Here is a 167,370-nt window from a genome sequence, read left to right on the forward strand (position 1 = left end):
GATCCGGTGGAGCCATTCGAGAAAGAGCTTGAGTTCCGAGCTGGAGAGCTGATCCGAGTGCGACGCCTGAAGAGCGGCGTTCAGGGCGATTGCTGCCACCACGACCGACGACTTCCCGGAGTCTTCCGGAGTGCCGCTGGCCTGCTCCGCGGACACCGCGAAAATCATGGCGTCGCGGGTCATGGTGGATAGTTCAAGGTTGCGTTCCGCGGCAGGCTCCGCAATCAGCATGAGCGTCACACCCACGTTGGCCGCCAGAATGCTTCTGGCTGCCTCACGTGGCTGAACGTTGAGCTGCCCTGCCACTGCAGCTTTGTTCAGCATTTCCTCCATGAGGGCCTCGGCATCGGCAACGATGGCCGGACGGCTCTCAGGACGAATATTGCCAAACATGACCAAATACAGTTCCGGCTGGTTCAGCCCGAACTGGACGTGGTTGTCCCACATCCGCCGGATGTCTTCCAGCGGATGTCCGGACGGCGCGAAGTCGCGTTCTCCGGCCACGTACTCTTCGAAACCCGCCGCGACGACGGCGTCGAACAGCCCTTCCTTGTCACCGAAGTGGTGATACAGAGTGGGAGCTGAGACGCCTGCCAGCTGGGTGATCTGGCGGGTTGAAACGGCCCCGCCCGCCGAATTTGCCAGCAGCTCGGCGGCTGCACGCAGCAGCCGAACTTTGGGCGGAAGCTGGCCATCGAAACTCATAACCGCTACCCTAGCACCTATAGCAACGCTATATGAAGTGCATCACATACAATTTTTTCAGGCACCGCAAACGCCGTCCGACGTAGCCGTTGCGACGGTCCGGGCATCCGCCCGGGCAAACGAACGGCGGGGCCTGCTTACCGGCAGAGAATGAGGACCTTCAGTGCAGAACTTCCCAGGAGTAGGCGTCAGCCCCGGCCGCATCATCGGCACCATCCGCCAAATGCCCAAGCCCATCAGCGAACCGCCCGCGGGAGAGCAATTGCCCGCAGGAGTCACGGCCGAGGACGCCACCGCCGCCCTCAAGACGGCGTCCCAGGCTGTGCACGACGAACTGAAGGCACGCGCCGCCCACGCCACGGGTGACGGCAAGGCAGTCCTGGAAGCCACGGCACTGATGGCCAAGGACACCATGCTGATCAAGGGCGCGGCCAAGCTGGTTGCCCGCGGCGTCTCGAGTGAGCGCGCCATCTGGGAGTCCGGCTCCTCCGTTTCTGAAATGCTTCACAACCTGGGCGGCTACATGGCCGAGCGCGCCACCGACGTCCTGGACGTGCGGGCCCGGATCGTCGCCGAGCTGCGCGGCGTGCCCGCCCCCGGAATCCCCGCCTCCAACACGCCGTTCGTCCTAGTGGCCGAAGACCTGGCGCCGGCCGACACCGCCACCCTGGACCCGAACAAGGTGCTGGCACTCGTCACGGCGGGCGGCGGACCCCAGTCGCATACAGCCATCATCGCCCGCTCGCTTGGCCTGCCGGCCGTTGTGGCGGCAGTCGGTGTGGACCAACTCCCGGACGGCATGGAAGTCTATGTGGACGGCGCGGCCGGCACCATCACGGCCGAGCCCGACGAATCCCTGCGTGCCGCGGCGGAGGCATGGGCGGCCACCGCGTCCCTGCTCGCCGAATTCAGCGGCACGGGTGCGACGGCGGACGGGCACCTGGTGCCCCTCCTCGCCAACGTCGGCGGCGGCAAGGATGCCGAAGCGGCCGCGAAACTGGGCGCGCAGGGCGTAGGACTCTTCCGCACCGAATTCTGCTTCCTGGAACGGGACACCGAGCCCTCCGTGGAAGAGCAGGCCGCGGCCTATAAGAGCGTCTTCGATGCGTTCCCGGGCAAGAAGGTTGTCCTGCGGACGCTCGATGCCGGCGCCGACAAGCCGCTGCCGTTCCTGACCGACTCCACCGAGCCCAACCCCGCCCTGGGCGTCCGCGGCTACCGCACGGACTTCACCACGCCCGGCGTCCTGGACCGCCAGCTGGAAGCCATCGCCCTGGCCGAGAAGCAGTCCGAAGCTGACGTGTGGGTCATGGCCCCGATGATCTCCACGGCGGAAGAGGCCGCGCGCTTTGCCTCCATGTGCGCCGACGCCGGGATCAAGACACCCGGCGTGATGGTGGAGGTCCCCTCTGCCGCACTGACCGCCGAAGCCATCCTGCGCGAGGTGGGCTTCGCCAGCCTCGGCACGAACGACCTCACGCAGTACGCCATGGCCGCCGACCGGCAGCTCGGCCCGCTGGCCGCACTGAACACTCCCTGGCAGCCCGCCGTGCTGCGCCTCGTCGGCCTTACCGTGGAAGGCTCGCGCGCCGAAGGCCACAACAAACCCGTGGGCGTCTGCGGCGAAGCGGCAGCGGATCCCGCCCTCGCCGTCGTGCTGACCGGGCTGGGAGTCACCACACTGTCCATGACCGCACGCTCCCTGGCGGCCGTGGCCGCCGTGCTCAAGACCGTCACGCTGGCCGAAGCGCAGGACCTGGCCAAACTGGCGCTGTCCGCACCGAGCGCCACCGAAGCCCGGGCCTGGGTGCGCGAAAAGCTGCCCGTCCTCAACGAACTCGGCCTCTAACGGCCGCCGCCCACCCATAACCCCTTCAGGAGAAGCAATGCCAGAACGTACCGCAACCATCGCCAGCCGCTCCGGCCTGCACGCCCGCCCGGCCGCGCTCTTCGCCGAGGCGGCCGGCAATGCCGGCGTCGACGTCACCATTTCCATGCAGGGTGAGCCGGCGGACGAAGCCCTCGACGCCGCCAGCATCCTTTCGCTCATGACGCTGGGGGCGGCCAAGGGGGACGTCGTGGTGCTGCGGGCCGACGGCGACGGCGCGGACCAGGCGCTGGATTCTTTGGTCGCGCTCCTGGAGACGGACCTCGACGCCGAATAGCGCCGCCGGTTCCCGGATCACCTTACAAGCCGGCTCGCGCGGGGGCGCTAGGATTTCCGCATGGCACTGATTGCTCCCCGCGTGACCGCCGGGCTCCCCGGCGATGAAGCCCTGAAGCTGAAGCACGCCCTTAACGACAGCCACGACATCACGGTGTTCGTGGACGGCACGGTCCACCGGCTGCCGCCCCAGGCGCGGGACGCCGTCGTGGATCTCCTGAGCCGCTTCAGCCGCGGCGAAGCCGTCACGGTCAGCAGCGTTGAGGAAATGCTGACCACATCCCAGGCCGCTGAACTCGCCGGGATTTCGCACACGTACCTTCGCAATATGACGGACCGCGGGGAAATTCCCGTCGAGTACCGCGGCACGCACCGGCGGATCAGGCTTGCGGCCGTCATGGAATGGCTGGAAACGCAGAAGAAGGCCAAGGCGGCCGGCCCCGACGAGCGGGTTTGATGTAGCGCCGGACGCAATTTGTGAAGCAGTGATAAGGATCAAGCAACGATCCCCGTTCTTCGCCAAAACGCCGCAAAGGCCGGGGTTACCCTTTATTCGTGGGTAAGTTCAGAGGGTGGCATATTGTGGCGGGGTTCGCCGCCATGCTGCTGACTGCCGCCCTCGGAAGGGTCATGGGACTGAATGACACGGCCGCTTTTACGGCGAGCTGCGTGGCCTTCGTTGCGGTCTCCAAGGGCCTGGAAAGCCACCTTGCCCGCCGCCGCCGCGAAGCTGCCGAGCGCGACGGCGGGTCGTAACAGCCGGGCGTAGTGGCCAAACCCCGTGCCGCATTCCAGCCCACGTCTGAACGGTGGATGGCCATTGACACCGGGCTGGCCCTCTCACCAGAATTGTTAGCGATAACACAACCGCCGATGGACGTTGGTCCGGCGCGAAAGGGATGCGATGCGCACTGAGGCCAGCGAACTGCCCGGACTGGACAGCCACACAGTCAGCTCCACCATGACCCGCGGCGCCGCGCCCGAACTGAACTGGGCCGGCAATTACCGCTACACGGCGGCTGCCATCCACCGCCCCCGCACTCTCGAGGAAGTCCAGGACGTGGTGGCTGGCGCCGCGAAGGTCCGCGCACTCGGCTCCCGGCACTCCTTCAACGACATCGCCGACTCCCCCGGATCCCTGATTTCCCTGGAAGACCTGGACCCGGGCATACGCATCGACGCCGCCACGCGCACCGTCACGGTATCCGGCGGGACCCGCTACGGCACGCTCGCGGAAAAGCTGGAGAGAAACGGCTTTGCACTGCCCAACCTCGCCTCCCTTCCGCACATCTCCGTGGCCGGCGCCATCGCAACCGCTACCCACGGCTCCGGGGATGCCAACGGAAACCTGGCAGCCTCCGTCGCCGCGCTGGAAATCGTGGCAGCGGACGGAACCGTCCACCAACTCAGCCGGGGCGACTCGCCCGACTTTGACGGCGCCGTCGTGGGCCTCGGCGCACTGGGCGTGGTCACCAAGGTGACCCTGGACATCGAACCCACGTTCATGGTCCGGCAGGACGTCTTTGAAGCGCTTCCGTGGGAGATGGTGCTGGAAAATTTCGACGCCGCCACCTCCAGCGCCTACAGCGTCAGCCTGTTTACGGACTGGAGCGGGGACGCCCTCCCGCAGGCCTGGCTGAAGAGCCGCGTGTCGGGTCCTGATGCGGCCGGAGTTGGCCTGCCGGCGCACCGCGGCGGCACGTTCTTCGGTGGCACGCGCACCACGGTTGCCAGGCACCCGCTGCCCGGGGTCTCGGCCGAAAACTGCACAGAACAGCTCGGAGTCCCCGGGCCATGGTCGGAGCGCCTTGCGCACTTCCGGATGGCGTTCACGCCCAGCAGCGGCGAGGAACTCCAGAGCGAGTTCTTTGTCCGCCGCGAGGACGCCGTTGCCGCCATTGCGGAACTGCGCGCCCTCTCGGACCGGATCACGCCGCTGCTGCTCGTCTCCGAAATCCGCACCGTGGCAGCCGACAGGCTCTGGCTCAGCACGGCTTACGGCCATGATTCAGTGGGGTTCCACTTCACCTGGAAGCAGCGGCAGGCCGAAGTGGAGGTGGTACTCCCGGTGATGGAGGAGGCACTGGCACCGTTCAGCGCCCGGCCGCACTGGGGCAAGCTGTTCCATGCGGGCGCCGATTCGCTCGCACGGCTGTACCCGCGCTTCGCCGACTTCAAGGACCTTGCCGAGCGGATGGACCCGGAGCACAAATTCCGCAACGACTTCCTGGCGCGGAAGGTCTTCGGCGGGTAGTGCGTGGGAGCTGGACTGGCGCTCGTCCACATCCGTAGTCGGCTAAATCCGGGGCCGTCCGGACCAGCGGCGTGCCTTGAGCGCCGCGTGGAGTTCCAGCCGGACCATGCCTTTCAGCGGATCCACGCCGAGTACCTGCCGGATGCGGCCAAGCCTGTTGTAGATGCTGCTCCGGTGCAGGTGCAGCTTGGTGGCGACGTCCTGCACGGACCCGTCGTTGTCGTACAAAAGTTCCAGGACGGGGAGCAGCTCGCCGTTGCGGTCGTGGTCTTCGAGGATGCGCGAGTAGACGGAGCCGGCGTCGGCCCATGCCCCGGCGCCACCCCCGGCCGAAGCCAGCAGCTGGTAGACGCCCGTGGCCCGGCAGTCCACCAGCTCGCCCAGCTGGGGGTCCACGGCGGCGGCCTGGGCAGCCTGCCTGGACTGGGCATACGCGTCCGCCAGTTCGCGCGGCTTGGCGAAGCCTTCGCTCGTGCCGAGGATGATCCGGCGCACCGGCCGGCCGGACCGTTTGGCGAGTTCAAGCTGGTAGTGCACCAGCACCTGCGCGTGGGCCGCACGCCCGGTGGATTCCCGGAACAGGACCACCGCGTGTGTTTCCGTGCCTGCGCTGAACAGCGCCGCGTCCACGCCAATGGTGGCCTGCAGCGCCGCGGAGCGATGGATCAGGGTTGAGGCGATGGGATCGGATCCCTCCGCCCAGCCGTCGGCGTCGAGCACGGTGACCAGCTGCCACGGACCGCGCCCCTGCACTTCCTTCCACCCGCCCACGGCGGCCACCGCGTTGGCTTCGCCCCGGCATGCGCTCAGGAACTCCTGCTCCCTGCGGCGCCTGAATTCCGATTCGGCGGTGTTCGACTCCAGGAGAAGTCCGGACAGCAGCTCCAGTTCGTCCCGGACGCCGGGCAGCTGGGTGAGGATCGCCGTCGCGCTTTGGTCTTCGATGTCCTGCTGCACCCACAGGTAGCCCACGCGGAAGCCGCGCACCAGCAGCGGGACGCAGACGCGTCCGAGCATGCCCAGCTCCTCATTGGCGGGGACGACGACGGGACGCACCGCCGTCGCGATCCCGTGCGAGAGCTGCCACGCCTTTACATCCGCCGGCACGCGCTTACTGAGCAGGAAGTTCACGCGGACGCGGTCCGCGTGCGACTGGTTGGAGCTGTAGGCGAGCAGGACGCCGTCGAGATCCTCCAGCGAAAGTCCACGGCCGAGCTTCTCGGCCACCTGCTCAACGAGCTGTTCCACATCCTGCTGGTGCATGGTGCCACCTTACTGCCCGGCGCCGCCGGAACGTGAACGGACACCAGGCGACACCTGACGCTTCACCGCTCGACAGATGTCTAGGCAGCGAGGGGGAAAACCCTTGAAACAAGCGGAAGTTGCCTTATCCGAACGACGGCGTCGTGTCGGCTACCTCACATGCGGATTTATTCTGGAAGTACCAGATTCCCCCGCACGTCCGGCCCACAAAGCCCACCAACGATGGAGCCCAAGAAATGATCATCGGCGTCCCCAAAGAGATTAAGAACAACGAATTCCGCGTGGCCATCACCGCCGCCGGAGTCCACGAATTCCGCACCCACGGCCACACCGTGCTGGTGGAACGCGGCGCAGGCCTGGGCTCCGGAATCACTGACGAGGAATACGCCATCGCCGGCGCCGAAATCGTCATCGAAGCAGATGACGTGTGGGCCCGCGCTGACATGGTCATGAAGGTCAAGGAGCCCATTGCAGCGGAATACCACCGCTTCCGCAAGGGCCTGATCCTCTTCACCTACCTCCACCTGGCCGCCGAGCCGGAACTGACCCGCGAGCTCATCAACTCGGGCGTCACCGCGATCGCCTACGAGACCGTCCAGGAAGGCCGCACCCTGCCCCTCCTGGCCCCGATGTCAGAAGTGGCCGGCCGCCTGTCCGTCCAGGTCGGCGCTACCTCGCTGATGGCACCCGCCGGCGGCAAGGGCGTCCTGCTCGGCGGCGTCCCGGGCGTCCGCCCGGCCAAGGTCGTTGTGCTCGGTGCGGGCGTGGCCGGCACCAACGCCGCCGCCATGGCCCTGGGCCTCGGCGCCGACGTCACCATCCTGGACATCAACATCAACCGCCTCCGCGAACTCGACGCCCAGTACCAGGGCCGGCTCAAGACCGTGGCGTCCAACAAGTACGAGATCGAAAAGTCCGTGGTGGACGCCGATCTCGTGATCGGCTCGGTGCTGATCCCGGGGGCCAAGGCACCCAAGCTGGTCACCAACGAACTCGTGTCCCGGATGAAGCCCGGCTCCGTCCTCGTGGACATCGCTGTGGACCAGGGCGGCTGCTTCGAAGACACCCACCCCACCACGCACCAGGAACCCACGTACAAGGTCCACAACACCATCTTCTACTGCGTGGCCAACATGCCCGGGGCCGTTCCCAACACGTCCACGTACGCACTCACGAACGTGACCCTGCGCTACGGCGTGGCCCTCGCCAACCTCGGGGTAAAGGCCGCGTTCGAGAAGGACCCCGCACTGGCCGCCGGCCTCAACATTGCCGCCGGCCACGTGGCGCACCACTCGGTCTCCGAAGCGCACAACCTGCCGCTCGTAGCCGACTGGCACGAACTGGTCTCTGCATAGTCCTTAGTTCGTCCCGCTGCGCTGGACGACACACATCCTCGGCGTGCTCGCTCCTTCGTCGCTTAGACGCACGCTGCCGGATGTCTGTCGTTCAGCGCAGTTTTGGTTAAGCTCTATGCGTCGCCAGTTCGCGTGCCTTTTCTATTAATTTCAGGACCTCGATGGGGCCTGCAGGGTCTACTGGCAACGGCAGGGGCGAGCCGGTGCCGCCGTCGTGGATCTTGTCCGCGAGTAGCCGGTAAAACTCCGGGTAGGCGCCGCGTTCGGTGGGCAGGCGGTCCAGGTGGCCGTCGCGGCCCAGGAGCCCCGCCCAGTCCTTGTCCTCGACGCCGTATTCGGGGTCGAGCGGGCTGCCGCCGGCCACAATGTACGGCTCCTGCGGATCGATGCCGTGCTTGGTGAAGCCGCCCTCGGAGCCCAGGAGCCGGTAACGGGGTCCCTGCTGGGCGCAGAGCATGTTCATCCAGAGGTGGCTGACCACACCCGAATCATGTTGCAGGGCCACGAACACGTCATCGTCGGTCTTTTCGCCCGGCCGCCGGGCGCGGAGTTCCGCGTGCGCCACCGTCGCCGGGCCGAACAGCTGCAGCGATTGGTCGATGAGGTGGGTTCCGAGGTCGAAGAGCACCCCGCCGCCGTCGTCCGCCGTGGCTTCCGCTTTCCAGGCCTTCGAGACCTCCGGGGACCAGCGTTCGAACCGCGACTCGAACCGGGTCACGCTGCCCAGCACGCCGCCTTCCAGCAAGCCCTTCACCGTCAGGTAGTCGCCGTCCCACCGGCGGTTCTGGAACACGGTCAGCACCCGCCCCAGCCGGGCGGCAAGCTCCAGGAGTTCCTGCCCCTCGGCGCTGCGCACCGCAAAGGGCTTGTCAACGACGACGTCGAGTCCCGCCTCCAGCGCGGCCTTCGCCAGCGGGTAGTGGGTGGCCGGCGGCGTCCCGAGGACCATCAGGTCAAGGTCATCGGCCAGCGCCAGGATGTCGGCCGGGGTGTTTACGAGCCGTGCGGCAGGGTAGCTGCCGGACGCATCGGCCTGCCGGCCGGCGTCGGACGTTGAAATAACGTCCAGCGAATATGACGGATTGGCGGCGATCAGCGGCGCGTGGAACACGCGGCCGGACAGGCCGAAGCCGGCGACCGCCGTCCGGATCGCGCGCTTGCTCGGGCCGGTGTCGGGGGTTGCTTCTGTGCTCATGGTTCCAACGCTACCCCCGCACGCTCGGAGGGGACGGCGAAGGCCGGCACCCCGCGTGAAGAGTTCGTATGAACAGATCACGGGGATGCCGGCCCCCGGCGTCAGTACAGTCAGGCTGCTGTTACTTCTTTTCCCAGCCGAGGGTGGTCCAGTCCGGAACCTGGGACAGGCTCTTGAACAGGGACGGGCCGTAGTTGGCCAGGCCGGTGCGGACGAAGGAGATCTGCGGCCCGTTCATCACGACGCCCATGGAGAAGTACTTGGCCATGTGCTTCTTTTCAACTTCCATGGCTGCCTTGTTGCGCTCGGCGTTGTCCTCAATGCTGCTGAGTGCCTTGATCTCGGCATCCAGCTCGGCGTCGCCCAGTTCGTTCTCGTTGGTTTTGGAGTCGTAGAACTGCTTGACGGCGTCCGTTGCGTCAGCACCCACGGTGTAGCCGGAGACGCTCAGGAAGAAGTCGCGGCTGCCCAGGACCTTGCCGAAGTCGGCAGAGGCGCGCTGGTCGATTCCCACGTCCATGCCGCCGGCCTGGAGCTGCTTCTGCAGGGTCTGCACGAACGCCAGGGTGGTGGGGTCGTCACCGAAGTTGCTGATCTTGAAGGCGGCCGGAACGCCGTCCTTCTCCATGATGCCCGCGGCATTGGGCTTGTAGCCGGCATCGGTCAGCACCTTCTTGGCTGCCTCTGCACCGGATTCCGTGGCCGGGTAGTTGTCCTGGTAGTACTTGGAGAACGGCAGCAGCATCATGGAACCGGAGCTGGTTTCTTCCCAGTTCAGCCCGTTGAAGCGGACCTTGCGCAGGGCTTCGCGGTCTACGGCGGTGAAGATTGCCTTACGGATGGCGACGTCCGTGAGCGGAGCCTTCTGCGCGTTGAGGTTCAGGCCGCCGGCGAACAGCCGCTGGCCGCGGCGGATCTCGGAATCCTTGGTGCCGTCCAGCTGCTTGTACGGGGTGATGGTGTTCGCGGAAACGCCGTCAATCTCGCCGTTCTTGAAGGCGGCGATAGCGGCGCTGCTCTCCAGCTGGCGGAACACCACCTTGTCGAGGACGGGCTTGGTGCCCCACCATTTGTCGTTCTGCGCCAGGGTCACAGTCTTGGCGGCGCTGTCGTACTTGTCCAGCTTGAAGGGTCCTGCCATCCACTCCGGGTGCATGTCGCCGGTGAAACCGGTGTTGAAGATCTCGGGAGTGTTCACGGCCGGGTGGATCAGTCCGGTGAAGAGGGCATCCAGCGGGTAGACGGGCTGGGTGGTGGTGACCACCACTTCCTTGTCACTGGAACCGGCCTTGACGGAGTCAACGAACTCGTAGGCGCCGGAGCTGACGATGTCGATGTCCTTGTTTTCGCCCTTGAGCATGTTCCAGGTGTTCTGGAAGGCCTTGACGTCGATCGGCGTGCCGTCGTTGTACGCGGCTTTCTCGTTCACCTTGATGGTGATGGTCTGCTTGCCGTCCTTGACTTCGCTCTTGACGTCCTCGCAGAAGTCCTTGTTCGGAGTCGCCGTACCGTCGAAGTCGAAGTTCCAGCAGCCCCAGGTGCCGGCCTGGTCGATGGGGCGGTGCAGTGCGGTGTTGTCCGCGCTGTTGCCGTTGTTGGAGAAGCCGTTGAAGTCCGGACCGATGTTGCCCAGCGGAAGCGTCACGGTGCCGCCGGGTTCCAGGTCCTTGGCATCCTTGGCGTTTATGCTGATCAGCTTGGTGAGGTCACTGCCGGCGTCCTGGCCCTTGCCTGCGTCGGGACCCTTGGGAGTCCCGCCTCCGCCACAGCCGGTGAGCGCGAGCGCTGCCGCTACAGCGGCCACCCCGCCAATCTTGGTCAGATTCTTCATTGTTTTCCCTTCATTTTTTGGTGCGAGAGTTGGTGCTTTGGGGATCGGACAAGTTAGGGGCTGTCGTGGACAACTAGCATTTCCGCGTCGAGTTCACCGTCCGGGAAGAAGCAGGCGAACTGTTGGTCGGCGTCCTGGGCTAACGCCCGAGCCGCCCCGGCCGGGGACGCCTGCGGAGACGCGGTCTGCGGAGAAGCGACCGGTTCCAGCGGCGGCTCTAGGGTGAGGCATTTTTCCTGCTTCGCCGCGGGGAGCGCGGCAAACACCGGGCAGCGGGTGGCGAAGTTGCAGCCCTTTGGCGCATCAAGCGGCGATGGGAGGTCTCCTTGCAGGATGATGCGTTCGCGGGTTCGTTCCAGCTGCGGGTCGGGCACCGGGATCGCGGACAGGAGTGCCCGGGTGTAGGGGTGGCGCGGGTTGTCGAACACGTTGTCCACGTCGCCAATTTCCACGATCTTGCCCAGGTACATCACTGCCACCCGGTTGGAGATGTGCCGCACCACGGACAGGTCGTGGGCCACCATGAGGTAGCTCAGGCCGAGTTCAGCGCGGAGCTTGTCCAGGAGGTTGATCACGCCGGCTTGAACGGAGACGTCCAGGGCGGACACGGGTTCGTCGAGGACCACCAGCTTGGGGTTCACGGCAAGCGCGCGGGCGATACCGATGCGCTGCCGCTGGCCGCCGGAGAACTGGTTGGGGAACCGGTTGACGTGGTCCGGCTGGAGGCCCACCAGTTCCATCAGTTCCATGATCCGCTTCCGGATCGCGGGCTTGTCCATGCCGGCGTTTTCGAGCGGCTCGGACAGGACCTCAAAGACGGTGAAGCGCGGGTCCAGTGCCCCGGTGGGATCCTGGAACACCATCTGGAGTTCCTTGCGCATGGCGGTTTTCGTCCTGGCGTCGGAGGCCGCCTTGTTGCTCAGCCCGCCGATGGTCACCTCGCCGTCCTGGTCCTTGTGGAACTCCATGATTTCCAGCAGCGTGGTGGTTTTCCCGCAGCCGGATTCACCCACGATGGAGAAACATTCGCCCTCGCGGATATCGAAGCTCAGCCCGTCCACGGCCTTCACGGTTCCGATCCGGCGCTTGATGAGCGAGCCCTTCAGGAGCGGGAAGTGCTTCCTGACGTCCCTCAGTTCCAGGACTTTCCTGCGCTCAAGCCGCGGGACGGCATCGAAACGGGAGACCGGTACGGCCGGGGCGTGGAAGATCTCGTGGACATCCACTTCGGCACCCAGTGAGTCGGTCTTGATGCAGGCCGCCTTGTGGGCGCCGCTGCCGGCAATGCCGTTTCCCGCTCCCCTCGGGCCGCTGACCGGCCACAGCTCCGGTTCCCCCTGCAGGCAGGAGTCGCTCACGAGCGGGCAGCGCGGGGCGAAGGAGCATCCGGTGGGCTCGTGGATCAGGTTCGGCGGGATGCCCTCGATGGGCACCAGGGAGGCCTTTTCCGCAATGTCCACGCGCGGCACCGCACCCAGCAGTCCCATGGTGTATGGCATCCGCGGGCTGTAGTAGATGTCGTCCACGCTGCCGGTCTCCACCGGCTTTCCCGCGTACATCACCATGATGTCGTCCGCCATCCCGGCCACCACGCCAAGATCGTGCGTAATCATCACGACGGCGGCCCCGGTCTCCTCCTGCGCTGTGTGCAGCACCTCAAGGACCTGCGCCTGGATGGTGACGTCCAGCGCCGTCGTCGGCTCATCCGCGATGAGCACCCGCGGGTTGTTGGCGATCGCGATCGCGATCATGACGCGCTGGCGCATGCCGCCGGAAAACTCGTGCGGGAACGCCTTCAGGCGGTCCTTCGGGCTGGGGATGCCCACCATGCCGAGAAGTTCGACGGCGCGGGCATCCTTGGCCTGTTTGCTCATCTTCGGGTGGTGGACCGTTAGTGCCTCGATGATCTGGTGGCCCACCGTGTATACCGGGGTCAGGGAGGAGAGCGGGTCCTGGAAGACCATGGCGATGTCGTTGCCGCGGTACCGGCACATGGCCTTGTCGCTGAGTCCCAGCAGTTCCTTGCCGTTCAACCTCACTGACCCGCTGATTTCGGCGGTGGTGGGCAGCAGGCCCATGATGGCCAGGGAGGTCACGGATTTGCCCGAACCGGACTCGCCCACGATGCCGAGCGTCTTGCCCGGCAGGAGGTCGAAGTCGACGCCGCGGACGGCGTGGACCACGCCGTTCTCCGAGTTGAACCGGACGTTCAGGTCCCGGACGGAGAGGACGGCGCCCGCCGGGGCATCACCTGCGGCATGCAGCCCGGCGACGTGCAGGCGCTCCGCCACGGAATCGGCGGGGCGCTCTGTGCTGGCGGTGGTTTCGCGGCTCATTTGTTCCTCTTCCCTGCAGTCTTCTTGGCGCTGCCAACGGAGCTGGAGCTGGGATCGAAGGCATCGCGCAGGCCGTCATTCATCATGGCCAGCGAACCGGTCAGCAGGAACATCACCACGAGCGGAACCCAGAACATCCACGGGAACGTCTGGACCTGGGAGGTTGCCTGGTTGATGAGGACGCCCAGGCTGACATCAGGGACCTTGATGCCGATGCCGATGAAGGAGAACGCGACTTCGGCCAGGATGGCGCCGGTGACGCCGCGGGTGACGTCCAGGACCAGCAGCGATCCGATGTTGGGGACCAGGTGCCGCCAGACGATCCGGCGGGCCGGGATGCCCATGTACTGGGCGGCCTTGACGAAGTCCCGCTGCATGAGCGACATCGAAAGGGAGCGGATCAGGCGGGCGGTGCCCATCCAGCTGAAGACCAGGAGCACGATGATCAGCAGCAGCCAGCTGGGCAGGTTCTCCCGGAGCCCGTTGCCGCCGCCGCTGGTGGCGACTGCCACCACCAGCAGTGCCGGCATCATGATGAGGGCCTCGAGGACGAAGAGCATGACCTTGTCCACTTTGCCGCCGAAGTAGGCCATGGTGCAGCCGTAGACGGCGGCGATCAGCACCGAGACCAGGCCGACCACCAGGCCGATGAGGATGGAGATCCGGGTGCCTTCAACCATCAGGGCGTAGAGGTCGATGCCGGCCTGGGACGTACCCAGGAGGTGTTCTCCGGACGGCGGCATGCCGATGTTGAAGGGGTCGATGGTTTCCTTGTCCCAGGGGGAGAGGAAACCGCCCACGAAGGAGAAGACCGTGAGGGCGAGGAAGATGACCAGGCCGGCCACGGCTGTCTTGTTCCGCAGGAAGCGCCGCAGGATGATCGCGGACTTGGCGATCACGACGTCGTCGTTCTCTATCCTTGCTTCCTCGGCAACGGCGGCGGGGTCGATCGCGTTCAGGTTGGTCATGGCTACTGCACCCGCACTCTCGGGTCGACAAGGGTAGTGGCGAAGTCCGCGAGGATCGCGCCGATGGCGAAGATCACGGAGCCGTACGCGAGGGTGGCTGTGGCCGCGTTGACGTCCTGCAGGGCGATGGCGTCGATGCTCCACGAACCGACGCCCGGCCAGGCGAAGATCTTCTCGGCAAAGAAGCCGCCGGCGAAGATGGCCGGGATGGTGAAGGCGATGCTTTGCGCGACCGGGATGAACGAGACGCGCAGGGCATGGCGGGCGATGGCCTGGTTTCGGGTGAGCCCCTTGGCCCGGGCTGTGCGGACGAAATCCGCGTTGACGTTGTCCAGCAGGTACTGGCGCTGGGCGATCTGGTACGTGCCCCAGCCCACCAGGGTGATGGCCAGGGTGGGCACCGTGTAGTGGGCCACCATGTCGACGAACTGGACCCAGGCGCTGCCTTCCAGACCCGGCGTGGAAATGCCGGTGACGAAGAAGATCCGCTCGCCGATGGTTTCGTTGACGTTGATGGCGCCGAGCTGCACGAGGAAGTAGGCGATCGGCGCAGGCACGATGTACACGAGGTAGCTGTAGGACGTGATCACACGGTCCTGGAACTTGTACTGCCGGGCGGCGGTGTACACACCCAGCGCAACCCCGATGACGAGGGTCAGGACGATGGAGGCCAGGAACAGCCGGGTGGAAATCCACACGCGGTCGCCGAACTCGGCGTTGATGAAGGCGCCGTTGGGGCTTCGCCCCCAGTCCCAGCGCGTGACGACTGCCGTGAGCCAGTCAACGTAGCGTTCCCAGGGGCTGAGCGTCGGGTCAAGGCCCTTGAGCCGGAAGGAGTTTGTCACCTGCTCCGGCGTCGGCCGTGGAATGCGTTCCTGTTCCAGCAGCGCGGGCTGAAGCGTACTAACGGCAAGGAAGTACCCCGCCGTCGTAGTCAGGAAGATCATGAGCAGGTAGGTGGCTGCCCTTTTGGCGAGGTAACGGAACATGTCTGCCTAGCTCCGGATCGCCGGTGCCAGTTCCGCGCCGTGCAGCGACGGCGGCGCCTCGGAGGAGCCGTCCCGGGCCGGTGTCATATCAGCATTCACAGCAGGTGATCCTTCCGTCAGCTCCCGGACCGGCAGGGGTTCCGCCGCCGATCCGGGATCATGGCCAGCGGGTGTCTGGCCGCCCGCGGGCCCTTGGGGCCTTGTCCTTGTGGACTATGTTGCGGGTCACATTCCAGAGGAAACTACCACATATGGGGAACCCTCCACGGTGCCTAAAAGCGGAAACACGGGCGTCCTGTACCAGATCGTTATGAATAAATCACGAGGATTGATTTGACTGGCTGGACGGCGTGCCATGAACTAGCCTTCGTCCGGCCGGGATGCGCTGTCCTGGCGGGGGGCGCTGTGCTGGCGGGGGGCGCCTCCGGGACAGCTGACCACGCGCGTGACGAGCTCGCGCCATGATTCCGCGAGCCGCTCCGGAGCCACATGGTGGACCCGCACCGCGTACAGCAGCCGCTCGGGGTCCAGGGTTGAGCTCAGCGACATCGCCATCAGCCAGGGATCGGGGGTGACTCCCGCGGCCCGCAGGAGCATTTCGATGTGCCGGTGCCACAGGACGGCGGCCGGCACGTCGTAGCGGTTGTAAGCGGACGCGTCCGCGGCCCGGGCCAGCTCGCCAAACTCCAGCACGTAGGCAATCCGTTCCGCGCCGAAGGCCACAAGCCGGTCCAGCGGCGGCGCCCCGGGGCCCAGGGGCGGTGGCCCGAACATGAACCGGCCCTGGAATGCGGCCTCCGAGTCGCTGAGCAGCGTCATCATGAGCCCCGCCCGGGAACCGAAACGCCGGAAGACGGTGCCCTTCCCGACGCCGGCGCGCTCGGCCAGCCTGTCCATGGTGAGCCCGTCCGCGCCGCACTCCTCAATGAGTTCGCGGGCAGCCTTGAGCAGCAGCTCCCGGTTGCGGGCGGCGTCGCTGCGTTCCGCTTCCCCGCCGAGCGGCGATCCGGAGCGGATTGGGATGAGGCTCACAAGAAATATTCTAGCCCCGGGAATAATATCCGGACCGCAGTCCGTTTAGCATGAGTGAAGGCACCAACAGCCTCCGCAAACCAACCAGCCGGCGGATCCCTCCCGCGGCCAGACACAAGGAGTTCAAATGTCCAAGAGCACCGTACTTACACTGGTCGGCAGCCTGCGTGCCGAATCCACCAACCAGAAGCTCGCCGAGGCCATCCAGCTGAACGCACCCGAGCAGGTTGAAGTTGTTATCCACGAAAGCCTGGGCAACATCCCGTTCTACAACGAGGACATCGACGTCGAAGGCCAGGTTCCGGCTGCCGCCGCTGCGCTCCGCGCCGCCGCCAATGACGCCGACGCCCTCCTGCTGGTCACCCCGGAGCACAACGGAACCGTGCCGGCCTCGCTCAAGAACGCCATCGACTGGCTGTCCCGCCCGTTCGGCGCCGGCGCCCTTGCCGGCAAGCCCACCGCCGTCGTGGGCACCGCCTTTGGCCAGTTCGGCGGCGTCTGGGCACAGGACGAAGCCCGCAAGGCTGTCGGCATCGCCGGCGCCCGTGTCATTGAAGACGCCAAGCTGGCCGTTCCCGGCTCCATGGTCCGCTTCGCCGAAGTCCACCCCAAGGACGACGCCGAGGTCGTGGAGCAGATCAAGGGCGTTTTCGATGCCCTGGCCAAGGCCGAAACTGCCGCCGAAGCAGCCTGATTCACCACCCCTGAAGCCCCCGGCCACCGCCGGGGGCTTTTGCGTCACCATTCCGTGATGGAGCTGACGCAAAACCGTCACTTGGCACCTGTTCCGCACACTGGCGCCCCGCCGTAACGTGGAGACGGGGGACGTGCGAGAGCTGGAAGTGCGGTGCCTTCATGATGGTCACGCCTGGGGTCCGGGCAGCTGCGGCAGCCGCCGCGTTGATGCTTCCGCTGTGGCTCGGATCCTGCTCGCTGCCCCTGTCGGCATCCCCGGCCGGTACGGCCGCCCAGCCGGGCAGCGTGCCGGAACCGCAACCACTTCCGCCGCCATTTCCCGGGGCCACAACCGGGGCCCCGCTCCCGGCCTCCGCCGGCGCCGGACCGGAAATTGCCGCCTCCAGCCCGACGGCCAAACCCAGAACGGGCGGCAGCATCACATCGCAGGCCGGCGGCGACGGCGACGCGATGATTGACGACTCCACCGCCGTCACCGGGCCCGCGGTCACAGCTCCGGGCACTCCCGCTTCGGGCAGCTCCGGATCCGGGAACCCGGCAGCGGCGGTGAAACCTGCCGACGACGACAAGGCGGCGCGCGGCCGACTGTCCGGCGGAACGCCCGTGTACTTCGTGGCACTCGATGACGGCGGCAGCTCCGGCGTGCGGTTCGGCTGCAACGACAGCCTCGTGCCCGTCATCCACGACACCGCCGCGGACGAGGAACCGCTCCAGGCAGCCCTCGATTTCCTGCTCGGCGGCAGCGATCCCACCGAGGGGCTGTACAACTCGCTGGACGACTCCGCGCTGAAGTACGTTTCCGCATACTTTGACGGCACCACGGTGGTGGTGAACCTGACCGGAACCATCCGGCCGGGCGGCACCTGCGACGTTCCCCGGCTGGAAGCGCAGCTCACACACACGGCCGTCTCCGCCGTCGGTGCGGCGCGGGCGGAGATCTATGTGGACGGGCGGCGGCTGGCGGACGTTCTTAGCCTCCGGTGAGCCGGCTCCAGGTGAGCCGAGGGCGGCACCCGGCGCTTAGCCCCGCCGGAACAGCTCATCCATGGCCTCGTGGCTGCGGGCGCCGGCCAGTTCGGACCAGTTGCCGTCCCCGAGCACGTCTTCGGCCACCCGGGATACGGTGGCATAAGCAGCCTTCGCCGTGTTTCCGCCGATGCTGATCCGGCGGACACCAGCATCGTGCAGTTCGCCCACGGAAGGCGCGCCCAGGCCGGCTAGCGCGTTCAGTGGCGCGGCGATCCGCCGCGACAGGTCGTGGAGCAGGTGCAGGTCCTGCACCCCGGGCACGAAGATTCCATTGGCCCCCGCGGCCAGGTATGCGTCTGCACGCTGAAGCGTTTCCGTGAAGGCGGTCTCCGTGAAACGGCCGGACAGGTACGTGTCGATGCGGGCGTTGATGAACAGATCAACGCCCGCATCCTCCGCTGTGCGGCGGACGACGGCGATGCGTCGCGCCTGCTCGTCGACGTCAGTTAGCGGATCATCGCCGGAGTCTTCGAAGTTCACACCGACCGCTCCGGCTGCCAGGACACTGCGGATTGTTTCCCGCAGTTCACCCTCGTCGAATGCACCGCGTGCCTTCGCATATCCCGTCTCTATGTCCGCCGTGACCGGCAGCGCCGTAGATGCCGCAATCCGGCCAAGGGCCGCCATGGCGAGTTCCCGCGGCAGGTGGTTGCCGTCCGGAAAGCCGAGGCTCCAGGACAGGGCTGAACTGGAGGTGGCCAGCGCGGTCGCTCCTGCTTCTTCCACGAGGCGGGCGGACGCCACATCCCAGACATTCACCAGGACCAGCGGCGCCGGGTCCTCGTGCAGTGCGTGGAAGGCGGCAGCCAGGGGACCGAAGCGACTCTGCGTTGTCATGGCTCTATTCCATGCCCTGCGCCGTTCCAGGTAAAGCAATTCAGTCCCGCGCCAAGGGAAGATTCAGATTTTTAGCAACAAACGTTGCCTCATTGACAACAACTGGCTGTATCCTGTCAGTGTGACCCACGAAACACTTGATGCCGCCGCAGACATCCTGCCGGCCGAGGCAATTGACGCAATCGAACGCGCGGCAACGTCCGCCCACCGCCACGATGAACTTTTCTCGGAGCGCGCAGCAAACATCAAGCAGTCCGCCGTCCGCGACGTCTTCGACATCTCCCTGCGCCCGGGCCTGGTGTCGCTGGCCGGCGGCAGCCCCTACCTGCAGTCGCTGCCGCTGGAGCGGCTGGGGCAGACAGCGGCGAAGATCATTGCCGAGCAGGGCATGACGGCCCTCCAGTACGGCAGCGGCCAGGGGACCGAAGAATTACGCACCCAGATTTGCGAGGTGATGGCAGCAGAAGGGATCCTCGACGCCGATCCCCGGAATGTGGTGGTCACTGCCGGCTCCCAGTCCGCACAGGACGTGGCCACCAAGGTCTTCTGCAACCCCGGCGACGTGGTGCTGGTGGAGGACCCGACGTATGTGGGCGCGCTGAACACATTCGAGGCCTACCAGGTGGAAGTGGCGCCCGTTCCCATGGACGAGCACGGCCTGGTTCCGGATCTGCTGGAAGCCCGGATCGCCGCCCTCCAGACGGCCGGGAAGAATATAAAGTTCCTGTACACCATCCCGAATTTCAACAACCCGTCCGGCATCACCCTGGCTGAGGAGCGCCGGCAGGAAATCGTCGATATATGCCGGAAAGCGAATATTCTGGTTCTGGAGGACAATCCCTACGGCCTGCTCCGCTTCGAGGGCAAGCCGCTCGCTCCGTTGCGGGCCGCCAACCCGGACGACGTTATCTACATGGGCTCGTTCTCCAAGATCTTCGCCCCGGGGCTGCGGGTCGGCTGGGCCCTGGTGCCGGCACACCTCCAGCGCCGCTACTACCTGGCATCCGAAGCCGTGACGCTCTGCCCGTCCACCCTGAACCAGATGCTGGTCTCGGCCTACCTGCGGGATTACGACTGGAAAGGTCAGATCGAAACCTACCGCGGTCTCTACGCGGAGCGCTGCCAGGCCATGCTCGCCGCCCTTGAGGAGTACATGCCCGAGGGATTGACCTGGACCCGGCCCGAGGGCGGCTTTTTCGTCTGGGTCACGCTGCCCGAGGGCGTGGATACCTACCCGCTGCTGCGCAAGGCCATCGACGCCGGCGTGGTGTTCATCCCCGGGGCAGCGTTCACGCATTCGGACGAACCCTCGAACAAGCTGCGCCTCGCTTTCAGTGCCGTGCCTCCCGAAGCCATCGCCGAAGGCGTGCGGCGGCTCGCGCCGGTCCTGCGGGACGCCATTGCGGCGCTGTAGCCTGAATCATTACTGCATGCTGCCCGCCACTTTTCATTAAACTGACCGATCTCTTAGGAGCAGGACTATGACCGGAATTATTGTTGTCGGCGTTGACGGCAGTGAGACTGCCATGCGGGCCGCGGAAACGGCCCAAGGGCTCGCCGCATCCCTGGACGCGACGCTTCACGTGGTAACCGCGTTCGACAGTGACCGCACCGAGGTCTACGGCAGCGGCAGTGACCGGTTCATTGTCTCCGATGCCGGCGAGGCAGAGAAGGTGGCCAAGGACGTTGCGGCACAGCTGAGCACGGAAGGCCTCAAGGTCACCTATTCCTCGGCCCGGGGCAAGCCGGCGGAAGCCATCATCAGGGAAGCCGAACGATTCGACGCCCGCTTGATCGTGGTGGGGAACCGCCGGATGCGCGGGCTCGGCCGCGTCCTGGGAAGCGTCGCCAACAGTGTGGCGCACAACGCGCCCTGCGACGTCTACATCGCCAAGACCGACGTCGCCGACTAGGACGTCCGGCCGGGGATTCCCTGCTAGGGCGTCTTAAGCAGCCTGCGCAGGATCTTCCCGGACGCGGACTTGGGTACCGCCTCGATGAACTCCACCCGGCGGATTTTTTTGAAGGGAGCCACTTTGCCGGCGACGAAGTCCATGACGCCGGCTTCGTTGAGTGTCCCCGCCTGCCCGCCCGGCTGGCGCACCACGAAAGCCATCGGGACTTCCTGGCCGTCGGCGTCGGGCGTCCCGATCACGGCAGCATCCGCGATGCCGGGGTGCGTCAGCAGCAATGCTTCAAGTTCCGCCGGGGCGATCTGGTAGCCCTTGTATTTGATAAGTTCCTTGAGCCGGTCCACGATGGTCACCACGCCGTCGGCGCGGACGGTGGCGATGTCGCCCGTGTGAAGGAAACCGTCCGCGTCCAGGGTGTCCGCCGTTTCCTCCGGGCGGTTGAGGTAGCCCAGCATGACGTTCGGTCCCCGGCACAGCAGATGGCCCGGGGCGCTGGTGCCCTCCGCCGGGACGCCGATGTCCTCACCGGTGGCTGGGTCCACCAGCCGGCATTCCATGTTGGGCACCGTGAACCCCACCGAGCTCACCGGAACGTCCGTGCCGCCCACCGGGATCAGGTGCGACACCGGGCTCATCTCGGTCATCCCGTAGCCCTGCAGCACGCGGCACTGGAGCCGTTCGGCGAGAGCCGCGCCGAGTTCACCGTCCAGCGGCGCGGCGCCCGAGAGCGTTGTGTGGACGGAGCCGAGATCGTATTCGGAAACAAGCGGGTGCTTGGACAGTGCCACGGCCACCGGCGGCGCGATGAACAGGTACGTGCATCTGTGGTCCTGGATGATCCGCAGGAACTCGGCCAGTTCGAACCGGGGCATGGTGACCAGGCAGGCCCGTTCCCGCAGGGCAAGGTTCAGCAGGACGGTCAGGCCGTAGATATGGAAAAACGGCAGCAAGGCGAGGAGCCTGTCCTGGTCCTTCACGTTCAGCAGCCCGCGGGACTGCTCCACGTTGGCCACGAGGTTGCGGTGGCTGAGCTTAACGCCTTTGGGCCGCCCGGTGGTCCCGGACGAATACGGCAGTACCGCCACATGGGTTGCCGGGTCGAAGGACACGGCCGGAACCGGCGCTCCGGCGGTGAGCAGGTCCTTCAGCGACGGGTGACCTGCGGCGCCGTCGAGCACCACCAGCCGGTCCGCCGGGATTCCGGCGCGTTCGGCGGCTTCCTCGGCCCCCGGGAGCAGCGCTGACACCGTGAACAGCCAGCTGGCGCCGGCATCCTCAAGCTGAAGCGCCAGTTCGTCGGCGGTGTAGAGCGAGTTGACGGTGGTGACGGTGGCGCCGGCGCGGAGCAGGCCGTGGAAAACGGCCGCGAAGGCCGGGATGTTGGGGCAGAGGATGGCCGCGACCCCGCGCGGGCCCAATCCGCGCGCGGACACGGCCCCCGCCACCGCATCGATCTGCTCCAGCAGCTGGCGGTAGGTGGTTTCCGCGCCGCTAGCGCCGTCCACGACGGCGGTCCGGTCCAGGTCCGCTTCCGTGATGCCGCCGAAGAGGTACTCATAAATGCTTTGGTCCGGGATGACCACATCCGGGAAGGGGCTCGAAAACACGCAACATCTCCTTTGATTTGCTCCAGCAGCCGGCGGCCGGTGACGGCGGCAGCTGGTGCAACTCTAGTGCGGCATGTCAAGTACGGAACGTCCCACGCTTGACCGACGTCACTCCCCCTGGTGGGCAGCCTCACCCGTTTTCCGGCGGAATCACGCGGTTTACGGCGATAAAATTAGAAGGTGCTCGATGGTGCGGACATCCGAGTACCACCGACTTCAGGGGAACATTATGCTGACTCTTCAGCGCCGCCAGCTCGTAGGCCACGACATCCTTCTTGCCCGCCACGGGAACCACATCAGCATGATGCGTGTGGACCGCGCCAATGACAGGGTGATTGCCTTCCTCGACGACGGCTCCACCGACTCCGCACCCAACCTCATCACACCCGGCCTGAACCTGCCGGAGACCATCCGCAGCGTCATGCGCGATGACTGGAAGTTCTTCGCCGTCGTCACCGCGTGCGTCACCGGCTTTTCCGGTCTGATGATCACGGCGGCCGTCGCCTTGAGCGGAATGGCTTCCGATCCGGCCCTGGCCCAGATGCTCTCGAACTACCCCGCCTACTAGGCCGCCCCTTTCGGCTGGCACAACAGACGCAGGCTGACTCAACAAACGCAAAAGGAACCCCGTCGCTGACAGCGGCGGGGTTCCCTTGGTTTCTGCTCCGGACTGGTACTGATCCAGCGCTACTAATCCAGCAGGAGGGCCGGCTCCTCAAGGATTGCCGCGACGTCGGCCATGAAGCGCGCCGAGAGATCGCCGTCCACCACGCGGTGGTCGAAGGACCCGCCAAGGGTGGTGATCCAGCGCGGGATGACTTCGCCGTCCAGGACCCAGGGCTTCTGCTTGATGGTGCCGAAGGCCACGATGGCCACTTCGCCGGGGTTGATGATCGGAGTGCCGGTGTCGATTCCAAGCGCGCCGATGTTGGTGACGGTCAGCGTGCCGCCCTGCATCTGGGCAGGCTGGGTTTTTCCCGCCCGGGCAGTGGTGGCCAGGTCGTTGAGCGCAAGGGCCAGTTCCTTGAGCGAGAGGTCCTGGGCATTCTTGATGTTCGGCACCATCAGGCCGCGCGGGGTTGCCGCTGCGATTCCCAGGTTCATGAAGTGCTTGACGTGGATCTCGGCGGCATCGCTGCCGTCGGCGCTGTCCACCCATGTGGCGTTGACGCTGGGGTTGCGGGCGGCTGCCCAGATCACTGCCTTGGCGAGGATCAGCAGCGGGGAGACCTTGATTCCTTCGAAGTCGCGAGAGACCTTGAGCCGCTTGACGAACTCCATGGTGCGGCTGGCGTCGACGTCCACGAAGATGCTGACGTGCGGTGCGGCGAACGCCGACTCCACCATCGCCTTGGCCGTGGCCTTGCGGACACCCTTGACGGGAATCCGCTCGATGCGCTGGTCCTGCGGCCGGCCGGACTTGCCCCAGAAGGTGTCCGCCTTGTCCACTTCGGCATCGCGCTGGGCCTGGTAGCTGACCAGGTCTTCGCGGGTGACTTCGCCCCGTGCACCCGTGGCCACGACGTCTGCGAGGTCGATCCCGAGGTCCCGGGCTATTTTGCGCACCGGAGGCTTGGCCAGGACCTTGTTCACCAGGCCGCTGATGGTGCCGCCGAGGGTCGGGCGCCCCGAGCCTTCCTCGGGGACCGCTCCGGCGTCTGTGACCGTAGGCGCGCCGGCGTTGATCCAGATGCCCTGGGTCTCGACTGGCTCGACTACTGGAACAGGCTCGACCACCGGGGACGGCGCTGCGGCCGATGACGCAGGGCCTTGCGCGGCCGCCGATGCCTTGCGCGGGCGGCGCTTGACGGCGTCGGCCTTGGGACCCGAGCCAACCAGCGGGCCGACGGCCTTGTCGGAGACACCAGCGGCCTCCGCCCCCGAAGCAGGGGCAGCCGGCGCCTGTGCCGGTGTTTGCACCTGTGCAGCTGCGGCGGGAACCGGCGCATCCGCGGGCGTCGGGTCGCCGGACACGGCGTCACTGACGCTGATGATCGGAGTCCCGACGTCGACTGTCACTCCCACGGGCACGAGCAGTTCGGTGACCGTGCCCGCAAACGGCGACGGCAGTTCCACGAGGGACTTGGCCGTCTCGATCTCACACAGAATGTCGTTGATCGCGACGCTGTCGCCGGGCTTGACGTTCCACGAAACGATCTCGGCCTCGGTGAGCCCTTCGCCCACGTCGGGGAGGTTGAACTTGTTTACAGTCATGGGGTCCTCGGTTTGGAAGGCATCGTCAGTAGGAGGCTGTCAGCAGGAAGTCGTCAGTACGCGAGGGCGCGGTCCAGCGCCTCGAGGATGCGGTCGATGTCCGGCAGGTAGTCTTCTTCCACCTTCGCCACGGGGTAAGGCATGTGGAAGCCGCCTACACGGATCACCGGGGCTTCGAGGGACAAGAACGCCCGCTCGCTGACCCGGGCCGCGATTTCGCCACCGATGCCGCCGAACGTCGGTGCCTCGTGGGCCACGACAAGCCGGCCGGTCTTCTTCACGGATTCCGTGACCGTGTCGAAGTCGATCGGCGAGATGGACCGCAGGTCGATCACCTCCACGCTGTGGCCGTCCTCGGCAGCGGCTGTTGCCGCGGCGAGGGCCACGGGAACCAGCGGACCGTAGGCCACCACGGTGGCGTCGGTGCCTTCGCGCAGGACGTGGGCCTTGAACGGGTCCGCCGAGGCGCCGGGTGACTCAGTGTCGACGTCGCCCTTGAGCCAGTAGCGGCGCTTCGGTTCGAAAACGATCACCGGGTCCTGGCAGTCGACGGCCTGCTGGATCATCCAGTAGGCATCGTGGGGGTTGGAAGGCGTGATGATGCGCAGGCCGGCCGTGTGGGCGAACAACGCCTCAGGCGACTCTGAGTGGTGTTCGATCGAGCCGATGCCGCCGCCGTACGGAATGCGGATGACGACCGGCACGGTGAGGTTTCCGTTGCTGCGCGCGTGCATCTTGGCCAGCTGGGTGGTGATCTGGTTGAAGCCCGGAAAAACGAAGCCGTCGAACTGGATCTCGCACACCGGCAGGTATCCGCTGAGGGCAAGTCCGATCGCGGTGCCGATGATGCCGGACTCGGCCAGCGGGGTGTCCACGACGCGGTCGGCGCCGAATTCACCGATCAGCCCGTCGGTGACCCGGTAGACGCCGCCGAGCGGACCGATGTCCTCGCCCATGAGCAGGGTGCGGGGGTTGTTGTTCAGCGTCGCGCGCAGGCCTTCGTTGATGGCCTTGGCGATAGTCATGGTGGTCATCGGTTGGCTGCCCCGTCTGTATCTGCCTCGACTGTCTCTGATTCGTCGGCGAATCCTGCACTGTATTCCTCGAACCAGGCCAGTTCTTCGGCCACCAGCGGGTGCGCTTCGGCGTAGGTGTTGGCGAACGCCGTCCGGATGTCCGGGGTTTCGAGGTCGTGGGTCGTCTTGCGGACGTAGGCGGCGAGCTCATCGCCGTCAGCCTTGACCTTGGCGAAGAAGTCATCGTCCGCGAGGTTCTCGGCGCGGAGGTACTTCTCGAGCCGTTCGAGGGGGTCTTTCGCCCGCCACTGCGCCTCTTCGTCGGAGCCGCGGTACTTCGTGGGGTCGTCGGCCGTCGTGTGGGCGCCGACCCGGTAGGTGAACGCCTCGATCAGCACGGGGCTCTTCCCTTCGCGGGCGCGCTCCAATGCCCACTCTGTGACGGCATGGACTGCGATGACATCGTTGCCGTCCACCCGGATGCCCGGGAAACCGTAGCCCTTGGCACGGTCGGCGAGCGGGACGCGGGTCTGAACGGTGCTGGGCACCGAGATGGCCCAATGGTTGTTCTGGCAGAAAAAGACCACGGGCGCGTTGTACGACGAGGCGAACACCATGGATTCGTGCACGTCGCCTTCGGAGCTGGCGCCGTCGCCGAAGTAAACCATGACCGCTGCCTTGGGCTCCTGCGGCTGTCCCGGAGTGGCGTTGGCGGCCGCGAGTTTCTGGTCACGCTGGATCCCCATGGCGTAGCCGACGGCATGCGGAGTCTGCGCTGCGAGGACCAGGGTGTACAGGTGGAAGTTGGTGTCCTTGGGGTTCCAGCCCCCGTTGGACACGCCGCGGAACTGCCGCAGCAGCTCGGCGAGGTCGACGTTGCGCGTCAGGGCGACCCCGTGTTCGCGGTAAGTGGGGAAAATGTAGTCCTGCGGCTGGCTGGCCCGGCCCGAACCGATCTGGGCTGCTTCCTGACCCGTGAGGGGTACCCACAGGGCAAGCTGGCCCTGCCGCTGGAGCGCAGTTGCCTCCTGGTCAAAGCGCCGGATGGCTGCCATGTCGGCGTAGAAACCCCGCAGCTTATCAGCGTCCAGACGCTTGGCGTAGGCGGAAAAAACCGGGTCTTCGCCCAACGTGCCGTCCGGGCCCAGGAGCTGGACCATTTGAGTGGGAGGTTCGCCCAGCACGGCCTCGGCTTCCGCCTCGAGCTGGTCATCTACCCCGGTTCCGTCGAACTCGGTAGCGGGCAGGTGTGTGGCGCCCATACCGTCTCCTTGCTTGCCGCTCACAAGAGCGTCGCAATCTCGCTGGGATATATGCCGAATCGGGAATATATTCCTGATCCGGCATATATTTTGGCTTACTGTCCCTTACTTTATCCGCAGTAGGCGGACGCCGGGCGTTATGTTAAGCGCTAGGAACGCCGTGGCGGCTTTGTATAGTTCGCACAGAGCTTGAGGAATCGGCTGTTGGCTTCCTCCTCGCCGATGCTCACCCGGACACCCTCGTTGCCGAATGCCCGCACGGACAGGGCGTTTTCACCCGCCAGCGCGGCGAACTCCGCGCTGTTTTCGCTCAGATTGAGCCACACGAAGTTGCCCTGGGCGTCCGGCACGAACCAGCCAAGCTCGCGGAGCCCGGCCGTCACGCGGTCACGCTCGTCCACAAGGCTTTGTACCCTTTCTACAACCTGGCTGAAGTTCTGCAGCGAGGTGACAGCCGCCCGCTCGGCGATCTGGGACACCGAGAACGGCGTGGCGGCCACCCGGAGGTGCTGCGTGAGGTCCGGGTGGGAGACGCTGTACCCCACGCGGAGGCCGGCCAGCCCGTGCGCCTTCGAGAAGGTCCGGAGGACCACCACATTCGGGTGCTTGCGGTACATCTCGATGCCGTCCACGGCGTGCTCGGCCCGCACGAACTCCTGGTATGCCTCGTCAATAACGATGACGACGTCCGAGGGGACAGAGCGAATGAACCGCTCGGTTTCCTCGGATTCGAGGATGGGACCGGTGGGATTGTTGGGGGTGCACAGCAGGATGACTTTGGTTCGCGCGGTAACGGCGGCTGCCATGGCATCGAGGTCGTGGCGGCCTTCGGGCGTCAGGGGGATCCTCACGCTTTCGGCCCCGGCAAGCCCGACACAGATGGGGTATGCCTCAAAAGACCGCCAGGCGTAGATGACTTCATCGGCCTTGCCGTCGTCGTTCTGCCCGGCGAAGGTCACCAGCAGCTGGTTCAGCGCGCCCAGGCTGCCCGCGCCCGTGACGATATCTTCGGCGGGAACCTGCAGGAACTCCGAGAGCGCCACCCGGAGTTTCGTACTGAGGGGGTCGGGGTAGCGGTTGAAATCGGTCTGCTCCGCAATGGCCTGCAACACTGCAGGGATGGGCGGAAGCGGGTTCTCGTTGGAGGACAGCTTGTAGCTGGCTAGACCCTCGACGGCGGCGGGAGGCTTGCCGGCGGCATAACGGGGAAGCCTGTCCACGACCGGACGGGGCCTGATTCCCCCGGCGGGGTTCTCTGGTGAAGTCATGCCAACTAGCCTACTTCTCCGGTCCTGCCGCTTTCCCCCGCCGTGTGAAAGCATGGGCCCATGTTCTCTTTCATCGTGCGGGTTCTCATCAATGGCCTTGCCCTCTGGATTGCCAGCTGGATCCTGCCCGGCCTGGACATCTCCACCACCGCAACGACCGAAGCCGTTGCCCAAGGCGGCGTAACGCAGGGAACCGACCCGCTGGGCATCATTCTCGCCTACCTGTTCATCGGCCTGATCTTCGGCCTGGTCAATGCGTTGGTACGGCCGATCGTCAGCCTGCTGTCCCTGCCGATCACCATCCTCACGCTGGGGCTGTTCACGATCGTCATCAACGCCGCCATGCTGTACCTGACCTCCTGGCTCAGCAGCTACACCCCCGTCCACTTCACCATCGACTCCTTCTTCTGGACGGCGGTTCTGGCGGCCATCATCATCACGCTGGTCTCCCTCGTGGCTGGCAGGATCACGGGCGTCCGCCGCTAAGCGGGCTGGTGCAGCTAGCGTGCAACCCACTTGGCAGCGCCCAATGGCGGCCGATCCGGCTGGCGGGCAGACGTAACCCGGGGCTCCCGGTTTACGGCGAAACGCGTGGCTGTCCCTGCGCCGCCGACGCCGAGGACTCCGGCCAGGACCGCAGTGTTTGCGACCAAAGAGGGGTCTTCACTGGCGGACACCGCCCTGGCCCCTGCCTCGTAATTTTCAAGACTATGGCCGGGCCCGAGCCCGGGGTCTTTCCCGTCCGGGGTGACCACCCGGTCCGTCAACGTAACGGTGACCCTGTCCCGGGTGTCCGGATTCGGAATTCCGTCGCTGCCGGGGACCCAGTCCTGGCGGTGTTCCATATGCAGGGACGTGATTCCGGTTTCGGGGGTAATTCCGCCCACCGGCGATCCGGCCGTGAGGACATACTTCAGGTCGAATTCGGCGAGGAACGCCTTGTCGCTGCTGAGGTTCATGGCATGCACCCCGCCTTGGCTGTAGCCGACAGCGACCACTTGGTCGCCCTTGGAGGCTCCGGCCTGGTGCAACGCCGAGGTGACGGCGGCATTGAGCTGCTCCGAGCCGTATCCCAGCGCCTCCACAATTCCTGCCTCATCCAGCGGGTTCACTCCCCCGGGCGGATCAGTGCGTTGTGTGCCGGGGACGATGACAATGAATGCCTTGTGCCCGCCGTTCCCGACCTGGACCACTTCGATTGTCCCGTGCCCGTCAGCGTCCAGCTCACGGAGCCGGGCAAGCAAGCAGCGCGGCTGGGGAGGTATCGACGTCGACGTCGCGCGTCAGTTCCTCTACCGCAGTAACCGGCCGGGGCTTCAACCACGGAAAGTAGTTCTCCGTCAACCTGCGAACGAAGGCACCCGAGGCTGAAATATGCCGCCCGGCAGCCACCTCTGCGGCCAGTGCCCTGGCGAGGTCCTCTTTCGGTGCAATCGTGCCCAGCAGCATGATCGATGCCTGCAGCGCGACGGCCTCGGCCGCGTCACGGCTGGGGTAGTTGGCCTGGGTCAGATCCACGAACAACAAAGGCAGGAAGCCCCAGCCGTCCTCCGGCAGGCGGATCCCGGCGGCGGCCAGCGACTCCGCCCTTTCATAGTCGCGGTGGCTTGCGCGGACCTGGTCGCTGAGGTGCTGGAGTCCTTCCCTGACGGCGCGCACCGATTGACCGCCTTCACCCACTGCGATGAGTGCCGCCGTGCCGCTGGGCCGTGGATCGTACTGGTAGGGACACAGCTCTTCCCAGATCCGGCGGACGCCGATTTCGACGGCGGCGAGTTCTTCAGCCATGCCGTCCAGCTCGGACACACCGGCCATGAGCTCCTCCAGCTGGAAGCGGATTCCGCCCACACCGCCGCGGATCCGCATGCTCCCGTCGGTGGCCGGTTCCAGCGGCCCCAGCGGTCCGCCGCTTCCGGAGGGTGTGGCCTCCGCCATCAGTACCCGCCCCCGGGAGTCCGCTGGGACGAGACAGGGACCTGCTGTGAGTGGCGAAGCACGGCTTCGTAAGCCGCCATCAGCCGCTCCCGTGCCCGGTCCAGCGCGGCTGCCTGCAGCGAGATGGCCGTGCGGTACGCCTGTCCGGCCGGGGACTGCCACTCAGCCAGCTGCACGTGGCGGAACCTGAGCATCGACGTATCGAGGCTGTGGGCGAAGTTGGCGACCCGCCATGCCAGCTGCTGCACTTCGAAGCTCCGCGATCCGCACATGTTGGCATCCGCTGCGGTGATGCTGCCGCTCATTCCAGCTCCCCTGACTTTGTTGTTCCGCATGGTCGGTGATGACGACGCTACGGAGCGGCCCAAGGGCCTGGTACCGCCGACGTCGACTATGTGGAAAACGGGGGACACCCCGGAACCCCGGGCCTGGGGAGGAGAAGTCATACGGACTCCGCGCTTAAGGGGCGGCGCGACTTCGTGAAACAATCAGCACATGCCTGAAACTGCCGCCACAGCTGACACCCGTACGCCTTCCGGACGCCTGGCCCTCGCCGCGTCGCCGGACAAGATTGCCCTCGGCCCGCTGGACGGCCGGTACCAGTCCGCCGTAGCGCCATTGGTGGATTACCTGTCCGAGGCGGCCCTGAACCGCGACCGCGTGGCCGTGGAAGTTGAATGGCTCATCCACCTGACCGGCAACAACGTGCTGCCGGGCGCCGGTCCGCTGACGGCTGAACAGCAGGACCAGCTCCGCGCGATCGTCACCGAATTCGATTCGGCTTCGGTCACCGAGCTGGCCGAAATCGAGGCCGTGACCGTGCACGACGTCAAGGCTGTGGAGTACTACATCGGCCGCAGGCTCCCGGCCATCGGCATTGAGCGGCTGACCGCCATGGTGCACTTCGGCTGCACGTCCGAAGACATCAACAACCTCTCCTACGCCTTGGGTGTCAAGGGGGCTGTGGAGGACGTGTGGCTGCCCGCCGCCAGGGCCCTTGTGGCCCAGATCAGCAAGATGGCTGACGACAACCGCAGCGTGCCCATGCTCTCCCGCACGCATGGCCAGCCGGCCACGCCCACCACACTGGGCAAGGAACTGGCCGTCATTGCACACCGCCTGACCCGCCAGCTGGACCGTGTCGCCAAGACCGAATACCTGGGCAAGATCAACGGTGCCACCGGCACCTACGCGGCGCACGTGGCCTCCGTGCCGGGCGCCGACTGGCAGCAGGTTGCGAAGTCGTTCGTCGAGGGCCTGGGCCTGACCTGGAACCCGCTGACCACCCAGATCGAAAGCCACGACTGGCAGGCGGAGCTGTACGCCGACGTCGCGCGTTTCAACCGGATCCTGCACAACGTGTGCACGGACATCTGGAGCTACATCTCCATCGGCTACTTCGCTCAGATTCCGGTGGCGGGCGCCACGGGTTCCTCCACCATGCCGCACAAGGTCAACCCGATCCGTTTCGAGAACGCCGAGGCCAACCTGGAGATCTCCTCAGCCCTGCTTGATGTTCTCGGCTCCACCCTGGTCACCTCGCGCTGGCAGCGCGACCTCACCGATTCCTCGAGCCAGCGCAACATCGGCGTGGCGTTCGGGCACTCCCTGCTGGCCATCTCCAACGTGGTCAAGGGCCTGGAGCGCCTGGATGTGGCCGAGGACGTCCTGGCCGCCGACCTCGACACCAACTGGGAAGTGCTGGGTGAGGCGATCCAGATGGTGATGCGCGCCGAAGCGATTGCCGGCGTCGAAGGGATGGAAAACCCCTACGAACGGCTCAAGGACCTCACCCGCGGACAGCGCGTGGATGCCGCCCGGATGCAGGAATTCGTGCAGGGGCTGGGCCTGTCCCCCGACGCCGAAGCGCGGCTGCTTGCCCTGACGCCCGGAAAGTACACCGGCATCGCCACCGAACTGGTGGACCACCTCAAATGAGGCTTCTGCTGATCCGGCACGGCCAGACCCCCGGGAACGTGCTGGGCCAGCTGGATACCGCACACCCGGGGCCGGGCCTCACGGAACTGGGCGAGCGCCAGGCCGAGGCGCTGTCGCGTGCCCTGGTGAATGAGCCGATCCAGGCCCTCTATGCCTCCACTCTGATCCGTACACAGATCACGGCTGCTCCCCTGGCGCGGCTGCAGGGCCTCGAGGCCGAGGTGATCGAGGGCATCCACGAGATCGAGGCCGGAGCGCTGGAAAAGCAGACGGACCACGAATCGCACAAGCGGTACCTGGGAACCATATTTTCCTGGGCCGACGGCGACCTGGACCGCAGGATGCCCGACGGCCCCAGCGGCCGGGACTTCTTCGACCGCTATGACGCCGCAATCGCACAAGTCGCCGACCGGGCAAATGGCCTCGGGGATTCCTCGTCGGTGGCCGTGGTCAGCCACGGTGCAGCCATCCGGGTGTGGGCCGGCCTGCGGGCCGGCAACATCGAACCGGACTTTGCTGCCAGGCACGTCCTGGATAACACCGGCATTGTGGCGCTGGAGGGGGACCCCGACAGCGGCTGGGAGCTCATCCACTGGGACGACAGTCCGGTGGGCGGCCTGGCTCTGGCCGACCCCACAGCAGAGGACCCCGCCGGCGGACCTGCCTGACCACCACACTGCCCGCAGGCACTGGACTGCTCCCCCGAACGCGTTCATGATGAAAGCAGGCGTGGGGACAGGATGGTCGGCCGCGGCGTGCGGTTGCTCCCGCGCAGTGGAGGCGCAGTGGCATGTCACGCAAGGCGGTACACCCCGAGCACGCCCCCGCCGGCGGTCTGTTCGGCGTCGACGAACAGTTCCTCGCGGCCTATTACGAGCACGTAGCGCCGGAGGATCTCCAAGGTTACAGTTCCGAAAACCTGGAACAGCGGGCCCGGCGCCATGCGAAGCTGGCGGACATCCGTCCTGCAGGGACGGCGGCCGTCGACATCCTGAACGAAAGCGACGCGAGTGTCCTGCTCGTGGTTGCCGACGCAATACCCCACCTGCTCCATTCGCTCACCGCGGAGCTGACCCGCCAGGATGAATCCATCCGCTTGCTGGTGCACCCCAATTTCCTGGTGCGGCGGGATCCGCAAACGGCCCGGTTGGTCGAAGTACGTCACGGGCCGCCGGTGACCGGAGCGACGGGCAGTGTCGCCGGCGCCGCGTCCACCGGCACCGCGGCAGCGCACACCGCCTGGGACCGGCAGGGGTGGTCGGCCGAGACGTGGGTGGCGGCGGAGATAGGCCGCCTGGCGGGGCCGCGGGCAATCGCGGAGCTCATCGGCAACGTGCGGCGTGTTCTGGCTGACGTTCAATTGGTCGCCGATGACACGCCAGCGATCCACACCAGGCTGGCGCGGGCCGTCAGTTCCCTGGACCGATTGCCTGCCGGCATGGTGCCGACACCTGAGCAGCTCGGGGAACTCCTGACCTGGCTGGACCGTGGCAACTTCATGTTTTTGGGATACAGCGAGTATGAGTACCCGACGGCGGGCGGCCCGGATAGCGTCAGGCTGCGGCCCGGCACGGGGCTGGGCCTGCTCAGGGACGGGCGGCCGGAAGCCTTCCAGCCAGTCACCGGCCTCCCCCATTCGCAGGTTCTGACAATCGCCACCTCCGACCTGAGATCATCCGTCCCCCGCCCGGCCTACCTGGACGAAATCCTCCTTCGGACCTTCGATACTGCAGGGACGGCGACAGGCGAGGTGCGGTTTGTGGGCCTGTTCGCCCCGGGCGCCACGGGCCGCTCCGTGCGGCGCATCCCGATGATCCGGGACAAGGTCCTTGCTGTCCAGGAACGGTTCGGCTTCACCGAAGCTTCCCATCCGGGCAGGCAGCTGCTGGCGGTCCTTGAGTCGTTCCCGCTGGATGAGCTGTTCCACCTGGACGTGGACGAACTGGCCAGGCTCTCCCGCGAGATCCTGCTCCTGCAGGCGCATCACCAGACACGCGTGTTCCTGCGCCCCGACACCTACGGCCGCTTTGTGTCGGCCCTGGTGTTCCTCCCCCGGCACAGGTACAGCACCGCCGTCCGGCTCCGCATCGAACAGGAACTCAAGCACGCTTTCGGGTCCTCATCGCTCGAATTCGAAGTACGGTTGAGCGAATCCCCCATGGCGCGCGTTTTCTTCCGGATACTCCTGCCTGCCAGCGGCATGTCCGACGTAGATCCGGGCGTACTGGAGCGGAGCGTTGTCAACGCAACGCGGACCTGGGCCGAAGGCCTGGATGAAACGCTCCGTGACAGGTTGCCGTCCGCCGAGGCCAGCCGGCTGTCGGCGCTGTGGTCGGCCGCGTTCCCGGCCAGCTACCGGGCGGATTTCGAGGTCGAGGATGCCGTGGAGGACATCCGGCGGTTTGAGCAATTCGATCTCGACGGCGCCGGCGGACGGCCGCTGGACGACCCCCAGCTGGCCGTTTACGTCCGGACCGGCGCTTCCCCGACGCTGGCCGAAGACGCACGGATCCGGCTTTACCTGACCACTGCCCACAGCCTGACGCGCATCCTGCCGTTCTTCCACAACCTCGGTTTGGAGGTGCTGAACCAGCGGCCCTTCGACGTGATGCGCGGGAACAGCCGGCCGTTGTTCCTTTATGACCTTGGCGTCCGGTACCCCGCCGGCGTGGATCCGGCCGGGACCAGCGGGCTGCTGGCTGACGCTTTTGGGGCGGCGATGCGCGGGGATTCGGAATCGGACCGGTTTGACGGCCTCGTCCTCCGCGAAGGCATCGAATGGCGTCAGGCGGCCATCCTGCGCAGCTATGCCAAGTACCTCCAGCAATTGGGCACCACCAACTCATATGGCTTCATGGCCGATACCCTTCTGGCCAACGTCCGGGCAACCCACGGGCTGCTGGCTCTGTTCCAGGCAAAGTTCGATCCGGACCTGGACGTGCCTGGCCGGTTCCGTGATACCGACGCAGTCCGGAAGGACCTGCTGGCGGCGATTGAGGACATTCCCGTCCTGGACGCCGACCGGTTGCTGCGCACGTTCATGAACCTGGTGGAATCCACGGTGCGGACCAACTACTTCCAGGGGAAACCCCATCTGAGCTTCAAGCTGAACCCTGCCGCCATCGCGAACGCACCGTTTCCCCGCCCCAAGTACGAGATCTGGGTATATTCGCCCCGGGTGGAGGGCGTCCACCTGCGCTTCGGGCCACTGGCCCGCGGCGGCCTGCGGTGGTCGGACCGAAGCGAGGACTTCCGCACCGAGGTCCTGGGCCTGGTCAAGGCGCAGAACGTGAAGAACTCGGTGATCGTGCCCACCGGCGCCAAGGGCGGTTTCTACCCCAAGCAGCTGCCGGACCCGTCCGCGGACCGCGAAGCCTGGCTGACCGAGGGCCTGGAATGCTACCGGATCTTCGTCCGCGGGCTGCTGGATCTCACCGACAATCTGGTCGCGACGGCGCACGGCGAAACAGTGGTGCCGCCGGCGCGGGTGGTGCGTCACGATGTCGACGATTACTACCTTGTGGTGGCGGCTGACAAGGGAACAGCGTCATTTTCCGACGCTGCGAACGCAGTGGCCGGGGAATACGGTTTCTGGCTGGGCGATGCCTTCGCCTCCGGCGGGTCCGTGGGATACGACCACAAGCAGATGGGCATCACGGCCCGCGGGGCCTGGGAATCGGTGAAACACCACTTCCGCAGGCTGGGCGTGGACTGCCAGGAGGAGGACTTCACAGTCGTCGGCATCGGCGATATGAGCGGCGACGTCTTTGGCAACGGGATGCTCCTCTCCCGCCACATCCGCCTGGTGGCCGCCTTCGACCACCGGCACATCTTCCTCGACCCGGACCCCGATGCGGAGGCCTCGCTCGAGGAACGCCGGCGGCTCTTTGCCCTTCCACGTTCTTCCTGGGCGGACTACGATCCGGCGCTCATCAGCGAAGGCGGCGGGGTACATTCCCGCCGGGTCAAGGCCATCAGCATCACGGAACAGGTCCGGAGCTCACTCGGCCTGGCCCAGGGGACCCACTCGCTGCCACCCCATGCACTCCTGCAGGCCATCCTCCGGGCACCGGTGGACCTGCTCTACAACGGCGGCATCGGGACCTATGTCAAGGCCTCCTCCGAGGGCAACACGGAGGTGGGCGACAAGGCCAACGACCCCATCAGGATCAACGGCAATGAGGTGAGGGCGAAAGTCATCGCCGAGGGCGGGAACTTGGGAATCACGCAGCTCGGGCGGATTGAGGCCGCACTTTCCGGCGTCCTGCTGAACACCGACGCGATCGACAACTCGGCCGGAGTGGACTGCTCGGACCACGAAGTGAACATCAAGATCTTCGTGGACCGGATGATCGCCGCGGGAAAGATGGCAGTACCGGAACGCGCAGCCTTCCTGCATTCCCTCACCGACGAAGTGGCCCGCCTTGTGCTCGCCAACAACACCGACCAGAACGTCCTGCTCTTCAACGACAGGCACCTGGTGCGCGAGTGGAGCCCGGGCTTCGAACGGACAATGGACTGGCTCGAGAACGCCACGGACCTGGACCGCCGCCTGGAGGGCTTGCCAAGCAACGAGCAACTCGAGGAGCGGCTGCGGTCAGGAAAGACCCTGACCTCGCCGGAACTGGCGGTGCTGGCCGCCTACGCCAAGATCGAGCTGGCGGCGGAGCTCAATGCCAGCGACCTCGCCGAGGACCCGTGGTTCCGGCGCGTCCTGAGAAGCTATTTTCCGCGCCAGCTGTCCGAGCGGTTCGAGGCGGAGCTGGAAACGCACCCGCTGCACCGCCAGATCGTGTGCACCGTTGTGGCCAACGACATGGTCAACCTCGGCGGAATCACGTTCGCGTTCCGCGCCATCGAAGAAACCACAGCCCAGGCCGCAGCCGTGGCCAGGGCCTTCGTCGTGGCACGGGAGGCCTACGACCTGCCGTGGATCGTCAACCGGCTGGCCGCGCTCCCTGCCGGGTATCCCAGTGAACACGCCGCCGAAGCGACCCTGCACATGCGCAGGATCCTGGATCGTGCGACCCGGTGGTACGTCACGCACGACCACCGGGATCAGCCCGTTGCCGAAGCGCTGGGACGGATCCTGCCTACCCTGGAAGTGCTGCGCACCCGAACCGTGGACTACCTCCGCGGCTCCGATCTGGACAGGGTGCAGGAACGGCTCGCCCACTGGGACGCCGTGGGGATGCCCCGGGAGCTTGGCCTGCGCGCCTCGGACCTGCTGGAGAGCTTCGGGCTGCTGGACATTTCCCTGGTTTCCGAACAGGTGCACGAACCGATCGACACCATCGCCGACGTCTACTACGCGGTGTTCCAGCGGATCGGCGCCGCTAACCTGCTGCTCAGGATCACCGACCTGCCGCGGCAGAGCAAATGGGAGGCACTGGCGCGCGCAGCCCTGCGCGATGACGTGTATTCGGCCGTGGCGGACATGACTGTTTCGGTGATGGAGACAACGCAGGTTCCCGACGCCGGCGGTTCTGACGCCGTCGAGCGCATCGTGGCGTGGGAACGCGGGCACCAGGAGCAGCTGGGACGGATCAAGGACACATTCGCCGAGGTAACCAGGCCGGGCAACGTGGATATCGCTTCCATTTCCGTGGCGCTCAAGCTGCTGAGGACGCTGGTGCGCCGCTAGGTCCGGCAGCCGTCCGTGAATCCACAGTTCTCCGGACGCTTACCCGCAGGAAACACCGCGGAAACCGCCCCCTCTTAGGCTTATTTTGCATAACCCTTCGGCGAATCGAGGCAGCGATGCAGACCAACCCCCGTCTCAACATCCGGCAGGTCACTTGGGCCAACCCCGTGGGCGCCGACCTGCGTGCGGCACAGCAGGCAGAACTGGACGCCCGCTTCGGCACGAAGGACCACGAACCCGGCCCGCCGCCGTCGGAAGTGGACACCGCCGTATTCCTGGTGGCCTACGAAAAAAGCTCAGGGCAGCCGGTGGGCTGCGGCGGCCTGAGGATGCTGGACTCCACTACGGCGGAGATCAAACGGCTGTACGTCCTGCCCTACACGCGCGGTTCGGGTGTCGCGAGTTCCATCCTCGCCGCACTGGAAGCGCACGCCTACGGCATGGGCGTCACTTCGATCACCGCCGAGGCGGGCTCGGCCCAGCCGGACGGCAGGAACTTCTACCAGAGCTGCGGATTCGACGAAGTGCCCAACTTCGGGCCCTACATCGGGGTTGAGCACTCCTACTGCTACGCCAAGACGATCGATTCGCACAGCGCCGCCCACACTGCCATGGCCTGACGGCGGAAGGAGCCGGTTGCCATCGTCCCCTGGCGGACCGTCACACTGCGGCTGGCGGCCCGCCGTCGGCTAATCTCGCATTATGGAATCGGCAGACATTACTTTCCGTACGCGCAAATGGGTGCGTCCTGAAGACCTCAACGCCAACGGCACGCTGTTCGGCGGGAGCCTGCTGAAGTGGATCGATGAGGAAGCGGCCATCTACGCCATCCTGCAGCTCGGCAACGGCCGGGCCGTCACCAAATACATTTCTGAAATCAACTTCGTCAGCTCAGCGGTCCAGGGGGACCTCATTGAGATGGGGCTGACTGCCACCCGGTTCGGCCGGACGTCCCTGACCATGCGCGCCGAGGTGCGGAACATGATCACCCGGCAGAGCATCCTCACCATCGAGGAAATCGTGTTCGTAAACCTCAACCAGCAAGGCAAGCCTGAACCGCACGGCTATACCGAGATCACCTACGACCGCGACCGCATCCCCACGCACCACCTGACGGAGACCCTGGAGCAGGACTGACCCCGCCCCCATCCTGAGACGCCGGAAGTTCACCGCACGTTAAAGCCACGGGCGCACGCCGTTGGGGCGCTTGGACCAGACTCGAACGCCGGGGCCGGGTAGTTTATCGAATCGATAGCTATAAACGGCCTTAATCGGCATGAGCCGCTATAGGCTTGCCGGACAATGCTCCGGTTCCAGTTCAGAAATGGGTCTCAATCGTGCACAAACTTAAAACAATGGCTGCCGCCGCCGTCGCCGTCACCCTCCTGGCCGGCTGCGGTGCCGGCGCCGCAGCGCCCGAAGCAACGGGAAGTTCATCCGCCGCCGGGGCATCAGGCGAGACCCTGGTGGTGTACACCAACTCCAACGGAGAGGGCCGCGGAGACTGGCTGACAAAAAAGGCGGCGGACGCCGGCTTCAAGATTGAGATTGTGGGCGCCGGCGGCGCCGATGCCACCAATAAGTTGATCGCCGAGAAGAACAACCCCATTGCCGACGTGGCCTTCGGCCTCAACAACATGTATTTCGCCCAGGTGAAATCAGCCGGCGCCATCGAGGCCTATGAGCCTGCCTGGGCGGGCGAAGTCGAGGCCTCGCTCGCCGACAGCGACGACGACAAGGCCTACTGGCCGCTGGTGAAGCAGGCCATCCTGCTCGGTTACAACTCGGACAAGATCACCCCGGAGCAGGCACCGAAGGACTGGACTGACCTGTGGTCCAAGGACGAATTCAAGACTCGCTATGAGCGGGTCACGGGTCTGGGTACAGCCACGGCGCAACTGGTGTTCGCCGGCATTCTTTCGCGGTACAAGGACGATTCCGGCGATCTGGGCATCTCGGATGAGGGCTGGAAGCAGGTGGAGCAGTATTTCAAGAACGGCAGCCCCGCCGTCGCGAAAACCGACCTCTTCGCCCGCATCGCGTCAGGGGATGTGGACATGGGACAGATGCCGTCCTCGATCGTGGCGGAACGGGAGAAGTCCTTCAAAGTCAATGTCGAAACCGTGGTGCCGTCCGTCGGCGTCCCCCTCGCGGTGGAGCAGGTCGCCCTGGTGAAGGGCACTGACAAGAAGGAGCAGGCTCAGAAGTTCATCGACTGGTTCGGCAGCGCCGACGTCCAGGGTGAGTGGGCGCAGCAGTTCAATTCAATGCCGGTGAACAAGAGTGCCGCCGCCAAGGCCAAGCCGGAGGTGGTCGAGTTCTTCGACGGGCTGAAGCAGCAGGACATCGACTGGAACTTCGTCCAGGAAAACATGGGCGCCTGGGTGGAAAAGATTGAGCTCGAATACATGACGTAGCCCCTGCCCAGCCCCCGCTTCTGCAGTCCCACCAGACAGGTTCCCCATGATCCGCTTGGACAACATCGAAGTTTCCTTCGGCGATTTCATTGCCATCCCGCACCTGGACCTCCACGTCCGACCCGGTGAATTCTTCACGCTGTTGGGCCCGTCGGGCTGCGGCAAAACGACGGCGCTTCGGACGTTGGCCGGATTCATAGAACCCTCCTCGGGAACCGTCCACGTGGACGGGAAAAACGTCACGCGCCTCCCCAGCGACAAGCGCCAGGTGGGGATGGTGTTCCAGAACTACGCCTTGTTCCCCAGCATGAGCGTCCGGGACAACATCGCCTTCGGCCTGCGCGTCCGGAAAGAGAAGTCCGCCGAGAGCGACCGCCTGGTGCGCGATATTGCGCGCCGGGTGGAGCTCAGCGACGAACAGCTGGACAAGAACGTGGCAGAGCTTTCCGGCGGCCAGCAGCAGCGGGTGGCAGTTGCCCGAGCGCTGGTGCTGCGCCCCAAGATCCTGCTGCTCGACGAGCCGCTGTCCAATCTGGATGCCAAGCTCCGGCACCAGCTCCGGCAGCAGCTCAAGGACCTGCAGTCCGAGTTCGGAATCACCACTGTCTACGTTACCCACGACCAGGACGAGGCCCTGGCCATGAGCGACCGCGTCGCCGTCTTCAACAAGGGCGTCGTGGAGCAGGTGGGCACTCCCCAGGACATCTACGACAGGGCAGCCACGGAATTCGTGTGCAACTTCATTGGCGACAGTTCCCCCCTGACCGCGGAGTTCGTAGCTGAAATGAACCGGCTCGCGAGTGCAGGTCTCAGTGTGACAGCCAACTCCTACCTGCGGGTGGAAAAGGCGTCACTGACCCGCCCCGCAGACGGCGGCACAGGCGCCGGCAGCACAGGCGCCGGCGGCACAGCCGTGGGGCTCACCGGAACCGTGGTGTCCCGGACCTATCACGGCCTCCACAGCCGCTATGTCGTTCGGAGCCACGGCGCCGACATCCGGCTGCTGGTCAAGGAGGACGGCGGCGTGCATCCCGAGGCGGGTTCGGAGACGACCGTCTATGTCCAGCCGGGTCATGTGCTGCAGTACCATCCAGACACCGGTGCCGCACTGCAGGATGCCGCACCGGCCGGGCAGGATCAGTCCGGCCGGGATCAGGCGGCGGCCCTCCGATGAGCAGCACCCCCGCCAGGAGCATGCTCCGTTCACCGTTCATCATCATCGTGGGAACGGTCCTGACGTGGTTCATCGCAGCCTTCCTCGTCTGGCCCAACGCGAACGTGCTGATCGAAACCTTCTTCCCCGGCGGGACCTTTTCGGGCCGGGCGGCGGAGAAACTCCTATCGTCCCAGCGGGCCATGAAGTCCTTGGGCAACAGCTTCCTGCTGGCCGTGGCACTTTCCATTACCGTGAACGTTGTGGGCATCTTCATCGTCCTGGTGACCCACTACTTCAGGATCCGCGGTTCCCGCATCCTGTTCCTGGGCTACGCCACGACCTTCATCTATGGCGGCATCGTGTTGGCGGCGGGCTACAAGTTCATTTATGGCGACAAGGGAATCGCCACGGCCTTCCTGCTGAACATCTTTCCCGGCATGGAGCCCGACTGGTTTTCAGGATTCTTCGCAGTGCTGGCGGTCATGACCTTCGCCACCACCACCAACCACATGCTCTTCGTCGCGAACGCCCTCAAAGGCGTCGACTACCAGACCATCGAAGCGGCCAGGAACCTTGGCGCTTCCACCTGGACCATCCTTCGGCGCATTGTGCTGCCGATGCTGAAGCCCACGCTCTTCGCCGTCACCATCTTGTCTTTCCTCACCGGCCTGGGAGCACTCAGCGCGCCGCAGGTCCTCGGCGGACGCGACTTCCAGACGATCACGCCGATGATCCTCACCTTCACGAATAGCCCCACGTCACGGGATCTTGCGGCCCTGCTCGCAGTCATCCTGGGCGTAGCCACCATCCTGATGCTCGCTGTGATGTCCCGCTTGGAAAAGGGCGGGACCTACTTTTCGGTGTCCAAGGTTTCCTCCGCTCTGCAGAAACAGAAGATCACCAATCCTGCAGCCAACATTGCCGTGCACGCGGCCGCTTACCTGCTGTTCGCGGTCTACACCCTCCCGGTGGTACTGATTGTGCTGTTTTCCTTCGCGGACGGCGCCGCCATCCAAACCGGCCAGCTCTCGCCGGGCAGCCTCACGATCGACAACTACGTGCGTGTACTGACACAGCCTGCGGGCTTGCGGCCTTTCATTATCAGCGTTATCTACAGCGCCTTGGCGGCCGTCATCGCCGTAGGCGGCCTGCTCTTTGTGGCGCGGATCCTGCAGAAACACAAAAACTGGGTGACTGCCCTATTCGAGTACCTGCTGCACATCCCTTGGATCCTGCCGTCGGCTTTGCTGGCACTGGGACTGATCATCAGCTACGACCACCCGAACCCTCTGGTCGGCGGCGCCGTCCTCACCGGAACCACTGTCATCCTCCTGATCGCGTTTGTCACGGTCAAAATCCCCTTCACGCTCAGAATGCTCAAAGCCTCGTTTGCATCAATTAATTCTTCGCTCGAAGAGGCGGCAACGATCATGGGGGCCAAGACGATTTATGTGTTCCGAAGCATCCTGCTGCCTCTGGTCCTGCCAGCCGCGGCGGCCATCGCTGCCCTCAACTTCAACAGCATGCTGGACGACTACGACACCGCCATCTTCCTGGCCCACCCGCTGGTGCAGCCGCTGGGCCTCGTGATCAAAGCCAACACGGACGGTGCAGAAGGCGTCGACGGAGTTTCCAACACCTTTGTTTACACGGTGCTGCTGATGGTCATCACCGGGCTGACCATGTACCTCGTGTACGGGCGGTCCGGCGGCCGGCCTGGTGGACGCCGGGGCTCCAAGAGCGGCAAGCGCGGCGTACCGGACGCCGCAGCTGGCACGCCGGCGCCCGTCGGTTCACCGGCGGTGGAGCTAGCGGGCACCAAGGCATCCGCGGCGAGCGGCGGGGTTACCGGCTGAGCCGCCCGGCCACGCTGAGAATCCTGTCCCTGATCGGCTGGGCGGATTCCGTGAGCACGAGCCGGGTCATTGCAGACGACGCCACCCGCAACGCCTGGCTCCGCAGTACGCGCCGTTTGTTGTACTCCTTGAGCGCCTCCGGAAGCGGCCGCGAGTTGAGCAGCTCCGCAAGCGTGACGGAGTCAATCAGGGCTTCACAGGCACCACGCCCAAGATTGGGCGTCATGCCGTGGGCGGCATCTCCCACCAGCACGGAACCACCGCGCACGTAGCTGCGCAGGGCCGGCACGGTCCAGATCCGCTGCGCGAGGGTCCCCTCCGGTGTTGCCTCCGCCAGGACACGGACAATTCCGGCCGCTTTTCCGGAAAACCGACGCCGGGTGAGGTCCAGCGCCGCTTCGACGTCGATGCCGCCCGGTCCGAGGTCTGACCGGTAGGAGGCGTACCAGTAGGTCCGCTGCCGCGAGGCCGGCGCGATGCCGAACAATTCGCCGCGGCCCCAGTATTCGCCGCCACTGTCCGCAGGCACAGGTTCGTTGATGACTCCGCGCAGGGCGAGGTAGGGGCTGAGCCGCTCCCGGGACCGCGGAACCCAGCGTGCCCGGCGGACCACGCTATGCACACCGTCGGCCCCGACCAGCAGGTCGCCATCGGGAAGCGAGGTCACCGCCCCAAACACACGGGCCACCGACTCCGGCACGGCGGCGTCCAGATGCCGGAGCAGGTCCGCCCGTGAAATGCCGATGACGCCGGCAACCTCGGCGCGAAGCCACGCTGTCCCGGCAGCATCCCGCAGGGCCATGGCCTCGAAGGCGGAGCCTGCCGCCCGGATTTCCGGGAGGATCCCGACGGAGCCGAGGGCCTGCTGGGCCTCGGGCCACATAGCCAGGGACGTCTCCACTGCCGGCAAGGCGTTCCGCTGCTCGTGCACGGTTACGTGGAAACGATCCGGGTCAAGCGCCGCGGCCAGTGCCAGCCCGGCAATGCCCCCGCCGACGATCGTGATGGCGTACATTCACCGAGTCTACGGCGAACGTGTCAGGCGGACGGCCAGCCGGTGTATGCCTCCGCCAGGTACGCCCTGCCGTGGCGGGAGGACACCACCGAGTTGAGTTCGCCCAACTGGCGTGCCCGGGAAAAGTCGTCAGCATCCACGGGCGTGTGAAGCATGGAAGTCATCCAGTAGGAGAACTGCTGGGCCTTCCAGACGCGCTCCAGGGCGCGGTCGCTGTAGGCGTCCAGCAGTGCCGTGGAACCGCCCTTGTAATAGCTTTCCAGCCCTTCGAACAGGACCTTGACGTCGTGGATGGCAAGGTTCAGGCCCTTGGCGCCGGTGGGCGGCACGGTGTGGGCGGCGTCGCCGGCCAGGAACAGCTTGCCGTGGCGCATAGGGGCGTGGACGAAGCTGCGGAATTTCAGGACCATCTTGTCGATGACCGGTCCCTCCTTGAGCTCGAAGCCGTTGCCGTTGACCCGGCTGCGGAAGGCGTCCCAGATGCGGTCCTCACTCCAGTTGTTCACGTCTTCGTTGGGATCGCACTGGAAGTACATCCGCTGGACGGTCTCGGTCCGCTGGCTGATCAGGGCGAAACCATTGTCCGAGTTGGCGTAGATGAGCTCATCGGAGCTGCGGGGCGCCTCGGCCAGGATGCCGAACCAGGCGAAGGGGTATTCGTGGAAGTACCACTTGCGGTCCGCCTCGGGGATCTGGAAGCGGCAGTGGCTGCGGGAACCGTCCGCGCCGGTGATGAAGTCGGCCTGCAGCTCGTACTCCACGCCGTCAGCGTCCGTGAACCAGACCTTTGGTGATCCCTCGATGTCGTGAATGGTGGTGTCGGTGACGCTGTAGCGGACGTCCCCGCCGTCGGCCTCGCGCCGTGCGGCCAGGTCCATGAACACGTCGGTCTGCGGGTACAGCCACACCGACTCGCCCACCAGGTCCTTGAAGTCGATCCGGTGGCTTTCGCCGTTGAAGCGCAGCTCGATGCCGTCGTGCCGGTCGCCGTCCCGCAGCACCCGGTCCGACACGCCGCTGTCCACCAGCATGTTCACGGTGCCGTGCTCCAGGATGCCGGCGCGGACCGTCTCCTGGATCTCCTGCCGGCTGCGGATCTCGATGACGGTGGATTCGATGCCGGACTTGGCGAGCAGATGGGAGAGCATCAGTCCTGCCGGGCCCGCGCCCAGGATGGCCACTTGGGTGGTGATGATTTTTCGGGCTGCCATGGTGTTTCCTCGCTTCGTTGCGGGGCCCGGCGGGAGTGTCCGGGGCCTGTTGGATCGTCTGGCTAAAGTGTGCTCCCGGACGAGTGATCCGCGTTACAAGGATTCCGTTGAATGGAATTTGCTCGGCCTCTTTCGTTCCGCCCTCTAGTCCCGCCCCCTAGTCCCGCCCCTCCGGAGGGCTTTGCGATTCAGCGAGGCGCCGCCCTATTCCCCGGGCGGCTGTCTGCAGCGCCGGCACCAGCGCCTGCAGGCGCACCTCGCGCAGCGGAACCACGACGCCGATCGCGGCCACCGTCCGCTTCTTGCGGTTCATGACGGGGACCGCAATGCCCCAGGTGTCCGGATCCACCACGCCGGCCAGCTGGGCGTAGCCCTGGTGTGCCGCCTCCCCCAGCTGGATGCGGAGCTCTTCCACCGTCAGCCTGCCGGCAGGATCCGCGAAGCCCGCCAGGTATTCCGCCTGGACCGCGTGGGGCTGGTTGGCCATCAGGACCAGCCCGGCGGAGGAAACATGCACCGGCATCCGGCCGGCCACCTGCGCCCGGTTGGCCACCGAGCCGCGCCGGGACAAACGCTCGACAAAGAGGGCCTCCCAGCCGTCCAGCACGGCGAGGTTCACGTTCTGGTTGAGTACCTGCTGGATGTCCTCCATAAACGGCATGGCAGCCCTGCGCAGTTCCAGGGTGGGCGAATTGCGGTTCACCAGCTCCCACAGCCGCAGCCCGAGCTGCACCGAGCCGCCGGACCCGACGTCCAAAAGCCCGTGGCCCGCCAGCTGCCGGACCAGCCGGTGGGCCGTGGTGAGCGGCAGACCGGCCCGAACCGCGAGTTCGGAAAGCGGCAGGACGTTGACGCCTTCCGGAAAGGCGGCGATGACGCGGACCACGCGGTCCACCACTGAGTCCCCGGAGCCCGAGTTGGCCACATTTTCCCTTCCATTGAATGGTTTGAAGTGTCCCACACAACAGGGGCCAGTGGTACAAATCTCAAGAGAGGGAACGTTCGGTCCCGGCCGGCGCCATGGAGAAACCAACCGGCATGAAATCAACTCTGAGGTAGCAATGTCAACGACGTCGTTGGAAAACAAATCACGCTGGCCCGTCTGGCTGTGCTGGCTGGCCATGGTCCTGGACGGCTTTGACCTGGTGGTGCTCGGCACCGTCATCCCCACCCTCATCAAGACCCACGACCTCGGCTTCGACGCCGTCGGCGCCACGTTCGCCGCAACGATCTCACTGGTGGGCGTAGGGCTGGGAGCGCTGTTCATTGCGCCGCTCTCGGACCGCTTCGGCCGGCGGAACCTGCTGGTTGCCTGCGTGACGTGGTTCTCCATCTTCACCATTGCCGTGGTCTTTGCCCCCAACGTTGCCGTCTTCAGCATCTTCAGGCTGCTGGCGGGGCTGGGGCTGGGTGCCTGCCTCCCGGCCGCCCTGGCGTACATGAACGACTACGCCCCCGCGGGATCGGCCGGCAAGTCCACCACGCGGACCATGACCGGTTACCACGCCGGGGCCGTGGCCACCGCCTTCCTGGCGCTGATGGTCATCCCGGACTGGCGCATCATGTTCGTGGTCGGCGGTATCGCCGGCTTCGCGCTGGTGCCGTTCCTGTGGTTCAAGCTGCCGGAAACGCTGCCCGCGGTTGTTTCCCTGCCGGCGCTCTCTCCGGCGTCCGGCACCCATCCCGCCAAGGGCGCTGAGCCCGCCGAGCCCTCCGTCGAGCCCTCCGTCGAAGAACGCGCCAGCTTCCGGGACCTCGGCCGGAAACCGTACCCCCTCGTTGCGGCTGGCATCGCCGTCGCCTCCTTCATGGGCCTGCTGCTCGTGTACGGGCTGAACACCTGGCTGCCGCAACTCATGTCCTCCGCCGGTTACACGCTCAGCGCAGGACTCTCCCTGCTCCTTGTCCTGAACGTGGGCGCGGTGGTTGGCCTGGTGGTGGCCGGCATCCTGGCCGACAAGCATGGAACCAAGAAGATCGTGCTTCTCTGGTTCTTCCTCTCCGCCGTCTTCCTCGCAGCGCTCAGCGTGAAGATCCAGAACGAACTGCTCCTGAACGCGGCCGTGTTCGTGACCGGCGTCTTCGTCTTCAGCTCACAGGTGCTGGTGTACGCCTGGGTCAGCCAGCTGTTCCCGGCCCGGCTGCGCGGCACCGCACTGGGCTTCGCCGCAGGGGTCGGACGCCTCGGCGCCATCCTCGGCCCGGCCGTGACGGGCACCCTGGTGGCCGCCGGAATCGCCTACCCCTGGGGCTTCTACGTCTTCGCCGGCGCGGCCGTCCTCGCTGTGGCGGCGCTCGTGCTGGTGCCGCAGGCGGTCACCGCAGCGGCAGGCAAACGGACCGCCGTCGGGCCTTCCTAACAGCCGGGCGCTCCAAGCGGCCGGGCCTCATGACGCGGCAATGCGCCGCGCCTTGTCCCCCGCCCGCATCCGCCGCCAAACGGCGGGTGCACCCACAACGGCGATGCCGACGGCGGCGCCGATGACCGTCTCGACGATCCTGTCCCGCAGCAGAACTTCGGGGGCAGTGGGCGCCGCCAGCAGCGTGGCAGTGAGAGCCAGCGGCGTCACGAATATTTGCGCCAGGACGTACTGGCGGGCGATGAACATCTCTGCGCCGAACTGGCACGCGGCGATCATCAGGACCATCTGCCAGGGCGCGGGATTCAGCAAGAGCACACCGGCAAGCACGATCAGCCCCAGCACGGTGCCGATGATTCTCTGGATGCCCCTGGCCACGCGGTGTCGGGTGGTCCGGCCCACCAACGGAACGACTGCAGCCACCATGGCCCAGTAGTTGTGGCCGAAGCCAAGCCACTGCCCCACGATGGTGGCCAGTGTTCCGGCGAGCCCCGCAGCCACAACGTAGCCCACAGCTTCAAGCCAGGCGGCGCGCTTCTCCTCCTGCGTTAGCCGGGCCGGCGCGGGCATGGCCCAGGGCGTTCGGCGGCTCCGCACCAGGCGGGAGGAAATGCCGATCAGCAGGCAGAACGCGGTGGTGAGAATCGCGACGAGCATGCACTGCCAGAGCGGCGGCTGGTTCGGAATCGAAGCGATGGCCGCGAAGGCGAAGATATGGAACAACGAACCCGCCGGCCGGTGGCGCCACAAGGCAATCACCAGCGAACACGCCCCGGCAACCACCGTGGTGGCTGCCACCTGCGTCCAGGTGCTCGCGGCGTCCGACAGCCCCAGGGCCTGGCCAGCGCGGGCGGACAACGTGGCCAGGAGGATGACGAGCAGCATGAGCGAACCGGCGCGCATCTGGATGAAAAGCCGCTTCCGGTGCAGCTCCCCGCGACCGTAGATACCGGTGAAGGCACCGAAGGAGGCGAAGATCGCCAGGTCGCTCCGGCCGATCAGGACAAGGATGATCAACGGAACAAAGACACCCACGGCGCAACGGATCGCGACCTGATGGTCCTTATTGCCGGGGGCAATCGTGAACATCTCGGCCAAAAGCTTCAAGGGGGGGTCACGCCTTTCCGTACGGTGCCAGTCTGATGGCGGCAGCGTTGGCGTCCATTTCAAATCCTACGCCCGGCCACCCGGCGGCACCCTCAAAAGTGGCCCGGCTCGGGCTTCCAGCTCCCCTCGCGGGAGCGATCGGAAGGGGCGGACTGGTATTGTCTATCGGTTAAATCACCGACAGAAACGCAAACCGGAGGACCCCCATGCTCAAAGGATTCAAGGATTTCATCCTTCGCGGGAACGTGATCGAACTGTCCATTGCCGTCGTCGTCGGCACGGCGTTCACGGCGCTGGTGACCGCTTTCACCACACACATCGTCAACCCGATCATCGCAGCGGCCGGCGGGGTCCAGACCGAAGGCCTGGGCTTTGCCATCTGGCCCGGCAACAGCAAGACGTTCGTCAATATCGGCGGCGTCATCACCGCCTTCGTGACCTTCCTCATCACTGCCGCGGTGGTCTATTTCATCTTCGTGGCACCCATGAACAAGATCAACTCGCTGGTGAAGAGCCGGCTGGCGACGGCGGACCCTGAGGAGGAGCCCATTCCGGCGGACACCGCACTGCTGGCCGAGATCCGGGACCTGCTGGCCCAGCTCGCGGGTACCGACAGGGAACTCACCGCGGCCGGATCGTCAGCGAAAGAGTCCGAAAGCTCCCGCTGACGATCCGGCGGTCAGGCGCTGGCCGCGTCTGTGCGCCGGAAGCCGCCGGTCCACTTGCCGCGCCGAACGGTGACGGGTATTCCGGCCGCCGCGAGCCGGACAGAGCGGAGCACCCTGGACTGCTCGCCGGGGGTCAACTGGTGATACACCGGCAGGACCACCAGCCGGTCCGCCAGCCGCTCGGTGACCGACAGGTCCGCCAGGCCGGTGTCCCGGTCCCAGTACGCCGGCTGCCGATGGACCGCCGTAAGCCCGACGCCGGCAGAAATACCGTCGCGGGACAGCCGCTCCAGAAGCTCATCCCGGGGCAAGGCGAATGACGGCAGCACTTCCATCCAGAAGGATTGGAAATTGCTGCTGCCGTAGTCCGGGTCCTTGATGAACCGCAGCCCTGCGATCCGTGAGAGCGCGAGCTGGTAGCTGGCGACAATTTCCCTGCGATGGGCGACGGCTTCGTGCAGCCGCCCCAGCTGGACCAGGCCGATGGCGGCCTGCAGATCGGTCATGCGGTGATCGAATCCCGCGTCATTCCCGGTGTTGTTACGAAGTTGCCGGGCCGCGGCCGCCCACGCCTCTTTCCGGGTGGTGAGCATGCCGCCTTCGCCGGTGGTCAGGACCTCGCACGAATCGAAGGACCACACGGTCAGTTCGGCGCCGGCGCCCACCGGCTGTCCTTGGTAGGTGGAGCCCACGCCGCAGGAGGCATCCTCGATAACTGTGACACCGAGCGGATCACATAGGTCGCGGATGGGTTCCAAGTCAACAGGCATGCCGCCCTGGTCCGCCACGATCACCGCCCGGGTTGCCGGTGTCAGCGCCTCCTCGATGGTCGCGCGCGAGACATTGCCGGTTCCGGCTTCGACATCGGCAAAGACCGTCCGGGCGCCCAGGCGGCCCACGGCGTCGGCGTTGGCAATTGGACAGAACGAGGGCAGAACGACGTCGTCCTGCTGTTGAACCCCGGCCACCCTGAGCGCCAGGTGGAGGGCCGCGGTGCCGCTGGACACTGCGACGGCGTGCGGCGCCTGCTGCGCCGAACCGAACGCCTCTTCAAACTGCCCTACGCGTGGCCCTTGAACCGTCCGGCCCGAAGAAAGCACTTGCACGACAGCGTCCGCTTCCTCCTGCCCGAGCCACGGCCTCATTACACCGATGTGGCTAACCGCACGGTCTTCGCTGATGGTCACCGGGACCTCCCCCTCGGTAAAAAGGAAATGGTATGCCTTTCCATTCAACGCGCCACTCGACGGTGCGGTCACGAGAGTTACGTACGCGCCTTTTCCCGCTGAGCACCGCCGTGGCAGCGCGTAATACCCGCCTGGGCACTGCGGTGCTGCCCGGCGAGCAGGGCAGTACTTGTATTCCTTGCCGCCGGATACCCCTGGGTTACTTGCTGAGGGATGCAGCATCATAGCCGACAATCGTGACCCGGTTGCAACGCCTCTGAAACAGGGCCCGGACATGATGTGAGTATGAAGCGCAAGGCACAGTCCCCCGAATCGGCCGACTTGAGCTGCGAAGTTTGCGGCCAGATGCCGGAACCCACAAAAACCCGGCTGACACTTGCGAATATCGCCGTCATGCTGCCCATTGAGCTCCTTGTGCATGCCGCCGTGGTGGAGACGCACCTTCCCTATGTGGCCAAAGTCCTGGTCCTCACCCTGACCGCCACGGTGCTGGTGATCTGGGTTGCTGAGCCCTCCGCGGCCAGGATGCTGAGGAGTTGGCTGCACGCTCCTGCCCTGCGGCACCGCAAGCGGCTGAACACTGCACCGGCCCTGTGGCGCGCACGCACAGTGCTGCGCGACCAGCCAGGGTCGCTTCAAAAAATCACGGAAGCCCTGGCCCGGCTGGACACCAACATCCTCAGCATCCACCTCCATCCGGTGCCGGGCGGCGTCATGGACGAGTTCGTCCTGTCCGCCCCTGGGCATCTCGGCGAGCGGGAGATGCTTGAGGCACTGCGCGACGGCGGCGGGAGGCACTCCCACGTCTGGCCCACCACGGCCCTGGCCATGGCGGACGGCCAGACCAAGGCGCTGAGCCTTGCCGCGCGGATTGCGGGCAACCCGGATGAGCTTCCGCTGGCCGTCGCCGAGCTGCTTTCGGCGAGGATCGTACCCGTGGCCGCGGAGGGCCGTGAGGAAGCCCCGGCCGCTGCCGACGCCGGGACGGTGCTGAAGATCCCGACGGCCTGGCACGGCCCCATCACCTTTTACCGCCCCGGCGAGCCCTTTACGCCTGCTGAATCGGCACGGGCGCACCGGCTGGCTGAGCTGGCCGAGATCCTCGCGCACAGCGACAGCCGGTAGCTGCCGGCAGTCACAATCGGTAAATAGGCTGCCCGCCGGCCAGCGGGCGAAAAACCCTTGACAGTGGCGGGGCTCACTTCTATCTTTAATTTTGGGATCCCAAAACGGGATCCCAAAAGTGACATCTTCCCGGAGCCTGGCGCCACGAAAGGCGTACGCAGATCCAGCCGGGACAGTACGGCCGCCGCCCGATCCGGCCCCGGCCAGCCACAGCACCAGAGTCTTTCCCCTGCCCGCAATCTTCCCCGTGAAGGAGAAGCTGTGTCTCTTCCCAGTACCGAAACCGATCCAACAGCAGTTCAGTCCCCCGAAGGCCAGACCGGCAAGGACGGAGTGCAACGGCGCACCAACGTCCGCTGGAAGCTCTTCCTGCTGCTCCTCGTCCTCGTCGCCGTCAACTACATCGACCGGGGCTCCATCTCGGTGGCGCTCCCCATCATCCAGAAGGAATTCAACCTCGCACCTGAGCTGGTGGGCCTCCTCCTCTCCGCCTTTTTCTGGACCTACGCCCTCATGCAGATCCCCGTCGGCCTGCTGATCGACAAGTTCGGCCCCCGCAAAGTCATGACAGCCTCCTGCGTCGGCTGGGGCGCCGCAACGGCCGCCTCAGGCATGGCCGGCGGCTTCCTGAGCATGTTCATCGCCCGGCTGGGCATCGGCGTAACGGAAGCCGGGGTCATGCCTGCCGGCGGCAAGCTCAATGCCATCTGGATGCACAAGTCGGAACGCGGCCGCGGTGCCACCATCCTCGACGCCGGCGCTCCCCTGGGCGCCGGGTTGGGCGGCATCCTTATCGCCGGCCTCATCGCCGCCACCGGCAGCTGGCGCAGTTCCTTCGTCATCGCCGGTGCCGCCACGGTGCTCATGGGCCTTGCCGTCTGGTGGTACGTCCGGGACAACCCGCGCCAGCACCGCGGAGTTAACGCTGCCGAGGCCGAATACATCGAAGCCTCCCACGCGGCCGAGGACGCCGAAGCCGAGCTGGACGGCAGCAAGGGCAAGCGCGCCCTGCTCCCCTACCTGAAATTCCGCTCCTTCTGGGCCATGTGCTTCGGCTGGCTGGGCTTCAACGGCGTGTTCTACGGCCTGCTTACCTGGGGTCCGCTTTACCTGGCCCAGGCCAAGGGCTTTGACCTGAAAACCATCGGCTGGTCCACGTTCGTGATCTTCGGCGCCGGTTTCGTCGGCGAGATCCTGGGTGGCACCATCGCCGACAAGTGGCGGGCAGCCGGAGCCTCGGCCAACCGCGTCATGCGCACGCTGCTGGGAACCTCAAGCGTCGTGGTGGTAGGCGGCCTCATCGGGGTGACCGTCGTGGCGGACCCGACCACCGCCGTCGTACTTCTTTCCGTGGTGATGTTCTTCCTCCGCTGGGTGGGCCTGTTCTGGAGCATCCCGTCCATCCTGGGCGGCCGGACCAACGCCGGCGTCCTGGGCGGCGCGATGAACTTCAGCGGCAACATCTCGGGCTTTGTCACCCCTATCGCCGTCGGCCTGATCGTCGGCGCCACCGGCTCCTACACTTGGGCGCTGCTGTACTTCGTGGGATCCGCCATCATCATGGGCGTGTCCGTCCTCATGCTGGACTACAACAAGCGCCTGCCCGTCTAGGCGGTCGGCCCTAAGCCGGCGGCCCTAAGCTAGGCACCGCAGCACCTCCTCCCGGCGCCGGGAGCGCACCACCCGTCAAGAACACCGAATGGAGCACCATGCTTACCGCAGAAGCAACCCAGGACAAGGAACGCCCCCTCCGCGAGACTGTCCGGGACACGCTCCGCACGCGGATTTTCGAAGGGCACTACGCTCCCGGCACCAGGCTGGTGGAACGCGACCTTGCAGCCGAGTTCAACGTCTCGCGGCTGCCGGTCCGGGAGGCGCTGCGGATGCTGCGCCAGGAAGGCCTCCTCAGCGACCGGGGAGCCCGCGGCGCCGAGGTCAGCTCACTCAGCCCCAAGGACGTCGAGGATCTCTTCGATGTCCGCCAATCACTGGAGGTGCTGGCCTGCCGCCTCGCCGCCGTCCGCGCAACGCCGGAGGATCTGGCCTACCTTGACGGGTTGCTGGACGAGGCCGAACGCTGCCTCGCCAAAGGCGCCGTCATGGAGGCACATCGGGCCAACAGCGAATTCCACGACGCCATTACCCGGATCGCGGACAACGGCTTCCTCAGGTCCGCTCTTGAACCTCTGCAGGGCCGCATGCACTGGCTGTTCCGCCACGTCAGCGACCTGCCGGAACTGATCCAGGAACACCGGGACCTGTACGGCGCCATCGCCAGCGGCGATCCGGACCGCGCCGCCGCCCAGTCGGCGTCGCACATCGGCAAATACCGTGAACAGTTCCCCGACGACTTCCAGAAAACAGAACCCGCCCTTCACCGGAAGAAAAAATGAAGCTCCTAGTCATCAACCCCAACATCAGCGACGACGTCACGGCGCTGATCGAATCGGAAGCCCTGCGCTCCGCCTCGCCGGGCACCGAACTGGTGGTCCGCACCGCCGGGCACGGCGTCGAATACATCGAAACCCGCTTCGAGTCCCTGATCGCCGCCGGCGCCGTGGCCGAGGTCATCGCCGAATACACCCCGGAGTCTTCCGGCGGCGGCGCGGTCTCCTCCGCTGCACCCGCCGACGCGGCGCCCATCGACGGCGTCGTCGTGGCGGCCTTCGGCGATCCGGGCATGCCTGCCCTGAAGGAACTCACGGACGTCCCCGTCATCGGCATCACCGAGGCCGCGCTGTGCGCTGCCGCCCTGCAGGGCCACCGCTTCTCCATCATCGCCATCTCCGACCGGATCCGGCCCTGGTACCTGGACTGCGTGGAGCGCTTCGGCCTCGGCGGCCGGCTGGCCTCCATCCGCTCCATCAATGAGACCCTCACCGGCATCGGTTCCGTGCAGCAGGACTTCAAGGAAACGCTGCTGGCGCTCAGCCTGCAGGCGGTCACCGAGGACGGGGCCGACGTCGTGATCCTCGCCGGCGCGCCCCTCGCCGGGCTGGCCCGCGAACTCCGCGGCCAGATCCCCGTTCCGGTGGTGGATGGCATCTCCGCCGGCATCCGCATGGCAGAGGCCGTCGTCGGACTTCAATCCGGACCGCACCGCGCCGGCGCCTTCGCGCCGCCACCGGTGAAAGCCCGCAAGGGCCTCTCCGAAAACCTCGACGCCGCCCTGGCCGCCGCCCAGTCTGCACTCACCGCTTCAACAAGCGCCGCTTCAAAGAACTAGGAGGACAATGATGTCCCGCATTCCAGACCTCGTCATCGCCCACGGCACCGTGGTGAACAGCTTCGGCCGCCGGAACGCCCACGTGGTGGTCCGCGACGGCCGCATCGACCAGCTCATCGACGCTGCCGAACCGGTCCCGGCCGCTGACCGCATCGTTGACGCCACCGGCCGGCTGGTGGTTCCCGGCGGCGTGGACGGCCACTGCCACGTGGCCCAGGTGACCGGACGTTTCCGCACGCTGGACGACTACCGCACCACCTCCACGGCAGCGCTCTGGGGCGGCACCACCACCATTATCGATTTCGGCATTCCCCGTGACGCGCAGGAAACCCCGCTGGCCGCTGTGCTCCACAAGAAGGAACTGGCGCAGGAGTCCCGCTGCGACGTCGCCCTGCACGGCGCCGTTGTCGGCTGGGACGAAACCGTGCCGTGGCAGCTGGAGCAGCTGGCCGCCGAAGGTGTGCGCTCGGTGAAGATGTACACCACCAACCGCGGCACCACCATGGCGGACGGGGACACCATCCTGAAGGTCATGCGTGAGATGGTGCGGCTGGACGGCCTCACTTACATCCACGCCGAACACGACCCCATCATCAGCGACTGCACGCAGCAGCATGCCGACGACGGCAGGATCGGCATCGAGCACCTGCACCGGACCCGCCCCGAGCTTGCCGAGGAAATCTCGGTCAAGGAAACCCTTGCCATGGCCGAGTACACCAAAGCCCCCGTGTACTTCGTGCACCAGTCAACCCCGGGCGCCGTCGACCTGGTCACCGAGGCACGTACCCGCGGCCAGGAGGCCTATTCCGAGACGTGCCCGCACTACCTCACCCTCGATGACACGGCGTACGGCTCCGCTTTTCCCGAGTGGTACGCCTGCTGCCCGCCCATGCGCAGCCCCGAAACCGTCGCCGCGCTCAAGGAACGGCTGGCCGACGGCGCCATCCACACCGTCTCCTCGGACCACTCCTGCTACGACCTGTCCCAGAAGCGTGAACGGACGGACGACGTCCGCGCCATGCCGCACGGCCTTCCGGGAGTGGAAACGCGGATGCCCGTCACCTTCACAGCCGTGGCTTCAACCGGCGGCTCGGTGGAGGCCTTCGTGGAGGTCTTCTCCGCAGGCCCCGCCCGCGTGAACGCGGTCCCCCGCAAGGGGACCATTGCCGAGGGCTTCGACGCCGACCTGGTGATCTTCGACCCTGCCGAGGAACGGACGGTCGACGGCGGTGCGCTGCACATGGGCACTGATTTCTCGCCGTTCGACGGCCGCACGTTCACCGGCTGGCCCGCCGTCGTCGTCTCCGCCGGGCGCGTGGTGGTGGACGATGACGGCTTCCACGATCCCGGCGCGGTGGGACGTTTCGTGGCCCGCAACGGCTTCCGGCAGCACCTCTCGTCCGGCACGGGTTCGGCCGCCGCCACTCCCGCAACCCTCTTCGCAGCAAAGTAGGAGCAACCATGCCTTCCGCAGCACGCAAGACCCGCATCGGCATGATCGTGCCGTCCTCCAACACCTGCCTGGAGCCGCAGAGCTACCGGATCCTGGGCGACCGGGACGACGTCACCATCCACTTCACCCGGATCCCCGTCACCCGGATCGCCCTGGATGACTCCTCGGACAAGCAGTTTGATCCCGCTGTCATGCGCGCCGCCGCCGAACTGCTGGCAACGGCGGATGTGGATGTCATCGCCTGGAACGGCACGTCCGGCTCGTGGCTCGGCGCGGACCACGACCGGGAGCTGGTCGCCGAAATCACGGACGCGACGGGCATCCCCGCCACCACCTCCACGCTCGCCTACCTGGAGGCTTTCGAGTCCTTCGGCACGGAACGGATAGGCCTTTTCACGCCGTACACGGAGGACGTGAACCGCGCCATCATGGCCTCCTACGAGACGGACGGCTTCAAAACCATCGGCCACCGGGCCCTGGGGCTGAGCGACAACGAGTCGTTCGCCAGGGTGACGGACGAGGAAATGCGGCCGGGGTCGCTGGAGCTGGCCGCAGCCCGCCCGGACGCCCTGATCTACCTCTGCACCAACCTGTACGGCGCCAACATCGCGGCGGAGGTGGAATCAGAAACCGGCATTCCGGTGCTGGACTCCGTGGCGGTGACTTTGTGGCACTGCCTCAAACTTGCCGGGTCCCCCTTGCTCGCACCGAGGTGGGGCAGGCTGCTCGCGGACTGATCCAGCAGCCCAGGCAAGAACGACGGCGGCCCGCCCTCTGGGAGCGGGCCGCCGTCGAACCTCCGATGTCTGATGCCCAGGCTGGGCAGTGCCGCTAGGCGTCGGCCGCCGCGCTCATCCGGACGGTCAGCGCACCGGGAAGCATGGTCATGTTGACGTACTTGGTGTCGCCCTCGTGGTCGCCGTCGAGCTGGTAGTCGTCCGGGTGCTCAAAGGTGATCTCAACGGTTTTTCCCTGGAAGTACTCCACCGACGTGTCCTTGCCCCGGCCCTTGCCGATCATGCCGGCCACCACGGAGAACCAGCCGAGCTTGCCCCGCGGCGCCAGGACCACCACATCCAGCAGGCCGTCATCCACCTTCGCGTCCGGAAAGATTTCCAGACCGCCCTGGACCTTGCCGCAGTTCCCCACCATGACGCTGCGGACCCGGCGGTGTGCCACCGACTTTCCATCGATGACGATGTTTGCCTTCACGGGTTTTCCCGGAAGGTTCCGGATGCCGGCGTCCACGTAGGCCAGCCAGCCCACTTTGTCCTTCAGGTCCTCGTTGGTGTCCGCCATGATGGTGGCGTCGTAGCCCATGCCGGCCATGACCAGGAAGAGCTGCTCCTTTTCCGGGTCGCTCCGGACGGCCTGGACGACGTCGATCTTGCGGTCCTCGCCCGTGAGGGCACCCGCCATCGCCCCTTCGATGTCGGTGACATCCATCCCGAGGTTGCGGGCCAGCAGGTTGCCGGTCCCCAGCGGCAGCAGCCCCATCGGGGTGTCCGTGCCGGAAAGGACCTCGGCCACGCACCGTACGGTGCCGTCGCCGCCGGCAGCTATAACGACGTCGGCGCCCCGCTCAAGCGCTTCCTTCGCCTGCCCGACGCCCGGGTCCTCCTTGGTGGTTTCGATCCACAGGGGTTCATCCCATCCGGCGTCAGCGCAGTGTTTGGCCATCAGGCCGCGGACATCAAAGTCCACCGGCTTGGCGGGATTGATGATGATTGCGGCGCGTTTGTTTTCCTGGGTCATGGCATCCTTCACAGGCAAATGGTCGGGGGTTCTCCCAAAGTGAAGCGTAACTGAAATCCGGGACTTGCTACCCTGCCGCAACGCGGACCGGGCACCTAGGCTCAGCAGCATGAACACGTCTGGGCCGGGGCCGGAAACAAAAGATCTCACCGTTCATGAATGCTGGCAGCACCTGCGTTCCGCGTCCGTGGGAAGGCTGGCGGTCATCAGCGATGCGAAGCCGGAGATCTTTCCGGTCAACTACCTGCCGGACGAGGGCACGGTGCTGTTCCGGACAGGTCACGGAACCAAGCTGGACGCCATCCTCTCCGGGGAGCCCGTGGTTCTGGAAGCGGACGGGCTGAACATCTACGGGACCATTGCGTGGAGCGTGGTGGTCAAGGGAGTGGCCGAGGCCGTGCAGCCCGGTGAGGACGCCCCCGCCGAGACGCCGTCGCCGTGGCAGGAGGGTGCCAAGGACATCCTCGTCCGCATCACGCCCAGTGAACTGAGCGGTCGCCGGTTTGTCATCGGCCCGCCCACCAAATGGTGGCCGCCCGTGGAACCGGTCACCCTGCCCGGGCACCAGCAGTAGGCCGCCCTCCGAGAGTCGGCCGGGCACCGCGCTAGTGCTTGGCTGAAAGGTCCGCGGATATCAGCCTTGCCGTCTCCACAGTTTCCTTCCGCACCATCTCCAGGTAGGCCTTGGGGTCCGGTTTGGTGGCCACTGACTGGGCCTGCAGCGACACGTTGATGGCTGCCACCACCTTTGTGGGGCCGTGGTAGACCGGCGCCGCGATGGACATCAGGCCGAGTTCGAGTTCCTGGTCCAGCAGGCACCAGCCCTGCGACCGAACAGTGTCCAATGCTGCCACGAGGCCTTTCTTGGTGCCGATGGCGCGGGGCGTGAGGGGCTTGATCTCAGCTTCTGCGAGGTACTTCTCCAGTGCAGCCGGAGGAAGCGCGGCGAGCAGCACCCGGCCCATGGACGTGGCGTAGGCCGGGAAGCGGGTCCCCACCGTGATGCCGATGTTCATGATTCGTCGCGTGGTGACGCGGGCGATGTAGGCGATGTCCTTCCCGTCCAGCACAGCGGCCGACGTCGACTCTCCCAGCCGCAGCGACAGCTCCTCGAGGTGCGGCTGGGCGAGCTGCGGCAGTGACAGGCCGGACAGGTATGCGTAGCCGAGCTGCAGCACCTGCGCCGTGAGGGCGAAGGTCTTCCCGTCCGTGCGGACGTAGCCCAGCTCCACGAGCGTGTGTAGGAAGCGGCGCGCGGTGGCGCGGGTCAGGTCGGTCCGGGCGGCCACCTCGGTCAGGGTCATCACCGGGTGGTCGGTATCGAAGGCGCGGATCACGGCCAGCCCGCGGGCGAGGGACTGCACGTATTGGTCACTGGCCTGGGGCGCAGACGAAGGCCTGGGGGCGGTCTCTGCTGCTGCGTCGGTCATGGTTACCAATCCTATTAGCCTCCGCCGTCTCCGCAGAGCGCGAACGGACACTTCCGGCCCTGCCGCAGGGCGCGAACGGACACTTCCGGCCCCGCCGCAGAGCGCGAACGGGCACTTCCGGCCCTGCCGCAGGGCTGGGCGGGGAGCTTAAGTGTCCGTTCGCGCTCAGGCGGGGAGCTTAAGTGTCCGTTCGCGCTGTTGGGTTAGCGGGTTAGCGTTCGACGGCGGGGGCTGCTGTGAGGGGGACGGGCACCAGGGCCTGGAGTTCCTCGAGCGTGCAGCCGAACGTCTCCCGCACCTGGACACCGTCGGGACCGGTGAGGAACACGGCCTTGTCGGTGTACACGCGGGTCACGCAGCCCACGCCGGTGAGCGGGTAAGTGCAGGCTTCAACGATCTTCGACGCACCGTCGCGGGTCAGGAGCGTCATCATTACGAAGACGTCCTTGGCGCCGGTGGCCAGGTCCATTGCGCCGCCCACCGCCGGGATGGCGTCCGGTGCGCCGGTGTGCCAGTTGGCGAGGTCTCCGGTGGCTGAGACCTGGAACGCGCCGAGGACGCAGATGTCCAGGTGGCCGCCGCGCATGATCGCGAACGAGTCGGCATGGTGGAAGTAGGACGCACCCGGCAGTTCGGTGACGGGGATCTTGCCTGCGTTGATGAGGTCGCCGTCGATCTGGTCCCCCTCAGCCACCGGGCCCATGCCAAGCATGCCGTTCTCGGTGTGGAGCGTGATGTTCTGCTCCGCCTCGAGGTAGTTGGACACCAGGGTGGGCTGGCCGATGCCCAGGTTCACGAACGAGCCCGGCCTGATGTCCTTCGCCACCAGGCGGGCCAGGTCGTCGCGGCCCAGGGGCGTCTCGGACGTCTGGATCGAGCCGGTTTCGCTGCTTGTCTGTGCGCTCATGTCAGGCCGCCTTCACTGAATTATTAACACGGACAATGCTGTTGACGTAGATCCCCGGGGTCACGACGTTTTCCGGATCGAGTCCGCCGGTTGGCACAATCTCGGACACCTGGACGATGGTGTGCTTGGCCGCGGCAGCCATGATCGGGCCGAAGTTCCGTGCCGTCTTGCGGTAGACGAGGTTGCCCTTGCCGTCGGCCTTGAGCGCCTTGATCAGGGCGACATCGGCGTGGATGGGGGTCTCGAAGACCTGGCCGCGGCCGTCCAGGATGCGGGTTTCCTTGCCCTCGGCCAGCATGGTGCCGTAGCCCGTGGGGGTGAAGAATCCGCCGATTCCGGCGCCGGCTGCCCGGATGCGCTCGGCCAGGTTGCCCTGCGGGACAAGTTCCAGTTCGATCTCGCCGGCCTTGTACTTGGCGTCGAAGTGCCAGGAGTCGGACTGCCGCGGGAAGGAGCAGATCATCTTCTTCACGCGGCCTTCCTTGATGAGCAGGGCCAGGCCCTGGTCGCCCTGGCCGGCGTTGTTGTTCACCACGGTCAACTCCCGGGCGCCGCCGTCCAGCAGCGCGTCGATCAGTTCGAACGGCTGGCCGGCGTTGCCGAAGCCGCCGATCATCACAGTGGAACCGTCCTTGATGCCGGCGACGGCCTCGCCTACGGTGTCAATGAAATTCAGCATCGCTTACGCCTTTCCAGTGTTGGTTCCGGCAACGGTCATGTTTTCGAGGACGACGGCGAGGCCCTGGCCGACGCCGATGCAGATCGCCGCGACGCCCCAGCGTTCACCGGAGGCCTGCAGGGACCGGGCCAGGGTGCCCAGGATCCGGCCGCCGGAAGCACCGAGGGGGTGGCCCATCGCGATCGCGCCGCCGTGCCGGTTCACGATCGAGTGGTCGATGCCCCAGGCGTTGATGCAGGCCAGGGACTGCGCGGCGAACGCTTCGTTCAGTTCGACCGCGCCCACCTGCTCCCAGCTGATGCCCGCCTTCGCGAGGGCCTTGTTCGCGGCCTCCACCGGGGCGTAGCCGAAGTACTGCGGATCGTTCGCGTGCGCACCGCGCCCGGCGATCCGGGCCAAAGGGTCCATCCCGAGGATCCCGGCGGCGTTCTCGGAACCGATCCAGGCCGCGGACGCGCCGTCCGAGAGCGGGGACGCGTTGCCCGCGGTCACGGTGCCGTTCTCGGCACGGAACACGGTCTTGAGCCCGGCGAGCTTCTCGGCCGAGGACCCGGCCCGGATCCCCTCGTCGCGGACCAGGTCGGTGCCCGGAACCGGGGCAACCAGGTTGTCGTAGAAGCCGTCATCCCAGGCCGCGGCGGCCAGGTTGTGGGAGTTCGCGGAGAACTCATCCTGCGCCTGACGTGTGACGCCGTACTTCTCGGCCAAACGTTCGGTGGCTTCGCCCAGGGAAATGGTCCAGTCCTTGGGCATGGCCTTGTTCACCAGGCGCCAGCCCAGGGTGGTCGAGGCCAGGTTCAGATCCCCTGCCGGGTAGGGCTTCTCGGTCTTCGGCAGCACCCACGGGGCACGGGACATCGACTCGGCGCCGCCGATCAGCATCAGCTCCGCGTCACCGGCGTTCACCTGGCGGGAGGCGATGATCGCCGCGTCCAGGGAGGACCCGCACAGCCGGTTCACCGTGGTGCCCGGGATCGACACCGGCAGACCGGCGAGCAGGGTGCCCATCCGGGCGACGTTGCGGTTCTCCTCGCCGGCGCCGTTCGCGTTCCCGAACACCACCTCGTCGATCCGCTCCACGTCGAGCTTCGGTGCCCGCCGGACGATCTCACCGATCACGTGCGCGGCAAGGTCATCCGGGCGGACCGCGGCAAGGCCGGAGCCGAACTTACCGAACGGAGTGCGCACGGCGTCGTACACAAAAGCCTGGTTCATGAGGTTGCGTCCATTCCGGTGTTGTCCATTTCCTGGAACACCTGTTGTGCTGTCTTGAAGGCGGTGTTGGCGGAGGGGACTCCGCAGTAAATAGCGGTCTGCAGCAGGATTTCCTTGATCTCGTCCCTGCTCAGGCCGTTAGTGATGGCTGCGCGGATGTGCATGGCCAGTTCTTCCCAGTGCCCGTGCGCCACCATCGCGGTGAGGGTGACCGCGGAGCGCATCTGCCGGGTCAGGCCTGGACGGGTCCAGATGCCGCCCCACGCGATGCGGGTGATCATGTCCTGGAAGTCCTCGGTGAAGGCGTCCTTGTTGGCGTTGGCGCGGTCAACATGCGCGGCGCCCAGCACCTCGCGGCGGACCACCATGCCGCCGTCGTAAATTTCCTGGCTGGTGGCGTCCGGCTGGACGACCCCGTGCCGCTCGGTGCCGGTGCCGGACACTTCTGCGCCGCTCACTTGGCTGCCCCGCTGGTTTCGCTCCAGGAGATGAGGCTCTTCAGCAGCTCGGCAACGTGGGCGGGCGCCTCGGCCGGAGCCAGGTGTGCCACCCCCTCGAGCGTTACCGCGTTTGCAGTCCCGCCGCCGGCGGTGATGCCGTCCGCGATTTCCTTGGCGAACGACGGCGGCACCACGGCATCCTCCGAACCCGCCACCGCCTGGGTGGGAACCCGGATGCTGCCCAGCTCTGCGCGGACGTCGAAGCCCGCCAGGGCCTCGCAGCAGAAGGCGTAGCTGAAGCGGTCGGCGTCGCGCAGGGAGTGCAGCAGGCGGCTGCTGAGCTCGGGTTCGCGGTCCATGAAGCCGGCGGCGAACCAGCGCTGCGCCGAACCCTGGATCATCACCGCGGTGCCCTGGGTGCGGACGGTCTCGGCACGTTCCAGCCAGCCTTCGGGCGTCCCGATCTTGGCGCCGCTGCACTGCACGGAGAGGCTCTTGAGCCGTTCGCCGTGCTTGATGCCCAGCTGCAGTCCCGTGGCCCCGCCGAGCGATACACCCGCGTAGTGGAACCTCTCGCCCGGAGCGATTGAATCGACAAGGTCGACGACGGCGTCAGCCAGTTCGGCGACGTCGAACGTTTCCGTCGCGGCCGGTGAGACGCCGTGGCCGGGCAGGTCCCAGGCGACGACGTCGAAGTCGGCCCCGAGGAGGGCGCCGGCCTGCGTCCACAACACTGAGGAGGTCCCCAGCGACGGCCCCACCACCACGAGGGGCTTGTCCCCCAGCGGGCGCTGCGGGGAGAGTAATACTGCCTTGACTGTGGGTCTAGCCACGGGAGTCTCCGTTCGGGTCTGTTTGGGTGGGGGCTGGCGCAAAGCCGGGAAATGCGGCCAGGATGCGGCGGGAAATTTCGGCGGCCTGCCCCAGGTAGCTGGCAGGATCCAGGAGTTCTTCCAGCCGGTCGTCGGACAGCGCACTGGCGGGCACGGTCTCACGCAGCAGGCGGCGGTACGTTCCGGACTGCTCGGCGGGCGGAGCCTGGAGCGTCCGGTCCACCACCGCCTGGAGCTGCTGCTTGCCGTTCCTGCCGTCCCGCTCAGCAAGCAGTGGCGCGACGGCGGCGGACACCCCTTCGCTGAGCAGCAGCGGTCCGGACAGCTCCAGGTTGCGGCGCATGGCATCCGGGAACACCTGCAGGCCTTCGGTGAGCTCGCGCAGGTGCCCGGCCGCGCCGAGGGCCAGGCGAAGCAGCTGGCGGAAGGCCGGCCATTCGCTGTGCCAGGCGCCGTCGGGACGCTCATCGTTGAAGTTGGCCGCCGCCAGGTGCAGCTGCGCGGCCAGGTTCGGGGCCTGCAGTGCCGCGCTGCGGACCAGCACGGACAACACCGGGTTCTGCTTCTGCGGCATCGCCGAGGATACGCCGCGGCCGGCGGCCCGGGGTTCGGCGAGCTCGCCCACTTCCGGCCGGCTGAGGAACAGCACGTCGGAGGCGATCTTTCCCAGCGCATCGGTGACGCCGGCCAAGGCATCGCCCAGCGACGTGACGGCCAGCCGGTTGGTGTGCCACGGCCCGGGCGCTGGCGCCAGGCCAAGGTGCACGGCGAGGTTGCCTGCGAGGTCGAAAGGCGTCTCCACCGAGTCCTTGGTGAGCAGCGTCCCGGCCGCGAGCGTTCCCGCGGCGCCGCCGGTCTGCAGCGGCAGCTCGGCAGCTTCAAGGCGCCGGGCTGCAGCAGCCAGGCCGTGGAACCACTGCGCGGCCTTCAGCCCGAACGTAAACGGCAGCGAGTGCTGCGTCAGGCTCCTGCCGACGCACAGCGTCTCCGCATGCTGCTCCGTCATGGCCGCCAGCGCCGTCGTGATTCCGCGAAGGTCGGCCAGGAGCGACGTAACCGCGTTCTTTGCCAGGAGCATCAGCGCCGAGTCCAGCACGTCCTGGCTGGTCAGCGAGGTGTGCACCGCACGCACAGCGTCCACACCATCCGTATCCAGTGCCTTGACCTCGGCACGGAGATCTGCGAGCAGCGGGATGACCGGGTTGGCGCCGCCCTGCGCGCGGACAGCGATGCCCGCCAGGTCATAGCGGTCCACGTCCGCCGCGGAAGCCACGACGGCGGCGGAACCGGCGGGCGCGAGGCCGGCCTTCTCCAGGACCGAAGCCCAGCCGGCCTCGACGGCGAGAACTGCCGCCAGGACCGCCCGGTCCCCCGTCAGCGCCGCCACCGAAGGCGACGCCGACACGGGACTGAGGAGTCCGACGTCGCCGTCGGACAGGTGGGAAGCAGTCACTGGGAGGCGCCCTCGAAGTCGAGGAAAACGGTCTCGCCCTCGCCCTGCAGCCGGATGTCCCAGGTGAGTCCGCCGTCAGCGTCGCGGCGCGCAATCAGCGTGCTGCGGCGCTCCGGGTCCAGGGAGGAGAGCAGCGGATCGGCCGCCAGGGCTTCTTCATCCTCCGGCAGGTACAGGCGGGTGAAGAGCCGGTTCATCAGGCCGCGGGCAAACACGGCCACCGAAATGAAGGCCGCTGCGCCGGGCTCGGTGGGGCCGGGATTGACCGTGGTGAAGGTGTACACGCCCGTGTTGCCCACCGCGCTCCGGCCGAAGCCGGTGAACGTGTAGCCGTCCCGGACCAGCGAACCGGTCTGGTGGACCACCTTGCCCTCGGAATCCGGCTGCCAGATTTCCAGGATCGCGTCCGGGATGGGGTGTCCGGCGCCGTCGTACACGGTGCCCTGCAGGCGGATGGAGCCCGGTGAGCCCGGTGCCAGCAGTTCACGGTCCTTCTCGTAAGGGAGGGCGTAGCCGTAGAAGGGGCCAACGGTCTGCCCGGGGGTGGGGGTCAGCTTCGTGGGGGTGCTCATCCGACTACTCCTCTTCGCCATCTGTGCCAAATGCTTCGTTTTCGGTCCAGGTCCGCTTGGACCCCGTCAGGACGATGTCCCACTTGTAGCCGATCGCCCACTCGGGCTTGGTGAGGTCGTGGTCGTAGGTGGCCACCAGGCGGTCCCGGGCATCCTGGTCCACGATGGACTGGTAGATCGGGTCCAGCGGGAAGAGCTGGTCACCCGGGAAGTACATCTGGGTGACGATGCGCTGGGTGAATTCCTGCCCGAACAGCGAGAAGTGGATGTGCGCCGGCCGCCAGGCGTTGAGGTGGTTCTTCCACGGGTACGCGCCGGGCTTGATGGTGGTGAAGCTGTAGGAGCCGTCGGCGCCGGTGATGCAGCGGCCTACGCCCGTGAAGTTGGGGTCGAGCGGGGCAGGGTGCTGGTCCCGCTTGTGGATGTAGCGGCCGGCGGAGTTGGCCTGCCAGATCTCCACGAGCTGGCCCGCCACCGGACGGCCGTCGCCGTCGAGCACGCGGCCTGAGACCAGGATGCGTTCGCCCAGGGGTTCCCCGTTGTGCTGGATGGTCAGGTCCGATTCCAGCGCGTGCACGTCCATGTGCCCGAAGGCCGGCGAGTACAGCTCGATGGTCTCCGGATCCGCGTGGTGCAGGTCCTTCGTCGGGTGACGGAGGACGCTGCTGCGGTACGGTGCGTAGTCCAGCCGGGGCTGGATCTCCGCCCGGGCGCCGTTCTTCAGCGCCGCCGCGTAGGCCTCGCCGATCGACTTCATCTCGGCGCTGAGGTCCGCCTGCGATTCCGCAGCGGCATCAAGCGGCGCATAGGTCTTCGGTGCGGCTTCGGTTCCGGCCTGGGGCGCCGCGTCCGACACGTCTTCGGTGATCGGGTCGGCGTTGAAAATTTCAAGGTTGATGTCTTCAGGCACAGCAGCCTCCTTTCAGTGGTTGATATTGGTGGTTGGAGATGGTTGGTCTTTTCAGGTAGTGCGGCCCAGCTGGTGCAGGTAGTCGTACTGGACGGCGTGCCGCACCGGCGCGTTGGGCGCACCGTAGCCGTCGTAGCCGCCGCGGCGTTCCACCATTTCGAAGAACACGCTGCCCACGGTGGCGGTGTAGAAGTGCAGGAACTCGCCGTCAACGTCACGGTCGTACAGCAGGTTCAGCTCACGGAGCGTGGCAAGGAACCCGGGATCGAGGTCGAACCGGGCGTCCAGGTCCTCGTAGTAGTTGGCCGGGATCTGCAGGAAATCCAGGCCCCGGTCCCGCGCTGCCCGTGCAGTCTCCACGAGGTCGTCCACGGCGAAGGCGATGTGTTCCTGGTAGGTCTTCCGGTGCGAAGTTCCCGCCTCCGCGCCGTCCTGCTGGATCACGGGTGCCAGGTTCAGGACCAGGCGCACGGCGCGGTCGGCCGTCAGCATCACCTGGGAGCGCACCAGTCCGCTGGGGCTGGGAACCTCCGCGAACGGCTGCGGTTCCAAGGCCAGGGCGCTGGTGTAGAACAGCACGGCCTCGTCAAAGTGCTGCCACGGCTGGGCGAGGTTCACGTGGTCAATGACGGCGCTGCGTCCGCCGGCGGCCGGGACTTCCAGGCCTTCGCCGAACTCGCGGGTCCAGGCCGCGGTGCCGTCCGGACTGCCCTGGCAGAGGAAGATCTCGGTGGAGTCCGGCGCGGCGAAGCCTTGGAAGACTTCTTCGTTGGCCTGGCTCTTGCGGGGCACGGCGGGAGCCTTGAGCTGCTGGGCGCGGGCGGCGGCAATCACGGGCGAATCAACGTCGAAGCCGAGGGCGGCAATGGCTGGAGACGAGTCACCGGCGTCCACGGATGCCTCATTGATGATCACGCGTGCGTGGCCCATGCTCCACAATTGCACGTCCTTGGTGCGGTGTCTGCCGTTGAATTCAAATCCCAGCTGGCCCAGCACCTTCTCGATGCCTGCGGTATCAGCGGCTTTGACCTCGGCGAAGTTGAAGCCTGCCGGTTCGGCCACCTGCGGGAGCGTGGCCAGTTCCATGGGATAACGACGGCGGGCAGGGACCGCAGACCCACCAACAACAGCACCGTCCGTAACGGCGTCGTTGGCGTCCAGCCACTTGGCGCTCTGCTCCTCCAGCCAGATCAGCGACCGCATGGCGTCCACGGCGGTGCGTTCGACGTCGGACTGGCGGAAGACGTCGTTGAAGACCTCCAGCGACACCGGTCCGGTGTAGCCGGCGCGGACCACGTGGCCCATGAATTTGGCGAGTTCAAACTGGCCCTCGCCCGGGAAGACGCGGTAGTGCCGGCTCCAGGACAGGACGTCCATGGACAGCTTCGGGGCGTCGGCCACCTGCACGAAGAAGATCTTGTCCGCGTTGAACGATTCAATCGGCGCGGTGTCCCAGTCGCGGGAAAGGATATGGAAGGAGTCCAGGCAGGTGCCCAGGTTCGGGTGGTCCACGGCTTCCACCAGGCGGTGGGCGTGCTCGTAGTCGTTGACGTACTTGCCCCAGGCCAGCGCCTCGTAGGCCACCTTGACGCCGTGGTCCCCGGCGAGTCCGGCCAGCCGGGCCAGCTGTTCGGCGCGCAGGGAATCGTCGTCGATGGTGGCCGTGCCGACGTTGGAGCAGACCAGGATGGTGTCCATGCCCAGGCGGGACATCAGCTTGAACTTGGCCTCCGCCCGGCGCAGGTTGGCGGCAAGGACATCCTCCGGAACGCTGTCGAAGTCGCGGAACGGCTGGTAGAGGTCCAGCGTCAGGCCCAGGTCCGCGGCCATCTTCCGGATCTCCTCCGGGCTCAGGGACGACGTCACCAGGTCCTGCTCGAAGATTTCGATTCCGTCGAATCCCGCGATGGCGCAGGCCTGCATTTTTTCCTTCAGCGTGCCGGACAGGCACACCGTCGCGATTCCGGTACGCATCAGGCAGCCACCTCTTCGGCGGCCACAAGCTCCAGGAAGTGGGCGCGCATGCGGTCCGCATCCGCCTCCAGCCCGGTGAAGATCCTGAAGGCGTCCGCCGCCTGGCCCACGGCCATGCGTCCGCCGTCCAGCACTTCGCAGCCCTTGGCGCGGGCCTCGCGGACCAGCTCGGTTTCAATCGGGCGGTAGACGATATCCGCCACCCAGTGCCGTGATTCCAGCAGGGACAGGTCCAGCGGAACGCCGGGGTGTGCTGCCATGCCCACAGGGGTGCAGTGCACCAGGCCGTCGGCGAGGGGCATCAGCTGCGGCAGCTCCGCCGTCGTGCGTGCCGTGACGGTGCTGTCCGGGAAGAACCCGGCCAGTTCGGCAGCACGCGCGGCGCAGCGGGCGGCGTCCGTATCCACGAGGTCAAGGTGGCGGACGCCGGCGGTGAGCAGGGCGTACGCGACGGCGGATCCGGCGCCTCCTGCGCCCAGCTGGACCACGCGGTCAAGCTTGGCACCGGGGAGCCCGGCGGCGAGGGCGGCGGCGAAGCCGGAGAAGTCCGTGTTGTGGCCGATGAAGCGGCCGTCCCGGATGGTGACGGTGTTGACGGCGCCCAGGCGGCGGGCGTCCGGCGACACTTCGTCGAGGTGGTCCAGGACCAGCTGCTTGCACGGGTGCGTGATATTCAGCCCGTTGAAGCCGAGGCGGTGGGCGCTTTGCAGGAGCTCGCCCACGGATTCACCGGGCAGGCCCAGCTCCAGCAGGTCGATGGGGCGGTAGAGGTACCGCAGGCCCTGCACATCGCCTTCGCGCTCGTGCATGTGGGGCGTGAGGGAAGGCATCACGCCATCACCCACGAGGCCCACCAGAAAGGACTCTGCTCGATTGCTCATCCGTTTAGCTCCTTTGACAACGGCATCCGGCGGACCGGGGCGCACTGGGCGCCGGCGGTGTGCCGGGTGATAGGGATTACAGTACAGGAAAAGTTCACATATTGCACTGATGTTCTTATGACGAACAAATTACGACGGCGGGCTACGGCTCGGCGGCCGGTGCACCTCATCGCTGCGGCAGCCTTGCGGCCAGTTCGGACGCGGCCTCCTGGAGTGCGGGGACAAGTGCCACCAGGTCCTCCAGGCCGAGCCGGAAGACCGGCACCGCCGTGGCCAGGGACGCGAAGGCGTAGCCCTGGGCATTGAGGACGGGGACGGCCACGGCGCGCATGCCCAGCTCGTTCTCCTCATCCATGACGGCGTATCCGCGCCGGCGGACCTGGTCGATCTCGGCACGGAAGGCGTCCCGGTCCGTAATGGAAAATTCCGTCAGCGGCTCAAGCGGCAGTTCCTCCACGAGGCGCTTGCGTTCAGAATCCTCGGCAAAGGCAACCAGCGCCTTGCCCACCGAGGTGGTGTGCAAGGCGCCGAGGTGCCCCGGATCGCTCGTCACGCGGAACGTCTGCGGTCCGTCCACCTTGTTGACCGTAAGGTGATGGTTTCCGTCGCGGACGGAGAGGATGGTGGCCTCCCCGGTTTTCTCCGTGACCCGGCGGAGGATGGGCAGCGCCGTACCGGCAAACCCGTGATGGTTGGAGACGCGCTGGCCCAGCTGGAAGACGCGCAGGCCCAGGTGGTAGCGGCGGCCGTCCGGCTCATAATCGACAAACCCGTCCCGCGTGAGCGAGCCCAGCAATCGGTAGGTGGTGCTGAACGGCAGCTCCGCGCGGCGGGACAACTCGGCCGCACTGGCCCCCCGCGGCTCATCGCCCAGCAGGACAAGAAGGCCCAGGGCCTTGCCCACCATGTCCGTGCGGGAGTCATCCTTGGCGGCCCTGGGCGACTTTGCCTCTTTGGCCGCAGTGGCCGGGGCTACCTCGACGGCGCCCTCAAGCTCTGTGTTTTGGTTCACACTCATAACTTGATGTTGCCACATTGTGAGAGCTATTTCTAGATGGTGATTATTTTTCTTGACAAGTGACAGTCCTCACAGCCATCATTGCTGTATCGCACAAGTAGCTCCCACCATGTGGCTACTCGTCCGGGTCTTCACAACGACCACCGGCCGCCGCCACGAAAGCCGCCGTCTGAGACGGACGGCTGGGTCTCCAGAAATGAAGCGAGGCAGCTGCGAAAATCCTGATCCATCCGCGACAATGTCGTCACACAAAGGAACACCATGAGCCAGACACTCCCGTCCACGACGCCGGGCACCGTTGCACCGGCCGGGACCCCGAAGAAGGCAGCCCTCGCCAGCTTCCTGGGAAGCGCCGTCGAGTACTACGACTTCTTCATCTTCGGTTCCGCCGCAGCGCTGATCTTCCCGCACGTGTTTTTCCCCAATGCTGATGCCAACGCCGCCATCATGTCCTTCGCCACCTTCGGCTTCGCCTATGTGGCCCGCCCGATCGGCGCCGTCATCCTGGGCCACTTCGGTGACCGCGTGGGCCGGCAGAAGGTTCTCATGTTCACCTTGGTGCTGATGGGAGCCTCCACCTTCCTCATCGGCTGCCTCCCCGACTTCAATACGGTGGGCTGGTGGGCTCCCGCCCTGCTGGTCCTCGCTCGCCTGTGCCAGGGCCTGTCCGCAGCCGGCGAGCAGGCCGGCGCCTCCTCCATGACCCTGGAACACGCCCCGGACAACCGCCGCTCCTTCTTCACGTCCTGGACCCTCACCGGCACCCAGGGCGGCCAGATCCTCGCCGCCCTTGTCTTCATCCCCGTGCTCGCCCTGCCTGACGAGGTGAAGTACGGCATCGGCTGGCGCATCCCGTTCTGGCTCAGCGCCGTGGTGGTCCTGGTGGCCTTCTTCATCCGCCGCACCCTCCACGAACCGCCGGCATTCGCCGAAGCCCAGAAGTCCGCCGCCATCTCCAAGCTGCCGGTTGCCGATCTCCTGAAGCACCACTGGCGCGATGTCCTCCGGGTGGTGGCCTGCGCCTTCATCGCCGCCGTGTCCACCGTGTTCGGCACCCTGGCCATCAGCTACGCCAAGACCGTGGCCGGCGTGGACGGCACCACCACACTGTGGCTCGTGGTCGGCGCCAACTTCGTGGCCCTCGGCACGCAGCCGCTGTTCGGCATGCTGGCGGACAAGATCGGCCGCAAGCCGGTGTTCATCTACGGCGCCGTGGCCAGCGCGATCCTGACTCCGGTCTTCCTGCTGAGCCTCGAATCAGGCAGCGTCCCGCTGATGTTCCTGGCCGCCATCGGATTCTTCTCCTTCGGCTACGCAGCCTCCAACGCCGTCTGGCCGTCCTTCTACGCCGAGATGTTCAGCACCAAGGTCCGGTTCTCCGGACTGGCCATCGGCACCCAGCTCGGCTTCCTGATGGCAGGCTTCGCCCCGGCGATCGTGGCGGCCATGGGCGGCATCAAGCCCGGCGGCTGGGTCCAGATCAGCATCTTCACGGCAGTCATCTGCGGCATCGCAGCCATCTCGGCCCTCACGGCCAAGGAATCCTTCAAGACTCCCACCCGCGAGCTCGGCCTGAAGTAAGGCGCGTTTCTGCGGCAGCCGCCGTCGTGACCCTTTTTGCCAGTCAAAACGGCTCCGACACGGCGATTCCCTGACCTTCCGGCCAAGTTCACCCAAGAAAAGGTCACGACGGCGGCCCGTCCCCTCCCGGGGGCGGGCCGCCGTCGTTTATCCAGTAGTTTGAGGCCGCTCAGGTGGCCAGCACGTCGTCGAGGTTGTACTTCACCGGCTCTTCCAACTGCTCGTAAGTGCAGGATTCCGGTTCGCGGTCCGGCCGCCAGCGGACGAACTGGGCAGTGTGGCGGAACCGTTCACCTTCCATGTGGTCGTACTTCACTTCCAGCACGCGCTCGGGCCGGAGCGGGATAAAGGACAGGTCCTTGCCCGCGCTCCACCGGCTGCCTTCGGCGTTCCGCGGCGTCCGGCTGCCCTCCTCCTGCTTGGCCCAGGCCCAGGGGTGGCCGTCGAAGTCCGTCACCAGGGGCTGGAGCTCCTCGAACAGGTCCTTGCGGCGCTGCATCGGGAAAGCACCCACCACGCCCACGCTCGCCAGGACGCCGTCGCCGTTGTACAACCCGAGCAGCAGGGACCCGATCCGGTCCGGGCCGCTGGTGTGCACGCGGTAGCCCGCCAGGACGCAGTCCGCGGTGCGTTCGTGCTTGACCTTGAGCATCACGCGCTTGTCTGGCTGGTAGCTGCCGTCCAGGGCCTTGGCCACAATCCCGTCGAGGCCGGCTCCCTCGAACTGGTGGAACCACTGCTGCGCCGTGCCGTTGTCCCGCGTTGTGGCGGTCAGGTGGACGGGCGCGGAACTGTCCGCAAGGGCCTTCTCCAGCATGCTCCGCCGTTCGGAAAACGGCCGCCCGGTGAGGTCCTCGTCGTCAAGCGCCAGAAGGTCGAACGCCACAAACTTCGCCGGCGTCTGCGCCGCCAGGAGCTTCACCCGGCTGGCCGCGGGGTGGATCCGTTGCTGGAGCGCTTCGAAGTCCAGCCGGTCACCGGAGGCACCCACCAGGACGATCTCGCCGTCGAGCACGCAGCGCGCCGGCAGGTTCGCCTTCAGCGCCTCCACCAGTTCGGGGAAGTAGCGGGTCATGGGCTTGCCGTTGCGGCTGCCGATCTCCACCTCGTCGCCGTCCCGGAAGATGATGGACCGGAAGCCGTCCCACTTCGGTTCGAAGCTCCATTTCGGGCCGGAGTCCGGGACTTCGGGCAGGGCGCTGACGGCTTTTGCCAGCATGGGCGCGATCGGGGGCATCACCGGCAGTTGCATAACGCCCATTCTTACCCGCCGGTACGCCTCGCACCACCCCCACGGCAGGCCCGTTGTGCCGGCCAGGCTGCTAGAGGGCCTTGACTGCCCCCAGCACCTTGGTCAGCGAATCCTTGGCATCGCCGAACAGCAGGGTGGTCTGTGGTTCGTAGAGCAGTTCGTTCTCGATCCCCGCGAAGCCCGGTCGCATGGACCGTTTGAGGAACACCACCTGCCGGGCGTCGGCCACTTCCAGGATGGGCATCCCGTAGATGGGCGAGCCGGAGGACGTCTTCGCCGCCGGGTTGACCACGTCGTTGGCGCCCACCACGAGGGCGACGTCGGCGGTCTTGAACTCAGAGTTGATCTCGGTCATTTCCTTCAGTTCCTCGTACGGCACGTTGGCCTCCGCCAGGAGCACGTTCATGTGGCCAGGCATGCGGCCGGCCACGGGGTGGATGGCAAAATCCACCTGGATTCCGCGGAGCTGCAGGGCCTTGGCCAGTTCGGCCGCGGTGTGCTGGCCCTGGGCGACGGCAAGGCCGTAGCCGGGAACGATGATCACGCGCTGCGCGTAGCCCAGCAGCACGGCGACGTCCTCCGCGCTGGACGAGCGCACCGGCCGCTCACTGACGGCGGTGGAACCCGCCGTCGAGCCTCCCCGGAACGCGCCGAACAGGATGCCCGCCACGCTGCGGCCCATGGCGGCTGCCATGGCCCGGGTCAGGATGGTACCGGAGGCCCCCACCAGGGTGCCTGCCACGAGCAGCAGCACGTTGCCAAGCACCAGGCCGGAGGCCGCAACGGCCAGGCCGGTGAAGGCGTTCAGCAGCGAAATGACGATCGGTACGTCCGCGCCGCCCACGGGCAGCACCAGGAAGATTCCCGCGGCCAGTCCCAGCACCAGCAGCACCAGTGCCAGGGGCAGCGAACCGGACAGGACGACGGCGGTGCCTGCACCCACCGCGGCCAGCAGTACCGCCGCCATGACCACGGGCAGTCCGGGGAAGACCACCGGCCTGGTGGTCATGAGCTCCTGCAGCTTGGCGAAGGTGATGGCGGAGCCTGCGAAGGAGACCGCGCCAACCAGGAGCGTGAAGGCGATGGCCAGGCGGACCCAGGCTTCCTCCGTGTGTGCCAGTTCAAGGAGCGCCACGAGGGCAGCGGCGCCGCCGCCCACTCCGTTGAAGGCGGCCACGAGCTGCGGCATCTGGGTCATCTTCACGCGCCGGGCCACGGGGGCGGCCACAGCGGAGCCGACGGCGATCGCGCCGAGGATCCAGGGAATGTTGTCCAGCCGCGCGGACAGGAACACAGTGGCTACGCCCAGCACGGCCCCCGCGGCACCCACGAGGTTGCCGCGGCGCGCGGTGCGCGGCGAGTTCAGGCCCATGAGCGCAAGGATGAACAACACTGCGGCCAACAGGTAGAGGAGCCCCGTCCAGGCAGGGTCCAGGATGCTCATCGCGGTTCCTTCCCGTCCCTACGGCCGCGGAACATCTCCAGCATCCGGTCCGTCACCACGAATCCGCCCACCAGGTTGGCGGTGGCCAGGACGACGGCCAGCAGCGCGACGGCGAGTACCCACGGGTCCGCCGCCTGCCCGGCCACGATGATGGCGCCCACCAGGATGATTCCGTGGATCGCGTTGGCACCGGACATCAGCGGTGTGTGCAGGGTGCTGGACACTTTCGAGACCACCTCAAAGCCCACGAAGACCGCCAGCACGGTGATCGTGAGCAGGCTGATGCCGTCCATCAGGCCACCCCCTCGTTGTCGGGCTGTTGGCCCTCGGCAGCGAGTGCGTCCGCCGTGGGCGCATGGCGCACCTGGCCGTCGTGCGTCAGGCAGGTGCCGGCCACGACTTCGTCGCCGAAGTCCAGGGACAGAGCGCCGTCGCGGACCACCAGGGCGAGCAGGTTGGCCACGTTCTTGGCATAGAGCCGGGAGGCATCGGCCGGCATGGCTGACGCGGCGTCCTTCAGGCCCACCAGGGTCACGGTGCCCTGGCCGTCGGCGGTGTCCACCTGGATCTCCTGGCCGGGAACGGATCCCTCCACGTTGCCGCCGGATTCCGCGGCGAGGTCCACCACCACGGAGCCGGGCCGCATTCCCTGCACCATTTCCCGGCTCACCAGGAGCGGTGCCCGTCGGCCCGGGACTGCCGCCGTCGTAATCAGTACGTCCGCCTGGGCCACGTGCGGCGCCAGAAGCTGCCGCTGCAGGGCACCGCGGTCCGCGCTGAGCTCGCGGGCGTAGCCGCCGGAGGCTTCGGCCGTTTCCAGGTCGAGCTTGATGAAAGTGCCGCCCATCGAGGCGACCTCGTCCGCCGACGCGGGCCGGATGTCGTTCGCCGACACCCGGGCGCCCAGCCGTTTTGCCGTGCCGATGGCCTGCAGGCCCGCCACCCCCACGCCGAGCACCAGCACGCGCGCCGGCGGGATGGTCCCGGCGGCTGTCATAAAGAGCGGGAAGAAGCGCGGCAAGCGGATCGCCGCTTCCAGTACGCAGCGGTAGCCGGCCACCAGGGCCTGGGAGGACAGGGCGTCCATCGACTGGGCCCGGGAAATCCGCGGCACCAGTTCAAGAGCGAAGGAGGTCACCCCGGCTGCAGCCAGCGCACGCACCGTGGGCAGTTCGGACGACGGCGACGCCAGGCCGGCGGTGACGGCACCGCGGCGCAAGGCCGCCGCCGTCGCCGGTTCCAGAGGCCGCACGTGGGCGAGGATATCGAGGGATCCGGGATCCAGTTCGGGGACGATCCGCGCGCCGGCCCGGGCATACTCTGCGTCGCTGTGGCCGGCCTCCTTTCCCGCACGGGATTCGACCAGGACCTCGAGTCCCAGGCCAATCAGTTGCTGGACCGTCTCCGGCGTCGCGGCCACCCGTCGCTCGCCCGCGCGGCGCTCCCGCGTAATGCCTAATTTCACCCGCCACTCCCTTTCGAGCGTCATCGCCGTCCGGTGTCCCGCTGTCCCGCGTCGGTATGGCTAGAGTCTATGCAGAAAGACCCGACTCCGCCGGTGCTTTGCTCGACTGCTTTCCTCGACACGCTCCCGCTCCGCGGGTAGACATGAACGATGGCAACTATCGGTTTTCACGCGTCGCATGAACAGATCAGCCCGGGCCAGCTTCTCCAGGACGTCCGGCTCGCCGAGCAGGCAGGCTTCGACGCCGCCATGTGCTCGGACCACATTGAGCCCTGGTCCGCCCGGCAAGGGCATTCGGGCTTCGCCTGGTCCTGGCTGGGGGCCGCACTGGCAACCACCTCGCTCCGCTTTGGCGTGGTCACCGCACCAGGCCAGCGCTACCACCCGGCCATCATCGCGCACGCCTCGGCCACCCTGGCGGACATGTTTCCCGGGCGGTTCTGGATGGCACCGGGCAGCGGCGAGAACATGAACGAGCACATCACGGGCGATGCGTGGCCGGCCAAGGAATCACGTCAGCAGCGCCTGGAGGAGTGCGTCGACGTCATCCGCCGCCTGCACAACGGCGAGGAGGTGACGCACCATGGCCTGGTGACGGTGGAACAGGCACGCATCTGGGACGTCCCGTCCACCAAGCCACCGCTGATCGCGCCGGCGATCAGCGTCCAGACCGCCCGGCGCGCCGCAACGTGGGCTGACGGGCTGGTCACGGTGAACCAGCCACACGCGAAGCTGAAAGAGATGCTCGACGCCTACCGGGGCAACGGCGGCAAGGGCAAGGCGGTGCTTCAGATCCACCTGTCCTGGGCACCGCGGGAGGAGGATGCGGTTTCGATTGCCCTGGACCAGTGGCGGTCCAACGTCTTCGCCCCGCCCATCCCCTGGGACCTGCCCACCGCAGCCCACTTTGACGGCGTCAGCACCGACGTCGGCGAAGACCAGGTCCGGAAGGCCGTCAACATTTCCTCCAGCCTGGACCAGCACGCCACGTGGCTGCAGGAGTATGCGGACCTGGGCTTCGATGAGCTCTACCTGCACTTCGTCGGCCAGGAACAGAAACCCTTCATCGAGGCGTTCGGCGAACACGTCCTGCCCGGGCTGCGGGCCGGTAGCGCGTCACGGGAGGTGACGGCATGAGGATTGCGGAGACGTCCGATCTGTGGTGGAAGAACGCCGTGATCTACTGCCTGGACCCGGAAACCTTTTTTGACGACGACGGCGACGGCACCGGGGATTTCGGCGGCCTGATCCAGCGAGTGGACTACCTGGCGGCCCTGGGGGTCACGTGCATCTGGCTCATGCCGTTCTACCCCTCGCCGGACCGGGACGACGGTTACGACATCACCGACATGTACGGAGTGGACCCGCGCCTCGGCACCATGGGCGACGTGGTGGAGTTTGTCCGGACGGCCAAAGACCGGGGAATGCGGGTTATCGCGGACTTCGTCATCAACCACACCTCCGATAAACACCCCTGGTTCAAGGAATCCCGGAAGTCCGTGGACAACCCCTACCGCGACTATTACGTGTGGCGGAAAGACACTCCCCCGGACACCTCCGAACAGGTGGTGTTCCCCGGTGAGGAGACGTCCATCTGGACCCAGGACAAGGCCACCGGCGAGTGGTACCTGCACATGTTCGCCAAGCACCAGCCGGACCTGAACGTCGCCAATCCGATGGTCCGGGACGAGATCGCCAAGTCCATGGGATTCTGGCTGCAGCTGGGGCTGGACGGTTTCCGGCTGGATGCCGTGCCGTTCTTCCTGGAGCTGCAGGGCGTGTCCAAGGAGGACGCGGCGAAGATCGATCCGCATGACTACCTGGCGGCCCTGCGGAGCTTCCTGAACCGGCGCAACGGCAGTGCCGTTCTCCTCGGCGAGGTCAACCTTCCCTATAAAGACCAGCTGAAATACTTCGGCGGGCCGGACGGCAACGAGCTGAACATGCAGTTCGACTTCCTGAGCATGCAAAACCTGTACCTGTCCCTCGCCAGGGAGGACGCCCGCCCACTGGCCAAGACCCTCGCCGGCAGGCCGGCCATCCATCCTGACAACCAGTGGGCCATGTTCGTCCGCAACCACGATGAACTGACACTGGACAAACTCACCGATGAGGAACGGGCCGAGGTCTTCGCGGCCTTCGGGCCGGACCCGGACATGCAGATGTACGGCCGGGGGCTTAGGCGCCGCCTGCCAACGATGCTCGGCGGCGACCCTGCCCGGATCCGGATGGTCTATTCGCTGATGTTTTCCCTCCCGGGAACACCGGTCCTTTTCTATGGCGAGGAAATCGGGATGGGTGAGGACCTGCGCGCCAAGGGCCGCTCCGCTGTGCGCTCCCCCATGCAATGGAATGACACGGCTAACGGCGGATTCTCCACGGCCCCGGCGGACAAGCTCGTGGCGCAAGTGGTTGACGGCTACTTCGGGCCGAAGAACATCAACGCCGCCCACGCCAAACGGGACCCCGACTCGTTGTGGAACTTCATCGCGGCGCTCATCCGAAGCTACCGCGAAAGCCCGGAGCTGGCCTGGGGCGACTTCGAACTCATCAAGCAGCCCCATCCCGGCGTGCTCCTGCACAGCTGCACCCGCGCCGGTTCCACCCTGGTCCTGGCACACAACATGGCCGCACAGCCGGCGTCCGTCACGGCAAAAGTCTCGTCGCCGGAAGATCCGGCAGAGAACTTCGCAGGCGCCGTCCTGCTGGACCTGCTCGACGGCGACAATGTTCCCCTGGCGGACGACGGCGGCTTTGAACTGGAGCTGGAGCGCTACGGCTACCGCTGGTTCAGGATCCAGCGGCCCGCCGACAGGCGGATATAGCACCTGCGGATCTGATGCCGCCGGTGGTCTGGCACGACGCCGGCGCTCCCCTTTCGGGGAACGCCGGCGTTGTGTTGCCGGTTGCGGTTGTGACGGGCTAGGGCGTCAATCCCACCATCGGGACCACCACGGGCGATCCTGCGCGCCAGTCGAGGACGGTGGCCTGGCTTTGACCCTCGCCCACAATCACGTCCAGTGCATTCGGGTCCCTGGTGTCGGTGTCACGGGAGTCCAGGCCGCCGTCGAAGACTCCGGCGCCGCCACCAAAGCGCCATTCCTTGATCCACGAGGGATCGCCGGCTGACCAGTAGTCGCCGTCGTACACGGGACGGACATTGCCGATCCCTTCGCCCGCCTCGGCGTTCCCGAACATCGCGACGGACATCCGTGCCGTGGCCGGGTCCAGACTGCCCAGTGCCGCCTTCGACACATGTGTGACAATCTGCCGTGCCTCGGGGACGGCAAGCAGGCTCACGGCGGAGGTCCGCGTGCCGTCGGGCGAGAAGACACCGGCGCCGTCGAAGCGGCCGTCCGTGACGATTACCGAGTCCCAGGCGTGGTCAATATTGATGTTGGTGCCGGGCAGGCCGGGAGTGGGGCCGCCGGCGCCGGTTCCCAGGTAGATGTTCACGCGCTGGTGCGAGATGCCCTGGCCGCCCCAGGGGTTGGTGACCTCCCCGGCGATGGTGGTGACAAACGCGTAGTCCTCGCCGGCGTCGTACACTTCCACCCCGGTGAGATCGAAGGCGCCGGGCACGTAGGCCGGGTTGGTGGGGTAGGTGTAGCTGCCGGGGCCGTGGTCGTCACCGCTCGGGTCCGCGAGGGCTCCGAGGCGGGTGCCGTAGTAGAGCACCGTGGTTTCTTCCTGGGCGGTGCCTCCGTCGGCGGCCACGCCCGCTACGACGATCTTGTTTTTCGCCCCGGTCAGCGGAACATCGAGCGAGAAGGACCCGACACCGTCCGCACCTGCCGTGACCGGCGCCTCGGTGACCGCGCCATTCACGGAAACATACACCTTTGAAGCGTTCGTAGTGCCGGCGACTGTGGTGGTGGCGGCGTCCGCGGTGGACAGGGCAGCCGGGCTCGTCAGGTCCAGATCCGGTGTGGAGAAGGTGGCGCCGGAGGCATAGCGGGCGGCCACATTGGCCGGCGTTTCCACCAGGGAACCGTTGTTTACACCGGCCGCGAGCCGCACGTACTGGGCCATCGCCCAGGACAGCGGCGAGGCGGAGCCGGTGCTGCGTCCCAGTTCGTGGCCGTAGGACGTGGGCTCTTCCGAGTCCCAGACCTGTTCCGGAATCATGAACCCGGCGTTGGCCGCCGAATGCATGGTTTGCAGGTACGGTAGTGCGTCCTCGCCGTTGGCCAGCGCGTATTCGCCCCGCTCACCACTGAGGAGTGGCCAGAGCCGGCCGATCCCGGTGCCGTCCCACGGCGAGCCGTCCGCTTTTTCACCATAGCCGTCGTAGGTGTAGCGGTGCCACATGCGGCCGCCGGGGGTCACTTGGGAGATGGACGCGTCCGTTTCAGCCAGCGAGTCCGCCACATAAGGGTCGTCGGGAGCCTTGACACCCAGGCGCACCAATTCGAGGAAGCCTGCGTCCAACACTGCGTTCTCCGGATGCTCGCCGGCGCCGTTGCCCCAGTCGCGGGACGCGCCGTCGTTCGGGTTGCCGCTCGCGCTGATACGGAGGTAGTAGCTGCCGTCGCCCACGGGGCCGTTGGTGGTGAACATCCATTTCTCCGTGCTTCGCTGCCACTCATCGGCTGTAGCGCGGTAGATCGCGGCTGACCCGGCGTCGTCGTTCTTCTCAGCAATGTCCGCCGCGGCTGCAAGCGCCGCGATCTGCGAGGCGAGGGTCGACGTCGAGTACCCGCCGGTCTCCTCCCAGCGCTCCTGGGGCGTCTTGGCACCGGCCGCCACGAGATAGTCCGCAGCCGGCTTCAGCTCCTTGCGGTAGAAGCCGCCGTCCGTGCGGCCCACCTGGCTGGCGAGCAGGATGGGGAAGGCCGTTTCGTCCAGCTGGATGCCGTTCTGGCCGATGGTTCCGTCCACCCTGGAGGTCTGCGGGAAGTGTCCGTCCGGCTGCTGCTGGTACGCGAAGAGCCAGTCGACGCCGCGCCGGGCAGCCTTGGTGTCCCCGGCGGCGAGGAGCGCCGTGACCGACTGGTACATGTCGCGGGCCCACACAGCGTGGTAGCCCTCACGGTGTGTTTCCGCGCTGGCAACCTGGCCCCACGGGATGGTCAGGGAAGCGATGAAGGCACCGGGGTACGTCTTGTCCTCGTGCGATTTCACGGTCATGAGCGAAACGTCGTACTGCGTCCGGAGCTCGCCTTCCAATTGGCCGGAGGGCTCGTTGAGCGAGGCGAGGTACTTCCGCCATTCGCCGGTGTACTTCTGGGCAACCTTTGCGTAGCCGCTCTTGAGGCTGGCAGTGGCCGTGGCCAGCGCCTCCGAGGTATCGGCGCCGAAGCCCATCGCCAGTGCGAACTCCGTCCGGCCGCCGGGAGTCAGCGGAATCTGCCCCGTCTGAGAGATGTTGCCGGGGCCGGCGGCCGGATTCGCGCCGTCCAGCTTGCCGTCGGACGCGAGGTCCGTCCAGCCGTCGCTGCTGCCCACATAGCCGTTGCTCACGGCCCCGAACCCGGCGGACGAGACCAGTGCGGCAGCCACCGGCGTGGCGGCGTCTTCCAGGTCGGACGCCAGCAGCGCGCCTTCGGAGATGCTGCCGGTGTCCCCGCCCGAGGTCCCTGCCAGGGACGGATCGGAAAGCACGTACAGCTGGTAGTCGCCGCCGTCGAAGATTTCGAAGGTGACGCCGAGCATCACCGTGGAACGGGCGGGATCCGTGACGTAGGTCTTGGTCAGCCGCCAGTGTCCGGCATCGTCAGTGGTGATCTGCCGGTAGCTGAGCGCCTTGGGGTCGGCCAGCTCAACGACGCGGCTGGCCTGCTCGCTTTCGCGCTGTGCCGTGGTGCCGTCGCTGACGGCGAACTGCAGTTCGCGGGTGTTGGGGGTGTCTGCGCGGGGATAGTAGACCTCGCTCATGGCCCCGTCGGTCAGGGTGTACCAGACCTTCGACGCCGTGCCGAGGGCAGTGCCGACGCCCTCCTTGTCGCCCTTGGTCCAAGTGGCGGCTGATCCCGGCGCGCCTGGCGCATCGGTGGATTCCGCGACGGCCGGGGTCAGGCCCAGGGCCGAGACGGCCACTGCCAGTACGGTGGCCGTGCAGGCAGATTTGAGGCGTTGCTTCATTGCTCTCCTCGAAGGTGGGTTGAGTGATAGCCAAGCCCGGACTTCCACGTCTGGGTCCTACTTGAGCCTGGTGCGTATTTATTAGAGACTTTAATAAACCGCTGCCCGCTAGTATGTGAGCTGGATGATCGCCACGTCAAGGGGGTGCATGGAATATGTCCGGACGACGCACCGCCGCCACAACGCCCGTCCTGCGCCGCATCACGGCGGAGGCTGTACTGGGCGCTTTGGTCGCTTCCGGTGAACTGAATGCAACTGACCTGATTACGGCCACGGGCCTGTCCCGCCCGACAGTCCACTCGGTCTGTGACGAACTGATCGAACTCGGGTGGGTGGTGGAGACCGGCGGGGCCGCCGGCACGTCCGGGGGCTCTGCGGGCGAGGCTCCGGGGCCGGTTCGTTCGGGCCGGCCGTCGCGCCGGTATTCCCTGAACGAGGGGGCGGCATTCGTGGCAGGCGTGGATCTGGGCGCCACCAAGGTCACGTGCTGCCTGGCCGACCTCAAGGGCCGGATCGTCGCGGAACGAACCGAGGCATGGCGGGACGAACACGTGGGCGCGCCCGAGCGTCTCCGGGTCACCCGGAAACTGCTGCGAGAGCTGCTGCCTGAAGCCGGGATAGACCCCGTAAGCGTACTGTCGTGCGGCATAGCCGTCCCGGCCCCCGTCACGTTAGACGGGCACGCCGTAGCCCTGGAGTCCTATCTCCCGGGCTTGGCGGCCCTGGATCTGCGCGAATCCCTCCAGCCGGACTTCAGCTGGCCGGTTCTGGCGGAGAACGATGCGAACCTTGCCGTGCTGGCGGAGCGCTGGCTAGGCGTGGCGCAAGATGTGGACAACGTGGTGGTCCTCCTTGCGGGCGAACGCCTGGGAGCAGGAATCTGCCTGGGCGGGCGGCTCATCCGCGGCGTCGGCGCTGCAGGCGAGATGCGTTTCCTGGAACTTGTCGAAGGCGTGGGTAACACGGACGCAGTGGGCGGGATGTGCCGCGAACTCGGCGCCGTCGCCACAGCGGAAATCATTGCGGGCGAGAGAGAAGAGGCCCCAGGCGGCAGCGCTCTGGTGTCGTTGTCCGGACGGGACCCGGGCTGCGTAACCGCGGAAATCGTGCTTGAAGCAGCCCGGCGCGGGGACCCGGCGGCCGTCGAGGTCATCGCCGTCGTAATGGAGCGGACAGCCCGTGCCGCCGCTGTCGTAAGTACCCTGCTGGACCCGGAACTCCTCGTGCTGGCCGGCGGACCGGCGGGTGCAGGGGACATCCTGCTTCCGGCGCTGGAGCACCAGCTGCGCCGGCTCAACTCCGCCCAGCCCAGGCTGGCCGCGTCAACCCTTGGGGACCACTCAGCCCTGATGGGAGCTGTCCGCCTCGCTCTGGACCATGCCTTCGAGGGCTTGCTGGACTGACCTCGCCCCCGAAGTGGCTGAATCCTGTGGCCACAGGCGGAAACGGCATGGGCGCGGAAAACTAACGCGCCCATTACCGGCATGAAACGCGGCGGCAACAATGGCGCAGGAAACTGGATGTGCCGGCAATTGCAGGCACCAGCACAAGCTCCAGCTCAGGAGGCCCCGCCATGTTGAAGGAAGCCAAAACCCATGTAACCCGTGTTCGCGCCCTGGACCAGTTGCACCGCGGCGACGAGATTGAAGCCCGCCTGTCCGTGGGCCCCAGCTATGACGACGTGGTGATCCGCCGGGGCCGCGTGCAGGAAACTGCGCCGGGCATCGGCGTCGTGTGGATCATGGACCGTCAGACCGGGATGCGCAAGGCCATCAATACGGATGAATGCAGCGTTTGGCGAGTAGCCTGAGCCCTTCAGCCGCCCGCCACGGACTGGATGATCACCACTTCCTGGCCGGCAGCCACTTCAGTTTCCAGTCCCCTCAAGCGCCGGACCTCGTCCCCGTTCACGTAAATATTCACGTAGCGGCGAAGGGCACCGGTTTCATCCCTCAACCGCCTCGCAAGGACCGGATAATCCCCGGCCAGCGAGTCCAGCAGGAACCCCACAGTCACCGCCCCGTCGGCGGGCGTAGTCAGGATGGACTGCCCGCCGGCGAGCGGCTGGAGGATGCTGGGAAGCACCACGCTGATGTCAGCCACAACGGACCTTTAAGCGGGTACCGGAGCGCCAGGCACCAGGGCCGCGGACACCACGGCCGCGCGGACACACAGGACGTCCGGCAGATGTGACGCCACTTCGGTGAAGTGCTCGCCCTCGTCCGGGCTGGCGTAGACCGAGCCACCGCGCGTTCCGAAGTACACCCCGGCCGGTTCCGCAGTATCCACCGAGGCAGCGTCACGGAGCACCGCGTTGTATTCGCCCTGCGGCAGCCCGGAATCAAGGCGCTTCCAGGTCTTCCCCGCATCGTCCGTCCGGTGCACGGCCAGCTTCGCGTCCGGCGGGATGCGTTCGCCGTCGGCTTTGAGCGGGACCACCCACGCGGTCCCTGGCCGCCGGGGATGCGTCAGCATCACAAAACCAAAATCAGCCGGAAGGCCTTCCGCAATCGACTCCCAGTTCTCGCCGTTGTCATCGGTGCGGTACACGCCATGGTGGTTCTGTGCGTAAAGGCGGCCCTCGACGGCGGCATCCGCCGCGATCTTGTGCACGCACTGGCCGAACTCGGGGTTCGGATCCGGCATGAAGTACGCCGAAATGCCCTTGTTCCGGGGTTCCCAGGAGGTACCGCCGTCGAGCGAACGGTACACACCGCCCGTACTCATCGCGACGTGCACGTTGTCCCCGGAGGGATTGACCACGATAGAGTGCGCGGCCGCGCCGCCGTACCCGGCGCCCCATTCGCTGCGGTGCGGATGGTCCCAGAGCCCGCGGTTGAGCTCGAAGTGTTCGCCGCCGTCAGTCGATTTCCATACGGAAATGGGTTCGGCGCCGGCCCAGACCACACCCGGACGGGCGTCGGCGTCCGGGTAGATCTGCCAGATGCGCTCCACCGCGGCGTCAGTGCCCTCCGGGAACTTGATGGCACCCTGCTCCGGCTCGGTCCAGGTGGCACCGAGGTCGTCCGAATGCGCAACGGTGGGTCCCCAGTGCTCGGAGCGGACACCCACCATGATCCGGGTACGCCCGTTGCGGGTGTCAATGCCGATGCTGGGGACTTCGCTCATCAGAAAATGCGGGCCGGACATGGACCATGTCTGCCGGTCCTGGCTGGTCGCCAGCCATAGCCCTTTTTTGGTTCCGATCGCTAGGACATAACTCTCTTCGGTGGCCATGCACCCCATGCAACCACTCCCGCCCGGAGGCTGCAATGGTTTGGCGCGGCATTATCCGCCCGGGCGGTCAGTCCACGAATTCAGACTGCGTCTCGATGAAGTCCCAATCCGCATTCGTGAGGACTCCGGTTGCGGTGTCAGGGTGCGGGCCGCCGGCCTCGGCAATCCCTTGCAGCACAGGCAACGGCAATTCCTCCGTCCGCAGGTTCTCGCGCAGCCATTCCTTGCTGGCCAGGTCCAGATCAAGCCACCACATGTAGATTTCCACCGCGGACCACCTCTCCCTATGCCTCAACGTTATTCCGCGGCAAAGGGGTGTACAAGGGCCCAACGGCCGTTGCACCCGCGTTCCCGGGCGCGCAGCCGGGCAGCCCTTGTGCAGGCACTTCCGCTGCGCCAATCTTGTCTTGTAGGGCTGTCCGGCACCGGAACGACCGGCGCCGAAAGTCCGCTGTGGGGACTCCGCACTGCGCTGAGAAGGTTGCCATGGACGGTGACATAGAACTCGAACTCGCATCAGGCTCCGAGCGGGGCGAGTACACCGTGCGCGTGGTTCAGGCGCCGGCCGGAGGAAACGCTTCAGGGGTGTTCAGGCTGGACGTGGACCGGATCCTGGAACGCCGCGCCGAACTGGAGTCCACCGTCCTGGCCTCCGCCGTGTCCGCCCGGCGCACCACGCCGGTCGCCGAGCTTCCGGTCCGGGGAGTTGGCCAGGAACTGTTCCAGGCCCTGTTTACCCGCGAGGTCTACGGAACGTACCGGGCGAGCCTGGGCGCCGCGCAGCACAGCGGCCAGCAGTTGCGAGTGGTGTTGCGCCTCGCTGCTCCTGAACTGGCTGCGATGCCGTGGGAAATGTTGTTTGATCCGGAAACCGAAAGCTACCTGTGCCAGACGGAGCCATTGCTTCGCCATATTCCCGCACCGGACTACCACCTGAACCCGCTGGAAATCGTCCCTCCGCTGAGGATCCTTGGCCTTATTGCCTCCCCGCGCGACCTTCCGCTGCTCGACGTCGAAGCGGAACGCAACCACCTTGCTGCAGCCCTGGCGGGCCCGGTTTCCGAAGGCAGGATTGAACTCGTGTGGTCGCCGGGCGGCGCGTGGGACGAGATCCAGTCGATGCTGCTGGAAGGACCTTGGCACGTAGTCCACTTCATCGGCCACGGTGACTACGACGCCAGGAGCGATGAAGGACGGATCGCTCTGGTGGGGGCCGACGGCCGGGCATCCATGGTGCGCGCCATCCGCCTGATGGCCCTGTTGAGTGTTGCCGTGCCCCGCCCCCGCCTGGTGGTCCTGAATTCCTGCTCCTCCGGAGAAACCGGCCGTGAGGATCTCTTCTCCGGCACAGCTTCCACCCTGGTCCGCAGCGGCATCAGTGCAGTGGCAGCGATGCAGTTCGCCATCAGTGACGGCGCCGCGATCGCCTTTGCACAGGGCTTCTATGCCGCGATCGCCAACGGCCGCGGCGTGGACGAGGCCGCCCGCGTGGGGCGGATCTCCGTCATGGGAAGTCCTGACGGAACGCTGGAGTGGGTGACGCCTGCGCTCTACGTCAGGGGTGGCGACACCACTCTGTTCAACTTGAAGGCACCGGCCCGCCCAGCGGTAAAGGAAAGGGCTGCACCGGTGGAGCCGCCCGCGGGCACGTCCGCGAACAACGCGGCCGGATCAGCGGAGCCGTCCAGTGCCCGGATCCGGCAGGCCGAACTCCGCGCGCTGTACGTGCAGGCCTGCGCGGAACTGCGGACCAAGCATTATCCGGTGGCCATCGAGTTGTTCGATGACCTGCTGACCCTCGACGGCGGTTACCGCGATGCGGCGCTGCTTCGCGCTTCCGCTGCGCAGCACCTGGAACGTTCCGAGGCCTACCGCCACGCCAGGGAAGCCGAAGACGCCGGAGATTGGACGGCCGCTGCAGACGGTTACGCCGCAGTGCAGGACGATCCCGATTTCCCTGACGCCGCCGGCCGTGCCCGGGATTGCGCCAAACGGCAGCGGACAGCCGACCTGCAGGGTGAGCTCGAGTATCACGCAGGCAGCCGAAACTGGCAGGCCGCGGTGGACGTGGCGGCGGAATTGTATGCCCTGGATCCCGCTGCGTCCGATCCGGAAGGACTGGCGACGAAGGCGCGAAACGAACTGCGCCGCGAAAACGACGCTTTGCGGGCGGCGGAAAGGACAGCCCAGAGGACTGCGCGCCAGGCTGCACCGGCCCCGAGCAGCGCAGAAGGCCCTCCGCCGGAACCGCAGAGGAGGCCCACGACAGCTGCCCTGGATCCCCGGTTCCTTGCGGCCGGCGGGATTGTCCTGACCCTTGCCGGGGCACTCCTGGCGGTCTTCTTCGCCTACCTCAACTGGGTGGACATGGACTGGTGGTATTCCGGCGGGGAAGTCAGCGTGCGCTTTGTCTACGCACTCCTGGCGCCAGCGGGTTACCTCCTGCTCCTGATCGCCGGCCTGCCGGATCGGACCGAAAGGGGGCGCGTGACGCTGGCCGTAGCGGCCGGAGCCGGTGCACTGCTGGGCGTGGTTGGCCTGGAAACGGACCTTCTATGGGCGGCAACGGCCGCCACCCTATTCCAAGCACTTTTCGGCGCATGGGCAGGCATTCTGGCCATCCGCGCTCCCAAAACACCGGCGTTGGCCGGCTGGCTTCTCCTGGTTTGCCTGGCCACGTTGCCGCTGATGTGGCTCCCCGGAGATGATCTCTCAGCCCGGGCGGTGGTGCTAACCGTGCAGAACGCAACGGTCGCCGTCGGCGGTTTGATCTTCCTGGGACTGGCCCTCAGACAGAATTGGAAGGACGAGAGATGACACGGTTGGTGGAATTTCCGACGAACGACGGCGGAACCGTGCTTCTGGAAGTTTCAGACAACACCGGCGGGCTGGTGACGCGCGGGGGCGGACAGAGCAGCGTTTTCGCGCGGGCACAGCAGACCTTTGAGCGCGCCCTCAGCAACATCCGGCCGGCGGTCCAAGGCGTCATCGATGAGCTCACCGGCCTTCCTGACAAACCCGACGAGGTGTCGGTCAAGTTCGGTCTGGACCTGCACGCCGAAGCCGGGGCATTCATTGCTGCGGCCAGCACCAGCTCAAACTTCACGGTAACGCTCACCTGGCGCCGCCCCAAACCGGCACGGGAGGCTCCGGACGGCGACGAACCCGACTAAGCGGCCCGCACCGGGAACCGTCCAGTGACCTGACTGACGGCCGCGCTGTTCAAGGGATGCCCTCAGGGTCACAATGGAGTATGTCTCCAGAGCGCTTCAGCGGACCGCCTCCCCTGGTGGTCGGCGTACTGCCTGGCCAGCACGCAGAAGTGCTGCAGTCGGCCACCGCCCTCGCAGAAAAGTTGGGCGTTCCTCTGCTATGCGCCTACGTCGACGAGGCGAGCTACCTCGTCGAGTGGGATCCGGCGCGGTCGGCGCACCGGCTGTCCCTGCATCCGGACAAGGACGACGCCGATGTCCGGACCGTAAGCGAAGAGCTCCGCGCCCTTGTGGGGGCTGCCTGCGGCGCGAAGCCGGTGGAGTGGACGCTGCGGATCCTGGCTGGGGACCCTGCCCGCGCCCTGGGCCGTGTGGCGGCGGAGGCGAATGCTTCCATGATCATCGTGGGAACGCCGGAGCGCGGACTGGGGCACCGCATCTCGGCAGCCCTCAACGGTTCTGTGGCCGCGTGGCTGACCCACCATCAGGACCGCCCCGTCCTGGTTGTACCGGCCCACATGGGCGCCCACCGGGACACACCCGAGTGAGTGCGGCTCCAGGCACTGTCCAGCACGGCTACGAGCGCAACGTCAGGGAACTTGAGCGATGGCTGGCCGCCGCGTCCGATTCCGACCTGCGCCGCCGCAGCTCGGGCACCCGCTGGACCAACGAGGAACTCCTGTTCCATATGGTTTTCGGCTACATGGTGGTGCAGGCCCTGCTGCCCCTGGTCCGCGTTTTGGGTGTCCTGCCGGCACCTTTCAGCCGCGGGTTTGCGCGGCTACTGAACGCCGGAACCGCACCGTTCGACGTCGTCAATTACCTGGGCTCCAAGGCTGCGGCCCGCGTGTTCAACCGTAAGCGGATGGCGGCGAAACTTCGGCGGGTCACGCGCTCCCTTGAGCGGCGGATGGGCCGTGAGTCGGACGCGGCGATGGCCCGGGGCATGTCCTTCCCTGACCGCTGGGACCCGTTCTTCACGCCGTGGATGTCGCTGGCAGATGTCTACGCCTACCCCATCGAGCACTTCGACTTCCATGCCACCCAGCTCAGCATGGGCCCCGGCGGGGTGTTGTGAATCCACGGCACTGTGAATAAACGGCGGGAAAAGGGGGACGAAAGACCCTGTGAAAATAAAGCGAAAGTAGTTATTCAGGGTGGTGGCGCTCACCGCTACGGCCAAGTAAGCTGATATTCGCAGGAAGAAGTTGAACCTGCCCCATAAGCTGCTCCGGAGTGCGTATCCCCCAATAACGCACTCCGGAGCTTTTTAATGTCCGGCGGCACTCCAGGAGCGAATTCGGTGACCACAGCGCCAATCCCCACAGCGACCGCTGCCGTCACCGCGCCGCTCTATGCTGCAGGCTTTGTTACTGCCTTCGGCGCGCACAGCATCGCAGCCGGAATGGGTGCCCACAGCGGTGATATCGGGCTTAGCCTGCTCAATCTGGGTATTCTTCTGGCCGTCTACGACCTTGCCGAGGTGGTGCTGAAACCGGTGTTCGGAGTCCTGAGTGACCGTATTGGAGCCAAGCCGGTGGTGGTGGCGGGGCTCTTCGCCTTTGCCCTGATGTCGCTGATAGGGCTGTGGGGTGCAAACCCCCTGATGCTCGGCCTCGCCCGGGTCGGCCAAGGTGCCGCCGCCTCTGCGTTTTCACCCGCGTCGTCAGCGATGGTGGCGCGGCTCGCGGGCCGCAACGCCGGAACGTATTTTGGCCGCTACGGTTCGTGGAAGAGCCTGGGCTACGTTGGCGGACCCCTGATCGGTGCTGCGCTGATCTTCCTCGGCGGCTTCGCCCTCCTCTTTGCCACGCTGGGCATCCTCGCGGCTGCCACAGCAGTGTGGGCCATGGTGGCGCTGCCGCGGCTGGACCCGTTGCCCCGGCCCCGGTACACGTTGCTGGACCTTGCCCGCCAAGTGACGCACCGCAGTTTCCTCGTCCCTACGCTCGTCCTGGCGGCAGCCACCGGAGCCTTGGGCACGGCAATTGGCTTCCTCCCCGCGCTGGCCACCGGGCACGGCCTGGATCCCGTGGCCGCGGTGGCCGCCGTCAGCCTGCTCGCACTCGCATCCGCTGCCACCCAGCCCTGGATCGGCCGCCTGCGTGATCGGGGCAGGATCCAGGACGGCCCCGGCATGACGGCTGGATTGTTGCTGACGTCGGCCGGAATCGCGTGCGTGGCGCTGCTTCCCGGGCCCGTCACCATCTTCGGCGCCGCGGCAGCAATTGGTGTGGGGATAGGCACGGCGACACCGCTGGGCTTCGCGCACTTGGCCGCCACCACACCGCCTGAGCGGCTGGGCCGGACCATGGGATCAGCCGAGCTGGGGCGGGAACTTGGCGACGCCGGCGGACCCCTCCTGGTGGGTGCCGTGGCCACAGCTTCCGCGCTGCCACTGGGACTCGGAGTACTCGCCGCGGCCGTCGCCGCCACATCCCTGCTCGGCATCGGCAGCGTTGGGCGCGGGACGCCTTCCCCCGAGCTCCCGGCGGAACGGTAACCGGCAATCACCACACATACCCCCAGGGGGTACTTGTATTATACCCCTGAGGGGTATAAGTTGGGGGTATGGACTCACCACAAGACGCTCCCCGGGCCGAGGACGCCGAGACTGCACCCCAGCACGGCTACACCTCGAACAAAGACGCATACCTGCGCCGGCTCAAACGCATCGAAGGCCAAGTGCGCGGAATTGCGCGGATGGTGGATGAGGACAAGTACTGCATCGACATCCTCACGCAGGTTGCCGCGGTGAACAAAGCCCTCCACGCTGTGAGCCTGGGCCTGGTCGAGGAGCACATCGGCCATTGTGTCGTCGGGGCCGCCTCTGAACCCGACCCGGCCCTCCGCGCGGAAACCATCGATTTCAAGGTCAAGGAGGCTACCGATGCCATCGGGCGCCTGCTGCGGTAGCGGCAACCCCACGCACCACACCATTCGGATGATTCAACCGAATCAATCCGGCAATATCGGCAACATCAGCAACGCCGAAGATCAGGAGCAAACCATGAGCCCCGTATCCACCATCGTGAACGTGTCCGGCATGACCTGCGGACACTGCATTTCCTCCGTGAGCGAGGAACTTGAAGCCCTGGAAGGCGTGGAAGCGGTCGACGTCGACCTCAACGCAGGTGGCATTTCCACCGTCACGATCACGTCCGAAAAGACGCTCTCCCGCTCCGAGATCGGAGAAGCGGTGGCTGAGGCCGGTTACCTGGTGGTGGCCAACGAAGCCTGAGCCCGCCCGCCGCATTCCGACACCGACCGCCGAGACCGGCACCACTGACACGCACAGGAAGGACACTCTGTGAGTAACGAGAAACTGCTGCACCAGCCGGGAAGCCGGGTGATTGAACTCGACATCGAAGGCATGACGTGCGCTTCGTGCGTGGGCCGGGTGGAACGGAAACTCGGAAAGCTCGAGGGCGTGGAAGCCTCGGTAAACCTGCCCCTGGAGTCGGCCCAGGTCACGGTTCCGGCGGGCATCACCGATGAACAGATCACGGCCACCGTGGAAGCGGCAGGCTACAAGGCCAAGGTCCGCCCTCCCCGCTACCCGAGCCATGTGGCCGGAGGCGAGACCGGGGGCGATGCCGGAGGTATGCGGCAGCATGCGTCTAGCGGCGGAACGACCGAGCATGGAGAGCATGTCCCCGGTGGCGCCGCGGAAGGCGGCCACCTGGCGCACGGTGGCGCCGCCTCGCAACTCAAACCGCGGCTTATCGTGGCGGCAGCACTGACCGTTCCGGTGTTCGCGATTTCGATGCTTCCTTCATTCCAGTTCCCGGACTGGGGCTGGGTGGCGGGGGTTCTTGCCTTGCCGGTGGTCACGTGGGCGGCCTGGCCGTTCCACCGAGCCGCGGCCATCAACGCCCGGCACTTCGCCTCAACGATGGACACCTTGGTTTCCATCGGCGTTATTGCCGCGTACCTTTTCTCGGCCTGGCAATTGCTGGCCGATCCCCGCATGACGGAACACCCCGGCATGGAGATGGGCAGTGGCGGCCTCTACTTCGAGGTAGCCGCGGTGGTCACCACCTTCCTGCTGCTGGGCCGCTACCTTGAAGCCAACGCCAAGCAGAAGGCGGGCGACGCCCTGAAGGCGCTGCTGAATCTGGGCGCAAAGGACGCCACAGTCCTGTCCGGCGGCACAGAGCGAAGGATTCCCGCCGATCAGCTGGCGGTGGGCGACGTCATGGTGGTCCGTCCCGGGGAGAAGATTGCCACGGACGGTGTGGTGATCGACGGCGACTCGGCTGTGGACGCGTCCCTGGTCACGGGCGAGTCGGTGCCCGTCGAGGTGGGCCCGGACAGCTTTGTCATAGGCGCCACTATCAACACTTCCGGCCGCCTACTGGTGCGCGCCACCCGGGTTGGCGCTGAAACCACGTTGGCCCAGATGGCCCGGCTGGTTTCCCAGGCGCAGACCGGCAAGGCTCCCATCGCCCGCCTCGCGGACCGCATCAGCGCGGTGTTCGTTCCGATTGTGCTGGCGATCGCCGTCGTTACTTTCGTGCTCTGGATCCTCGTCAGCGGCCCGGTGATTGACCCGGCCGAAATCCGTGCCGCATTCACCGCCGCCGTGGCGGTGCTGGTCATCGCCTGCCCCTGCGCCCTGGGACTGGCCACTCCGGTTGGCCTCCTCACCGGCACGGGCCGCGGCGCCCAGCTGGGGATTCTCATCAAGGGTCCGCAGGTCCTTGAAGACACCCGCACCGTGGACACCATCCTGCTGGACAAGACCGGCACCGTGACTACCGGACATCTTGCCGTTGACGGCGCCAGGGCCTTTGGCACGCACACCGACGCCGACGTGCTGCGCCTCGCCGGGGCGGTTGAGGCCGCTTCGGAGCACCCCATCGCCCACGCCATTGCGTCCGCTGCGCTGTCCGCTGAGCGCCGAAACGACGACGGCGGGCGGCTTCCCGCCGTCGAACAGTTCCGTTCCGCGCCGGGCGGCGGAGTTTCCGGACACGTCGCCGGCCGGTTCATCATCGCGGGACGGACGGGCTGGCTTCGGGAAAACGGCATAAGTGTCACCCCGGAACAGGAACAGGCGCTCCAAGCCGCCGAAGAATCCGGTGCCACCGCGATCTGGGTTGCCGTGGACGGCGAGCCAGCAGGCATCGTCTCGCTGCGGGACACCATCAAGCCGGGTTCGGCTGTCGCGATTTCGCGGCTGAAGCAGCTTGGCCTCCGGCCGATCCTGCTGACCGGGGACAATGCCGCGGTGGCCGCGCAGGTGGCCGCCGCCGTCGGCATTGCGCCGGAAGACGTGTTCGCAGGTGTACTGCCGGAGGGCAAGGTGGACGCTGTTCGGAAACTGCAGGCCGGCGGCGCAACGGTAGCCATGGCCGGCGACGGCGTGAATGACGCAGCAGGCCTGGCCCAGGCTGATCTTGGCATCGCCATGGGGTCGGGCACCGATGTGGCCATCGAGGCCGCGGACCTGACCGTAATGGGCAACGACCTGGGGCAGGTGGCTCAGGCCATCGAGCTGTCCCGGCGCACGCTGGCCACCATCAAGACCAATCTGTTCTGGGCCTTCTTCTACAACGCTGTCGGAATTCCGGTGGCCGCGCTCGGGTTGCTGAATCCCATGATCGCAGGCGCTGCCATGGCCGCGAGTTCGGTGCTGGTAGTGGCCAACTCGCTGCGGCTGCGCAGCTTCGGCAAGCCCGCTTCCAACTAGCTGAACGGCCTAAGCGGCGCCGAACCGGACGGCCGCCTTGGCCCGGGCCTTGGCTGCCTCCTCGTCCCGGTCCTTGGCCGGAGCGTGCGTCACCAGCGAATCGAGCAGGTGCTGGGTGGCATGGGCGATCTCATGCACGGCGCGGGTGAAGGCCTCCTCGTTGGCTTTCGACGGCTTGGTGCTGCCGCTGATTTTGCGCACGTACTGCAGCGCAGCGGCTTCCACCTCGGCCGTCGTGGCATGGGGCTCAAAATTATGCAGGGTCCGAATGTTGCGGCACATAATCCCATGCTAGGCTCTGGACCGCCTGGGATCGAGGCCCGAAGCCCGTCCGGTCACCGACACCCTGCACCTTTCCTGCTGTGCTTACGGGGCAGGGCTGCATGGGGAGCGGTGCCCATCGACGGAGCGTCGGGCCGCGGGATAGTTTCTAGGTAATGGATCTTCCGGATGAGCCGGGGGCCGCTGGGGATGCCGATCGGATCGGGTCCGTTGACTGAAGGAGAAAACTAATGGCTATTTGGGGTGCAGACATTGTTCAGCTCAAGGCGCTCGGAACCAAGCTTCAGGCTGGTTCGTCGGAGATCGAGAAGACCAAGTCGCAGCTGACGAAGGCTCTTAACGGCACGGACTGGAAGGGCCCGGATGCGGAGAAGTTCCGCAGCGAATGGTCCGGTTCGCACGTAACGGCCCTGGCCAAGGTGGCCCAGGCGCTGGAGGAAGCCGGCAAGCAGGCAACCAAGAACGCCGCCCAGCAGGAAGAGGCTTCCCGCTAGGAACGCCGCCTTCCCGCCAGGGACGGACTTCGAAAAACCACCGTTTCTTGCCGGATGCCCCGGACGCAACAAAGCGTCCGGGGCATCCGCGTTTAAAGGCACCCACGGCGTGGGGGGTGACGGACTCGTAGTGGCTGACTACGGGACGGGTTCGACGTCGTTAGCGTGGTCCAGCGGCGTCGGCACCGACGCCGCCGGGGCGCCGGCACCACGAAGCTCGTCCACCCGGACCAGAACCACGCCGCCCACAATCAGCACCCCGCCGAGCAACTGGACGGGACCGGGCAGTTCACCGAGCAGGAGCCACGCCCAGATGACGGCGAAGAGCACCTCGGTGAGCGACACAAAGGAAGCCACTTTTGAACCGAGCGCGCGGGCGGCAATAATTCCGGAAACGTACGCGAGCACCGTGGCCAGCACAATCAGTCCGCCCAGCGACACCCACCACGGAGTGACCCACGGCCCCAGTTTGGTGTCAGCGGTGCTGAACGCCATGGGTAGAAGGCCCGTGGCTGCGGCCAGCCACATCACCGCGGCGCCCACCATCAGGCCGCCGGACGCCAGGACAATCGGCGGCAGGGTGTCATTTTCCTTGGCGGTGATGAAGAAGTAGATCGCCAAGCAGACCGCGGCGGCGATTCCCCACAGGACGCCCACGAAATCGATCTTCACTGCACCTGTCAGATCCAGCACCAGAATGAGTCCGCCGAGCGAAAGCAGGGTTCCGGCGATGGTGAGCGGTCGGGGACGCCTGCGGCTCGCGGCCCAGAGCCAGAGGACGATGATCACCGGGGCCAGGTACTCCAGAAGCAGCGCAACGCCTACGGAGAGGCGTTCGACGGCGTTGAAGTAGAAGAGCTGGCAGGCCGCGACACCGATGAGACCGAAGAGCAGGATGGTCAGCCAGTTGTCCTTCAATTGGCTCCAGCGGCCGCGCAAGGCAGGGATGGCCGGGATGGCGAGGATTATTGCCGCACCGGTGAGCCGGGCAGTCACCGCCGCACCGGGAGTCCAGCCGGTTTCGAGCAGGGATTTGGCGAATGATCCGGAAAGGCCGAAGACCGCTGAGGAAAATAGCGCCACGCCGAGCCCCGACGCCATGAAGCCTGCAGCGGACCGGCGGGCGACGCCCTGCCGGGAAGCGGCGCCCTGGACGGACGCTTCGGCGCGTTTGCTTACGGCAGGCACGGCTGCCTCCTGTCAGGAGTAAAGTGGGGTAATGGTCATGACATTACGCCCGGACCCTGTAAGGAGTCAAGATGGTTTTTGCCCCTGACACTGAAGTTGCCCTCCGCACTGTGGTAGGTCTGATCAACAGCGCGGCAAACGGTGAGGAGCATCTTGCCACCATGGCGGACCTGGACCGTTTTCTCACGGCGGAAGGCTTCTCGGGCGCAAGATCGCGGGACGCGGCCGAACTGGCCAGCGTCCACAAATTACGGAGCCAGCTCACCGAACTGTGGACCATGGATGAGGACTCCGCCGTCGATACGGTGAACCGCCTGCTCCGCGACGCAAATGCGCTTCCACAGCTGATCAAGCACGACGAATGGGACTGGCACCTTCATGCCACCACGCGGGAGGCTCCGCTGGCGGACAGAATGGGAACCGAGGCTGCCATGGCACTCGTGGACGTGATCCGAAGCAAGGAAATGGACCGGATGCTGGTATGCGCTGCAGAGGATTGTGACGCCGTGGTGCTGGACCTTAGCCGGAACCGGTCCAAGCGGTATTGCGACACCGGAAACTGCGCAAACCGGGCCCATGTGGCCGCTTACCGCGCCCGTAAAGCCGCCTCATAGCGGTGTCCTGCAGAAGTTTGGCGCGGGCGAAGCCTGCAGGGGAAGCCGGAGAACCAGTCCGGAGGACCTAGTGGGCGTCGCCGGGCGCCGAATCCGGCGCCTCGGGACCCTGGGCTTCCGGGCGCGCTGCCTCCGGCCGCGCCGAATATCCGCCGTGCGAGGAGGACCTCTTGGAACTCAGATTGACGCCGGACCCCTTGCCCAGGTGGTCCGCATTTTCCTTGTGGCTCATCGAGAGCATCGCCGCGATGACCAGCGTCACGATGAACGCAATTCCGGCCCCCGTCAGGGCGAGGTCGAAGCGGGGCGCCCGGGAGCTGCCGCCGGAGGCAAAAATCAGCACGGCAAAAAAGGCCAGGACAGCCCAGAATGCGGAGAACATGAGGGGTCCCTTGACCGAGGTCCGCAGCTTACGCGGTTCTCCTGGTTTCCGTTGTGCCAAGGTGTTTCCTCCCATGCAGCGCGGCCGGGGCCGGGCAGCTTAAGTAAAGCCATTGTTCTACACGAAGTAGAACCGTTCCCTACTAGTTTACGGCCTCGCTGGAAACGGGCCGCGCATCGTGCCGCAGGGTCAGGGCGGCCAGGACCCAGAGGACGCCGGAAATGATCGCCCCGCCGCCGGCCACGCCCAGCAGGGCGTGCGCTCCGAGGCTTATGAAGAAGGGGAGGGCCACGGCGGTTCCCAGGCCAATGACACCCGATGCCAGCCAGTCGCGCGCGAGGACACTGCGGCCGCGGAAAAGCATTCCGAGGTACAGTTCCGCTGCCCCCAGCAGTCCCAGGCCCAGTGCCGCCAGGACACCGAATACCAGTTCACTGCCCAGGAACACCACAGCCACACCGGCTCCAGTCATGACGGCCCCGGCTGCGGCAATGACCTTGCCGGCAGGCATTTTGGCGTCAAGGCCGAATTTTCCGATTCCGCGAAGCAGGGTCACGCCCACGGCGAGCAGGTACAGTCCGCCCGCCCAGCCCATTTCAGATGCCGACGGCGACGCCCAGAAGACCGTCACCGCGCCGAAAGCAAGGGCGACGACGGCCCTGGTGAGCACCGGTTTCCACAGGTCCGCGGCGGGAGCGGTCAACGGGGCGGGATCGGCAGGGGATGCTGGGAGGGTCACGGGTCCAGTTTAGTGCGCAGCGGATTCGACGCGAACCGGGCCGAAGGCAGGCCGACCAGACCAGCGGCCCGAGCCCGACCCCCTAGGGCGAACCAAGGACCATCCACCGGTCCGTCCCGGCCCGCAGGCCAAGTGTCACCGCGCGGGCAGACATGTAGCCCAGCGAAAAGGCCACCCACAGCCATGTGAGCCCCATGGCGTCGTCGACGCCGGAAAGCCGGACAGCGGCCAGCAGGGGCAGATACACCGCGAGGTTTACGACGCCGGCGATCGCCAGGTACTTGGCGTCGCCGGCGCCGATGAGGACGCCGTCCAGCACAAACACATAGCCAGCCACGGGCTGCCCGGCCGCCAGCACCCACAGGGCGAGCGTCAGGGCGCCTTGGACACCGGCGTCGGACGTGAACAAGGCGCCCGCCCACGGGGCCGCAACGGCCAGCAATGCTCCGGTGACTACCCCGAATCCCGCACCCCAGCGGATCATGGTCCGGGTCAACTCACGGACCGTGGCGGGATTGGCCGCCCCCAGTTCTTTGCCGATCAGGGCCTGGGCGGCGATGGCCAAAGCGTCCAGGGCGAATGCCAGGAAGGTGAAGATGGTCATGGCCAACTGATGGGCCGCCAGGTTCACCGGCCCCTGGGCCGTCACCACCAGCACGGTTGCCAGGATCGCAATCCGCAGGCTCAGCGTGCGGAGCATGAGCCAGGAGCCCACCTTGGTCATAGAGCGCACGCCGTGCCAGTCCGGGCGGAGCGAAACTCCGTGGTCGCGCGCATTTCGCCGGACGATCACCAGATACACCAGGGCCATGGCCCACTGGGCAATGCTGGTGCCCACGGCCGAGCCGGTCACGGACCAGCCCATGCCGTAAACCAGTGCCAGATTGAGGACGATGTTCAGGCTGAACCCCACCGAGGCCACGGCCAGCGGGGTCCGCGTGTCCTGGAGGCCGCGCAGCACGCCGGTGCCGGCGAAGATCAAAAGCATGGCCACGAGCCCCGGCATGGACCAGCGGAGATAGTCGACGGCGAACTCGCGGACATCGCCGGCGGCGCCCATCAGATCGACCAGAAGCTCGGCGCCGGCGAAACCTGCCGCCGCGAGCACCAGCCCCAGGCCCAGTGCCAGCCAGACGCCGTCCCGGCCGGCCGCGAGGGCTTTGGCAAGGTTGCCCTCGCCGATGGCCCGGGCCACCGCCGGGGTAGTGGAGTAAGCGAGGAACACCATGAGGCCCACGGCTGTGTGGAGTACCGCGGAAGCCAGCCCCACGCCGGCGAGCTGGGAAACGCCGAGGTGGCCGACTATGGCCGAGTCCGCGAGCAGGAAGAGCGGTTCTGCGATGAGCGCGCCAAATGCCGGAACGGCGAGGCGGAGGATTTCCCGGGAGTTCCTGCCGGGGACAACAATCCGGGCGGCGCGTGATTCTGGCACGGAGCCAGCCTAACCGGAGAGAACCGTCACATGCCGCCACAAATAGTTGACTCTTCAAGTATTTGAATGGCAAAGTTAATCATTGAAACAACAACTGCGCTGCTCCCGAAGCGCAGTGACGTCCCACGATCTGAAATGGCGAATCCTCATGAACCAGTCCACACTGACAACCACCGCACTCACGGTCCTCCGCGTCATTGCCGGCTTCCTGTTCGCAGCCCACGGCTGGCAGAAGTTCAACGAGTGGACCATTGCCGGCACGCAGGCCGCGTTTACCAAGATGGGCATCCCGGCGGCCGAACTGGCAGCACCGGCAGTAGCCACCCTTGAGCTTGTTGGTGGCATCGCCCTGATCCTCGGCGTGCTGACCCGCGTCTTCGCGCTGCTGCTCGCCCTGGACATGCTCGGCGCCCTGTTCCTGGTGCACGCCTCCGCAGGCGTCTTCGCTGCCACCGGCGGCTACGAACTGGTACTGCTGCTGGCAGCGGGTGCCCTGGCCATTGCCCTGACCGGCGCCGGCAAGGTGGCCGTGGACCGGGCATTGTTCGGCCGCAGCAACTCAAAGCTGAGCGTCCTCGCCTAAAGCGGACACAAAACCAAGCAATACCCCGTGCAGCGCCGGGCCGGTCACCTCAGTGGCCGGCCCGGCGTCGTCAGATGCGGGACTGCTAGTATTACCGGCTGGGAATTTTAGCCGGAAACTCCGGTCAGTTCGTTGGGTACGTGCGGGAGATCAGCGGATTTGGTCACCTTGCCGGATGCAAGATCCACTGCGTGGATAGCACTGCTTGCGGGCTCGGTGACGTAGGCAGTGGACCCTTGCACAAACAGCGTGGGGCGCGGGTCCTGCCATGTTTCAGACTCCTCCCAGGCCGCAACCACGGGAATATTCGACGTGATGTTTCCGGTCAGCGGGTCGATGATCCGCAGGGAGCCGTCGGTTCCCAGAATCAGGGCCTCGCCTGAGGGACCCCTCCCCAGCGACCGGAACGAATAGCTTGTGCCGAGTTCGACGAGCTGCAGCGCCGCCGTCTCAGTGTTCACAAGGGAGACCCGCGTAGGCCGTTCAAGCGTCGCATCCTTGTCCACTTTGTAGTCGCCCAGGACGACTGGCGATTCGGGCGAACCGGCCTGGTTGCCCATTCTTCCGTACGCATCGGGGCTGGGCACTTTGCTAATCCGGCCGCCCCGGTAGATAAGCATGCCGTCTTCGCAGCCCACCACCACGGCATCCGGCCCGGCCACCGCCTCGCCGTGCACACCCGGGCAGTCTTCATTGCGCACCAGCTCCGCCCGGTTCTGTCCGGATCCCGCAGCCAGCACGGCAATTCCCCGCCGGGACTCGTCGTCACCGAGGGTAATTAGCAGCTTTCCCTGCTCCAGCGGCACCGCCACGCCATGGTGGGCGTCCGGCGCGGTGTAGACGTCACGCTCCGGAAGCGCCGCCGCTTCCGCCCCCAGTCCGGAAGGCTCGAAAACTTCAACCTGCCCGGAACCGTCGCTGAACAGCGCGGTCCTGCCAGCATGGAAGACTGCGTGGCCGGACTGGCTGGCTTGGAACTCAACGCCCGTCAGTGCAGGCTGGGCAGCGTAGGAGTGCCCGTGATCGCCATGTTTTTCGGTCCACACTCCGGCATCAAAGACCTTGAACGCGCTTCCGGTGGAGACCAGGACATGCCGGCCGTCCCCCGCGGGGTTGAGCCTGTTGAAGCCCTCAAGATCCGCCTCCCCCACCACCGCCAGCGAGGCGGCGTCGAGCACCGTGATGCCGCCGGCGTGGGTCAGCACCAGCCTGGGGGCGGGCCCCTGGATTTCCTGGGCTGCACGGGACGATGCGGCCGGCTGCCCGGTAGGCTGCGGGGCAGTTGCCGCAAGCGGGGCGTCACCGCTACGCCCGGAATCGGCAGCGCAGCCGCTCAGCATGAGCGCAGTCGCGGCGATTACCGCTACCCCTGACAGGCCCATCGGGGTTGCCTTCAGGTCGGAGCTCCGATACTGCTTCAGGCAGCGAGCGGAGGGTTTCAGGCAACGGAAAGCTTTATCACGAATCTTCATAAGCTAAATGATAGTGATTCTCATTAGCTTGGCAAGCCGTGGCGGCCCGGCCACCGGCCCCATATGACCAATTTGTGACATCGCATAACAAAATCTCACAGAAATGAAACAAAATCCTTGACCTTTGAAACGATCCACTGATAAACCTGTTCCGTACACCACGGATATACAGGCCTAGCCATGATGTAACTTCCGTAACACCGAACAACCAGCCTGGGCTACCTCGCAGCCCTATGGCGGGTTGCGTGGATCAGGCAGCGGGTGTCCAAAGTCGGCCACCCCGACCCGCCGGCGGTTCACCCGACTCCCCGCTTCGCGCACGCCATGCCACGCATGCAGTGATTGAAACGATACAAACTTGCCCGCTGTGGTCCTTGGTTCCACAGCTCATCAAAGGAGATGTTCGTGAGTTATCCCCCTCAAAGACGCACTCGGCAGGACAGCGGTCCCGGTGACCCGCCAAAATCCGGGACTGGTAACGTCTGCGCCGCCGGCGTAAACCGGCCCTCCGGCGTCCGGTTGCCTGGCGCAAAGGCAGTCGCGGCGGCAGTGACCGCCGCGGCGGTGGCCTTCATCGGCCTGCCCGCCGTGCACGCTGAAACTCCCCTCCCGCCAGCCGGTTCGGGTTTCCGCTTCGACTTCGGCCCGGGCGCTACCGCCGACGGCTACACCCAGGTGAATGCCTCCCAGGCGTACAGCGCCGCGGCGAAGTTCGGCTTTACCGACACCACGCTGACGTCCGGCGAAGACCGCGGCACGGCCGACCCGCTGCGGTCCGACTTCGTCCAGGCCCAGGGCGGCAGTTTCCTCGTGGACCTCCCCAACGGGGACTACACAGTCAAGCTCATCGCAGGCGACGCCGTCGCTGCCACCAACATCGCGATCACCGCGGAGAAGATCGCTAAGGTCCAGCTCACGGACAAGCCCGCAGGCCAGTATCTGGAAATGGAATTCCCCATCTCGCTCGTGGACGGCCAGCTGAATCTTGATTTCAGCGGCACCGCGGCCAAGATCAACTCCCTGGTCATCGCAGCCCGCGCGCCGCGATCCGCCACGGCGGATCCTGCCGTCTACCTCGCCGGCGATTCTACAGTCCAGACCTACGACGCCGGCTACATCCCGCAGGCCGGCTGGGGGCAGATGATCGACCGCTACTTTGATGAGAAAGTCTCCTTTTTCAACCACGCGATCGGCGGACGCAGCTCCAAGAACTTCATCAGCCAGGGACGGCTGGACGAGATCCTCCGCGTCATCAACCCGGGCGACTACCTGATGGTGCAGTTCGGCCACAACGACGCCACCGTGGGTGTCGATGACCGGTACGCCTCCCCCGCCGATTACAAGGAATACCTGCGCACCTACGTCAACGGGACCCGCCAGCGCGGAGCCACCCCGGTGCTCGTCACACCGGTGGGACGGCGTGATTTCGACGAGGCCACCGGGAAATTCAACGTCAGCTTCCCCGAGTACGTGGACAAGATGAAGGAACTGGCCGCCGAAGAGAACGTGGCGCTGGTGGATCTGTCGGCACTGAGCCGGGCTTACTTTGACGAAATCGGCCCCGAAGACACCAAGTCGGTCTTCCTCCACGTCGATGCCGGGGTCTACCCCAACCGGCCCACCGGAACCGTGGACAACACCCACTTCCAGGAGTACGGCGCCATCCAGATGGCCCGCCTGCTGGCGGGCGGCGTCAAGCAGCTCAACATCCCGCTGGCCGCACGCGCCAAGGAGATTGTCCCGCCGTCGGCCGTTCCTGCAAAGCCCCAGGGACTGGTGGCCGGCAGCATCTCCAATGCCGGCGCGCTATTGAAATGGCAGCCCACCGAGGGCGCGGACATCTACAAGGTGTACCGGAAGCTGTCGTCCGAAGAGGACAGCGCCTACAAGCTGGCCACCACGGCAACCGTCCCCACGGCAAACCTGGCAGGCCTTGCTGAAGGCACCGCCTACAGCGTGCGGATCGCAGCGATGAACGGCAAAGGCCTTTCCGAACCCAGCGACGCCCTGTCCCTGACCACCAAGGAAGCCAAGTACAAGTTCGACTTCGGCCCTGTGGGTGCACCCGTTGAGGCCGGCTACACCGAGGCCAACCGCACCATGGCGTACAGCAAGGAACGCGGTTTCGGCTTCAAGGACCCCTCCGTCCTCAGCGACCGGGACCGCGGCGCCGTCACCACGAACCTGCTTCGCGACTTCGTGCTCAGCGGCTCCAGTTTCGAATTCCAGCTGGACGTGCCCAACGGCACCTACGCGCTGAAGACCTACCACAGCGACTGGATCGGCTCCACCCGGACGGACGTCGCGGCAGAGGGCAAGGGCTACGGCCAGGTCTCCTCCGGCAAAGCCTCCTCGGCGGAAAAGATCATCAACCAGGTCCTGGTGACCGACGGCCAGCTCAACGTCACCTTCAGCGGTTCCGGCCAGCGGCTCAACGGCTTGGAAGTCACGCCCCTCCTGGTGGGCCCCACCAACCTGCGCGCCACCGCCGTGGACGCCGCGGCTGACCCGGCGGCGGTGGAACTCGCCTGGGACGCCGTAGCCGACGCCGCCAGCTACAAGGTGTTCCGGCAGGCAAACTTCGAGGCGCAGCCGCAGCTTGTTGCTGAACACATCACGGAAACGACCACCTTCAAGGACACCACGGCCTTCGCAGGGCTGCCCTACAAGTACCAGGTCATTGCAGTGGATAACACCGGCCTCGAGTCAGTGCCGTCCAATACCGTGGAGGTATCCCTCACGGACCCGAGCACGCCGGTTCCCGCGGCACCTTCCAAGGTGGACGTCAAGGGAATCGAGAAGAGCAGTGTCAGCCTTAAGTGGCAGAAAGTCGGCGGCGCATCCGCCTACCACGTGTACCGCTCGACGTCGGCAGACGGCACCTTCTCCTACGCCGGGCGTGCCACCGAGGTGACGTTCACGGACACCACGGTGCTGACCACCATCAAGTACTACTACCGCGTCACCGCCATCAACAAGGGCGGGGAATCAGCAGCGTCGCCGGTGATCGGCACTGACAGGGTCACTGTAGTGAACCGGCAGGTGGAGAAGCTGGACCGCGCCCCCGTGGCCCTGCTCACCGAAGAAGGCGTCCGCCTGGGCTGGCGAATGCTGGGCCTGGATCCCGAACAGATCGGCTTCCATGTCATCCGCGACGGCGTACAGCTCACCGTGGATCCGATCAGGAACAGCACGTCCTACCTCGATGCCGGCGGAACGGCCTCGTCCAAATACGTGATCAAGGCCGTGGGTGCCGGCGCAGACCAGCTGACGGCCGAGTTCACGCCGATGTCCCGCAACTACCTGGCGATCAAGCTCGACAAGCCGGCGGACGACTACACAAAAGACGGCCAGCCCTACAGCTACTCCGCCGGCGATGCGAGCGTGGCCGACGTCGACGGAGACGGCACGTACGAAATCATCCAGATGTGGTCCCCGTCCAATTCCAAGGACAACTCGCAGTCCGGTTACACCGGCACAGTCTACGTTGACGCCTACAGGATGGACGGCACCAAGCTCTGGCGCATCAACATGGGCCCGAACATCCGTGCCGGCGCCCACTACACCCAGCTGCTCGCGTACGACTTCGACGGCGACGGCAAGGCCGAAATCGCCATGAAGACGGCGGACGGCACCCGAGACGCGGCCGGGACGGTGATCGGCAACCCGAACGCCGACTACCGGACCAGCAGCGGCTACGTCCTCACCGGCGACGAGTTCCTCACCGTCTTCCACGGCCAGACGGGCACCATCATGGACACCGTGAAGTACGACCCGCCGCGCGGCGACGTGGCGGCCTGGGGCGACGGCTATGGCAACCGCGTGGACCGCTTCCTCGGAGCAGTGGCCTATCTGGACGGCGAACACCCGTCCATGATGTTCAGCCGCGGGTACTACACCCGTGCCGTGCTGGCGACCTACGACCTCGTGGCAGGCAAGATCGTCAAGCGCTGGATCTTCGACTCCGACGTGTCCGGCACGCAGTACCGCGGGCAGGGCAACCACAACCTCTCCGTGGCGGACGTGGACGCAGACGGCAAGGACGAGTTCATCTTCGGGTCCATGACGATCGATGACAACGGCCAGCCGCTGTACACCACCGGTCTGGGCCACGGCGACGCGATCCACACCAGCGACCTCGATCCGTCGCGGCCGGGACTGGAGACCTTCGCGGTGCACGAGGACATGGGCTCCAGCGGGAACCGCGGAGCGACGTTCCGGGATTCCCGGACCGGTGAGGTGCTGTGGAGCATCCCGGCGGTCAAGGACACCGGGCGCGGCGCGGCCGGTGACATTGATCCCCGCTACGCGGGAGCCGAAGGCTGGGCAATCGGCGGCACCGCGGCATGGAACTCGCCCGTGGGCCAGCTGATGTCAGCCAAGGGCGAGCTGATCGCGGAGAAGATCCCGGCAGCCAACTTCCTGGCGTGGTGGGACGGCGACCTGCTGCGGGAGATCGTTGACCACGATTTCGACGACGCCACATACCGCGGGGTGCCGACCATCAGTAAGTGGAACTGGAACACCGAGTCCAGCGACAGGCTGCTGACGGCCGCGGGCGCCAAATCCAATAACGGCACCAAGGGCACGCCTGCCATCCAGGCCGACCTCCTGGGTGACTGGCGCGAGGAAATCGCCTGGCCGTCGTCGGACAGCACGGAACTGCGGATCTACACCACCACAGCTTCCACCGACGTCCGCCTGCGGACCCTGATGCACGATTCCGTGTACCGCCTCTCGGTGGCCCGCGAGAACATCTCGTATAACCAGCCGCCGCACCCGGGTTTCTTCATCGGTGAGGGCATGGAGATGCCGTCCCAGCCGGACATCCTGTACACCGGGGCCCGCTAAGGACTCCGCCCCCGGGACGGACGCCGCCCCACCCCATATGGCGGGTGGGGCGGCGTTTGTGTCTTCCGGACCGGTTAGTAGGCCGGGTCGTCAGTAAACTCTCAGCATGAGCGAGTCTGCCGCCAATTCAGTAACCCTCCGCTTCCTTGCGGCCCCCATGGACGTCGGCCACAGCGGTTCCGTGGACGCCGGAACCGTACTTGAGTGGGTGGATAAGGCGGCCTATGCCGCAGCAGTCGGCTGGGCAAAGTCATACTGCGTCACGGCCTACGTGGGCAACATCCACTTCGCCGATCCGGTCAACAGCGGCGACATGGTGGAAGTCACCGCCACGATCGTCTATACCGGGCGGTCTTCAATGCACATCCGCACGGTCGTGTCCTCGGGCGACCCCAAGGGCGGCCCGGCCACCATGCGCAGCCAGTGCATGGTGATTTTTGTGGCCGTGGGTCCGGACGGGAAACCGGTGCCCGTCCCGCAGTTCGAGCCTTCCACTCCGGACGAGATCGAGCAGCGCGACCACGCCCTTGCCCGGATCAAGGTCCGCGAAGACATTGTCCAGGCGATGAACGCGCAGGAATATACGGACGCCGGCACTGCCGAACGGGTTGTCCTCCGGTTCATGGCCGCCCCCACGGACGTGAACTGGGGCGGCAAGGTGCACGGCGGCATCGTGATGAAGTGGATCGACGAGGCCGCCTATGTGTGCGCGTCGCGGTACTGCGGCAAGGACACCGTCGCGGTGTTCTCAGGCGGGGTGCGTTTCTACCGGCCGCTGTTGATCGGCCACGTGGTGGAGGTGGAGGCACGGCTCGTGTACACCGGCACCAAGGGCATGCATATTGCCGTGCACGTCCGGTCCGGGGATCCGAAGGGCCGGGAGATGAATCTGACCACGTACTGCCTGACAGTCATGGTGGCCAGGGACGCGTCCGGGAACTCGGTGCCGATTCCGCCATGGGTTCCGGTTTCGGAAGAGGACAAGCGCCTGCACGCCCATGCCAGGGAACTGCTGGAGATCCGGGGCCGGGCGCCGGGAAACCGGCTACCCAACCACCTGCTGACTGCTGGCGGGGCGCCGGCAAGCGGGGCGCGGGAGACCTCGTAGCCCGGCTGGCTAGAAGCCGCCGCCGGCGTCGGCCGCCATATTGGCGAACCGCGAGTAATGCCCCTGGAAGGCCACCACGATGTCCTTGGTCGGGCCGTTACGGTGCTTGGCGATGAGAATGTCGGCTTCGCCGGCGCGCGGCGATTCTTTGTCATAGACGTCCTCGCGGTGCAGCAGGATCACCATGTCGGCATCCTGCTCAATCGAGCCTGATTCACGGAGGTCCGAAACCATGGGCCGCTTGTCCTGGCGCTGTTCGGAGCCACGGTTCAGCTGTGAGAGCGCAATCACGGGCACCTGGAGCTCCTTGGCCAGCAGCTTCAGCGCACGCGAGAACTCCGAGACCTCCTGCTGGCGGGATTCCACTTTTTTGCCGGAGCTCATGAGCTGCAGGTAGTCCAGGATGACCAGCTTGAGGTCGTGCTGCTGCTTGAGCCTGCGGCACTTGGCCCTGATCTCCATGAGCGACATGTTGGGGCTGTCATCAATGAACAGCGGAGCTTCGTTCATCCGGCCCATGGTGGTGGCGATCTTGGACCATTGTTCGTCCTTGATGGTGCCCTTGCGGAGGTCCTGGAGGCCGATGGTGGCCTCCGCGGACAGAAGGCGCATGGCGATTTCGTTCCGGCCCATTTCCAGGGAGAACATGACCGTGGCGAGGTTGTTCTTGATGGCTGCGGACCGGGCAAAGTCCAGGGCGAACGTGGACTTACCAACGGCCGGGCGGGCGGCGATGACGATCATCTGCCCCGGGTGCAGGCCGTGTGTGAGCTCATCCAGTTCGTAGAAGCCCGTGGGCACGCCCGTCATGCCTTCCTCGCGGTGGCCCGAAGCTTCGATTTCATCCACCGTGGATTCCATGACGTCCTTGAGGACAACGTAGTCCTCAGCCGTCCGCCGTTCGGCCACGGCGTAAATCTCGGCCTGGGCCTGGTTGACGAGGTCTTCCACTTCACCGTCCGAGCCGTAACCCAGCTGGACGATCTTGGTGCCGGCATTAACCAGCCGCCGCAGGACGGCACGTTCGGCAACGATCTCCGCGTAGTATCCGGCGTTGGCGGCAGTGGGTACGGTCTGAATAAGCTCGTGCAGGTAGGCGGGTCCGCCGATCCTGTTGATCTCTCCGCGCTTGGTCAGCTCATCAGACACGGTCACGGCGTCGGCAGGCTCGCCGCGGCCGTAGAGGTCAATGACGGCTTCGTAGATTGTCTCGTGGGCGGGGCGGTAGAAGTCCTGGCCCCGCAGGATCTCGACGACGTCGGCGATGGCGTCCTTGGACAGCATCATGCCGCCGAGAACTGATTGCTCGGCAGGGATGTCCTGGGGCGGCTTTCGGTTGCCTTCGGAACTCCGGGTGCCCTCGATTGAGTCCAGGTGCGTAACTGACAAAGCTGCCGTCCTCCGTTGTGTACCGCGGCGTATCTCTCAATGCCGTCGGTTCTGTTGCCATCTGCCATAGGGCTGTCCCGCGAAGCGGAGCCCCGCTGTGCGCCATGACCAGTACTACCACCCGGCACTGACAGTCTTCCCTTGCGGGAAGGTGCCGACACCCGCTGTTCCTGCCGTATCCCTGGTTATCCCCAGTTTGCGGAGGTTATCCACAATTGGTTATCAGAATCTGCATCCCGGACCGCCCGCAAGAGGTCTGTCCGGACTGCGGAAGGCAAGTACCAGTGCCCCAAAACAGGTATCCCGCTACGTTAGTACCCCTGCCAGCGGCCACCAAGCCCGCATACATGCACACCTGTGGATAAGTTGTGGATTAAGGGGTCCTGCTTGTGCACAGCCTGTGTGGCCACCTGTGGAAACAAAAAAACTTTGAGCGTCAATAGGCCCCTGACCTGCGGAAACGTCCGAAATGCCATGTGGATGAAAAATTCTTTTGAGGAACATTCATCCACAGCTTTCAGGTTCCCACTGGGGATACCGGCGAGTAACCCGGGTCGAAGTGACGAAAGATATACCCGCGCTGTGATCTACATCATGACAAGGGCTTCGAATTGACGCCCGCTTCGTCGGACTGTATGCGAGCCGCAGAATATGCTGTGGATAACAGCGAACTGGCATAAGCTCTATGCATGGGCGATGTGTTGATAGCTATACTGCCTGCCCTCATCCTTGTGGCAGTGATCTGGGCGGTGACCACGGCCCTCAAGCCGCGGGACACCGGCATCTCCGACGCCGAGCGCTATCAACTGGAACTGGCCCTTCGGTCGCAGGCGCATTATGCCGCCCAGGTGAAAGCGGCCACCGCCGCCCGGGCGCGGGTTGATGCCGCCACCCGGCCAAGCCAGAATGAGCAACAGCAGTCCCAACAGGCCGACCACGCGCGGGCAGCCCTGCACGCCCAGGCAGGGTCAAGCCCGGGCGTGGGAATGCACGGATATCAGGGCCCGGTCCTGCCCGGAGGCCAATTGAACCCGCAATTCGCCCTGCAACTGCAGTCCATGGCCCGCAACGGCCAGAAACTGCAAGCCATCAAGATGCTGCGGCAGGCAACGCATTCAGATCTTTTGACCGCCAAGAATTATGTAGATCGGCTATAGCAATGGAATCACTGGTGATCCCCGTCCTGATCCTGCTCCTCGTGGGAGCCGCAGTCCTGCTGGTGGCCCGCGCCGTGGGACGCCGGACCTCCGGCCCCAAGGCTTCCGCCACCACGGCAGCCGGCCCCACGCCGCCCGGCGAGCCGGTGGAACTGGCCCGGGCTGCGGCAGCCAAGCTCACTGAAGACCAGCACCGCAGGCTGTACGCCCTCATAGCGCAGGGGCAGGCCATGGCGGCCATCAAGCTCTACTACGAAGCCTCAGGCGAGGGCCTGCGGGCCTCCCGCGACGCCGTCGGCGCCCTGGCGGCCCACCCCCAGCCGTTCACCCCAGCGGCCCCTGAGGCGCCGGAACATGACGACGACGACGCCCCCGAGCGTTTCCCCTACCGGTACCGCGCCATCGCCAGCAAGGGCGATGTCACCCGGGAGGTCAGCAGCAATATGCTGAACGACGAAATCTACGGCCGGATACGCACGCTGGCCAAGAGCGGCGACACTGAGGCGGCCGCAACGGCACTGACGAAGCACTCGGACATTTCCCTCAAGCAGGCCCGGGAGTTCATCGCCCTGCTCGACGACTGAGCCGCCTGAGCCCATGCCCTGCCGGCGGGCTGAGGGCCCTTGGATCCGGCGCGGCGCCTAGAAGTCGAAAAGCTCGCCAAGCCAGCCTTCCTTTTTCTTGGGTCGCCGCCGGTCGTCGTAGCGGCGATCGTCATGGCGGGGTTGATCGTAGCGGTGACGGTCCCGCCGGTCGTCATAGCGGCGATCATCCGGCCGCCTGTCGTCCCGGCGAGGGTCCAGGTTGTTGTACAGCGGCGGCGGGATAAGCCCGGCGACGGGTGGAGCAACCGGTGCAGCCGGCGTTTGCGGCCCTGCCAGCTCGGCCGCGCGGTCAATGATCTTGTCCAGTTCACCGCGGTCAAGCCACACGCCCCGGCACTGCGGACAATAATCGATCTCCACTCCGCTGCGCTCACTCATTACCAGGTCTATTGAATCCACAGGGCATTTCATGTCCCGCACAACGACTGGAACCGCGGAAAAGTTCGCCGAACACCCGCTGGGTCCGCCGGAGGCTGCGCCTAGCGGCCGTTCGAAATTCCCGCCAGGAGCTGTTCAAACGGCAGCGACTCGGCGGCGTCCGTCTTCCGCCGCGGCGGCGCGGCCGCGACCAGTACCGCAAATTCATCGGCGGCCCGGTCGATCCGCACCGAAAGGGGCGTGCCGCCGTCGTCCGCGGTGCCCCAGTCCTGGGGGCCGGCGAAAACGCCCGTGGCAGCTACCCGGGCCCGCAAGTAGCTGAACAGGGGACGCATGGCATAATCCAGCACCATCTGATGGCGGTCGGTGCCGCCCGTGGCCCCAAGGAGGACGGCCTTGCCCTCCAGCGATTTAGGATCCAGGACGTCGAAGAAGGACTTGAAAAGGCCGCTGTAGGAGGCGCTGAAGACCGGCGTGACGGCAATGATGCCGTCCGAGTCCTCCACGCCGGCGATCGCTTCGGCAAGCCGGGGGGCCGCGTAGCCGGTGACGAAGTTGTTGGCAATGTCCACAGCGAGGTCACGGAGTTCCACCACATCAACGGCCACCGCATACCCGGCGGCAGCCAGCCTGTTTTCGGCTGCTGCCGCAAGCTGATCAGCCAGCAGCCTGCTCGAGGACGGTACGCCAAGTCCGGCGGAGAGGACGGTAATACGGCGGGTTTCCACGGTTTGCTCCTGAAGGTCATCGGTAAATCCAGAGTACATGCGTTTGCATCTACCGACTAAACCCTCCCCCGCCCGTGTTTATTCCGCGGCATCGGATCACTGCCGGGTGACCCTGCTGACAAGGGCGGCGGCGTCTGCCAGACTGCCGTCATGGCTGAAAACAAGACCCAGGCGACGGACGCCTCCGTGGCGGACTTCCTTGAGGGCGTAGAGAACGCTGCACGCCAGCGCGACGGCCTGCGGCTTCTGGCCCTCATGAAGGAAAACACCGGCGAAGTACCCGTGATGTGGGGTCCGAGCATCGTGGGTTTCGGCAGCTACCACTACCGTTACGAGAGCGGCCGCGAGGGGGACACCGTAGCCGTCGGGTTCTCCCCCCGGAAGGGGAGCCTGTCGCTGTACGGGCTCACGTACGCCCCGGAAGCGGCCGAACTGCTGCCCCGCCTGGGAAAACACAAGGTCGGCGCGGGGTGTCTCTACATCAACAAACTGGAGGACGTGGATGAGTCGGTCCTGGCAGAACTCATCCGGGCCGGGCACCGGCACTCCACCACGGTGATGCACCAGGAATAGAGGACCGGCAGCAACCCGGGGGTTGCAGGCAGCGCCAGTCGTTAAGACAAAAGGCCCCCGCGTCCGGTTCCCAAGGGAATCCGAACACGGGGGCCTTCAGCAGTTCAGGACTGCGTAGCTCTCTGGCGATAAACCGGAGGAACTACTTGCCTGCGACTACGTCGAGTTCGATCACAGCGGAAACGTCGTCGTGCAGACGAACGTTTGCCTGGTAGGAACCGGTCGACTTGATGTGTGCCGGCAGTTCAACCTTGCGCTTGTCGATGCGGCCCAGGCCAGCGGCCTCAACAGCGTCGGCGACGTCGCCCTGCTTGACGGTGCCGAACAGGCGACCGGTTGCGCCGGCCTTGACGACCAGCTTGACCGGCTTGGCGGAGAGTGCAGCGGCCTGCTTCTGAGCATCTTCCAGGGAAGCGTGCTCGCGGGCAACGCGGGCAGCCTTGATGGACTCAACCTGCTTCTCGCCACCCTTGGACCAGGTCAGGGCGAAGTTGCGGGGCAGCAGGTAGTTACGTGCGTAACCGTCCTTGACCTCGACAACGTCGCCAGCAGCACCGAGACCGGTTACTTCGTGGGTCAGAATGAGCTTTGCCATGTTAGTTAATCCCTTCCTTAGCCGCGGCCAGCGCCGGAGTAAGGCAGCAGAGCAACTTCGCGGGCGTTCTTGATTGCCTGGGCGATCTTGCGCTGTTCCTGCACCGTGACGCCAGTGACGCGACGGGCGCGGATCTTTCCGCGGTCGGAGATGAACTTGCGCAGCAATGCTACGTCCTTGTAGTCGATGACGGTGATGTCAGCGGCCTTCAAGGGGTTGGACTTTGGTTTGGGCTTACGGAGTTCAGCCTTAGCCATCGTGGAGCTCCTATTCTATGGAGCCCGTGGATATTGATCCACGGGATGGTGGTGGTCCGACGGCGGCAGTCATCCGGGAGCCGTGAGGCATCCCGGCGGAATCCGGCGCCGGACCTGAATTATTGGTTAGAAGGGAGGTTCGGAATCCGGGCCGTTGCCCCAGCCGCCGCCTGCATTACTGACGCCCGGCGTTGCCCAGGGGTCTTCCTGCGCTGCGGGCTGGTTGCCGCCCCAAGTTCCTCCGGTGTTGCCGCCCTGGTTTGCACCCTGGCCGCCACCGAATCCACCGCCGCTGTTGCCGCCGCCGAAGCCGCCCTGACCACCCTGACCGCCGGAGCGCTGGGTGCGGTTGACCTTGGCGTTGGCATAGCGCAGGCTCGGGCCGATTTCATCGACTTCGAGCTCGATAACGGTGCGCTTCTCGCCTTCTTTGGTTTCGTAGGAACGGCTCTTCAGACGGCCGGAAACGATAACCCGCATGCCCTTTGTGAGGGATTCTGCGACGTTTTCGGCTGCTTCACGCCAGACCGAGGCGCGGAGGAACAGGGTTTCCCCGTCCTTCCACTCATTCGACTGGCGATCGAAGGTGCGGGGCGTAGAAGCGATGGTGAAATTCGCTACTGCCGAACCTGACGGTGTGAACCTCAGTTCGGGGTCATTGGTGAGATTACCGATGACCGTAATAGTGGTTTCGCCTGCCATCTACTGCCTCCTTGTTCGTTCCTGCGGGGTAAAGATTGAATGCCGGGAGCTGAAATTACTCAGCAACGACCTTCTGCTCTTCGGGGCGGGTGATCTTGGTGCGCATGATGGTCTCATTGAGACTCAGCTGGCGGTCAAGTTCCTTGGCGGTGTCCGGCTTGGCGGTGAAGTTCACCACTGCGTAGATACCTTCAGACTTCTTCTTGATTTCGTAAGCCAGGCGACGACGGCCCCAGATGTCAACCTTTTCGATGGTTCCACCATCGTTGGTGATGACGTTCAGGAACTTCTGAAGCGTTGGCTCAACGGTACGCTCTTCGACCTCGGGGTCGATGATTACCATCAATTCGTAAGGACGCATATGTGAACCCACCTCCTTTGGGCTAAGCGGTTACGGCATTTCCGTAACAGGAGGTTCATTTGCGGTGCCGTGCACGCCCGGTCTCCAAAACGGAGGCAGGACGCAGCACAGACTTCAATATCTTAGTGCATTTAGGCCGGTTTCGGCGATTCGTGGCCGTTTCAGGCTAGTCGAGGGGCCCTGCCGGGCGGAAACGCTCCGGGCCGCTATGTGGAAAAACGGTCCTAATCCCGGTGTGATGTGTTTGTTTGGCTAGAGTATCGACACATGGACACCAGCCCCCTGCCCGCCAAGGTCAAACGAAGCCGGCTGCGGTTCCTTGCCATGGTTGCTGCCGGCCTGGCCGCTGCGACGGCCACCGGATTCTCCGGGCATTGGGTGCAGGCGCCGGCCGTCGGATGGGGAAGCGCCGCACTCGTCTACGTTGCCTGGGTGTGGCTTGTGGTGGGGAGGCTCGGCCCTGCGGAGACTCGCGCCCACGCCACTTCCGAGGACCCGTCCCGCAATACCACCGACCTGCTGATCCTGGTGGCCAACGTTTCCAGCCTGGCCGCCGTCGCGGTCGTCGTCGTGGACTCCCACCGGTCCGACGGCGGCGAGAAACTGAGCGGCGGATTCCTGGCCCTGGCCTGCGTCGCGGTGTCGTGGATCCTGGTGCAGACACTTTTTACTCTCCGCTACGCCGAGCTGTACTACAGTCCCGGGAAGAGGGGGGCAAAAGACGCTGGCGGCATCGATTTCAACCAGGAACGGCCGCCGCAGTACACGGATTTCGCCTATTTGGCCACGAGCCTTGGCATGACGTACCAGGTGTCCGATACCAATCTGCAGAACCACCTCATCAGGGCGGAAGCCCTCAAACACAGCCTTCTGTCATACCTGTTTGGCACCGTCATCCTTGCCACGACCATCAACCTGGTGATCGGTCTCGCCTGACGGGTGCGCTCCTGAACCCTCCGCCCTACGCCGCCGTGCGGAAGAACAGTTCGGTCACCCTAGCCAGCCGGAACGGGTCCTCGACGCCGCAGAGTTCACGGGCAGAGTGCATCGACAGCAGCGGCACGCCCACATCCACGGTCCTAATGCCCAGACGGGTCGCCGTCAGCGGCCCAATGGTGGACCCGCACGGCATCACATTGTTGGAAACGAACTCCTGGTACGGGACGCCCGCCTGGCCGCACAGCCGCGCCCAGAAGGCGGCACCGGGCGCGTCGGTTGCGTAGCGCTGGTTGGCGTTGATCTTGAGCAGCGGGCCGCCGTTGAGGACCGGCCGATTAACCGGGTCGTGGCGCTCGGCGTAGTTCGGATGCACCGCGTGGCCGGCGTCGGCCGAAACGCAGAACGACGCCGCCAGGGCTTGCCGGCGCTGGCTGACCGACGCGCCGAGGCCGTCCGAGACGCGAACCAGAACGTCCTCCAGGAGCGGCCCGCAGGCACCCGAGCGCGAGTTGGATCCGATCTCCTCGTGGTCGAAAGCCGCGAGTACGGCGATCGGGCCGCCGTGGGCCTGCTCCCCGGCCTCGGCGTGGGCGATGAGCGCTGCCAGGCCGGCATGCGTGGCGGACAGGTTGTCCAGCCGTCCGGAGGCGAAAAATTCACCCTTGGCCCCGAAAACCGCAGCCGGCTGCGTATCTGCCACGACGACGTCGTATCCGCCGATCTGGGCCGGATCCACCGGCGCGGAACCGGGATCCGGTGCGGTAGCCCGTTCGGCCAATAGCGCGAGGAGGTCCTCGCCTGCCGGATCCCCCAGGCCGAAAACGGGATTCATATGCTGCTGCTTGTCCAGCGCCAGGCCCTCGTTTACCGCCCTGTCCAGGTGGATGGCGAGCTGGGGGAACCGCAGCAGCGGACCGGTGGCGGTCAGGCACTGCGTGCCGTCCAGCATCACCAGGCGGCCGGCCAGCTGGAGTTCCCGGTCCAGCCACGAGTTGAGCAGCGGGCCGCCGTAGACCTCGACGCCTGCCTGCAGCCACCCGAACTTTCCCGTGGTGGGTTTGGGCTTGAGCTTGAACGACGGCGAATCCGTGTGCGCTCCCAGGATATTGAAGCCCGTCGTGGGTCCGGCGCTCTCGGGTGTCACCCACGCGATCAGGGCCCCGTCGCGGACTACATAGAACCGCCCGGCCGCGGCGGCACCCCCACCGCCGGCCGGCCAAGCGGCCAGTTCATCCAGCCCGGTGAAGCCCGCCTTATCCAGCCGCCTCGCGGCTTCCTGGACCGCATGGAAGCTCGACGGCGACGCGCTGACATACGTCCCGAGGTCCTGGATGTGGTCTGCGGCAGTGGTGTGGGAAGGCATGGCTCCGAGTCTAGCGGTGCCGCGACGGCCCGTGCCGAACCCTGTTCCCGGGGGGCACTGCCACTACACCGTGACGTTGAGTCCGGCCGTGTAACCGGCGCCCACCGAACCGGACATGGTGGCCAGCTGGTAGATGCCGCCGTCGTCGCCAAAGACGTTGTCCGAGGTGAGCGTGGTGTTGGGAAAGTTCCGGGCGCTGGTCTCATAGCCCGTCGTGGCGTAGACCTCGTTACAGGCCGCCTCTGTCATGGCGATCTGGGAGACAGCCAGTACCTGCCCCGCCACCGTGGCATTGCTCATGGATTCGAAGACTTCGAAGTGGATGTGCGGCCAGCGGCCGTTGTACGCCCCGGGGTAGATGGTGGTGAACGTAACCTGGCCGTTGGCGTCCGCCTCCTGGACTCCGCGGAGGAAGTTCTCGTTTTCGAGGCCGGCGTCGTACATGGAGTACTTGCCGTCACGGTCGCAGTGCCACGCGTACACCGCGGCTCCGGCGAGGGGTTTGCAGCCGTTGGCATTGTCCAGGAGCGTCAGGGTGACTGTCAGCGGGATGCCTTCGGCCTTGGTGGTGGCAGCCCCGAAGCTTGCCGTGATGTCCTGCCGCACGACGCCGGACGCCTCCAGGACGTTCGGGCCGTTGGAACCATCTCCCGGGTAAGGCCCTGCCGTTTCCTGCGGAATTTCCACCCCGCAGTCGGCGATGGCCCGGGTCAGCGTGGGTGACGCCGACGGCGTGGCGGACCCTGACACTGAAGATGACGGCGTAGCAGTCGCCGAGGCAGAAGGCGTCGCCGTGGCGGAACTGCCGGCGGTTCCCGAGGTGGAGCCCGGCGTGCAGGCTGCCAGCGCGGCGGCCGCTGTGCCGGCGCCGAAGAACATTCCCAGGGAACGGCGGTTCATCAACGTTGAGAGGTCGAATTCCAGTCCGCGGTCATGGTTGGGGTGGGGTTCGTGGGGCGGCTGCGGTGAATTTGTCATTGACCAATAGAACTCCGAAGGGCTATGCCGCGTATAGGCCCTTCCTGTGAACCCGCTGTGCGGCTGTCGATGTCGCCGGGGATTTCGCCGCAGTTGTGGGAGCCTTGGCGGTCCGGGCCGTGGCCGGCTCCCTGATGTCAGGGCAAAGGTTGCTGATCAGTCCGGTGCCCGCGCATTCACGCATCGCCTCGATGCCGGCGGCGGCCGCCATGGTTTCCTTCCAAGGTGGTCGTGGGGTTCCAAACGATGCTGCCCGCTGGCGTCCGGCTAAATAAGGGGCCAAAGGTCCCTTACCCGGGAGTAACTCCGGCGCGGCGGCGATTTGCCGATGGGTCAGGCCACGGCCGGGACCATCCGGGGACTTTGGGCCCTGTTGGTCGTTCCGGGATGGGTATCTACTGGTCTGTGAGTCAGGGCCGCCGCGTTGCTGCCTTGCCGATGGAAAGCCCTGCCAGTAATCCGTCCTGCCCGGCAACAATCAGGAGAGAGCCATGTCCGGTGCGTTGAAATGGTCCCCGTTCGAATCGGCCCGATGGCCGTCTGCCCAGGATGGGGCAGGCCGGAACCCGTCGCAGTTCGCCGGCTCCAACGGGCGGTCCTTTGAATCCACTGACAGCCTGGTCCCCGTCCTCGTCGACGAGGAGGTCAGCGTTGACGAGTACGTCGACAAGGAGGCACTCGTTGTCCGGGCCCATTTGCCCGGCGCGGACCCAGACACAGACATCGAAGTCTCCGTGGCCGGGGGTGTGCTGCACATCCGTGCGGGGCACGAGCAGTCCGGCGGCCGATCCGAGGGGACCCGCTTGCACTCCGGGCAGCGGTACCGTCCCTTCGCCCGCAACCTGCCGTTGCCGGAGGGCGTTACGGACGAGGACATCAAGGTGTCTTTCAGGGACGGCGTCCTCGAAGTCAGGACCCCGCTTCCCGTGCTGCCCGGAACGGACGCTGCGGAGAAACGGCTCCCCATCAGCCACGACTGATGGCGGCTCCACCAAGAACAGCCGGGCAACCGGGAAAGAGGCAAAAATACACATGGAACGGCGCGCCCAATGGAACTGAAATCACAGTGGCACCGGCTTGATCCCGACACCCGCAGGTGGCTCATGGACAACCCGGGCTGCGTCGTGCTGCCCCGGACGATCGCGACGATCGTTGCGAGGGTTGCGGACGAACCAGTGGTCCGCGACCAGCACGGTGCAATCCAGCTCAGCGCGGCCGACGTCAGCTTCATTCGCACCAGGGTTCACAGTGCCGCCGCCGGGGAGCACCGTTTCTTCGACGCCGTGCAGCCCGGCAGCCCGGCTCCGGCGGACGCCGGGAATCCGGACAGCGCGGAGTCCGGGCACCTGGACTGACGGTACCCGGACTCCGGTTCAGGGGCGGCTGTTGCCGCCCCTGCTGAGATAGAACCTTTGGTTTACGACGCCGGACCGGCACCTACGCCGGCTTCCTCCGCCGCCGTTCGTTCGACGAGCTCTTCCGTTCCGGCGCCGGTGGCGCCGAGACCCTTGCGGTAGCGCCAGACGCCGACCCCCACCACCACTGCCGCCAGTGCCAGTGAGAGCAGCAGCGACTCCCGGGTGGACTCCAGGATCACCATGCCGATCAGCAGCGCGACGATGCTGGCAATGGATACCCAGGTCAGGTATGGGAAGAGCCACATCTTGAGGGCCAGGTCCTTGGCGGCGGCACCCATGCGCCGGCGGAGGATCAGCTGTGAAGCCGCGATGACCAGCCAGACAAACAGCGCGATCGCACCCGAGGTGTTGACGAGGAACAGGAACACGGTGTCCGGCGCGATGTAGTTCAGGCCAACGGTGATGAAGCCCACCACGGTTGAGGCCAGCACGGCTGCGGCCGGGACGCCGCGCTTGGAAATCTTCGTCCATGCCCGCGGTGCGTCACCGCGGCGGGAAAGTGAGAACAGCATGCGGCTGGCCGTGTAGAGCCCGGAGTTCAGGCAGGACAGCACCGAAGTCAGCACCACGATGTCCATGATGGTGCCGGCGCCGGGAATCCCGAAGAGTTCGATCACTGCGACGTAGGGGCTCTTCGCCACTGAGGCGGAGTTCCACGGAAGCAGGGTGACCACAATGGCGATGGAGCCGATGTAGAACACCAGGATGCGCCACACAGTGGACTTCACGGCCTTTTTGACGGCGTCCACCGGATTCTCGGATTCGCCGGCTGCGATAGTGGCAATTTCAGCGCCGAAGAACGAGAACACCACCACCAGGATGCCGGCGAGGACCGCACCCGGGCCGTTGGGCAGGAATCCGCCGTTATTGACCAGGTTGTCCAGCCCGGGGGCGGGAACTCCCGGAATGAGGCCCAGGATGGCGGCCGCGCCGAAGAGCAGGAACAGCACGATGGCAGCCACCTTGATGGAGGCAAACCAGAATTCGAATTCTCCGTACGATTTCACCGATCCCAGATTGGTGAGCGTCAGCAGCACCATAAGCACGAGCGCCCATATCCATTGGTCGATGCCGGGAACCCAGCGGTGCATGATGGCGGCACCGGCCGTGGCTTCGATTCCGAGGACAATGATCCAGAACCACGCGTACAGCCAGCCGATGCTGAAGCCTGCCCACCGGCCCAGGGCCTTGTCTGCGTAGGTGGAGAACGATCCGGTTTCGGGGTTGGCTGCAGCCATTTCGCCGAGCATCCGCATCACCAGGATCACGACGATTCCTGCGGCCATGTAGGCGAGCAGAATGCCAGGGCCGGCCTGCTGGATGGCAGCACCGGAACCCACAAAGAGTCCGGCTCCGATCACGCCGGCAATGGCGATCATGGAAAGGTGCCTTGGTTTCAGGGACTTGGAGAGCTGTTGGTCAGCGTGCATGGAAGCGCCGTCCTTCGTTGAGGGTGTGGGCCCCGGACGGACACGGATTCCGTGTGTCAGGCCACATTTCTTTTTCACCCTAGACCTGATGCCGGAGGACAGATCTTGTGCAGTCGAACATTTTGACGGCCCCCAAAAGGGAGCTTCCCACAATGCAGAGCATCAACGGTCAACAAAAGTGACTTTACGAGCAACTTTGAAATGTGTTCGAAATCTACCTCTGAGTAGCTAGTAGTCCGGATTGCTGGGCACTACCAACCCTGTCTCATAGGCGTAAACCACGGCCTGCACCCTGTCCCGGAGGTGCAGTTTGGCGAGGATCCGGCGCACGTGCGTTTTTACCGTGGCCTCGGACAAGAAGAACCTGTGTGCGATCTCGGCGTTGGACAGTCCCTCGGCCATGGCCCCCAGCATTTCCCTTTCGCGTGGTGTCAGGGCTTCCAGCAACGGGTCCTTTGGCTGCTCTTCGCCATGCGGATGCCTGCCTTTGCCAACTGCCGGCACAGAGGCGGTTCGTTGCCCGCTAGCCGCAGAGTTCGCGGTAGCCACCGAGTGTCCGGTGACAGAAAAGTGTCCGGGGACGGAGGGATGGTCTCCGCGGACATAGGCTTCCAGCAGGCGGCGCGTGACGCGGGGGGCCACCACGGCATCGCCGCTCGCCACGACCCGCACGGCGCTAACCAGTTCAGCAGGGGCCACGTCCTTAAGCAGGAATGCCGAAGCACCCGCCTGCAGGCCCGCAAAGGCGTATTCATCGAGGTCGAAGGTGGTCAGGATGATCACCTTCGCGGAGGACCCCGAAGAGGCCACCGCCCGGGTCGCTTCGATGCCGTCCAAGACCGGCATCCGAACGTCCATCAGCACCACGTCGGGGTTCACCTCCCTGACCTGCCGGATTGCCTCCGCCCCATCGGAGGCTTCGCCCACCACCCGAAGGTCATCCTCGCCCTCAAGGATCAGCCGGAAGCCCATCCTCAGCAGGGGCTGATCGTCCACTAGCAGGACTGTTATCGGTGCATTGCCATTCATGTTTTTCCTTGGTCCCCATTCCAATTCAACACTGCCCGGACGCGCCATCCGCCACCGGCGGGGCGTCCGGCTTCCACCGTACCGTCGTAAATCCCGGCCCGCTCGCGCATTCCCGTCAAGCCCTGCCCGGACCCCAGGGGCCGCGCCCCGCCGGCCGCTGCCACCGGTGCGGCAGCGGCCGCGTGACCCACGGTGCCTTTGCCGTCGTCGAGCACTTCAATGGTGACCGTACCGTCAGTGCGCGCCATATTCACATCCACCCGGCCCAGCGCCCGGCCGTAGCGGAGGACGTTCGTGAGCGATTCCTGCACAATCCGGTAGACGGTCAGTTGGAAGGCCGCGTCCTCAGGCAGGGCAGGTCCGGTGTGCGAGTAGTGCAGCGGCAGCCCCGCAGTGCGGAAGCCCTCCAGGAGTTTGGCCAGGCTGTTTCCTGCGCTCAGCGGCTGCCGGGGAGCCTGGCCTGCCGGTGATTCGTCACGCAGGACGCCCAGCACGCGCCGCATGTCTGCCAGAGCCGTTCGCCCGGTCCGGGAAATCTCTGCCAGGACCTCGGCGGCGCGGTCCGGACTCTTCCTGACCACCACTGCGGCGCCGTCGGACAAGGTGAGCATCACCGTCAGGGAGTGCGCCACGACGTCGTGCATCTCCCTGGCGATCCGGTTGCGTTCGGTGACGGAGCCCAGTTCGGCGGTCCGGGCCGCCCACGCGGCGATTTCCTGTTCGTGTTCCTGTCGCTGCCGGACGGAGATGCCGATTCCGGTGGCGATGATGTTGGACAGCGTGATGGTGATGCCGGCAACGATTCCAAACACCAGCTGCGAATTCTCCGGGGCCGCCGGGCCGCCGCTGGGAAGGGCACGTTCCAGCGGGCCTACGAGGGTCAGGAAGTACAGCAGGGACAGCGGGGTGTTGGACAATGCCAGGGCAGTGATGGAGAACCTGCGGGGCCGCCGCACTGCCAGCGCATACAGGGCAAACCACAGTCCCGCGGAAACGTTGGAGCCCCAAGGGTGCAGAAGCGTGATGCCCACTTCCAGCATCGCCACGGTGGCAACAACGGCCACCGGATAAGTCCGGCGGAAAGAGAGGGCCACGGCGACGGCGGCGAGCAACGCGGTGGCTGCCCAGCCGCCGTCGAGCACGGCGTCCACTGCGGTGGGCGTGACCAGGAGCAGGTAGCACAGCACCACCACCAAATCCATGGCGCGGGGGTTCCGGTGCAGGTACCGGCGGAGCCTGCCGCGGCGGCGGTCGGCGATTGCGGCAAAGGACGCATCAACCTGAGTCAGGGCTGATGCGTCCTTGGCCGGTGGTTCTTCGTACATTTGTTGAGCCTAGACGGCGGTCCGGCCGCCCTGCCCGCTCAAACGTCCCGCTTCTTCAGCAGGACCATGGCTAGGATCGCCGGAACCACCACCCACGCGCCGAGCACCAGGGCAGCCTGCCACGCTTCGAGGTTCCCGTCCACGTGTTCTACGGCGGTCAGTGGCGTCACAGTGTTGCCCGGAAGGTACTTGCGGGCTTCTTCGAAGAAGTCGCCGGGAATCAGCTGGAAGGCGATCGGCGCCACGAAGAACAGGCCCACCAGGCTCATGATCCCGCCCGCGGAATTGCGGATGATGCTGCCCAGGGACATGCCGATGGAGGCAACTGCGGCCACATACAGGCTGTTGACGATCAAAAGCTTGACGGACTGGGAGCTGGCCAGGTCCAGGCTCAGGCCATAGTTGTCCAGGATCGGAACGGACACCAGGCCGGCAATGAGGGTCGAAACGCCGGCCAGAACGAAGGACACCACCACTACGACGAGGAACTTCGCCACGAAGGCCGGAATCCTCTTGGGCACGGCCGCGAACGTGGAGCGCGCCATTCCGGTGGTGAATTCTGAGCTCATCAGCAGCACGCCCAGGGACCCGAGGATCAGCTGGGCAAAAGCGATACCGGAGGTGGGGGCACTCACCGCGATGTCGCCGCCCTGGGCCGCCATCTGGGCTGCGGCTTCCGGGTCGGAGGCCATCTGCTCGCGGAACTGGCCGGTGGACCACGCCGCCAGGGCGCCAAAGCCCACCATCACCAGCATGGTGGAGCCAAGCAGGATCAGCGTGGAGAGCAGGGTGCGGAACTTGATGAATTCCGAGTTCAGCACGCGCAGGAAACTGGGACCGGGACCCGGAGAAGCAGGACCGCCGGCTGAGTGGACGGACTGTCCGGAGGGCCCGCCGGCCTGGGGTGCCGCGCCGCCCTGGGCCCTGCGGCCCGAGGGGTTGGGTTCCAAAGTAGTTGAGCTCATGGCTTATTTGCCTCCGGTCTGGGCGGGAACGGGGGCTCCCGTGGTGATGAGCGAGTGGTATTCGACCTCGTCCTTGGTCAGCTCCATGTAGGCCTCTTCGAGGCTGGCCTGGAGCGGGGTGAGTTCGTAGATCATGACGTGGTTGTCCAGGGCGGTCCGGGCGATCTGCCGCGGATCCAGTCCCTTGACCTCCAGCAGTTCGTGGTCCTGGGCTTCTACCGAAACTCCGGTGCCGGCAAGGAGGTGCATGAGCTGGTCCGGCTCGTCCGTGCGGACGCGGGTACGGCTCGCACCCTTGCCGGTGATGATGTCCTTGATGGGGGCGTCCGCGATGATCTTTCCGCGGCCGATCACAATCAGGTGGTCCGCGGTCACGGCCATTTCGCTCATAAGGTGGCTGGACAGGAAGACAGTCCGGCCCTCCGAGGCCAGGTACTTCACCAGGTTCCGGACCCACACCACGCCCTCCGGGTCCAGCCCGTTGACCGGCTCATCCAGGATGATGGTCTGCGGATCTCCCAGCAGTGCCGCGGCAATTCCCAGCCGCTGTCCCATGCCGAGCGAAAAGCCCTTGACCTTCTTTTTGGCGACGTCGGCCAGTCCGGTCATTTCGATGACCTCGTTGACGCGCTTCTTGGGGATGCTGTGGGTGGCGGCCATGGCCAGCAGGTGGTTATAGGCCGAACGGCCCGTGTGGACCGCCTTGGCGTCCAGCAGGGCGCCCACTTCACGCAGGGGAGCCGCGTGCTTGGTGAACGGAACACCGTTGACGGTGACCGAGCCCGACGTCGGCGTGTCCAGTCCCATGATCATCCTCATGGTGGTGGATTTACCGGCCCCGTTGGGGCCGAGGAAGCCGGTGACCATGCCGGCCTGGACAGTGAAGTCCACTCCGCCCACGGCGGTTTTATCGCCATAGACCTTGGACAGGCCTCTTGCTTCAATCATGGAAGCGTTCCTTTGCGTAGCTGCGGATGCGGTGACGGCGTCTGCATGCCGCAGATCCGTTCGTACCACCCACGCTACAGACGCAACGTTCCCTTTTCGCCGGTCTCAGGGATGATTCAGGGTGGAATCAGGGTAGTCCCAAGGGATGACCATAAGGCGGCGGACAGTAGTAAGTGAGCGCTCCGGGCAACACGGAAAATTCGACCCGGCGCACGCCCGGCAACGCTTCGCCGTCCACGGCAAGGGCCATGGGGGACTCGGCCGCGTCCACGGTTACCGTGGTGGATTCGCTCAGGTGGGTGATCCGTGACGTCGCCACGGTGCCTGTCAGCACGGACCAGAGCAGCCGGAGCCGCGCGAAGGACTCATCCGCGGTGATCATCCGCAGGTCCAGCACGCCGTCGTCCATCACCGGCCGCACCAGTGGTGCGTGGTCGCGGGGGTAGTAGCGGCCGCGACCAATGTAGAGGATCCATAGCTTGTGGCGGACGCCGTTCACAATCATGGTGGTGGGGGTGCCGGCCGCGAACGTCCTGAACATGGCAGCCACTCCGGCCAGCGGTTTGCCGAGGGCGGGCCGGAGCTGTTCACGCCGCCGGACCAGGTTGGGATAGAGGCCGATGCTTGCCGTATTCAGCATGATCCGCTCCAGCTTTTCGGGGTTTCCGGCGAGGCCCCGTTCCACGAGGACATGCCCCACATCGGCCCGGGCAGCTGAACCGGCGGACGCCGCCTCCACGGCATCCTCGAGGGTGGAGGTTCCGGCATCGCGGGCAAAGTGGTTGAGGGTTCCGCCGGGAAGCACCAGCAGAGGGAGGGAATGTTCGACGGCGACCGCCGCAGCGGTGCCCACCGTTCCGTCGCCGCCCCACACTCCGAGCGCCTTGACTCCCGGCACCTCAACCGCCGCCCTGATCTCGGCGGCTACATCGCCGCCCTCATCAATCTCATGTATATGCGCTAGAGGGAATACGTCCTGGAGTGCCTTGACTGTTTCCGGCGCATAGGAGCCGCCCAAAGTATTGACGGCGATGTGCAGGCCTTCTCCGCCGGGCAGCTGTGCAGCCTGGGCTGCGGCGCGGGTGGTCTCAGGGAACGGCGGGCGGACGGGCCACCACTTGCGGGTGATCATGGCTGCGCCGGCCCCGATGGCCGACCCGAACAATACATCCGTGGGCCAGTGGGCGCCGGTATGGACCCGGGAGTAGGCGACGCCGGCGGCAAGGGGCGCCAGGGCGGCTCCGATGCCAGGCTCGACAAGGCCCACACCCACGGCAAAAGCCGCCGCGGACGCCGAATGGCCTGACGGCATCGACGAGCTGGTGGGCTGCGGGTTGACGAACCTGAACATGGGAAGATGCTCCGGGAGCGGCCTGGCCCGCGGCAGGAGCGTTTTGAACACCACGTTGGTGACGGCCGACGCCACGCCCTGGGCAATCACCCCGTGCAGCGCCGCGCGCCGGGGCTTGCCCGGGATGAGGGCCAGTCCTCCGGCCACCGCGAACCACAGCTTCCCATGGTTTGCCGCCGCCGAAAGCCGGCGGAACAGGACATCATGGTTTCCGCCCGGCAGGTCGGACACGGCCTTGAGCAACTTCCGGTCCAGCCCGGCAAGCAGGCCCGGGCCTTTCCTCAGCATCCTTCGCATTTCCCCACCCTACCGCCGACCCTGCGGATCACTGGGTTGGCTGCCGGGGTGGCTGCCGCGGGTGCTATTCGTTGCGGAGCGGCGCACCAGGCAAGGGCTTTGCCGCGCCGGCGAGAAGGAGCGCCACGAGGATGGGCACCATGATGGCGAGCAGGGCGAGATGGATCCCGGTGAGGTCACCCAGGTAACCGAGGAGCGGCGGTCCGGCCAGGAAGGAGATGTAACCCAGCGTGGACACGACCGACACCCGGGCAGCAGCCTTCTTGGGATCGTCTGCCGCGGCGGACATGCCCATCGGGAAGGCCAGCGCCGCGCCGATTCCCCACAGTGCCGCTCCCGCCGTCGCAAGCCACACGTTACCCGCAAGGACGAAAAGGCCAAGTCCCGCGGCCGCCGCGGCCATACTGGCCCGCAGTACGGCAACACGGCCGTACTTGTCGATCACGAACCCGCCGCAGAACCGCATCGCCGTCATGGCCAGGACAAAGACTGCGAACATCAGTGCGCCGGTGGATTCGCTGGTGCCGAGACCGTCCACGGAGGCTTTGGCGATCCAGTCATTCCCGGCCCCTTCAGTGAGGGTAGCGCCAAGGACCACAACGCCGATCAAGAGTGTGCGGCTGTCGCGCCAGGCGGAGTCACCCTTCTGTGCTGCTGCGTCCCCGCTGGAAGGGACCTCGGCGGCGATATGCGGCAGGAAGTAGCGGGGGGCCACCATGGTGAGCACCGCCACCACGGCGGCGATGACCAGGAGGTGGGCAGGCAGCCCCACACCGAGTCCGGAGAGGCCGGCGCCGATCAGGGCGCCCACAAAGGCTCCGCCGCTGAAAGCCGCGTGGAACTGCGGCATGATGGTGCGCTTGAGCCGGTGTTCGACGTCGGCCCCTTCAATGTTCTGGGAAACGTCCCACAGGCCCACACCAATTCCAAAGAAGAACAAGGCCACGGCCGTGCCGGGCACCGACTCGGCCGTCAGCGAAAGGGCGACGCCCACCCCGGCCAGCGCTGCCAGCAGCCCGCTGGCGCGGACGGCGTTGGCGGTACCGATCCGTCCCACCACCCACCCTGCCGTGGGAAGGGCGATCAACGAACCGACCGCCGTGCAGAGAAGCAGCGTTCCCATCTGCCCGGAGGTCACGTGCAGGATTTCGGTGACGGCGGGGATGCGTGCTGCCCAGCTGGCAAACACGAGCCCGTTGATCCCGAACACGAGGAACGTGGCGGCGGCCGCGGCGTTCAGCTTCTGGGTGGAGACGGCGATGCTCATACGTTCACTACTTTCACAGAGTGTTTTCCAAGTTGCGTGAGTTCCTGCGGGCTGAACACCCGGTCCGTGACGATGACGTCCACGGCTTCCAGCGTTGCTACCAGTGCCACGGCGGCAGCGTTCCATTTGGAGCCTGCGCAGGCTGCTATTACGCGGCCGGCGGATTCGAGTCCGGCGCGCTTGACGGCGGCATCGTCGAGGTCGTGCGCCAGCAGTCCGTCTTTGAGGTTTACTGCGCAGGGCGTCACCACGGCGGTATCAAAACGAAGGGAGCGGATGTTGGCCTCGGCCAGCGGGCCCCGGAAGCACAGCTCGCCGGGGATCAGGCTTCCGCCCGGCACCAGCAGGGCGGGACGGTGTCCGGCCTGGCCTTCCGCGGTCAAGGCGTTGAGGGCGGGCAGAGACATGGGCATCAGCGTCAGTTCACGTTGCCGCAGGTGACGGGCGATCCCGGTGGCGGTGGTTCCGCTGTCGAGCCACACATGTTCGCGGTCCTGCAGCAGGCCTGCCACGCCTGCGGCGATCCGGACTTTGACGTCCTGTTCTTCCAGTTCCCGCTGCCCGTAACCGGGATTCTCGCCGCGGAGCACCAGGCTCTTCGCCCCGCCGTGCACCCGCCGAAGTACGCCGTGGATGGCCAGGACATCCAGGTCGCGGCGGATGGTGGCGCCGGACGCTCCGCACTCGGCCATCAGCTCGTCCACGGTCACCTCTTCACGGCTCCGCAGCAATTCACCGATTAACCGGTGCCGCTCTTCAGTCCTCATGTACAAAATGCTACCGAAAATGATCACTTAATCAGAATTAGTGATCGTATGGACTCAACGCTCTCTCACTTTTCGCACGAAAAACACCGACGCTCTCTCACCTGGTGAAGGAGCGTCGGTGCAAAACGTGCAGGAAGTGAGAGAGCGTCCGGCTTACCGGGTGACTTCCTCCAGCAGCTCCAGCACGTGCCGGTACTGGGCGCCCGTAGCCCGTGTCATGCCCAGTTCGCAGGTGCGGTTGCATGAGGCGTGGGCGGCGGCGCCCATCTTAGCCACCTCCGCAGCCTGTCTCGCAGTCGCCGATTCCGTCAGTTCGGGGTGCAGCATGCCCCGGTCCCCGGCAAACGCGCAGCAGCCCCAGTTTTCCGGGATGTCCACCCGCTCGGCCACCGCTCCGGCAATGGCACCCAAGGCATCGTTGAGGCCCATCCTGGTGGACGAACAGGTGGGGTGCAGTGCCAGGGACTCCAGCTTTCCGTGGTCAGGCAGCCGGGGCAGGATCTTTTCCGCAGCGAAGTCGACGGCGTCCACCATGCGGAGCGCACGCTGCCCCGGCGCGGGTATGTCCGATTCGACGGCCTGCCGCAGCCCTTCGGTGCACGAGGACGCGTCGCAGACGATGGGAAGTTCACCGTCCCGGGTGGCTTCCCTGAGGGCGGCCAGGGTCTTCCGGCGCATGGTTGTTTGGCCCGCGGACATGCCCTTGGAGGACCAGGGGGTACCGCAGCACAGGCCGTCGATCCCTTCCGGGACGAGGAGCGTGAGCCCGGCGCGGCCGCATAGCTGTTCAAAGCTGTACTGGACGCCATGGCCTTCTGCGTCGGGACCCGCGCCTGCGGGTCCGAACATGGTCCCTACGCATGCCGGGAAGTAGACGGCGTCAGCTCGGGCCGCCGGCGTCGGACGCTTGCGAACCGAACCGCCGCCGGGCAGTTCGGCGGAGTACAGCGGTACCGTGTCCTTCCCGAGGATTGCCCGGGCGGCCTTGTTGGGCGGCGTGATGGCAGCTGCCGGGAGCTTGTCGACCACGGTCAAGGCCAGCGAGGCGCCACGGGTCACACCCTCCCAGTGCTTGGCGGCGGCGTTCCACGCACCGTTGGCGAGCGGACCGGCGTCGGCCTTCCGCAGGCGTTTCACGAGCGATCCGGTGTTGATGTCCACCGGGCAGGCGGTCTGGCACATCCCGTCCACGGCGCAGGTGTCCACGGATTCATACTCGTAGTCCTTTTCCAGTTCTCGCACCAGCGCCGTATCCCCGGCCAGCCTGGCGGATTCGATGGCCCGCAGCGTCACGATCCGCTGGCGCGGCGTGAGCGTGATGTCCTTGCTGGGGCACACCGGCTCGCAGTAGCCGCAGGAGACGCAGCGGTCCACCTCCTCGGCCACGGGCGGCGCCGTCTTGATGTGCCGCAGGTGAGCCAGCGGGTCCTCGTCCATCAGCACGCCCGGGTTGAGCATCGCAGCGGGGTCGAAGAGCCGCTTAATGGTTCGCATGACGTCGTAAAGCTCATCGCCGTACTGCCGGCGGACGAAGGGAGCCATTACACGCCCCGTCCCGTGCTCGGCCTTCAGCGATCCGCCCTCGCCCAGGACCAGGTCCACCATGTCCTCCGTGAAGGCGCTGTAGCGGTCCAGTTCGGCCGGAGAGGCGAAACCGTCAGTAAGCATGAAGTGAACGTTGCCGTCCTTGGCGTGGCCGAAGATCACGCTGTTGCTGTAGCTGTATTTGTCGAAGAGCCGGTTCAGTTCCCGGCACGTCCTGCCCAGCACCGGAACAGGAACCACGATGTCTTCCAACAAGGCAGTGGTGCCCTGGGGACGGGCACCGGCAACCGATGCGTAGAGTCCCTTGCGCAACTGCCAGAGCTGCCCACGTTCCCGGGCGTCGCCCGTAAACCGGGCGGGCGCAGACAGGCCGAGGTCCGGGAGGAGACCCTCGCCGTGGGCCTGGAGCTCCACGAGGTCACCGGCGCTGCCGGCAGAATACTCCACGAGCAGGGCGGCATGCTCCCGGACTGCCAGGTCTTGCACGACGGCGGGCGTTCCCTTGAGCGTCTGGCCCACCTTGAGGGACAGCGCATCCATCAGCTCAATGGTGGCGGCACCGGTTTCAACGAGGGCGGGCAGGGCAGCGTTGGCGGCTTCGAGGTCCGGAAACACCAGCAAGCCTGCGGCCGCGTGCTGGAGCCGCGGGATGGTGCGGAAGACCGCCTCTGCAACGAACCCCAGGGTGCCTTCGCTGCCGATGATCAGGTGGGCCATGATGTCCACCGGGGACTGGAAGTCCAGCAGGGAGTTCAGGCCATAACCCATGGTGTTCTTCATCGAGAACTGCTGCCGGATTTTGCGCACGGAGTCCGCATTGTTACGGACCCGCCCGGCCAGCCGGACCAGGCCTGCGTGGAGTTCCGGTTCGAGGGCGCGGAGCCTTTGGTCGGCGTCGGCTGCTCCGGTATCGATGACGCTGCCGGAGGGCAGCACCACAGTCAGTGACTCCAAGGTGCGGTAGGTGTTGTCCACCGTGCCGCAGTTCATCCCGGAGGAGTTGTTCGCCACCACGCCGCCGACGGTGCACGCCGCCTCGCTGGCCGGATCCGGGCCGAACTTCCGCCCGTAGCGGGCGAGCCTCGCGTTGAGTGCCCGTACCGTGACGCCGGGCTGAACGCGGACCCGCGCGCCGTCGTCGAGCACTTCAATCTCCCGGAAGTTGCGGCGGACATCCACCAGCACGCCGGCGGTGACCGCCTGGCCGCTCAGGCTGGTCCCTCCGGAGCGGAACGTCAATGGCACGCCTTGGGCGGCACTGGCCCGCAGCAGCCCGCCCACTTCGGCGGCACTCCCGGCCGTCACCACGGCCTGCGGGAGCAGGAGGAAATGCGAGGCGTCGTGGGCGTTCGCGTGCAGGTCGATGGCCCGGGTGCTTGCCTGGGCCGGATCCTTCACAGCTGCGCGGAGACCGGCCATGTCCAGCGGTGCCATCAGGGGACCATCCAGCCGAGGACGGGGGTGGACTGCAGGAAGATCAGGACAGTGATGAGCGCCAGCAGGCCGAGGCTCCAGCCGAGGAGCTTCCGGAAGAGGGCGCCCTCGGCACCGTCAAGGCCCACCGCCGCCGAGGCCACGGCAAGGTTCTGCAGCGATAGCATCTTGCCCATCACACCGGCGGAGGAGTTGGAGGCCGCCATCAGCACCGGAGACAGGCCGGTCTGCGCCGCGGCGGTGGCCTGCATCTGGCCGAACAGGGAGTTGGAGGAGGTGTCGGAGCCGGTGAGGGCCACGCCGATCCATCCGATCAGCGGTGAGAGGATGGCGAAGAAGCCACCCGCGGAGGCTAGCGCGAAGCCAAGGGTGGTGGTCTGGCCGGACAGGTTCATCACGAAGGACAGCCCCAGGACGGCGGTGACGGTGACGATCGTCCACCGCAGCTGCACGATCGTATCCCGGTAGATGCGCAGGCCCTGGGATGCAGTGATTTTGTACAGCGCCATGGTGAGCAAGCCGGAGAACATCAGGAGGGTGCCGGTCGCCTTGAGGTGGTCCAGCTTGAATTTCGTGGCCGCGACAGGCTTGCCGGCGGAATCGGTGATGTCCAGGCCGGGCCACGCGAACGTCACGCTGCCCACCTGGCCCAGCCAGGTCTTGACGAACGGGATCTGGGCCACCGAAAACACAGCGATGATGATCAGGTACGGGGCGATCGCCATCCAGATCTTCCGTGGTTCGGGCCGTGAGTTATCGGCGGACACCGCGGTCCCCGAGGCGGGCACGGAGGCCGGGTGTTCGGCGCCAGTCACGGACCCGGCGGCGGAGCGGCCGTCACGGGCGACGGCGACGGCAGCAGCCGCGTGCGCAGCTTCCGGTTCGGCTTTCGATGCGGCTTCGACAGTGCCGCCCATTCCGACGGTTTCTTTCGGCTGCCAGACCTTCAGCATCAGCAGCACGGCGGCCACTGTCACGACGGCGGCAACAACGTCGGTGAGTTCCACGGCAAAGTAGTTGGAGGTTACGAACTGGGCCGCTCCGAAGGCGACGCCTGCCACCAGGGCTACGGGCCAGGTCTGCTTCACGCCGCGCCGGCCGTCGACGATGAACACCAGCAGCAGCGGCACGATCAGGGCAATGAACGGCGTCTGGCGTCCGGCCATCGAGGACAGGTCGTGCAGCGGCAGTCCGGTGACGCCGTTCAGTGCGATGATCGGCGCGGCCATGGCGCCGAAGGCCACGGGAGCAGTGTTGGCCAGCAGCGAGACCACAGCCGACTTCAGCGGCTTCATGCCGGCCGCCATCAGCATGGCAGCGGAGATCGCCACGGGGGCGCCGAATCCGGCCAAGGATTCCAGCAGCGCACCGAAGCAGAAGGCGATCAGGATGGACAGGATGCGGAGGTCGTTGGAGATGGAGCGGATTGTCTGACCCAGCACCTCGAACCAGGGTGTGGCCACGGTGAGCCGGTAGATCCACAGCGCGTTGACCAGGATCCAGAGGATCGGGAACAGTCCGTAGAAGATGCCGGCTGCGGTGGCGCTCAGGGCCTGGTTGACCGGCATCTGCCAGCCCACGATGGCCAGCACGAGGGACAGGGCCAGGCTGGCGAGGGCGGCCTTTGGCGCTTTGACTTTGAAAACGCCGAGCAGGACGAAGAGCAGGACGAGGGGAAGCGCAGCGCAAAGGGCTGAAATCACTAGGGACCCGGCAATGGGATCGAGGATCTGCTGAAACATGTGTCTCCAGATTTGTGTTAGGCGTCACAACACCGTGGCGCCCTTCGATTGTCTAACAAGTACACATGTTGGTCAAGAGAGACTTGTTGGCTTGTCTGGCAAGATTGAGGTGACTCAAGCAACTCTTGGCGGGAATGGAGCTCCGGTGGCCGGGCGAATCACAGCAGTTTCGATCGTGGACGCGATCGCCGCGGATCTGCGGAGCCGGATCTTTTCCGGTGAACTCGGTTCCGGCCACACCCTTACCGAAACGGACGTGGCCTCCTCCTACGAGGTGGCTCGTCCCACAGCAAAGGCCTCGATCGAGAAGCTCGTCGCGGAGGGGCTGCTGGACCGCGGGACGCACAAGACCGCCCGCGTGGTGGAACTCGGACCGGATTCCGTGCGGGACATCTATCTGGCCCGCGCCTATTTGGAAAGCGAAGTACTCCGGCGGCTCGCGCGCACCAGGGACGTGCCGGAAGCGGCCGTGCAGGCCAACCGTGACATCGCGGCGCTGCAGACGGGAGCCCCGCTCGACGTCATCGAACCGGACATGCGGTTCCACACCAGCCTGATCGACGCCGTCGGCAACGAACGCATCAGCAGGATGTACCGCTCGCTCGTAGGGGAGGTGCGGCTGTGCATGGTCCGCATCCAGTCCCTGCACCTCCTGGACACCGCATTGATCCAGGCCGAACACCAAAAGATCCTCGAACTCATTGAAGCAGGCCGGGGGGACTCCGCCGCCGAACTGCTCGACGAGCACCTGGGGCGCGCGCGGGAACGGCTGGTCGCCGCCATGGGAGGCACTGCCGGTCCGGAAGCCGGCGCACGCTCCGAACTGCTGCCGGAATAACCGGCACGCCCGCAGCCGGGCCTGCACGCAGGCGCCCGCGCCCCCAGTAGGGCACCCCCGGAGTGGAGAGCGGCTAGCGGACGCGCTCCACGCGCTTCTCGTCCCAGACCGGCTCGGCGGATTCGTACACCTTGCCGTCGGAGCCGAACACCAGGAAGCGGTCGAACGTCCGGGCGAACCAGCGGTCGTGCGTCACGGCCAGGACCGTTCCCTCGAAGTGGTCGATGGCGCGCTCCAGGGCCTCGGCGGAGTGCAGGTCCAGGTTGTCCGTGGGCTCGTCGAGGAGCAGGAGGGTTGCTCCGGAAAGCTGCAGCAGCAGGATCTGGAACCGCGCCTGCTGGCCGCCGGACAGGGACTCGTACTTTTGCTCCGACTGTGATGCCAGGCCGTATCCGTCCAAGGCACCGGCTGCGGCCTCACGTCCCAGTCCCGAGCGGTGTTCGTCGCCGCGGTGCAGGATCTCCAGCAGCGTCTTGCCCAGCAGGTCGGGGCGGACATGCGTCTGCGCGAAGAAGCCTGGACGGATGCGGGCGCCGAGCTTCACGGTGCCATCGTGCGGCACTTCGGCGATGTCGACGTCGGACACCGGCAGGTGTTCCCGCTCGGGATCCGTTCCGCCGGTGGCGAGCAGGCGCAGGAAGTGGCTCTTGCCGGAGCCGTTGGAGCCAAGCACCCCCACGCGGTCGCCGAACCACACCTCGGTGGAGAACGGCTTCATCAGCCCGGTCAATTCCAGCTTTTCGGCCACGATGGCACGCTTGGCGGTACGGCCGCCTTTGAGCCGCATCTGCACGTTCTGCTCGATCGGCAGGGCTTCGGGCGGGCCTGCTTCCAGGAACTTCGCCAGCCTGGTCTGGGCGGCGTGGTACCTATTGGCCATGTCGGAGCGGAAGGCGGCCTTGTTCTTGTACATGTTGACGAGTTCCCTGAGCTTCACGTGCTCCTCGTCCCAGCGTTTGCGCAGCTCCTCGAAGCGGGCGTTGCGGTCCGCGCGTGCCTCCACATAGGAGCCGAACCCGCCGCCGTGGACCCAGGCTCCTGCCCCGTTGATGCCCGGCTCAAGCGTCACGATCCGGCCGGCAGCGTTGTTCAGCAGCTCGCGGTCGTGGCTGATGAAGAAGACGGTCTTCTTGGACTCGTTGAGCTTGGCCTCGAGCCAGCGCTTGCCCGGCACGTCAAGGTAGTTGTCCGGCTCGTCCAGGAGCAGCAGTTCGTCCGGGCCGGCGAAGAGCGCTTCCAGCACCAGCCGCTTCTGCTCACCACCGGAAAGGCTCGACGCCGGGCGGTGCTGCGCGCGGTCGAACGGAAGTCCCAGCGCGGCCATGCAGACCTCGTCCCACACGGTTTCGACGTCGTAGCCGCCGGCGTCTCCCCAGTTCACGATCGCCTGGGCGTACTGCATCTGGGTGGGCTCGTCGTCGTGCTCCATCATGGCCAGTTCGGCCTCGTCGACGGCGCGCGCGGCGGCGGCCAGCGTCGGAGGGGCCGCGGACACCAGGAGGTCGCGGACAGTGGATTCGTCCCGGACCTGCCCCACAAACTGGCGCATGATGCCCATGTTGCCGGACCGGCCGATCACGCCTTCATCCGGGACCAGATCGCCGGAAATGATGCGGAAAAGCGTCGTCTTTCCCGTTCCGTTGGGTCCGATCAGCGCCGTTTTGGTGCCGTCCGGGACCTTGAAGTTCACCCCGTTGAGCAGTTGCGTGCCGTCGGAGAGGAAGTAGTCGATGCCGGAAACGTCAATATGAGCCACGCGTTCAATCTTCCCATGCCCGAGTCCCGGAGTTTTGTCCAGATATCGCGCCTATCCCGGCCCGGAAGTCGCGTTACCTGGACAGAAGCTCCGGTCGAGAAGGCGCCGGGTTAACCGGCGGCGACGAGGAAGTTCTTGAGTAAAGGACCCGATGTTGTGGCTCCCAGGCCGCCTTCTTCGACGAAGACGGCGACGGCGAGGTCGCCGTGCACCGCCACAATCCAGGCGTGCGTCTTGGGCGGGTTCTCATTTCCGAATTCCGCAGTGCCCGTCTTGGCTCCCACGGGTTCCCCCGGCACGGAGGCCAGGAATCCAGCGTGTCCCGAGGTAACCACGGCGCGCATCATGTCGGCCAGCGCGGCCGCTTCCGCCGCCGTGACCGGCTTCTCGGCGGCCTTGGCCGGAGCCGGAGCCGTGGAGGACGATGACGATGTTCCGTCCGCCGTCGGGGTTCCGGACCCCTCGGGGGCTGCCGTGCCGGAGTTGGCTTCCGCGTTCAGCACGAGGACGGGTGACACGGGGGACCCCTTGGCCACGGAGCCGGCCATTACAGCAGCAGCCAGCGGCGAGAGCAGCACCTTGCCCTGGCCGATCATGGAAGCGGCATGCTCGGTGCCCTCCGCTTCGCCGGGAACCGAGCCGAGGAAGGCGGCTGCCCCCAGGCCGGGCGCCTCAACGGCAACACCGAGGGAGGTGGCCGCGGATTCAAGCTGCGCCTGGCTGACGGTGTCGCGGGCCGCAATGAAGGCTGTGTTGCAGGAGTGCGCGAACGCGTCCCGCAGGGTGACGGACCCCAGGGAGCTTTCAGGATAGCCCTCCGCGTTCTTGAACGTACGGCCGTCCACCGTGAGCGTCGGCGTGCATTCAACCTTGGAGTCCGGAGTCAGGCCGTTGCGGATCATGGCCAGGGAATCCACCATCTTGAACGTTGAGCCGGGGGCATACTGGCCCAGCAGGGCCGCGTTGTAGCCGTTGCTGCCAGGTCCTGAAGCTGCTGCCAGGACTGCGCCGCTAGAGGGGCGCAGAGCCACGATGGCGGACGCCGGACCGACTTCCGCCAGGACATCTTCGGCGAGCTGCTGCAGGCGGGGGTCCAAGGTGGTTTTCACCGGCGTTCCCGGTTTCATGTCAGCCTGGAACAGGATCCGGCGGCCTTTGTTGGGCAGTGCCTGCTTCTCGTCAGCCGAGAGCCCTGCCTTTTCGGCATAGACCTGGATTCCGTCGGTGCCGCGGAGCTGTGCGTCGTATTGCTGCTGGAGCCCGCCCGTACCGGTGGTGTCCCCGGCTTTGAGCGTCCCGCCGGATTTTTCGATCTGTTCGGCATTCGCCTCGGCCGCTGTGCCCAGGAGGGCGCGGGCGAAGGTGCGGGTCGGCGCCAGCGGCAGGAGGTCGGCGATGGACGAGGCGCCTGGGATCTGGGCAATCTGTTCGTCGGTAATGGTCCGGCCGTCCTGGCGCAGGGTGATGGCGGTGACGAAAGCGGCGGGGCCGGCAGCCTGTACCTGCTGTGTGTACGCGGCCGGGTCCACTCCCACCAGCTGGGCAAGTTTGGTGGCGGACGCGGCGGGGTCGGCTGAACCCAGCTTGGGCTTGTCGATGCCAACGTTCACCACCGGGCGGTAGGTGACGAGCTTCGCGTCGCCGGCGCCGAGGATATCGGCGCGCTGGGGCGACTGGGCGCCCGCGCCGATGACTTCGCCTTCGGCCAGTTCGGGGGCTAGCAGGGCAGGCTTCCACACGGTCAGCCATTTGCCTCCGGACTTCTTCAGTTCGGCGGAGGCGGTGTATTTCCACTCGCCGGAGCCGATCTTCCAGCTGTAGTTCAGCGGGACCGTCGCGGTGTCCTTCTCTAATGTCAGCTCTCCGGTTTCCACGGCCGGTTTGGCGGGATCGAGAGCCTGGAAGACTTCTTTCAGCTGTTCGTTGGCGGCTGCGGAGTCCTTGCCCTCAAAGGCGACGGAGCCGACGTCAAGCGCAGTCATCGCAGAGGCGAGCTGCTTTGCTGCGTCCTGCGCGCTGGCACGGCCGTCGTCGCAAGCCACCAGCGATCCGCCAATTATGAGTCCGACAAGGGCAAGCGAAAGTTTCTGAAAGTTCCCCACCGCGCCATTATGCCCGCAAGCCCGGACAATGTTCTTGTCACATGGCGCCCGCCCGTGTTTAGGCCCGGATGATCCGGCGCTGCGTGGCCACGGAAATCGCAGCGGTGCGGTTGTCCACGCCGAGTTTTCCGTAGATGTGCACCAGGTGGGTCTTGACGGTGGCCTCGGAGATGAAAAGCTGCCGGGCGATGGCACGGTTCGGCAGTCCCGTGGCGAGCAGCTGCAGCAGCTGGATTTCCCTGGCGGACAGTGCCGGTTCAGGGTTCCGGATCCTGCCCATCAGCCGGGCGGCCACCTCCGGAGCCAGCGCCGTCCCGCCGGCCGCCGCGGAGAGGACGGCCTGCCGGATTTGCTCGGGCGGGGCATCCTTCAGCATGTAACCGCTGGCGCCGGCTTCGACGGCAGCCAGGATATCGGCGTCGGAATCATAGGTGGTGAGGATCAGCACCGGCGGTGCCGGCATGCCCGCCTCGCCGGTCTTGATCTTTTGCGTGGCCGTGACGCCGTCCATGCCCGCTCCCATTTGCAGGTCCATCAGGACCACGTCCACAGGCTCGCCCAGGGTGTGGAGCCTGGCCAGCTGGGCAAGCGCAGCAGCACCGTCGCCGGCTTCGGCGGCCACTGTGATGCCTTCGAAGTCGCTCAGCATGGCCCGGAGCCCGGCGCGTACCACCGGGTGGTCGTCCACTAGCAGGATTCGGATTCCGCTCATGGCCGCTCCCCGTTTGCCGGTTTCCCGGTGGCCGACGCGTCCACCAGCGGGAGCCGGATGGCCACCACTGTTCCCTCGCCCGGAGCGGACTCGATGTCGAGAGTGCCGGCCAGCGCCGCCACCCGTTCCTGGAGGGACCGGAGGCCGTATCCGGAACCATCGTGCGGTTGTGGTCTGTTCGGGTCGACTCCGGATCCCGCCGCTTCCGGGCGGAACCCGACGCCGTCGTCGTAGATATCCATGGCCACTTCGCTGCCTAGAAATGAGAGGGTCACGACGGCGGTGCTTGCCTTTGCGTGGACCCACACGTTCGCCAGGCTCGCCTGTGCCGCGCGGAGGAGGGTGGTGGAGTACGGGTTGGGCAGCTCCACAGGAGTGCCTTCGAGGTCGAAGCGGCACCGAAGGCCAGCCCCGCGTGCCGCTGCCTCGGCCTCGGTCTTCTCGCAGAGCCGGCGCAGGCTCCCCGCCAGGGACATCTGCTCAAGCGCCGGGGACTGCAGGTCGCGGACAAAGTTGCGCGCCTCGGCAAGGTTGGCGGACGCAGTTTCCTGCACCGTGCGGAGCCGTTCGCGGGCTGTGGCGGTGTCGCCGTCGACGAGTGCCTTTTCAGCCGAGCGGCCCATCAGCACGATGCTCGAGAATCCTTGGGCCAGGGTGTCGTGTATTTCGCGGGCCAGCCGTGCCCGCTCGGTGAGGGTTCCGGCGTCGTGCTGGCTGCGGGCCAGTTCGCCGCGCGTCCGTCGCAACTCCTCGGCCGCGAGGCGCTGGTTCTCGGCCTCAAGGTACAGCGCCCGGTACGCGAGGCCGGTAATCACGGCGAACGCCGCTCCGAATACCGGCCCCAGCACCATCGGCAGCTCCAGGGCCGGGCCGGCCGCGCCTCTGTTGTGGAACCAAAGCGCCACCACAACCAGCACGGTGGACGCCGCAATGACCGGGAGGGCCGCACGCCGCCGCAGTACGTGGAGCTGCAGGAAGAAGAGTGGAAAGGCCAGCCAGACGAAATCCGCGCTGGCCCAGATGAGTACCAGCCACAGGGCCGAGACTGCCCCGAGCCACCATGGTGCGTATCGCCGCGGATCAAAGCGCTTCGCATCCGTGGAGTGGCGTTTCTCCAGGATCGTGCCGATGAGGTAGACGGCTGCGAGCACCATGGCAAGGACCAGGGAAAGCCAGCCCGACAGGGCCGGACCGGACATCAGGACGCGCGCCATAGCTACCAGGAGCAAGACGGCGAAGCCCACGTGGAGGCTGATTCTCAGGAGCCGCAGGATTATCGCGGAACCGCTGGGTTCGCTTTGGATCACCACGTGCCTCGCATCAATCCAGCGTATCCTCCACGACTCCCGTTTCAAGGTGAAATCGGGCCCGGCGGCCGGAGATCAACCATTTGGTTGAGCCGCTGCTCCACCCGGTGTCTCCGGATGGCCAACCGGGAGGCCGATGTGCGCTGCCGTCCGTGGCGGAAGAGTGGGAAACAGCACCACACCACCACGAAAGGAACCACGTGTTTCTCGCCATTCGCGATCTCCGCTTTGCCAAAGGCCGCTTCGTCCTGATGGCAGCAGTCATCGCCCTGATCACCTTGCTGCTCGTGATGCTCTCGGGACTGACTGCCGGCCTGGGCAACCAGTCAACCTCGGCGATCGCCGGGCTGCGGACCGACCAGATAGTCTTCGGGGCCCCGGCGGGCACTCCGGCCAAGGCGTCGTTTACCGAGTCGGAAGTGACCCGGGAGCAGCTGGCCGCCTGGTCCGCGCAGGACGGCGTTGCCGGGGTGGAGGCGCTCGGGATCAGCCAGGTCCGAGCGCAGGCCGTTGGCACGGCCGGTTCGCCTGGCGGCACCGCAAACGTGGCAGTCTTCGGCGGCAGTAACGGGCTGTCCGCGGGCCCGGCCAGCCCCATGCCTGATCCCGCGGACGACGGAACGGTCGTGGTGGGCGAAACCCTCGCAGCGGACCTGCATCTCAGCCCCGGCAGCCTCCTGGCAGTGGGCGGCGTCGAACTTGCCGTTGCGGGCATCGTTCCTGACCAGTGGTATTCACACACCGGCGTCGTCTGGACCTCGTTGAGTGACTGGCGGCAACTGGCCCGCATCGGCAGCGGGTCCCTGGGCACCGTACTGGCCGTGACGTTCGACGCCGGCGCCCAGGTTGACGTGGACGCCGCCGATGCTGCGGCCGGGACGGTCAGCACCACCCGCGACGGTTCGTTCCAGGCCCTCGGATCCTTCAAGAGCGAGAACGGCTCGCTGATGTTGATGCAGGCGTTCCTGTACGGCATCTCCGCCCTTGTGATCGTGGCCTTCCTGACGGTGTGGACCGTTCAGCGGACCCGGGACATTGCCGTGGTCAAGGCGATGGGCGGGTCGCCCGGCTACGTACTCCGGGATGCAATGGGACAGGCCCTGATGGTGCTGGCCGCGGGGACATTTGCCGGCGGCGGAACGGGCCTGCTCGGCGGGTACCTGGCGGCACAGGCGGCGCCGTTCCTGCTCACCCCCGCCACCACGCTGGTGCCCATCGCCGGCATCCTGCTCCTGGGCCTGTGCGGTGCAGCAGTGGCCGTCCGCGGCGTGACCAGGGTTGACCCCCTGCTTGCCCTCGGCGGCAACTGACTCCGCCCCCATGATCCTTCCACATTTATATTCCCTGAAAGGCATACTCCATTGGATACCCCGCTCAACCTGGTCAACGTGACGCTCGAGTACCCGGACGGAGACACCACCCTCAAGGCACTGGACTGCGTGAACCTCGCACTCGGCACAGGGGAATTTCTCGCCCTCGTAGGACCGTCGGGATCCGGCAAGTCCTCCATCCTTGCAGTCTCAGCGGCGCTCATCCGTCCCACCTCGGGCGTGGTGACCATCGACGGGCAGGAGGCCAACGGCCTGCGCGACGCTGAGCTGACAGCCCTGCGCAGGGAACGGATCGGCATCATCTTCCAACAGCCGAATCTTCTGCCGTCCCTGACCGCGGCCGAGCAGCTTCTCCTCGCGGACCATCTGCGCGGGAAACCCCTGGCTGCGGCCCGCAGGCGCGCCGACGAGCTTCTGGACGTCGTCGGACTCGGTACCGTGCGGGACAAGCGTCCGCATCAGCTGTCCGGCGGACAGCGTCAACGCGTCAACATCGCCCGCGCCCTGATGGGCCGCCCCAAGGTGCTTCTGGTGGACGAACCTACCGCCGCCCTGGACCACGAGCGGAGCGGGGGCATCATCCGGCTCCTGCGCGAGGTCACGGACGAATTCAATGTGGCCACTGTGATGGTCACCCACGACACCGAATTCGTGCCAATGACAGACCTCGTGGCCAGCGTGCGCGACGGGCGGATTTCTGCCCTTCAGCCCGCCAAAGCCCCGTCACGGGCGTCATCGTAAGCTTCCCTGGCGCCCAGAATGCCGGCGACATTTGACTCAGCCCATTCCCTGAGCACGGTCAGCGGACCCAACAGGGACACCCCGAGGTCAGTCAGCTGGTAGTCAACGCGGGGCGGGACCTGGGCGAACACCGTTCTGGTGATCAGCCCGTCCCGTTCCAGCGCCCTGAGCGTCTGGGTAAGGACCTTGGGGGTAATTACGTGGACATGCTTGCGCAGTTCGGAGAAACGGACCGGTCCGTCCGCCAGGACCTGCACCACCAGGGAGGCCCATTTGTCACCGACCCTCTGAAAGACAACCCGCGAGGGGCACTTCGGATCCATGATGTCTCCGCCCGGCCAGGCGACAAGTTGGTTGGTATCGATTAGGCAGCCTCGTTTCTTCTGCGCCCCTAGGTATCCTAGAGATACTGTGAATTTCTACGATACCCAGTCCGAGGAGCGGCATGAAAATCGCGGTGTACGGTGCCACCGGCATGGTGGGCGGCCAGATCGTCAAGGAATCGCTGCGGCGGGGCCACAAAGTCACCGCCATTTCGCGGACAGGCGCTGCACTCCCCGGCGCCACGGCCTGCAGCGCGGAACTGGCAGACACACGCATGTTCGCGAGCGTTGCCAGCGATCACGACGCCGTGGTGCTGGCCACGGTGCCCAGTCGCACGGGCGGTGATCACGGCGAATGGCTGGCCGCCATGAAGGCAGCTTTCGGCAGTGCCGGTACAACGCGCCTGCTGGTGGTAGGGGGCGCCGGCGCACTCGAAATCAACGGTGTGCGCCTGTGTGATTCGCCCGATTTTCCTGAGCCCTACCGCCCCGAAGCCCGCACCATGGCCGCCGCCTACGATGAAATTCGATCCGCTCCGGAGTCGCTTAACTGGACCATGCTGGCGCCCGCCCCAGTCATGCAGCCGGGCATCCGCACCGGCAAGTATGTGACGGCGGACAACTCACCCGCCGGCCGGTCCATCACTACCCAGGACTTTGCCGCAGCAATGCTGGACGAGTTGGAAAATCCGGCCCACCATCGGGCGCGCTTCACAGTTGCGAACACGGACGCCAGCGCGGTCGGCGAGCCGGGATACCCCGTTTCCTGATCTGGCGGACCGTACCACGGCCCCCGCAGGCCGAGGCCACCGGAGCCGGCGCTACAGGCCAAGCCGGGGAAGCGGCAACCCGAATATGTCTTTGAGGGCATATTTCGCGGCGTGGAAGCCGGGCATGCCGGTAACGCCGGGACCGGGAGGGGTGGAGGAGGAGCACAGGTACACGCCCGGCAGGGGAGTTCGCCACGGGACGGGACTGACCACTGGCCTCTGTATCAGCCCGCGGAGGTCCATCAAACCCGCCGCGAAGTCGCCGCCCACGTAGTTCTGGTTGTATACAGCCAGTCCGGCCGCCGTCGTCACCTGCACCTGGACCACAAGGTCACGGAAACCAGGGGCAAAACGTTCCAATTGCGCCGTCACAGCCTCCGCCATGTCCTTGGTTGATCCAGCCGGAACATGGCAGTACGTCCACAGGATGTGCCGTCCTTTCGGGGCGCGGGAATCGTCAAACCGCGAAGGCTGGGACACCAGGACGTAGGGACGATCCGGGTGCTTTCCGGCAGCCACCTGGTTTTCGGCTTCGGCCATCTCGGCTCGCGTGCCGCCCACGTGGACGGTGCCGGCGTCCGCCAAGTCCGCCGCTTGCCACGGAACCGGTCCGGCCAGGATGAAATCAACCTTGCAGGCGGCGTTCCCGAACCGATATGACGCCAGGGACCGACGGTACCCGGCGGGCAACCTGTCTCCGGAAAGCCTGAGCAGTGCCGGGGGCGCTATATCCAGGAGTGTCGCCCTGACCGCCGGCAGTTCCGCCAGGGAATCGATCCGCCGCCCGGTTTCCACGGACCCGCCGTGCGCTTCGATGTCCCGGACCATGGCGCTGGCGATGGAAGCTGACCCGCCCGTCGGAATAGGCCAGCCCTGCGCATGCGCCAGCGTGCCCAGCATGAGCCCTGCACCGGCGGGTGCCAGCGACGGCAAGGCGCCCACGGAGTGCGCGGCAACACCAGTCAGGAGGGCCGGTGCCAGATCGTCCCTGAATCTGGTGTTCCATGCCGGTGAGCCCTGTTCAAGGCTCCGCAGGCCGAATAGCACTGCCGCAACGGGGTCGTGCGGGATCCGCAAGAGCTGGTTGAGGGTGAAGTCGGCAACGCCGGCGGCCCGGCGGACGAGGGGTGCCATCAGGCGGTGGTACGCGGGGCCGTCCCGTCCGAGCCCCTCAGCAGTGCGGTCCAGGGAGCGGTACGCCAGCGCAGCCCGGCCCCCGTCCAGGGGCGACGCGAAGGAGAGCTCGGGCGTGATGAGGTGGATTCGCCGTGCCAGCTCGAAGGCCTGGAAAAAGGGGGAGGCCAGCGCCATCGGCTGGACTGCCGAGCAAATATCATGCAGGTGGCCGGGCTGCATCAGTTCGGAGGTCCGAAGGCCGCCGCCGGGAGTGGCTGCCTCCTCAAACACATGAACCTTGAGGCCGGCGCGGGCCATTGTTACCGCTGCGGCAAGGCCGTTGGGACCGGAGCCGACGACGGCGACGTCAGGCATCGCGGGCCGCCCTCCGCCAGGGGAGCACCGAAGCGGCAGGGTTCGCCGGATCCAGTCGCAACCAGTCGGGTGCGCCGTCGAACGGCCCTCCTTGGGGATCGTCCAGCGAGTGGCGGCGGATGATGTCGTAGCCCGGGTCCCAGATATCCCAGGCGACCCGGACCATCAGGTATGCCGTGGCAATCATGTGCAGGCCCACCGCCAGCACGTAATAGGGCATATCAATGTTGTGCTGGGTCGGGCCCCCGCTCGTTACCTGCCCGAGGTACATCCAGACCGCCGCCCAGTGCAGGCCTTCGATTCCCTGCCAGATCAGGAAGTCGCGCCAGCGCGGGCGGGCCAGGGCCAGAAGGGGGATCAGCCAGATAACGAACTGCGGTGAATACACCTTGTTGGTCAGGATGAATGCCGCAACTATCAGGAACGCCAGCTGGGCGAGCCTGGGTCGGCGCGGTGACGTCAGCGCCAGCAAGGCGATGAGCACGCAGCTGATGAGGAACAGGTTGAGGGCAAGGGTGTTGATCGCTTCGGGCCCCAGGGGCATCCATTGCAGGCGCCCGGCCACCAGGTTGTAGGCGAACCAGGGGGAGCTGTAGCCGGCCGGGCGGTCCTCGGTGAACTGGTAGAAGTACTTCCAGCCGGAGGGGTTCATCGCGGCGATGGGGAGGTTGATGGCGAGCCATGCGGCGGCGGCCGCGGCGGCGGTGACCAGCAGGGGTCGGATCTTTCCGGTCCGCAGCGCCAGCAGGAGGATCGCCCCGAAGATCAGGACCGGGTAGAGCTTGGTGGCCGTGCCCAAACCGATCAGGACGCCGGCCAGCACCAGCCGGTCACGGGAGAAGAAATACATCCCGACGGCCAGCAGGCACACGGCCCACATGTCCCAGTTGATCACCCCGGCGAGGATGATACCGGGGGCCACCGCCACCATAGCGGCGTCCCACGGCCGGCGCCGGCTCATGCGCGCAGTTGCGAGGACCGTGACGATCCAGACGGCGGCGATGAGAGTGGCATTGACGTCGAAGTAGCCGAGAATGCGTGCATCGGTGGGGCCCTGCCCCGGGACCAGCATGGCTGTCAGGCCCGCGATGATTCCCATCAGGACGGGATATTCGAAGAAGCTGCCTTCACTGAAAAAGGGAAAGGTGCCATCGCCCAGTCCGCGGTTGCGGAAAAGCTCCGGGAAATCCGAATAACAGGTGGAGTAGAACTGTCCCGGCGACTCCCAGCCGTTTGCGCGGCAGTAGTTCTTGACCATGATGCTTGCCAGGGCGGCCAGAACCGTGAGGATGATCAGAACGCGTTCAACGGTGAAAATACCCGGCGAGACGACTCCGGGTTCAGCCCGGCGCCCCATGGGCCCGCCGATCAGCTCGGTGAAGTTCCTGAGCAGGAGATCACTTCGGCTCGGGATAACCAGGCGGGACCGTTTCCGGTGCGCCGGCGGCATTGTCTCCTGCATGCCTCGAGCTTACCGTCGCAGCCGCGCACCAGTCGTCCCGGCCTGACGGCTGTACCGGCCAACAAAAGGCCCACGCGTCGCCGCCTGGGCCTTTTGTGCATAAATTTTGCTCGCCGCCATTGGATCTCCTGGATATGTCCGTTACCGGCTGCAGCGCGGTAGTTGAGGGAACGACGGTCGCCTACTCAGCGAATGACGCCACCCATCTGGTGCAGGACGACATACACGTCTTCACGGTTCTGGTCGAGGAGCTGGCCGTTGAACAGCGTCTTCTCCTTCATCGCCGGCTGCCAGCCAAAGCGCAGAACGGCACGGAGCCTTTTCATCATGGTTACCTCCTTCCGGGGTGTTGTCAGGCGTCGTCGGCCACGGTCGACGTGTTGCATGGTGCTGGCAGTGCTGCTCACTTAGGGTCCTTTGATGAGTGTTTGCGCCCGGAATTGGGCATGACGAATAGGGCCAGTTAATTGACGGAATTAATGGCAGTAATTAGGCATAGGAATGCCCGGTGAATTGGCTCCGGAATAAAGACCGAAGCAATTGGTGGATTTCGCCAAGCGAAGAATGGCTCCAAGATGCAGCTACGCCACAGACCCCAACAAGAAGCCGGGTTCCGAACTATGGGGTGTTGCGTAACCGCATGGGGCCCGCTTTACGGCTGGCTGCCGGGGAGCTTCCCGAGTCAGGATGCCGCCACAAGGATTCGGCCGGAAGGCCGGAATCGCCAGGTTAGGAGGCAGTCACTCCGTGAAAAGGGCGCGCGACAGCAGCAGAGGCCGGGGTGGCGGTGATGGTCATCTTCCATCCGCTAGTCAAAGTAATCATTTCTCCCAACCTCCTTTTCTGTTCTGCCGCTGTTCGGTTGACTAACCGGACAGCACGCGCCGATGACCCTGGCAAAACGCACTGGAGTCAGGAATAAAATTACACCAGCATTGGTGCATTTGACTAGCGGATTTGAAGAATTGCAGGAAATATTTGATAAATCGTCTTTATAGTCCCCAGCGGACCACGGCCGGGGTCTTCTTGTCCCACCCCAGCGTGCAGACTTTGGCCGTCCCCAGGATGAAATGCCGGCCCTCGTGCGGGTCCAGTCCCAACCAGCGTGCGGTCAGGATCCTGGAGAAGTGTCCATGGGCCACAATCAGTACGTTGTCCAGTCCGGATTCCAGCACGCGGGCCACAATTTTGTCCGCCCTTGCAGCCACTTCCTCAAGGGCCTCGCCGTTGGGCACGCCGTGCGTCCAGATCAGGTACTCCGGGTTGTCCTTGCGGATCAGGTCGGAACTGATGCCTTCGTAGTCGCCGTAGTTCCATTCCACTGCCAGGGGTTCCTGTTCAGCGTCGGGGAATCCCGCCAGTTCCGCCGTCCGGCGGGCGCGCCGCAGGGGTGAGGTGAGCACCAGGTCGAAGTCAACACCGTCGAGAATCTTCCGTGCCTCCACGGACTGCTGCTCGCCCTCCACCGTCAGGGGCAGGTCGGTGAGCCCGGTGTACTGGCCGCTCTTGGACCATTCAGTCTCACCGTGGCGCAGGATCCAAAGCTGGGGGCGTGCGGTGCTGTTAAGTGAAATCACTTATGACTCCTCGGTAGTGGAAAGTTCGACGCCGGCGGCCGGCTGCTGTTCTGCGGCCTCGGGCTGGCTTGCCCACCACTCGCGCAGCCTGGCCTCGGCCACTGCGGGATCGAGCGGCCCGTGCTCCATGCGCTCTTCAAGCAGGAATTTGTAGGCCTTGCCCACCACCGGCCCGGGCTTCAGCCCGAGCAGGGCCATGATCTGGCCGCCGTCAAGGTCAGGCCGGACCGCTTCCAGCGATTCCTGCTCGCGCAGCGCCGCAATGCGCGCCTCGAGGTCGTCATAGGCGAAGGAAAGCCTGTCGGCCTTGCGCTGGTTGCGTGTGGTCACATCCGACCGCGTTAACCGGTGCAGGCGTTCCAGGAGGGGCCCGGCGTCCGTCACGTAGCGGCGGACGGCGGAGTCGCTCCACCCGGCCTCGCCGTAGCCGTAGAAACGCATATGCAGCTCCACCAGGCGTGCCACGGCCTTGATGGTGTCGTTGTCGAAGCGGAGGGCCTTCATCCGCTTCTTGGTCAGTTTGGAGCCCACCATGTCGTGGTGGCGGAAGCTCACGGCACCGCCGGGTTCGAAACGGCGCGTCGCCGGCTTGCCGACGTCGTGCATAAGGGCAGCAAACCGCAGCACAAAATCGGGGCCGGGCACGGCGCCGTCGGAATCCGTCTCCAGGGATGCGGCCTGCTCAAGTACCTGTAGGGAATGCTGGTAAACGTCCTTGTGGCGGTGGTGTTCGTCCGCTTCGAGCCGCAGCGCGGAAACTTCCGGCAGGACGAATTCGGCCAGGCCGGTGTCCACCAGGAGGTCGATGCCCACGCGGGGATGAGCTCCGCAGATGAGCTTCACCAGTTCCTCGCGGATACGTTCCGCGGAAATGATGGTGATCCGTTCCGCCATCTGCGTCATCGCCTGCTTAACGTCCTCGCGGACCGCCACACCGAGCTGGGAGGCGAAGCGGGCGGCCCGCATCATGCGTAGCGGGTCATCGGAAAAGGACGACTCCGGCGAACTTGGAGTGGCCAGAACGGAGGCATGGAGGTCGCGGACGCCGCCGAACGGATCAACCAATTCCATCGAGGGCAGCCGCAGCGCCATGGCGTTGATGGTGAAGTCCCGGCGCAGGAGGTCATCCGTGAGGGATGACCCGAACGCGACGACGGGCTTGCGTGACTCCGGGTCGTAAGCCTCGGCGCGGTAGGTGGTGATCTCAATCTGGAAGCCGGACTTCCGCATACCGATGGTGCCGAATGCCCGTCCGATCTCCCAGAAGTTGTCCGCCCATTTCTTGATGAGCGCCAGAGTCTGGTCCGGTGTGGCGTCCGTGGTGAAGTCAAGGTCAGGGGAGAGCCTGCCCAGGAACAGGTCACGAACGGGGCCGCCCACCAGCGACAATTCGTGTCCGGCGTCGACGAAGCGCTGCCCGAGCTCCAGGACCACCGGGTCCACCTGGAAATCGACGGTGTGCGGGTCGGACTTTTGATGTGCGTGCGCCATAGTTACTTAAGCTTGTCAGAAAACCATGCCAACAAGCACCAATCGGGGCCGCCTAACCGCGCCGTTACACCGTGGCTTCCGGAATCTACGTCATACGCAGTCCACTTTCTTGTCATGTTCCGGTCATCAGGAACGGGCAAGAGTCGTTAGAGTGGACTTCATGGCCCATCCCGTACCGAGTGCTCCTGGCAGGAGGACAAACCCACCGTTGCCGTCGGCAATCGGTGCCCATGTCGCGCCCGCCCAGCACTCGGGACCGGCCTCGCTGCCCACCGTTGAGGAAATCTCCGCCGGCGGCGTTGTTGTTGACACGTCCGACGGCGAACTGAGGGTTGCGATCATCGCCCGCCTCAACCGCGGGGGACGCCTCGAGTGGTGCCTGCCGAAGGGCCATCCGGAGGGCAAGGAAAAGAACGAGGAAGCGGCCGTCCGCGAGATCGCCGAAGAAACCGGCATCAGCGGAAGCATCCTGGCCCCGCTGGGCAGTATCGACTACTGGTTTACCGTCAGCGGACACCGCGTCCACAAAACCGTCCACCACTACCTGCTCCGGGCCACGGGCGGCGAGCTGACTATCGAAAACGATCCCGACCAGGAAGCCGTGGATGTCGCCTGGGTGCCCATCCAGGAGCTCGCCCGCAAGCTGTCTTTTCCGAATGAGCGCCGCATCGCGGACCTCGCCAGGGAAGTCCTTCCGGATCACCTCTGAGGTTCTGTGACTGATTCCAAGACCGTCCAGCCCAGCGAGGCCCGCTCCAGTGCCGTCATGGCGGCCGGAACACTCGTCTCCCGGTTCCTGGGCTTCGGCAAGACCTGGATGCTGGGTGCAGCCCTTGGCCTCGGCTCCACGGTCAATGACACCTTTATCAATGCCAACAACCTTCCCAACCTGATCTTCCTCCTCGTGGCCGGTGGTGTGTTCAACGCCGTCCTGGTGCCCCAGATCATCAAGGCCAGCAAGGCCCCGGACAGGGGAGCGGACTACATCAGCCGCCTGCTCACCCTGGCTGTCCTGGTGCTTCTCAGCCTGACGTTGCTGGTGACCCTCCTGGCGCCGTGGGTTATTGAGCTGACCACGCAGGGCTATTCGGCGGAACAGAAATCACTCGCGGTTTCCTTCGCCTTCTGGTGCCTGCCCCAGATCTTCTTTTACGGCCTGTATGCCCTGCTCACGCAGGTTCTGAACGCCAACGGGGCGTTCGGACCGGCAATGTGGGCACCTATCCTGAACAACATCGTGGCCATCGCCGGCCTGGGCATGTTCATCTGGATCCTCGGGGCCAACGTCACAAATCCCCACACCCTGGACAACTGGGGACCCACCCAGACGTTCCTTATCGCCGGGTTTTCCACCATCGGCGTGGTGGCCCAGACGGCCATCCTGCTGATTCCGGTATTCCGGCTCCGGCTGGGACTCCGTCCAAGGTTTGGTTGGCGCGGAGTGGGCCTGGGGCAGGCCGCAAAACTGAGCGTCTGGACGCTCCTTACTGCCGCCGTCGGCCAGCTCGCCTTCCTGTACGTAATGCGCATTGCCACTATTCCGGGTACCGAACGCCTGCGCCTCGAGCGTGCCGGGGATCCGGCGGCCGGGTTCCTCCCGGGCAACGCCGTGCTGGAAGTGGCCAGCCAGCTATACCTGCTGCCGCACTCGATCATCGCCCTCTCGCTGGCCACCGTTCTGTTCAACAGGATGACGCGGGCCTCCCAGGACGGCGACAGGGCGGCCTTGCGGGACGCCCTGTCCCACGGCCTGCGGACCATGGCAGTGGCCACGGTCTTTGGCGCATTGGCTCTCTTCGCACTGGCCGGACCGCTGGGCATGTTCTTCTCCGGCGGCAAGGTGCAGGACGGCGTGATGCTCGCGCAGACCCTGACCATCCTGGCCCTCAGCACGCCGTTCATGAGCGCCAACTTCATGATGTCCCGGGTCTTTTACGCCAACGAGGATGCCCGCACGCCCTTCTACATCCAGCTGGTCCTGGCGATCGTCAACGTGGTTGCGGCCTTCGCCATCCAGTTCTTGCCGTACAACCAGATCATCTTTGCCATAGCCATCCTTTACACGGGCGGCAACATCCTGTCCGTGATTGTGAGTGCGCACTTTCTCCGCCGCCTTCTGGGGCACCTTGACGGCCCCCGCATCGCCAATTCGTACATACGGATGGGTTACGCGGCACTGGGTTCCGCCGTGGCCGGCGCCGGTGCGCTATGGCTCATGGGCAGCTACAGCGCCGACGGGTTCGCCTGGAGCGGCCGGATCGAGGCCTTGGTGACCGTCGTCGTCGTCGGGCCTGTGATGCTCGTGGCGTACCTGTTCCTGCTCAAGCTCTTCCGCGTCACGGAACTCCGCGACCTGCTGCAGCCGCTTCTCGGCAGGCTGGGGCGGCGGTCCGCCCCAACTGCACCGGCGGACACCGCAGCGGATAAGGCGCGGGATACCGCCGGGCTCCGGGGACGCACGACGCCGGAGCGCGCCACCGTTTCGGTTGACACCGGCCTGATCCCCCGAATTTCCGGAGAGTTCGATGCGGCATCGTTCCGTGCGGGACCGCAGGTTGAGGAACCGGCACCGGACCATGACGCGCACCAAACCGCTTCCGCGGGTGAATACCTTCCGTCCGAGGATGTGCCCACCACCGCGCGGGGTAGCATCATGCGCGAGGAAATCCCGCTGCCCGGGCGCCGTACCTTCCAGGGAACGGCCGGCCGCAACCCGCACTTCAGCACCCGCTCGGGAGGTCGGCGGAAGAAAAAGAGGTGAACTGCCGCGGTTTCACCGTGCCTGTCTCACACGGCCGTAACGCACCATCGGCTAGGATCAGAAGCTAACTAGGGTAGTAGTAACAGACCAGAAATTAACCGGCTAACCGGCGTATCCGCTTTGGCATGATTGAGGCGGGGATTCCCCGGGCAGTCTAGGAGGAACCCGTGTCCCACCCGATCGATGTTGGATCAGTGCTCGGCGGCCGCTACAAGGTCACCGCCACCGTATTGACCTCACACGACCATGATCTGGTGCTGGATGGTGTTGACCAGGTCCTCAACCGGCCGGTGAGCATCCTGGTTGCGGGTCCGGATAACGCGGAGCAGGTGGCCCAGAGCGCCCGCGAGGTTGCCACCGGGGAACGGCCCGGAAACGTGCAGATCCTCGATCTTGGCGTCAGCGAGTCCACCACCTACCTGATCACCAACCACACGTCAGCCGCCGATCTCCTGGACCTCGTGGTTGCCTCCAACCCGCCCTATGTGGAGCCCTTCTTCACGGACACGCTGGGCAGCGAGATTTTCGGTACCGCCCGGTCCCACGAGCCGGAAACATATGACGGCCTGTACGACGAGGAAGAAGTCGACGCCGGCTACATCAACTACGGCAACAACCAGCCGGCCGGCCAGGACCGCAAGCCCACGTCCCCGCCGGTTGTCCCTCCCGTGGTGCCGCCCCGCACCGCGCCCGTTCGCCCGACGTCGGCCCCCTCCGTCGGCTCCTCGGGATCCGACTCGGGCCAGGCACGCGGGCATGGAGCCGGCGCTGCTGCCGCTGCTGGAGCCGCTGCCGGCGCAGCCGGGCTCGCTGCCGGTGGCGCAGCGGCTGGCAAAGCGTCCCGGGAACCCACCACTGCACCTCAGGCGACCACCCCGCAGCAGGCCGTACCCGCCGGCCGGAACACCGAAAACCCCAACGCCCAGGCCCGCGCAGAAGCCGAATCGCCCAAAGTCTCCCTGTGGGCGAACAACGACTATGACTACCCGGAAGAAGAGGCGCCCTCCACCGGGCCGGCCAGGACCGCCCGCGAACGGATGGCAGCCACATTCCCGGCATTCGCCGGTGGCGGTCGGGGCGACGAAGCGGACGAATATTACGACGACGACGAGCCACCGGAGCGCGAGCCGCGGTCAATGCGGTGGCTCGTAGGAGGGCTGCTTGCTGCCGTGCTAGTGGTCGGCCTCATCTTTGCCGTCTCCAACCTCGGGAGCCTCTTCAAGAGCGAGCCCCAGAGCAACCCCGCTCCCGGAACCTCAAGCAGCGCGTCCCAGCCACAGACCAGCGGCGAGCCGACAGCAAGCCAGTCCACAGCGCCGGCCGCAGGTCCGCCCGCCGTCGAGGGCGTCTCCCGCCTTGGCGACTTCGATTTTGCCGCCACCTACGATGGTGACCTTTCAAAGACGTTCGACGGCAATGCGGCAAGCTACTGGTCGGACATGGAGTTTGCAACGGACAACTGGGGCGGGCTGGCTCCCGATGTTTCCCTGGTGGTGAAGCTGAAGAGCCCCTCGAAGGTTTCGTCCATCACGCTCAGCCAGCTTGGCGGCTCCGGAGGCAATATCAGCGTGCTGACAAATGACCGTCCGTCCCTGGAAGGCGCCAAGCAGGTCGGGACCAACAGCTTCACCTCACCGGATCTGACCATGCCGCTCCCGGAGCCGGTCACTGCCCAGTACGTGATCGTGTCCATCAAGAACCTGCCCAAGCTGGCTGCACCGAAAACCCGCTTCGGCTATGGTCTCCGCCTCGGCGAGATCAAGGTCCAGTAGCGGGCTGACCCCCGGCCAATACGGGGCTGCCCCGGGCCAGAGCACCTTCTGTGCCCGGTAACACGGCTTTTTCCGGAACGACTAGGCGGTACCCTGAGTGGTGGCGTCTTGTTGGCCTACCTCCATGCCCGGAATATTCAGGATCAACAATGGGTTGTGCCATGTGGCCGGCCAGCAAAAGCAGGCGCATCGACTAAGGAAGAGGTTCACCGTTCAGTGAGCACCGCAGAAAACACCGCGTCCCAAGTACGTGATGTCATCATCGTCGGCTCCGGCCCTGCAGGCTACACGGCTGCAGTTTATACGGCACGCGCCAACCTTAAGCCGCTGCTCCTTGCCGGTTCCGTCACTGCCGGCGGGGAGTTGATGAACACCACCGACGTGGAAAACTATCCCGGATTCCCTGAAGGCATCATGGGTCCCGACCTCATGGAGAACTTCGAAAAGCAGGCCGCCCGGTTCGGCACGGAGATCCAGTTCGAGGACGTCACGGCTTTGGATCTCGACGGCGACATCAAATCCGTCACCATCGCGACGGGGGAGACCTTCCAGGCTCGCGCCATTATCCTGTCCACCGGATCGGCTTACCGTGAGCTCGGCCTACCGAACGAAAAGCGACTCTCAGGCCACGGCGTTAGCTGGTGTGCAACCTGTGATGGTTTCTTTTTCAAGGACCAGGACATCGCGGTCATCGGCGGCGGCGACTCCGCCATGGAAGAAGCACTGTTCCTCACCAAGTTTGCCGAGTCCGTCACCGTGGTGCACCGCCGGGACACGCTCAAGGCTTCCAAGATCATGGGTGACCGCGCACAGGCCCACGAAAAGATCAACTTTGTGTGGAACACCGCTGTTGAAGATGTCCTCGGCGGCGATAAGGTCACAGGCTTGAAGCTGAAGAACCTCGTTGACGGCAGCGAATCCGAATTGGCTGTCACCGGCGTATTCGTAGCCATCGGAAACGATCCACGCACCGAGCTCATCAAGGACACCCTGGAAATCACTCCGGCCGGCACCATTGCCGTTGAAGGGCGCAGCTCCAAGACGAGCGTCAAGGGTGTATTCGCTGCCGGCGACGTTGTAGACCCCACCTACCGCCAGGCCATCACCGCCTCCGGCTCCGGTTGCGTGGCAGCTATCGACGTCGAGCACTATCTCGCAGACTTCCACGCCTAACAGCGCACTATTGATCCGAAGGGAAACAACAAAACAATGAGCAACGCGAAAGACGTAACCGACGCAAGCTTCAGCACGGATGTACTCTCGGCCGACAAGCCGGTCATCGTGGACTTCTGGGCCGAATGGTGCGGTCCCTGCCGCAAGCTGGGCCCTATCCTGGACGAGATCTCCGTTGAGTACAGCGAGAAGGTCAATGTCGTCAAGGTAAACGTAGATGACAACCCGGCAATCGCAGCCGAATACGGCATCACGTCCATTCCCGCCGTCTACCTGTTCCAGGGTGGCGAGGTGAAGAACACCGTTATCGGCGCCAAGCCGAAGCAGTTCTTTGAGAAGGAATTTGCTGACGTCCTGTCGTAGTACGCTGACCGTCTAAGCGGCATCATGCGTAGCCCGGCAACCCGGGATACTAAAAGCGGTCGCCATCACCTGGACAGGTGGTGGCCACCGCTTTTCTGTCCTTGGCTTTGCTGGCTATGGCCGAGTAGCGGGCGCGATGGCCGGGGTCGCGAGTGACGGCGTACAGGGCTGGCTACGAGTTGCCGGTCAGGGGACTGGCCGGCGGCAGCCTGGCGGACGGGGCACTGGCGGCCTGGCAACCTGGCGGACGGCAGGCCCTCGCGGACGGGGCACTGGCGGCCTGGCAACCTGCCCACGAGCTGTTTCGGGGGAGCGCTCGACCTACTCCCATCGGATAGAAGCGTGCCCAGCGGGGTGACCGGCATTCCACAACTCCGGCTGGTTGTTTCGGATCGAGATTGTCTTCAGGATTGGCCCACGGTGCGAAGTGGCTCACGGCCTCGAATGGCGGGGCCACTTGGGGGACTTGCCGTGCATTCTAGCGTCGCCGTCGTCTCGCTGAACTAGTCGAGGAGCTCCTTAGGTATCTGACTGTGTCGGGGCCAGATCCGATCTGGGGCGTCGCCGCCAAATGCTGATCGATCCTCGTCCAAGCCTGCGAGTGTTTCACGTGAAACACTGTCACCCCTGTTCCCAGTGGGCACGCAAACTTCCCAGTGGCCACGCGAACCTGGGCGAGTCCACATGGTGCTGAATCTGGAGTCTCGGAACGGCGACGGTTGTTCAGCTACCAGGTTCTCAGAGACAGTCCAAAAGAAAATCGTCCCCAGTCGATGCGTTCAGGCTCACCCCTCCCGGGAGAATAGTTTCACGTGAAACACTCAGCTAACCTGCTCGAGAATTTGGCATCGGGAGGCCCTTTGGATTTCGAACTTGCTGCGCGAGCCCATCAAGGAGCACTCATCCTGCCAACGCGCCATAGCTTGGCGGAAGATCCTGCGGCTCTGACTAGACCCTTTCGTGCGTCAAAGTTCATCCCAAGATCGTAATACCCCGATGCACCAGCCCCGGGAACCTGGTCCAGTTCACAAGCAGCGCCAACTGCTCTCGATCCCGGGGACATATAGGATGGCGACCCCACACCTTCATCGCTGCGGTGCCAACAACCTCACACTCATTGAAGCCCTGCACTGAACAAACGAGTCGAACGCCCGATTTCTTGACAACCTCGGGCACGTGCTTTCAGCCAGGAAGCGGATAGCCCCGCAACTCAACCGACTTCGACTGGTCGACTTCACGATTGGTCCACGAGGGGGCCCAGTCCGGGCAGAGGACGATTCCGCATGGATGTGGACGACACCGCACGATTGGGTATAGTTCTGGGACTCTAACATCGTCCGATTTAGCGACTCCCGTGCCCATTGGGCCTCTCTCAGCGCCAGCGATACATGCAAGGGGACCACTCCAGGGGGCGTCAACGGATCGTCAACTGATCTGAACGTATTCCTAAGGGATCTCCCAGTGAGCGCCCTGTGCGTACCAGCAACGTGCCGACACCTGTGGAGCCCGTTGATAACTCAGGGTAATCGGCGTCTGGCGTCTGTGAGTCGCATCCTGGTATGCCGTCAGTACAGCCAGCAATCTGACATCCTTCCAGGGGAGTGCCCGGGCACAAAGTCCGGGGGGAGCCGACAATGACCGCTACCCCATCACGGTCCCGTCAGTCGCGACCACCGCTGTTTCACGTGAAACATCCACCTAACACGTGCAGCATCAGAAACGACCTTGCGACGGTCAAGCTCCACAACTCCTCATAATTGCGATGCACCTCTCTAACGAATCCAACACCCGTAGGTGCGCAAGAATGGCCGAATCCTCCGTCGTGGACGTCGCCTGGTCACATGGAACGGGGTGTTCACCGTGCACATGAGTGGAAACCCGCCGGGGCCAAGAGGATCAACTGGCAGGACAACCCCGCCCATACAGCCCGCAGGCAGCCGCGGCTGATGTGCGGCAACTCGGTTCAGGACGACACTCTGCTCTCATGGAGCCGCTAGACAGTGGGACGCCGCAGAAGTGCGTCGCCGATCAGACCGGCTTCCTATGCCGGCGGAGCTCCGGACAACGGCACCAAGGCACCGCCGCACCAGGGCACCAGCGGTCCAGCGCACCAGCTCGCCACGATGTGAACTAGGAATGTCCGGACAACGGCACCAAGGCACCGCCGCACCAGGGCACCAGCGGTCCAGCGCACCAGCGCACCAACGCACCAGCTCGCCACGATGTGTACTAGGGATGTCCGGGGAAGGGTTCATGTGCGCCCGCCCATGTTTCACGTGAAACACAAGCTACATCGGCCCTTAGTAACCAATCCGGTTTTCAATTCGCCCAGCTGCCAACAGACACATTGATTCCAACGCTGATGGCAACTGAACACACCGCCCAAAAGGGATTTCATGACTGTTGCTGAGCACTGTCACTCCACCGTCACGACTCGGCCCTGGTTCTGCAAATCCGCTAACCCCACGTAGGTGAATCCTAGCTGCCATCGGGCACAACAATGGCCGAAGAGACCGTCCGTAGGATAGATGGGCTCGGTGCCTCAGGTCAGCACTCGGTGCCCACTCTTCCAACTAGAGCCGACGAAAGTGAAATCCGCAGGAGTCTGGGGAAGAATTCAACTCGGCGCTCCTCTGAAAACCGCTGCCCGGACCAATGGGGGTACCGCTGACGTGATGCCACCTGGAGACCACCACCTGGAGGACCCAGACCTGGCAGTCAGCGGCCTCCGACATATGGGCGCGCGTTCTCCAACGAACCTATACGGGGAGCCAACCCACGGTGCCAATTGCGGCCACGGCAACCCCCGTCGAGTAGCAATTGGAATACCCCAACCTTCTCCACTTCGCGTACAGCGCACTTCCCACCGTGGATCGCCTGGCGGACCAGGCAATCACTCAGCACCGTAGAACTGGAGAATGCCGCGGGCACCGATGCTGGCACGTTCGCGATCGAAGAACGGCACATCGCCAAGACAGAAGGGGTGACTCATCGCCGGCCCGTCAGCCCATCTTCCGGGCTCCAATGCGACCCCAATCTTGTCTTGCACCCTATGTTTGATACCCAAGACCGCAACCCAGCCGCGGATGAATCCCCTCGAAAATGAAGACGCAGATTCTACGCAACAGGCCACTGTGAACCCGCCTGCCACTTGCGACGACGCCTCTTGAACGCCAGGAATGCGTCGAGGTGTCCGGTGAAGAAGTCGGCCCGCCTCCGCGAAGCGAGACGTTTGAAGTTCGGTGAAGAAAAGCTATCCGCCCGCAGGCTGTCCCGGCAGGTTCCACGACTTTCAGCACGCACCTCGTATACGAGGGCATAGCTTTCGAGATTTCCTGGCTTCCCGGTAATACGCTTGGTACGGTCTGCGTGTCTATCTCTGCCCCATGGTTCCGCAATTCGAGCGCAAATTCCTGACGATCTAGCCGCGATCCGGTTACCGAGTAGCCGTACAGTGGTGCCTTCCAATCGACCGGAAAGTGCTGATGAGGAAGAGCGGGGGATGCGTGGTGGCTGTCTTCTGATGCTGTGAACATCCGCGATAGAACTCGGAGCGAGGGATCTTCCGCTGTCAGAGCCAGCAGCAAAGTTGTCACGGATCCGCTCCGGAGCGGACTTTTCCCCAAGCGCCCGCCATTTGTCCACATCCGATATCCACAGGTTTATCCACAGCTCTTTCCACATGGGCGCTGCTGTGATTTTCGCCATGGCCCGTGGTGACAAGGAGCCAGTGCACCCCGTGACGGGAGTCACTATAGACTTCCATAGTCGCGGAAGCTTCAGAATGGCCGAAATTGCCTGCCAATGGTGAAAAGAGTGCCCACTATCCACGGAAATGGCGCCTTTGGTGCCAAATTCTCGCTGAAAACAGCCACCTGCAATGTTTCACGTGAAACACAGAAATCCGCTGGCGGGCCCAAACCATGACGTCCTTGGATGTGCAGCACCGTGACATCACCACGAGCGGAGTGTTGTTGTCAATTGTCCACAAAGTTATCCACAGTGATATCCACCGGGTTATGCACCGACCACCGCACCAAGTGACACGCCGTCCACATAGTCGGGAGAGGTCCGACGATACATGGACGTACTCATGTCGGACCTGTACGACGGCTCTCCGACATCAACGCACACGTCACAGAAGAGCTCGAGTCCGGTCACTACTGACTGACGATTGGCAGTTGGGCCGTCATGGGAGGTGCTGCCACCGACCCGTCACGGACTCCAACGTGCTGGATCTGTGTGCGTCTCGATCGCAGGATGTAGCGATGGCGAGAGCTCGGGATCGCGACAGGTTCCGATCTCCAACTAGACGCAGGCCCACCCGCGCTGCGAACATCACCGAAGGAAATCAGAAGGGCGACATGGCTTGAAGCTCCCTCCATCAGTCGGTCTCCCGAGCGTGGACCACACCTCGATCATTCACTCAAATGGAGCCAATCTTGATGTGTACCTCAAGCCTGATCCGACGACCGCGGACGGGCCGGGCAGCCCGGCGTACTCTTCGTCGAGCAGCGGGGGAGCCGCGACATTCCGGGAGCCGCCGAAACTCGACTGCACCAGGGGCCCGCGGCGTGTCGGCGGCAGCGCATCTTCGTCTGACATCACGCCAGCCCATCGGCATTCCGGGTGACCGGAGCAGTCCAGGTTGCGCTTGTCCTAGACCTATCCACAGTTGGCCAAATTCCAATGCGCGACCCGGGTCCCCAGGGGTCCGTGTCTGTTTCACCACAAGCCGACGAGGTCACAGAGTCGGACAGGCTACTTGCCAACCGCTACCTAGTCACCACTTTGACCCGGCGCAGCAGGCCCTTCAAACAGTCGCCCGTGACAGATGGGTAGTCCGTTGTGGATTCACCCGCCTAGTCAACGTTTCACGTGAAACATAAACAGGCCCTGCAATTGGGGGGAGTGCGACCTACCGAGCGCTGGACGCTCCGGGGGGAGTGCCCGATGAGCGCGTCCATTCAGGACCATGCCACAGAACCAACTCAGTCTTGGATCGACGGCAGGGCACCGCGCTGGGTCGGCATCTGGCATGGGCGCCGCTCGAGAAAATCGGTCGAGAGAACTGTGGTCGGCATTCAGCGGAGAAATTGAGATCCAAAGGAAACAGCTGCAGTCCCGCTCGGTCGGCAGTACTTCTGTCAGTCGGATTTCGTCTGCAGATCAATGGCAATGCCTGGCCACTGCCACGTCCTGCACATCTAACCGCACCATAATCGCCATGCGCAGGCACTGAAGATCCGAAGGAGATATAGGTGACTGATGCCGAGATGCACAGAGACCCTGTTGCCTGCATCTTCATCGGGCCACGCCCGGTGAGTGGTTCCGGAGATTGCCCGAAAAGCGTCTCTGGCGCCGGCTAAGCCGTGATGCTCCAGCAGACGTCCACACTTTGCGATCCGCCGTAGTCTGATATTTCGCAATCAACAGGGTGCGTGTAGCAACTCCAGTGTGTGCTTGGCATGGTTCCACGTGAAACAGCACATGCATCCAATTGAGGCTACAGCTTGAGTTAATCTGCGCCACCCAATGAAATTCCGCGAGAAGGACGCCGATCCGTCCGGTGCGACACGGCGAGAGAGGTCAAAGGGAAACGCGAGACCAACCATTCGCCCTAGTGAAAAACCATCTTCCCTGCGTCAAACAATGCGCCCGGATGGATCAATCTGTACTCGAACGGCGTCCGCACCCAACTCCTTCCGGATCTACCCGTCCTTTTCATCCACCACTACAACGCCGGTACTACCTACACCAGGAGACTCGGGAACAAGAAGCCCCGATGCGGTGGATTCCGCTATTACCGTCTCAGAAGACCAACAGCCACCAACCGTCTGCCGGCGATCGAAACGTGAACTGGTGCCGACATCCCTACCCTCCAGTATCAGGAATCACTTGGTTCCGACTTTGCCACAGGGTGTCTGCGTCTATCCGGCGTCGAAATCTTGCCGAGGTAGGCCAGTTGCGTCCATGTGAGGCATTTTTCGGTCGTCCGCGGGGGGGGTGGGCCCTGCTGAGCCCGCAATACTCCCTTCTAGCAGGGACCTCAGTATTCACAGCCCAGGGGCCCCAGGACGGCTCTCCAGGCCGCTAAGTGCCCCGCGACACGACGCCAGCACTAACACGTGCAACGGTCGGCAGAAAGCGCCCGTCTGCGTTCTCCGAAGCTGCGGACTCCACGACGGCGAAGCGACGGGCATCCCGCCGCCATAGACTTCAGCTGTTTGAGGTCATCTTAAACCCGAAACTGATGCTGATCAGGTACTACCAGGAGTGATCTCCGGCCGAGTCGTCGACCAGCGGTAGGAGGACACAAAAGAGGGCCTGTTTCACGTGAAACAGGCCCTCTCCGGTCGCTTAGGTTTAGTTCTCAGATCCGGGCGAAAGAACTTCCATGATCCGATTCAAGTCCTCCACGCTGGCAAATTCGATACTCACGCGGCCCTTTCTGGCGCCGAGGGAGATCTTCACATTGGTATCCAGTCGATCTGACAGAGACGACGCGAGGTAGTCCAACCGCTCATGACGAGCGCCCGGACGGGGGACATTGTTCTTCGCGGTGGTTGCAGGGCTCTGGTACAGAGTGACAGCTTCCTCGGTCGCGCGAACGGACATTCCCTCTGCGACGATCTTCTGCGCCAGGCGTTCCATCGCCGCTGCATCGGGAAGCGCAAGGAGTGCGCGCGCGTGCCCAGCGGACAGCACACTCGCTGCAACCCTTCGCTGAACCAGCGGCGGCAGCTTCAGGAGGCGCAAGGTGTTCGAAACTTGGGGGCGAGAACGACCAATGCGATCTGCAAGCTGTTCATGCGTCGTACCGAAGTCCTCCAACAGCTGCTGGTAGGCAGCCGCTTCTTCAAGAGGATTAAGTTGGCTGCGGTGAAGGTTTTCGAGGAGTGCATCTCGAAGGAGGTCATCGTCAGTGGTGTCCCTGACAATTGCGGGGATGGTTTCCATCCCCGCGGCCTGCACTGCACGCCACCGGCGTTCACCCATGACGAGCTCATACGGTTCGCCACCCTTTTCGGTTGACGTCCGGACCACAATTGGCTGAAGAACGCCTATTTCGCGGACAGAGTGAATGAGCTCCGCCATATCGTCCTCATCGAAGACGGAGCGGGGCTGTTTACGGTTCGGGTGAATGTCGCCGACCGGAATTTCCGCGAACCTGACACCCGGGACTTCTACCAGTTCAGGTCCGGTATCGGTGACAACGGCAGCCTCTGATGAAGCCACCTCATCCTCGTCAGGCTTTTCGGTATCGGCTCGCTTGGCTGAGACGGAGTTAGCTGCTGCTTTCCGGGCCGGAGCCTTCAGCTCAGACGGCGCTGCGCTCCCGACGGACTTTTTGGGTTCAGGGGAAGCCGGCACAGACGTTTCTTCGTCCACGGGAACGGCTGTGGCCGTGGACGTCTTGCGTGCCTCGGGAAAGAACAAGTCCACAGGTCGTGAAGGCGCTGCGCCGTTGCCGGAAGCGTTAGCCGGAGCGGAACTTGGAATGAGTGCGCCAAGACCACGACCGAGGCCGCGTCGCTTATCGCTCATGGATAAATCCCTCCAATGGAAGAGCCCGGCAGACCCGGCTCTGGCTAGTGCAATTGTTGAAAATTCTAACGTTCAGCGATTTCGGCTGCGGCTTCCAAATAGGACAGTGCACCGCTGGAGGAGGGGTCGTACGTCATCACAGTCTGCTGGTAACTGGGTGCCTCGGAGATCCTAACCGATCGCGGCACCACGGCACCAAGGACCTGGTCCGGGAAGTGCTGACGAACTTCGGCTGCCACCTGAGCGGCCAGGTTCGTCCGGCCGTCATACATGGTGAGAAGAATGGTGGAAACAACCAAATCTGCGTTGAGGTGCTTCTGGATCATCTCAATGTTCTTCAGAAGCTGACTGAGGCCTTCCAAAGCGTAGTACTCGCACTGGATGGGAATCAGCACCTCGCTGGCGGCGCAGAACGCGTTGACCGTTAGCAGCCCAAGGCTCGGCGGGCAGTCGATGAAGATGTAGTCAAGACGGGCCTCGCCCGACTTCTCGCGTTCCTTGGCATACACATCAATCGCGCGGCGGAGCCGCTGTTCCCTGGCGACGAGTGAAACAAGTTCAATTTCAGCGCCGGCCAAGTGAATGGTGGCGGGTGCACAAATCAGGTTATCGATGTCAGGGCACGGGGCCACAACGTCCTTGAGGGGAACGTCGTTGATCAGGACGTCATAGATGCTGTCGACGTCCGCATGATGTTCAATGCCGAGGGCAGTGGAAGCGTTCCCCTGGGGATCGATGTCGATGACCAGGACTTTCAGCCCGGCGGCAGCGAGGGCAGCGGCAATGTTGACCGTGGTGGTTGTCTTGCCAACCCCGCCCTTCTGGTTCGAGACGGTGAAGACGCGCGTTTTCTCCGGCTTCGGCAGCTCGCGGCCGATCAACCGTTCGCGGCGTTTGTTTTCGTGGGCCAGGTCCCGGGCAATCGGGCTCGAGTCATCAATGGAGTCCATGATGTTGCCACTGACCGATTCAGTTTCACGTGAAACTGCCGCGGACTTGGACCGGTTTGTAACCGAATTCAGATGATTCCACGAATCCGTGGGCGCAATTGAGGGCGCAACCATGGCCCGTGCGGACCCCAGGGACACGAACGGGGGTATCCGCTGTGTGGAGGCTTCGCTACTGGTCACTGTGACACACTCACTCTCATTCGGCTTTTTCTGCCGTTCACTAGCCTAACTGGTTCCCCCAAAAGTCCTGCGGCACCGGGCCAGCGGTTAGGCAATCTTTTGCGTCTTATTAACGATGATTCGGACCACAGTGGTGGGTTCTTCGAGGATGTCCTCGCCGACCACCACTACGGACGTCTGAACGCCGCCGAGCTTGCGGATGGCTTTGGCAGCCTTCTCGATCTCTTCCCCCGCACTGCGTCCTTTGATAGCCACAACCTCGCCCTTACCAGCAAGCAGGGGGATCGTCAGGCCGGCAAGGTTGGACAAAGCCGAAACCGCACGAGCGGTGACGACGTCGGCGTTCACCATACCCACGGCCAGTTCAGCACGCGTGCGCATGACCGTTACGTTGCTCAGCCCGAGGTCGTCCACAACCTCCTGAAGCCATATCACCCGGCGTTCCAGCGGTTCGATCAGCGTCAGTTCAAGGTCAGGCCTCGCAATTGCCAGACACAGTCCCGGCAGTCCGGCACCGCTGCCAACATCCGCGACGTGGCTGCCTTGGGCAATTTCCCGCTCGATAACGGCGCAATTCAAAACATGCCGGCTCCAGAGCCTGGGGATCTCACGCGGTCCGATAAGGCCACGTTCGGTACCCGAGGTGGCCAGGTGCTCCACGTAGCGCTTGGCCAGGTCGAGGCGGTCGCCAAAGATCGCCTCAGCCGCCTTCAGCTCGGCGTCGGTAATGTCAACCATTGTCAGCGTCTCGGAATCTTCAGTCTGCGGAGACAACGATGTGCCTCCCGGCACCTTCGCCTTCGGATTCGCTGACGAACCCGAGATCGGCCACAGCGTCGTGGACAATCTTTCGCTCGTAGGCGCTCATCGGTTCCAGTGCCACAGCCTTACCGGATTCCTTCACGGAAGCCACGGCGTCCTCCGCGATCTTCTGGAGGTGGCCTGCGCGCTCCTGGCGGTAGCCGTTGATGTCCAGCACCAAGCGGGAACGGTTCTCGGTGGCGGAAAGGACCGAAAGCCGGGTCAACTCCTGCAGGGCTTCGAGCACTTCACCGTCGCGGCCAACAAGACTCTCAAGACCCGCAGATTCTTCCTCTGCCACGATGGAAATGTATGTCCGTCCGTTGCGGACCTCTATGTCGATATCGCCGTCAATGTCTGCGATGTCAAGCAATTCCTCCAGGTAGTCGGCGGCGACGTCGCCTTCTTCTTCCAGCCGGCTGGCGGAAGAACCCTTGCCTGCATCCTGGATCTCATCCTGGGCGTCGTCCTGGTCTTCAATGGCCTCGGCGGAAACGGCGTTTTCGGTGCTATCGACAGACATTACTTCTTCTTCCTGTTCTTACGTTGTGGCTGGATGCGCTGGCTCTTGGCCTCGGCGACCGCGGCTGCAGCGGCAGCGGCAGCTTCAGCCTCGACGTCGGCCTTCTTGCCTCCCAGGATGGGCAGGTCCGGGAGGCCCTTGGCGGCACGGCGCTCGGCGAGGGCCTTGGCGGCGGGGGATCCCGGCGTCGGCATGCGGCGGATGACGAAGAACTGCTGGGCCATGGTCCAGAGGTTGGTGGTGGTCCAGTAGATGAGGACACCGATGGGGAAGTTGATGCCGCCCACACCAAAGACGATCGGCAGGATGTAAAGCATCATCTTCTGCTGGCGCATGAACGGGCTGGCCATGGCCTCTTCGGACATGTTCTTGGCCATGATCTGCTTCTGCGTGATGAACTGCGAGGCCGTCATAGCCAGGATCATCACGATGCTGAGCACAACCACCGCCGGGTTGCCGGCCCCGCCGTGAAGAAGCGCCGAGGACAAAGGTGCCCCGAAGATGCTGGACGCATCAAACTGGACCACCTGGTCATGGCTCATGGCACCAATGCCCTGGCCCAGGTCCTTGGCGGCAGTGATACCTGAAAGCACCTGGAACAGTGCGAAGAAGAAGGGCATCTGGATGAGCATGGGCAAGCAGGCGGAGAACGGATTTGTTCCGTGCTTCTTGTACAGCGCCATCTGTTCCTGCGCCATGGCCTGGCGGGACAGCTGGTCGGTCTTGCCCTTGTATTTTTCCTGCATCTTCTTCAAGTCAGGCTGCAGCAGCTGCATGCCGCGCTGGGCCTTGATCTGCTTGACGAAGACGGGGATGAGGGCAGCACGGATCACGAGCACCAGCCCGATGATGGACAGCGTCCACGTCCAGCCGTTGGCAGCCGGCAAGCCAATGGCGCTCAGTCCGTCATGGAATCCGACCATGATGACTGAGACCAGCCACTTGAACGGAAACATGATTGTTCCAAAGAAGTCCATACGATATCCCTATTCGTCAGGCCGCAAAACGGCCTTCTCCATCAGACTGCGCAGCCAGGTATTTATCCGGGTTGTTCAGCACAACAATTGTGGGGGTGCGGCCTTCCGGCCATTCGTGGTGGCCGGCGGGGACATGGTCCACGCCGCCGGCATTCCAAGGATGGCAGCGCGCTAGGCGCCGGGCTGCGAGCCAGCTTCCCTTGACGGCGCCATGCACCGTGATCGCTTCGAGGGCGTACGCCGAGCACGAAGGAAAGAAGCGGCAGACCTGACCGTACAAGGGTGAAATCACCTTGCGGTAGGCCTTCAGCAGCAGGATGAGAAAGTTGCGGGGCAGGTTCCAGAGCGCTGTGCCCACCAGGACCGCTGCCGGTTTGAGGAAGAGGACGACGGCGGCAATGGAGTTACGCACGCGGTGTCCCTTCCTGTCTTGTTTCCCGTGAAACCGCTGACGCGGCCCGAGGAAGGCGGCCGCCCAGCCGTTTCATGGTTGTTTCCAGAGCGGCGTTGTAATCTGCCAGCAGTTGGTCCCAGCTGGCAGCCGCGGCCGCAGGCAGTGCCCGGACCACAATGGCGAACCCGGTACCGTATTCCTGCAACGACAAAGCACCGGCTTCCCTCAGTCTCCTCTTAACGAGGTTCCTGACAACAGCGTTCCCGACACTCTTGGAAACGATGAATCCGATCCGGCTTGGTTCGTCAGCAGCAATAGCTACCGTATATAACACTACGTTCCGGCGTCCATTGCGGACGCCGGAACGTACAGTTGTTGAAAAATCGGTTGGGGTCCTCAGACGGTTCCTGGTGGCTAGCACCGTTAAACTCGCAAAGGGATGTTGACCGACGAGTCAGTGTATTTAGGCCGACAGTTCGGTGCGGCCCTTGCCACGACGGGCTGCCAGGATGGCACGGCCGGCACGGGTACGCATACGAAGGCGGAAGCCGTGCTTCTTGGCTCGACGGCGGTTATTCGGCTGAAAAGTCCGCTTGCTCACGTTAGTTACTCCAGTGGATCAAAGGTGCGCCCACCCGATCAAAAAGGGGAAGAACTGGCCGACGCTAAGTTTTGTATGTGCACACGCTGCCCTCGGCTCGTAGGACGCAGAACGTCAGAGAGATTCAAATGAGGTCGAAAAGCGGACACAAAGGACTTCACAACGTTAGGCCAAAAAGCATCCGAGAGTCAAACCGGGCTGCCCCTCACTGCCCCGCACCTGCTGTGGTTAACCTCCGCCCACAGCCTGTGGATGAAGTGGCTCACAGGGCCCGTTTTCGAACCACAACAGTGTAATTATCCACAAGGCTCTACCCAGCTATCTTCTAGGCTTTTCATCCCCTAGAGTGGCTCAGTAGCCGATTATCCACGCTCTGTGCATAACCCTGTGGATATAAGCCGGAACCAGCCCCTGGTTCAGGACTTGTGGCTGCAGGTAATGCAGGCAAGCAAGTTTGAGGAACTGATTG

148 protein-coding genes (1 of these 148 running past the window's edge) are annotated in these 167,370 nt (G+C 65.4%); 62 read left to right on the plus strand and 86 right to left on the minus strand.

Translation table 11 applies throughout. From position 1 onward, the window contains the following. Positions 1-705, minus strand: partial view of a TetR/AcrR family transcriptional regulator gene (locus ACSQ1X_RS20765; protein ID WP_055799851.1) — the 5' portion only. 21 nt of this gene lie to the left of the window's left edge; only the first 705 of its 726 coding nucleotides appear in the window; its start codon is at positions 703-705; its stop codon lies off the left edge, out of view. A gap of 163 nt (positions 706-868) precedes the next feature. Between ACSQ1X_RS20765 and ptsP the strand changes: the two genes are divergently transcribed. From ptsP to ACSQ1X_RS20790, 5 genes are all read left to right on the plus strand, one after another. Further along, a complete protein-coding gene (gene ptsP, locus ACSQ1X_RS20770; RefSeq protein WP_436059118.1) occupies positions 869-2,554 on the plus strand; it encodes a phosphoenolpyruvate--protein phosphotransferase in 1,686 nt (561 codons plus the stop codon). 37 nt (positions 2,555-2,591) lie between these two features. Further along, a complete protein-coding gene (locus ACSQ1X_RS20775; RefSeq protein WP_028271476.1) occupies positions 2,592-2,870 on the plus strand; it encodes an HPr family phosphocarrier protein in 279 nt (92 codons plus the stop codon). Between the two features lie 60 nt (positions 2,871-2,930). Next, positions 2,931-3,326, plus strand: coding sequence for a helix-turn-helix domain-containing protein (locus ACSQ1X_RS20780; protein ID WP_028271475.1), 396 nt, complete (start codon positions 2,931-2,933; stop codon positions 3,324-3,326). Between the two features lie 98 nt (positions 3,327-3,424). After that, the gene (locus tag ACSQ1X_RS20785) at positions 3,425-3,625 is read left to right on the plus strand and encodes a hypothetical protein (RefSeq protein ID WP_436059119.1); all 201 of its coding nucleotides are present in this window, start codon (positions 3,425-3,427) and stop codon (positions 3,623-3,625) included. A gap of 148 nt (positions 3,626-3,773) precedes the next feature. Further along, positions 3,774-5,123, plus strand: coding sequence for an FAD-binding protein (locus ACSQ1X_RS20790; RefSeq protein WP_436059120.1), 1,350 nt, complete (start codon positions 3,774-3,776; stop codon positions 5,121-5,123). A 42-nt stretch (positions 5,124-5,165) separates the two neighbouring features. Here the strand turns inward: ACSQ1X_RS20790 and ACSQ1X_RS20795 are convergent, their stop codons facing one another. After that, complete coding sequence (locus ACSQ1X_RS20795) at positions 5,166-6,386, minus strand: helix-turn-helix domain-containing protein (RefSeq protein ID WP_055799858.1); 1,221 nt, start codon at positions 6,384-6,386, stop codon at positions 5,166-5,168. A 236-nt stretch (positions 6,387-6,622) separates the two neighbouring features. Between ACSQ1X_RS20795 and ald the strand changes: the two genes are divergently transcribed. Further along, a complete protein-coding gene (ald, locus tag ACSQ1X_RS20800) occupies positions 6,623-7,741 on the plus strand; it encodes an alanine dehydrogenase (RefSeq protein ID WP_436059121.1) in 1,119 nt (372 codons plus the stop codon). A 106-nt stretch (positions 7,742-7,847) separates the two neighbouring features. Here ald and ACSQ1X_RS20805 read toward each other — a convergent pair whose 3' ends face one another. From ACSQ1X_RS20805 to ACSQ1X_RS20830, 6 genes are all read right to left on the minus strand, one after another. Further along, on the minus strand, positions 7,848-8,936 hold the full coding sequence (locus tag ACSQ1X_RS20805) for a Gfo/Idh/MocA family protein (protein WP_436059122.1): 1,089 nt from the start codon (positions 8,934-8,936) through the stop codon (positions 7,848-7,850). A gap of 121 nt (positions 8,937-9,057) precedes the next feature. Further along, complete coding sequence (locus tag ACSQ1X_RS20810) at positions 9,058-10,767, minus strand: ABC transporter family substrate-binding protein (protein WP_436059123.1); 1,710 nt, start codon at positions 10,765-10,767, stop codon at positions 9,058-9,060. A gap of 53 nt (positions 10,768-10,820) precedes the next feature. Further along, entirely contained in the window at positions 10,821-13,103 is a 2,283-nt protein-coding gene (locus ACSQ1X_RS20815) for a dipeptide ABC transporter ATP-binding protein (RefSeq protein WP_436059124.1), read from the minus strand. Beyond that, positions 13,100-14,071, minus strand: a complete 972-nt coding sequence (locus ACSQ1X_RS20820; RefSeq protein ID WP_436059125.1) for an ABC transporter permease — start codon at positions 14,069-14,071, stop codon at positions 13,100-13,102. The genes ACSQ1X_RS20815 and ACSQ1X_RS20820 overlap by 4 nt, the downstream gene beginning before the upstream one ends. A 2-nt stretch (positions 14,072-14,073) precedes the next feature. Beyond that, positions 14,074-15,060 (minus strand): ABC transporter permease, encoded by a 987-nt coding sequence (locus tag ACSQ1X_RS20825; RefSeq protein WP_028271466.1) that lies wholly within the window; start codon positions 15,058-15,060, stop codon positions 14,074-14,076. Positions 15,061-15,420: 360 nt separating this feature from the next. Next, positions 15,421-16,092, minus strand: a complete 672-nt coding sequence (locus ACSQ1X_RS20830) for a TetR/AcrR family transcriptional regulator (RefSeq protein WP_436059126.1) — start codon at positions 16,090-16,092, stop codon at positions 15,421-15,423. A gap of 127 nt (positions 16,093-16,219) precedes the next feature. Here ACSQ1X_RS20830 and ACSQ1X_RS20835 point away from each other — a divergent pair, with 127 nt between their 5' ends. Beyond that, the gene (locus ACSQ1X_RS20835; protein ID WP_055799882.1) at positions 16,220-16,786 is read left to right on the plus strand and encodes an NAD(P)H-dependent oxidoreductase; all 567 of its coding nucleotides are present in this window, start codon (positions 16,220-16,222) and stop codon (positions 16,784-16,786) included. Positions 16,787-16,947: 161 nt separating this feature from the next. After that, complete coding sequence (locus ACSQ1X_RS20840) at positions 16,948-17,772, plus strand: GerMN domain-containing protein (protein ID WP_436059127.1); 825 nt, start codon at positions 16,948-16,950, stop codon at positions 17,770-17,772. A gap of 36 nt (positions 17,773-17,808) precedes the next feature. Here ACSQ1X_RS20840 and ACSQ1X_RS20845 read toward each other — a convergent pair whose 3' ends face one another. After that, a complete protein-coding gene (locus ACSQ1X_RS20845; RefSeq protein ID WP_436059128.1) occupies positions 17,809-18,654 on the minus strand; it encodes an isocitrate lyase/PEP mutase family protein in 846 nt (281 codons plus the stop codon). Between the two features lie 121 nt (positions 18,655-18,775). Here ACSQ1X_RS20845 and ACSQ1X_RS20850 point away from each other — a divergent pair, with 121 nt between their 5' ends. After that, a complete protein-coding gene (locus tag ACSQ1X_RS20850) occupies positions 18,776-20,068 on the plus strand; it encodes a PLP-dependent aminotransferase family protein (RefSeq protein ID WP_055799889.1) in 1,293 nt (430 codons plus the stop codon). A 67-nt stretch (positions 20,069-20,135) separates the two neighbouring features. Continuing rightward, the gene (locus ACSQ1X_RS20855; RefSeq protein WP_055799892.1) at positions 20,136-20,567 is read left to right on the plus strand and encodes a universal stress protein; all 432 of its coding nucleotides are present in this window, start codon (positions 20,136-20,138) and stop codon (positions 20,565-20,567) included. A 23-nt stretch (positions 20,568-20,590) separates the two neighbouring features. Here the strand turns inward: ACSQ1X_RS20855 and ACSQ1X_RS20860 are convergent, their stop codons facing one another. Further along, the gene (locus tag ACSQ1X_RS20860) at positions 20,591-22,174 is read right to left on the minus strand and encodes an AMP-binding protein (RefSeq protein WP_436059129.1); all 1,584 of its coding nucleotides are present in this window, start codon (positions 22,172-22,174) and stop codon (positions 20,591-20,593) included. Positions 22,175-22,403: 229 nt separating this feature from the next. On the opposite strand from ACSQ1X_RS20860, the gene ACSQ1X_RS20865 reads away from it, so the two are divergent. Then, entirely contained in the window at positions 22,404-22,742 is a 339-nt protein-coding gene (locus ACSQ1X_RS20865; protein ID WP_436059130.1) for a hypothetical protein, read from the plus strand. 122 nt (positions 22,743-22,864) lie between these two features. Here the strand turns inward: ACSQ1X_RS20865 and ACSQ1X_RS20870 are convergent, their stop codons facing one another. From ACSQ1X_RS20870 to ACSQ1X_RS20885, 4 genes are all read right to left on the minus strand, one after another. Further along, entirely contained in the window at positions 22,865-24,388 is a 1,524-nt protein-coding gene (locus ACSQ1X_RS20870) for a dihydrolipoamide acetyltransferase family protein (protein WP_436059131.1), read from the minus strand. Between the two features lie 53 nt (positions 24,389-24,441). After that, a complete protein-coding gene (locus ACSQ1X_RS20875; RefSeq protein ID WP_436059132.1) occupies positions 24,442-25,422 on the minus strand; it encodes an alpha-ketoacid dehydrogenase subunit beta in 981 nt (326 codons plus the stop codon). Next, complete coding sequence (pdhA, locus tag ACSQ1X_RS20880) at positions 25,419-26,666, minus strand: pyruvate dehydrogenase (acetyl-transferring) E1 component subunit alpha (protein ID WP_436059133.1); 1,248 nt, start codon at positions 26,664-26,666, stop codon at positions 25,419-25,421. Before pdhA ends, ACSQ1X_RS20875 begins: the two co-directional genes overlap by 4 nt. Positions 26,667-26,815: 149 nt before the next feature. Beyond that, positions 26,816-27,934 carry a histidinol-phosphate transaminase gene (locus ACSQ1X_RS20885; protein ID WP_436059134.1) on the minus strand — a complete coding sequence of 373 codons (1,119 nt, stop codon included), beginning with the start codon at positions 27,932-27,934 and terminating at the stop codon, positions 26,816-26,818. Between the two features lie 60 nt (positions 27,935-27,994). Between ACSQ1X_RS20885 and ACSQ1X_RS20890 the strand changes: the two genes are divergently transcribed. Then, positions 27,995-28,420, plus strand: a complete 426-nt coding sequence (locus ACSQ1X_RS20890) for a phage holin family protein (protein WP_028271454.1) — start codon at positions 27,995-27,997, stop codon at positions 28,418-28,420. Between the two features lie 14 nt (positions 28,421-28,434). Here ACSQ1X_RS20890 and ACSQ1X_RS20895 read toward each other — a convergent pair whose 3' ends face one another. The 3 genes from ACSQ1X_RS20895 to ACSQ1X_RS20905 are packed head-to-tail and all read right to left on the minus strand — an operon-like array spanning position 28,435 to position 30,174. Then, positions 28,435-29,178, minus strand: coding sequence for a hypothetical protein (locus tag ACSQ1X_RS20895; RefSeq protein WP_436059135.1), 744 nt, complete (start codon positions 29,176-29,178; stop codon positions 28,435-28,437). Beyond that, positions 29,159-29,869, minus strand: coding sequence for a hypothetical protein (locus ACSQ1X_RS20900; RefSeq protein ID WP_436059136.1), 711 nt, complete (start codon positions 29,867-29,869; stop codon positions 29,159-29,161). Before ACSQ1X_RS20900 ends, ACSQ1X_RS20895 begins: the two co-directional genes overlap by 20 nt. Next, a complete protein-coding gene (locus ACSQ1X_RS20905) occupies positions 29,869-30,174 on the minus strand; it encodes a hypothetical protein (RefSeq protein ID WP_235505713.1) in 306 nt (101 codons plus the stop codon). The genes ACSQ1X_RS20900 and ACSQ1X_RS20905 overlap by 1 nt, the downstream gene beginning before the upstream one ends. Before the next feature lie 190 nt (positions 30,175-30,364). Between ACSQ1X_RS20905 and purB the strand changes: the two genes are divergently transcribed. From purB to ACSQ1X_RS20945, 8 genes are all read left to right on the plus strand, one after another. After that, complete coding sequence (gene purB, locus ACSQ1X_RS20910) at positions 30,365-31,807, plus strand: adenylosuccinate lyase (RefSeq protein ID WP_436059137.1); 1,443 nt, start codon at positions 30,365-30,367, stop codon at positions 31,805-31,807. Next, complete coding sequence (locus tag ACSQ1X_RS20915; protein ID WP_436059138.1) at positions 31,804-32,475, plus strand: histidine phosphatase family protein; 672 nt, start codon at positions 31,804-31,806, stop codon at positions 32,473-32,475. Before purB ends, ACSQ1X_RS20915 begins: the two co-directional genes overlap by 4 nt. Positions 32,476-32,597: 122 nt before the next feature. Continuing rightward, the gene (locus ACSQ1X_RS20920) at positions 32,598-37,451 is read left to right on the plus strand and encodes an NAD-glutamate dehydrogenase (protein WP_436059139.1); all 4,854 of its coding nucleotides are present in this window, start codon (positions 32,598-32,600) and stop codon (positions 37,449-37,451) included. Positions 37,452-37,567: 116 nt separating this feature from the next. Beyond that, on the plus strand, positions 37,568-38,071 hold the full coding sequence (locus ACSQ1X_RS20925; RefSeq protein ID WP_055799926.1) for a GNAT family N-acetyltransferase: 504 nt from the start codon (positions 37,568-37,570) through the stop codon (positions 38,069-38,071). A gap of 82 nt (positions 38,072-38,153) precedes the next feature. Beyond that, positions 38,154-38,588, plus strand: coding sequence for an acyl-CoA thioesterase (locus tag ACSQ1X_RS20930; protein ID WP_082506761.1), 435 nt, complete (start codon positions 38,154-38,156; stop codon positions 38,586-38,588). Between the two features lie 218 nt (positions 38,589-38,806). Beyond that, positions 38,807-39,868 (plus strand): extracellular solute-binding protein, encoded by a 1,062-nt coding sequence (locus tag ACSQ1X_RS20935; RefSeq protein WP_436059140.1) that lies wholly within the window; start codon positions 38,807-38,809, stop codon positions 39,866-39,868. Between the two features lie 46 nt (positions 39,869-39,914). Then, on the plus strand, positions 39,915-41,042 hold the full coding sequence (locus ACSQ1X_RS20940) for an ABC transporter ATP-binding protein (RefSeq protein WP_436059141.1): 1,128 nt from the start codon (positions 39,915-39,917) through the stop codon (positions 41,040-41,042). After that, complete coding sequence (locus ACSQ1X_RS20945) at positions 41,039-42,880, plus strand: ABC transporter permease (protein ID WP_436059142.1); 1,842 nt, start codon at positions 41,039-41,041, stop codon at positions 42,878-42,880. The genes ACSQ1X_RS20940 and ACSQ1X_RS20945 overlap by 4 nt, the downstream gene beginning before the upstream one ends. On the opposite strand, the gene ACSQ1X_RS20950 is transcribed toward ACSQ1X_RS20945, so the two are convergent. The 3 genes from ACSQ1X_RS20950 to ACSQ1X_RS20960 all read right to left on the minus strand — a co-directional run bounded on the left by ACSQ1X_RS20950 (position 42,870) and on the right by ACSQ1X_RS20960 (position 46,031). Further along, positions 42,870-43,895 (minus strand): FAD-dependent monooxygenase, encoded by a 1,026-nt coding sequence (locus ACSQ1X_RS20950; RefSeq protein WP_436059143.1) that lies wholly within the window; start codon positions 43,893-43,895, stop codon positions 42,870-42,872. The genes ACSQ1X_RS20945 and ACSQ1X_RS20950 overlap by 11 nt on opposite strands. A gap of 23 nt (positions 43,896-43,918) precedes the next feature. Then, on the minus strand, positions 43,919-45,106 hold the full coding sequence (locus tag ACSQ1X_RS20955) for a 4-hydroxybenzoate 3-monooxygenase (protein WP_436059144.1): 1,188 nt from the start codon (positions 45,104-45,106) through the stop codon (positions 43,919-43,921). 157 nt (positions 45,107-45,263) lie between these two features. Beyond that, complete coding sequence (locus tag ACSQ1X_RS20960) at positions 45,264-46,031, minus strand: IclR family transcriptional regulator (RefSeq protein ID WP_436059145.1); 768 nt, start codon at positions 46,029-46,031, stop codon at positions 45,264-45,266. Between the two features lie 136 nt (positions 46,032-46,167). Here ACSQ1X_RS20960 and ACSQ1X_RS20965 point away from each other — a divergent pair, with 136 nt between their 5' ends. Then, a complete protein-coding gene (locus ACSQ1X_RS20965) occupies positions 46,168-47,466 on the plus strand; it encodes an MFS transporter (RefSeq protein ID WP_436059146.1) in 1,299 nt (432 codons plus the stop codon). Between the two features lie 27 nt (positions 47,467-47,493). Here ACSQ1X_RS20965 and ACSQ1X_RS20970 read toward each other — a convergent pair whose 3' ends face one another. Next, positions 47,494-48,573 carry an FUSC family protein gene (locus ACSQ1X_RS20970; protein WP_436059147.1) on the minus strand — a complete coding sequence of 360 codons (1,080 nt, stop codon included), beginning with the start codon at positions 48,571-48,573 and terminating at the stop codon, positions 47,494-47,496. A gap of 206 nt (positions 48,574-48,779) precedes the next feature. Between ACSQ1X_RS20970 and mscL the strand changes: the two genes are divergently transcribed. Further along, positions 48,780-49,241 carry a large conductance mechanosensitive channel protein MscL gene (gene mscL / locus ACSQ1X_RS20975; protein WP_436059148.1) on the plus strand — a complete coding sequence of 154 codons (462 nt, stop codon included), beginning with the start codon at positions 48,780-48,782 and terminating at the stop codon, positions 49,239-49,241. A gap of 11 nt (positions 49,242-49,252) precedes the next feature. Here mscL and ACSQ1X_RS20980 read toward each other — a convergent pair whose 3' ends face one another. Further along, a complete protein-coding gene (locus tag ACSQ1X_RS20980; RefSeq protein ID WP_436059149.1) occupies positions 49,253-50,428 on the minus strand; it encodes a DegT/DnrJ/EryC1/StrS family aminotransferase in 1,176 nt (391 codons plus the stop codon). Between the two features lie 285 nt (positions 50,429-50,713). Here ACSQ1X_RS20980 and ACSQ1X_RS20985 point away from each other — a divergent pair, with 285 nt between their 5' ends. From ACSQ1X_RS20985 to ACSQ1X_RS21010, 6 genes are all read left to right on the plus strand, one after another. Next, positions 50,714-51,553 (plus strand): ACT domain-containing protein, encoded by an 840-nt coding sequence (locus ACSQ1X_RS20985; RefSeq protein ID WP_436059150.1) that lies wholly within the window; start codon positions 50,714-50,716, stop codon positions 51,551-51,553. A gap of 261 nt (positions 51,554-51,814) precedes the next feature. Further along, entirely contained in the window at positions 51,815-53,164 is a 1,350-nt protein-coding gene (locus ACSQ1X_RS20990) for an MFS transporter (protein ID WP_055799964.1), read from the plus strand. 98 nt (positions 53,165-53,262) lie between these two features. Continuing rightward, positions 53,263-53,946, plus strand: a complete 684-nt coding sequence (locus ACSQ1X_RS20995) for a GntR family transcriptional regulator (protein ID WP_436059151.1) — start codon at positions 53,263-53,265, stop codon at positions 53,944-53,946. Then, positions 53,943-54,779 (plus strand): aspartate/glutamate racemase family protein, encoded by an 837-nt coding sequence (locus ACSQ1X_RS21000; RefSeq protein WP_436059152.1) that lies wholly within the window; start codon positions 53,943-53,945, stop codon positions 54,777-54,779. The genes ACSQ1X_RS20995 and ACSQ1X_RS21000 overlap by 4 nt, the downstream gene beginning before the upstream one ends. 10 nt (positions 54,780-54,789) lie before the next feature. Continuing rightward, entirely contained in the window at positions 54,790-56,232 is a 1,443-nt protein-coding gene (locus tag ACSQ1X_RS21005; protein WP_436059153.1) for an amidohydrolase family protein, read from the plus strand. 8 nt (positions 56,233-56,240) lie between these two features. Beyond that, positions 56,241-56,969 carry a maleate cis-trans isomerase family protein gene (locus ACSQ1X_RS21010; RefSeq protein WP_436059154.1) on the plus strand — a complete coding sequence of 243 codons (729 nt, stop codon included), beginning with the start codon at positions 56,241-56,243 and terminating at the stop codon, positions 56,967-56,969. A 94-nt stretch (positions 56,970-57,063) separates the two neighbouring features. On the opposite strand, the gene ACSQ1X_RS21015 is transcribed toward ACSQ1X_RS21010, so the two are convergent. After that, entirely contained in the window at positions 57,064-57,987 is a 924-nt protein-coding gene (locus tag ACSQ1X_RS21015; RefSeq protein WP_436059155.1) for a diacylglycerol/lipid kinase family protein, read from the minus strand. A gap of 109 nt (positions 57,988-58,096) precedes the next feature. Between ACSQ1X_RS21015 and ACSQ1X_RS21020 the strand changes: the two genes are divergently transcribed. After that, complete coding sequence (locus ACSQ1X_RS21020) at positions 58,097-58,561, plus strand: pyridoxamine 5'-phosphate oxidase family protein (RefSeq protein WP_055799982.1); 465 nt, start codon at positions 58,097-58,099, stop codon at positions 58,559-58,561. A 31-nt stretch (positions 58,562-58,592) separates the two neighbouring features. Here ACSQ1X_RS21020 and ACSQ1X_RS21025 read toward each other — a convergent pair whose 3' ends face one another. The 12 genes from ACSQ1X_RS21025 to ACSQ1X_RS21080 all read right to left on the minus strand — a co-directional run bounded on the left by ACSQ1X_RS21025 (position 58,593) and on the right by ACSQ1X_RS21080 (position 70,299). After that, complete coding sequence (locus ACSQ1X_RS21025) at positions 58,593-59,417, minus strand: IclR family transcriptional regulator domain-containing protein (protein WP_436059156.1); 825 nt, start codon at positions 59,415-59,417, stop codon at positions 58,593-58,595. 211 nt (positions 59,418-59,628) lie between these two features. After that, positions 59,629-60,324 carry a 3-oxoacid CoA-transferase subunit B gene (locus ACSQ1X_RS21030; protein WP_436059157.1) on the minus strand — a complete coding sequence of 232 codons (696 nt, stop codon included), beginning with the start codon at positions 60,322-60,324 and terminating at the stop codon, positions 59,629-59,631. A 1-nt stretch (position 60,325) separates the two neighbouring features. Next, positions 60,326-61,003, minus strand: coding sequence for a 3-oxoacid CoA-transferase subunit A (locus ACSQ1X_RS21035; protein WP_055799992.1), 678 nt, complete (start codon positions 61,001-61,003; stop codon positions 60,326-60,328). Positions 61,004-61,006: 3 nt separating this feature from the next. Then, positions 61,007-62,218, minus strand: coding sequence for a thiolase family protein (locus tag ACSQ1X_RS21040; protein WP_436059158.1), 1,212 nt, complete (start codon positions 62,216-62,218; stop codon positions 61,007-61,009). Continuing rightward, complete coding sequence (pcaC, locus tag ACSQ1X_RS21045; RefSeq protein ID WP_436059159.1) at positions 62,215-62,676, minus strand: 4-carboxymuconolactone decarboxylase; 462 nt, start codon at positions 62,674-62,676, stop codon at positions 62,215-62,217. Before pcaC ends, ACSQ1X_RS21040 begins: the two co-directional genes overlap by 4 nt. Beyond that, positions 62,673-63,491 (minus strand): alpha/beta fold hydrolase, encoded by an 819-nt coding sequence (locus ACSQ1X_RS21050; RefSeq protein WP_436059160.1) that lies wholly within the window; start codon positions 63,489-63,491, stop codon positions 62,673-62,675. The genes pcaC and ACSQ1X_RS21050 overlap by 4 nt, the downstream gene beginning before the upstream one ends. Next, the gene (locus tag ACSQ1X_RS21055) at positions 63,484-64,929 is read right to left on the minus strand and encodes a lyase family protein (protein ID WP_436059379.1); all 1,446 of its coding nucleotides are present in this window, start codon (positions 64,927-64,929) and stop codon (positions 63,484-63,486) included. Before ACSQ1X_RS21055 ends, ACSQ1X_RS21050 begins: the two co-directional genes overlap by 8 nt. A gap of 11 nt (positions 64,930-64,940) precedes the next feature. Next, positions 64,941-65,516: a protocatechuate 3,4-dioxygenase subunit alpha gene (gene pcaG / locus ACSQ1X_RS21060; RefSeq protein ID WP_436059161.1), complete on the minus strand. Its 576-nt coding sequence runs from the start codon at positions 65,514-65,516 to the stop codon at positions 64,941-64,943. A gap of 4 nt (positions 65,517-65,520) precedes the next feature. Continuing rightward, the gene (gene pcaH / locus ACSQ1X_RS21065) at positions 65,521-66,426 is read right to left on the minus strand and encodes a protocatechuate 3,4-dioxygenase subunit beta (RefSeq protein ID WP_436059162.1); all 906 of its coding nucleotides are present in this window, start codon (positions 66,424-66,426) and stop codon (positions 65,521-65,523) included. A 51-nt stretch (positions 66,427-66,477) separates the two neighbouring features. Next, on the minus strand, positions 66,478-68,400 hold the full coding sequence (locus tag ACSQ1X_RS21070) for a bifunctional sugar phosphate isomerase/epimerase/4-hydroxyphenylpyruvate dioxygenase family protein (RefSeq protein WP_436059163.1): 1,923 nt from the start codon (positions 68,398-68,400) through the stop codon (positions 66,478-66,480). Next, positions 68,400-69,281 (minus strand): shikimate dehydrogenase, encoded by an 882-nt coding sequence (locus ACSQ1X_RS21075; RefSeq protein WP_436059164.1) that lies wholly within the window; start codon positions 69,279-69,281, stop codon positions 68,400-68,402. Before ACSQ1X_RS21075 ends, ACSQ1X_RS21070 begins: the two co-directional genes overlap by 1 nt. Before the next feature lie 166 nt (positions 69,282-69,447). Continuing rightward, a complete protein-coding gene (locus ACSQ1X_RS21080) occupies positions 69,448-70,299 on the minus strand; it encodes an IclR family transcriptional regulator (protein ID WP_436059165.1) in 852 nt (283 codons plus the stop codon). A 261-nt stretch (positions 70,300-70,560) separates the two neighbouring features. Between ACSQ1X_RS21080 and ACSQ1X_RS21085 the strand changes: the two genes are divergently transcribed. Next, positions 70,561-71,880 (plus strand): MFS transporter, encoded by a 1,320-nt coding sequence (locus ACSQ1X_RS21085; protein ID WP_055802980.1) that lies wholly within the window; start codon positions 70,561-70,563, stop codon positions 71,878-71,880. Positions 71,881-72,049: 169 nt separating this feature from the next. Here ACSQ1X_RS21085 and ACSQ1X_RS21090 read toward each other — a convergent pair whose 3' ends face one another. From ACSQ1X_RS21090 to ACSQ1X_RS21105, 4 genes are all read right to left on the minus strand, one after another. Continuing rightward, entirely contained in the window at positions 72,050-73,132 is a 1,083-nt protein-coding gene (locus ACSQ1X_RS21090; protein WP_055802983.1) for an ATP-dependent DNA ligase, read from the minus strand. Positions 73,133-73,202: 70 nt separating this feature from the next. Next, on the minus strand, positions 73,203-74,576 hold the full coding sequence (locus ACSQ1X_RS21095; protein WP_436059166.1) for an NAD(P)(+) transhydrogenase (Re/Si-specific) subunit beta: 1,374 nt from the start codon (positions 74,574-74,576) through the stop codon (positions 73,203-73,205). Further along, positions 74,573-74,869: an NAD(P) transhydrogenase subunit alpha gene (locus tag ACSQ1X_RS21100; RefSeq protein ID WP_055802987.1), complete on the minus strand. Its 297-nt coding sequence runs from the start codon at positions 74,867-74,869 to the stop codon at positions 74,573-74,575. The genes ACSQ1X_RS21095 and ACSQ1X_RS21100 overlap by 4 nt, the downstream gene beginning before the upstream one ends. Continuing rightward, positions 74,869-76,041 (minus strand): Re/Si-specific NAD(P)(+) transhydrogenase subunit alpha, encoded by a 1,173-nt coding sequence (locus ACSQ1X_RS21105; protein ID WP_436059167.1) that lies wholly within the window; start codon positions 76,039-76,041, stop codon positions 74,869-74,871. The genes ACSQ1X_RS21100 and ACSQ1X_RS21105 overlap by 1 nt, the downstream gene beginning before the upstream one ends. Positions 76,042-76,191: 150 nt before the next feature. Here ACSQ1X_RS21105 and ACSQ1X_RS21110 point away from each other — a divergent pair, with 150 nt between their 5' ends. Both ACSQ1X_RS21110 and ACSQ1X_RS21115 read left to right on the plus strand, forming a co-directional pair. Next, positions 76,192-77,178 (plus strand): TIGR03885 family FMN-dependent LLM class oxidoreductase, encoded by a 987-nt coding sequence (locus tag ACSQ1X_RS21110; RefSeq protein ID WP_436059168.1) that lies wholly within the window; start codon positions 76,192-76,194, stop codon positions 77,176-77,178. Further along, a complete protein-coding gene (locus ACSQ1X_RS21115; RefSeq protein ID WP_436059169.1) occupies positions 77,175-78,866 on the plus strand; it encodes an alpha-amylase family protein in 1,692 nt (563 codons plus the stop codon). Before ACSQ1X_RS21110 ends, ACSQ1X_RS21115 begins: the two co-directional genes overlap by 4 nt. Before the next feature lie 97 nt (positions 78,867-78,963). On the opposite strand, the gene ACSQ1X_RS21120 is transcribed toward ACSQ1X_RS21115, so the two are convergent. After that, positions 78,964-82,125, minus strand: coding sequence for a glucan 1,4-alpha-glucosidase (locus ACSQ1X_RS21120; protein WP_436059170.1), 3,162 nt, complete (start codon positions 82,123-82,125; stop codon positions 78,964-78,966). 155 nt (positions 82,126-82,280) lie between these two features. On the opposite strand from ACSQ1X_RS21120, the gene ACSQ1X_RS21125 reads away from it, so the two are divergent. Both ACSQ1X_RS21125 and ACSQ1X_RS21130 read left to right on the plus strand, forming a co-directional pair. Continuing rightward, positions 82,281-83,528: an ROK family transcriptional regulator gene (locus ACSQ1X_RS21125; RefSeq protein ID WP_436059171.1), complete on the plus strand. Its 1,248-nt coding sequence runs from the start codon at positions 82,281-82,283 to the stop codon at positions 83,526-83,528. Between the two features lie 170 nt (positions 83,529-83,698). Further along, entirely contained in the window at positions 83,699-83,935 is a 237-nt protein-coding gene (locus ACSQ1X_RS21130) for a hypothetical protein (protein WP_028271406.1), read from the plus strand. A gap of 5 nt (positions 83,936-83,940) precedes the next feature. Here the strand turns inward: ACSQ1X_RS21130 and ACSQ1X_RS21135 are convergent, their stop codons facing one another. The 3 genes from ACSQ1X_RS21135 to ACSQ1X_RS21145 are packed head-to-tail and all read right to left on the minus strand — an operon-like array spanning position 83,941 to position 85,630. Next, positions 83,941-84,228, minus strand: coding sequence for a MoaD/ThiS family protein (locus ACSQ1X_RS21135; protein ID WP_436059172.1), 288 nt, complete (start codon positions 84,226-84,228; stop codon positions 83,941-83,943). 9 nt (positions 84,229-84,237) lie between these two features. After that, positions 84,238-85,371 (minus strand): WD40/YVTN/BNR-like repeat-containing protein, encoded by a 1,134-nt coding sequence (locus tag ACSQ1X_RS21140; RefSeq protein ID WP_436059173.1) that lies wholly within the window; start codon positions 85,369-85,371, stop codon positions 84,238-84,240. A gap of 58 nt (positions 85,372-85,429) precedes the next feature. Next, positions 85,430-85,630, minus strand: coding sequence for a hypothetical protein (locus ACSQ1X_RS21145; RefSeq protein WP_055802996.1), 201 nt, complete (start codon positions 85,628-85,630; stop codon positions 85,430-85,432). Positions 85,631-85,848: 218 nt separating this feature from the next. Between ACSQ1X_RS21145 and ACSQ1X_RS21150 the strand changes: the two genes are divergently transcribed. From ACSQ1X_RS21150 to ACSQ1X_RS21185, 8 genes are all read left to right on the plus strand, one after another. After that, positions 85,849-88,179 (plus strand): CHAT domain-containing protein, encoded by a 2,331-nt coding sequence (locus ACSQ1X_RS21150; RefSeq protein ID WP_436059174.1) that lies wholly within the window; start codon positions 85,849-85,851, stop codon positions 88,177-88,179. Beyond that, on the plus strand, positions 88,176-88,535 hold the full coding sequence (locus ACSQ1X_RS21155; RefSeq protein WP_436059175.1) for a CU044_2847 family protein: 360 nt from the start codon (positions 88,176-88,178) through the stop codon (positions 88,533-88,535). The genes ACSQ1X_RS21150 and ACSQ1X_RS21155 overlap by 4 nt, the downstream gene beginning before the upstream one ends. An 80-nt stretch (positions 88,536-88,615) precedes the next feature. After that, a complete protein-coding gene (locus tag ACSQ1X_RS21160; protein ID WP_436059176.1) occupies positions 88,616-89,122 on the plus strand; it encodes a universal stress protein in 507 nt (168 codons plus the stop codon). Further along, on the plus strand, positions 89,119-89,652 hold the full coding sequence (locus ACSQ1X_RS21165) for a DinB family protein (RefSeq protein WP_436059177.1): 534 nt from the start codon (positions 89,119-89,121) through the stop codon (positions 89,650-89,652). Before ACSQ1X_RS21160 ends, ACSQ1X_RS21165 begins: the two co-directional genes overlap by 4 nt. 225 nt (positions 89,653-89,877) lie before the next feature. Next, complete coding sequence (locus tag ACSQ1X_RS21170; protein WP_436059178.1) at positions 89,878-91,077, plus strand: MFS transporter; 1,200 nt, start codon at positions 89,878-89,880, stop codon at positions 91,075-91,077. Positions 91,078-91,145: 68 nt separating this feature from the next. Then, entirely contained in the window at positions 91,146-91,490 is a 345-nt protein-coding gene (locus ACSQ1X_RS21175) for a metal-sensitive transcriptional regulator (protein ID WP_055803009.1), read from the plus strand. A 94-nt stretch (positions 91,491-91,584) separates the two neighbouring features. Further along, complete coding sequence (locus ACSQ1X_RS21180; protein ID WP_055803021.1) at positions 91,585-91,815, plus strand: heavy-metal-associated domain-containing protein; 231 nt, start codon at positions 91,585-91,587, stop codon at positions 91,813-91,815. Positions 91,816-91,884: 69 nt separating this feature from the next. After that, positions 91,885-94,269, plus strand: coding sequence for a heavy metal translocating P-type ATPase (locus tag ACSQ1X_RS21185; RefSeq protein WP_436059179.1), 2,385 nt, complete (start codon positions 91,885-91,887; stop codon positions 94,267-94,269). Between the two features lie 9 nt (positions 94,270-94,278). On the opposite strand, the gene ACSQ1X_RS21190 is transcribed toward ACSQ1X_RS21185, so the two are convergent. Next, entirely contained in the window at positions 94,279-94,551 is a 273-nt protein-coding gene (locus ACSQ1X_RS21190; RefSeq protein ID WP_055803013.1) for a DUF2277 domain-containing protein, read from the minus strand. Between the two features lie 230 nt (positions 94,552-94,781). Here ACSQ1X_RS21190 and ACSQ1X_RS21195 point away from each other — a divergent pair, with 230 nt between their 5' ends. After that, the gene (locus ACSQ1X_RS21195; protein ID WP_055798718.1) at positions 94,782-95,045 is read left to right on the plus strand and encodes a hypothetical protein; all 264 of its coding nucleotides are present in this window, start codon (positions 94,782-94,784) and stop codon (positions 95,043-95,045) included. Positions 95,046-95,183: 138 nt separating this feature from the next. Here ACSQ1X_RS21195 and ACSQ1X_RS21200 read toward each other — a convergent pair whose 3' ends face one another. Then, entirely contained in the window at positions 95,184-96,146 is a 963-nt protein-coding gene (locus ACSQ1X_RS21200; protein ID WP_055802776.1) for an EamA family transporter, read from the minus strand. A gap of 158 nt (positions 96,147-96,304) precedes the next feature. Here ACSQ1X_RS21200 and ACSQ1X_RS21205 point away from each other — a divergent pair, with 158 nt between their 5' ends. Then, positions 96,305-96,847, plus strand: a complete 543-nt coding sequence (locus ACSQ1X_RS21205; protein WP_436059180.1) for a CGNR zinc finger domain-containing protein — start codon at positions 96,305-96,307, stop codon at positions 96,845-96,847. A gap of 67 nt (positions 96,848-96,914) precedes the next feature. Here the strand turns inward: ACSQ1X_RS21205 and ACSQ1X_RS21210 are convergent, their stop codons facing one another. The 3 genes from ACSQ1X_RS21210 to ACSQ1X_RS21220 all read right to left on the minus strand — a co-directional run bounded on the left by ACSQ1X_RS21210 (position 96,915) and on the right by ACSQ1X_RS21220 (position 99,400). After that, the gene (locus tag ACSQ1X_RS21210) at positions 96,915-97,289 is read right to left on the minus strand and encodes a hypothetical protein (RefSeq protein WP_436059181.1); all 375 of its coding nucleotides are present in this window, start codon (positions 97,287-97,289) and stop codon (positions 96,915-96,917) included. A gap of 82 nt (positions 97,290-97,371) precedes the next feature. Beyond that, positions 97,372-97,968: a hypothetical protein gene (locus ACSQ1X_RS21215; protein ID WP_436059182.1), complete on the minus strand. Its 597-nt coding sequence runs from the start codon at positions 97,966-97,968 to the stop codon at positions 97,372-97,374. 82 nt (positions 97,969-98,050) lie between these two features. Further along, entirely contained in the window at positions 98,051-99,400 is a 1,350-nt protein-coding gene (locus ACSQ1X_RS21220; RefSeq protein ID WP_436059183.1) for an MATE family efflux transporter, read from the minus strand. A 148-nt stretch (positions 99,401-99,548) separates the two neighbouring features. Here ACSQ1X_RS21220 and ACSQ1X_RS21225 point away from each other — a divergent pair, with 148 nt between their 5' ends. Further along, positions 99,549-99,983 (plus strand): DoxX family protein, encoded by a 435-nt coding sequence (locus ACSQ1X_RS21225; RefSeq protein ID WP_055802779.1) that lies wholly within the window; start codon positions 99,549-99,551, stop codon positions 99,981-99,983. Between the two features lie 107 nt (positions 99,984-100,090). Here ACSQ1X_RS21225 and aztD read toward each other — a convergent pair whose 3' ends face one another. Beyond that, positions 100,091-101,365, minus strand: a complete 1,275-nt coding sequence (gene aztD / locus ACSQ1X_RS21230) for a zinc metallochaperone AztD (protein WP_436059184.1) — start codon at positions 101,363-101,365, stop codon at positions 100,091-100,093. 639 nt (positions 101,366-102,004) lie between these two features. Here aztD and ACSQ1X_RS21235 point away from each other — a divergent pair. Together ACSQ1X_RS21235 and ACSQ1X_RS21240 are read left to right on the plus strand one after the other, a co-directional pair. After that, positions 102,005-106,306 (plus strand): fibronectin type III domain-containing protein, encoded by a 4,302-nt coding sequence (locus ACSQ1X_RS21235; protein WP_436059185.1) that lies wholly within the window; start codon positions 102,005-102,007, stop codon positions 106,304-106,306. A gap of 106 nt (positions 106,307-106,412) precedes the next feature. Next, entirely contained in the window at positions 106,413-107,414 is a 1,002-nt protein-coding gene (locus ACSQ1X_RS21240) for an acyl-CoA thioesterase (RefSeq protein WP_436059186.1), read from the plus strand. A 9-nt stretch (positions 107,415-107,423) separates the two neighbouring features. Here ACSQ1X_RS21240 and dnaB read toward each other — a convergent pair whose 3' ends face one another. Next, positions 107,424-108,803, minus strand: a complete 1,380-nt coding sequence (dnaB, locus tag ACSQ1X_RS21245) for a replicative DNA helicase (protein ID WP_055802727.1) — start codon at positions 108,801-108,803, stop codon at positions 107,424-107,426. A gap of 689 nt (positions 108,804-109,492) precedes the next feature. On the opposite strand from dnaB, the gene ACSQ1X_RS21250 reads away from it, so the two are divergent. Together ACSQ1X_RS21250 and ACSQ1X_RS21255 are read left to right on the plus strand one after the other, a co-directional pair. After that, entirely contained in the window at positions 109,493-109,960 is a 468-nt protein-coding gene (locus tag ACSQ1X_RS21250) for a hypothetical protein (protein WP_436059187.1), read from the plus strand. Between the two features lie 2 nt (positions 109,961-109,962). Further along, positions 109,963-110,544: a hypothetical protein gene (locus ACSQ1X_RS21255; protein ID WP_436059188.1), complete on the plus strand. Its 582-nt coding sequence runs from the start codon at positions 109,963-109,965 to the stop codon at positions 110,542-110,544. 57 nt (positions 110,545-110,601) lie between these two features. On the opposite strand, the gene ACSQ1X_RS21260 is transcribed toward ACSQ1X_RS21255, so the two are convergent. Together ACSQ1X_RS21260 and ACSQ1X_RS21265 are read right to left on the minus strand one after the other, a co-directional pair. Next, positions 110,602-110,976, minus strand: coding sequence for a zf-TFIIB domain-containing protein (locus ACSQ1X_RS21260; protein WP_436059189.1), 375 nt, complete (start codon positions 110,974-110,976; stop codon positions 110,602-110,604). Between the two features lie 68 nt (positions 110,977-111,044). Next, on the minus strand, positions 111,045-111,671 hold the full coding sequence (locus ACSQ1X_RS21265) for an FMN reductase (RefSeq protein ID WP_436059190.1): 627 nt from the start codon (positions 111,669-111,671) through the stop codon (positions 111,045-111,047). Positions 111,672-111,821: 150 nt separating this feature from the next. Here ACSQ1X_RS21265 and ACSQ1X_RS21270 point away from each other — a divergent pair, with 150 nt between their 5' ends. Beyond that, positions 111,822-112,244, plus strand: coding sequence for a DUF1801 domain-containing protein (locus ACSQ1X_RS21270; protein WP_436059191.1), 423 nt, complete (start codon positions 111,822-111,824; stop codon positions 112,242-112,244). 142 nt (positions 112,245-112,386) lie between these two features. Here the strand turns inward: ACSQ1X_RS21270 and rplI are convergent, their stop codons facing one another. The 4 genes from rplI to rpsF form a co-directional block, all read right to left on the minus strand. Further along, positions 112,387-112,839 carry a 50S ribosomal protein L9 gene (gene rplI / locus ACSQ1X_RS21275; RefSeq protein WP_018775331.1) on the minus strand — a complete coding sequence of 151 codons (453 nt, stop codon included), beginning with the start codon at positions 112,837-112,839 and terminating at the stop codon, positions 112,387-112,389. Positions 112,840-112,856: 17 nt separating this feature from the next. Beyond that, a complete protein-coding gene (gene rpsR, locus ACSQ1X_RS21280; protein WP_003800144.1) occupies positions 112,857-113,096 on the minus strand; it encodes a 30S ribosomal protein S18 in 240 nt (79 codons plus the stop codon). 126 nt (positions 113,097-113,222) lie between these two features. Then, positions 113,223-113,798, minus strand: coding sequence for a single-stranded DNA-binding protein (locus ACSQ1X_RS21285; protein ID WP_018775330.1), 576 nt, complete (start codon positions 113,796-113,798; stop codon positions 113,223-113,225). Between the two features lie 55 nt (positions 113,799-113,853). Continuing rightward, positions 113,854-114,159, minus strand: coding sequence for a 30S ribosomal protein S6 (rpsF, locus tag ACSQ1X_RS21290; RefSeq protein ID WP_055802737.1), 306 nt, complete (start codon positions 114,157-114,159; stop codon positions 113,854-113,856). A 267-nt stretch (positions 114,160-114,426) separates the two neighbouring features. On the opposite strand from rpsF, the gene ACSQ1X_RS21295 reads away from it, so the two are divergent. Then, positions 114,427-115,095, plus strand: a complete 669-nt coding sequence (locus ACSQ1X_RS21295) for a DUF1345 domain-containing protein (RefSeq protein ID WP_436059192.1) — start codon at positions 114,427-114,429, stop codon at positions 115,093-115,095. Positions 115,096-115,120: 25 nt separating this feature from the next. Here ACSQ1X_RS21295 and ACSQ1X_RS21300 read toward each other — a convergent pair whose 3' ends face one another. After that, positions 115,121-116,461, minus strand: coding sequence for a M18 family aminopeptidase (locus tag ACSQ1X_RS21300; protein ID WP_436059193.1), 1,341 nt, complete (start codon positions 116,459-116,461; stop codon positions 115,121-115,123). Positions 116,462-116,524: 63 nt separating this feature from the next. Further along, positions 116,525-117,439 (minus strand): 3,4-dioxygenase subunit beta, encoded by a 915-nt coding sequence (locus ACSQ1X_RS21305; protein WP_436059194.1) that lies wholly within the window; start codon positions 117,437-117,439, stop codon positions 116,525-116,527. A 491-nt stretch (positions 117,440-117,930) separates the two neighbouring features. On the opposite strand from ACSQ1X_RS21305, the gene ACSQ1X_RS21310 reads away from it, so the two are divergent. Next, complete coding sequence (locus tag ACSQ1X_RS21310) at positions 117,931-118,419, plus strand: Hsp20/alpha crystallin family protein (protein WP_436059195.1); 489 nt, start codon at positions 117,931-117,933, stop codon at positions 118,417-118,419. Between the two features lie 69 nt (positions 118,420-118,488). Then, entirely contained in the window at positions 118,489-118,794 is a 306-nt protein-coding gene (locus ACSQ1X_RS21315) for a hypothetical protein (protein WP_436059196.1), read from the plus strand. A gap of 62 nt (positions 118,795-118,856) precedes the next feature. Here the strand turns inward: ACSQ1X_RS21315 and ACSQ1X_RS21320 are convergent, their stop codons facing one another. The 10 genes from ACSQ1X_RS21320 to ACSQ1X_RS21365 all read right to left on the minus strand — a co-directional run bounded on the left by ACSQ1X_RS21320 (position 118,857) and on the right by ACSQ1X_RS21365 (position 132,957). Continuing rightward, positions 118,857-120,287, minus strand: a complete 1,431-nt coding sequence (locus ACSQ1X_RS21320; RefSeq protein ID WP_436059197.1) for an amino acid permease — start codon at positions 120,285-120,287, stop codon at positions 118,857-118,859. Between the two features lie 228 nt (positions 120,288-120,515). Beyond that, entirely contained in the window at positions 120,516-121,316 is an 801-nt protein-coding gene (locus tag ACSQ1X_RS21325) for a response regulator (protein WP_436059198.1), read from the minus strand. After that, positions 121,313-122,641: a sensor histidine kinase gene (locus tag ACSQ1X_RS21330; protein WP_436059199.1), complete on the minus strand. Its 1,329-nt coding sequence runs from the start codon at positions 122,639-122,641 to the stop codon at positions 121,313-121,315. The genes ACSQ1X_RS21325 and ACSQ1X_RS21330 overlap by 4 nt, the downstream gene beginning before the upstream one ends. 38 nt (positions 122,642-122,679) lie before the next feature. Then, positions 122,680-123,606 carry an ABC transporter permease gene (locus ACSQ1X_RS21335; protein WP_436059200.1) on the minus strand — a complete coding sequence of 309 codons (927 nt, stop codon included), beginning with the start codon at positions 123,604-123,606 and terminating at the stop codon, positions 122,680-122,682. A 3-nt stretch (positions 123,607-123,609) separates the two neighbouring features. Then, positions 123,610-124,554 (minus strand): ABC transporter ATP-binding protein, encoded by a 945-nt coding sequence (locus ACSQ1X_RS21340; RefSeq protein ID WP_055802768.1) that lies wholly within the window; start codon positions 124,552-124,554, stop codon positions 123,610-123,612. Positions 124,555-124,681: 127 nt separating this feature from the next. Continuing rightward, positions 124,682-126,202 (minus strand): bifunctional phosphatase PAP2/diacylglycerol kinase family protein, encoded by a 1,521-nt coding sequence (locus ACSQ1X_RS21345; protein WP_436059201.1) that lies wholly within the window; start codon positions 126,200-126,202, stop codon positions 124,682-124,684. Positions 126,203-126,266: 64 nt separating this feature from the next. Next, on the minus strand, positions 126,267-127,469 hold the full coding sequence (locus ACSQ1X_RS21350) for an MFS transporter (protein ID WP_436059202.1): 1,203 nt from the start codon (positions 127,467-127,469) through the stop codon (positions 126,267-126,269). Next, the gene (locus ACSQ1X_RS21355) at positions 127,466-128,236 is read right to left on the minus strand and encodes a DeoR/GlpR family DNA-binding transcription regulator (protein WP_436059203.1); all 771 of its coding nucleotides are present in this window, start codon (positions 128,234-128,236) and stop codon (positions 127,466-127,468) included. The genes ACSQ1X_RS21350 and ACSQ1X_RS21355 overlap by 4 nt, the downstream gene beginning before the upstream one ends. Before the next feature lie 153 nt (positions 128,237-128,389). Next, on the minus strand, positions 128,390-131,215 hold the full coding sequence (locus tag ACSQ1X_RS21360; protein WP_436059204.1) for an FAD-binding and (Fe-S)-binding domain-containing protein: 2,826 nt from the start codon (positions 131,213-131,215) through the stop codon (positions 128,390-128,392). Next, a complete protein-coding gene (locus ACSQ1X_RS21365; RefSeq protein WP_436059205.1) occupies positions 131,215-132,957 on the minus strand; it encodes an L-lactate permease in 1,743 nt (580 codons plus the stop codon). Before ACSQ1X_RS21365 ends, ACSQ1X_RS21360 begins: the two co-directional genes overlap by 1 nt. Positions 132,958-133,102: 145 nt before the next feature. On the opposite strand from ACSQ1X_RS21365, the gene ACSQ1X_RS21370 reads away from it, so the two are divergent. Beyond that, positions 133,103-133,795 (plus strand): GntR family transcriptional regulator, encoded by a 693-nt coding sequence (locus ACSQ1X_RS21370; protein ID WP_436059206.1) that lies wholly within the window; start codon positions 133,103-133,105, stop codon positions 133,793-133,795. Between the two features lie 73 nt (positions 133,796-133,868). Here the strand turns inward: ACSQ1X_RS21370 and ACSQ1X_RS21375 are convergent, their stop codons facing one another. From ACSQ1X_RS21375 to ACSQ1X_RS21390, 4 genes are all read right to left on the minus strand, one after another. Beyond that, positions 133,869-135,551: an ABC-F family ATP-binding cassette domain-containing protein gene (locus ACSQ1X_RS21375; protein ID WP_436059207.1), complete on the minus strand. Its 1,683-nt coding sequence runs from the start codon at positions 135,549-135,551 to the stop codon at positions 133,869-133,871. A 110-nt stretch (positions 135,552-135,661) separates the two neighbouring features. Beyond that, positions 135,662-137,653 (minus strand): penicillin-binding transpeptidase domain-containing protein, encoded by a 1,992-nt coding sequence (locus ACSQ1X_RS21380; RefSeq protein ID WP_436059208.1) that lies wholly within the window; start codon positions 137,651-137,653, stop codon positions 135,662-135,664. 58 nt (positions 137,654-137,711) lie between these two features. Further along, positions 137,712-138,365, minus strand: a complete 654-nt coding sequence (locus ACSQ1X_RS21385) for a response regulator (RefSeq protein ID WP_436059209.1) — start codon at positions 138,363-138,365, stop codon at positions 137,712-137,714. Beyond that, entirely contained in the window at positions 138,362-139,672 is a 1,311-nt protein-coding gene (locus ACSQ1X_RS21390) for a sensor histidine kinase (protein WP_436059380.1), read from the minus strand. The genes ACSQ1X_RS21385 and ACSQ1X_RS21390 overlap by 4 nt, the downstream gene beginning before the upstream one ends. A 200-nt stretch (positions 139,673-139,872) precedes the next feature. Between ACSQ1X_RS21390 and ACSQ1X_RS21395 the strand changes: the two genes are divergently transcribed. Together ACSQ1X_RS21395 and ACSQ1X_RS21400 are read left to right on the plus strand one after the other, a co-directional pair. Then, positions 139,873-140,982, plus strand: a complete 1,110-nt coding sequence (locus ACSQ1X_RS21395; RefSeq protein ID WP_436059210.1) for an ABC transporter permease — start codon at positions 139,873-139,875, stop codon at positions 140,980-140,982. Positions 140,983-141,033: 51 nt separating this feature from the next. Further along, entirely contained in the window at positions 141,034-141,744 is a 711-nt protein-coding gene (locus ACSQ1X_RS21400; protein WP_436059211.1) for an ABC transporter ATP-binding protein, read from the plus strand. Here ACSQ1X_RS21400 and ACSQ1X_RS21405 read toward each other — a convergent pair. Continuing rightward, complete coding sequence (locus ACSQ1X_RS21405; protein ID WP_436059212.1) at positions 141,708-142,067, minus strand: winged helix-turn-helix transcriptional regulator; 360 nt, start codon at positions 142,065-142,067, stop codon at positions 141,708-141,710. The genes ACSQ1X_RS21400 and ACSQ1X_RS21405 overlap by 37 nt on opposite strands. 122 nt (positions 142,068-142,189) lie before the next feature. Here ACSQ1X_RS21405 and ACSQ1X_RS21410 point away from each other — a divergent pair, with 122 nt between their 5' ends. Continuing rightward, a complete protein-coding gene (locus ACSQ1X_RS21410) occupies positions 142,190-142,837 on the plus strand; it encodes an NAD(P)-dependent oxidoreductase (RefSeq protein ID WP_436059213.1) in 648 nt (215 codons plus the stop codon). Positions 142,838-142,888: 51 nt separating this feature from the next. On the opposite strand, the gene ACSQ1X_RS21415 is transcribed toward ACSQ1X_RS21410, so the two are convergent. The 5 genes from ACSQ1X_RS21415 to ACSQ1X_RS21435 form a co-directional block, all read right to left on the minus strand. Then, entirely contained in the window at positions 142,889-144,328 is a 1,440-nt protein-coding gene (locus ACSQ1X_RS21415; RefSeq protein WP_436059214.1) for a phytoene desaturase family protein, read from the minus strand. Next, positions 144,321-145,790 carry a glycosyltransferase family 87 protein gene (locus ACSQ1X_RS21420; RefSeq protein WP_436059215.1) on the minus strand — a complete coding sequence of 490 codons (1,470 nt, stop codon included), beginning with the start codon at positions 145,788-145,790 and terminating at the stop codon, positions 144,321-144,323. Before ACSQ1X_RS21420 ends, ACSQ1X_RS21415 begins: the two co-directional genes overlap by 8 nt. A 185-nt stretch (positions 145,791-145,975) precedes the next feature. Then, positions 145,976-146,119, minus strand: coding sequence for a hypothetical protein (locus ACSQ1X_RS21425; RefSeq protein WP_436059216.1), 144 nt, complete (start codon positions 146,117-146,119; stop codon positions 145,976-145,978). Between the two features lie 663 nt (positions 146,120-146,782). Beyond that, the gene (locus tag ACSQ1X_RS21430; RefSeq protein WP_436059217.1) at positions 146,783-147,367 is read right to left on the minus strand and encodes a histidine phosphatase family protein; all 585 of its coding nucleotides are present in this window, start codon (positions 147,365-147,367) and stop codon (positions 146,783-146,785) included. After that, positions 147,368-148,858, minus strand: a complete 1,491-nt coding sequence (locus ACSQ1X_RS21435) for a CCA tRNA nucleotidyltransferase (protein WP_436059218.1) — start codon at positions 148,856-148,858, stop codon at positions 147,368-147,370. 208 nt (positions 148,859-149,066) lie between these two features. On the opposite strand from ACSQ1X_RS21435, the gene ACSQ1X_RS21440 reads away from it, so the two are divergent. The 5 genes from ACSQ1X_RS21440 (at position 149,067) to trxA (ending at position 154,927) form a co-directional block, all read left to right on the plus strand. Further along, positions 149,067-149,567, plus strand: a complete 501-nt coding sequence (locus ACSQ1X_RS21440; RefSeq protein ID WP_055797368.1) for an NUDIX hydrolase — start codon at positions 149,067-149,069, stop codon at positions 149,565-149,567. Positions 149,568-149,624: 57 nt separating this feature from the next. Beyond that, positions 149,625-151,619 (plus strand): murein biosynthesis integral membrane protein MurJ, encoded by a 1,995-nt coding sequence (gene murJ, locus ACSQ1X_RS21445; protein WP_436059381.1) that lies wholly within the window; start codon positions 149,625-149,627, stop codon positions 151,617-151,619. Between the two features lie 167 nt (positions 151,620-151,786). Further along, positions 151,787-153,391, plus strand: a complete 1,605-nt coding sequence (locus ACSQ1X_RS21450) for an ABC transporter substrate-binding protein (protein WP_436059219.1) — start codon at positions 151,787-151,789, stop codon at positions 153,389-153,391. Between the two features lie 216 nt (positions 153,392-153,607). After that, on the plus strand, positions 153,608-154,564 hold the full coding sequence (trxB, locus tag ACSQ1X_RS21455; protein ID WP_436059220.1) for a thioredoxin-disulfide reductase: 957 nt from the start codon (positions 153,608-153,610) through the stop codon (positions 154,562-154,564). A gap of 36 nt (positions 154,565-154,600) precedes the next feature. After that, a complete protein-coding gene (trxA, locus tag ACSQ1X_RS21460) occupies positions 154,601-154,927 on the plus strand; it encodes a thioredoxin (RefSeq protein ID WP_011693983.1) in 327 nt (108 codons plus the stop codon). Positions 154,928-161,293: 6,366 nt separating this feature from the next. On the opposite strand, the gene ACSQ1X_RS21465 is transcribed toward trxA, so the two are convergent. The 8 genes from ACSQ1X_RS21465 to rpmH all read right to left on the minus strand — a co-directional run bounded on the left by ACSQ1X_RS21465 (position 161,294) and on the right by rpmH (position 166,901). After that, entirely contained in the window at positions 161,294-162,475 is a 1,182-nt protein-coding gene (locus ACSQ1X_RS21465) for a ParB/RepB/Spo0J family partition protein (protein WP_436059221.1), read from the minus strand. A gap of 65 nt (positions 162,476-162,540) precedes the next feature. Beyond that, positions 162,541-163,605: a ParA family protein gene (locus tag ACSQ1X_RS21470; protein WP_436059222.1), complete on the minus strand. Its 1,065-nt coding sequence runs from the start codon at positions 163,603-163,605 to the stop codon at positions 162,541-162,543. 87 nt (positions 163,606-163,692) lie between these two features. Further along, positions 163,693-164,343, minus strand: a complete 651-nt coding sequence (gene rsmG / locus ACSQ1X_RS21475; protein ID WP_055797387.1) for a 16S rRNA (guanine(527)-N(7))-methyltransferase RsmG — start codon at positions 164,341-164,343, stop codon at positions 163,693-163,695. Between the two features lie 19 nt (positions 164,344-164,362). Then, entirely contained in the window at positions 164,363-164,929 is a 567-nt protein-coding gene (locus ACSQ1X_RS21480; RefSeq protein ID WP_436059223.1) for a protein jag, read from the minus strand. Further along, complete coding sequence (gene yidC / locus ACSQ1X_RS21485; RefSeq protein ID WP_436059224.1) at positions 164,929-165,906, minus strand: membrane protein insertase YidC; 978 nt, start codon at positions 165,904-165,906, stop codon at positions 164,929-164,931. The genes ACSQ1X_RS21480 and yidC overlap by 1 nt, the downstream gene beginning before the upstream one ends. Before the next feature lie 16 nt (positions 165,907-165,922). Further along, positions 165,923-166,318 (minus strand): membrane protein insertion efficiency factor YidD, encoded by a 396-nt coding sequence (gene yidD, locus ACSQ1X_RS21490; protein ID WP_436059225.1) that lies wholly within the window; start codon positions 166,316-166,318, stop codon positions 165,923-165,925. Continuing rightward, positions 166,311-166,721, minus strand: a complete 411-nt coding sequence (gene rnpA / locus ACSQ1X_RS21495) for a ribonuclease P protein component (protein WP_436059226.1) — start codon at positions 166,719-166,721, stop codon at positions 166,311-166,313. Before rnpA ends, yidD begins: the two co-directional genes overlap by 8 nt. Positions 166,722-166,763: 42 nt before the next feature. Further along, entirely contained in the window at positions 166,764-166,901 is a 138-nt protein-coding gene (gene rpmH / locus ACSQ1X_RS21500) for a 50S ribosomal protein L34 (protein ID WP_003800212.1), read from the minus strand. Positions 166,902-167,370: the final 469 nt, after the last annotated feature.

It is taken from the genome of Arthrobacter sp. LjRoot78 (assembly GCF_964254335.1).
Lineage (GTDB): Bacteria > Actinomycetota > Actinomycetes > Actinomycetales > Micrococcaceae > Arthrobacter.

What these genes read in the sequence shown, in the direction of transcription:
- ACSQ1X_RS20775 (WP_028271476.1), top strand. Translation starts at nt 2,592, where the DNA reads ATGCCAGAACGTACCGCAACCATCGCCAGCCGCTCCGGCCTGCACGCC.
- ACSQ1X_RS20780 (WP_028271475.1), top strand. Translation starts at nt 2,931, where the DNA reads ATGGCACTGATTGCTCCCCGCGTGACCGCCGGGCTCCCCGGCGATGAA.
- ACSQ1X_RS20790 (WP_436059120.1), top strand. Translation starts at nt 3,774, where the DNA reads ATGCGCACTGAGGCCAGCGAACTGCCCGGACTGGACAGCCACACAGTC.
- ACSQ1X_RS20795 (WP_055799858.1), bottom strand. Translation starts at nt 6,386, where the DNA reads ATGCACCAGCAGGATGTGGAACAGCTCGTTGAGCAGGTGGCCGAGAAG.
- ald (WP_436059121.1), top strand. Translation starts at nt 6,623, where the DNA reads ATGATCATCGGCGTCCCCAAAGAGATTAAGAACAACGAATTCCGCGTG.
- ACSQ1X_RS20805 (WP_436059122.1), bottom strand. Translation starts at nt 8,936, where the DNA reads ATGAGCACAGAAGCAACCCCCGACACCGGCCCGAGCAAGCGCGCGATC.
- ACSQ1X_RS20810 (WP_436059123.1), bottom strand. Translation starts at nt 10,767, where the DNA reads ATGAAGAATCTGACCAAGATTGGCGGGGTGGCCGCTGTAGCGGCAGCG.
- ACSQ1X_RS20815 (WP_436059124.1), bottom strand. Translation starts at nt 13,103, where the DNA reads ATGAGCCGCGAAACCACCGCCAGCACAGAGCGCCCCGCCGATTCCGTG.
- ACSQ1X_RS20820 (WP_436059125.1), bottom strand. Translation starts at nt 14,071, where the DNA reads ATGACCAACCTGAACGCGATCGACCCCGCCGCCGTTGCCGAGGAAGCA.
- ACSQ1X_RS20825 (WP_028271466.1), bottom strand. Translation starts at nt 15,060, where the DNA reads ATGTTCCGTTACCTCGCCAAAAGGGCAGCCACCTACCTGCTCATGATC.
- ACSQ1X_RS20835 (WP_055799882.1), top strand. Translation starts at nt 16,220, where the DNA reads ATGTCCAAGAGCACCGTACTTACACTGGTCGGCAGCCTGCGTGCCGAA.
- ACSQ1X_RS20840 (WP_436059127.1), top strand. Translation starts at nt 16,948, where the DNA reads ATGATGGTCACGCCTGGGGTCCGGGCAGCTGCGGCAGCCGCCGCGTTG.
- ACSQ1X_RS20845 (WP_436059128.1), bottom strand. Translation starts at nt 18,654, where the DNA reads ATGACAACGCAGAGTCGCTTCGGTCCCCTGGCTGCCGCCTTCCACGCA.
- ACSQ1X_RS20855 (WP_055799892.1), top strand. Translation starts at nt 20,136, where the DNA reads ATGACCGGAATTATTGTTGTCGGCGTTGACGGCAGTGAGACTGCCATG.
- ACSQ1X_RS20865 (WP_436059130.1), top strand. Translation starts at nt 22,404, where the DNA reads ATGCTGACTCTTCAGCGCCGCCAGCTCGTAGGCCACGACATCCTTCTT.
- ACSQ1X_RS20870 (WP_436059131.1), bottom strand. Translation starts at nt 24,388, where the DNA reads ATGACTGTAAACAAGTTCAACCTCCCCGACGTGGGCGAAGGGCTCACC.
- ACSQ1X_RS20875 (WP_436059132.1), bottom strand. Translation starts at nt 25,422, where the DNA reads ATGACCACCATGACTATCGCCAAGGCCATCAACGAAGGCCTGCGCGCG.
- pdhA (WP_436059133.1), bottom strand. Translation starts at nt 26,666, where the DNA reads ATGGGCGCCACACACCTGCCCGCTACCGAGTTCGACGGAACCGGGGTA.
- ACSQ1X_RS20885 (WP_436059134.1), bottom strand. Translation starts at nt 27,934, where the DNA reads ATGACTTCACCAGAGAACCCCGCCGGGGGAATCAGGCCCCGTCCGGTC.
- ACSQ1X_RS20890 (WP_028271454.1), top strand. Translation starts at nt 27,995, where the DNA reads ATGTTCTCTTTCATCGTGCGGGTTCTCATCAATGGCCTTGCCCTCTGG.
- ACSQ1X_RS20900 (WP_436059136.1), bottom strand. Translation starts at nt 29,869, where the DNA reads ATGGCGGAGGCCACACCCTCCGGAAGCGGCGGACCGCTGGGGCCGCTG.
- ACSQ1X_RS20905 (WP_235505713.1), bottom strand. Translation starts at nt 30,174, where the DNA reads ATGAGCGGCAGCATCACCGCAGCGGATGCCAACATGTGCGGATCGCGG.
- purB (WP_436059137.1), top strand. Translation starts at nt 30,365, where the DNA reads ATGCCTGAAACTGCCGCCACAGCTGACACCCGTACGCCTTCCGGACGC.
- ACSQ1X_RS20915 (WP_436059138.1), top strand. Translation starts at nt 31,804, where the DNA reads ATGAGGCTTCTGCTGATCCGGCACGGCCAGACCCCCGGGAACGTGCTG.
- ACSQ1X_RS20920 (WP_436059139.1), top strand. Translation starts at nt 32,598, where the DNA reads ATGTCACGCAAGGCGGTACACCCCGAGCACGCCCCCGCCGGCGGTCTG.
- ACSQ1X_RS20925 (WP_055799926.1), top strand. Translation starts at nt 37,568, where the DNA reads ATGCAGACCAACCCCCGTCTCAACATCCGGCAGGTCACTTGGGCCAAC.
- ACSQ1X_RS20930 (WP_082506761.1), top strand. Translation starts at nt 38,154, where the DNA reads ATGGAATCGGCAGACATTACTTTCCGTACGCGCAAATGGGTGCGTCCT.
- ACSQ1X_RS20935 (WP_436059140.1), top strand. Translation starts at nt 38,807, where the DNA reads ATGGCTGCCGCCGCCGTCGCCGTCACCCTCCTGGCCGGCTGCGGTGCC.
- ACSQ1X_RS20940 (WP_436059141.1), top strand. Translation starts at nt 39,915, where the DNA reads ATGATCCGCTTGGACAACATCGAAGTTTCCTTCGGCGATTTCATTGCC.
- ACSQ1X_RS20945 (WP_436059142.1), top strand. Translation starts at nt 41,039, where the DNA reads ATGAGCAGCACCCCCGCCAGGAGCATGCTCCGTTCACCGTTCATCATC.
- ACSQ1X_RS20950 (WP_436059143.1), bottom strand. Translation starts at nt 43,895, where the DNA reads ATGTACGCCATCACGATCGTCGGCGGGGGCATTGCCGGGCTGGCACTG.
- ACSQ1X_RS20955 (WP_436059144.1), bottom strand. Translation starts at nt 45,106, where the DNA reads ATGGCAGCCCGAAAAATCATCACCACCCAAGTGGCCATCCTGGGCGCG.
- ACSQ1X_RS20965 (WP_436059146.1), top strand. Translation starts at nt 46,168, where the DNA reads ATGTCAACGACGTCGTTGGAAAACAAATCACGCTGGCCCGTCTGGCTG.
- mscL (WP_436059148.1), top strand. Translation starts at nt 48,780, where the DNA reads ATGCTCAAAGGATTCAAGGATTTCATCCTTCGCGGGAACGTGATCGAA.
- ACSQ1X_RS20985 (WP_436059150.1), top strand. Translation starts at nt 50,714, where the DNA reads ATGAAGCGCAAGGCACAGTCCCCCGAATCGGCCGACTTGAGCTGCGAA.
- ACSQ1X_RS20995 (WP_436059151.1), top strand. Translation starts at nt 53,263, where the DNA reads ATGCTTACCGCAGAAGCAACCCAGGACAAGGAACGCCCCCTCCGCGAG.
- ACSQ1X_RS21000 (WP_436059152.1), top strand. Translation starts at nt 53,943, where the DNA reads ATGAAGCTCCTAGTCATCAACCCCAACATCAGCGACGACGTCACGGCG.
- ACSQ1X_RS21005 (WP_436059153.1), top strand. Translation starts at nt 54,790, where the DNA reads ATGTCCCGCATTCCAGACCTCGTCATCGCCCACGGCACCGTGGTGAAC.
- ACSQ1X_RS21010 (WP_436059154.1), top strand. Translation starts at nt 56,241, where the DNA reads ATGCCTTCCGCAGCACGCAAGACCCGCATCGGCATGATCGTGCCGTCC.
- ACSQ1X_RS21015 (WP_436059155.1), bottom strand. Translation starts at nt 57,987, where the DNA reads ATGACCCAGGAAAACAAACGCGCCGCAATCATCATCAATCCCGCCAAG.
- ACSQ1X_RS21020 (WP_055799982.1), top strand. Translation starts at nt 58,097, where the DNA reads ATGAACACGTCTGGGCCGGGGCCGGAAACAAAAGATCTCACCGTTCAT.
- ACSQ1X_RS21025 (WP_436059156.1), bottom strand. Translation starts at nt 59,417, where the DNA reads ATGACCGACGCAGCAGCAGAGACCGCCCCCAGGCCTTCGTCTGCGCCC.
- ACSQ1X_RS21030 (WP_436059157.1), bottom strand. Translation starts at nt 60,324, where the DNA reads ATGAGCGCACAGACAAGCAGCGAAACCGGCTCGATCCAGACGTCCGAG.
- ACSQ1X_RS21035 (WP_055799992.1), bottom strand. Translation starts at nt 61,003, where the DNA reads ATGCTGAATTTCATTGACACCGTAGGCGAGGCCGTCGCCGGCATCAAG.
- ACSQ1X_RS21040 (WP_436059158.1), bottom strand. Translation starts at nt 62,218, where the DNA reads ATGAACCAGGCTTTTGTGTACGACGCCGTGCGCACTCCGTTCGGTAAG.
- pcaG (WP_436059161.1), bottom strand. Translation starts at nt 65,516, where the DNA reads ATGAGCACCCCCACGAAGCTGACCCCCACCCCCGGGCAGACCGTTGGC.
- ACSQ1X_RS21070 (WP_436059163.1), bottom strand. Translation starts at nt 68,400, where the DNA reads ATGCGTACCGGAATCGCGACGGTGTGCCTGTCCGGCACGCTGAAGGAA.
- ACSQ1X_RS21075 (WP_436059164.1), bottom strand. Translation starts at nt 69,281, where the DNA reads ATGAGCAATCGAGCAGAGTCCTTTCTGGTGGGCCTCGTGGGTGATGGC.
- ACSQ1X_RS21080 (WP_436059165.1), bottom strand. Translation starts at nt 70,299, where the DNA reads ATGAGTGTGAACCAAAACACAGAGCTTGAGGGCGCCGTCGAGGTAGCC.
- ACSQ1X_RS21085 (WP_055802980.1), top strand. Translation starts at nt 70,561, where the DNA reads ATGAGCCAGACACTCCCGTCCACGACGCCGGGCACCGTTGCACCGGCC.
- ACSQ1X_RS21090 (WP_055802983.1), bottom strand. Translation starts at nt 73,132, where the DNA reads ATGCAACTGCCGGTGATGCCCCCGATCGCGCCCATGCTGGCAAAAGCC.
- ACSQ1X_RS21095 (WP_436059166.1), bottom strand. Translation starts at nt 74,576, where the DNA reads ATGAGCATCCTGGACCCTGCCTGGACGGGGCTCCTCTACCTGTTGGCC.
- ACSQ1X_RS21100 (WP_055802987.1), bottom strand. Translation starts at nt 74,869, where the DNA reads ATGGACGGCATCAGCCTGCTCACGATCACCGTGCTGGCGGTCTTCGTG.
- ACSQ1X_RS21110 (WP_436059168.1), top strand. Translation starts at nt 76,192, where the DNA reads ATGGCAACTATCGGTTTTCACGCGTCGCATGAACAGATCAGCCCGGGC.
- ACSQ1X_RS21115 (WP_436059169.1), top strand. Translation starts at nt 77,175, where the DNA reads ATGAGGATTGCGGAGACGTCCGATCTGTGGTGGAAGAACGCCGTGATC.
- ACSQ1X_RS21120 (WP_436059170.1), bottom strand. Translation starts at nt 82,125, where the DNA reads ATGAAGCAACGCCTCAAATCTGCCTGCACGGCCACCGTACTGGCAGTG.
- ACSQ1X_RS21125 (WP_436059171.1), top strand. Translation starts at nt 82,281, where the DNA reads ATGTCCGGACGACGCACCGCCGCCACAACGCCCGTCCTGCGCCGCATC.
- ACSQ1X_RS21130 (WP_028271406.1), top strand. Translation starts at nt 83,699, where the DNA reads ATGTTGAAGGAAGCCAAAACCCATGTAACCCGTGTTCGCGCCCTGGAC.
- ACSQ1X_RS21140 (WP_436059173.1), bottom strand. Translation starts at nt 85,371, where the DNA reads ATGGGGTGCATGGCCACCGAAGAGAGTTATGTCCTAGCGATCGGAACC.
- ACSQ1X_RS21150 (WP_436059174.1), top strand. Translation starts at nt 85,849, where the DNA reads ATGGACGGTGACATAGAACTCGAACTCGCATCAGGCTCCGAGCGGGGC.
- ACSQ1X_RS21155 (WP_436059175.1), top strand. Translation starts at nt 88,176, where the DNA reads ATGACACGGTTGGTGGAATTTCCGACGAACGACGGCGGAACCGTGCTT.
- ACSQ1X_RS21160 (WP_436059176.1), top strand. Translation starts at nt 88,616, where the DNA reads ATGTCTCCAGAGCGCTTCAGCGGACCGCCTCCCCTGGTGGTCGGCGTA.
- ACSQ1X_RS21175 (WP_055803009.1), top strand. Translation starts at nt 91,146, where the DNA reads ATGGACTCACCACAAGACGCTCCCCGGGCCGAGGACGCCGAGACTGCA.
- ACSQ1X_RS21180 (WP_055803021.1), top strand. Translation starts at nt 91,585, where the DNA reads ATGAGCCCCGTATCCACCATCGTGAACGTGTCCGGCATGACCTGCGGA.
- ACSQ1X_RS21190 (WP_055803013.1), bottom strand. Translation starts at nt 94,551, where the DNA reads ATGTGCCGCAACATTCGGACCCTGCATAATTTTGAGCCCCATGCCACG.
- ACSQ1X_RS21195 (WP_055798718.1), top strand. Translation starts at nt 94,782, where the DNA reads ATGGCTATTTGGGGTGCAGACATTGTTCAGCTCAAGGCGCTCGGAACC.
- ACSQ1X_RS21200 (WP_055802776.1), bottom strand. Translation starts at nt 96,146, where the DNA reads ATGGCGTCGGGGCTCGGCGTGGCGCTATTTTCCTCAGCGGTCTTCGGC.
- ACSQ1X_RS21205 (WP_436059180.1), top strand. Translation starts at nt 96,305, where the DNA reads ATGGTTTTTGCCCCTGACACTGAAGTTGCCCTCCGCACTGTGGTAGGT.
- ACSQ1X_RS21225 (WP_055802779.1), top strand. Translation starts at nt 99,549, where the DNA reads ATGAACCAGTCCACACTGACAACCACCGCACTCACGGTCCTCCGCGTC.
- aztD (WP_436059184.1), bottom strand. Translation starts at nt 101,365, where the DNA reads ATGGGCCTGTCAGGGGTAGCGGTAATCGCCGCGACTGCGCTCATGCTG.
- ACSQ1X_RS21240 (WP_436059186.1), top strand. Translation starts at nt 106,413, where the DNA reads ATGAGCGAGTCTGCCGCCAATTCAGTAACCCTCCGCTTCCTTGCGGCC.
- ACSQ1X_RS21250 (WP_436059187.1), top strand. Translation starts at nt 109,493, where the DNA reads ATGGGCGATGTGTTGATAGCTATACTGCCTGCCCTCATCCTTGTGGCA.
- ACSQ1X_RS21255 (WP_436059188.1), top strand. Translation starts at nt 109,963, where the DNA reads ATGGAATCACTGGTGATCCCCGTCCTGATCCTGCTCCTCGTGGGAGCC.
- ACSQ1X_RS21260 (WP_436059189.1), bottom strand. Translation starts at nt 110,976, where the DNA reads ATGAAATGCCCTGTGGATTCAATAGACCTGGTAATGAGTGAGCGCAGC.
- ACSQ1X_RS21270 (WP_436059191.1), top strand. Translation starts at nt 111,822, where the DNA reads ATGGCTGAAAACAAGACCCAGGCGACGGACGCCTCCGTGGCGGACTTC.
- rplI (WP_018775331.1), bottom strand. Translation starts at nt 112,839, where the DNA reads ATGGCAAAGCTCATTCTGACCCACGAAGTAACCGGTCTCGGTGCTGCT.
- rpsR (WP_003800144.1), bottom strand. Translation starts at nt 113,096, where the DNA reads ATGGCTAAGGCTGAACTCCGTAAGCCCAAACCAAAGTCCAACCCCTTG.
- ACSQ1X_RS21285 (WP_018775330.1), bottom strand. Translation starts at nt 113,798, where the DNA reads ATGGCAGGCGAAACCACTATTACGGTCATCGGTAATCTCACCAATGAC.
- rpsF (WP_055802737.1), bottom strand. Translation starts at nt 114,159, where the DNA reads ATGCGTCCTTACGAATTGATGGTAATCATCGACCCCGAGGTCGAAGAG.
- ACSQ1X_RS21295 (WP_436059192.1), top strand. Translation starts at nt 114,427, where the DNA reads ATGGACACCAGCCCCCTGCCCGCCAAGGTCAAACGAAGCCGGCTGCGG.
- ACSQ1X_RS21300 (WP_436059193.1), bottom strand. Translation starts at nt 116,461, where the DNA reads ATGCCTTCCCACACCACTGCCGCAGACCACATCCAGGACCTCGGGACG.
- ACSQ1X_RS21305 (WP_436059194.1), bottom strand. Translation starts at nt 117,439, where the DNA reads ATGACAAATTCACCGCAGCCGCCCCACGAACCCCACCCCAACCATGAC.
- ACSQ1X_RS21310 (WP_436059195.1), top strand. Translation starts at nt 117,931, where the DNA reads ATGTCCGGTGCGTTGAAATGGTCCCCGTTCGAATCGGCCCGATGGCCG.
- ACSQ1X_RS21315 (WP_436059196.1), top strand. Translation starts at nt 118,489, where the DNA reads ATGGAACTGAAATCACAGTGGCACCGGCTTGATCCCGACACCCGCAGG.
- ACSQ1X_RS21320 (WP_436059197.1), bottom strand. Translation starts at nt 120,287, where the DNA reads ATGCACGCTGACCAACAGCTCTCCAAGTCCCTGAAACCAAGGCACCTT.
- ACSQ1X_RS21325 (WP_436059198.1), bottom strand. Translation starts at nt 121,316, where the DNA reads ATGAATGGCAATGCACCGATAACAGTCCTGCTAGTGGACGATCAGCCC.
- ACSQ1X_RS21330 (WP_436059199.1), bottom strand. Translation starts at nt 122,641, where the DNA reads ATGTACGAAGAACCACCGGCCAAGGACGCATCAGCCCTGACTCAGGTT.
- ACSQ1X_RS21335 (WP_436059200.1), bottom strand. Translation starts at nt 123,606, where the DNA reads ATGAGCTCAACTACTTTGGAACCCAACCCCTCGGGCCGCAGGGCCCAG.
- ACSQ1X_RS21340 (WP_055802768.1), bottom strand. Translation starts at nt 124,554, where the DNA reads ATGATTGAAGCAAGAGGCCTGTCCAAGGTCTATGGCGATAAAACCGCC.
- ACSQ1X_RS21345 (WP_436059201.1), bottom strand. Translation starts at nt 126,202, where the DNA reads ATGCGAAGGATGCTGAGGAAAGGCCCGGGCCTGCTTGCCGGGCTGGAC.
- ACSQ1X_RS21350 (WP_436059202.1), bottom strand. Translation starts at nt 127,469, where the DNA reads ATGAGCATCGCCGTCTCCACCCAGAAGCTGAACGCCGCGGCCGCCGCC.
- ACSQ1X_RS21355 (WP_436059203.1), bottom strand. Translation starts at nt 128,236, where the DNA reads ATGAGGACTGAAGAGCGGCACCGGTTAATCGGTGAATTGCTGCGGAGC.
- ACSQ1X_RS21360 (WP_436059204.1), bottom strand. Translation starts at nt 131,215, where the DNA reads ATGGCACCGCTGGACATGGCCGGTCTCCGCGCAGCTGTGAAGGATCCG.
- ACSQ1X_RS21365 (WP_436059205.1), bottom strand. Translation starts at nt 132,957, where the DNA reads ATGTTTCAGCAGATCCTCGATCCCATTGCCGGGTCCCTAGTGATTTCA.
- ACSQ1X_RS21385 (WP_436059209.1), bottom strand. Translation starts at nt 138,365, where the DNA reads ATGAGCGGAATCCGAATCCTGCTAGTGGACGACCACCCGGTGGTACGC.
- ACSQ1X_RS21405 (WP_436059212.1), bottom strand. Translation starts at nt 142,067, where the DNA reads ATGGATCCGAAGTGCCCCTCGCGGGTTGTCTTTCAGAGGGTCGGTGAC.
- ACSQ1X_RS21410 (WP_436059213.1), top strand. Translation starts at nt 142,190, where the DNA reads ATGAAAATCGCGGTGTACGGTGCCACCGGCATGGTGGGCGGCCAGATC.
- ACSQ1X_RS21415 (WP_436059214.1), bottom strand. Translation starts at nt 144,328, where the DNA reads ATGCCTGACGTCGCCGTCGTCGGCTCCGGTCCCAACGGCCTTGCCGCA.
- ACSQ1X_RS21420 (WP_436059215.1), bottom strand. Translation starts at nt 145,790, where the DNA reads ATGCAGGAGACAATGCCGCCGGCGCACCGGAAACGGTCCCGCCTGGTT.
- ACSQ1X_RS21425 (WP_436059216.1), bottom strand. Translation starts at nt 146,119, where the DNA reads ATGATGAAAAGGCTCCGTGCCGTTCTGCGCTTTGGCTGGCAGCCGGCG.
- ACSQ1X_RS21435 (WP_436059218.1), bottom strand. Translation starts at nt 148,858, where the DNA reads ATGGCGCACGCACATCAAAAGTCCGACCCGCACACCGTCGATTTCCAG.
- murJ (WP_436059381.1), top strand. Translation starts at nt 149,625, where the DNA reads ATGGCGGCCGGAACACTCGTCTCCCGGTTCCTGGGCTTCGGCAAGACC.
- trxA (WP_011693983.1), top strand. Translation starts at nt 154,601, where the DNA reads ATGAGCAACGCGAAAGACGTAACCGACGCAAGCTTCAGCACGGATGTA.
- ACSQ1X_RS21465 (WP_436059221.1), bottom strand. Translation starts at nt 162,475, where the DNA reads ATGAGCGATAAGCGACGCGGCCTCGGTCGTGGTCTTGGCGCACTCATT.
- rsmG (WP_055797387.1), bottom strand. Translation starts at nt 164,343, where the DNA reads ATGGTTGACATTACCGACGCCGAGCTGAAGGCGGCTGAGGCGATCTTT.
- ACSQ1X_RS21480 (WP_436059223.1), bottom strand. Translation starts at nt 164,929, where the DNA reads ATGTCTGTCGATAGCACCGAAAACGCCGTTTCCGCCGAGGCCATTGAA.
- yidC (WP_436059224.1), bottom strand. Translation starts at nt 165,906, where the DNA reads ATGGACTTCTTTGGAACAATCATGTTTCCGTTCAAGTGGCTGGTCTCA.